Source organism: Kribbella speibonae (assembly GCF_004331375.1).
GTDB classification, from domain to species: Bacteria; Actinomycetota; Actinomycetes; order Propionibacteriales; family Kribbellaceae; genus Kribbella; species Kribbella sindirgiensis.
In genome coordinates this window covers 1-230,686 of record NZ_SJKC01000010.1, presented here as the reverse complement: position 1 = coordinate 230,686, position 230,686 = coordinate 1, and the positions used below count along the sequence as shown (strand labels likewise).

The 230,686-nt window shown below is 68.3% G+C and carries 211 protein-coding genes (1 of these 211 cut by a window edge); 120 read left to right on the top strand and 91 right to left on the bottom strand.

Annotation, left to right across the window (positions count from 1 at the left end):
- Positions 1-413, top strand: partial view of a caspase, EACC1-associated type gene (locus E0H92_RS43590; RefSeq protein ID WP_131500444.1) — the 3' portion only. It extends 2,320 nt beyond the left edge of the window; 413 of the gene's 2,733 nt are visible here — the last part of the coding sequence; its start codon lies off the left edge, out of view; it ends in the stop codon at positions 411-413.
- A gap of 35 nt (positions 414-448) precedes the next feature.
- Here E0H92_RS43590 and E0H92_RS43585 read toward each other — a convergent pair whose 3' ends face one another.
- A complete protein-coding gene (locus E0H92_RS43585; RefSeq protein ID WP_131462901.1) occupies positions 449-1,579 on the bottom strand; it encodes an epoxide hydrolase family protein in 1,131 nt (376 codons plus the stop codon).
- A gap of 54 nt (positions 1,580-1,633) precedes the next feature.
- Here E0H92_RS43585 and E0H92_RS43580 point away from each other — a divergent pair, with 54 nt between their 5' ends.
- Positions 1,634-2,638, top strand: a complete 1,005-nt coding sequence (locus tag E0H92_RS43580) for a helix-turn-helix transcriptional regulator (RefSeq protein ID WP_131500443.1) — start codon at positions 1,634-1,636, stop codon at positions 2,636-2,638.
- A gap of 71 nt (positions 2,639-2,709) precedes the next feature.
- Here the strand turns inward: E0H92_RS43580 and E0H92_RS43575 are convergent, their stop codons facing one another.
- Together E0H92_RS43575 and E0H92_RS43570 are read right to left on the bottom strand one after the other, a co-directional pair.
- On the bottom strand, positions 2,710-3,357 hold the full coding sequence (locus E0H92_RS43575) for a response regulator transcription factor (protein WP_238173849.1): 648 nt from the start codon (positions 3,355-3,357) through the stop codon (positions 2,710-2,712).
- On the bottom strand, positions 3,354-5,342 hold the full coding sequence (locus E0H92_RS43570) for a sensor histidine kinase (RefSeq protein ID WP_131500442.1): 1,989 nt from the start codon (positions 5,340-5,342) through the stop codon (positions 3,354-3,356). The genes E0H92_RS43575 and E0H92_RS43570 overlap by 4 nt, the downstream gene beginning before the upstream one ends.
- A 155-nt stretch (positions 5,343-5,497) precedes the next feature.
- Between E0H92_RS43570 and E0H92_RS43565 the strand changes: the two genes are divergently transcribed.
- The 4 genes from E0H92_RS43565 to E0H92_RS43550 all read left to right on the top strand — a co-directional run bounded on the left by E0H92_RS43565 (position 5,498) and on the right by E0H92_RS43550 (position 8,207).
- On the top strand, positions 5,498-5,842 hold the full coding sequence (locus E0H92_RS43565) for a hypothetical protein (RefSeq protein WP_131462904.1): 345 nt from the start codon (positions 5,498-5,500) through the stop codon (positions 5,840-5,842).
- Positions 5,839-6,522, top strand: a complete 684-nt coding sequence (locus tag E0H92_RS43560; RefSeq protein WP_131462905.1) for a hypothetical protein — start codon at positions 5,839-5,841, stop codon at positions 6,520-6,522. Before E0H92_RS43565 ends, E0H92_RS43560 begins: the two co-directional genes overlap by 4 nt.
- A gap of 47 nt (positions 6,523-6,569) precedes the next feature.
- Positions 6,570-7,391, top strand: coding sequence for a methyltransferase domain-containing protein (locus E0H92_RS43555; RefSeq protein WP_165550294.1), 822 nt, complete (start codon positions 6,570-6,572; stop codon positions 7,389-7,391).
- A 141-nt stretch (positions 7,392-7,532) separates the two neighbouring features.
- Positions 7,533-8,207 (top strand): hypothetical protein, encoded by a 675-nt coding sequence (locus E0H92_RS43550; protein WP_131500440.1) that lies wholly within the window; start codon positions 7,533-7,535, stop codon positions 8,205-8,207.
- 3 nt (positions 8,208-8,210) lie between these two features.
- Here the strand turns inward: E0H92_RS43550 and E0H92_RS43545 are convergent, their stop codons facing one another.
- Positions 8,211-9,257, bottom strand: coding sequence for an alpha/beta hydrolase family protein (locus E0H92_RS43545; protein ID WP_238173848.1), 1,047 nt, complete (start codon positions 9,255-9,257; stop codon positions 8,211-8,213).
- Positions 9,254-10,156 carry a DMT family transporter gene (locus E0H92_RS43540; protein ID WP_131500439.1) on the bottom strand — a complete coding sequence of 301 codons (903 nt, stop codon included), beginning with the start codon at positions 10,154-10,156 and terminating at the stop codon, positions 9,254-9,256. The genes E0H92_RS43545 and E0H92_RS43540 overlap by 4 nt, the downstream gene beginning before the upstream one ends.
- Positions 10,157-10,234: 78 nt before the next feature.
- Between E0H92_RS43540 and E0H92_RS43535 the strand changes: the two genes are divergently transcribed.
- Positions 10,235-11,146, top strand: coding sequence for a LysR family transcriptional regulator (locus tag E0H92_RS43535; RefSeq protein WP_131500438.1), 912 nt, complete (start codon positions 10,235-10,237; stop codon positions 11,144-11,146).
- On the opposite strand, the gene E0H92_RS43530 is transcribed toward E0H92_RS43535, so the two are convergent.
- Positions 11,131-11,682 (bottom strand): dihydrofolate reductase family protein, encoded by a 552-nt coding sequence (locus E0H92_RS43530; RefSeq protein WP_131500437.1) that lies wholly within the window; start codon positions 11,680-11,682, stop codon positions 11,131-11,133. The two genes, E0H92_RS43535 and E0H92_RS43530, sit on opposite strands and share 16 nt — an antisense overlap.
- Before the next feature lie 67 nt (positions 11,683-11,749).
- Positions 11,750-12,547 (bottom strand): TIM barrel protein, encoded by a 798-nt coding sequence (locus E0H92_RS43525; protein WP_131500436.1) that lies wholly within the window; start codon positions 12,545-12,547, stop codon positions 11,750-11,752.
- An 80-nt stretch (positions 12,548-12,627) separates the two neighbouring features.
- Here E0H92_RS43525 and E0H92_RS43520 point away from each other — a divergent pair, with 80 nt between their 5' ends.
- The 9 genes from E0H92_RS43520 (at position 12,628) to E0H92_RS43480 (ending at position 23,565) form a co-directional block, all read left to right on the top strand.
- Positions 12,628-14,706 carry an alpha-amylase family protein gene (locus E0H92_RS43520; RefSeq protein WP_131500435.1) on the top strand — a complete coding sequence of 693 codons (2,079 nt, stop codon included), beginning with the start codon at positions 12,628-12,630 and terminating at the stop codon, positions 14,704-14,706.
- The gene (locus E0H92_RS43515; protein WP_131462913.1) at positions 14,703-15,545 is read left to right on the top strand and encodes a 2-hydroxy-3-oxopropionate reductase; all 843 of its coding nucleotides are present in this window, start codon (positions 14,703-14,705) and stop codon (positions 15,543-15,545) included. Before E0H92_RS43520 ends, E0H92_RS43515 begins: the two co-directional genes overlap by 4 nt.
- The gene (locus E0H92_RS43510; RefSeq protein WP_165550293.1) at positions 15,545-17,353 is read left to right on the top strand and encodes an alpha-amylase family protein; all 1,809 of its coding nucleotides are present in this window, start codon (positions 15,545-15,547) and stop codon (positions 17,351-17,353) included. The genes E0H92_RS43515 and E0H92_RS43510 overlap by 1 nt, the downstream gene beginning before the upstream one ends.
- A 10-nt stretch (positions 17,354-17,363) precedes the next feature.
- Positions 17,364-18,662, top strand: coding sequence for an ABC transporter substrate-binding protein (locus E0H92_RS43505; RefSeq protein ID WP_131500433.1), 1,299 nt, complete (start codon positions 17,364-17,366; stop codon positions 18,660-18,662).
- Positions 18,659-19,558, top strand: coding sequence for a carbohydrate ABC transporter permease (locus tag E0H92_RS43500; RefSeq protein WP_131462916.1), 900 nt, complete (start codon positions 18,659-18,661; stop codon positions 19,556-19,558). Before E0H92_RS43505 ends, E0H92_RS43500 begins: the two co-directional genes overlap by 4 nt.
- Before the next feature lie 10 nt (positions 19,559-19,568).
- Positions 19,569-20,384: a carbohydrate ABC transporter permease gene (locus E0H92_RS43495; RefSeq protein WP_131462917.1), complete on the top strand. Its 816-nt coding sequence runs from the start codon at positions 19,569-19,571 to the stop codon at positions 20,382-20,384.
- The gene (locus E0H92_RS43490; protein WP_131500432.1) at positions 20,384-21,298 is read left to right on the top strand and encodes a D-2-hydroxyacid dehydrogenase; all 915 of its coding nucleotides are present in this window, start codon (positions 20,384-20,386) and stop codon (positions 21,296-21,298) included. The genes E0H92_RS43495 and E0H92_RS43490 overlap by 1 nt, the downstream gene beginning before the upstream one ends.
- A gap of 42 nt (positions 21,299-21,340) precedes the next feature.
- Entirely contained in the window at positions 21,341-22,006 is a 666-nt protein-coding gene (locus E0H92_RS43485) for a GntR family transcriptional regulator (RefSeq protein WP_131462919.1), read from the top strand.
- A gap of 200 nt (positions 22,007-22,206) precedes the next feature.
- Positions 22,207-23,565: an FAD-binding oxidoreductase gene (locus E0H92_RS43480; protein WP_238173847.1), complete on the top strand. Its 1,359-nt coding sequence runs from the start codon at positions 22,207-22,209 to the stop codon at positions 23,563-23,565.
- 49 nt (positions 23,566-23,614) lie between these two features.
- On the opposite strand, the gene E0H92_RS43475 is transcribed toward E0H92_RS43480, so the two are convergent.
- From E0H92_RS43475 to E0H92_RS43455, 5 genes are all read right to left on the bottom strand, one after another.
- Positions 23,615-24,106: a hypothetical protein gene (locus E0H92_RS43475; RefSeq protein ID WP_202874130.1), complete on the bottom strand. Its 492-nt coding sequence runs from the start codon at positions 24,104-24,106 to the stop codon at positions 23,615-23,617.
- Positions 24,103-24,672: a hypothetical protein gene (locus tag E0H92_RS43470; RefSeq protein ID WP_131500431.1), complete on the bottom strand. Its 570-nt coding sequence runs from the start codon at positions 24,670-24,672 to the stop codon at positions 24,103-24,105. The genes E0H92_RS43475 and E0H92_RS43470 overlap by 4 nt, the downstream gene beginning before the upstream one ends.
- Positions 24,673-24,881: 209 nt before the next feature.
- Positions 24,882-25,676 (bottom strand): maleylpyruvate isomerase family mycothiol-dependent enzyme, encoded by a 795-nt coding sequence (locus E0H92_RS43465; RefSeq protein WP_131500430.1) that lies wholly within the window; start codon positions 25,674-25,676, stop codon positions 24,882-24,884.
- Positions 25,677-25,678: 2 nt separating this feature from the next.
- A complete protein-coding gene (locus E0H92_RS43460; RefSeq protein WP_131500429.1) occupies positions 25,679-26,218 on the bottom strand; it encodes a dihydrofolate reductase family protein in 540 nt (179 codons plus the stop codon).
- 13 nt (positions 26,219-26,231) lie between these two features.
- Positions 26,232-26,795 carry an NADPH-dependent FMN reductase gene (locus E0H92_RS43455; protein ID WP_131500428.1) on the bottom strand — a complete coding sequence of 188 codons (564 nt, stop codon included), beginning with the start codon at positions 26,793-26,795 and terminating at the stop codon, positions 26,232-26,234.
- A gap of 92 nt (positions 26,796-26,887) precedes the next feature.
- Here E0H92_RS43455 and E0H92_RS43450 point away from each other — a divergent pair, with 92 nt between their 5' ends.
- The gene (locus E0H92_RS43450; protein WP_131500427.1) at positions 26,888-29,914 is read left to right on the top strand and encodes an AfsR/SARP family transcriptional regulator; all 3,027 of its coding nucleotides are present in this window, start codon (positions 26,888-26,890) and stop codon (positions 29,912-29,914) included.
- A gap of 70 nt (positions 29,915-29,984) precedes the next feature.
- Positions 29,985-31,502, top strand: coding sequence for an LLM class flavin-dependent oxidoreductase (locus E0H92_RS43445; RefSeq protein ID WP_131500426.1), 1,518 nt, complete (start codon positions 29,985-29,987; stop codon positions 31,500-31,502).
- A gap of 3 nt (positions 31,503-31,505) precedes the next feature.
- On the opposite strand, the gene E0H92_RS43440 is transcribed toward E0H92_RS43445, so the two are convergent.
- A complete protein-coding gene (locus E0H92_RS43440) occupies positions 31,506-32,132 on the bottom strand; it encodes a DUF6308 family protein (protein ID WP_131462926.1) in 627 nt (208 codons plus the stop codon).
- Positions 32,133-32,346: 214 nt separating this feature from the next.
- Here E0H92_RS43440 and E0H92_RS43435 point away from each other — a divergent pair, with 214 nt between their 5' ends.
- The 4 genes from E0H92_RS43435 (at position 32,347) to E0H92_RS43420 (ending at position 38,831) form a co-directional block, all read left to right on the top strand.
- Positions 32,347-36,447: a DUF6531 domain-containing protein gene (locus E0H92_RS43435; protein ID WP_131500425.1), complete on the top strand. Its 4,101-nt coding sequence runs from the start codon at positions 32,347-32,349 to the stop codon at positions 36,445-36,447.
- A gap of 5 nt (positions 36,448-36,452) precedes the next feature.
- Positions 36,453-36,710 carry a MafI family immunity protein gene (locus E0H92_RS43430; protein ID WP_131500424.1) on the top strand — a complete coding sequence of 86 codons (258 nt, stop codon included), beginning with the start codon at positions 36,453-36,455 and terminating at the stop codon, positions 36,708-36,710.
- Between the two features lie 708 nt (positions 36,711-37,418).
- On the top strand, positions 37,419-38,036 hold the full coding sequence (locus E0H92_RS43425) for a LysE family transporter (protein ID WP_131500423.1): 618 nt from the start codon (positions 37,419-37,421) through the stop codon (positions 38,034-38,036).
- A gap of 33 nt (positions 38,037-38,069) precedes the next feature.
- Positions 38,070-38,831 carry an alpha/beta fold hydrolase gene (locus E0H92_RS43420; protein WP_202874129.1) on the top strand — a complete coding sequence of 254 codons (762 nt, stop codon included), beginning with the start codon at positions 38,070-38,072 and terminating at the stop codon, positions 38,829-38,831.
- Between the two features lie 3 nt (positions 38,832-38,834).
- Here E0H92_RS43420 and E0H92_RS43415 read toward each other — a convergent pair whose 3' ends face one another.
- Positions 38,835-42,320, bottom strand: coding sequence for a UvrD-helicase domain-containing protein (locus E0H92_RS43415; protein WP_131500421.1), 3,486 nt, complete (start codon positions 42,318-42,320; stop codon positions 38,835-38,837).
- Positions 42,313-45,384 carry a PD-(D/E)XK nuclease family protein gene (locus E0H92_RS43410; RefSeq protein ID WP_131500420.1) on the bottom strand — a complete coding sequence of 1,024 codons (3,072 nt, stop codon included), beginning with the start codon at positions 45,382-45,384 and terminating at the stop codon, positions 42,313-42,315. The genes E0H92_RS43415 and E0H92_RS43410 overlap by 8 nt, the downstream gene beginning before the upstream one ends.
- 221 nt (positions 45,385-45,605) lie before the next feature.
- Between E0H92_RS43410 and E0H92_RS43405 the strand changes: the two genes are divergently transcribed.
- From E0H92_RS43405 to E0H92_RS43365, 9 genes are all read left to right on the top strand, one after another.
- Positions 45,606-45,815: a hypothetical protein gene (locus tag E0H92_RS43405; protein WP_131296019.1), complete on the top strand. Its 210-nt coding sequence runs from the start codon at positions 45,606-45,608 to the stop codon at positions 45,813-45,815.
- A 7-nt stretch (positions 45,816-45,822) separates the two neighbouring features.
- Positions 45,823-46,215 carry a VOC family protein gene (locus E0H92_RS43400; protein WP_131462932.1) on the top strand — a complete coding sequence of 131 codons (393 nt, stop codon included), beginning with the start codon at positions 45,823-45,825 and terminating at the stop codon, positions 46,213-46,215.
- A 98-nt stretch (positions 46,216-46,313) separates the two neighbouring features.
- Entirely contained in the window at positions 46,314-49,046 is a 2,733-nt protein-coding gene (locus E0H92_RS43395) for an FtsK/SpoIIIE domain-containing protein (protein WP_238152807.1), read from the top strand.
- The gene (locus tag E0H92_RS43390; RefSeq protein ID WP_131462934.1) at positions 49,043-49,720 is read left to right on the top strand and encodes a hypothetical protein; all 678 of its coding nucleotides are present in this window, start codon (positions 49,043-49,045) and stop codon (positions 49,718-49,720) included. The genes E0H92_RS43395 and E0H92_RS43390 overlap by 4 nt, the downstream gene beginning before the upstream one ends.
- 18 nt (positions 49,721-49,738) lie before the next feature.
- The gene (locus E0H92_RS43385; protein WP_130388988.1) at positions 49,739-49,999 is read left to right on the top strand and encodes a hypothetical protein; all 261 of its coding nucleotides are present in this window, start codon (positions 49,739-49,741) and stop codon (positions 49,997-49,999) included.
- A 16-nt stretch (positions 50,000-50,015) separates the two neighbouring features.
- Entirely contained in the window at positions 50,016-51,257 is a 1,242-nt protein-coding gene (locus tag E0H92_RS43380) for a hypothetical protein (RefSeq protein WP_131500419.1), read from the top strand.
- Entirely contained in the window at positions 51,257-51,745 is a 489-nt protein-coding gene (locus tag E0H92_RS43375; RefSeq protein WP_131462936.1) for a hypothetical protein, read from the top strand. The genes E0H92_RS43380 and E0H92_RS43375 overlap by 1 nt, the downstream gene beginning before the upstream one ends.
- Positions 51,746-51,951: 206 nt before the next feature.
- Positions 51,952-52,143 (top strand): hypothetical protein, encoded by a 192-nt coding sequence (locus E0H92_RS43370; protein WP_420323273.1) that lies wholly within the window; start codon positions 51,952-51,954, stop codon positions 52,141-52,143.
- Positions 52,140-52,532: a hypothetical protein gene (locus E0H92_RS43365; protein ID WP_238151631.1), complete on the top strand. Its 393-nt coding sequence runs from the start codon at positions 52,140-52,142 to the stop codon at positions 52,530-52,532. Before E0H92_RS43370 ends, E0H92_RS43365 begins: the two co-directional genes overlap by 4 nt.
- Positions 52,533-52,629: 97 nt before the next feature.
- Here the strand turns inward: E0H92_RS43365 and E0H92_RS43360 are convergent, their stop codons facing one another.
- On the bottom strand, positions 52,630-52,935 hold the full coding sequence (locus E0H92_RS43360; protein ID WP_131500418.1) for a hypothetical protein: 306 nt from the start codon (positions 52,933-52,935) through the stop codon (positions 52,630-52,632).
- Positions 52,936-53,125: 190 nt separating this feature from the next.
- Here E0H92_RS43360 and E0H92_RS43355 point away from each other — a divergent pair, with 190 nt between their 5' ends.
- Together E0H92_RS43355 and E0H92_RS43350 are read left to right on the top strand one after the other, a co-directional pair.
- Entirely contained in the window at positions 53,126-54,115 is a 990-nt protein-coding gene (locus tag E0H92_RS43355; RefSeq protein ID WP_131500417.1) for a Rossmann-fold NAD(P)-binding domain-containing protein, read from the top strand.
- A gap of 11 nt (positions 54,116-54,126) precedes the next feature.
- Positions 54,127-54,618, top strand: coding sequence for a metallophosphoesterase family protein (locus E0H92_RS43350; protein ID WP_131500416.1), 492 nt, complete (start codon positions 54,127-54,129; stop codon positions 54,616-54,618).
- A gap of 98 nt (positions 54,619-54,716) precedes the next feature.
- On the opposite strand, the gene E0H92_RS44585 is transcribed toward E0H92_RS43350, so the two are convergent.
- On the bottom strand, positions 54,717-54,872 hold the full coding sequence (locus tag E0H92_RS44585; RefSeq protein ID WP_165546543.1) for a hypothetical protein: 156 nt from the start codon (positions 54,870-54,872) through the stop codon (positions 54,717-54,719).
- An 18-nt stretch (positions 54,873-54,890) separates the two neighbouring features.
- Between E0H92_RS44585 and E0H92_RS43345 the strand changes: the two genes are divergently transcribed.
- The 3 genes from E0H92_RS43345 (at position 54,891) to E0H92_RS43335 (ending at position 57,360) form a co-directional block, all read left to right on the top strand.
- Positions 54,891-55,526 carry a C40 family peptidase gene (locus E0H92_RS43345; protein WP_131500415.1) on the top strand — a complete coding sequence of 212 codons (636 nt, stop codon included), beginning with the start codon at positions 54,891-54,893 and terminating at the stop codon, positions 55,524-55,526.
- Between the two features lie 69 nt (positions 55,527-55,595).
- Entirely contained in the window at positions 55,596-56,828 is a 1,233-nt protein-coding gene (locus tag E0H92_RS43340) for an exonuclease domain-containing protein (RefSeq protein ID WP_131500414.1), read from the top strand.
- A gap of 10 nt (positions 56,829-56,838) precedes the next feature.
- On the top strand, positions 56,839-57,360 hold the full coding sequence (locus E0H92_RS43335; protein WP_131500413.1) for an orotate phosphoribosyltransferase: 522 nt from the start codon (positions 56,839-56,841) through the stop codon (positions 57,358-57,360).
- On the opposite strand, the gene E0H92_RS43330 is transcribed toward E0H92_RS43335, so the two are convergent.
- Complete coding sequence (locus tag E0H92_RS43330) at positions 57,332-58,294, bottom strand: AraC-like ligand-binding domain-containing protein (protein WP_131500412.1); 963 nt, start codon at positions 58,292-58,294, stop codon at positions 57,332-57,334. The genes E0H92_RS43335 and E0H92_RS43330 overlap by 29 nt on opposite strands.
- A gap of 139 nt (positions 58,295-58,433) precedes the next feature.
- On the opposite strand from E0H92_RS43330, the gene E0H92_RS43325 reads away from it, so the two are divergent.
- Entirely contained in the window at positions 58,434-59,228 is a 795-nt protein-coding gene (locus tag E0H92_RS43325) for an alpha/beta hydrolase (RefSeq protein WP_131462944.1), read from the top strand.
- Entirely contained in the window at positions 59,225-60,004 is a 780-nt protein-coding gene (locus tag E0H92_RS43320) for an MBL fold metallo-hydrolase (RefSeq protein WP_202874128.1), read from the top strand. Before E0H92_RS43325 ends, E0H92_RS43320 begins: the two co-directional genes overlap by 4 nt.
- Here the strand turns inward: E0H92_RS43320 and E0H92_RS43315 are convergent.
- Entirely contained in the window at positions 60,001-60,255 is a 255-nt protein-coding gene (locus tag E0H92_RS43315; protein WP_131462946.1) for a hypothetical protein, read from the bottom strand. The two genes, E0H92_RS43320 and E0H92_RS43315, sit on opposite strands and share 4 nt — an antisense overlap.
- A 61-nt stretch (positions 60,256-60,316) precedes the next feature.
- Complete coding sequence (locus E0H92_RS43310; RefSeq protein ID WP_131500410.1) at positions 60,317-60,805, bottom strand: FBP domain-containing protein; 489 nt, start codon at positions 60,803-60,805, stop codon at positions 60,317-60,319.
- Positions 60,806-60,958: 153 nt separating this feature from the next.
- Here E0H92_RS43310 and E0H92_RS43305 point away from each other — a divergent pair, with 153 nt between their 5' ends.
- Positions 60,959-61,510 (top strand): YceI family protein, encoded by a 552-nt coding sequence (locus tag E0H92_RS43305; protein WP_131296036.1) that lies wholly within the window; start codon positions 60,959-60,961, stop codon positions 61,508-61,510.
- A 102-nt stretch (positions 61,511-61,612) separates the two neighbouring features.
- Here E0H92_RS43305 and E0H92_RS43300 read toward each other — a convergent pair whose 3' ends face one another.
- The gene (locus E0H92_RS43300; RefSeq protein ID WP_131462948.1) at positions 61,613-62,101 is read right to left on the bottom strand and encodes a hypothetical protein; all 489 of its coding nucleotides are present in this window, start codon (positions 62,099-62,101) and stop codon (positions 61,613-61,615) included.
- Positions 62,102-62,210: 109 nt separating this feature from the next.
- Positions 62,211-62,744: a hypothetical protein gene (locus tag E0H92_RS43295; protein ID WP_238173845.1), complete on the bottom strand. Its 534-nt coding sequence runs from the start codon at positions 62,742-62,744 to the stop codon at positions 62,211-62,213.
- A gap of 228 nt (positions 62,745-62,972) precedes the next feature.
- Here E0H92_RS43295 and E0H92_RS43290 point away from each other — a divergent pair, with 228 nt between their 5' ends.
- Genes E0H92_RS43290 through pgm form a run of 6 tightly spaced genes read left to right on the top strand, consistent with a single transcriptional unit; the run spans position 62,973 to position 68,800 of the window.
- A complete protein-coding gene (locus tag E0H92_RS43290) occupies positions 62,973-63,461 on the top strand; it encodes a hypothetical protein (protein ID WP_131500408.1) in 489 nt (162 codons plus the stop codon).
- Between the two features lie 25 nt (positions 63,462-63,486).
- A complete protein-coding gene (locus tag E0H92_RS43285) occupies positions 63,487-64,656 on the top strand; it encodes a sensor histidine kinase (protein WP_131500407.1) in 1,170 nt (389 codons plus the stop codon).
- 10 nt (positions 64,657-64,666) lie between these two features.
- Positions 64,667-65,296 (top strand): response regulator transcription factor, encoded by a 630-nt coding sequence (locus E0H92_RS43280; protein WP_238173857.1) that lies wholly within the window; start codon positions 64,667-64,669, stop codon positions 65,294-65,296.
- 4 nt (positions 65,297-65,300) lie between these two features.
- Positions 65,301-65,657: an MmcQ/YjbR family DNA-binding protein gene (locus tag E0H92_RS43275; protein ID WP_131462953.1), complete on the top strand. Its 357-nt coding sequence runs from the start codon at positions 65,301-65,303 to the stop codon at positions 65,655-65,657.
- Positions 65,658-65,684: 27 nt separating this feature from the next.
- On the top strand, positions 65,685-67,154 hold the full coding sequence (locus tag E0H92_RS43270; RefSeq protein WP_131500498.1) for a fused MFS/spermidine synthase: 1,470 nt from the start codon (positions 65,685-65,687) through the stop codon (positions 67,152-67,154).
- Between the two features lie 23 nt (positions 67,155-67,177).
- Positions 67,178-68,800 carry a phosphoglucomutase (alpha-D-glucose-1,6-bisphosphate-dependent) gene (gene pgm / locus E0H92_RS43265; protein ID WP_131500405.1) on the top strand — a complete coding sequence of 541 codons (1,623 nt, stop codon included), beginning with the start codon at positions 67,178-67,180 and terminating at the stop codon, positions 68,798-68,800.
- On the opposite strand, the gene E0H92_RS43260 is transcribed toward pgm, so the two are convergent.
- Both E0H92_RS43260 and E0H92_RS43255 read right to left on the bottom strand, forming a co-directional pair.
- On the bottom strand, positions 68,797-69,171 hold the full coding sequence (locus tag E0H92_RS43260) for a DUF3037 domain-containing protein (protein WP_131500404.1): 375 nt from the start codon (positions 69,169-69,171) through the stop codon (positions 68,797-68,799). The two genes, pgm and E0H92_RS43260, sit on opposite strands and share 4 nt — an antisense overlap.
- Complete coding sequence (locus E0H92_RS43255; protein WP_131462957.1) at positions 69,168-69,905, bottom strand: HipA family kinase; 738 nt, start codon at positions 69,903-69,905, stop codon at positions 69,168-69,170. The genes E0H92_RS43260 and E0H92_RS43255 overlap by 4 nt, the downstream gene beginning before the upstream one ends.
- 41 nt (positions 69,906-69,946) lie before the next feature.
- Here E0H92_RS43255 and E0H92_RS43250 point away from each other — a divergent pair, with 41 nt between their 5' ends.
- Positions 69,947-71,002 (top strand): carboxylate-amine ligase, encoded by a 1,056-nt coding sequence (locus E0H92_RS43250; protein WP_131462958.1) that lies wholly within the window; start codon positions 69,947-69,949, stop codon positions 71,000-71,002.
- On the opposite strand, the gene E0H92_RS43245 is transcribed toward E0H92_RS43250, so the two are convergent.
- The 5 genes from E0H92_RS43245 to E0H92_RS43225 all read right to left on the bottom strand — a co-directional run bounded on the left by E0H92_RS43245 (position 70,999) and on the right by E0H92_RS43225 (position 77,998).
- Positions 70,999-72,777 (bottom strand): glycerophosphodiester phosphodiesterase family protein, encoded by a 1,779-nt coding sequence (locus tag E0H92_RS43245; protein WP_131500403.1) that lies wholly within the window; start codon positions 72,775-72,777, stop codon positions 70,999-71,001. The genes E0H92_RS43250 and E0H92_RS43245 overlap by 4 nt on opposite strands.
- A 117-nt stretch (positions 72,778-72,894) precedes the next feature.
- On the bottom strand, positions 72,895-73,617 hold the full coding sequence (locus E0H92_RS43240) for a hypothetical protein (RefSeq protein WP_131500402.1): 723 nt from the start codon (positions 73,615-73,617) through the stop codon (positions 72,895-72,897).
- Positions 73,618-73,663: 46 nt separating this feature from the next.
- A complete protein-coding gene (locus E0H92_RS43235; protein WP_131500401.1) occupies positions 73,664-76,321 on the bottom strand; it encodes an ABC transporter permease in 2,658 nt (885 codons plus the stop codon).
- Entirely contained in the window at positions 76,318-77,055 is a 738-nt protein-coding gene (locus E0H92_RS43230; RefSeq protein ID WP_131500400.1) for an ABC transporter ATP-binding protein, read from the bottom strand. The genes E0H92_RS43235 and E0H92_RS43230 overlap by 4 nt, the downstream gene beginning before the upstream one ends.
- A gap of 328 nt (positions 77,056-77,383) precedes the next feature.
- Positions 77,384-77,998: a hypothetical protein gene (locus tag E0H92_RS43225; protein ID WP_238173844.1), complete on the bottom strand. Its 615-nt coding sequence runs from the start codon at positions 77,996-77,998 to the stop codon at positions 77,384-77,386.
- Positions 77,999-78,074: 76 nt separating this feature from the next.
- On the opposite strand from E0H92_RS43225, the gene E0H92_RS43220 reads away from it, so the two are divergent.
- The 9 genes from E0H92_RS43220 (at position 78,075) to E0H92_RS43180 (ending at position 86,902) form a co-directional block, all read left to right on the top strand.
- Positions 78,075-78,467 carry a hypothetical protein gene (locus E0H92_RS43220; RefSeq protein ID WP_238152809.1) on the top strand — a complete coding sequence of 131 codons (393 nt, stop codon included), beginning with the start codon at positions 78,075-78,077 and terminating at the stop codon, positions 78,465-78,467.
- Positions 78,468-78,549: 82 nt separating this feature from the next.
- Positions 78,550-79,662, top strand: a complete 1,113-nt coding sequence (locus tag E0H92_RS43215; protein WP_131500399.1) for a GNAT family N-acetyltransferase — start codon at positions 78,550-78,552, stop codon at positions 79,660-79,662.
- Positions 79,634-80,584 carry a potassium channel family protein gene (locus E0H92_RS43210; protein WP_131462964.1) on the top strand — a complete coding sequence of 317 codons (951 nt, stop codon included), beginning with the start codon at positions 79,634-79,636 and terminating at the stop codon, positions 80,582-80,584. The genes E0H92_RS43215 and E0H92_RS43210 overlap by 29 nt, the downstream gene beginning before the upstream one ends.
- Positions 80,585-80,660: 76 nt before the next feature.
- Positions 80,661-81,554: a zinc metalloprotease gene (locus E0H92_RS43205; RefSeq protein WP_165550292.1), complete on the top strand. Its 894-nt coding sequence runs from the start codon at positions 80,661-80,663 to the stop codon at positions 81,552-81,554.
- A 192-nt stretch (positions 81,555-81,746) separates the two neighbouring features.
- Complete coding sequence (locus E0H92_RS43200) at positions 81,747-82,736, top strand: LacI family DNA-binding transcriptional regulator (RefSeq protein ID WP_131500398.1); 990 nt, start codon at positions 81,747-81,749, stop codon at positions 82,734-82,736.
- The gene (locus E0H92_RS43195) at positions 82,733-83,653 is read left to right on the top strand and encodes a carbohydrate ABC transporter permease (RefSeq protein ID WP_131462967.1); all 921 of its coding nucleotides are present in this window, start codon (positions 82,733-82,735) and stop codon (positions 83,651-83,653) included. The genes E0H92_RS43200 and E0H92_RS43195 overlap by 4 nt, the downstream gene beginning before the upstream one ends.
- Positions 83,650-84,483 carry a carbohydrate ABC transporter permease gene (locus E0H92_RS43190; RefSeq protein WP_131462968.1) on the top strand — a complete coding sequence of 278 codons (834 nt, stop codon included), beginning with the start codon at positions 83,650-83,652 and terminating at the stop codon, positions 84,481-84,483. Before E0H92_RS43195 ends, E0H92_RS43190 begins: the two co-directional genes overlap by 4 nt.
- Before the next feature lie 8 nt (positions 84,484-84,491).
- Positions 84,492-85,769 (top strand): ABC transporter substrate-binding protein, encoded by a 1,278-nt coding sequence (locus tag E0H92_RS43185; protein ID WP_131500397.1) that lies wholly within the window; start codon positions 84,492-84,494, stop codon positions 85,767-85,769.
- Complete coding sequence (locus E0H92_RS43180; RefSeq protein ID WP_131462970.1) at positions 85,769-86,902, top strand: ADP-ribosylglycohydrolase family protein; 1,134 nt, start codon at positions 85,769-85,771, stop codon at positions 86,900-86,902. The genes E0H92_RS43185 and E0H92_RS43180 overlap by 1 nt, the downstream gene beginning before the upstream one ends.
- 3 nt (positions 86,903-86,905) lie before the next feature.
- Here E0H92_RS43180 and E0H92_RS43175 read toward each other — a convergent pair whose 3' ends face one another.
- Positions 86,906-87,724 (bottom strand): discoidin domain-containing protein, encoded by an 819-nt coding sequence (locus E0H92_RS43175; protein WP_131462971.1) that lies wholly within the window; start codon positions 87,722-87,724, stop codon positions 86,906-86,908.
- 12 nt (positions 87,725-87,736) lie between these two features.
- Positions 87,737-89,296, bottom strand: a complete 1,560-nt coding sequence (locus tag E0H92_RS43170; RefSeq protein ID WP_131500396.1) for an alkaline phosphatase D family protein — start codon at positions 89,294-89,296, stop codon at positions 87,737-87,739.
- Positions 89,297-89,376: 80 nt separating this feature from the next.
- On the opposite strand from E0H92_RS43170, the gene E0H92_RS43165 reads away from it, so the two are divergent.
- The 8 genes from E0H92_RS43165 (at position 89,377) to E0H92_RS43130 (ending at position 99,276) form a co-directional block, all read left to right on the top strand.
- Positions 89,377-90,675 (top strand): ADP-ribosylglycohydrolase family protein, encoded by a 1,299-nt coding sequence (locus E0H92_RS43165; RefSeq protein ID WP_131500395.1) that lies wholly within the window; start codon positions 89,377-89,379, stop codon positions 90,673-90,675.
- Positions 90,676-90,685: 10 nt separating this feature from the next.
- Positions 90,686-91,558: a ribokinase gene (locus E0H92_RS43160; RefSeq protein WP_238152811.1), complete on the top strand. Its 873-nt coding sequence runs from the start codon at positions 90,686-90,688 to the stop codon at positions 91,556-91,558.
- Complete coding sequence (locus E0H92_RS43155) at positions 91,555-93,543, top strand: SUMF1/EgtB/PvdO family nonheme iron enzyme (RefSeq protein ID WP_131462976.1); 1,989 nt, start codon at positions 91,555-91,557, stop codon at positions 93,541-93,543. Before E0H92_RS43160 ends, E0H92_RS43155 begins: the two co-directional genes overlap by 4 nt.
- Positions 93,540-94,727: a CaiB/BaiF CoA transferase family protein gene (locus tag E0H92_RS43150; RefSeq protein WP_131462977.1), complete on the top strand. Its 1,188-nt coding sequence runs from the start codon at positions 93,540-93,542 to the stop codon at positions 94,725-94,727. The genes E0H92_RS43155 and E0H92_RS43150 overlap by 4 nt, the downstream gene beginning before the upstream one ends.
- 1 nt (position 94,728) lies before the next feature.
- Positions 94,729-95,556 carry an HpcH/HpaI aldolase/citrate lyase family protein gene (locus tag E0H92_RS43145; protein ID WP_131462978.1) on the top strand — a complete coding sequence of 276 codons (828 nt, stop codon included), beginning with the start codon at positions 94,729-94,731 and terminating at the stop codon, positions 95,554-95,556.
- Between the two features lie 176 nt (positions 95,557-95,732).
- Complete coding sequence (locus E0H92_RS43140) at positions 95,733-97,325, top strand: phytoene desaturase family protein (protein ID WP_131500394.1); 1,593 nt, start codon at positions 95,733-95,735, stop codon at positions 97,323-97,325.
- Positions 97,326-97,512: 187 nt separating this feature from the next.
- Positions 97,513-97,920 carry a TIGR03668 family PPOX class F420-dependent oxidoreductase gene (locus E0H92_RS43135; protein ID WP_131500393.1) on the top strand — a complete coding sequence of 136 codons (408 nt, stop codon included), beginning with the start codon at positions 97,513-97,515 and terminating at the stop codon, positions 97,918-97,920.
- A gap of 123 nt (positions 97,921-98,043) precedes the next feature.
- Positions 98,044-99,276, top strand: coding sequence for an RNA polymerase sigma factor (locus tag E0H92_RS43130; protein ID WP_131462981.1), 1,233 nt, complete (start codon positions 98,044-98,046; stop codon positions 99,274-99,276).
- Here E0H92_RS43130 and E0H92_RS43125 read toward each other — a convergent pair.
- The 4 genes from E0H92_RS43125 to E0H92_RS43110 form a co-directional block, all read right to left on the bottom strand.
- Entirely contained in the window at positions 99,266-100,324 is a 1,059-nt protein-coding gene (locus tag E0H92_RS43125; protein WP_131462982.1) for a class I SAM-dependent methyltransferase, read from the bottom strand. The genes E0H92_RS43130 and E0H92_RS43125 overlap by 11 nt on opposite strands.
- A gap of 13 nt (positions 100,325-100,337) precedes the next feature.
- Positions 100,338-101,315, bottom strand: a complete 978-nt coding sequence (locus E0H92_RS43120) for a Gfo/Idh/MocA family protein (protein WP_131500392.1) — start codon at positions 101,313-101,315, stop codon at positions 100,338-100,340.
- Positions 101,312-102,319 carry an alcohol dehydrogenase catalytic domain-containing protein gene (locus E0H92_RS43115; RefSeq protein WP_131500391.1) on the bottom strand — a complete coding sequence of 336 codons (1,008 nt, stop codon included), beginning with the start codon at positions 102,317-102,319 and terminating at the stop codon, positions 101,312-101,314. The genes E0H92_RS43120 and E0H92_RS43115 overlap by 4 nt, the downstream gene beginning before the upstream one ends.
- 62 nt (positions 102,320-102,381) lie before the next feature.
- Positions 102,382-103,359 (bottom strand): LacI family DNA-binding transcriptional regulator, encoded by a 978-nt coding sequence (locus E0H92_RS43110; RefSeq protein WP_131500390.1) that lies wholly within the window; start codon positions 103,357-103,359, stop codon positions 102,382-102,384.
- A gap of 85 nt (positions 103,360-103,444) precedes the next feature.
- Between E0H92_RS43110 and E0H92_RS43105 the strand changes: the two genes are divergently transcribed.
- Both E0H92_RS43105 and E0H92_RS43100 read left to right on the top strand, forming a co-directional pair.
- Complete coding sequence (locus tag E0H92_RS43105) at positions 103,445-104,749, top strand: acyl-CoA dehydrogenase family protein (protein WP_131500389.1); 1,305 nt, start codon at positions 103,445-103,447, stop codon at positions 104,747-104,749.
- Positions 104,749-105,951, top strand: a complete 1,203-nt coding sequence (locus E0H92_RS43100) for an acyl-CoA dehydrogenase family protein (RefSeq protein ID WP_131500388.1) — start codon at positions 104,749-104,751, stop codon at positions 105,949-105,951. Before E0H92_RS43105 ends, E0H92_RS43100 begins: the two co-directional genes overlap by 1 nt.
- A gap of 189 nt (positions 105,952-106,140) precedes the next feature.
- Here E0H92_RS43100 and E0H92_RS43095 read toward each other — a convergent pair whose 3' ends face one another.
- From E0H92_RS43095 to E0H92_RS43085, 3 genes are all read right to left on the bottom strand, one after another.
- The gene (locus E0H92_RS43095) at positions 106,141-107,229 is read right to left on the bottom strand and encodes a Gfo/Idh/MocA family protein (protein WP_131500387.1); all 1,089 of its coding nucleotides are present in this window, start codon (positions 107,227-107,229) and stop codon (positions 106,141-106,143) included.
- The gene (locus E0H92_RS43090) at positions 107,226-108,128 is read right to left on the bottom strand and encodes a sugar phosphate isomerase/epimerase family protein (protein ID WP_165550291.1); all 903 of its coding nucleotides are present in this window, start codon (positions 108,126-108,128) and stop codon (positions 107,226-107,228) included. The genes E0H92_RS43095 and E0H92_RS43090 overlap by 4 nt, the downstream gene beginning before the upstream one ends.
- A 61-nt stretch (positions 108,129-108,189) precedes the next feature.
- Positions 108,190-109,068: an NADP-dependent oxidoreductase gene (locus E0H92_RS43085; RefSeq protein ID WP_131500385.1), complete on the bottom strand. Its 879-nt coding sequence runs from the start codon at positions 109,066-109,068 to the stop codon at positions 108,190-108,192.
- A 207-nt stretch (positions 109,069-109,275) separates the two neighbouring features.
- Here E0H92_RS43085 and E0H92_RS43080 point away from each other — a divergent pair, with 207 nt between their 5' ends.
- From E0H92_RS43080 to dmpG, 7 genes are read left to right on the top strand one after another with little or no spacing between them, the layout of a single operon-like run.
- Positions 109,276-110,841: an ABC transporter substrate-binding protein gene (locus E0H92_RS43080; RefSeq protein WP_131500384.1), complete on the top strand. Its 1,566-nt coding sequence runs from the start codon at positions 109,276-109,278 to the stop codon at positions 110,839-110,841.
- Between the two features lie 13 nt (positions 110,842-110,854).
- Positions 110,855-111,802, top strand: a complete 948-nt coding sequence (locus tag E0H92_RS43075; protein ID WP_131500383.1) for an ABC transporter permease — start codon at positions 110,855-110,857, stop codon at positions 111,800-111,802.
- A gap of 2 nt (positions 111,803-111,804) precedes the next feature.
- Positions 111,805-112,674: an ABC transporter permease gene (locus E0H92_RS44865; RefSeq protein ID WP_202874127.1), complete on the top strand. Its 870-nt coding sequence runs from the start codon at positions 111,805-111,807 to the stop codon at positions 112,672-112,674.
- Positions 112,671-114,755 carry an ABC transporter ATP-binding protein gene (locus E0H92_RS43070; protein ID WP_202874126.1) on the top strand — a complete coding sequence of 695 codons (2,085 nt, stop codon included), beginning with the start codon at positions 112,671-112,673 and terminating at the stop codon, positions 114,753-114,755. The genes E0H92_RS44865 and E0H92_RS43070 overlap by 4 nt, the downstream gene beginning before the upstream one ends.
- Positions 114,752-115,522 carry a 2-keto-4-pentenoate hydratase gene (locus E0H92_RS43065; protein ID WP_131500381.1) on the top strand — a complete coding sequence of 257 codons (771 nt, stop codon included), beginning with the start codon at positions 114,752-114,754 and terminating at the stop codon, positions 115,520-115,522. Before E0H92_RS43070 ends, E0H92_RS43065 begins: the two co-directional genes overlap by 4 nt.
- A 9-nt stretch (positions 115,523-115,531) precedes the next feature.
- Complete coding sequence (locus E0H92_RS43060; RefSeq protein ID WP_131500380.1) at positions 115,532-116,458, top strand: acetaldehyde dehydrogenase (acetylating); 927 nt, start codon at positions 115,532-115,534, stop codon at positions 116,456-116,458.
- Complete coding sequence (gene dmpG, locus E0H92_RS43055) at positions 116,455-117,459, top strand: 4-hydroxy-2-oxovalerate aldolase (protein WP_131500379.1); 1,005 nt, start codon at positions 116,455-116,457, stop codon at positions 117,457-117,459. The genes E0H92_RS43060 and dmpG overlap by 4 nt, the downstream gene beginning before the upstream one ends.
- A 4-nt stretch (positions 117,460-117,463) precedes the next feature.
- Here dmpG and E0H92_RS43050 read toward each other — a convergent pair whose 3' ends face one another.
- From E0H92_RS43050 to E0H92_RS43040, 3 genes are read right to left on the bottom strand one after another with little or no spacing between them, the layout of a single operon-like run.
- Positions 117,464-118,213: an alpha/beta fold hydrolase gene (locus tag E0H92_RS43050; protein WP_131500378.1), complete on the bottom strand. Its 750-nt coding sequence runs from the start codon at positions 118,211-118,213 to the stop codon at positions 117,464-117,466.
- On the bottom strand, positions 118,210-118,542 hold the full coding sequence (locus E0H92_RS43045; protein ID WP_131500377.1) for an indolepyruvate ferredoxin oxidoreductase subunit alpha: 333 nt from the start codon (positions 118,540-118,542) through the stop codon (positions 118,210-118,212). Before E0H92_RS43045 ends, E0H92_RS43050 begins: the two co-directional genes overlap by 4 nt.
- Positions 118,543-118,553: 11 nt before the next feature.
- The gene (locus E0H92_RS43040) at positions 118,554-119,540 is read right to left on the bottom strand and encodes an NAD(P)/FAD-dependent oxidoreductase (RefSeq protein WP_131500376.1); all 987 of its coding nucleotides are present in this window, start codon (positions 119,538-119,540) and stop codon (positions 118,554-118,556) included.
- Between the two features lie 204 nt (positions 119,541-119,744).
- Here E0H92_RS43040 and E0H92_RS43035 point away from each other — a divergent pair, with 204 nt between their 5' ends.
- From E0H92_RS43035 to E0H92_RS43000, 8 genes are all read left to right on the top strand, one after another.
- Positions 119,745-120,947 carry a Rieske 2Fe-2S domain-containing protein gene (locus E0H92_RS43035; protein ID WP_202874125.1) on the top strand — a complete coding sequence of 401 codons (1,203 nt, stop codon included), beginning with the start codon at positions 119,745-119,747 and terminating at the stop codon, positions 120,945-120,947.
- Positions 120,940-121,875, top strand: coding sequence for a DODA-type extradiol aromatic ring-opening family dioxygenase (locus E0H92_RS43030; protein WP_131500375.1), 936 nt, complete (start codon positions 120,940-120,942; stop codon positions 121,873-121,875). Before E0H92_RS43035 ends, E0H92_RS43030 begins: the two co-directional genes overlap by 8 nt.
- Entirely contained in the window at positions 121,872-122,762 is an 891-nt protein-coding gene (locus tag E0H92_RS43025; protein ID WP_131500374.1) for an alpha/beta fold hydrolase, read from the top strand. The genes E0H92_RS43030 and E0H92_RS43025 overlap by 4 nt, the downstream gene beginning before the upstream one ends.
- Before the next feature lie 121 nt (positions 122,763-122,883).
- Complete coding sequence (locus E0H92_RS43020) at positions 122,884-123,759, top strand: alpha/beta fold hydrolase (RefSeq protein WP_131500373.1); 876 nt, start codon at positions 122,884-122,886, stop codon at positions 123,757-123,759.
- Positions 123,759-124,727 (top strand): quinone oxidoreductase family protein, encoded by a 969-nt coding sequence (locus E0H92_RS43015; RefSeq protein ID WP_131500372.1) that lies wholly within the window; start codon positions 123,759-123,761, stop codon positions 124,725-124,727. Before E0H92_RS43020 ends, E0H92_RS43015 begins: the two co-directional genes overlap by 1 nt.
- 2 nt (positions 124,728-124,729) lie before the next feature.
- Positions 124,730-126,016, top strand: a complete 1,287-nt coding sequence (locus tag E0H92_RS43010; protein WP_131500371.1) for a zinc-binding metallopeptidase family protein — start codon at positions 124,730-124,732, stop codon at positions 126,014-126,016.
- A 1-nt stretch (position 126,017) separates the two neighbouring features.
- On the top strand, positions 126,018-126,797 hold the full coding sequence (locus E0H92_RS43005) for an IclR family transcriptional regulator (protein WP_131500370.1): 780 nt from the start codon (positions 126,018-126,020) through the stop codon (positions 126,795-126,797).
- 20 nt (positions 126,798-126,817) lie between these two features.
- Positions 126,818-127,597, top strand: coding sequence for an IclR family transcriptional regulator (locus E0H92_RS43000; protein WP_131500369.1), 780 nt, complete (start codon positions 126,818-126,820; stop codon positions 127,595-127,597).
- Here E0H92_RS43000 and E0H92_RS42995 read toward each other — a convergent pair.
- From E0H92_RS42995 to E0H92_RS42950, 10 genes are all read right to left on the bottom strand, one after another.
- Positions 127,594-128,361 (bottom strand): enoyl-CoA hydratase/isomerase family protein, encoded by a 768-nt coding sequence (locus E0H92_RS42995; protein WP_131500368.1) that lies wholly within the window; start codon positions 128,359-128,361, stop codon positions 127,594-127,596. The two genes, E0H92_RS43000 and E0H92_RS42995, sit on opposite strands and share 4 nt — an antisense overlap.
- Entirely contained in the window at positions 128,358-130,535 is a 2,178-nt protein-coding gene (locus E0H92_RS42990; protein WP_131500367.1) for a CaiB/BaiF CoA-transferase family protein, read from the bottom strand. The genes E0H92_RS42995 and E0H92_RS42990 overlap by 4 nt, the downstream gene beginning before the upstream one ends.
- The gene (locus E0H92_RS42985; protein WP_131500366.1) at positions 130,532-131,935 is read right to left on the bottom strand and encodes an AMP-binding protein; all 1,404 of its coding nucleotides are present in this window, start codon (positions 131,933-131,935) and stop codon (positions 130,532-130,534) included. The genes E0H92_RS42990 and E0H92_RS42985 overlap by 4 nt, the downstream gene beginning before the upstream one ends.
- Positions 131,936-131,942: 7 nt before the next feature.
- Positions 131,943-133,097: a Gfo/Idh/MocA family protein gene (locus tag E0H92_RS42980; RefSeq protein ID WP_202874124.1), complete on the bottom strand. Its 1,155-nt coding sequence runs from the start codon at positions 133,095-133,097 to the stop codon at positions 131,943-131,945.
- Positions 133,098-133,131: 34 nt separating this feature from the next.
- On the bottom strand, positions 133,132-134,058 hold the full coding sequence (locus E0H92_RS42975; protein WP_131500365.1) for a sugar phosphate isomerase/epimerase family protein: 927 nt from the start codon (positions 134,056-134,058) through the stop codon (positions 133,132-133,134).
- 99 nt (positions 134,059-134,157) lie between these two features.
- Positions 134,158-135,384, bottom strand: a complete 1,227-nt coding sequence (locus E0H92_RS42970; protein WP_131500364.1) for a metal-dependent hydrolase family protein — start codon at positions 135,382-135,384, stop codon at positions 134,158-134,160.
- Positions 135,381-136,187, bottom strand: coding sequence for an ABC transporter ATP-binding protein (locus tag E0H92_RS42965; protein WP_131500363.1), 807 nt, complete (start codon positions 136,185-136,187; stop codon positions 135,381-135,383). The genes E0H92_RS42970 and E0H92_RS42965 overlap by 4 nt, the downstream gene beginning before the upstream one ends.
- A complete protein-coding gene (locus E0H92_RS42960) occupies positions 136,180-137,823 on the bottom strand; it encodes a dipeptide/oligopeptide/nickel ABC transporter permease/ATP-binding protein (RefSeq protein ID WP_131500362.1) in 1,644 nt (547 codons plus the stop codon). Before E0H92_RS42960 ends, E0H92_RS42965 begins: the two co-directional genes overlap by 8 nt.
- A complete protein-coding gene (locus tag E0H92_RS42955; protein ID WP_131500361.1) occupies positions 137,810-138,817 on the bottom strand; it encodes an ABC transporter permease in 1,008 nt (335 codons plus the stop codon). Before E0H92_RS42955 ends, E0H92_RS42960 begins: the two co-directional genes overlap by 14 nt.
- Positions 138,818-138,828: 11 nt before the next feature.
- Positions 138,829-140,376 (bottom strand): ABC transporter substrate-binding protein, encoded by a 1,548-nt coding sequence (locus E0H92_RS42950; RefSeq protein ID WP_131500360.1) that lies wholly within the window; start codon positions 140,374-140,376, stop codon positions 138,829-138,831.
- A gap of 280 nt (positions 140,377-140,656) precedes the next feature.
- Here E0H92_RS42950 and E0H92_RS42945 point away from each other — a divergent pair, with 280 nt between their 5' ends.
- Positions 140,657-141,667 carry an Lrp/AsnC family transcriptional regulator gene (locus E0H92_RS42945; protein ID WP_165550290.1) on the top strand — a complete coding sequence of 337 codons (1,011 nt, stop codon included), beginning with the start codon at positions 140,657-140,659 and terminating at the stop codon, positions 141,665-141,667.
- A gap of 122 nt (positions 141,668-141,789) precedes the next feature.
- Positions 141,790-143,043, top strand: a complete 1,254-nt coding sequence (locus tag E0H92_RS42940) for an amidohydrolase (protein ID WP_131500358.1) — start codon at positions 141,790-141,792, stop codon at positions 143,041-143,043.
- Positions 143,044-143,068: 25 nt separating this feature from the next.
- Here E0H92_RS42940 and E0H92_RS42935 read toward each other — a convergent pair whose 3' ends face one another.
- A complete protein-coding gene (locus E0H92_RS42935; protein WP_131500357.1) occupies positions 143,069-143,494 on the bottom strand; it encodes a tautomerase family protein in 426 nt (141 codons plus the stop codon).
- 27 nt (positions 143,495-143,521) lie between these two features.
- On the bottom strand, positions 143,522-144,211 hold the full coding sequence (locus E0H92_RS42930) for an SDR family oxidoreductase (protein WP_238173843.1): 690 nt from the start codon (positions 144,209-144,211) through the stop codon (positions 143,522-143,524).
- A gap of 104 nt (positions 144,212-144,315) precedes the next feature.
- Here E0H92_RS42930 and E0H92_RS42925 point away from each other — a divergent pair, with 104 nt between their 5' ends.
- Complete coding sequence (locus E0H92_RS42925) at positions 144,316-144,792, top strand: winged helix-turn-helix transcriptional regulator (protein ID WP_131500494.1); 477 nt, start codon at positions 144,316-144,318, stop codon at positions 144,790-144,792.
- A gap of 27 nt (positions 144,793-144,819) precedes the next feature.
- Here E0H92_RS42925 and E0H92_RS42920 read toward each other — a convergent pair whose 3' ends face one another.
- Together E0H92_RS42920 and E0H92_RS42915 are read right to left on the bottom strand one after the other, a co-directional pair.
- Positions 144,820-145,596 carry an N-acyl homoserine lactonase family protein gene (locus E0H92_RS42920; RefSeq protein WP_131500355.1) on the bottom strand — a complete coding sequence of 259 codons (777 nt, stop codon included), beginning with the start codon at positions 145,594-145,596 and terminating at the stop codon, positions 144,820-144,822.
- Positions 145,593-146,894, bottom strand: coding sequence for an MFS transporter (locus E0H92_RS42915; RefSeq protein WP_131500354.1), 1,302 nt, complete (start codon positions 146,892-146,894; stop codon positions 145,593-145,595). The genes E0H92_RS42920 and E0H92_RS42915 overlap by 4 nt, the downstream gene beginning before the upstream one ends.
- Positions 146,895-147,080: 186 nt before the next feature.
- Between E0H92_RS42915 and E0H92_RS42910 the strand changes: the two genes are divergently transcribed.
- Positions 147,081-147,914: a shikimate dehydrogenase gene (locus E0H92_RS42910; protein WP_131500353.1), complete on the top strand. Its 834-nt coding sequence runs from the start codon at positions 147,081-147,083 to the stop codon at positions 147,912-147,914.
- 51 nt (positions 147,915-147,965) lie between these two features.
- A complete protein-coding gene (locus tag E0H92_RS42905; protein ID WP_238173842.1) occupies positions 147,966-148,610 on the top strand; it encodes a TetR/AcrR family transcriptional regulator in 645 nt (214 codons plus the stop codon).
- Between the two features lie 51 nt (positions 148,611-148,661).
- On the opposite strand, the gene E0H92_RS42900 is transcribed toward E0H92_RS42905, so the two are convergent.
- From E0H92_RS42900 to E0H92_RS42870, 7 genes are read right to left on the bottom strand one after another with little or no spacing between them, the layout of a single operon-like run.
- The gene (locus E0H92_RS42900) at positions 148,662-150,071 is read right to left on the bottom strand and encodes an alpha/beta hydrolase domain-containing protein (protein WP_131500351.1); all 1,410 of its coding nucleotides are present in this window, start codon (positions 150,069-150,071) and stop codon (positions 148,662-148,664) included.
- Between the two features lie 22 nt (positions 150,072-150,093).
- Positions 150,094-150,795, bottom strand: a complete 702-nt coding sequence (locus tag E0H92_RS42895) for an ABC transporter ATP-binding protein (RefSeq protein ID WP_131500350.1) — start codon at positions 150,793-150,795, stop codon at positions 150,094-150,096.
- On the bottom strand, positions 150,776-152,566 hold the full coding sequence (locus tag E0H92_RS42890; protein ID WP_131500349.1) for a branched-chain amino acid ABC transporter ATP-binding protein/permease: 1,791 nt from the start codon (positions 152,564-152,566) through the stop codon (positions 150,776-150,778). The genes E0H92_RS42895 and E0H92_RS42890 overlap by 20 nt, the downstream gene beginning before the upstream one ends.
- Positions 152,563-153,432: a branched-chain amino acid ABC transporter permease gene (locus tag E0H92_RS42885; RefSeq protein ID WP_131500348.1), complete on the bottom strand. Its 870-nt coding sequence runs from the start codon at positions 153,430-153,432 to the stop codon at positions 152,563-152,565. The genes E0H92_RS42890 and E0H92_RS42885 overlap by 4 nt, the downstream gene beginning before the upstream one ends.
- A 1-nt stretch (position 153,433) precedes the next feature.
- A complete protein-coding gene (locus E0H92_RS42880) occupies positions 153,434-154,567 on the bottom strand; it encodes an ABC transporter substrate-binding protein (protein ID WP_131500347.1) in 1,134 nt (377 codons plus the stop codon).
- An 18-nt stretch (positions 154,568-154,585) separates the two neighbouring features.
- Complete coding sequence (locus E0H92_RS42875) at positions 154,586-156,268, bottom strand: thiamine pyrophosphate-binding protein (RefSeq protein WP_131500346.1); 1,683 nt, start codon at positions 156,266-156,268, stop codon at positions 154,586-154,588.
- Complete coding sequence (locus tag E0H92_RS42870) at positions 156,265-157,737, bottom strand: aldehyde dehydrogenase family protein (protein ID WP_131500345.1); 1,473 nt, start codon at positions 157,735-157,737, stop codon at positions 156,265-156,267. The genes E0H92_RS42875 and E0H92_RS42870 overlap by 4 nt, the downstream gene beginning before the upstream one ends.
- Before the next feature lie 132 nt (positions 157,738-157,869).
- Here E0H92_RS42870 and E0H92_RS42865 point away from each other — a divergent pair, with 132 nt between their 5' ends.
- On the top strand, positions 157,870-158,592 hold the full coding sequence (locus E0H92_RS42865; RefSeq protein ID WP_202874123.1) for an IclR family transcriptional regulator: 723 nt from the start codon (positions 157,870-157,872) through the stop codon (positions 158,590-158,592).
- Here the strand turns inward: E0H92_RS42865 and E0H92_RS42860 are convergent.
- Positions 158,585-160,624, bottom strand: coding sequence for an outer membrane protein assembly factor BamB family protein (locus E0H92_RS42860; protein ID WP_131500343.1), 2,040 nt, complete (start codon positions 160,622-160,624; stop codon positions 158,585-158,587). The two genes, E0H92_RS42865 and E0H92_RS42860, sit on opposite strands and share 8 nt — an antisense overlap.
- Before the next feature lie 144 nt (positions 160,625-160,768).
- Between E0H92_RS42860 and E0H92_RS42855 the strand changes: the two genes are divergently transcribed.
- The 3 genes from E0H92_RS42855 to E0H92_RS42845 all read left to right on the top strand — a co-directional run bounded on the left by E0H92_RS42855 (position 160,769) and on the right by E0H92_RS42845 (position 165,785).
- On the top strand, positions 160,769-161,674 hold the full coding sequence (locus tag E0H92_RS42855; RefSeq protein WP_131500342.1) for a ThuA domain-containing protein: 906 nt from the start codon (positions 160,769-160,771) through the stop codon (positions 161,672-161,674).
- A 70-nt stretch (positions 161,675-161,744) separates the two neighbouring features.
- A complete protein-coding gene (locus tag E0H92_RS44860) occupies positions 161,745-164,447 on the top strand; it encodes a TIM barrel protein (RefSeq protein ID WP_131500341.1) in 2,703 nt (900 codons plus the stop codon).
- 183 nt (positions 164,448-164,630) lie between these two features.
- Positions 164,631-165,785: a GTP-binding protein gene (locus tag E0H92_RS42845; protein ID WP_131500340.1), complete on the top strand. Its 1,155-nt coding sequence runs from the start codon at positions 164,631-164,633 to the stop codon at positions 165,783-165,785.
- Here E0H92_RS42845 and E0H92_RS42840 read toward each other — a convergent pair whose 3' ends face one another.
- Positions 165,786-167,375, bottom strand: a complete 1,590-nt coding sequence (locus tag E0H92_RS42840; RefSeq protein WP_131500339.1) for an AraC family transcriptional regulator — start codon at positions 167,373-167,375, stop codon at positions 165,786-165,788.
- Between the two features lie 190 nt (positions 167,376-167,565).
- On the opposite strand from E0H92_RS42840, the gene E0H92_RS42835 reads away from it, so the two are divergent.
- Genes E0H92_RS42835 through E0H92_RS42815 form a run of 5 tightly spaced genes read left to right on the top strand, consistent with a single transcriptional unit; the run spans position 167,566 to position 173,442 of the window.
- Positions 167,566-168,555 carry an ABC transporter substrate-binding protein gene (locus tag E0H92_RS42835; RefSeq protein ID WP_131462990.1) on the top strand — a complete coding sequence of 330 codons (990 nt, stop codon included), beginning with the start codon at positions 167,566-167,568 and terminating at the stop codon, positions 168,553-168,555.
- Positions 168,552-169,598, top strand: coding sequence for a FecCD family ABC transporter permease (locus E0H92_RS42830; RefSeq protein WP_165550288.1), 1,047 nt, complete (start codon positions 168,552-168,554; stop codon positions 169,596-169,598). Before E0H92_RS42835 ends, E0H92_RS42830 begins: the two co-directional genes overlap by 4 nt.
- Complete coding sequence (locus E0H92_RS42825) at positions 169,595-170,704, top strand: FecCD family ABC transporter permease (RefSeq protein WP_202874122.1); 1,110 nt, start codon at positions 169,595-169,597, stop codon at positions 170,702-170,704. The genes E0H92_RS42830 and E0H92_RS42825 overlap by 4 nt, the downstream gene beginning before the upstream one ends.
- Positions 170,701-171,585: an ABC transporter ATP-binding protein gene (locus E0H92_RS42820; RefSeq protein ID WP_476737465.1), complete on the top strand. Its 885-nt coding sequence runs from the start codon at positions 170,701-170,703 to the stop codon at positions 171,583-171,585. Before E0H92_RS42825 ends, E0H92_RS42820 begins: the two co-directional genes overlap by 4 nt.
- Before the next feature lie 9 nt (positions 171,586-171,594).
- The gene (locus E0H92_RS42815; protein ID WP_131462992.1) at positions 171,595-173,442 is read left to right on the top strand and encodes a siderophore-interacting protein; all 1,848 of its coding nucleotides are present in this window, start codon (positions 171,595-171,597) and stop codon (positions 173,440-173,442) included.
- Between the two features lie 309 nt (positions 173,443-173,751).
- Here the strand turns inward: E0H92_RS42815 and E0H92_RS42810 are convergent, their stop codons facing one another.
- Complete coding sequence (locus E0H92_RS42810) at positions 173,752-175,200, bottom strand: hypothetical protein (protein ID WP_165550287.1); 1,449 nt, start codon at positions 175,198-175,200, stop codon at positions 173,752-173,754.
- Positions 175,201-175,297: 97 nt separating this feature from the next.
- Positions 175,298-176,128 (bottom strand): AraC family transcriptional regulator, encoded by an 831-nt coding sequence (locus E0H92_RS42805; RefSeq protein ID WP_131463005.1) that lies wholly within the window; start codon positions 176,126-176,128, stop codon positions 175,298-175,300.
- Between the two features lie 65 nt (positions 176,129-176,193).
- Between E0H92_RS42805 and E0H92_RS42800 the strand changes: the two genes are divergently transcribed.
- A complete protein-coding gene (locus tag E0H92_RS42800; protein ID WP_131463006.1) occupies positions 176,194-176,976 on the top strand; it encodes a phytanoyl-CoA dioxygenase family protein in 783 nt (260 codons plus the stop codon).
- 193 nt (positions 176,977-177,169) lie between these two features.
- Here the strand turns inward: E0H92_RS42800 and E0H92_RS42795 are convergent, their stop codons facing one another.
- The 5 genes from E0H92_RS42795 to E0H92_RS42775 are packed head-to-tail and all read right to left on the bottom strand — an operon-like array spanning position 177,170 to position 182,433.
- On the bottom strand, positions 177,170-178,348 hold the full coding sequence (locus E0H92_RS42795; protein WP_165550286.1) for an ADP-dependent glucokinase/phosphofructokinase: 1,179 nt from the start codon (positions 178,346-178,348) through the stop codon (positions 177,170-177,172).
- 13 nt (positions 178,349-178,361) lie between these two features.
- On the bottom strand, positions 178,362-179,222 hold the full coding sequence (locus tag E0H92_RS42790; RefSeq protein WP_131463008.1) for a ketose-bisphosphate aldolase: 861 nt from the start codon (positions 179,220-179,222) through the stop codon (positions 178,362-178,364).
- A gap of 34 nt (positions 179,223-179,256) precedes the next feature.
- Positions 179,257-180,099: a carbohydrate ABC transporter permease gene (locus tag E0H92_RS42785; RefSeq protein WP_131463009.1), complete on the bottom strand. Its 843-nt coding sequence runs from the start codon at positions 180,097-180,099 to the stop codon at positions 179,257-179,259.
- A gap of 6 nt (positions 180,100-180,105) precedes the next feature.
- Entirely contained in the window at positions 180,106-181,068 is a 963-nt protein-coding gene (locus E0H92_RS42780; RefSeq protein WP_131463010.1) for a carbohydrate ABC transporter permease, read from the bottom strand.
- Between the two features lie 54 nt (positions 181,069-181,122).
- Positions 181,123-182,433 carry an ABC transporter substrate-binding protein gene (locus E0H92_RS42775; protein ID WP_202874121.1) on the bottom strand — a complete coding sequence of 437 codons (1,311 nt, stop codon included), beginning with the start codon at positions 182,431-182,433 and terminating at the stop codon, positions 181,123-181,125.
- Between the two features lie 178 nt (positions 182,434-182,611).
- Between E0H92_RS42775 and E0H92_RS42770 the strand changes: the two genes are divergently transcribed.
- Positions 182,612-183,442, top strand: a complete 831-nt coding sequence (locus E0H92_RS42770; protein ID WP_131296452.1) for a DeoR/GlpR family DNA-binding transcription regulator — start codon at positions 182,612-182,614, stop codon at positions 183,440-183,442.
- Here the strand turns inward: E0H92_RS42770 and E0H92_RS42765 are convergent.
- Entirely contained in the window at positions 183,435-185,867 is a 2,433-nt protein-coding gene (locus E0H92_RS42765) for a S8 family peptidase (protein ID WP_131500337.1), read from the bottom strand. The two genes, E0H92_RS42770 and E0H92_RS42765, sit on opposite strands and share 8 nt — an antisense overlap.
- Positions 185,868-186,120: 253 nt before the next feature.
- Here E0H92_RS42765 and E0H92_RS42760 point away from each other — a divergent pair, with 253 nt between their 5' ends.
- Positions 186,121-187,161, top strand: coding sequence for a retropepsin-like aspartic protease (locus tag E0H92_RS42760; RefSeq protein ID WP_131500336.1), 1,041 nt, complete (start codon positions 186,121-186,123; stop codon positions 187,159-187,161).
- 38 nt (positions 187,162-187,199) lie between these two features.
- Here the strand turns inward: E0H92_RS42760 and E0H92_RS42755 are convergent, their stop codons facing one another.
- From E0H92_RS42755 to E0H92_RS42745, 3 genes are read right to left on the bottom strand one after another with little or no spacing between them, the layout of a single operon-like run.
- Positions 187,200-188,453, bottom strand: a complete 1,254-nt coding sequence (locus tag E0H92_RS42755; protein ID WP_131500335.1) for a hypothetical protein — start codon at positions 188,451-188,453, stop codon at positions 187,200-187,202.
- 4 nt (positions 188,454-188,457) lie between these two features.
- Positions 188,458-189,858, bottom strand: coding sequence for a glycoside hydrolase family 6 protein (locus E0H92_RS42750; protein ID WP_131500334.1), 1,401 nt, complete (start codon positions 189,856-189,858; stop codon positions 188,458-188,460).
- Between the two features lie 52 nt (positions 189,859-189,910).
- Entirely contained in the window at positions 189,911-192,139 is a 2,229-nt protein-coding gene (locus tag E0H92_RS42745; RefSeq protein ID WP_131500333.1) for a glycoside hydrolase family 9 protein, read from the bottom strand.
- Positions 192,140-192,326: 187 nt separating this feature from the next.
- Here E0H92_RS42745 and E0H92_RS42740 point away from each other — a divergent pair, with 187 nt between their 5' ends.
- Genes E0H92_RS42740 through E0H92_RS42725 form a run of 4 tightly spaced genes read left to right on the top strand, consistent with a single transcriptional unit; the run spans position 192,327 to position 196,457 of the window.
- Positions 192,327-193,637 carry an ABC transporter substrate-binding protein gene (locus E0H92_RS42740; RefSeq protein WP_238173841.1) on the top strand — a complete coding sequence of 437 codons (1,311 nt, stop codon included), beginning with the start codon at positions 192,327-192,329 and terminating at the stop codon, positions 193,635-193,637.
- Positions 193,634-194,596, top strand: a complete 963-nt coding sequence (locus E0H92_RS42735) for a carbohydrate ABC transporter permease (RefSeq protein ID WP_238152815.1) — start codon at positions 193,634-193,636, stop codon at positions 194,594-194,596. The genes E0H92_RS42740 and E0H92_RS42735 overlap by 4 nt, the downstream gene beginning before the upstream one ends.
- Positions 194,593-195,429, top strand: a complete 837-nt coding sequence (locus E0H92_RS42730; protein ID WP_165550285.1) for a carbohydrate ABC transporter permease — start codon at positions 194,593-194,595, stop codon at positions 195,427-195,429. The genes E0H92_RS42735 and E0H92_RS42730 overlap by 4 nt, the downstream gene beginning before the upstream one ends.
- Positions 195,426-196,457: a LacI family DNA-binding transcriptional regulator gene (locus tag E0H92_RS42725; RefSeq protein WP_131500332.1), complete on the top strand. Its 1,032-nt coding sequence runs from the start codon at positions 195,426-195,428 to the stop codon at positions 196,455-196,457. The genes E0H92_RS42730 and E0H92_RS42725 overlap by 4 nt, the downstream gene beginning before the upstream one ends.
- Positions 196,458-196,500: 43 nt before the next feature.
- Here E0H92_RS42725 and E0H92_RS42720 read toward each other — a convergent pair whose 3' ends face one another.
- Both E0H92_RS42720 and E0H92_RS42715 read right to left on the bottom strand, forming a co-directional pair.
- Positions 196,501-197,964, bottom strand: coding sequence for a DHA2 family efflux MFS transporter permease subunit (locus E0H92_RS42720; protein ID WP_131500331.1), 1,464 nt, complete (start codon positions 197,962-197,964; stop codon positions 196,501-196,503).
- Positions 197,965-197,970: 6 nt separating this feature from the next.
- Positions 197,971-198,792 carry an oxidoreductase gene (locus E0H92_RS42715; protein ID WP_131500330.1) on the bottom strand — a complete coding sequence of 274 codons (822 nt, stop codon included), beginning with the start codon at positions 198,790-198,792 and terminating at the stop codon, positions 197,971-197,973.
- Between the two features lie 142 nt (positions 198,793-198,934).
- Between E0H92_RS42715 and E0H92_RS42710 the strand changes: the two genes are divergently transcribed.
- The gene (locus E0H92_RS42710; RefSeq protein ID WP_131500329.1) at positions 198,935-199,639 is read left to right on the top strand and encodes a GbsR/MarR family transcriptional regulator; all 705 of its coding nucleotides are present in this window, start codon (positions 198,935-198,937) and stop codon (positions 199,637-199,639) included.
- Between the two features lie 46 nt (positions 199,640-199,685).
- Positions 199,686-200,624: an aldo/keto reductase gene (locus E0H92_RS42705; RefSeq protein ID WP_131500328.1), complete on the top strand. Its 939-nt coding sequence runs from the start codon at positions 199,686-199,688 to the stop codon at positions 200,622-200,624.
- 22 nt (positions 200,625-200,646) lie between these two features.
- On the opposite strand, the gene E0H92_RS42700 is transcribed toward E0H92_RS42705, so the two are convergent.
- Entirely contained in the window at positions 200,647-201,027 is a 381-nt protein-coding gene (locus E0H92_RS42700) for a MerR family transcriptional regulator (protein ID WP_131500327.1), read from the bottom strand.
- A 368-nt stretch (positions 201,028-201,395) separates the two neighbouring features.
- On the opposite strand from E0H92_RS42700, the gene E0H92_RS42695 reads away from it, so the two are divergent.
- From E0H92_RS42695 to E0H92_RS42685, 3 genes are all read left to right on the top strand, one after another.
- Positions 201,396-202,322: a metal ABC transporter solute-binding protein, Zn/Mn family gene (locus E0H92_RS42695; protein WP_131500326.1), complete on the top strand. Its 927-nt coding sequence runs from the start codon at positions 201,396-201,398 to the stop codon at positions 202,320-202,322.
- A 62-nt stretch (positions 202,323-202,384) separates the two neighbouring features.
- Positions 202,385-203,134, top strand: coding sequence for a metal ABC transporter ATP-binding protein (locus E0H92_RS42690; protein ID WP_131500489.1), 750 nt, complete (start codon positions 202,385-202,387; stop codon positions 203,132-203,134).
- Positions 203,135-203,139: 5 nt separating this feature from the next.
- Positions 203,140-203,985, top strand: a complete 846-nt coding sequence (locus E0H92_RS42685; protein WP_202874135.1) for a metal ABC transporter permease — start codon at positions 203,140-203,142, stop codon at positions 203,983-203,985.
- Here the strand turns inward: E0H92_RS42685 and E0H92_RS42680 are convergent.
- A complete protein-coding gene (locus tag E0H92_RS42680; protein WP_131500324.1) occupies positions 203,934-204,740 on the bottom strand; it encodes a hypothetical protein in 807 nt (268 codons plus the stop codon). The two genes, E0H92_RS42685 and E0H92_RS42680, sit on opposite strands and share 52 nt — an antisense overlap.
- A gap of 26 nt (positions 204,741-204,766) precedes the next feature.
- Positions 204,767-205,273 (bottom strand): MarR family winged helix-turn-helix transcriptional regulator, encoded by a 507-nt coding sequence (locus E0H92_RS42675; protein ID WP_131296434.1) that lies wholly within the window; start codon positions 205,271-205,273, stop codon positions 204,767-204,769.
- 114 nt (positions 205,274-205,387) lie between these two features.
- On the opposite strand from E0H92_RS42675, the gene E0H92_RS42670 reads away from it, so the two are divergent.
- Positions 205,388-206,326, top strand: coding sequence for an NADP-dependent oxidoreductase (locus E0H92_RS42670; protein ID WP_131500323.1), 939 nt, complete (start codon positions 205,388-205,390; stop codon positions 206,324-206,326).
- A 116-nt stretch (positions 206,327-206,442) separates the two neighbouring features.
- Positions 206,443-207,351, top strand: a complete 909-nt coding sequence (locus tag E0H92_RS42665; protein WP_131500322.1) for an NADP-dependent oxidoreductase — start codon at positions 206,443-206,445, stop codon at positions 207,349-207,351.
- A gap of 365 nt (positions 207,352-207,716) precedes the next feature.
- Here E0H92_RS42665 and E0H92_RS45420 read toward each other — a convergent pair whose 3' ends face one another.
- Positions 207,717-210,029 (bottom strand): hypothetical protein, encoded by a 2,313-nt coding sequence (locus tag E0H92_RS45420; RefSeq protein ID WP_238173839.1) that lies wholly within the window; start codon positions 210,027-210,029, stop codon positions 207,717-207,719.
- 143 nt (positions 210,030-210,172) lie between these two features.
- A complete protein-coding gene (locus E0H92_RS42655) occupies positions 210,173-210,982 on the bottom strand; it encodes a PaaX family transcriptional regulator (protein WP_131463031.1) in 810 nt (269 codons plus the stop codon).
- Between the two features lie 149 nt (positions 210,983-211,131).
- Here E0H92_RS42655 and E0H92_RS42650 point away from each other — a divergent pair, with 149 nt between their 5' ends.
- From E0H92_RS42650 to E0H92_RS42635, 4 genes are read left to right on the top strand one after another with little or no spacing between them, the layout of a single operon-like run.
- The gene (locus tag E0H92_RS42650; protein WP_131500320.1) at positions 211,132-212,439 is read left to right on the top strand and encodes an MFS transporter; all 1,308 of its coding nucleotides are present in this window, start codon (positions 211,132-211,134) and stop codon (positions 212,437-212,439) included.
- A gap of 11 nt (positions 212,440-212,450) precedes the next feature.
- Complete coding sequence (locus E0H92_RS42645) at positions 212,451-214,073, top strand: FAD-dependent monooxygenase (RefSeq protein WP_131500319.1); 1,623 nt, start codon at positions 212,451-212,453, stop codon at positions 214,071-214,073.
- Positions 214,070-216,076, top strand: coding sequence for an acetate--CoA ligase family protein (locus tag E0H92_RS42640; protein ID WP_131500318.1), 2,007 nt, complete (start codon positions 214,070-214,072; stop codon positions 216,074-216,076). Before E0H92_RS42645 ends, E0H92_RS42640 begins: the two co-directional genes overlap by 4 nt.
- Entirely contained in the window at positions 216,076-217,704 is a 1,629-nt protein-coding gene (locus E0H92_RS42635) for a (2,3-dihydroxybenzoyl)adenylate synthase (RefSeq protein WP_131500317.1), read from the top strand. The genes E0H92_RS42640 and E0H92_RS42635 overlap by 1 nt, the downstream gene beginning before the upstream one ends.
- On the opposite strand, the gene E0H92_RS42630 is transcribed toward E0H92_RS42635, so the two are convergent.
- On the bottom strand, positions 217,697-218,437 hold the full coding sequence (locus E0H92_RS42630; RefSeq protein ID WP_131500316.1) for an IclR family transcriptional regulator: 741 nt from the start codon (positions 218,435-218,437) through the stop codon (positions 217,697-217,699). The genes E0H92_RS42635 and E0H92_RS42630 overlap by 8 nt on opposite strands.
- A 67-nt stretch (positions 218,438-218,504) precedes the next feature.
- Between E0H92_RS42630 and E0H92_RS42625 the strand changes: the two genes are divergently transcribed.
- From E0H92_RS42625 to E0H92_RS42615, 3 genes are read left to right on the top strand one after another with little or no spacing between them, the layout of a single operon-like run.
- The gene (locus E0H92_RS42625) at positions 218,505-219,626 is read left to right on the top strand and encodes a cupin domain-containing protein (RefSeq protein ID WP_131500315.1); all 1,122 of its coding nucleotides are present in this window, start codon (positions 218,505-218,507) and stop codon (positions 219,624-219,626) included.
- Positions 219,623-220,426 carry a fumarylacetoacetate hydrolase family protein gene (locus tag E0H92_RS42620; RefSeq protein WP_131500314.1) on the top strand — a complete coding sequence of 268 codons (804 nt, stop codon included), beginning with the start codon at positions 219,623-219,625 and terminating at the stop codon, positions 220,424-220,426. The genes E0H92_RS42625 and E0H92_RS42620 overlap by 4 nt, the downstream gene beginning before the upstream one ends.
- A complete protein-coding gene (locus tag E0H92_RS42615; protein WP_131500313.1) occupies positions 220,423-221,034 on the top strand; it encodes a maleylpyruvate isomerase family mycothiol-dependent enzyme in 612 nt (203 codons plus the stop codon). The genes E0H92_RS42620 and E0H92_RS42615 overlap by 4 nt, the downstream gene beginning before the upstream one ends.
- Positions 221,035-221,040: 6 nt before the next feature.
- Here E0H92_RS42615 and E0H92_RS42610 read toward each other — a convergent pair whose 3' ends face one another.
- Positions 221,041-221,679, bottom strand: a complete 639-nt coding sequence (locus E0H92_RS42610) for a TetR/AcrR family transcriptional regulator (protein ID WP_131500312.1) — start codon at positions 221,677-221,679, stop codon at positions 221,041-221,043.
- Positions 221,680-221,735: 56 nt separating this feature from the next.
- On the opposite strand from E0H92_RS42610, the gene E0H92_RS42605 reads away from it, so the two are divergent.
- From E0H92_RS42605 to E0H92_RS42595, 3 genes are read left to right on the top strand one after another with little or no spacing between them, the layout of a single operon-like run.
- Positions 221,736-222,011, top strand: a complete 276-nt coding sequence (locus tag E0H92_RS42605) for a hypothetical protein (RefSeq protein WP_131500311.1) — start codon at positions 221,736-221,738, stop codon at positions 222,009-222,011.
- Between the two features lie 50 nt (positions 222,012-222,061).
- Positions 222,062-222,862: an endonuclease/exonuclease/phosphatase family protein gene (locus E0H92_RS42600; protein ID WP_131500310.1), complete on the top strand. Its 801-nt coding sequence runs from the start codon at positions 222,062-222,064 to the stop codon at positions 222,860-222,862.
- A 16-nt stretch (positions 222,863-222,878) separates the two neighbouring features.
- Entirely contained in the window at positions 222,879-223,310 is a 432-nt protein-coding gene (locus E0H92_RS42595; RefSeq protein ID WP_131500309.1) for an SRPBCC family protein, read from the top strand.
- Here the strand turns inward: E0H92_RS42595 and E0H92_RS42590 are convergent.
- The gene (locus E0H92_RS42590) at positions 223,291-224,262 is read right to left on the bottom strand and encodes a TIGR03557 family F420-dependent LLM class oxidoreductase (protein WP_131500308.1); all 972 of its coding nucleotides are present in this window, start codon (positions 224,260-224,262) and stop codon (positions 223,291-223,293) included. The two genes, E0H92_RS42595 and E0H92_RS42590, sit on opposite strands and share 20 nt — an antisense overlap.
- Positions 224,263-224,380: 118 nt before the next feature.
- On the opposite strand from E0H92_RS42590, the gene E0H92_RS44575 reads away from it, so the two are divergent.
- Entirely contained in the window at positions 224,381-224,518 is a 138-nt protein-coding gene (locus E0H92_RS44575) for a hypothetical protein (RefSeq protein WP_165550283.1), read from the top strand.
- Complete coding sequence (locus E0H92_RS42585; protein ID WP_131500307.1) at positions 224,508-224,999, top strand: site-specific integrase; 492 nt, start codon at positions 224,508-224,510, stop codon at positions 224,997-224,999. The genes E0H92_RS44575 and E0H92_RS42585 overlap by 11 nt, the downstream gene beginning before the upstream one ends.
- Here E0H92_RS42585 and E0H92_RS42580 read toward each other — a convergent pair whose 3' ends face one another.
- The 6 genes from E0H92_RS42580 to E0H92_RS44570 all read right to left on the bottom strand — a co-directional run.
- Positions 225,000-225,539 (bottom strand): GNAT family N-acetyltransferase, encoded by a 540-nt coding sequence (locus tag E0H92_RS42580; RefSeq protein ID WP_202874120.1) that lies wholly within the window; start codon positions 225,537-225,539, stop codon positions 225,000-225,002.
- A complete protein-coding gene (locus E0H92_RS42575; RefSeq protein WP_131463046.1) occupies positions 225,523-227,007 on the bottom strand; it encodes an ABC transporter ATP-binding protein in 1,485 nt (494 codons plus the stop codon). The genes E0H92_RS42580 and E0H92_RS42575 overlap by 17 nt, the downstream gene beginning before the upstream one ends.
- Entirely contained in the window at positions 227,004-227,786 is a 783-nt protein-coding gene (locus tag E0H92_RS42570; RefSeq protein WP_131463047.1) for an ABC transporter permease, read from the bottom strand. Before E0H92_RS42570 ends, E0H92_RS42575 begins: the two co-directional genes overlap by 4 nt.
- Complete coding sequence (locus tag E0H92_RS42565; protein WP_238152816.1) at positions 227,783-228,721, bottom strand: ABC transporter permease; 939 nt, start codon at positions 228,719-228,721, stop codon at positions 227,783-227,785. The genes E0H92_RS42570 and E0H92_RS42565 overlap by 4 nt, the downstream gene beginning before the upstream one ends.
- Complete coding sequence (locus E0H92_RS42560; protein WP_202874119.1) at positions 228,718-230,091, bottom strand: ABC transporter substrate-binding protein; 1,374 nt, start codon at positions 230,089-230,091, stop codon at positions 228,718-228,720. The genes E0H92_RS42565 and E0H92_RS42560 overlap by 4 nt, the downstream gene beginning before the upstream one ends.
- Positions 230,092-230,436: 345 nt before the next feature.
- On the bottom strand, positions 230,437-230,686 hold a 250-nt coding region (locus tag E0H92_RS44570), incomplete at its 5' end, for a hypothetical protein (protein WP_165550284.1).

Here is a 230,686-nt window from a genome sequence, read left to right as displayed (position 1 = left end):
CGGCACAGGACCCGATCACCGTCGGGGATCAGCCAAGCGACCTGGTCCCCGGTCCTGACGGAGCGCTCTACGCCATCGGACGCACGTCGTACGCCGTCATCAACACGAAGGCCGAACGGTCCACGGCGACACGGCGGGATCAGCCGGGCGAGATCCGAGCCGGCGCGGTGAGCAACGACGGCAAGCACCTGTACTTGCTCAGTCGGTCGGGGAACGACGACACAGTCCGGGTCGTCAACGTCGGTAGCCAGGACGTCGTCGGGTCGCTCAGCACCGACCTCGGCCTGCCGGCCCGGATGGCGGTGAGTGGGGACGGGCAGCGGATCTATCTCAGTCGGTTCTTCGGGCCCGGGATCGACGTACTGGACAGCTCGGGGCCCAAGGAGATCGGCATCATCGACACCAATGGCTGAAAGGCCGGGCCCGTGGGCCCGGCCTTTCGGGTGGATCAGAGGTTGCGGAAGAACGTGCGGAGGTCCGCGGTGACTTCTTCGGGGCGTTCGAGGGAGGCGAAGTGGCCGCCCTTGTCGAAGTTGGACCAGTGCACGATGTTCGTGTTGTCGCGGTCGGCGAGCGGGCGGATGGTCTTGAAGTCGTCGGCGAAGACCGCGACGCCGGTCGGGGCGTGGTTGAGCTGCGGTTCGGCGCCGGAGTTCGCTTCCTCGTAGTGGTAGCGGCCGGCCGCGGCGGAGGTGTTCGTGAACCAGTACAGCGAGACCTCGGTGAGGATCTGGTCCTGGGTGACCAGGCTGGTGCCGTTGCCGAAGTTGTTGAAGAGCTCGTTCCAGGCCAGCTGCCCGACCGGCGAGTCGGAGATGCCGACGGCAACGGTCTGCGGGCGGGTCGAGTTGATCGCGTTGTACCCGCCGACCGACTGGAACCACTGCAGGTGCTCGAGCGCCGCGTAGTCCTCCGGCGTGAACTTCTCGAACTCGGACGGGTCGCCCGACGGGAACGAGAACAGCTGCAGGACGTGCAGACCGAGGAAGCCTTCAGGGTTGAGTACGCCGAGTTCACGCGAGATCATCGCGCCGCCGTCGGACCCGTGCGCGCCGTACGACGTGTAGCCGAGCCGCCGCATCAACGTGTCGTAGGTGCGCGCCACCCGGGCCATCGTCCAGCCCCGGTCGACCAGCGGCGTACTGAAGGCGAAGCCCGGCATCGACGGTACGACGACCGAGAACGCGTCCTCGGCGGATCCGCCGTACGCGACCGGGTCGGTCAGCGGGCCGATCATGTCGAGGAAGTCGACGAACGAGCCCGGGTAGGTGTGCAGCAGGAGCAGCGGCGTGGCGCCCTCGACCGCCGACGGTACGTGGAGGAAGTGCACGGTCTGGCCGTCGATCTCGGTCAGGTAGTGCGGGAACTCGTTCATCCGGGCCTCCTGCGCCCGCCAGTCGAACTCGTTCTGCCAGCGGTCGACCATCTCGGCGAGGTAGTGGTTCGGGGTACCGAGGTCCCAGTTGTCGCCCGGGGCGGCCTCGGGGAGCCGGGTCCGCGCGAGGCGGTTCTGCAGGTCGTCCAGGTCGGCCTGGTCGATCTTGACGGTGAAGGACCGGATGCTCTCGTTCTTGTTCATGGCTCTACCGTAGAATCCGTATAGGAACATTAGATTCCTAATTAGGAGACTGATTTGCTGGAGACTTCGCAGCGTTTGCTAGCACTGCTAGCGCTTCTGCAGACGCGCCCGGCTTGGACCGGGTCCGAGCTGGCGGAGCGGCTCGACGTGACGACGCGGACGGTGCGGAACGACATCGATCGGTTGCGCGAGCTCGGGTACCCGGTCGACGCGACGCGCGGTCCGGCCGGCCACTACCAGCTCGGCGTCGGCGCGAAGCTCCCGCCGCTGCTGCTCGACGACGAGGAAGCGGTCGCCGTCGCCGTCGGACTGCGGACCGGCGCGGGCGTCGTCGGTATGGGGGAGAGCAGCGCCCGCGCGCTGACCAAGCTCCAGCAGGTCCTCCCGCACCGTCTGCAGCGGCAGGTCAACGCGATCAACAGGGCGATGGAGAAGGGCCCCGACAACACGCGGTCGAACGTCGACGCTCCCGAGATCGATCCCGCCGTACTGTCGACGATCGCGGCCTGCATCCGGGACGAGCACTATCTGCGGTTCGAGTACGTCGTTCCCGAGGGCGACTCGATGTACAAGGCCGGGTCGGGGGTGGGGCGGGACCTGCCGATCCTTGTCGAGCCGTACCGGTTGGTGAGCTGGCACGGGTACTGGCATCTCGTGGCGCGGGACGAGCAGGCGGTGTGGCACTCGTATCGGGTCGACTGGATGTCGTTGCGGATGGCAACAGGTCGGCGGTATCGACCGCGGCCGATGACCGATGAGGCGTACACCGATTTCGTACTGCGTGACGTCGCGTCGACCGGGTGGAAGGTGCATGCGCGGATCACGGTGTACGCGCCCGCGCAGGAGGTGCTGTCTCGGATCCACGCCGCCGTCGGGATCGTGGAGTCGGTCGACGACAACACCAGCGTCCTGGTCACGGGCGCCGACTCCCTCGAGACGATCGCCGTCTACATCGGGATGCTTGGGCTCGACTTCCATGTCGCCGGCCCGCCCACCCTCGTCACCCACCTCCGAACTGTGGGCGAGCGGTATTTGAAGGCGATCGGACGCGAGCTGTAAGGACAGGAGGTAGTCGGTGGGCAGCCCGGGCTTGGGCTGGTTGCAGGCGGGCGTCAGGGACGGCTGGGTGACTACGTCCTGTCCTTAGGTGCGCCGAGGCCGGCGTTGCGGGCTTGGATTATGGCGGTGGAGCGGTCTGCTGTGCCTAGTTTGGTGAAGATGGTGGAGACGTTGTTGGCGACGGTTTTCGGGGCCAGGTCGAGGCGGGTGGCGATCGCGGGGTTGGAGAGGCCGGCAGCCAGGAGGTCGAGGATCTCGCGTTCGCGGGTGGTGAGTTCGGGGAACGGGTCGGTGGGTGGTGGGGCGGCGAAGAAGGTGAGGACGCGGCGGGCTACGCCGGGGCCGAAGATCGCTTCGCCGGCGGCTACGGCGCGGATGGCGCGGGCGATCTCCTCCTGTTCGGCGCCTTTGACGAGGTAGCCGCGGGCGCCGGCGCGCATGGCGGCGAAGACCGAGTCGTCGTCTTCGAACATGGTGAGGACGAGAACGGCGACTTCCGGTGCGGAGCGGGCCAGTTCGCGGGTGGCGGCGAAACCGTCGAGATCGGGCATTTGGAGGTCGAGTACGGCGACGTCGGGGCGGGTCGTGACGACCTCGCGGATCGCTTCGCGCCCGGTCGCGGCGACGCCTACGACCTCGATCCCGGGAAGTGAACTGAGCAGGGCTGCCAGCCCGGCCCGAACCACGGGGTGGTCGTCTGCCAGCACTACCCGGATCACCTGACCTCCAAGGACAGATCGGCGGAGAGAGTGGTGTGGGTGGGGAGGGGGAAGTGGGCTTGGACCTGGCCGCCGGTGGGGGTGGGGCCGGCTTGGAAGGTGCCGCCTAGTTCGGCGGCGCGTTCGTGCATGGCTTGGAGGCCGACGCCGGGGTGCCAGGGGGCGGTTGGTGGGCCGTTGTCGGTGATGTTGATCTCCAGTTGGTTTTCGCATCGCAGGGTCAGTACGGCGGATGTCGCCCGAGCGTGCCGTACGACGTTTGTGAGGGCCTCGGTCGCGATGCGGTACGCCGCGACCTCCAGCGCGGCAGGCAGTGTCGGCAGACCGGAGGCGGAGACCACGACGCGGATCGCGGTGCCGTCGGCGCGGATCGACATCTGGCCGGCTCGTTGTTGCAGGGCGCCGAGCAGGCCGAGTTCGTCCAGGGCCGGAGGGCGGAGGTCGTCCACAAGGCGTCGTACATCGGCGATCGCCGAGCGGGTGTCGGCGCGCAGACGCGCGAGTAGTTCAACCGCCCGCGAAGTATCGGTGGTGATGAGGTTGGCCGCCGCGTCCGCGGAGAACGCGACGCCTGTCAGCGTCGGTCCCAGACCGTCGTGCAGGTCCCGCCGCAGCCGCCGCCGTTCTTCCTCCCGCGCAGACACGAGCTTCTCCCGCGAAGACTGCAACTCCGCCGACAACCGCGTCGCATGCACGGCCACCGCCAGCGGTACGGCGACCAGCCCGAGCACACTCCGATCAGCCGAAGACAACCCCGACTCACCCGACCGCACCCCAACCACCAGCGTCCCCACCACCTCACCGCCGTACGACAACTCCAGCGGTACGACGGAACTCGCGGCGGAGCCGTCCGCGATTACTCGGTCGTCGACGACGAGTGCGGCGTACGGCAGGCGCAGGGCGGAGCGGATTGCTGCGACCACGCCAGGGAGCCCGGCCGACAGCTGTTCACCGACGCGGGAGGCGACGCGGGCCGGGTCGTGGCGGTCGCCGTAGAGGGCCCGGTCGACCAGCTGCTGAAGACGGGGCAGAACCGGCGCGATGATCAGTGCCACGAACACGGTGACCGCCGCCGATCGTCCGACCTGGGACGCGATCAGCGAGTCGAGCAGCGCGACCAGCGCCGCATAGCTGCCGATGGCAACCAGTGACAGCAGCGCCCACGTCAACGCGCGCGAGACGACCAGCCGAATATCGAGCAGCTGGTAGCGGACGATCGCCACCGCGACCGCGATCGGGATCAGCGGAATCGCCAGCAGGACAAGGATCGGCGTACCGGCGACGAACGCCCAGGGCGTGATGAAGAGCACCGCGATCACCGAGGCCAGCAGCAACCAGAGCAGTTGCCGGCGGCCCATTTCGTCGGCGCGGCGGTAGCGGATGGCGAGGCTGATCAGTGCGAGCAGGATCGCGACGAGGTTGCGTACCTCGGTGGCCGTCCACAGCGGTTGCAGAGCGTCGAAGTCGCGCAGGGTCAGCAGGCCGCGCGGAAGTGCGGGGGAGACCGACTCGCCGCTGCCGGACATCTCGAGTACGAAGAGCGGCGAGGTCGCGATGATCCCGATCGCGGCCCAGCGCCAGCGCGGGGACAGCAGTCGGCCGTCCGGGAACAGCAGCAGCGCGAGCGGCAGGAACAGTCCGATCGACCACGGCCAAGCCGCCAGCGAGACGGTGACGAGGATCTGCTGGGCGAGTTCGCTGTGCACCAGGTTCGCGAGGGCGTCGGCGAACGGTGTCGTGGCGTGCCCGATCCCGTCCGCGAGGAACAGCCAGCCGATCGGGTTGGCCGGCCGGTGCCAGGCGATCACCGCGCCGCACAGGCCGAAGGTGAGGCCCATCAGGCCGTTCGTCACGACGAACCCGTCGACCAGCTCGGTCCAGCCCCAGCCCGCGGACAGGACGTAGACCACGGCGAAAGTCACCTCGGCGATCACCAGGCCGGCCAGCGCACCGGCCAGGCCGCGGTGGTTCACAGAGGTTCTCATACCGGCAGTGTGCGCCCGGAAGGTTCCCGGCGTCTCGGGAACACGATCCCGGATCGGCCGGGGAATCGCCTGTCCGGGTGGGATCGGGTGCCCAGGCGGACGGTACGGCGCACGGGCGACGGTGGTGCCCAACACCGAAACAAGGGGGTAGGGAGATGTACAGATTCGGGCTGGCACTGCTCGGACTGCTAGCACTGCTAGACATCGCGACACCGCTCCTCACCGACGGGGATCACCCGCCGATGAGTGTGGCGATCGGCGCCGCAGTAGCTGGGCTGATCAGCCTGGTGCTGGTCGGGTTCGCCTGGCGCGGGAGGCGGTGGGCGCTGGCGCCGTTGATCACGCTGCGGCTGGCGTCGGCGCTGCTCGCCGTACCGGCGTTCTTCGCGTCCGACGTACCGGCTGCCGCGGTCGCCGCGGCCGGATTCGGAGTCGCTGCGACGGTCGTCGGCGTGATCGCCGTACTGCTGCCGAAGCGCGAGTTGGTAGGTGCACGATGACGCAGACGATCAGCCGTACGACGCGCACCGACGTCCGTCCGGTCTGGAGGTGGGCCGCCGCGCTCATCCTGCCGATCGGGCCCGCTGCGGTGGCGCTGCTCCGGTTCCTGTTGCCGTACGACACCGCGGACGACGTCTCGACGATCACGAGCAAGATCGTCGGCAACCTTGATCGCAGTTCGACGATCCTCTGGCTGTCGTACATCGCGATGGTCACGCTGGTGCCGGGCGTGTACTTCGTCGGCCGGCTCGCTCGCCGGGGCGCGCCGTGGTTGACCGGAATCGCGGTGTTCCTGATGGTCCCGGGCTACTTGTCCCTGCCCTGGCTGGCGTCCAGCGACGTGTTCACCTGGTCGGCGGGTACGGCGGGTGTCGATCAGGCGACGATCACGAGGATCGCCGACGTCACGCACGGCTCGGTGGATGTGGCCGCGACGGTGTTCGTGGTCGGTCACGTCCTCGGCACGATCCTGCTCGGGATCGCGATGTGGCGTTCCGGGGTCGGCGGCCGGTGGGCCGCGGTGGCGGTCGCGATCTCGCAACCGCTGCACCTGATCTCGGTCATCATCAGCAGTCACCCGCTGGACCTGGTCGGCTGGGGACTGCAGGCAGCCGGGTTCGCCGCGGTGGGGTGGGCGATCCTCCGGATGCCGAACGACGAATGGCAGCCACTGCCATGAACGCGGGCCCGTCCGGCGCTAGTCTCGGATCGGAGGGGGAGATCCAGATGACCGATGTGTCGGACGGAGCCGGGTTCGTCACCCGGCGCGGCAGTTTTCGGGCCGCGCATGTGGCCGAGCAGAACATTGAGCAGCAGGCCTTCATCCTGGACCAGATGGCCGGGCGGCCCGCGATCCGCACCTTGAAGGCGTGGGCGCTCGACCAGTTGGCGCCGGCCGCGGGGGAGACGGCGGTCGACGTCGGCTCAGGGACCGGTGAAGACGTGGTCGCGTTCGCCGCGTCCGGCGCACGGGCGATCGGCGTCGAGCCCAGCCCTGGCCTGCGAGCCGAGGCAGTACGTCGTGCCGCCGGCGCAGACGTCGAGTACGTCGATGGGCACGCCGAGGCTCTGCCCTTCGCCGACGGGTCGGTGGACGTAATGCGCTGCGAGCGGGTGCTCCAGCACATCGACGACCCAGTGCCCGTGGTGAAGGAGATGGCGCGGGTACTGCGTCCCGGCGGCCGGATCGCGCTGATCGACACCGATTGGGCGACCGCCATCGTGCACCCGGCCGATCCCGGCGTACTGCAACGCATGGTCGACTACTTCCTGCACGAGACCGCCAACCCGTACTCCGGCCGTAGGCTTCGTGGTCTGCTCGCCGACGCCGGTCTCGAGATCACCGGCGAGACCGCGGCCACGATGATCGAAACGCAAGACGGCGCGCGGCAGGGCTTCGTCGCGATGATGCACCTGACCGCCCTGCAGGCCGGCGTCATCACCGAGGCGGAGGCTGAGGCGTTCGCCCGGACCCTCGCGGAGGCGGCCGATCGCGGCGCGTTCCACCTGTCGTTGACGATGTACGCCGTGAGCGCCGTCAAACCCTGAACAATAGCCACACGGAATGCAGGACTACCGCTGCGTACCGTGAATTGGTCGCGTTTCTTCCAGCCCCGTGGCAGCATTCTCGAATTGGGGATGGGGATGATGTCGCGAGCGAAACGGGCAATACCTCAGGAACATCGCGCGGTGTGGCTGGCCGTCGGGACCGTCGCCGCGCTGACCGCCGTCGCGTGGGTGGCGATCGCGCAGGCAGGATCGGGGTCCGGGTCGGGAGAGCCGGCCGCCCAGCTGGCTACGCATTCGGCACATCAGGTCACCCCGACGCTCAGTACGCCGCCTGCGACCGAGCGCAACGTGGTGAATCCTGGCGCGGCGGCCTGTGCGAAGGAAATCCAGGCGGCCGAAGCCGTCGTGGCCGCGGCAGGTAATGCCGCTGAGCATTGGCGTGAACACGTACAGGCACGGACGGATTTGCTGGCCGGTAAGAATTCCGAGGAACAGACAAAGGCAATCTGGAAGCGCACCCGGCTGCTCGGTCCCGCGGATAGTGTCGCCATAAATTCGGCGGTTGCCGAGCGCGCGAAGGTCAACGGCGGCTGTGCCGGTCTACCGGGCAAGGCGGCCGCGGTGTGCAAGCAGCGGCTCGCCGACCTCGACGCCGTGGGTGCGACCTACCGCGCCGCCGCCCGGGACTGGGCGGCCCATTTGCAGGCGATGGCCGCTCACGCAGCGGGGGAGTTCGGGGCCGAGCACGCGCAGGACCTCTGGGTCGCCGCCTGGACCGGCGCGACGCGGAACCTCAACGCCGCCGCGCGGGCCAGGGCGACCCTCGGGGACCTGCCGACCTGCAGACCCGCGTGATCCTCAAACCCCGTGCTGCTTGAGGAAACCGACTGTTCGCGCCATCGACGTCGGCCACGCCGGGCCGAACGCGTGCTCCTCGCCGGGGTACGTGAACAGGGTCGCGTTCTTCCCGGCTGCCTTGAGTGCGGCGAGGGTCTCGCGGGACCACGCGATCGGGCAGGTCGAGTCCGACTCGCCGTGGTGGATCAGCACCGGCTCGGTGACGCGGCCGAAGAAGTTGACCGCGGACACGTTCCGCCAGAACGACGGGTTCGCCGCCGGTTCGCCGTACGTGCGCAGGATCCGGGCGGCGATCGGCCGGTCCGGTCGCGTCCAGCGGTTGAAGTTGTCGGCCGCGTCCGAGCTGACCGGCGCGAACACGACGGCGGCCTTCACGAGACCAGGCTTCGTCACGAGCACGTTGTAGGTGATTCCGCCGCCCATCGAGCGGCCGAGCAGCGCGATCCGCGACGGGTCGACGTACTGCGAGGTGCGGAGTGCGAGGACCGCGTTGACGACGTCCTCGGTGTACCCGAGCCGCAGGTTGACCTCGGAGTTCGGGTCCTTCGAGGACTGCGCGTGGTTGCGGTAGTCGGTGTGCAGGACGACGTACCCGCGGCGGGCGAGGTAGTCCTGCTCGCGCATCAGTCCGCGACCGTTCGTGTAGACGGCCGGGTCGATGTAGCCATGGTTCAGGACGAGCGCCGGATGCGGTCCTGGCGTCGACGGGACGTTCAGGATCCCCGAGATCGTGAGTGTCCCGCTGCGGTAGGTGACGTGATAGCGGGTGTACGCCGGGTTGCGGGCGAGTACCCGGCCGAGTCGAAGGTCGCCGCCGTTGTACTTCTTGGTCGTCAGCGCCTGCAACGACACCGGATGCGGAGCGGGCGAAGGCACCGGGCTCACAGAAGGCGCAGTGGTGGAAGGAGTAGTGGGCGGGGCAGCGGACGACGTGGGGGACGTCGCGCTCGATGCCGGCGCGGAGGGGGCCGCGCCGTCGTCGGTGCAGGCGATCGCGGCCGTCGTCATCAACGCGACGACTCCCGCCCACGCCATCCGCCGGCTCATACCGCCAAGTCTGCCGTCGCCTTCGGGGAAGTCGGCGAAAGTTCCGGCAACGATTGCCGCCACTGCACGATGACGACCGACGACAGCACGAGCGCTCCACCGAACCACTGCACGGCGGTCAGCTGTTCGCCGAACACCAGGGCCGCCGCGGCGACCGTCACCACCGGCTCGAAGATCGACAGGATCGAGGCGACCGACGGACCGACCCGCGCCATCCCGGCGAAGAAGAACAGGATGGCCGCCACGGTACTGATCAGCGCGACCGCGGCCAGCCACAGCCAGCCGATCGGCGCGAAAGTCAGGTCGGTTCCGCGGAAGAATCCGAGCACCAGGAAGGTGCCGAACGCTCCCGTGCACACCAGCGCCGTCAGCGCGAGCGGCTGGACCTCACCGGTCAGCGAGTCGCCGACCAGGATGTAGCAGGTGTAGACGATTGGTGCACCCAACGCCAGCAGGACACCGAGTACGTCGAACCGCCCGGTCATCGCGCCGCTGAGCACCAACCCGATCCCGATCAGTGCGACCGCGAGGGCCCCGATCCGCCGGCGTGACGCACGCTCGCGGCGCAGGGCGATCGCCCCGACCATCACGAGGACCGGATACAGGTAGAGCAGCAGCGCGACCAGTGATGCGTCGATGCGGGCCAGCGCGGAGAAGTACAGGCCGGATTGGGCGGCGTACCCGAAGACCCCCATGCCGAGGCCGGTGAGGACGGCGCGGCGGGGCAGGTTGCGTAGTGCTCCGCGGGCGAGCGCGAGGGTGAGCAGTAGCGCGCCGGCCAGGCCGAAGCGGACCAGGAGCAGGGCGTCCACCGACACGCCCGCGTCGTACGCGAGCTTGCCGAAGACGGCCATGACCCCGAAGGTGGCGGCGGAAAGAAGGCAGAAGATGCGTCCCACGTCATCGATGGTCAGGGGAACGGACTGTTCACGTCCATCACGGCTTCACGGACAGCATTGTGAAGCTAAGCTGAACGAATGATGGATCTGCACCGACTGCGGTTGCTGCGTGAGGTCCACGGTCGCGGCACCGTGCACGGCGCGGCCCGCGCGCTCGGCTACTCGCCCAGCGCGATCTCGCAGCAGCTGGCCGTTCTGGAGCGCGAGACCGGGACCCGATTGCTCGAGCGGGTCGGCCGCAACGTACGACTGACTGCCGCGGGCGAGGTGCTGGTGCGGCACGCGACGACGTTGCTCGACGGCGTCGAAGCAGCCGAGGCGGAGCTGGCCGCGGTCGCCGCGGGCCGGGTTGCGGGAGTGGTCCGGATCGCGTCGTTCCAGTCCGCGTTCATCCGCGTCGTCGCCCCGGCGATCCGCAGTCTCGCGGCGACACATCCCGATATCCGCGTCGAGGCGGCTGAGCTCGAGGTCGAGCAGGCCGCGCCCGCTCTCCGCTTGCAGCAGCTGGACGTCATGGTCGGCGACGAGTACGACGGACAGCCGCGCGCCGTACACGCCGATCTGCATCGTGAGCACCTGCTCCGCGAGCAGATCCGCGTCATTCTCCCCGAGGACCATCCGCTGGCTTCTGCCGAGCGCGTCCCGATCGAACAGCTCGCCGAGTTGCCGTGGGCGGCGTGCCAACCTGGGACCGGGCATCGGGAGATGCATGTCCGCGTCTGCCGCGAGCTCGGCGGGTTCGAGCCCGATATCCGCTACAGCTCCGACGACTTCCTCATCCTGCTCGAGCTCGTTCGTACGACGGGCGCGGGCGCACTGCTGCCGGATCTGGTCATCGGCGCCGGCGCTCCGGGTGTCGCCGTACGGCTGCCGGCCGAAGGGGACGTCGGGCGGGCGGTGTTCCTGTTGACCCGCCGGACGAGGACTCCCGCGGTTGCCGCCGTCGCGGACGCACTCGCCGCCGCGGCCACCGATCAGACGAGGTCGTGACGAAGGAGCACGGTCCGGTTGTCGAAGGTCCGGGTCTCCGCCAGCCGGAGCGTACGTCGCCCGGTCGGCTGATGTACCGGCTTGCCGCCGCCGAGCACCACCGGGTGCACGATCACGTGGTACTCGTCGAGCAGCCCGAGCTCGGTCAGCGCCGCTGCGACCGTCGAGCTGCCGGTGAGCAGAATGTCCTTGCCCGGCTCCTCTTTGATCGCCTTGAGGTCCTCGGCGGCGCGGACGATCCGGGTGTTCCACTCCGCGCTCTGCAGTGTCGTCGAGAGCACGACCTTCGGCGTACGGCGCCACACCGGCGCGAACTCGATCGCGTGCTGGTCGGGGTTCATCGCCTCGGCGTTCGGCCAGTACGACGACATCATGTCCCAGACCGTCCGCCCGTACAGGAACAGGTCGGCGCGCTCGGTCAGCGACATGGAGTACGCGCCCAGCTCGGGCCCGAGCACCGGCCAGTCGAACTCGCCGTTCGGTCCCTCGATGAAGCCGTCCAGCGACTGGTGCACGTAGTACATGATCTTCCGCATGATGTCCTCCAGGTGACGGCTGCTTGTGCCTCCTGGTCGGCGCCGGTCGCCCGGCTTTGACATCGGTTCAGGAAATCCAGGCCAAACTCTCGAGGGTGTCCGTCGTCGGCTTGTACTCGCAGGCCACGACGCCCTGATATCCGGCCGCAGCCAACGCGTCGAGGGTCGCGTCGATCGGCAGCTCACCGGAGCCCGGCTCGCCGCGTCCCGGGCTGTCGGCGAGCTGGACATGTGCGACCGGAACCGTCGATGCCGTGGCGAGCAGATCGACTCCATTGCTGCCGAGGTGGAACGTGTCGAACAGCAGCGAGAGGTTGCCGACGTCTCGCAGTGGGCCGTTGAGGAGCCGCAGGACGTCGTCCGCGGTCAGCAGGGGGTAGCGGCCGTTCAGTCCTTTGGTCAGTGGTTCGATCAGCACCGTGCCGCCGACGGCGGCGACGGCCGAAGCGGCTGAGCGGATCGCGGTCGACGCGACAGCGCCCTGCTCCTCCGGCGTCCAACGGTCGTCGAGTTGTCCGTAGAGCAGGTTGAACAGCCGGCAGCCGGTCCGCTCGGCGATCCCGACCAGCGCTCGCACGTTGGCGGTCAGTTGCTGCTGCCGATCGGGGTGCGATGCGACGCCGCGCTCGCCGGCCGGGATGTCGCCGCCGTAGAAGTTCAACGCGCCGAGCGAAACGCCGGCCGCCGACACGGTCCGTACGAAGTCGTCGACCTCGGCCGTCGACGGATCGGGGACGGCGAACGGCCACCAGGACTCCACGACCCGGAAACCGGCCCGCGCGGCCGCGGCGAACCGCTCCGGATACGGCAGCTCGGTGAACAGCATCGAGACGTTCGCACTCAGCTCGTGGCCGCGGTACTCCATCGCCGAAGACTAACATCAGCTCTTGCTAGTCGTGCATTCTTGTCTAACAATTTGAGGATCCCGACGACGCCGGAGGTGCGATGCACACCGAGCACGAGAACCGATTAGCCGACTCCGATCCGGACTGGCCGTTGGCGGCGACCCGCTGGGCCCAGATCACCTTGGCCGAGGACGATCCCGCGCACTTCGACGCCGGCTTCTGGCTGCGGCTGATGCGTGACAGCAAGGCCAACGCGACCTGCATCAGCGCCGGCGGGTACGTCGCCTACTACCCGACGCAACTCGAGTACCACTACCGGAGCAAGTTCCTCGGCGACACCGACCCGTTCGGGACGCTCGTCGACGGCGCCCGCGGTCTCGGTATGAGTGTGATGGCGCGGGTCGACCCGCACGCGATCCACGCCGACGCCGCCGCGGCGCACCCTGAATGGCTGGCCCGCGACCGGGACGGCAACCCGATCGAGCACTGGGCGTACCCGGGTATCTGGCTGACGTGCGCGTTCACGCCGTACCACCGGGAGTTCGTCACCGAGGTGATTCGCGAGATCGTCCGCGAGTACGGCGTGGACGCGGTCTTCGCCAACCGGTGGGAGGGGTACTACGGGATCTCGTACAGCGAGGACGCCCAGCGGTCGTTCCGGGACGAGACCGGTCTGGAGTTGCCGGCCGAGGAGCACGGCGAGGGCTGGCCGGAGTACGTCGCTTGGCGGCGCCGGCGACTGGGACATCTGGTCGGCATCTGGGACCAGGCGGTCCGGGACCTCCGCCCGCACGCCCGCTTCGTGCCGAACATGGGGGCGCTCGCGGCGCGTGACCTGGCTCGTGATCTGGCCGAGCCGGTCGCGCCGCTGTTCATCATCGACAAACAGGGCCGGCACGGGATCGAGGCGCCCTGGGCGGCCGGCCGGAACGGGAAGCGCAACCGAGGCGTGTTCCCGGATCGTCCGGTACGACTCATCACGTCCGTCGGCCCCGAGCACAAGTACCGCTGGAAGGACTCGGTCGCGCCGCCGGAGGAGACCAAGACCTGGATCGTCGACGGGTTCGCGCACGGCGCGCTGCCGTGGTTCACGAAGTTCAACGCGAGCGTGCCGGACCAGCGCTGGGTGCGGCCGGTCGTCGAGGCGTTCAACCTGCACGCGTCCGTCGAACCGGTGCTCAAGGATCTGCGGATCACCGCCGAGGTCGCGCTGCTCGACCCGACCCGGACCGGGCAGTTGCGGGCCGGCGACAACGACCACGAGGACGGTTTCTACCACGCGCTCGTCGAGGCGCGCGTACCGTTCGAGTTCGTCTCCGACCAGGCGATGACAGTCGAGCGGCTGAGCGGTTTCAAGGTCGTTGTGCTCGCGAACGCCGAGCAGCTCAGCGACGACCAGTGCGCGATCCTGCGCTCGTACGTCGACGGCGGCGGGTCGCTCGTGGCGGCGTACCAGAGCTCGCTGTACGACGAGAACGGGACTCGCCGGAGCGACTTCGGACTGGGGGACGTACTCGGTGTCCGGCTGACCGAGGCGAGCCGGGCGGTGCAGAACAACTACATCGCGCTGATGGACGCGCATCCGTTGAACGCCGGCTTCGACGGTACGACGCGGATCATTGGCGGCACCCACATCATTGGGGTCGCGTCGGACGCGGTCACGCCGTTCCGGTTCGTTCCGGACTTCCCGGACTTGCCGATGGAGGAGGTGTACCAGCGAGACGCCCCGGACAAGCCCGCGGTGGTCTGCACCGAGAACGCGCAGGGCGGGCGGACGGTCTACTTCCCGTTCGACCTCGGCGCGATCTTCTGGGAGGCATTGCAGTCCGACCATGGCCGGCTGATCGCGAACGCGGTCTCCTGGGCGCTCGGCAAGACGCCCGAAGTGACGGTCGACGGCCCGGGGCTGGTGGATGTCGCGGTCCATCGGGGCGAGAACGAGGTCGCCGTCGCGTTGGTCAACCTCACGAATCCGATGGCGATGCGCGGGGCGATCCGCGAGACGCTCCCGTTACCGCCGCAGACGATATCGGTTGCTGTACAAGGCGCCGTACCGAGAGTCCGGCTGCTGGTGGCCGGGGTGGACCTGGAACCGACGGTGGTGGACGGGCGTGTCGAGGTCGTGATTCCGACCGCGGGGCTGCTCGAGGTCGTGCACGTCGATTGGAGCCAGGCATGAGGATCGGGTTCATCGGGCTCGGGGTGATGGGCCGTCCGATGGCGGACAACTTGGTTGCCGCCGGCCATGAACTGTCCGTCTACCGCGGCCGGACGGACCTCGCGGCGCACGTGTGTACGTCGGCCAAGGAGGTGGCCGAGCGGTCCGAGGTCGTGATCCTGATGGTGCCGGACACGCCTGATGTCGAGGCGGCGTTGTTCGCGCCGGGCGGAGCCGCCGAAGGGTTGCGCGCGGGGTCGTTGGTGATCGACATGAGCTCGATCTCGCCGACCGCCACCATCGGCTTCGCCCAGCTGATCGAGAAACTGGGCTGCGACTACCTGGACGCCCCGGTGTCCGGCGGCGAGCTCGGCGCCCGGGACGGGACGTTGACGATCATGGTCGGCGGCCGGCCGGACGTCTTCGAGCGGGCGCGGCCGGTCTTCGAGGTCCTCGGGAAGAACATCACGCTGATCGGTGGCGCCGGCGCGGGGCAGACCGCGAAGGTCGCGAACCAGATCATCGTTGGGCTGACCATCGAAGCGGTGGCCGAGGGGTTGCTGTTCGCGGAACGGGCCGGCGCGGACCCCGCCGTCGTACGGCAGGCGCTGATGGGCGGGTTCGCCAGCTCACGCATTCTCGAGGTGCACGGCGAGCGGATGGTCAGCGAGGCGTTCGAGCCGGGGTTCCGGCTACGGCTGCACCGCAAGGACCTCGGGCTCGCCGTTCAGGCCGCGGCCGAACTGGACCTGGCGCTGCCCAACACCGCTGCAACGCAGCAGTTGATGAACGCCGCGATCGCCGACGGAGACGGCGAGTTGGACCACTCCGCGCTCTACAAGACCCTGCGGAGGGGCTGATGAGGCTCTGGTGGCAAGACCCGTTCCGGATGTTCCAGACCAACCTGCGCGAGATCGACGCCGCGCTCGGCGTCGAGTCGGTGCTGGACTATCTGGAGGACTTCGGCGCCGACACCTGGCTGCTGAGCGTCGGCGGGATCCTGTCGAACTACCCGACCGATCTGGAGTTCCAGACCCGCAACCCGTACCTGGCGGAGAGGCCGTCCGGTGACCTGGTCGGCGACGCGGTGAAGGCGGCGGCGCGGCGCGGGATCCGAGTGATGGGCCGGATGGACTTCTCCAAGATCGACCACCGGCGTGCGGAGGCGCATCCGGACTGGTGCTTCGTCGGACCGAGCGGGGCGCGGCAGGTCTACAACGGGCTGACGAGTGTGTGCCCGAGTGGCGACTACTACCAGGTGAAGCTGTTCGAGGTCCTGGACGAGGTGCTCGACCGGTATCCGCTGGACGGCTTCTTCTGCAACTGGATGTCGTTCAACGAGGTCGACTACAGCCGCGTTTACCACGGGGTCTGCCATTGCGTGGCGTGTCAGGAGCGGTACGACGGTGCGCTGCCGGACGACCGTGACGCGCCCGGGTACGCGGACTGGCAACGGTTCTCGAAGGACGTCCTGGCCGATCTCACCGGGCGGATCCGGGATCACCTGGCGGCTCGACGTCCGGAGGCGCCGCTGGTCCTCGGCGATCAGGCGGACATCGTGTTCCACGAGGCGAACAACGCGGTCGGCCGGCGGTTGTGGCATCACCGGACGAGCGAGAGCGTGAGCGCCGCGAAGACCTTCCGTCCCACGGTCCCGGTGCTGACCAATTCGGTGGGTTTCGTGGACATGCCGTACCGCATGGCCAGCGAGGATCCGCACCACTTCGCGCAGTACCTGGTGCAGGCGATCGCGCGCGGCGCCAACCCGTCGACGTACATCATGGGGACGCCGGCCACCACGCCGTACGCCTGCCTGGAGGTTGCTGGGCAGCTGACGCGGTTCCATCGCGATCATGTCGATGTCTATCGGGAGCTGGTACCCGCCGCGCAGACGCTCCTGGTCAGACCAGTGCACTCGCGGGCCGAGTTCGAAGGTCTCTACCTGTCGCTCCTGCAGCGCCATGTGCCGTTCGACGTGCTGCCGGAAGAGCGGCTCGGCGAGGCAGACCTCAGCCGTTATCGAACGGTCGCGCTGCCGGATGTCGGACCAGTGGACCTAGGTGCCTACGCCGGCCGAGTTGTCGCCACGGGCACCTCAACCGTGCTTCCGATCAGACGGCTGGCCCGGTACGAGACCGAGGCGGAGGTTCGCTCGCTGCACCTCGAGGGTGGTGTCCCGGTGTTCGGGACCTTCGACGTCATCGAGGCGCCGTTCGAGGTTGGGCTGCGGGCGCTGTCGAGAGCGCCGTACGGGCCGCCGGAGAGGTGCCACGGGCACGTGCCGCTCGACCATCCCGGGATGGTGAAGCACGGCAACGTGGTGCTGTTCCCGTGGACCATCGGGCGGGCCTACCGGGAGGTGGGGTTGAGCGTTCACCGCGATCTGTTCGCGGATCAGGTGGGCGGAGCGGTGGAGACGGACCTGCCGGAGCAGGTGGAAATCGTGGTGGGGCGGTCGGCGGCGGGGTACGTCGTCCATCTGCTGAACAGATCGGGGGACACCGACCAGCGATTCGCTCCACCCGTCCGGATCGGGTCCGCACGGTTGCGGGTGCCGGCCGAGGTACGCGAGGTGCGGGCGTTGGTGGCGCAGGAGCGCCTGCAGGTGGACGACGGGTGGGTGCAGGTGCCGGAGATCGGATTGTTCGACGTACTCGTCTGTGTGTGAGGAGAACGAGATGGATCGGCGAGGATTTCTCAAGGTGTCACTCGGCACGGGGCTAGCGGCGGCAGCGGTCGCCGGCTGCGGCGGGAGCGGCGGCGGACCGTCCGGCAGTGGCGACGACGTCACACTGCGGTACGCGTGGTGGGGCAACAGCATCCGTCAGCAGAACTACACCAAGGCCCTGAAGCAGTTCAGTACGGCGAACCCGTCGATCACGATCGAGCCGGAGTTCGCCGACTACACCGCCTTCCAGGAGCGGATGACGACCCAGATCGCGGCCCGCGACGTACCGGACATCTTCTGGATCGCGTCGCCGCAGGTGCTGACGTACCACAAGAGCAAGCTGTATCGGAAGCTCGACGACATCCCCACGCTGAAGTGGGACGACTACAGCAAGGAAGACCTGGAGACCTTCAAGCTCGACGGGCAGCTGAACACGCTGCCGTTCGGCATCTTCACCCCGGTGATCCGCTACAACGAGACGGTCGCGAAGGCCGACGGGATCACGATCCCGGTCGAAGGCCCCGGCTGGACCTGGGACAGTTTGGCCGAGCTCCTCGTTGCCTACAGCAAGAACAATCCCGGGAAACGCAAGGGTACGCCGTACGCGCCCGACCACGACCTCACCTTCGAGGCGTGGTTGCGGCAGCGCGGTGAGCAGCTGTGGACGCAGGACGGTCAGGTCGGGTTCACGGTGGACGGTCTGGGGAGCTGGCTCGACTGGTGGGAGAAGCTGCGCAAGGCCGGCGGTGCGTTGTCGCTGAGCGAGCAGGAGGGGATGGGCCCGGACTGGGCTCAGGTGGGGAAGAAGGTCCTGGTGAACTTCGGCAACTCCAACCACATCATCGACGACGCGAAGATGTTCCCGCAGGAGAAGTTCCGGCTGCGGGCGGCGCCGATCGCAGCGGGTGCGCCGGCCGGGCACAAGTACCTGTACTTCCCGCGGATGGCCATCTACCAGCGGATCGACGACGGCAACCTCGAGGCGGCCGGCAAGGTTCTCGACTACAACGTGAACAACCCCGAGATGCTGAAGACCGTCCGGCTGACCATGGGCGCGCCGACGAACCCGAAGGTCGCCGAGCAGGCCGCCGCCTTCGCGAGCCCGGACGAGAAGGAGATGCTCGCGATCGTCGCGAAGGAACGCGCGGCCGAGCGGAAACCGCGGTACGAGGCGCCGCCCGGGTCGAGCACCTGGCGGACGACGATGGCCCGGATCTGCGAGGAGATCGCGCTCGGCAAGACCGCGGTGCCGGCGGGCGCGAAGAAACTGGTCGACGAGATCGGCGCCGGGATCAAGCGGGCCGCATGACGTCCCGCTCGCGGTTCCACCTCAACCGCCAGGGGCGGGCGGCGCACGTCTTCCTGATCCCCTGGCAGTTGGGGTTCCTGCTCGTCACCGCGGTGCCGTTGCTCGCGTCGCTGTACCTGGCGTTCACGAACTACGACATCCTGAATCCGCCGGAGTGGACCGGGCTGGAGAACTTCCAGCGGATGATCCACGACGACCAGTTCTGGGCGTCGGTCCGGGTGACCCTGATCTACGTCCTGGTGTCGGTGCCGCTGCAGCTGGCCTTCGCCTTGCTGCTCGCGCTGATCCTCGACCGCGGCCTGAAGGGACTCGCGTTCTACCGCAGCGCGTTCTACCTGCCGTCGCTGCTGGGCTCGAGTGTGGCGATCGCGATCCTGTGGCGGGAGATCTTCGGTGACGACGGCCTGATCAACAAAGGGCTGGCGCTCATCGGGATCCACGGCGAGAGCTGGTTGCAGAACCCGCGGACCGCGCTGGCGACGCTGATCGTGCTGAACGTCTGGACCTTCGGGTCGCCGATGGTGATCTTCCTCGCCGGTCTGCGGCAGATCCCGGACGAGCTGTACGAGGCGGCCCGCGTCGACGGCGCCGGGGTGATCAAGCAGTTTCGGCATGTGACGGTGCCGCTGCTCACGCCGATCATCTTCTTCAACCTGATCCTGCAGACGATCGGCGCGTTCCAGACCTTCACCCAGGCGCACATCGTCAGCGGCGGCACCGGCGGTCCGGCGAACTCGACGCTGTTCTACACGCTGTACGTGTACCAGCAGGGGTTCGTCGCCTTCGACATGGGCTACGCGTCCGCGCTCGCCTGGGTACTGATGGTCGCGATCGCCGTGGTGACGGCGCTGCACTTCCTGGTCTCGAAGTACTGGGTCTTCTACGGCGACAACTAAGGGACAGCTGATGACACGTCTGAAGCATGTGGGTCTGCTCGTGTTCGTCGCGATCATGATCTATCCGCTGGTGTGGATGGTGGTGAGCGCGTTCAAACCGCCCGAGCAGATCCTGACCGAGCCGGGCCTCATCCCGAAGGACCTGACGTTCGAGAACTTCAAGGACGGCTGGCACGCGCTGAACCGGCCGTTCTCGGCGTTCTTCGTGAACTCGCTGGTGGTGACGCTCGCCTCGATCGCCGGCAACCTGTTCTCCTGCTCGCTGACGGCGTACGCGCTGGCCCGGCTGCAGTTCCGGATGCGGAGGACGTACTTCGCGATCACGCTCGCCTCGGTGATGCTGCCGTTCCACGTGCTCGTGATCCCGCAGTACATCTTCTTCTCGCAGCTCGGCCTGGTGAACACGTACTGGCCGTTGCTGATCCCGAAGTTCCTGGCCACCGACGCGTTCTTCGTCTTCCTGATGGTCCAGTTCATCCGGACGCTGCCGCGCGAGCTCGACCGGGCGGCCTGGATCGACGGCGCCGGCCCGTTCCTGACCTTCTGGTACGTCGTGCTGCCGCTGATGCGGCCGGCGCTGGTGACGACCACGATCTTCACCTTCATCTGGACCTGGAACGACTTCTTCGTACCGTTGATCTACCTGACCAGGACCCGGGTCTTCACGGTACCAGTGGCGCTGAACTCGATGGTCGACTCCGAGACCCAGAGCGGGGTGGGGATGCTGTTCGCGATGTCGTTGCTCTCACTGATTCCTATCCTGATCTTCTTCGCCGTGGCCCAGAAGTACCTGATCCGCGGTATCGCGACGACGGGACTGAAGTGATGATCGTTGTAGTGGGCAAGGAATCGCCGGCGTACGTCGAGGCGGCCGGGGAGGTGTCGGTGCGCTTCGTCGACACGCTGGCCGACGCCTCGGACGTCTACGGGGATATGGAGGCAGTGATCGGTCGCGTGCCGCCTGACGTGCTGGCCAAGGCGCCGCGGCTGCGCTGGGTGCACAGTCCGTCGGCCGGGGTCGACGCCGACCTCACGCCGGAGATGCTCGCCTCGCCTGTCGTCCTGACCTCGAGCGCCGGCAACGGCGGGATCTCCCTCGCCGAGCACTCGATCCTGTTGATGCTGATGCTGAGCCGCGACGTACCGCGGTGGATGCGCGCGCAGGCCGAGCGCCGCTGGGACCACTACCGCCACGGCGAGCTGGCCGGCCGGACCGTGGGCATCTACGGTCTCGGCAACTCCGGCCTCGACCTCGCCGCGAAGGCGAAAGCGTTCCACATGCGCGTTCTCGGCGTACGGCGACGTTCTGGGCAGCCATCGCCGAACGTCGACGAGCTGTGCGATCTCGACCGGTTGCTCGCGGAGTCGGACTTCGTCGTGGTGACGGCGCCGCGGACGCCCTCGACCCTCGGGGTCTTCGGGCGGGACGCGTTCGCGCGGATGCGGTCGACGGCGTACTTCATCTGCATCTCGCGCGGCGGGATCGCCGACGACGAGGCGCTGCTCGAGGCATTGCGGACCGGGCAGATCGCGGGCGCCGGCCTGGACGCGCACGGCGTGGAGCCGCTGCCGCCGGACAGCCCGTTCTGGTCGCTGCCGAACGTCGTCGTCACGCCGCACAACGGCGCCACCAGCGACGGCACCCTCCGGCGGCATCAGGAGATCGTCGCGGACAACATCCGCCGCTTCACCGGCGGCGAGCCGTTGCGGAACGTGGTGGACAAGGCCGCGGGTTACTAGGCCAGTACACTTGCCAGACCAGTTTGTTGTGGAGGGGGTGCTGTGAGTACCGAAGCGCGTCTCGAGCTCGGGCCGTCCTCGCTGACCGACGCGCTCTACGAGTCGATCCGCAAACGGATCGTGAACGGCGAGATCCCGCAGGGCGAGAAACTCACCGAGGTCCGGCTCGCCACGGAGTACAACGTCGCCCGGCCGACCGCGAAGGCGGCCCTCGAGCGGCTGACGGCGCTCGGCCTGTTGCGGCGTACCGCGCACAAGACGGCGGTCGTCCCGGTGCTCGACGAGGCCGAGATCCGGGACCTGTTCTTCAGCCGGATCACGATCGAGAAGGCGGCGGTGTCCACGCTGGCCGCGACCGGTCAGGTGCCGGCCGACGCGGCCCGGGCCCAGGTCGCGATCGAGTACGCCGCACGCGACCGGCTGTTCGAGAACCAGGTCGAGGCGGACATCGCGTTCCACACGGCGCTGGTCGCCGCGGTCGGCAGCCGCCGGCTGACCCGGATGCACGAGCTGATCATCGGCGAGGTGCAGCTGACCATGGGCCAGTACCAGGCGCACCGCAAGGCTGCGCCGACCACGGTCGCCGAAGAGCACGCCGCGATCCTCAAGTCGATCGAGGAAGGCGCCCCGGACGCCGCGGCCGAGCACCTGGCCTACCACCTCGAGCAGGCCCAGGGCCGCCTGCTCAGCACGCTGTCTGGGGATTGACGAAACCGGGTCCTGCTTGGGAGGGTCGGGGAGAACGGGCGAGTCTGGGGGAGGGCCGGCCGCCCGTCGGGGGTCAGACGCTTTCTGGGGTGAGGTTCTCGCGCTGCGCTCGACGGCGACGACCGGTCTGCGCGGTGTGCGTCGTGTTCTGCGGACGCGCGCTGCTCTGCGACAGGCGGCAGTGGTTCGGGGAGTGAACAGTGATCGACGATTTGAGAGAACGCACGCGCGGACAGGTCTTCACGGCCGGCGACGAGGGGTACGACGAGGCGCGCCGGGTCAACAACGCGATGCACGACAAGCGGCCGCAGGTGATCGTCCGGTGCGAGAACGCCGGTGACGTGATGGCCGCGATCGACTACGCGCGGACGAACGAGCTCGAGCTCGCGGTCCGCGGCGGCGGGCACAGTGTGCCGGGATTCGGCACGGTCGACGACGGTCTCGTCATCGACCTGAGCGGGATGCGGAACGTCCGGGTCGACCCGGTGAACCGCACCGCGCGGGCCGGCGGCGGCGCCACGTGGGGCGACTTCAACGCCGCCACGCACGCCTTCGGCCTGGCCACCACCGGCGGCATCATCTCGACCACCGGCGTCGGCGGGCTGACCCTCGGCGGCGGGATCGGGTATCTCGACCGGGGCCTCGGGCTGTCGTGCGACAACCTCGTCTCGGCCGATGTGGTGACCGCGGACGGGCAGTTCCTGATCGCGAGCGAGAAGGAGAACGAGGACCTGTTCTGGGCGTTGCGCGGCGGTGGCGGCAACTTCGGCGTGGTGACCGCGCTCGAGTTCCGGCTGGCGCCGGTGTCGACGATCTACGGCGGCCCGATGTTCTTCGAGATGTCCGACGCGGTAGCCGTCCTGTCGGGCTTCCGGGAACTGATCAAGGACGCACCGGAGCAGCTCGGCGGGTTCCCGGCGTTCCAGATCGCGCCGCCGCTGCCGTTCATCCCGGAGAACCGGCACGGCGAGCCGTTCGCGGCGATCGTCGGCTGCTGGGCCGGCGACCTGGACGAGGGCGAGGCGCAGATCTCGAAGTTCCGCGAGTTCGCGCCGGTGATGGCCGAGCACGTCGGCCCGATGCCGTACCCGGCGCTGAACAGCGCCTTCGACGCGCTCGTACCGCCCGGCCTGCAGCACTACTGGAAAGCGAACTTCGTCACCGAGCTGACCGACGAGGCGATCCAGGCGCACGTACGGCACGCGCCCGGCCTCCCGTCGGTGAACTCGACCGTGCACATCTACCCGATCAACGGCGCCTGCCACCGGGTGACGGCCGACGCGACCGCGTTCGCCTACCGGGACGCGAACTTCGCGACCGTGATCGCCGGCATGTGGCCGGACCCGGCCGCCAACGAGGCCAACATCGAGTGGGTGCGGTCGTACTACGACGACGTCGCGCCGCACTCCGAGGCCGGCGGGTACATCAACTTCATGGCCGACGACGACCAGGGCCGGATCCGGGAGAACTACCGGCAGAACTACGACCGGCTCGCCGAGGTCAAGCGCAAGTACGACCCGAGCAACGTGTTCCATCTGAACCAGAACATCGCGCCGTAGATCGAACGGGTGCTGCCGGTACGGCGTCGTACCGGCAGCACTCTTGTGGCTACAACGTCAGCAGGCGCTGGAAGAACGCGCGGTACCGCTGGAGCGCGGAGCGGAGATCCTCGGTCGACGGCTCGCCGTTCGACCACTGCTGCTCGAGTCCCTGGTGCTGGCGGTCGAACCCGTCCGCCAGGTTCTTCAGCACGTCGTCGACGAGCTTGTCGGCCTCGCTGACGGCGTTGCGCGGGTCATCCACGAACCCTTGCTGCACAACCTCCCAGCGCGCCCGATAGTCCACAGCCGCATCCGCCGCCACCAACGGCTCATCCGCCGCAGCACGTCCGTTCGACTCATCCGCCGTACGGTCGTTCAGGTCGCCGGTCGTCGTACGATCCTTCAGGTCGTCGGTCGTCGTACGGCCGTTCGGCTCGGTTGTCGTGCGGTCGTCGTCGAGGCCGCGGTTGCCGCGCAGGTCGGGGTCGGTCTCGAGGTCGTCGTTGTCGAGCATTCGGTCGTCGTCGAGGGGGACGTCGCGACGGTCAGGGGTAGTCATGCTTGCTCCTTGGTATTCGTGCTGCGGGAGGTGTTCTCGCTGTCGTCCAGCAGGGCTTCGACCAGCTGGCGGTACGCCGTGACCGCGTGCCGCAGGTCCTCGGTATCGGCGTCGCCACGGGCCTGCGCGACAGCGATCCGGTGCGCCTCGCGGTAATGCATGGCGACGGCGGGGTGCTCGACGGACACGTCATCGGCCCGCTGGCCGAACTCGTCGACCGGATACCCGGACTCGCGCATCATCCGCAGCACCAGCCGATCCGCGTCCGCGACGGCCCCGGCAGGACGGTCGACGAAGCTCTGCTGCACCTCCGCCCACTCGGCGCGATACGTCTGCGCGGACTCACGGCTCAACGGCGTGATGTTCAGCCGCGACACCCGGCGTTCGCGCCCGCGCAGCTCACGCTCCGCGCTGCGACGATCACCCGATTCCTCGACGGTGCGCTCGTACTCCGGGCCGAACCGCTGCTGCAGTTCTCCCGAGCGTCTGCGCTGATACAGGTAGAACAACGCCGCGGCCGCGAGCAGCACCACGACGATGATCACGATGGTCAGGACGGTACCCATCAGAACTCCAGTCGGATCGCACGTGTGGATCCGCGATCCGCATCGGCCGATCGCGAAGATCCCTGGCAGACGGTCCCCAGCGCCGCCTCGATCCCCCGTGCCCCGACCGGTACCCACGGTCTCTCGCGAACAAGCCTCCGGCCGGCCACCCTGCTACGGGTGACCGGCCGGAGGTCGGTTCTTCGGTGCGAGCTGCGCGGTGCGTGCGTTCAGTCGGCTACATGGGCGGTGCTGTCGAGCCAGTGCTGCGCCAGGTCGGCCTCGCCGTCGACCGTGATGCCGGTCGCCTCTCGGTCGACGAGAGAGCGTCGTCGGGTCAAGGTCAGCAACAGCGATTGCGCCGGACCCGTCACCGTCACGTCGGCCTCCCCGGTCCCCGTCCTCCACGTTGCCCCCTCAGGGCGCCGTTCCACGAACCAAGCACCCCCGTCGGTCGCCTGCCACAGCAGGGTCTGTCCCGTGCCCCGGATCGCGTGGGCGGACTGAGGCCGCTGCATCTCCCAGGTGGGGGAGGTCAGCATCCTGAGGTGGTTGGTGATGAGCGCGTCGGCGACATCGGCGTCGATGTCGGCCGGCCGGCCCGCGGCGTTGGCCGCGTCGACGCCGTGGACGACCGACTCGTTGAGAACGCTGGTCATCCAGAACTGCGTCCCGGAGCGCTCGTCCCCCGCGGCGTTGAACACCGGGGCGTCGAACGCGTCGTCGGAGCAAGCCTTCGCGACACGCTCCGCGGACTCCGACAGCCACGTCACCCACTCGCCAGGGTCGGTGGGGAGCACCGCCATGTCCGTCGCCGGCAACTGAGTGGGGTCGGAAATGCGCCGCTCGATGATCTCCGCGACCCAGTGGTGGGTCTGGCCCACGTGCTCGACCAACTCGGCGACGGTCCACTCCGGGGTCGTCGGCACGGCGGCGTCAGGTCCCGCGGCGACGGCTGACTCCGCCAGCCGCCGACTGTGTTCGACGATCGCCCGCCGGGCATATTCCGCGTTCAGCTCGCTCATTGTCAGGCCTTCGGTGCGAGCTTGTGGACGACGATGCCGGACTTGAACGTCGTCGTACCGAGCAGATCGAGGTGGGTGATGTCGATCCCCGCGCCCTGGAACATGGTCGGGCCGTCGGCGACCACCGGGAAGATCCAGAAGTGGTACTCGTCGACGAGCTTGTTCTCCAGCAGCGTCTTCGAGAACTCCCCGGTGCCGTACTTGATCAGGTCGCCGCCCTCGGACTCCTTGAGCTTCCGGACCGCGTCGGCCACGTCGCCCTCGAGCGGCTGCGCGTTCCACTTCCACTCGGTGACCGTGCGGGAGGCCACCCACTTCGGCATCGCGTTGAAGATGTCGGCCACCGGGTCGCCGGCCCGGGACAGCCAGGCGTCCGCGAAGCCCTCGTAGGTGAGGCGGCCGAGGACCTGTCCCTCGACGCCCTCCATCAGCGACTGGTTGTAGGCCATGTGCTCCTCGTCCCAGTACGGCGGGCTCCAGTTCTGCGGCTCCTCGATGACGCCGTTCAGGGTGACGAACGTGGACTCGATCAGCTTCCTCATGGGTCTTTTCCTCTCAGGGTTGGTACGGACGCCGCTTTCGGGCGTCCTGTAGTGCTTCGGCCCACCAGACGAGCTGGTCGAGCATGAGCTTGGCGGTTGCCTCGTAGCCGGCGGAGGCCCGGGGCCAACCGCCGTCGGCGGTGAACTGCTCCCAGTAGCAGGGCAGTGCGACAGTATTGCGAATGGTGACGGCCTGGAGCTCCGAGAAGACCTGCCGCAGCTGTGCGGTGGCGTGGCAGCCGCCGCTCTCCCGGCCGTAGCTGACGATCGCTACCGGCTTGGCGTGCCACTCCTCGTAGTACCAGTCGAGTGCGGTCTTCAGCGTCGCCGGAAAGCTGCAGTTGATCTCCGGTGTGACCACGGCGAACGCATCCGCCGCTGCCAGCCTGCTGCTCAGTACGGCGACCTCCCGCGGTGTCTCGTCGTCCGCGTCGGGCAGCGTGGCCGGCAGGTTCGCGGTGGCCAGATCGACCAGGTCGATCTCGAACTGCTTGGCTGCCTGCTCGGCGAGCCAGTGCGCCACGGTCGGTCCGAACCGGCCGCGCCGGGTGCTGCCGATGATCACTGCCAGTCGCATCTGCGTCCTCCTTCCGTCTGACACAGACTCTGCCGGAAGGGGTTTACGGTTTCTTTCCGGTCCTTTCGGGCGGACCGGAATAAGGTGCCGTCATGCGCTTCGGGGTACTGGGACCGGTGACGGCGTGGACGGACGCGGGGACCCCCGTGGTCATCCAGGGGCTGAAGGTGCGTGCACTGCTGGCGAACCTGCTGGTGCACGAGGGCCGACCTGTGCCCGCGGACCGTCTCATCGACGACCTCTGGGGGTCGGAACTGCCCGGTAATCCGTCCGGGACGCTGTCGGCGAAGGTGTCCCAGCTGCGGCGGGCCTTCGAGGACGCGGAGCCCGGCAGCCGTTCACTGGTGCAGTCTGGTCCGGCCGGCTACTCGCTGGTCGTTTCTGCTGGCACGTACGACGCTCTGCAGTTCGGTGAGTTGCTGGCTGCCGGCTCGGTCGACGAGGCCCTGGCGTTGTGGCGTGGTCCCGCGTACGCCGACTTTGCGGACGAAGCGTTCGTCGAGACCGCTGTGGCTCGGCTGACCGATCTACGACTGACTGCTCTCGAGCAAGCCGATCTACCGGTCGTGGACCTCGCAGCGCTCGTGAAAGAGCACCCGCTGCGTGAGGGGCTCCGAGCCGCGCACATGAAGGCGCTCTACCGGTCCGGAAGGCAGTCCGAGGCACTCGAGAGTTTTGAGGAGCTACGGCAACTGCTGCTGGAGGACCTTGGGCTGGACCCGAGCCCGGAGCTGGTGGCGCTGCAGCAGTCGATCCTCGCTCAGGAGCTGCCGCACGCACGCAGCAACCTTCCTGCGCAGCTGACGGAGTTGATCGGTCGCACCGATGCGTTGGCCGAGGTAGGTGCCTGTTTGGGCACATCACGGTTGGTCACGCTGACTGGTCCGGGAGGTGTCGGCAAGACCCGCCTGGCACTCGCGGCCGCGTCTGAGGTTGCGGACCGGTTCGCGGACGGCGTCGTGCTGGTGGAGCTGGCAGCCGTGACTCCTGACGCGTTGTCGGTCGCCAACTCGCTCACGGACGCGGTGCAGGCTGCTCTGGATCTCCGCGACACCGAGGGCACCCCTGTGGTCGATCGACTGGCTTCGGTGATGGGGACCCGGCTGCTCGTGCTGGACAACTGCGAGCAGATCGTCGAAGAGGTCGCCGTGCTGACAGACCGATTGCTGGCTGCTGCTCCAGGGCTACGTGTCCTGGCGACAAGCCGTGAGCCGCTCGGTCTCGCAGGCGAAGTGGTGTGGAGTGTGCCGCCATTGTCTGTGCCGCCACTGTCGGGTGGAGTGCAGGTCGTCGGCGAGTGCAGTGCGGCGCAGCTGTTCGTGACACGTGCGGCGGCTGCGTCACGTGGCTTCGCTCTAACGGACGAGACCGTTGCCGATGTCGCCGTACTGTGCAGGCGGCTGGACGGGATCCCGCTCGCCTTGGAGCTCGCTGCGACGCGAGTACGAGCGCTCGGGGTCCGTGGGCTTGTAGCGCGGCTGGACGACCGCTTCCGGCTGCTGGCGACAGGACACCGCGGTGCTGCGCCACGCCAGCAGACGCTGCACGCGATGATCGACTGGAGCTGGGAGCTGCTCGCGCCGGAGGAGCAGTCCGTGCTGCGGCAGCTCGCCGTACATGCAGATGGCTGTACGGCGGACGCTGCGGCGGCTGTCTGCGGCGAGGACGACGTACTGGATGTCCTGGTGCGGTTGGTGGACCGGTCGCTCGTCGTACCGGTCGATGGTGGTCGCTTCCGGTTGCTCGAGTCGGTGGCGGCGTACTGCGTAGAGAAGCTGCGGGTCAGCGGTGAGCTGGAGTCGTCGCGTCAGCGGCACCTGTCGTACTACGTGTCGCTGGCTGAGGCGGCGCGGCCGGGACTGTTCGGTGACGAGCAGAGCAAGTGGCTGCAGGTGCTGGACGAGGACTCAGCCAACTTCCGGACCGCTCTGGATCGTGCAGTGACCACAGGGCAGCTGGACCTCGCTGAACGGCTTGTGGACGCGCTGTCTTGGTACTGGTTCCTGCGTGGTCGGCATGTGGAGGCCATGCGGTCTTTGGACACCGTCCCGGGTTCTGCCCGCGCTGGGGTGTGGCGGGCCGGGTTCATGTACCTGCTCGGGCACCCAGACGCTGCCGCGGAGCGGGACCGTTGGTTGGACAGCGCCGATGCCATGGGGCAGTGGTGGATCGCCCATGCCGCCAGCGACGTCGGCGACCTCTCCGCCTGTCTGTCGCTGCTCGAGCAGGCTCTGAAGACGTTCGAGGCCGACGGGAACCAGTGGGGCGTGGCGGCAGTGCTGGCTGCGCGTGCGAAGCATGCTCACGTGCGAGCGGACCTGCCGGCGCTGTACGACGATGCGTGTCAGAGCATCGGGATCTTCAGGGCGCTGGGGGACCGGTGGGGTGTGCTGCAGGCGACGGGCTGGTTCGGGGCCCACGCCGAGCTCGTCGGCGATTTCGACGAGGCGGAGCGGCTGCATCTCGAAGGCGCCGAGGCCGCGGAGGAGATCGGGCTGTGGCCGGAGGTCGCCGGTGCGCTGGCAATGCTCGGCTGGACGGCGATCCGGCGAGAACATTACGAGCCTGCCCGGGCGTACGGCGAGCGTGCGCTGCGGCTGGCGGCCGAGCAGGGCCAGCGCGCGACGCAGGCCCTGGCGGAGCTGGTGCTCGGCTTCGCGGCTCGTCGTTCCGGCGCGCTCGACGAGGCCTCGGAGCGGTTGCAGGCCTTGATCGACGTCGCCCGCCTGCAGACGGAGTCGGTGCTGTATCTGTCGATCGTCCTGGTGGAACTCGGGTTCGTCAGGGAGCTCCAAGGCCGGCCGGACGACGCGCTGGAGCTGCATCTGGAGGCCTTCCGGGTCTCGGAGGAGTTCGACTCGCTGCGGGGGATGTGCTGGTCGCTGGAGGGGATCGCGGCCTCGCACCCGGACAAGGCGCTCGCCGCGACGCTGCTGGGGAGTGCGTCCGCGACGCGGGCGACCGAGAACTACCTGATGGCCTCGACGGAGGCGGAGGATCTCGCCCGGGCGATCGCCGCGGCCTCGCTTGCGTTGGGTCCGGATGCGTATCAGGCGGCGTACACCCGCGGCGAGGGGATGAGCCCGGCGGACGCGTTCGGACTGCTCATCCGGCAGTAGATGTTCTGTAGTTGAGATTATTCGCCTATCGAAGTAGTTTGCTCCCGAACCCACTTCGAGAAGGTGAATCATGGATTACGGCCACGAGCTGGTCTTCGGCACGTTCCTGACCCCCACGGTCGACGCCCCGGACCGCGTGATCGCGCTGGCCCAGCTGACCGAGCAGGTCGGCCTCGACCTGGTGACCTTCCAGGACCACCCGTACCAGCCGCGGCTGATGGACGCCTGGACGCTGCTGTCCGTCGTCGCAGCCCACACCGAGCGGGTGAAGGTCTCCACCAACGTCGCCAACCTCCCGCTCCGGCACCCGGTCGTCCTGGCGCGCAGCGTCGCAACGCTGGACCTGATCACCGGTGGGCGCGTTGAGCTCGGCCTGGGCGCCGGCGGATTCCTCGACGCGGTCGCAGCGAACGGTGGGCCGCGGCTGACCACCGGACAGAGCATCGCCGCGCTGGAAGAGGCCATCGCGATCATGCGCGAGGTCTGGACGCCAGGTGGCGGCGGCATCCGGCTGGCCGGCAAGCACTACACGGTGTCCGGTGCGAAGCGCGGTCCGGTGCCCGCTCACGACGTGTCGATCTGGCTGGGCGCATACAAGCCGCGGATGCTCGCACTCACCGGACGGCTGGCGGACGGCTGGCTCCCGAGCAGCGGGTACGCCGGACCGGACGAGCTGTCCGCGATGAACAAGATCATCGACGAGGCTGCTGTGGAGGCTGGAAGGGATCCTGCTGCGGTGCGGCGGCTCTACAACGTCTCTGGTGTCTTCAGTGGTGGTGGCGGGTTCCTGCAGGGGCCTGAGGAGCTGTGGATCGACCAGCTGACCGAGCTGACGCTGGGGGAGGGGATGAGCACCTACATCCTTGCCTCGGACAACCCGGACGACATCCGGCGGTTCGCTGAGGTGGCAACTGGTGTGCGCGAGGCCGTTGCGGTGGCTCGGTCTGGGGCTCGGTCGGGGGCTGTGGTGGCGCGGTCGGTTGCTCCGGCTGGCTTCGGCGTTGTACCGACACCACCTCCCGCTGTACGACGTAGCGCCGTACAGGTGCTGGATGAGTCCGCGCGGCCGACCGGTCCGGCGCATGACCCGTCGCGGACCTACACGCCGTACCAGCTGCAGTCCGGTCAGCATCTGATCGACGTACACGACCACCTGCGTGCAGAGCTCGACCAGGTACGCGACCTGGTCGAGCAGGTCGCCGCAGGGACGCTGGGCGTCGGTGCTGCGCGGTCGCACATCAACACGATGACCATGCGGCAGAACAACTGGACGCTCGGGACTTACTGCGAGTCGTACTGCCGGCTCGTGACGACGCACCACTCGCTCGAGGACGCGTCGCTGTTCCCGCACCTACGCCGTGCCGACCCCGACCTGGCGCCGGTGGTGGACCGGCTGCAGGAGGAGCACAAGATCATTCACGACGTACTGGAAGGTGTCGACAAAGCACTCGTCGCGCTGGTTGACGGATCAGGCGACATCAACGGTCTGCGTGCGGCCGTCGACCTGCTCGACGACACGTTGCTGTCGCACCTGTCCTACGAGGAACGCGAACTGGTCGAGCCGCTGGCGCGGCTCGGCGTCCTGTAGGTCCTACTTCGCTTCGCCCAGCAGGGAGGCGAGGATGTCGAGCAGGCGGAGCGTCGGCACCTCGCCGAGCAGACGGGCGGCGCTGGTCGCCGGCTCCGCGATCAGGCGGACCTGCAGCAGCTTGAAGTCGCGGACGTTGGCCGGGTTCACCAGGTCCTCGCGGACCGCCTTGAGGAACTCGGCCCCGGCCGACGCCGAGCCGTAGGTCATCCGGATGAAGCTGTCGGTCACCGGGTACAGGTACGGCCGCTTCAGGTGCAGCAGCTTCGACTTCTTCGCGTGCCCGAACCCGCGGTGGCCGGTGAACTTGTCGTCCAGCGCCATCGCCGCCTCGAACAGCTCGGTGCCCGGCGCCGCGTCCTCGAGACGCGCGTCCACCGGGATCGCGGCGAGCTCCTTCTCGGCCTCCACCTCGAGCAGCCAGGGAATGTCGAGCACCCGAAGGTCGGCGCCGATCACCATGATCCGGCCCAGGTCCTCGAACGTGACCCGATTCGGGTCGGAGCCACCGACGGTAGTCATACCCGGCAGCCCGTCGTAGTACTGCAGCACGGCGCCGTTGGTCTCGGCGTACAGCCGCAGTTGCGCGATCGCCTCGTCGACGACGATCTTCCGGGTACCGATGTTCATGAGCCACACCCTCACACTTGTGGTGGCAGACCCGCCAGCGGGCGGACCATCATTCGAACGTTCCTCACCTGTTTCCGGAGATCGTAGCGACTCCGCGGCCCCCCGCACGCCAAAGTCACTGCCCGTTATCCACAACCTGTAATCATCCGGTCTTCCGGCCCGCCGAACTCCGTAAACTCTCTGTCACAACCCCACGACTGAGCGGAGGCGAACTGTGCGGAACCGGCTTCTCACGCTCGTCCTGGCGGTCCTCCTGCTCGTGCCCGTCCCACCGGTCGCGCAGGCGGCCCGCCCGGACGAGTACCCCTGTCTGCACCCGGACATGACCGTCTCCGCGAACGGCGAGGTCCTGAGCACCGGCACCGAGGTCGCCCTCGACGGCGGCATGGCCCACGCCGGCACGGGGCTCACCTTCACGTTCCAGGCCCGCACGTTCAACCTGACGATCGACCTCTGCTACCTCCGGATCACCGACACCCGCACGTGGCAGGTCGACCACTGGCCCTGCGAGAACGTGCCCAAACCGAAGCCGGCGCGGACCCAGTCGCTGAGCTGGTCGGTCTTCGTGCCACTCGACTGCAAGTTCGTCGGCTCGCCGAACCTGCTGTCCGTGTCCTTGACGAACGGCAAGGGGTCGGCGTCCGCGTCGATGATGATCTACGCCGGTGCGCCCGGGTTCGTGTTCCCGGACAAGCAGGCGCGCGCGTTCTTCGGGCCGTTCGCGATGCAGTCCGATCCCGTCAACTCGCTGACGGGCGCACTGGCCGCCGTCGAGACGGACGCTTCGGTGACGGCGCTCGGCGTACCGCTCGCGGTGACCCGGACGTACAACTCGAACGACGGATCCGCCGGCACACTCGGTGCCGGGTGGCGTGCGTCGTACTCGGACCAGCTCGTCGTGTCGTCGGGTGGTGTTCGCTATCTGGCGTCCGACGGGCGGGAGATCGGGTTCGCGCGTCACGGGACCGGGTTCGCCGTGGAGCCGGGCGCTGCTCGATTCACGCTGGCGCGGTCGGGGTCGACGTACCTGCTGACGAGCATCGACCAGGTGCGGATGCAGTTCTCGGCGGCCGGTGAGTTGCAGGCGATCCGGGATCGCAACGGTCAAGGCGTGACGATCGCGCGGGCCGCGGGACGCGTGCGGACGGTCGCGAACGGGCGGCGCGCGTTGTCCTACGAGTACAACTCATCGGGGCAGATCGCGTCGGTGCGGTTGTCGGGGCCCGGCGTAGCGCCGCGGACGGTGCGGTACGAGTACGCCGACGGGCGGCTGGTCGGGGTGACGTCGCCGGGTGGGGTGCGCACGCGGTACGAGTACTCCGAGGGGAGGCTGACGTCCGAGACGGTGGGGGATGCGGCGAAGCCGGCGTACGTGACCGAGTACGACGCCGACGGGCGGGTCGTCGCGCAGACCGACGCCAAGGGCGGTCGCTCGACATGGTCCTGGGAGACCAAGGGGATCCGCGGCACCTCGACGATGACCGATCCAACGGGTGGGAAGTGGATCAACGAGTACGAGCGGAACTGGCTGATCCGCCAAACCGATCCGACCGGGATCACGGCCACGTTCCACTACGACGCCGACGGCAATCTGATCCGGGTCTTCGACAGCCTGGGGCACGGCGCTCGGCACAAGTACGACTCCCTAGGTCGGGTGATCGCCTCGACCGATGCGGTCGGTGCCGTGACGCAGCGGACCTACAACGCTGCGAACGACGTTGTCGCGACGGTGGATCCGCTCGGGCGGCGTACGACGTACACCTATGACGTCCGCGGGAACCTGACCGGCACGTCGTACGCCGGTCGCACCTCGTCGGTCAGCTACGACTCACGCGGGCTGGTCACGGCCTCCCACGACTCCTTGGGCCGCGTGGTGCGCTATTCGTACTCCGCCGATGGTGATCTTGTTGCGGTCACTGATCCCTTGCGGCAGGTGACGCGATTCGAGAACGACGGGTGGGGACGTCCGATCAAGGCGACTTCACCGCGTGGTGCGGTCAGCACGATCGCCTACAACGACGACGACCAGCCGCTCTCGCAGCACGGACCACTTGATGTCTCCACGAGCCAGACGTACGACGGCCAGGGCCGCACGGCGACACTGGTCGACGCCCGCGGCGGCACCACCAAACTGCGCTACGACGATGCCGGCGCGGTAGTCGGCGTCACCAGACCATCGTTGCCCGAGGCCACCACGACCTTCGACGCCTCCGGCCGGGTCACGGAGACCGTTGACGCCAGCGGCCGTTCGCAGACGTTCGAGTACGACGGCGCCGGCCGGACGACCTCGACGACGTACGGCGGTCGCACCTGGAAGTTCGCGTACGACAAGTCCGGCCGACTGATTCGCACCACGCTCCCCTCGGGCAAGACGGCTTCCTTCGCCCTGGACGCGCGCGGTGCACCGCTCCGGATCACGTACTCCGACAAGACACCTGTGGTCAGCTACACCTGGGACGCAGCAGGCCGCCGTACGTCGATGACCGACGGCCTGGGTACGACCCGTTTCGGATACGACGCGTTCGATCAACTCACGTCGGCCGGCGCCGTGTCCTACCGCTGGGACGCCGTCGGCAACCTCGTCGGACGGACGGCAGCCGGCCACACCGAGTCGTACACCTGGGACGCGGCCAATCGCCTGACCTCAGCCGCCGCTGACGGCAAGCCACTCGCGTCGTACCGCTACGACGCCGCCCGCGGCACGATCACGACAACCCAACCAGGCGGGCTGACGAAGACCGAGCGGCTGGACCTCCGCGGTCGCACCACCACCCTCGCGCTCGCTCAACGCGGCAGCCCGCTACGCACGATCAGTTCGGTGTACGACTCCGCCGACAACCTCCTCCGCACCGACGACACGGTGGCCGGCCAGACGTCGTACAGCTACGACGCCCTGAACCGCCTGACCGCCGCCTGCTACGGCGTCGACCACTGCAGCGACGCCGCCACCGACTACATCCGCTACGACTACGACGCCAACGGCAACCGCACCTGGGAGAAACGCCCGTCAGGCAGCACCTGGTCCCTCTACGGCCCCGCCAACGAACTCCAGGCCTCCATCACCGCACCCGCCGACTACCCGCTAACCCCGCCAACAACCCGCACCTACACCTACGACCCCGACGGCAACCTCACCACCGACGGCACCACGACCTACACGTGGTCAGCCGCCGGCAAACCCCGTACCTCAACCACCGCAGGGGTTGAGACCAGCTACACCCACACCGGCGACGGCCGCCGAGCCACCTCCACCACCGGCTCCCAAACCACCCGCTACCTCTGGGACCCACTCTCCCCGCAAATCCTGAGCGTTGCAGGAGCTTCGCAACCCACCCGCTACCTGTACGGCTCCGGCCTCCTCGCCCAACAGACCCCGACCGCACGAACCGCACTCACCACCACCCCGAACGGTTCGGTGCTCACAGCAACAACCGCCAACTACGAGCCCTACGGCCTGACCCGGGCCGGCCCAACCACCCAGACGCCCTCAGGCCCCACCCCCGCCTACATCGGCGGCCTCAAACTCCCCACCGGCAACTACCTCCTGGGCCAACGCGAGTACAACCCCACCACCGGCACCTTCCTCACCACCGACCAGGCAGGCTCCGCCAACCCCTACGCCTACACCGCCGCCAACCCCCTGAAATCCACAGACCTACAAGGCCTGGACGGCATCGACGGCACCCTCACCGACGTCTCCCACATCTCCGGCTACATCTCCACAGCCGCCCTCGGCGGCGCCGTAATCTGCACCGTAGCCCGAGCCTGCGCCCCCGCCATCCCCATCCTCCTCCAAGTCTCCTCAGCCACCGGCGTAATCTCCGCCGGCACAGCAGGCATCCTGGACTCCGAGGCCTGCGTCCTCAAAGGAAACTGCTCTCAACTGTTAGCCGACGTAGGTGTCGCTCTCGTCGCCAGCCGCTTCCCAGCCCTCGGCAGAGTTGGGCGACCGGCAGGCGCGGGATCTGTGATCACGGTTGACGCTGAGCGATTTGCAGATCTGGCGAGCGCCGCCCGGCGGAACCACATTCTGCACGGCGATGCGACGGGCGGAGGGCACATGTGGCCCGGGAAGCCTGGAAAGTCTCTGTTTCCGAAGAGTTGGTCAGAGGACAAGATAATGTACGAGATCTCGGATATTGCCACTGATCCGTCCCTCCAATGGAAGCAGCAGACCGGACCGGCGGGGGCAGACTTCACTCATGGTGGGGCTCCGGTGCGTTACATAGTCGAAGGCGTCCGAGACGGGGTCAAAATTCGCGTCGTGGTCGAGCCTCTGGGGCGAGGCATCGTCTCCGGTTTTCCGATTGGATAGATCGAATGGATTGGGACGAACTCAATGGCAAGCTACGTGGAGTAGTGCTGGAGGTTGCACATCTTCTGTTGCCGGCTGAGGTGCAGGACATCTGGGAGTACATCGACTACGACGAACCTGGCCTTGCATTCGAAACGCTGTGTACTCAACTGCACGAGCACGACTCCGTGGTCAGCGCCGATACTGTCGGTCGGCTCAGGGAGGTTGGTTCGGCGATGGATTTGGAGCCTCGCCAATGGCAGATTCTCCGCGTCTCGAATTGACGGTCGCGCGCAGCGCGACAGTCAGTGAGGGTGGACGCCGGCTGATGACGGGACCGGCCGGCGGCCTGACGCGGCTGGGTCGCAGGTGATCCCGGTCAGCTCTGCAACGTTCTCAACGATGGAGGTCTCGGCGGTGGCTGATGAATCTCGCTCGGATTGACCCGGGATCAGGCACTCGGGTTGGTCGACTGGTTGCTGCGGACCGGCGATGCGGGCGAGCCGGTCGGCTTTGCGGATCAGGCTGAGCAGCGCGTGTTCTGGGACATCAGCGCGTCTCTGGAGACACTTCTCACCGCACCCCTTGCACCCGACTACCGAGCACAACTCGAACGAGCCCGTGCCACCTGCCTATCCGCTCATCGAGGCACGGTTCATCTACGAGTCGGCGGGCGAAGACGAGCGGCCGCTGGCAGCCGAGGCCTATGTTGGTGCTGGTGTTTGGCTCGCTGTCGCTGTCGCTGTCGCTGTCGCTGTCGCTGCCGGGATGGCGGGTTGTTTCGCCGATAGCCTGAAATAGCACGCCAGCTGTCAAATAACCCGCCAGCTCGCCGGCCCGGGCGGTAATTGGGTTGAGGGGGCGGGGGTGGGTGCTGATGATGGGGGGATGATGACGACGAGCTTTGGATTGTTGCTGGTGGGATCTGTGGCCTTGGTGGCTGGGGTTCAGCAGCAGGCTCGTTGTGGGTGGGGGTCTAGCTTCGGTCCGTTGTGATCGGGGCTTTGGTCTCGGGGCTTTTGGCTGGGTTTGGGGTTGCTCTGCCGGTTGGGCCTGTTGGGACCTATCTTGTGGCGTTGACGGCTCGTACTTCGTGGCGGGTTGGGGCGTTTGCTGCGCTCGGGGTTGCTTCGGCTGATGGGGTTTATGCGGCGGTGGCTGCGGGGGCCGGGTCCCTGTTGGCTCCGCTGTTGGTGCCCGTTGTCGGGCCGTTGCGGTGGGCATCCGTTGTGGTGCTGGTCGGGCTTGCGGTGATGGGGGCCGGTAAGGCGGTACGGCGGTATCGCGCGCGGCGGATCGATTCGTTGCAGCAGGAGACGCCGGTTGGGGCGTGGGCGGCGTACTTCGGGATGCTCGGGATGACGATGCTGAACCCGTGGACGGTGATCTACTTCGCTGCGCTCGTGCTGGGTGGGTCCGGGGTCGCGGGAGTTGGCGAGCGGATCGTGTTTGTGGTGGCGGCGTTTGTGGCGTCGGCGAGTTGGCAGCTGGTGCTTGCGGGCGGTGGTGCGTTGCTTGGGCGGTTGCTCACCGGGGCGCTGGGGCGGTTGGTGACTGCGTTGGCGTCGAGTGTGCTGATCGTCGCGCTTGCGATTCGGCTGCTCGCTTAGGTGAAATGGGCCGTGATCATTAGGCGTGGGGACGTGGAGGTCGCTGTCACCGATCGTGGCGGTGACGGGCCGGTGGTCGTGTTGCTGCACGGGCTTGCCGGTAGTTCACGGGAGTTGCTGCCTACTGCGGATGCGCTGGCGGACAGCTTTCGTACCGTGCTGATCGATCAGCGCGGGCACGGGAACAGCACCCGTCGACCGGTGGATGTCTCGCGCGAGGCGTTCGTCGGCGACGTGGTTGGTGTCCTCGAGGAAGTCGTCCCGGGGGAGCGGGTCCGGCTGGTCGGTCAGTCGATGGGGGCGCACACGGCGATGCTGACGGCCGCGGCGCGACCCGATCTGGTCGACCAGTTGGTGATGCTCGAGGGCAACGCCGGTGGCGACGAACGGCCTGACGGGGCGCGCAAGATCGGGAAGTACTTTGCCTCGTGGCCGGTGCCGTTCGCCGATGAAGCTTCGGCGCGGTCGTACCTTGGCGACGGCGTGCTGGCGGTTGCCTGGGTCAACGACCTTGAGCGCACGCCGGGCGGGCTGCGGCCGCGGTTCGATGCTGATGTGATGGAGGCGACGATCGCGGCAGTGCAGGCGGATCGCTGGGCGGAATGGGAGGGGCTGGCGGTTCCCACGCTGGCTGTGTTCGCCCAGAACGGGATGTTCACCGGGGCACAGAAGGACGAACTGATCCGTCGTCGTCCCGGTACGCGGCGCGCGGACATCGCCGGAGGCAGTCACGACGCACATCTCGACGCCTTCGACCGGTGGATCGAAGTCCTGCGCGGCTACCTGAACGAGTGAGGGTCAGATGCTGCGTTCGACGGCGCCGCTGGGGTTGAGGAAGAGGAGGATGGGCGGGGCCGTGTTGGGGAGGATCTTCGCGTAGGCCTGGAGTTGGGGGGCGTAGTACTCGACTCGGGCGTCCAGGGCCGCGCTGGGGATGGCGTCGGTTTTGTAGTCGACGATGGTGAGGCGGCCGTCGTCCTCGCGGTAGATGAGGTCGACGAAACCTTCGAGGACGGTGCCGTCGGGTTGCACCGTACCGACGTACGACTCTCGCCAGTGGTCGCGGGCGGCGGCGCGTTTCACCACGTCGGATGCGAGTGCCGAGCGGACGAGCGCGGTGACGACGTCGGCGTACTCGAGGACGCCCTCGGCGAGGCACTGCGTGGAGACGGCGGCTTCGAGGCCGGCTCCGGTGGAGAGGTCGACGACCTGGAGTACTGCGTGCACTGCGCGGCCGATCGCTGTGCCGTAGCGGCCCTTGGACCAGGGCGGGAGCTCGAGGTCGCGGGGGCCCTTCGCGGTGCCCGGGTCGGAGGGGTCGGCGGCGAAACCCTCATCGCGGGGGTGCTCCGAGGCGGGGGTGGCCAGGGCTAGTTGTGGGGCGGTGCCTTCCAGGCCTGAGGCGGACTGGGCTGAGTGGGCTCGGCTGGCCGACCGCGCGGCGGTGGCTCGGGTTTCCCACTCGGTGCGGGAGAGCGGTGGCGTGACTTCGGGGTTGGCGGTCGGTTCGCGGTCGGGGACCGGTGGGCCGGTGAACAGGGTGGCGTGGGGTGCGTCGACGCCGCCGGCGGTGGCGAGGAGTTCGGCGTTGCTCGTGTGGCGGCGGTTGCCGGAGCGGTGGAGTGAGACGACCAGGTGGTCGCGGGCGCGCGTCGCGGCGACGTACAGGAGGCGGCGGCGTTCGTAGTCGTCCATCTGCTCGTCGACGGGCTGGACGAGGTCGAAGTCCTCGGTCTGGACGGATGACTTGAGCTTCACCGCGTACCCGCCGGGCAGCGGCCACAGGACCTGGACGCCGCGCTGACGGTTCGGGGAGGCAGTCATGCCGGACAGGATCACGATCGGGAACTCGAGGCCCTTCGCGGCGTGGATCGTCATCACCCGGACCGCGTCGGCGTCGGTCTCGGGAAGGACGGCCTCGGCGACGCGGGACGTCTCCTCGCCCTGGTGGGCGGCCCAGGCGAGGTACGAGCGGAGGCCGCCGTGTTCGACCTCGGACCAGGCGCGGGCCTGGTCGACGACGAACCGGATCCGGCGCCAGGCGTCGCGGGCGCGGGGGCCGATCGCGGCGACTTCCAGCATGCGGCGGTCGGCGACGATCTTCGCGAGGATCTCGCTGGGGGTGAGCCAGCGCGCCGCGTAGTACGTCCGGCGGAGCCACTCCATCGCCTCGCCGACCGGGTGGGTCAGCAGCGAGTCCGGGATCGGCGCGTTGAGGAGGAACCTGCCGCCGTTGACCTTCCAGGTGTACAGGTCGTCGTCGCCGCAGCCGAACAGTGGCGAGCGGAGCGTGGTGACGAGGGCGAGCTGGTCGCTGGGATCGCCGAGCGCGCGGGCGCAGGCGAGCAGGTCGCGGACCTCGGCGGTCTGGTAGACCAGCGAGCTGGCTTCCGCGCGGTACGGGATGTCGGCGCGGTCGAGAGCGTCTTCGAGGAACGGGAGCGAGGTGCGGGCCGGTACGAGGACGGCGATGTCTCCGGCTTCCGCGGGACGCCAGGTTTCCGCGCGGTCGTCGTACACCAGCCAGCCTTCGCGGAGCGCCTCCTCGATGACCGCGGCGACGTCGGTGGCTTCGCGTTCGCGGAGGACGGAGGCCTGCGCGCGGGGCAGGTCGTCGTGCGGGGTGGCGCCGAGAATCGTGACGGCCGGACCGGCCGCTGGGTCTTCTTCGGCCGGTGGTTCGGGCGGTACGTCGGTGCCGCGCCGGCGGAACGGGAGGACGGCCGCGAGATCGCTCACCTGATCTTCGGCGTCTGAGGAGAGGTCGAACATCGAGAGCTGATCGCCCTTGACGGGAGCATCGGGTGGCGGGACGGAGGCGGCACCCGAGCGTGCAGGGCGCGAGGCGTCAGCAGGGCTGGTGGAGGTCGGGCCGGCCGAGGTCGGGTTGGTGCGGTGGGCGGAGAGGGACTGGTACGACGGCTGGGCGGACTCGTGGGCCTGGATGAGGGTGCCGAACACCGTGTTGATCCAGCTCAGGATCGGCGGCACTGTGCGGAAGTTCGTGGTGAGCGCGACGGTTTCGCCGAGGAGCTGCTGGGCGGTGAGGTACGTCGCGATGTTGGCTCGCCGGAACCGGTAGATCGACTGCTTCGGGTCGCCGACCACGAACAGCCTCCCCTCCGGGACCTCGACGTCGTGCCAGTCGGTGGCGTCCGCGTCGGCGCCGCCGGCGATCCGCACCGCGAGCTCGATCTGGATCGGGTCGGTGTCCTGGAACTCGTCGAGCAGTAGCCGTTCGAAACGCTCCTGGAGGTCCGCGCGTACGTCGGGGTCGCGCCGGAGCAGATCGCGCGCGAGCACCAGCAGGTCGTGGAACTCGAGCCGCCCCTCGGTGCGCCGGAGCTCGGCCGACTCCAGCACCCGCTCCGCGATCCAGTGCGAAAGATGCCGCAGGCAAGCGTCGAGGAGCAGCTCGACGAGCGAGCCGGCGACCTCGACGACCTCGGTGCAGTCCGCGCGAACCTTGGCGATGTCCGGCCAGTTCTCCTTGCGCCCGATCCGGCCCACCTTCAGGCCGCGGAACGTCTGCAGCAGCGCGAGCTGGGTCTCCTGATCGGACGCCGCGTCCAGCGTCAGGCCGAGTTCGCGGATCTGCTGGACCTTCGGCAGCAGCCGGTCCTCGGGGTCCAGGCAGGACTCGGCGGCCGCGCCGATCTGCGCGGCCGCGGCGATCAGGCCGCTGAGGTCCGGCATCGCGACGAGCTCCGGCGGCTCGACCAGAACCCGGTCTGCGATCAGGTCCCAGTCGTTGCCGAACAGGCGGGCCAGCGATCGCAGATGCTTCAGCTCGACCCCGACTGCCATCGCGAGCAGCAGCGGCTCGGCGATCGAGTCGTCGTCGAGCAGTTGCTGCTGCAGCTCGGCCCAGCGTTCTTCGAAGGCGACCGACGAGCCGACCTCGTCGAGGACGTCGATGAGCGGCGGCAGCCCGGCCTCGATCGGATGCGCGAGCAGGATCTGCTGCGCGAACGCGTGCAGTGTGCCGATCGACGCCGAATCCAGATCGTCCAGCGCCGCGTCCGCAAGCTTTCCGGCATCACTGCGACGCGCCTTCTCGAACTCGACCCGCAGCCGGTCCCGCAGCTCCGCCCCGGCCTTCTCGGTGAAGGTCACGGCGGCGATCGTTCGCAGCGGTACGCCGTCCCGCAGCACGAGCGTGCTGACCCGCTCGACCAGTGCGTGCGTTTTCCCGGATCCGGCGCCCGCTTCGACGAACAGCGTGGTGTCGGTGTCCGACCGGATCCGGTCCCGAGCGGGCCCGTCGAGTAGCTGTTCACTCATCGACGGCCTCCAAGGCAGTCGGGTCGATGAGCCGCACCAACCGCTCGAGCACGGGGTCGTGGCGTTTGCGGTCCCACCGCGCCCGGACCTCGCTATGGCCGAGGCTGTCGGGGTTGCAGTACGGGCACTGGACCCACAGGAAGTCCGGCACCTCGGGCGCCTTCGGCGGGAAGTGCCCGGCCGCGATCGACGACACGATCACGTCGAGCGTGTCGACGTACCGGGCCTCGACCTCGGGGGTGAGCGGGACCGGGATCCGTTTGCCGCCGCGGCGGACGAACCAGTACGACGCCTCGACCGGGGTGGACTGTTCACCCAGCCGCGCGCGGGCCGCGTACGCGTACACGGGCAGCTGCAGTTTGGTGCCACCCGCGACCGGGTCCGCCTCGATGCCCTCGTACCGCGAGAAACCGCCGGTCTTCACGTCCGTCACGTAGATCGTGCCGTCCGCGCCGAGGTCCACCTTGTCGGCCGATCCGCGCAGCAGCACCCGCCCGGACGGCACCGGGATCTCGACCGGGGGCTCGCCGTCGAACCCGAACGTCAGCTCGCTGGCCACCACCGACGCGGACCGCGACGCACGCCAGCGGTCGTCGTCGGTGAGCAGCACCATCAGGTCGCCGAGGATCCGCAACCGCTCACGCTGCCACAGCCGGGGATGCCCGGTCAGGCCCTCCGCCTCGAACTGGTCCGCGAGGTCCGCCCCGATCGCCAGCAGCAGCGACCGCTGCTCCTCCGTCCACGGCTCGCCGTACCCCGGCAGCGAACCGGCCAGCCGTGTCACGAACGCGTCCAGACTGTTGTGGATCAGGTTCCCGACCTGGATCGGTGAGATGACGAGCAGATCCTCGGGCGCCTCCAACGGCTCCACCTGCAGCAGCCGCTCGACGAAGTACGCGTGCGGGCACGTCGCGTACGACTCCAGCGACGTCGGTGACGCGATCCGATCCTCGACCGCGAACTCGGGCAGCCCCGAAACCCCGGACAGGTCACCGTCGAAGCGCGTGAAGGCAGCCGAAGCACGCCCTCGCAGCAACTCCCGCGCCCGCACCAGAACACCGTCCTGAACCCACAGCCGGGCCGCCGCCGCCCGCGTCTGCCACTCCTGCTCGGTGGCCGGCATCGTTGCCGTCGTCAACGAACCGGCGTACGACGCCGACGTCTGCAGCACCTCGCCGTACCGGTCCCACTGCGTCGCAGGCAACGCGTGATCACCGGTCAGTTCGCGCAGCGACCCGAGCAGCCAGCGCGTCGGCAACCGCCGCGACGACCGTCGCAGATCGCCGCGCGGGAACGACGCGACCACCCGCGCACCGGCCGAGAACGCGACCAGCAGATGCCGCTGCTTCTCGTCCAGACGATCCCGGAACGACGCCAACTCCGGCGCGGCCGCCTCTCGCACCCGATGGGGGAGCAGCGCGTCCTCGTGGACGCGCCCCGGATACAGGTCCTCGGACAGACCCACGACGTACACGATGTCCGCGGACAACCCGACACTCGCCGACAGCGGTGCCACCAGGACGCCGGTCCCGAAGGTGCCGACTCGGGGCAGCGACTGCTGCAACTCCAGGTCGAGGACATCCCGCAGTACGGCGAGACTGGCCGGCGTGCCGAGCTCGTCGAGCGTCGACAGACCCTTCAACGACCCCTCGACCGCGGCCGCGGCGTACTGCTCCTCGATCGGCAAGGACGAATAGTCCCCGAGCAAGTCGTGGAACAGCTGCAGCACACCCTCGGACAGTGAGGCCCACGTGTCCAGCGCAGCCAAGCTCCCAAGCCGTTGACGCAAGGTCGAAGCAAACGTATGCAAGCGCTCCGCCGTCGACGCGTTGTACTGCGCGCGCCGTACTGCGGCCGGCCGTGGGTCCTCGGCCGCCTCCTCCTGGTCAGCGGTCCGCCGCTCCGACTGCGCATACCGAGCCAGCCGCGTGTCCCAGTCGTCCCCGCGCACCACTCCGGCCGCCCGTGACATCCGCTCCCACTGCGGCACCGGGATGCGTTCGCCGGTGAAGTCCCGGGTCGGCGCGTTCGCCAACGCGCGGAACACGTCGGCTCGCGGCAGGTCCTGATCGACCAGCGCGAGGACTTCGAGGAGCGTCCGCGCGATCGCCCGCTCGTGCACCGGACGCGTGCCGGGACCGTTCACCTCGATGCGCGCGGCCGCCAGGTGCTCGTGCAGCAGACGCGCGTACGGCGAGGCCGCGGCGTACAGCACCGCGATCCGGTGTGCCGGCGTGTGCTGCAACGCCGAGACGACGTCCCGCACGACGCACCGCACCTCGTCGTCGGCGTCGGACGCGTTGAGGATTTCGGTCGCGACCGGATAGTTCTTCGAGATCGACGTCGGCAGGTCGATCCCGATCCGGTCGAGCGATCGCCGGACGGCGCGGTCGGCGCGGCGTACGTCGGTCAGTCCGACGATCACCGTGAGATCGGCGGCCGCTTCGCCGAGCGCGGCGACGAACGCGGCCTCGGACTGGGTCAGCTCCTGCGGGAGATAGAGGACCAGTGCGCCCAGCTCGTCGACTGTGGAAGGCGAGGCCGCGATCCGGGACGCGGCGGCGCGGAGCAGATCGGTCGCGTCGTACCAGTCCGCTGCCAGCTCGGCGGTCACGTGCCGATGCAGGCGGACCAGATCGGGGCCGAGCGCCGAGGCGTTCGCGACCTTGTCGAGCGCCGGCTCGGTGAGATCGCGGAGCTCGCGATGCGCTGAGGCAAGCGCTTGGATGGTCGACGGGTGCTCGGCGACCTCGTCGAAGATGCCGGGCGCCTTCGCGAGCGCCGTCCGCCAGGTGGCCGCCACGATCGGACGGGTCGCGGGACGTCGCGGCGACAGCAGCCCCGCGGCGATCTGCTCGGCGAGTCGCTCGAGGGTCGCCAGGTACAGACCGGCGACCGTCGTCCGGGCGAGGTGGCGGCGGGCGATCACGCCGGCCAGGTTGTTCGGCAGGAGGAGGGTGACAGGGGTCATCGGATCGTCGGCCTTGAGCCGCGCGACGACGGCTTCCAGGCGCTCCAGAGCCGCGGCGCCGTACGCCGTGCTCTCGATCCGGGCGGTACCCACCAGGACCTCCAATCCCTCGACTCTCACCGCAGACGCTAAACCCTCCCACGGACACAAACCGAAACACCCCGCGGCCGGGCGGTGGACAACCCGACTTTGAGAAGCCACCAACCAGAAATCCGCCACGAAAATGGTTGGTGGCTTCTCAAAGTTGATGCCGGCGACGGCGGCGAAACGCCGTTGGCGGCGCGGGGGTGGCGGCTGCCTCGCACAATGAAGAAATGACCCGGGAGACGAGGTTCGCACGGTTGGTGCTCGTGCTCGTCTTCGCGCCGGCCGGCGGGCTGTTCGGCAAGGCCGTCGCCGAGGCCGCGCAGGTCCGGCCGTGGTGGCCGTGGCTGCTCGCCGCGCTGGTCTGGCTGCTGGTTTCCGGCGCGATCGCGGCAGGGATCTCGACAGCCGTGTCGCACCATCACGCCGAGCACAGATAATGCTCCGATGGCTGCCGCGGTGCATCACGTCGAGATCTGGGTCCCGGACCTGTCCCGGGCCGTCACGAGCTGGGGCTGGGTGCTCAACCGGCTCGGCTGGAAGGACGGTGACGGCTGGCCGGGCGGCATGACCTGGACCGCCCCGGACGGCTGTTACGTCGTCGTCGAGCAGAGCCCGGCGCTGTCGGCCGCCGAGCACGACCGGATGCGGCCGGGGATGAACCATCTGGCGCTGAACGCGGCCGACCGGGCCGAGGTCGACGGCATCGTCGCGGAGGCCGCCGAACACGGCTGGACGCTGATGTTCGCCGACCGCCATCCGTACGCCGGCGGCCCGCAGCATTACGCCGCCTTCCTCCACAACACCGACGGCTACGAACTGGAGATTGTCGCCCCGTGAGACTACTGATGCCTGAGTGACCACTGGGACTGCCGGTATGACATGGTTACACCAGGCAGTTTGTACGGTCGCGGGGCAAGTGTGGAAGGACGATGCTCGTGACGGAGAAGCCTGACGGGGGACCGGTTGCGCCGGAGCTCCTGGAAGCGCGGATCCGCGGTTTGCAGCACGCGCTGGGGCAGTTGCTGGACAACGCACGGCGGCTGACGTACGGCGAGCATCAGCGCGCCGTGAAGCTGCATCGTCAACTGCAGGAGCAGACCGCCGCCGCCCGGCGTGAGTCGCGGTCCCTGGTCGACGCGAAGACCGCGGAAGCGTTGTCCGACGCCGAGCCGAAGGCGCGACTGCTCGCGGACCGGCTCGCACCGGGTCTGGCCTCGATCCCGCCGAACGACGCCCGCTGGCGTTCGCGTCAACTGGTCGGCGCGGGCGTTCCGGCGTACGTGCGGGTCGGCGAACTGGAGGCCGGTACGCCGGTGGTCGCGCCGCTGCTCCGCACCAACGGCTGGAAGGTGACCGGCGACCGCAACGAGTCGGCGCGCCGCCTGCTGCAGAGCGTCGCGCTGCGACTCGTGGCGGCGGCCGAACCGTTCCGGCTGCGCATCGACGCGTTCGATCCGCGCTTGACCGGGATGATGGGGCTGCTCGGTCACCTGACCACGAAGTACCCGCAATTGGTGCCCAGAGCAACACATACCGCGGAGCAGCTGCACACCGTGCTGTCCGGGCTCGTCGACGTGTCGTCGCTGCGCGCGAGCCGGCAGGCGCAGCTCGGGCACGAGCGCTTCGAGGACCTGCTGAAGGAGACCGGGCAGGTCACCGATCCCTACCGGATCGTCGTCCTGTTCGACTACCCGTCCGGGATCGACACGCTCGCCCAGCGGGACCTGCTCCGGCTGGCCGCGACCGCGGGCAAGCGCGGGATCTGCTTCCTCGTGCACTACGACGCGTCGACGGCGGCCGAGCTCGACGTGGACTCGAAACAGTTGCTCGATCTCCTCAATCCGGTGGCCATCGTCAACGATCGCGTCGAGATCGCGCAGCTGCCGCCGGCCCGGCTCGATCCGGCGTTCGACGCGACCGTTGCCGCGGGCATCTGTGACGTGATCGCCGAGCAGGCCGAGATCGCCGTCCTCCCGACCATTGACTTCGACCGGACCCTGCCGGACCGTTCGACCTGGTGGCAGCCGGTCAAGGACGAGGTCGGGACGGTGATCGGGTACGACGACCGCACACCGGCGCTGGTGCGGTTGCGCAGCGGCAACCCGGCGCTGCCGCACGTGCTCGTCGGCGGCGCGGTCGGCCAGGGCAAGTCGAACCTGCTGCTCGTCCTGATCCACGGTCTCGCCGCGCGGTACTCCCCGGCCGACCTCGAGATGTACCTGCTCGACTTCAAGCACGGTGTCGAGTTCTCGGCGCTCGGCCCCGGCCCGGACCGGCCGCACTGGCTGCCGCAGATCCGCGTGCTCGGAGTGCACAGCGACCGCGCGTTCGGTCTCGCCGTACTGCGTCATCTGTCCGACGAGCTCGCGCGGCGCAGCGAGATCTTCAAGTCGCATGGGAACGTCGCCGATATCGCGGAGCTGCCCCCGGGCCCGGATCGGCCGCCGCGCATCCTCGTCGTACTGGACGAGTTCCAGGTGCTGCTCGAGGACGACGACGAGTTGGCGGACGAGGCGGCCAAGCTGCTGGAGCGATTGGTGCGGTTGGGGCGTGCGTACGGCGTTCACGTCGTCCTGGCGACGCAGACGATCGAGGGTGTGAAGCGGCTGTCGACGCGGCGGGACTCGATCTTCGGGCAGGTGCCGTACCGGATCGCCTTGAAGACGACGCCTGCCGATTCGCAGGCGATTCTGCGCAGCGGGAACACGGCGGCGGCCGAGCTGCAGTTCCGCGGCGAGGCGGTGCTGAACGCGAACTTCGGGTCGCCGGACGACAACCAGCACGTGCTCGTGAGCTACGCGGACAAGCCTGTACTGGACTCGCTGCGAGAGGAGCTGTGGACGCGCGCGGGTTCGGCCGTGCATCCGCCGCGGGTGTTCCATCTGGCTGAGCCGGCGCGGTTGACGGACACGGCGACGGCGGTGAAGCCCGAATTGGGGCGGCCGTGGACCGGGTTGCCGATCGCGGTCACCGAGGAGCCGGTGTCGGTCGAGGTACGACCGGAACCCGGCGCCGGCGTACTGGTACTGGGGGACGGGCCTCCGGACGCGCTCGGCGTACTGACGGGGCTGGCGGTGTCGACGGCCGCGTCGGCCGTGGAGCCGCCGCAGTTCCTCTTCATGGACGGTACGAACTCGGCGCCGTCAGTTGCTGAGGGCAAAGATGCGTTGGTGCAGGTGCTGCGGGAGCTCGGGTGCGAGGTCGAGACCGTGGACAAGCACGACGACATCGCGCCGCGGCTGTTCGCGCTGCGAGACGCGATGCGCAGCGGGGAGGCCGGCGGGACGTACCTGATCGGCTTCGGGTTCCACGGCGTACCGCGGATGCAGTTGCATGCCGAGGGGTACTTCGAGAGTCCGGCGAACGCGTTGCAGGACATCGTGCGGGACGGGCCGGCGCAGGGCCTCATCACGTTCGGGTGGTGGAACCGGCTGCACGTGTGCACCGAGCAGCTCGGGTACGGGCGCGCGAACGTCGCGACCCACCTGTTCCTCCGGCACCCGCAGGACGGCGTACGCGCGGTGGCCGGTCCGCTGGTGCGGTGGGCTTCCGAGCCGCATCGGGCGTTGTTGTGGGACGGGCTGCATCCTGAGGCACAGGTCGTCGTACCGTTCGCCGCACTGCGGTCGGACGAGGTGGATCGCGCCGTGGAGCTGGTACGCCGATGAAGACTGTGGAGCAGGAGTGGTCCGAGTACGTGCGCGCGCTGCGGACCGTCGCGATGGCGCGGGCCGACGCGCAGCAGGCACAGGACCGGGTGACGGCGCACAAGTCGAAAGCCGAGGCGACCGCGGCCGCCGAGGCCGACGCCATGGCCGAACGCGGACGGAAGCTGCAGACCCGGCTCAACTCGCTCGCCGACAAGGCGGCCGAGAGTTTGCAGCGCGCCGGGCTGCCCGCTGACGGCAAACGGGCGAACCACACGCTGCCCGAGATCCGCGCGCTCAACGACATCGAGACCGTCGCGGAGCGGATCACCAAGCAGCTCGCCGAGTCGGTCGACCAGCTGGAGGAGCTGCGGACGGCGGCCCGGGCGCTCCAGGAGCAGCGCAAGCGGCGTACCATCAGCGCGGTCCTGGCACTGGTCGGGTTCGTGCTGGTGTGGGTGCTCACCGGATCGTTCCTGGCCGGGGTCGAGGCCGCGGCGATCGCCGCCGTCACGATGCTGGCCGCGTCGCGGGTGCTCGGGCTGCCACGGCTGCCCGGCGCGCGCTGGTGGGGCTGGGGCGGCGCGGTCCTCGTCGTCGTCGCGATGGCGGCCGGTCTGCCGTGGTGGCTCGGGATCCTGGTCCCGGTCGTCGTGGCCGGTACGGCGATCGTGCTGCCGAAGAAGCGCAACTAGGTTTGGGAGTGGGTTGAGGTGTCCGACGTACTGCGGCTCAAGGAACAGCTGCACCAGGTCTCGATGGAGGCCAAGCAGGCAGCCGGTGGCCTGGCCGGATTCAAGCTCCGGTTCACGCAGCACAGTCAGTTGGTGGAGAGCCTGATCGCGGGCACCGCCACCGGCATCGACCGCGACATCACCGAGATCCTGGAGGCCGCGAGCAAGGCCGTCGAGCAGGCCGCCGAGGCGCTGGAGATCGCCTCGGCCGGCTGCAAGAACTACGCCGACCAGATCTGACGCCCGAGCCACCAAGGTGCCGTCCGAGCTGCAGCGGGTCGCCCGCGGCCTGATCGACTGCTTCGACGAGATCCCCCGCGTCGTCGACCAGCTCCTGCGGACGGCGGCGCGCTGCCGGGAGAACGCACAGGTCGCGCTGATCGCGTCCCGCGGGCAGGCGACCGTCGCCGCCCAGCAGCTCGACGCCGCCGCACGGGCCTGCGAAGCCGCGGCGCACTTCCTGTCGATGGCGCCGCCCAAGGCGCGCGGCTGGGCCGAAGGCCTGGTCGGTACGGCGGGACCGTCGACCAACCGCCCCTCGTCCGATTCCGCCGACCGCAACAAGTCCACCAGCGGCACCGGCGCCGAGATCCGCACGCGACGCCTGACCGCGACGTACGAGGACCTGGAAGTTGCCGAGGACAACGAGCCGCCGCTCGTCACGGTCGCCCGCAAGGCCTTCGAGAACTACCACAAGACCCACGAGAAGGACGACGACGAGGAACGCGACGACGAGAACCTCCTCGAGCTCGAGATCACCGTCACCGAATCCGGCGAGGTGATCTTCGAGGAACCGGACGAGAAGGACGACGAGAAACGCACCGACCGCCTGGTTCGCGACTTCGAGATCGACCCCGACCTCACCGAAGCCGTCAAGACCCTCCTCGAGGAGATGGCCGACGAGGACGCCGAGAAGTGGGAACACGCCACCCTCACCATCACCACACACCAGATCGAACTCACCGTCGCCGACCGCGAGACCCCCCGTTTCCAGCCACTCGTCGTCGACATCGAGCTGCCGGAGCTCCCCACCGTCGACTTCGACCCGGCCTTCGACTTCCGCCCGATGGGGGCCGACTTCACGCCAGGTGTCCACGACCCCGAGAACTCGTTCAAGCCGAAGGAACGGGCGATTGCGGACCGCCTGGCAGCTGAGGGGTGGCGGATCGACGCGAGACTCGCAGATCACACCCAGGACCGATCGAAGAATCCGGACGTCATGGTGCGCAAGGCCCAGGACGTGGACGGGGTGATCATCGAGTTCAAGACCCTGGAGAGCGGCAAGTCCAATGCGGTCAAGCGGAACATCCACGAGGCCACCGAGCAGGCAGGAGAGCGCGGCGAGATCCTGATTGACGGCAGGACGGTCGGTCTTTCGGAGGACGTCGCGTTGAGATCGTTCCGCAGAGCCCTCGGTCAGCCAGGCGGGCGGGTCGCGGGAGTCGTTCATGTCATCCTCGGTGACGGGCGTCTGATCACATACACGAAGGAGCAGTGATGTCCACCAGCGACACCATCTTCTTGGCCGGCGGCGAACCGCCCGACTCGGTGGCCGCACGGCTCGCGGACGCCCTGCGGCTCGAGCGGGTGGATGACCCGGGGTTGACCGAAGGCGAGCACTTCTTCCGCGGCCCCGCCCGGACGGTCGAGGGAAGAGTTCTGCTGGTGGTCGGTCCCAACATCTACGGTGAGCAGGATCCCGAGCCCGAGGACGTCTCGGCGATCGATCGGTACACCGGTGTTGTCCACGTCCGGATCGCGGGTTCGCGGAATGAGGAACGGCAGGCGGACGAGGCCCGAGCGATCTTCGACGAGCTGGCGGCGGCTCAACCCTCGACCGCCCTCGTCCTGGCCCACGCCATGTCCTGGATCGTCGCGGCGTACCTCCCGGGCCGCGGCGTCCACACCTTCCCGCCGGAGACCTCGCTCGACGTCGAGGACATCGACACCTGGGCGCCCTGGGTCGTCGGTTCTCACGATGGGTGAGATTTCCCGGAGAATCCGCGTCATGAACGGCTGCGGGAGCCGTCACTACCTGTGAACCCATCCCCACAGGGAAGTGGAAGTGATTGACGTGAAGGGTTTTCGTGTTAGGTCGCTGATGGGATCCGGCTCGACTCGGTGCCGGGTGTATTGAGATGCCTGACGGTGGTGATCCGCGCCCGGCTGCCGTCCGGGTGGAGCGTCGTCGGGTGAGGGTCTGGTTCGGGGACCATGTGGTCGCCGACTACCGGGCCGAAGCGGAGCTGGCCGAGCGGTACGCCGCGGCCATGTCGCGCAGGTTCGCCGGGTTGCGGGTGACCAGTGACCCGGTGCCGGACCACGATCCAGGACCGGAACGGAAGCTGCCGGGGGAGCGGCTCTGGGAGGTAGCGCCGAAATGAGCTCCCGTCGCTTCCGGCTGATCCGTCATCAAGATGTCTCCGGTGTCAGCGGCACCGGACCCGTCGCCGAGGGTGTGCAGTTCACCGACGGCGCGGTCGCGCTCCGCTGGTACGGCGACTATCCGACCACGACCGTCTGGGACGGTATCGACTCCGTCGTCGCGATCCACGGGCACGGCGGGGCCACGACGGTCGAGTGGCTCGACCCCGAACGGGGTCCCGATCCCGACCTCCAGCTGCCGCCCCGCGAGTCCCTCCCGCCGCGGCCGTGGCCGGACCTGCACTCGGCGCCCGAGCCGCAGGACCCCGACCCGCTGCACTCCGACCGCGACCTCGGCCCGTACGGCGCCGCGCCGCCGTCCACGTCGTCGTACCGCGCCTTCCGCTGAGGTCCCGATCCACCGGTGCCAGCTCAACCCCTCCCGGCACCGGTCACCTCGGTACGGCGTACGCCCGGGCGAGCCGGCGTACGCCGTACCTGAGGATTCAATCCATCGACGCGACCTGGTCGAGGTTGTAGAACGTGGCGGGACCGTCGCAGAGTTCCATCATCTTCTCCGACATCTCCGTGGTGTCGGCGCGCTGTGAGTTCTCCATCGCCGCCTCGTACGACTCGAACTCGACGATCGCGAAGTAGCGCCCCGGCTCGTCGCGGTCGGCGCAGGTGGTGCCGCGGGTCGGCGCGGGTCCGTCGCCCTCGGCCTCGCGTTTCGCGCGGAAGTCCTCCATCAGCGCCGCGACCTCGTCCGGCTTGGACGTCCGGTACTCGATGATCTGAACAAAAGCAGCCATCACTTCCCCCTGTTGCCGCAGACACTCACCCCTGAGTGTCCTTGTGGTTCGACAGTGCGCCCGGATCGCCTGCCTGGCAAGGGGGCGACGATTACGGTGACGTGACGAGGGCAACGAATCACGCACGGCAGTTTCTGCCCTCGGCAGAGGCGCCTGGGAAATGCGGGCCGGGCCTGATTGGCTGGCCCGCATGGAGATTCTGATCCTCGGTGGTACGGCGTGGCTCGGTCGGGAGATCGCGACGCAGGCGGTCGCGCGCGGGCATGCGGTGACGTGTGTGGCCCGTGGCGAGAGCGGCACGGTGGCGGACGGCGCGACGTTGGTCGCGGCCGATCGCAGCAGCCCGGACGCGTACGACGCGGTGCCTGTCCAGGACTGGGACGCGGTGTTCGAGGTCTCGTGGCAGCCCGGTTTCGTGAAGGGCGCACTCGCGGCGTTCGGTGCCCGCGCCAAGCATTGGACGTACGTGTCGTCGGTGAACGCGTACGAGAAGTACGACACGCCCGGCGCGGACGAGACCGCGGCGCTGCGGGAACCGACCGCGGAGGACGTGGCCGATCGGGAGCTGTACGGCGAGGCGAAGGTCGCGTGTGAGCTCGCCTCGCGCGAGATCGTCGGGGATCGGCTGGTGATCGCTCGCGCCGGTCTGATCGGTGGCCCGGGGGACGGCACCGATCGTGCGGGCGCCTGGGTCGCGCGGGCTGCGCGGGCGCCGGAGGAGCCGTTGCTGGTGCCCGACACGCCCGAGCTGACGACGGCGGTGATCGACGTACGGGACCTCGCTGGATGGCTGCTGGACAACGCGACCGAGGGGCGCACGGGGACGTTCGACACGTTCGGACCGGTGGTGCCGTTCGGTGAGTGGATCGAGTTGGCGCGGGAGGTCGGCGGCCACACCGGGCCGGTCGTCCTGGCGCCGCGGGAGTGGCTGGAGGAGCAGAAGGTCGAGCAGTACATGGGGCCGGACTCGTTGGCGATGTGGCTGACCGAGCCGGGCTACGAGGGCTGGTCGTCCCGCAGCGGTGCGGCGGCGGCCGCGGCCGGCCTCGTCCACCGATCCCGCCGGGAGTTCGTCGAGGACGCCCTCGCCTGGGAGCGCGAGCTCGGCCTGGACCGCGAGCGGAAGGCGGGCCTCAGCCCAGCCAAAGAGAATGAGTTGATCAAGGCACTGAACGCGTAGAGAGTAGCCGCATGCGCCTCGTGCTGATCTCGGACACTCATCTGCCGATGCGGGCGAAGAAGCTGCCCGCGCCGGTGTGGGATGCGATCGATGACGCCGACGTGGTCATCCATGCCGGCGACTGGGTCAGCGTCGAGCTGCTGGACGAACTGGAGTCACGCGCGGCCCGGCTGGTGGGGTGCTGGGGCAACAACGACGGACCCGAGCTGCGGGCGCGCCTGCCAGAGATCGCGCGGGTGACGCTCGACGGGCTGTCGGTCGCCGTGGTGCACGAGACCGGCCCGGCCAAGGGGCGTGAGGATCGCTGCGCGGCGGCGTACCCAGGGATTGATCTGCTCGTGTTCGGCCACAGTCACATCCCGTGGGACACGACCGCGCCCGGTGGGCTCCGGCTGCTGAACCCGGGGTCGCCGACCGATCGCAGGCGGCAGCCGTACTGCACGTACCAGACCGCGACGATCACCGCCGGCCGGCTGCAACAGGTTGCCTTGCACAACCTTTAAGTTGCGTACTGCAACGACCACAGGCCGGGCAGACGTGGACGGCGCCGTACCACCGAGTTACGGCGCACCACGACTGCCCGGCCGGTTTGTCGCCGGGGTCAGGCGTTGGCTGCTTCCTTGACCCGGGTCTTGAGGCGATCGCGGACCTCTTCCGGCGTGTACGCACGGCGCTTCCGCTCGCCCCGGGCGATCACGACACCCGTCGCGGCGACGCCGACGAGTCCCGCAAGCCCTACCACCTTCCATACCTTCATGCCGACTAACCTAGCGACGTGACCAGCCGGATTTCACTGGATGACGCTACGGAACTGACACGAACAGGTGACATTTGGCTGTTCCGCGGTGGGAGCGCCGCGGATCGCGCCATTCAGCTGACCACCAACAGCCCGGTCAACCACGTCGGGATGGCGGTCGTCGTCGAGGACCTCCCGCCGCTGATGTGGCACGCGGAACTGGGTCGCTCGCTCCCGGACATGTGGACCGGCCAGCATCAGCGTGGTGCGCAGTTGCACAATCTGCGCGACGCCGTGCTGGTGTGGGCTCGCAAGTACGGTCAGCAAGCCTGGCTGCGGCAGCTCGACCATCCCGTCACACGGGAGATGGAGGACGCGGTACTGCGGACGGTCGCCCGCCTGGACGGTACGCCGTTCCCGTCGACGGCCCGGCTCGCGTCGCGCTGGGTTCGCGGACGGGTGCCGGCGGTTCGGCGCGGATCGCGTGAGCTCGAGCTGGAGTCGGCGTACTGCGCCGAGGTGGTCGCGGTGACGTACGAGGAAATGGGACTGCTGCGCGGGCGGAAGCTCAACTGGTACGACCCCGGGCGGTTCTGGAGCGGCGACGAGCTCCAGCTGGCGCACGGAGCGCGGCTCGGCGAGGAGATCGAGGTCGACATCCCGGCCGATACCTGACGTGACGGAAACTGTCGGCGGCGTGTGATTGGGTTGTCTCAGTCGGTCAGCGAGCCGGAGGAGGCCTGGATGTACGCCGTCATCGACACCGAGACGACCGGTCTGCTGCCGACCCATCGGCACCGGATCATCGAGATCGCCGTCGTGCTGCTGGACGCGCGCGGGCGGGTCGAGCGCGAGTGGGTGACGTTGCTGAATCCGCAACGCGATCTGGGACCGCAGCACATTCACGGGATCCTCACCGCCGACGTGCTGGCGGCGCCGGAGTTCCGGGACATCGCACGGCAGCTGGGCGAGCTGCTCGCCGGGCGGATGGTGGTCGGGCACAACGTCGAGTTCGATCTCGGATTCCTGCGGGCCGAGTTCGCGCGGCTCGGTGTCACCGTTCCGCTGATCACCGAGCGGTCGATGTGCACGATGGCTTTGGCCGGGTATCTGCATCCGGGCGCCAAGCGGACCCTCGGCGCCTGTTGCGCCGCGGCCGGGATCTCGATCGAGGGCTGGCATTCGGCGTTGGCGGACACCCGCGCGACGGCGGAGCTGTTCGCTCAATACCTCGGGGCTTTCGCGGCGCCGCCACCCTGGCAGTGGGCTTATGAAGAGGTGCGCCGGTTGCCCTGGCCGGATCTTCCGGGCACGGACGTCGCGCCGACGGTGCGGCCGGTGCATGCCGGTGGTCGGCACGGCTGGATGAGTCGGCTTGTCGACCAGTTGCCACGCGTCCCGGAGCCGCCGCAGGCCGACTCGTACCTCGTCCTCCTCGACACGCTCCTCGCCAACCGGGAGCTCACGGCGGCCGACGCCGACCAATTGGTGCAGGTGGCAACCGAGCTGGGCATGACGCGCCCACAGGTCGATCACCTCCATCGGTGGTACGTGTCCGCGCTCGCGACCGCGTCGTGGGGGACCGGCGAGATCTCACCCGACCAGCGCAGCGATCTCGACCAGGTCGCGGTGATGCTCGGGCAGCGCGCGTCCGACGTCGACGAGGCGCTGCTCCGCGTGAGCGCCGGGAGGTACGTCGTACCGGATCGTCCTGGGGCGCGCGGGTATCCGCCGGGGAGCACGCTCGTGTTCACCGGGGACATGGTCCAGCCGCGCGAGGTGTGGTGGGACCGGGCCGTGGCGGCCGGGTTCGTGCCTCAGGAGGCGGTCCGCCCGGACACCACGTTCGTGGTCGCCGCCGACGTGGACAGCCTGTCGGTCAAGGCCCGCGCGGCCCGCGAGTTCGGCATCCCGATCATCTCGGCCGACGACTTCCGCCGGATGCTCCCCACCACCGAGGAACGCAAGGCGGGTTAAGGTGCTCGGCGTGGAGCTTGTGGAGCTGGGCCGGCGCATCTACTCGACTGCTCATCTGACCGGAGAGTTTCTCCTGCGGTCGGGGCAGACGACGAACGAGTACTTCGACAAGTACCGGTTCGAGGCGGACCCGGTGCTGCTGGACAAGGTCGCCGAGGCGATGGTTCCGCTGGTGCCCGCGGACACCGAGGTGCTGGCCGGTCTGGAGATGGGCGGGATCCCGGTGGTGACCGCGCTCGCGCGTCATACCGGTTTGCCGTGCGCGTTCGTCCGCAAGCAGGCGAAGCCGTACGGGACCGCTCGGCTCGCCGAGGGTGCCGAGATCGCCGGCCGCGTGGTGACGATCGTCGAGGACGTGGTCACCACGGGCGGCCAGATCGTGCTGTCCACCGGCGAGCTCCGCGCGCTCGGTGCCCACATCACCGATGCCCTGTGCGTCATCAACCGCAACCCGGATACCCCCGCTCCGCTGACCGAAGCCGGCCTGACCCTGCACGCCCTTCTCAAGAGCGAAGACCTGTCTGACCGCTAGTGCGCCACTCGCGCGGAGTGACACCGTAAGCCTGGCGGAAGCGTCGAGTGAAGTGAGCCGCGTCGTCGAATCCCCAGCGCGCCGCGATGACCGCGACCGGGAGGTGCCTGCTCGCGGGATCGGTGAGTTGCCGTGCGGCGCCCTTCAGCCGCTCCGTGATCAGCCACTGTTCGAGGCTGCGGTGATGCTCGGCGAACAGCTTGTACAGGTACCTAACCGACACGTTGTGGGCCGCCGCGATCTGCGCGGGACTGAGCGCCGGATCCCGGAGATGCCTCCGCAGGTACCAGGTGATGCGAGAGAACAGTACGTCGGCCAGCGCGGGCGGCTCGCTGTCGCTGTCCGCGGCGGACGTGAGCAGAGCGCGGACGAGTTGCGTGGTGGCGTCGCCGATCATCGCGGCCGACGGAGTGTCGTGCAACGACTCGAGGATCCCCGGCAGCGCGGTGAGATGGTTCAGGACGAGGTCGTACACCGGGCTGCTCGGCAGCCGCGAAGCCGCCGCGCGGATCGTCTCGACGCTGAGTCCGAGGTCGGCGTAGTCGATCTGGAACGCCTGCGACGCGCCGATCCCGCTCCAGGTGAAGTCGTACGGCGCGGTCAGGTCGACGAGCATCAGCTCACCGGTCCGGACCCGCTGATCACGGCCGCCCTGGCTGAACACGCCTGACCCGGTCACCTGCACCGCAAGAGCCAGCCGCTCCGGGCCGCCGATGCGGACATGCTTCGGCGTCCGGACGAGACGGATCCCGGAGCCCTCGTTGCGGAACAGGTCCGGTGTGCCGAGCTGCCAGAAGTCCATCCGTGCGTGGACGTCGCCGTCCGGGTCCTCGTGCTCGACGCGCGACGGCACGCTCGCGGACATCATCGCCGAGTAGAACGCCTCGGCCCGGTCCCGCCGCGGTAGCACAGCGGTATTGAGCAGCACGGCCATCTTGCCCCCTCCACCCCTGGCGATCTGGTGGGCGAACTGTGCACACACAGCCCAGATCCGTGCAGACAGATCCTATCGAGCACGACGTACCGGCCACTACGGTTTCGGCAAACCCGGCGGGAGGGAAGGGGACGCGATCATGCCTGCTGACACCATCGTGCTGGTGCACGGTTTCTGGGTGACACCGCGGAGCTGGGAGCACTGGATCAGCCACTACGAGGCGCGTGGGTTCCGCGTGCTGGCGCCGGCGTACCCGGGGTTCGAGGTCGAGGTGGAGGCGTTGAACGCCGACCCCGAGCCGATCCTGAAGGTGACCGTACCGGCCATCATCGAGCACCTCGAGTCGGTGATCCGCGAACTCGATCAGCCGCCGATCATCATCGGGCACTCGGCCGGCGGGGCGTTCACGCAGATCCTGCTCGACCACGGCTGCGGCGCCGCCGGGGTCGCGATGAACTCGGCGCCGACCGAAGGCGTCAAGGTGGTGCCGTTCTCGCAGGTGAAGTCGACGTTCCCGGTGCTGAAGAGCCCGGCGAACCGGCACAAGGCGATCCCGCTGTCCTTCGACGAGTGGAAGTACGCGTTCACGAACACGTTCGACGACGACGAGGCCCGGGCGCTGTACGAGCGATACGCCATCCCGGCGAACGGCGGGATCCTGTGGGGCAGTGTGCTGGCGAACTTCCAGCCCGGCCACCAGGACACGTGGGTCGACTACCGCAACGACGCCCGCGCCCCGCTGCTGTTCGTCTCCGGCTCCGAGGACCACATCATGCCGCCGGAGGTCCAGCGCTCGAACGCGAAGCACTACAAGTCGAACACGATCACCGAGATCCGTGAGTACGACGGGTACGCGCATCTCCTGCCCGCGCAGGAGGGATGGCAGCGGATCGCGGACGAGGTCCTCGACTGGGCCGTGCAGCACGCGTCGTGAGCGAGGCGCGGATCACCCACATCGGCGGTCCGACGACGTTGATCGAGGTCGACGGCTGGCGGCTGCTCACCGATCCGACGTTCGACCCACCGGGCCGGCGCTACGCATTCGGCTGGGGCTCGGCGTCCCGGAAGCTGGTGGGACCGGCGGTCGCGGTCGACGAGTTGCCGCCGATCGACGCCGTTCTGCTCACGCACGACCAGCACGCGGACAACCTGGACGACGCCGGCCGGGCCCTGCTGCCCTCGGTCGGGGCGGTGGTCACGACCTCGAGCGGCGCCAAGCGGCTCGGAGGCGGTGTGGTCGGGTTGCGGCCGTGGGCCGTTCACACCCTGCGGCGGAGTGGCCTGCCGCCGCTGGAGATCACTGCGACGCCGTGTCGGCACGGGCCGCCGCTCAGCCGTCGGATCACCGGTGATGTCGTCGGCTTCGCTCTGCGGTGGCCGGGACAGGAGCACGGCGTCCTGTGGATCACCGGAGACTCCGTGCTGTACGACGGTCTGCGGCAGGTCGGCACGCGCTTCGACGTGGGTACGGTGCTGCTGCATCTCGGCGGTGTGCAGTTCGGGGTCAGCGGCCCGCTGCGGTACACGATGACCGGCGCCGACGGCGTGGAGTTGTGTTCGCTGCTCAAGCCGCGCACGGTCGTCCCAGTGCACTACGAGGGCTGGAGCCACTTCCGTCAGGGACGTGACGGCATCGAAGCCGCCTTCTCGGGTGTGGGTCCGGAGCTCAGTTGGCTCGACCTCGGGAAGACGGGCAGGGTTCCGATCTAGTCCTCGTCGGGGAGGGACTCGATCTCGAAGCGGAGTTGTTTGCCGGAGCGGATGCGTTCGATCGCGGACAGGCAGGCATCGTCGCTCATCTCGACGCCGATCTCGCCGAGCTTGTGGCGCAGCACCCGGGCGGCATCCTCGGCGGAACGGGCGCTGGACTCGTTGATCGCCTCGATCGTTGTCGCGGTGAGCCGCTCGCGAATGTCCGGGTGCGTCTGGTGGATCTCATGAGTGATCCGGAACTCGGTCATCGCGCTCTCTCCCTGGTGCTCCCCGCGCCGACTGTGCACCCCCAGCCTAGTGCGGTTGACGTCACCCGAGGACGCGCTGAACGAAAGTCTCCAGGCGAGTCGCGAGACGTTCGGCCCGGACGTCCGGCCCGGCTGTTTCGCCCTGTGGCAGGTCGAGTTCCTTCAGGCCGCGGATGTACAGCGAGCAGGCCAGGTCGGCGCAGATGTACATGCCGACGGTGTTGCCCTCCCGCCCGGCCGAACCCGCCCGCCGGGCCACGAACAGCGCGACGTCGCTGACGTGGTGCGCGGTGTTGCACAGGTCGCACAGTCCGGCGAACCGGCGCGCGGCGCCCGACGTCTGCGTGCTGACCGCGATCCCGGTGACACCCGCGTCCCGCCGTACGACGACGTACCCGCGGTTCGGCGCCTTGCCGTCGCGCCAGCCGAGGAAGTCCAGCGACTCCCAGTCCAGCTCGGCGAACCTCGGCGGCAGCGCCATCGCCTTGACCTGGCTCTTGGACGAATTGACGAACGAGCGCCTGATGTCCTCGGCGCTGAGCGGTTCCACGACGGTCCTCCGATCTTCGACCACCCATGAGATAAGGCGGGCCGCGCACAGCGCAAGCGGATTTGGGACACGCCGGGGCGGAGTGGACTTCCGAGCGCAAAGGGTGAACTCTGTACTATCTAAACTTCAACTACATTTCTGGAGGAATCCGCGATGTCCAGCGAGTACGCCGCGCTCAGCGGTGACTACACCCTCGACGCCTCCCACACCCGGATCGGCTTCAGCGCCCGGCATGCGATGGTGACCAAGGTTCGGGGCGCGTTCGACGAGTTCGAGGGCTCGTTCCACATCGACGGCGAGAACCCGGCGAACTCGTCCGGGAAGGTGACGATTCAGGCGAAGAGCATCAACACGCGCAACAGCCAGCGCGACGAGCACCTGCGCAGCAACGACTTCCTCGCGATGGACGAGAACCCGGAGATCACGTTCGTGTCGACCGCGGTGAAGGCGGCCGGCGACGCCGAGTTCGTGGTGACCGGTGACCTGTCGATCCGCGGCGTCACCAAGTCGGTCGACGTCACCTTCGAGTACACCGGCGCGGCGACCGACCCGTTCGGTAACCAGCGGGTCGGCCTCGAGGGCTCGGTCGTGATCAACCGCAAGGACTTCGGCGTCAGCTGGAACGCGGCGCTCGAGGGCGGCGGCGTCCTGGTCAGCGAGAAGGTCACGCTGGAGCTCGAGGTCTCGGCGATCAAGAACGCCTGACAGAAAACAAGCGCCGGGACTTGGGACAGCTCATGCGCTGTTCCAAGTCCCCGCGGCCTGTTCTGGGTTCCGGGCGTGGATGCCGGGCGGCGGGTGCGTGGGTCAGGCGTGGCGGGTGGTTTGCTGGAGGAGCGACTCGACGGCCTGGCGGAGTTCGGTGTCGTGGTGCGGGCCGGACCAGACCAGGATGCGGCCCTTGTCGCCGAGCTTGGTGCTGATCAGGTCGCGCGCGGGCGTGGGGTCGCCCTGGTTCACCAGGACGACGAGACGCCGGCCGTCGCGCTGCAGCCGGTCGAGCAGCGGCGGAAGGGTCGAGCCGCGGAACAGGCCGGGGTCGCTCTTGACCTTCGTCTCGATCATCACGCCGCGGCCGCGGACGACCAGCAGGAAGTCGGCGCGATCCCGGGTGAACTCGCGGTCGTGGTAGATCCGCGCCTTCGGCCACAGGCGTTGCAGCGCCGCGTCGACCTCGGCGTCGTACCGCGCCGAGAGCCGGCTGATCTTGGAACTGGTACCTCGCGGCCGGAAGGATTCCGGCGTACGGCGGCGGCTGCGGAAGGGCAGCCAACGCCCGATACTCGTGTCGATCATCGGTGGACCCCTCGACCTAGTCCGGCACTTGTCAGTGAGTCTGCCCGGGCCGGCGCGGGGGAATCCGGGGGCCGCGCAATCGTGATCCCACTGCCATAAAGCTGGGGGTTCAGCAGGCGTTCGGGGTGGTGGTGCCGCCGTCGACGATCCAGCGGGACTGCTGGTTGAGGACGCGCATCTGGTCGAGCCAGCGGGTCGGGGTGGTGTTCGGGAGGACGCCGCGACCGCGGGCGTTCACAGTGCGAGCCGCTGACGTGTCGTAGCAGGCGCTGACGATGACGCCGTTCGCCGCCAGCGTGCGCTTCGCCCAGAGCACCTTGGTGTTGCCGGTGTTGCGCAGCTTGCGGGTCCGGAAGTACTTCGCCTGCGCGCTGATCGCCTGGAACATCGCGGGCGTCATCACCGGTTCCAGCTGCTTGGTCTTGCCGCCGCCGCTGCGCATCATCACGTCGAGCGCGACGCGGTACGAGTAGTACGCGTTCAGTACGGGGTCGTCGGAGCCGACCGCCTCGTCGGTGGTCGTGGTCCGAGCCGCCTTGTGCGCCGGTGGGGCTGCCGCGGCGACATTGCTGTCGGCCTCGTTGCCGCAGCCGGGAAGCAGCAAAACCGGGGTCAGCGTGGCGGTCACAGCCAGGTTCCGCATGCGCATGGTGTCCGAGTACCTCCTGTTGGACTCACCGCTCGCGCCGGCGGCGGAGCACGCCTTCGGCACTGACCGTGTAACGCGGCGACACGCATCGTGGTCACTGTGACCTGGATCACAGTCGACCCCCTACCGGGGTACCGGTTCCGGATCGGCTCCCTGGCGGGAGGTGTGGACGGCCGGGAATTCCTAGCCTCGATCTCAGGAATTGAGACCGAGGAGATGACGATGACGGATCGTTCACTGGCGTACGGCGCTTTGCTGGTGCCGGTCGGCGTGCAGACGATGGCGGACGCGATGCTGGGCGAGCAGGGGACCGCAGCGAGGCGTTGGCGTCGCCACGGTGCACGTGAGGCGCAGTCCATGAGCACTGCGCGGACTTTCGGGTACGGGCTGCTCAGTGCGGTGCTCGGACTGACGTGCTGGTTCGTGATGCTGCTGATCGTGCTGGCGGTGGTCCGTGGGCCGTTCTGGGGGTTCGTCGAGCACGGCCCGGTGCAGCCAGGAACGTGGGGTGGTCCGACGCGAGCCGGGGCGTGGGTGGCTCACGGCCTGATCGCCGTACCGTGCATCGTCGTGTTCCTGTTCGCGCTGCGCGGCGTTGCGGCACTACAGCGGCTCCTGGTGCAGGGAACGCGCAGCTGGGTGCTTCCGGCAACTATCGTGCTGGCGGCCGGCAGCCTGGCGTTCTTCTGGTCCTGGCTGCAGCAGCTGTGAGTAAGGTCCAACCGTGCAGATACCGATGAGGCGGCCCTGGGGAGCCGGGCTGGCCGTCGCAGCGCTGCTCGTGCTGACCGTCATGGATCTCGCACAGCACTACGACGTACCGGTCGCGGCTGTGCTGGCCCTGGCGATCGCACGGGCGCTCTCCCTGAGCCTGTCGTGGCTGCGGCCGCGGGCGGCAGTGGCGGTCTCGCTCGTCACCACTGCTGTCATGGCTGCGCTGACCACTCCAGTCAGCCCGAGTGAACCGTGGCCGTGGGGTACGACGTCAGCGTTCGGGCATTCGCTCGTCATTGCGATCGCTGGTGCGCGTGGACTCGGCCGACGGGAGCTGGTCGGCTGGTGGGTGGCGACTCAGGCGCTGGGGGTCGTTGCGCTCGGGTTGGCACCGGACCGTGGCAGCTGGCCCGGTCTGATCACCATGACTGTCCTGTCGGGCGTAGCGGTCGTGGTTGGTGACCTGCTCCGTTCGCGGGCCGAGACCAACCGTCGACTTGTCGAGCAGGAGACGATCAGCAAGGCCGAGCGTGCAGAGCGCGAGCGGCTGCAGGAGCGGGCCAGGATCGCCCGCGAGCTGCACGACGTCGTGGCCCATCACCTGTCGGTGGTGGTGGTCCGAGCGGACAGTGCGCCGCACCGGCTGCCCGACGTACCGGACGCTGTCCGTGAGGAGTTCACGGGCATCGCCAACGAGGCACGGGCTTCGCTGACCGAGATGCGTCGCGTACTACGGCTGCTGCGCGAGCCGGTCGAGCAACCCGAGACAGGACCGCAGCCTGGTCTGGACCAGGTGGCCGAGCTCGTCGAGAGCACGCGACGGGCGGGAGCGGATGTACGGCTGGTGAGTGACGTGCCGACCGGGTTGGACCCTGCTGTCGAGCTGACGGCGTACCGCGTTGTGCAGGAAGGGCTCAGCAACGCAGTTCGGCACGCACTGCATGCGCCCGTGGAGGTAGCGGTACGGCGTACTGCGGGCGAGCTAGAGGTGATTGTGCAGAACGAGAAGCCGCCGCGGCCCGTCGTACCGGCGCCCGGGAGTGGTCATGGGCTGACTGGGATGCGGGAGCGTGTGGCCCTCGTCGACGGGACTGTGAGCACCGGCCCGACCCCTGAAGGCGGTTATCTGGTGCGGGCGTTCATTCCAGTGGCAGAGGAGGTGGAGAGTGCCGATCACGGTCTTGGTGGTTGACGACCAGGAGATGGTGCGGGCCGGGTTCAGTGCGTTGCTCGACGCGCAGCCCGACCTCGAGGTCGTGGGACAGGCCGGCGACGGCGCCCGGGCAGTCGAGCTGGCCGCCGAGCTGACGCCGGACGTGATCCTCATGGACGTCCGGATGCCGGTGCTCGACGGGCTCGCCGCGACGCAGCGCATCCTCGCCGACTCGACGCCTGGTGAGCCGCCGCGGGTCGTGATGCTGACGACGTTCGACCTGGACGATTACGTGTACGCAGCTCTCCGCGCCGGTGCGAGCGGCTTCTTGCTGAAGCACTCGACCCCGGACGAGCTGGCCGCAGCAGTACGGGTCGTCGCGGCCGGTGACGCGCTGCTGGCGCCGTCCGTCACCCGGCGACTGGTAGAGGATTTCGCTCGCGCACAGCCCGTCGTACCGACCACGCCGGTCCGGCTGACGCCGCGCGAGACCGACGTACTGCGGCTGGTCGCACGTGGGCTGTCCAACCGGCAGATCGCGGACGAACTGGTGCTGGCCGAGCAGACCGTGAAGACACACGTCAGCAACGTTCTGACCAAGCTGGACCTGCGCGACCGTGCACAGGCAGTCGTTTACGCGTATGAGGCGGGTGTTGTGATCCCTGGTCCGCGACACTGAGTAGATGGATGTTCTGGATCGCGTACGCAGCCTGTGCCTCGCCCTACCCGAGGTGACCGAGCGGCCGAGTCACGGTGAGCCCACCTGGTTCGTCCGGGACAAGAAGACCTTCGTGATGTACGCCGACCACCACCACGACGACCGCCTCGGTGTGTGGATGGCGGCGCCACCTGGTGTGCAGGAGTCGCTCGTTGCGGACGACCCCGAGCACTTCTACCGGCCGCCGTACGTCGGACACCGCGGCTGGCTCGGCGTCTACCTGGACGTCGACGTGGACTGGGGGCACTTCGAGGACCTGGTCGAGACGGCGTACCGGCAGATCGCCCCGAAGACTCTGATCGCCCGGCTCGACGAGGTCTAGCCGTTCTATAGGGTTACCGGGGTGCACATGGGTGAGGGTGGGCCAGTTGGCCAGAAGCTGGCGATTGCGCTGGCGTTCGGGAGTTCGGCCGCCGTCATGGTGCTGGAGCTCGTTTCGCTTCGGCTGGTGGCGCCGTACATCGGGCTGACGCTGGAGACGAACACAGCGGTCATCGGAGTCGCGCTGGCGGCGATCGCGACCGGTGCGGCGCTGGGTGGGCGGTTCGCCGACGTGGTGCCGCCGCACCGGACGCTCGGCCCGCTGTTCCTGCTCGGCGGGGCGCTGGTGATGCTGGTTCTCCCCGTGGTCCGCTGGACGGGTGAAGCGCTCCGGGGCGGCGCGAGCGAGCTGGTGTTCCTGGTGCTCGCCGTGACGCTGTTCGCGCCCGCGTCGCTCCTGGCGGCGGTCACACCGATGGTGACGAAGCTACGGCTGGACACGCTCGCTCAGACCGGTACCGTGGTCGGCCGGCTGTCCGCATACGCCACGGTCGGCGGCATCGTCGGCACTGTGCTGACCGGTTTCGTGTTCGTGGCGACCGTGCCGATCAGCACGATCGTTCTGACCTTGGGCGCCGCACTGGTGGTCGTCGGAGCCGCGCTGACGTTCCTGTTGCGGGGAGTGCAGGCAGCGGTGAAGCCGGTCGCTCTCGCGGTCGTCGGCGCCACACTGACCCTCGTTGCGCCACGGCCGTGTGAGGTCGAGACGGCGTACCACTGTGCTCGTGTCGTCGCGGACCCGAACCGGGAGAGCGGGCGGACGCTGTACCTCGACCAGGCGCGGCACTCGTACGTCGACCTCAAGGACCCGACCTACCTGGAGTTCGAGTACATCAAGAGCTTCGCCGCCGCTATCAACGGCACCTGGGCCGAGAGGCAGCCGCTGAACGCACTGCACGTCGGCGGTGGCGGCCTGACCATGACGCGGTACATCACGGCGACGCGGCCCGGCAGCAAGCACCAGGTGTACGAGATCGACAAGGCCGTCGTGGAGCTCGACAAGAAGGAGCTCGGCGTCCAGACCGGACCGGATCTGGTCGTGACTGTGGAGGACGGCCGGCTCGGCGTCCGTGACGAGGAGACGGACAGCCGGGACCTGGTCATCATGGACGCGTTCAGTGGGCTCTCCGTGCCCTGGCACCTCACCACCCGCGAGCTCGTGTCCGACGTACGACGAGTGCTGCGACCGGACGGGCTCTACCTGATCAACGTCATCGACTACGGCGCCGCCAAGTTCGCGAAGGCCGAGATCAAGACGGCGCAGGCGGTGTTCCCGTACGTCGCGGTGATCGCGCGCAAGGACGAACTGTCCGGCCACAGCGGCGGCAACTTCGTGGTGGCGGCGTCCGACAGGCCGATCGACGTACCGGGGATCGTGAGCCGGCTGGAACCGTCGATGGGCGTGCTCGACCGGCCGGACGGATTCGCCGGCGACGCACCGGTACTGACCGACGACTACGCGCCCGTCGACCAGCTGCTCACGCCGTACAGCGGCTGACCGTCTTGTGGTTGCATGTGGTCATGCACCCACGCGCAGGCCAGCCAGCACAGCCCGAGGACCTCGTCGACGTCGACGCCATGCTGGCGGCGTACGGAGACCTCACCCCGGACGTGGAGAACCCGGCCCAGAAGGTGGTCTTCGGTACGTCGGGCCATCGCGGCTCGAGTCTCGACAGCGCCTTCAACGAGGCGCACATCCTGGCGATCACACAGGCCATCTGCGAGTACCGGGCCGGCCAGGGTACGACGGGCCCGCTGCTCGTCGGCCGGGACAGCCACGGGCTCTCGGAGCCGGCCTGGCGGACCGTGCTCGAGGTGCTGGCGGGTAACGGCGTCCAGACGCTCGTGGACAGCGCCGACCGGCTCACGCCGACGCCCGCGGTGTCGCACGCGATCCTGCGGCTGAACCGCGGTGCGGGCGCCGACGCGGACGGCATCGTCATCACGCCGTCGCACAACCCGCCGCGCGACGGCGGCATCAAGTACAACCCGCCGCACGGCGGCCCGGCCGGCTCCGACGCGACCAGCTGGATCGCGGACCGGGCCAACCAGCTGATCGCGGCCGGCAACCGGGAGGTCCGCCGCAAGACGTTCGAGCAGGCCCGTGAGGAGGCAGGGAACTACGACTTCGTCGGGCACTACGTCGACGACCTGCCGTCGGTGCTGAACCTGGCCGCGATCCGCGACGCCGGTGTGAAGATCGGCGCCGACCCGCTCGGCGGTGCGAGCGTGGACTACTGGGGCGCGATCGCCGAACGGCACGACCTCGACCTGACCGTCGTGAACCCGCGCGTCGACCCGGCCTGGTCGTTCATGACGCTCGACCACGACGGCAAGATCCGGATGGACTGCTCCTCGCCGTACGCGATGGCCTCACTGGTCGCGCAGCGGGACCGGTACGACGTGGCGACCGGGAACGACGCGGACGCCGACCGGCACGGCATCGTCACGCCGGACGCCGGACTGATGAACCCGAACCACTACCTGGCCGTAGCGATCTCCTACCTGTTCAGCAACCGCCAGTGGGGTCCGGACGTCGCTGTCGGCAAGACACTGGTCTCGTCGTCGCTGATCGACCGTGTGGTGGGTGACCTGGGTCGTCGGCTGTGGGAGGTGCCGGTCGGCTTCAAGTGGTTCGTCCCCGGTCTGGTGGACGGCTCGGTCGGCTTCGGGGGAGAGGAGTCGGCAGGAGCGAGCTTCCTGCGTTTCGACGGGACTGTGTGGACGACGGACAAGGACGGGATCCTGCTGGCGTTGCTGGCGAGTGAGATCACCGCAGTGACCGGTGAGACGCCGTCGGTCGCCCATGCCAAGTTGGTGGAGCGGTTCGGCGCGTCTGCGTACTCGCGGGTCGACGCACCGGCGACCCGTGACCAGAAGGCCAAGCTGGCCGCGCTGTCGGCGGATGCGGTCACTGCGACAGAGCTGGCCGGTGAGCCGATCGTGGACCGGCTCACTCACGCTCCTGGCAACGACGCGGCGATCGGCGGGCTGAAGGTCACCACCGAGTCGGCGTGGTTCGCTGCGCGACCGTCGGGCACCGAGGACCTCTACAAGATCTACGGCGAGTCCTTCAAGGGCGCCGAGCACCTGGAGCAGGTCTTCGAGCAGGCCCGCGACGTCGTGTCCGCAGCACTCGCCTAGCGCACGAACGCATCCAGCAACCGCTCGAGGTCCGCAGCGGGATCCTCAGTGATCCCGCTGTGGATCGGCGACGGGTGTACGACGGTACTCCGGGGCGCGGCCAGCCACCGGAACCGCTCGCTGATCGTGGTGCCCGCCGCCGGACCGCCGGCCGTCTCACCCGCACAAATGGCCCGAACCTGCTCCAAAGACGCGCAGACGACGTCAACGTCCACTGCTGGATCCAGGGCTCGCAGCCGTTCGGGCTGAACGTCCCACCCGGCACCCAGGTAGTCCAGCGCCCGGCAGTAGAGCACGGCACCGACGTTGATGAACTCACCCCGCTGAATCCGCGGCGCGGCCCGCAGGATCACGTAGTCGAAGGGCTTCACGAAGCACCTCCCGGCACCCAGGCGGACCGGTTCGCCAACCGCGCGACCAGGTGGCCGAGGTAGCGGTCCCGATCACCTTCCTCGATCCACTGCGACGGCACGAGCCCGATGACCTCTTCGAGAAGTGCCGGTGTGATCGAGGCGGCCAGCTCGGCGTCCACCTTCGCCACGCCGGGTACCGCGACCGAGAACACGTGGTCCGAGGCGTCGTACGGCAGCGAAGCGAACTTCTCCGCCGGCATCCACGAGTGGTGGAAGTACAGCGCGGCGCCGTGGTCGATCAGCCACAGGTTCTTGTGCCAGACCAGCAGGTTCGTGTTCCGCCACGACCGGTCGACGTTCGCGACGAACGCGTCCAGCCAGAGGATCCGGGTCATCGCGTCGTCACCCGGGTTGCCGGCCGATCCGTCGTACCCGAAGGAACCCGGCAGGAAGTCGACGGCGAGGTTCAGCCCGGCGCTGCGGATCAGCAGTTCCTGGATTTCGAAGTCCGGCTCGGACTTCCCGATCGCCGGGTCGAGTTCGATCAGCTTCAGCTCCGGCACCCGCAGGCCGAGCCGGCGGAACAGCTCACCGACGATCACCTCGGCGACCAGCGCCTTCGGACCCTGACCGGCGCCGTGGAACTTGATCACGTACGTACCGAGGTCGTTGCCCTCGACAACACCCGGCAACGACCCTCCCTCACGCAGCGGCAACACGTACCGCGTGGCAGTGACTACAGGCAGACTCACCCGGGAGACTCTAGCTGTTAGCGCGCGGGTACCGGTTCAGGATGAGGCTTCCGTCCGTCGGGGTAGAGGAAGAGCTACTCCTGGTGTCAGCGACCGGTGACCCGCTGCCACGGAGCACAGCTGTGGTCGCGGACCTGGGAGAACTCGACGTCGCGCTGGAGCTGACCAGGGCGATGGTGGAGATCAACTCGCCGGTCTGTACGACGGCCGACGAGCTCCGCGGCCACCTGCTCCGGATGCGCTCCCAACTGGCCGCCGCGGCAGCAGACGAAGGCGCCCGGCTCCTGGCGATCGCAGTGCCTCCGCACGGACGTGCCGCGCAGTCGATCACGAGGAAGCCGCGCTACCAGCAGCTGGTCCGTGAGTGGGGTCTACTGGCGCGAGAGCAAGGTGTCTGCGGCTGTCACGTCCACGTGGGTGTGCCGGACAGGGAGGCCGCCATCAAGGCCAGCAACTACCTGCGCCCGTGGCTGCCGGTCCTGCTCGCTCTCAGTGCCAACTCACCGATCTACCTCGGCCAGGACACCGGGTTCGCCAGCTGGCGCTGGTTGATGACCACGCGCTGGCCGAGCGCCGGTCCGCCGCCGTACCTGGAGTCGGCCGAGCACTACGACGCGCTCGTCGCCATGCATCTGGCAGCCGGCACGCTGATCGACGAGCAGATGGTCTACTGGGACATCCGGCCGTCGTCGCACCTGCCGACGGTGGAGGTGCGCGTCAGTGACATCCCGCTCACAGTGGACGAGTCCGTGCTGATCGCGACCCTGGTCCGCGCTGTCGTACTCACCGCGCTGGAGGACGGCGCGAAGGGCCCGACGCTGGAGCCTGAGGTACTGCGGGCCGCGTACTGGCTGGCCGCCCGGGACGGGCTCACCGCGCGCGGCCTTGACGTCCTGAGCGCGGAGGCGATGCCGATTGCCGAGGTGATCGGACAGCTGGTGCGGTACGTCGAGCCTGCGCTGCAGATGCTGGACGCGGTCGAGCTGGTGCGCGACGGCGTCGAACGGGCGCTGCGCGACGGCAACGGCGCGATCAAGCAGCGGAAGGCGTTCCGTGAGGGCGACGACGTAGTCACCCTCACGGAGGTCAAGCCTTAACCGCGCAGGAAGTCCTCCAGACCGTGGAGGTCGTCGGTGTTGAGGTAGTCGACATTCGCGGCGACGAGTTCACGCCACAGGGCCTCGCGGGCGGCGCCCGGTACGTCGGGAGTCGCCCAGAAGCGGACCTTGTAGCCGGCGTGGTGCGCGGTGACCACGAGGTCGTGCAGCTTGATCTTCTCGGCCTCGGGCATCGGGCCGACGCCCTGCCAGGTGAAGACGTTCGTCCAGTTGTCGCTGACGAGCGGCATCAGGGACGCAGGCATCCCCGACTGCAGGTCGGCGAGGCGTCCGTCGTACCCGGCGTAGCGGAGCTTCTGCGCCTTCATGTCGTCCAGCGGGCGGTTGCCGCTGATCACCGAGGTGACAGCACCCTTCAGAACCCGTCCGTTGACGAAGATCGTGCTGATCCCGCGGTACTTCGCGAGCGCCTTGTCGACCGCGGCGTACGTCGACGGTCCGTCGCTCTTGATGTCGATCAGCAATTGGAACCCGCCACCGCGCTTGTACACCTGACCGTGGTTCTCGCGGACCCGGTCCGCCAGCGGCTTCAGGTACAGGCTCTCCAGCGTGCGGCCGGGCTTCGCGTCCTCCAGGTCGTGGGCGACCCGGAGCTCGCCGTCGATCAGCCAGACGTCAGCCTCGACGCTGTTGAACCCACGGTCCAGTGCGTCCTGCAGTGGCCGGCGGTGGTCGTAGTCGTTGTGCGCGTGCGCGGACGGCAGCGCCCGGACGGCCGGTGCGTCGTACGACTTCGGCAGCTTGAAGTGGTTGGCGCGCGCGACGTCCCGCACGCGGTCGGGGTAGTCGCTGATGATCCCGTCGACGCCCTTGTCGATCAGCGACTGCATCGTCGCCGGGTCGTCCACGGTCCACGGGATCACCTTCATCCCGGCCGCGTGCGCCGACTTCACCATCGCCTCGGTGACGTACGGCTTGTACGTCGGGTCGGTGACCTTCCCGTCCTGCGGGAAACCGTGCACCGGCGAGATCGCGGCCGCACCGAACGACTTGGTCGCCTTGACCAGGTCACCGCCGAAGTCGTCGATGTCGAGACCGCCCAGCCACGGCGACTTGCCCGGCTGACCGACCTGCAGGAAGTCGTAGTTGGTCAGCGCGACCAGCGGGAGCTGCGGCATCACCTGGCGCATCCGCATCAGCGAACCCCAGTCGAAGCTCTGGATCGTCACCTGCCGGGCGATGTTCGCCCTGCGGATCTCCTGGGCGACCACCTGGACGAACTGCTCGCGCGGCGCGGTCTCCGACGGCGCACCGGCCTCGACCTTGGTCTCGATGTTCAGCTTCACGCCGTACGCGTGGAAACGGTGCACGAGCGCGAACACGTCCCGCAGCTCAGGCATCCGGGCGCCCGGGTCGGGCTGCTGGCCGGGGAAGTTCGGCAGCGTCTGCGAGCCGCAGTCGAGCTGCTTCACCTGCTTCAGCGACAGCGTGTTGATGAACTTGCCGACGTACGGGTATTCCGGGTCGCCCGGCGTGTACGGCGCGGTGTCGCGGCACTTGCTGCCCGTGACCTTGCGGTCGTGGGTCACCACGGCGTACCCGTCCTGGGTGATCTGGACGTCGAGCTCCAGCGTGCTGACGCCGAGCTCGAGACCGTGCGAGAACGACGCGATCGTGCTCTCCACGGTCAGACCGAGCCCACCGCGATGGGCCTGAATGTCGAAGTCACCACGTGCGGCAGCGGCCGGTACGGCCGGAAGCAGCAGTCCGGCGATCAGCGCGCACGGGAGAAGCGCGCGGGGAAGGCGGCGCATGAGGGGTGTGTCCTTCCGGAGGGGTCAATGGGCGGAACGCTCCTGAGGCTGTCTCCCACAGGAATACCCACGTCCTCGCGAAGGTAGCCGACAAGCAGCCCACCGGTTACCAGACAGCTACGGCGCGGAGGTGATCCGTCGTACTGACTGGCTCTCTGCGGTGATGTGGCCGTCTTTGAAGGCTTTGTCGAGGGTGCCTTCGGTGCGGTGGGTGAGGGTGATGTCTATGGGGCAGGTTGTGGGTGGTTTGATGCCGGGGGTTGGGGTTGTTGTGGTGGGGCGGATCGAGCCGGCGGGGATGGTGGCCGACGTGCGGGCCGGCTCCAGTTCGAGGGTGCCGGTTTGGATGCATTCGCCGGCCCAGGTGAGGATGGACGGCTGCTCCGAGGGCTTGGAGCCAAGGCGGATCGGGATCGCGGCGCGGCGGGAGTACGTCGTACCGGCCAGGGGAGCGGTGAGTCGTACGCGGTCGGGGAGCTTGACCGTCGATCGCGGCGCGGAGTCGTCGTCCTTCCCGCGGGTGAGATTGAACGTGATCTCGGTCCCCGCATCGACCACGCCGTCCAGCTGCCCGTCATAGCCGGTGACTCCCGCGGAGCGGCGATGCTTGAGCGTGACGTCCTGACCGCCACCGGACGACGTCACCGACTCACCGTCGCCCAACTCGACGAAGGTCAGCGTGCCAACCCGGTACGACGCACTCACCCGCGCGGCGTCCGCGGTTTCGGGCAGGGTAACGACGTAGTTGGCGGTGATCCCACTGGTCCGGATGTCCTTCGAGTCAACCGTCGAACATCCGGCCAGGACCGCGACGAGCGTTAGGGCGGCGATTCGCTTCACAGTCAGTGAAGCTAGCAGCGCCAGGGGTTAGGGATCGTCGGTACAACTACTCATACTGCAGTGCCTCGAGTGGGTCGAGTTTGGCGGCGCGGCGGGCGGGCCAGATGGCGGCGATGATGCCGACTACGACTGAGACGACGGCGAAGGCAACCAGTTGGCCGGCTGGGACGGTGAAGCTGATCTCGTCCAGCCTGGCGGCCAGCAGTGAGGCCAGCACCAGGCCTAGGACGATCCCGATGACCGCGCCGATCAACGCCGTCATCACCGATTCCTGCCGGATCATCCGTTTCACCTGCCCGCGGGTCAGGCCGATCGCGCGCAGCATGCCGAGTTCGCGGGTCCGCTCGAAGACCGTCAGGACCAGGGTGTTCACGATGCCGAACAGGCTCACCAGGACCGACAGCGCCAGCAGCACGTAGAGCACGTTCAGCAAGCTCTTGATGCCGTCGGTCTGGTTGTCCTTGAACTGCTCGATGGTCACGGCCTTGGCGTTGGGGAACGACGCCAGGGCGGCGTTCAGCGCGTCGGTGTTCGCCGGCGTCACTCCGCCTTCGATGTTCAGGAAGCTGTAGATGTTCTGCGGCTGGGTGGTCGTCGAGTCGAACGTGCCGGTCGAGATCGTCACATTGCCGAACGGCGACCCGCCCGCCGGCGGCTTGAAGACGCCGCGCACCGTGAGCTGCAGCAGCTTCCCGGTCACCGTCTGCAGCTGGAAGGTCGAGCCCAGCGCGAGCGAGTGCTCGTCGGCGTACCCGGAGTCGACGATCGCGCCGTCCGCGCCGAGCTCGGACAGCGACGCCTGCGATCCGGACCGCCAGTCGAACCGCAGCAGTTTGGGCGCCGTGTCGTCGATCGCCGTGACCGAGATCGTCTTGTCGAAGGCCCGCGCCTGCCCGGCGCGAACACTCGTCAGCTCGGTCACCGACGGCACCTTCGCGGCCGCGGCAGCGACCGTCGGCGGCAACGGGCTGAAGTTGTTCTGCGCGGTGATCGCGTAGTCGGAGCTGGAGATCTTGTCGACCGCGTCCTCGAACGGCTTGATGATCCCGGCGCCGAGCGTGGCGACGAGCGTGACCAGCGCCAGCCCGATCATCAGAGCCGCGGCGGTCGACGCCGTACGGCGAGGGTCGCGGCGGCTGTTCTGCCCGCCGAGCGCGACCGCGGGCCGGTCGGGGAGTACGCCGGGGAACTCGGCCCGGCGCCCGAACAGCCGACGGATCAGCCACAGCGGGAACAGAACGAACGGCCACGCGATCGCCGTCAGTACGACGACGGACCAGCGCGCGACCGGATCCGACACGGCGGCCATCGGCCGGACGAGCCGCGCGGAGAACGCCGCGATGCCGATGAACAGCAGCAGGACGCCGAGGCCGAGCAGGATCAGCAACGTCCTGGTCGCCAGACCGTCGACGAACAGCCCGGCCAGGATCGTCCCGACGCCCACCACGGCCACCACCACGGCACCCGCCGACCGATACCTGTGGAACCGTCCGGGCGGCAACGCCGCGCCTTCGCGGACGGCGGCGATCGGCGGTACGCGCGTGGCGCGCATGGCGGGCCGCAGACTCGCGAGCACGGTCACGACCACGCCGACGATGAGCGCGACGACGACGGTCCGCGTACGGAACACCAGGCCGTTGTTCGGCAAGGTGAAACCGATCGCGTCGAACAGTTTGAACAGCCCGGTCGCGATCGCGAGCCCGAGGAACAGCCCGGCGACGGCCGAGACGATGCCGGTCACCAGCGCCTCGAGCACAACCGTGCCGAGGATCTGCTTGCGCGCGGCGCCGAGGGTCCGCAGCGTCGCGAACTCGCGGGTCCGCTGGGCGATCGTGATCGACAGCGAGTTCGCGATCACGAACGAGCCGACGAACAAAGCGATCCCGCCGAACACCAGCAGGAACGTCTGCAGGAAGCTCAGGAACGCGCTCGTACCGGCAGCGTCCTCGGCGGCCTGGTCCTCCGCACTGCGGACCTGGGTCGCGGGCGGCAGGATCTTCTGGACCGCCGCCAGCAACTGCGGCCGGTCGACGCCCTGCTTGGCGGCGATCAGGATCTGGTCCAGCTTCCCGGTCTTGTCGAACAGCCGCTGCGCCGTACCGAGGTCGAAGCCGGCCAGGGTCGCACCGCCGATGGACGAGACCGCCCCGAAGCTGACCAGGCCGGAGATCCGCGTCGGCTCCACCGCGCCGCGGGCCTGGACGCCGATCGTGTCGCCGGCCTGGAAGCCCTTCTCCGCGGCGGTCTTCGTGTCGATGACCACCTCGCCGGCGGCGGGCCAGGCGCCCTTGACCAGCGTGAGCGAATTGAACTGCGGCAGCGACGGATCGACGCTGAAACCGAGGTTCGGCGCGCCGCCGAAAACGATCGCCTTGCCGTCCTTGCCGATCAGTTGCGCCTCACCGCTCACGGCTCCGCCGGCGGCGCCCACCTCCGGAAGATCGCGGACCTTCTGCAGCAGGTCGGCCGCGAACGGCGGTGCAGTCTGGGTCCCGTCCTCGGACAGGTCGAACGCGGACTTCCCGGTGATCGCGGCGTCGGTGTTCTTGTAGTTCTGGCTGAAGATCGAGTCGAACGCACTGGAGATCGAGTCGGTCAGGACGTAGGTGCCGGAGATCAGCGAGACGCCGAGGACGATACCGATCGCGGTCAGCGCCGTCCGGAGCTTGCGAGCGAGCAGCCCTTGCAGCGCGAACCTGATCACTGCAGGTCCAGCGTGTCGATGATCTGCAGGATCTCGTGCTGGCTGGACCGTCCGGTCTCCTTCACGATCTCGCCGTCGGCCAGGTACAGCACCCGGTCGGCCATCGCGGCCGCCTTCGCGTCGTGCGTCACCATCACCGTTGTCTGCCCGTACGTCTCGACCGACGACCGCATCAGGTCCAGGATCTCGCCGCTGGTTCGGGAGTCGAGGTTGCCGGTCGGCTCGTCGGCGAACACGACGGTTGGGCGCGACACCAGGGCCCGCGCGATCGCGACCCGCTGCTGCTGCCCGCCGGACAGCTCGGCCGGGCGGTGCTCGAGACGGTCGGCGAGACCGACTCGCTCGACCAGGTTGCCGAAGAACTCCGGATCCGCCTTCTCACCGGCGATCGTCAGCGGCAGCAGGATGTTGTCCCGCGCGGTCAGCATCGGCAGCAGGTTGAAGAACTGGAAGATGAAACCGATGTGCTGCCGACGGAGCTTCGTCAACGCGTCGTCGCCCAGCGTCGTGATCTCGATACCGTCGATCATCACCGAACCCGACGTCGGCCGGTCCAGCCCCGCCAGGATGTGCATCAGCGTCGACTTCCCCGACCCCGACGGCCCCATCACCGCCGTCAGCTGGCCGGCCTCGATCTCCACGTCCACCCCGTGCAACGCACGAACCGCCGTGTCACCTTCGCCGTACACGCGCACCACGCCCTGCGCGTGCACCACCGAAACAGTCCCCTCCATGGCCGATCGCCCTCCCCGGCTGATCAGCGGCCCCCCAGCAGACCGGTCAACAACTCCCACCGAGTCTGCTCGCCTTCACGCAGGACCGATAGAGGGTTTACCCCGGTCCCTACCCTGAGCCGCAGCGCCTGCGTGGCGCGCGTGGGGGAGAAGATGGTGCCGGACCGGGAAGCGCCTCACGGCGCGTGGCCGCTCGTAGCGGCTTAATTTGGGACCCGGGGCTTGCACCGGCCCGACACCTCGAACAGTGTAGCGGGTGCTCAAACCCCTTGTCCTGTGGGGTTTCCAGGCCGCGAGACGCTATAACACCGGTTGACGCCGGACGCAACTACCAGAGGTTTCCGGCGCGTTCGGCGCGGGCCGCGGTCTGCAGTTGGTCGGCGGTCTCGACCAGTTTCGACGCGGACAGCACCTGGTCGTGGCCGTCGTCGGCGAGGTGGGCCCGGCCGGTCGCGACGATCCGTGCGAACGCGGCCGCGCGCTCCAGGGTGGTCGCGAAATCACCGGTCGCGACACCCCGCAGTACGGCGTCGACCATGTCCCGTACCTCGGCCGGTCCGGGTGGTTCGGCGACTCCGGCGACCACCGCGTGCACCTCGGCGTACTTGCGGCCGCCGGCGAACTCGCGGGACACGGCCTCGGCGTTCGAGTGCACCCAGGACCGGAGGACGTACAGCCGCCAGAGCGCCCCCGGCAGCGAGTCGGCGGGGGAGTCGGACCACAGTTCGGCGAGTTCGTCGAGGCCGTACTCGTCGGCGAGCTTCACCACCCGCGCGTGCACGTCGGTGTCCTCGGACTTGCGCACCCCGCGGACCAGCAGTTCGGCGGTCCGGTGCGCGGCCTCGGTCACGGTGGCCGGATCGGCGGCACCGGGCAGCGACTCGAACAGCTTGTTACCGGGCAGGATCGGCCGGCGCGGGTTCGGGGTACTCACGGCCTCCATGGTGCCTGACCGACCGCGCCACCGCATGCCGACCCGGTGCAGTCAGTCGACCCGGTGCAGTCAGTACGCTCGACGTATGGCGACCGCGGGGAAACCGAACGGCAAGTTGGCCAAGAATCTGGTCAAGTACGGCGTGCGGTACGGGCCGCTCGTCGTGGAGGCGGTCCGGCACGGCCGGGAGCCCGCGCAGCAGGCGGTGCAGGCAGCCTGGGCGAAGCGGGTCGCGCGCCGGAAGGCCGTCGAGCACGCGCTGACCGTGCGCGAGGGGTCCTTGCTGAAGGTGATCAAGGACGGTCAGGCGATCTTCTTCGTGTTCTCCGGCGACGCGATCGTGACGACGTACCCCGCCGTACCGCAGAGCAGCTATCCCGAGCTGCTGCGGCACGCCGACCTCGACAAGCGCGAGCCGGCCGTCGTCCTGGCGGCGCGCCGGCAGCGGATCCTGCCCAAGGTCCGCCGGAAACGTTGACGCGGGCGTAACATCCCGGACCCGGCCGGGCAACAGGCGGGACGCAGAGTGGAGGGACGTTTCCACGAGGGAGGGCGTCCGCATGCTCTGGAAGATCAGGACCGAACTCGCCGACCGGCCCGGTGCGCTGGCCGAACTCGCTGCACGGTGTGGTGCGGACGACATCAACATCCTTCACCTGGAGGTCTTCACCTCCGAGACCGGCGCGGTCGACGAGCTCGTCGTGTCGACCGGTGTCGGCTGGACCGCCGAGGACCTGACCGCGCTGGTCGCGGAGGCCGGGTGTGTCCGTACGACGGTCCGCCCGTGCCAGGCCGACGTACTCCATGACGCGCCGACACGGTACCTGCGCGCCGTACTGCGGCTGATCGACGACCCGGTGTCGGTCGACGACGAGCTGGGCACGTTGCAGGGGTTCGACGAGTACACGCCGGCCGAATGGGCCCGTGCGGACGTGCTGGTCGAGATCGCCGGCCGGCTGGCCGAGCGGCTCGACACGCCGGAGGGCCCGCGGCCCGGGAGTGGCGGCGTACCCGAGCTGCGGACCGCGACCGTCGAGGACGCCGGCGCCGTCGTCGCGATGCACGAGCGTTGCTCGTACGAGAGCCGCACCCGGCGGTACCACGTACCGATGCCGAAACTCACCTCCCGCACCGCACGGCACCTGTCCGCGCCGGCCGGTGGCGTGTCGATCGTTGCCTGTGTCGACGATGCCGTGATCGGGATGGCCACCGCGGCGCCGTGGGAGGAGTTGGGCAGTACGACGATGGAGGTCGCCGTACTGGTCGAGGACGGCTGGCAGGGACAGGGACTCGGGCTGCGGCTGCTGCGTCAGGTCGTGCAGGAGGCCCGCGCGCTCGGGGCCGACCGGGTGGTCTGCATGGTGCAGCCGGAGAACCACGCGATGCTCCGGACCCTGGAGCGTTTGCGGATGCGATCCCGGGTGGTTCGGGACGGCGACAGTCTGATGGTGAGCGTCGCACTGTCCGACCGGAGCCTGTCACATGCGGTGGATCGGCTGCCTGTGCAATATCGTCATACGCGTGCCACCCCTTCCCACCGGTCGGAACCCCCACGGTCTGCTGGTCAACCTGCCCGCGAGCACGCGCTCGCCGCTCTTTCAGCTCTTCAGCCGATTTCTGGTCGCGCTGGGGCTGCTGACGTTGATGGTGCTGATCGTGGTGGTCGACCGTGACGGGTACAAGGACAGTTACGACGGCAGCGTCGACCTGATCGACAGCATCTACTACGCGACTGTCACGCTCACCACGACCGGGTACGGCGACATCACGCCGGTGACACCCGCCGCCCGGCTGGTGAACGCCTTCATCGTCACCCCGCTGCGGATCTCGTTCCTGGTGGTTCTGGTCGGTACGACACTGGAAGTGCTGGCCAACGAGGGTCGCCGGATCATGCGCGACACGCGCTGGAGGAAACGGATGAAGGACCACACCATCGTCGTCGGCTACGGCACCAAGGGCCGCGCCGCCGTGCAGACCCTGATCAGCAACGGGGTGAAGCGGGACAGCATCGTGGTGATCGACCCGCGGGCCCAGGCGATCGGTGACGCGGGCAACGACCAGATGGCCGCGTTCCACGGCGACGCGACGAACCGGACGGTACTGCGGCGCGCCGAGGTGATGACCGCGCGCGAGGTGATCGTGACGACCGACCGGGACGACTCGGCGGTCCTGGTGACGCTGGCGGTGCGGCAGCTGAACGCGAACGCGCACGTCGTGGTGGCGGTCCGCGAGGAGGACAACGTGCCGCTGCTGCGGCAGAGCGGCGCGGACGCCGTCGTCACCTCGTCGGAGGCCGTCGGCCGGCTGCTCGGGCTATCCGCGGTCAGCCCGAACCTCGGCGAGGTGATGGAGGACCTGCTCACGTACGGCGAGGGTCTCGAGGTCGCCGAGCGCCCGGTCCTCGGCCGCGAGGTCGGCAAGCCGCCGTCCGCCGTACCGGACCGGGTCGTGTCGGTGGTCCGGGACGGCAAGGTCCACCGCTACTACGACTCGAACGTCTCGGTCCTGGCCGCGGGCGACAAGCTCATCGTCGTCCGCCCGGCGAAGGAGACGCCTTGGGCAGAACGCCCCGGCGCCGACGAGGACGACGAGTAGGTCTTCCGCCGTACGGCCGTCGTGCTTAGAGTCGGAATGCCTGGGGGACTGGGACTGGTTCTGGCAGGGGGCGGCCATGAAGTGGAAGAGAGTGGCAGGCGTCACCGGTGTCGTGGTGATGGTGTGGGCAGGACTGACGAGCGCGCAGGTGCAAGCCGCGCCTTCCGAGGATCCGTGTGTGTCGGAGGACAGCGTCGTCCAGACGCGCGGCGGCCGGGAGCCTGACCTCGGTCAGGTCGCGCAGGATCTGCCAGCGGCGGCGAAGGGCAAGGCGAAACCGGGGTTCCGGGCAACGGTTCCGGTCTACTTCCATGTCATCAGCGACGGCGCGATCGGCGCGCTCACGGCGGCGCAGATCCAAACCCAGATGAATGTCCTGAACAACACCTTCGCGGGCGGTGAAGGCGGCGCGCGGACCGGATTCAGGTTCACGCTCGCGGGCGTGACCCGGACCGACAACGCGACCTGGTTCTACGCCGGCGCGGGCGGTACGCCGGAACACGAGATGAAGCTCGCGCTGCACACCGGTGGACCCGGCGCCCTGAACCTGTACTCGACGACGGCTGGCGAAGGTCTTCTCGGCTGGGCGTACCTGCCCGACATCGTGACGAAGCCGGGACAGGCCTATCTGGACGGCGTGGTGTTCGACTGGGAGTCGATCCCGGGCACGACCACCAAGTACGCCGGCACCTACGACCAGGGTGAGACGGCGACGCACGAGGTCGGTCACTGGCTGAACCTCGAGCACACCTTCTTCGGCGGCTGCAACGCGAAGGGCGACTTCGTCGACGACACTCCCGCCGAGAAGACGCCCACCAGCGGCTGCCCAGCGGGCAAGGACACCTGCAAGGCGCCGGGGCTCGACCCGATCCACAACTACATGGATTACTCGTACGACTCCTGCTACACCCAGTTCACCCCCGGCCAATCCCAGCGAATGGCCGACGCCTGGCTCTTCTACCGCGCGTAAACCGCGTCTTTGTGCCCCGGCCGACCGTTCCGGCGCTCCGGAAATGGTCGGCCGGGGCACAAAGCTGCGCTGCGGTGGGTCACGGTGTGGTTGCGGCGTGGGGTTGGGGGTTACGTGGTGTTGACGGGGGTTTGGGCGGCGGCTTAATGTCGGGCTTGTAAACGATTACAAGAACGATTACAGGAGGTCGGCGTGAGTCGTCCGACGATCGCTGGGGTGGCCCGGGCGGCCGGGGTCTCGGTGGCGTCGGTGTCGCGCGTGCTGAACGGGCTGCCGGCCACCGAGGAGATGGTCGAGCGGGTCCAGCGGGCGGTCGACGAGCTCGGCTATGTACCGGACGCGCGGGCGCGGTCGCTGAAGGTCGGGCGGACGTTCCAGCTGACCCTGGCGGTCGCGGACGTCGGTAACCCGGTGTACGTGACGATGATGCGGGCGGTCGAGGAGGTCGTGTCCGCGGCCGGGTACCGGCTGGTCGTGACGACGACGGGGCCGGACGTGGTGGACGAGGTCGCGCTGGTTCGGGGGATGGCGCGCGGGTACGCCGACGGCTTGCTGATCAGCCCGCTCCGCGTCGACGAGGACCTGGTGAAGTCGATCCGCGAATGCGAGGTGCCGGTGGTGGTCGCCGGTAACGTCCCCGCGAAGGCGGGCGTCGACACCGTACGGGCGAATTCGCCGAAGGGGATGCTCCTTGCCATTGACCACCTGGCGTACTGCGGCCGGAAGCGCATCGCTTTCCTGAACGGACCCGCCGACACAGTCCCCGGTGCGGCCCGCGCGAAGGGCTTCGCCGAGGCGCTCAAAGCACATGACCTACAGCCCGTTGCGGTCGTCGAGGCGGATGACTTCACCTTCGCGGCCGGCCGCGCGGCAGCCCTCACCCTGCTCGCCGCCGACGGATTTGATGCGGTGATCTGTGCAAACGATCTGCTGGCAGTCGGGGTGATGCATGAGTTGGCGGCTGCCGGGCTCGAGGTGCCGGCGGATGTGGCGGTGGTGGGGATGGATGACAGTGAGCTGGCCGAGCAGAGTTTTCCGCCGTTGACGAGTGTGAACCTGGGGTCGGCCGAACGTGGCCGCCGGGCGGCTGAGTTGCTGCTGGCAAGGATCGAGGACAACGAACGGGCCCCGCGGCGGATCGTCGTACAGCCGTCGCTGAGTATCAGGAGGTCCACCCCGTGACGGCTACCCTCACGGCACCCGCGCCGGTGAAGAAGAAGGGCGGGCGGCCGAAGGCGAATCGCGAGGCGATCCTGCTCTTCCTGCCCGCGCTGCTGCCGGTGCTGATCCTGAGCGTCTACCCGCTGATCCGCGGGATCGCGCTGGGCTTCACCGACGCCCGCGCCGGGCTGCGCGTCGAGACCAACTTCGTCGGCTTCGAGAACTTCGGCAAACTCCTGCAGAACAACCTGTTCTGGGACTCGTTCCGGATCGGCGTGATCTGGACCCTGTCGGTCACGATCCTGCAGTTCGTCGCCGCGCTCGGCCTTGCGCTGCTGCTGAACACGAACCTCAAGTTCCGCGGCGTCGCGCGCACGCTCGCGCTGATCCCGTGGGCGATGCCGCCGGTCGTGGTCGCGATCATGTGGCGCCTGCTGCTGCACCCGACCAACGGCCCGGTCAACGAGGTCCTGCAGAAACTGCACCTCACCGACCACCCGATCAACTTCCTCGGCGACTTCGGTACGGCGCTGCCGGCCGTGATCGTGGTGGGGATCTGGGTCGGTATGCCGATGACGACGATCACCCTGCTGGCCGGCCTGCAAGGGATCGACCGCACGCTCTACGAGGCGGCCGCGGTCGACGGCGCGAGCACCTGGAGCCAGTTCTGGAACATCACGCTGCCGCAGCTGCGGACCGTGATCGTCGCGATCACCAGCCTGGACATGATCTGGAACTTCAACTCGTTCGGCCTGGTCTACGTCCTGACCGCCGGCGGCCCGGGCGGCAAGACGATGCTGCCGATGCTGTTCGCCTACAACGAGGCGTTCCGCTACGGCAACTTCGGAATGGCCGCGGCGATGGGTGACGTGATGGTGGTCATCATCATCGCGTTCCTGTTCTTCTACCTGCGCAACCGCCTGCGGAGTGAAGCATGAGGACGAGACCCGGCGTCCGCGCCCTCCAGTACGTCGCTGTCGTGGTGTACCTGGTCTTTCTCGGCTTCCCGCTGCTGTGGTTGATCTCCAGCTCGCTGAAGTCGCCGCAGGAGTTCGCGAGTATCACGCCGAGCCTGCTGCCGAAGCACTTCGACGTGTCCAACTACAGCGACGCGCTGAACGAGCAGGGCCTGGTCCGCGGTCTCGGCAACAGTCTGCAGATCTCGATCTACAGCACGATCCTGGTGCTGATCGTGGCGCTCCCGGTGTCGTACGCGCTGGCCCGTTTCCGGAGCCGCCTGCGTCCGCTGACGAACGGCTGGATCCTGGTCAGCCAGGTGTTCCCGGTGATCCTGATCGTGATCCCGCTGTTCATGATCCTGCGGCCGTTGCACCTGACGAACACGATCCCCGGCGTCGTGATCGTCTACATGGTCTGGTCGCTCCCGTTCGCCCTGTGGATGCTGCAGGGGTACGTCGCCGCGGTGCCGCGCGAACTGGAGGAAGCGGCCTCCGTCGACGGCGCCGGGCGGATCCGCACGATCGTCTCGATCGTGATGCCGCTGCTCCGGCCGGGGCTGATCGCGACCGCGATGTTCACGTTCATCTCGGCGTGGAACGAGTTCTTCTTCGCCCTGGTCCTGCTCCAGGACCCGGAGCTCAAGACCCTTCCGCTGGTACTCGCCCGCTTCGTCGGGGCCGAGGGCCAGGTGCAGTTCGGCCCGCTCGCCGCCGCCTCCGTGCTGGCCACAGTCCCCAGTCTCGTGTTCTTCGCCTTCCTGCAGCGCCGGTTGACCTCCGGCCTGCTCAGCGGCGCAGTCAAAGGTTAGGAGAGGTAATGAAGAAGGTATTGACCGCGTTGCTCGCGGCGGGAGCGCTGGTGACGCTCGCCGGGTGCGGAGGCAACAGCGACGACGGCGGTTCGGGGTCGTCGAACGAGAAGGTGACGCTCAAGTTCCAGAGCCTCGCGTTCCAGAAGACGACCGTCGCCGCGACCAAGAAGATCGTCGCGGACTGGAACGCCGCCAACCCGAACATCCAGGTCGAGTACGTCCAGGGCAGCTGGGACTCGGTGCACGACCAGCTCGTGACCCAGTTCCAGGGCGGGACCGCGCCGGACATCATCCACGACGAGTCCGCCGACATCACCGGTTTCATCAACCAGGGCTACCTCGCGGACATCTCGCCGTACCTGAGCCAGGAGACCAAGGACGCGGTGAGCCAGGGTGTCTGGGACACGGTCTCCAAGGACGGCAAGGTGTACGCCGCGCCGACCCTGCTGCAGTCGTACGTCGTGTTCGCGAACTCGGCGGCGCTCAAGACGGCCGGGATCACGGCGACCGGTGACTCGCTGAGCTGGGACGACCTGGCCGCGGACGCGAAGAAGCTGACCACCGGCGGCAAGTACGGTCTCGGCTGGGGCCTGAAGAGCCCGACCGCGACGATGCTGAACCTCGGCGTGAACTTCGACGCGAAGTTCTTCGACGGCTCCGGCAAGGACGCGAAGGCGACCATCGGCGATGCCGAGCTCGAGGTGCCGAAGCGGATCCACGCGATGGCGTACGACGACAAGTCGATCGACCCGACGTCGCTGACGCAGAGCGGTTCCGACGTACTGCCCGGGTTCTACGCCGGCAAGTACGGCATGGTTGTGGCCGGCAACTACGTCGCGCAGCAGATCCTCGAGGAGGCGCCGAAGACCTTCCAGTGGGAGGTGCTGCCGCCGCTGAAGGGCACGACCACCAAGCAGGCCGCGAACCCGCAGACGCTGTCGGTACCGGCCGAGGGCAAGCACATCGAGCAGTCGGCGAAGTTCATCGACTACTTCATGAAGGCCGAGAACCTGGCCGCGGTCGGCCAGGGCGACTGGCTGATCCCGACCACTCAGGCGGCCCGGGACGCGGTCCAGAAGGCGACCGGCGGCAAGAACGGCTGGCAGCAGATCCTGGCCAGCGGCGCCGAGCTCACCAAGGCGCCGTTCCAGAGCGTGGAGAACTACCCGCAGTGGAAGGACCAGATCGCGACGCCGGCGTTCCAGCAGTACCTGGCGAACAAGCTGGACACCGCGGCGCTGGGCAAGAAACTGAGTGATGGATGGGGTCAGGTCAACAACTGATGTCCTTATTGGAAGAGAAGGCGACCGGCGCTCTCGTCGGCTCCGCGGTCGGTGACGCGATCGGTGGGGCCGTCGAGGGCTGGACCCCGGAGGCGATCCGGGAGCGGCACGGCGGCTGGGTGACCGGCATCGTCGGCCCGTGGTACGACGACTGGCGGACGGCTCGCCCGATCGCGCCGTACCACAAGGGCGACGGGCACATCACCGACGACACGTTGATGACGCACGCGTTGGTCGAGGTGTACGACGAGCGCCGCTCGCACCTGGACGCCTACGCGGTCGCCGAGTCGCTGGTGCCGAAGATGATCGAGGGGACCCGCTGGGTTCCTGAACTCGAGGCGGACGCGTTGCTGCTGCAGCGGGTGTTCCTGGCCGAGAAGTGGCTGGTCGCCCGCCTGCACTACGGGCACGTCGATCCGCGCGAGGCCGGCGTCGGCAACATCGTGAACTGCGGCGCGGCGATGTACATGGCGCCGGTCGGGATCGCCAACGCGGGCGATCCCGAGGGTGCGTACGCCGAGGCGCTGGACGTCGCCGGTGCGCACCAGTCGAGCTACGGACGGGAGGCGGCCGCGGTGTTCGCGGCCGCCGTCGCGGCGGCGATGGTGCCGGGGGCAACGGCCTCGTCGGCGGTCGAAGCGGGATTGCGGCTGGCCAAGGACGGCACTCGGAGGGCCGTCGAGGCAGTCGTAGAAGCAGCCGACGGCGTGACCGATTGGGAACAGGCGATTCCCGTGCTGCGCAAGGCGATCGAGCCCTACGACACGGTCGGTCCGAACTACCGCGAGCTGTCGATGGACGCCCGCCGCCCGAGCCGTACCAAGGCGATCGAGGAGCTTCCGGTCGCGCTCGGCTTCGTGCTCGTCTCCGAGGGAGATGTACGCCGGGCAGTCCTGGGCGGCACGAACTACGGTCGCGACGCCGACTCGATCGCGTCGATGGCGGGTGCGATCACGGGAGCTCTCCAAGGTCAGGACGGCGTACCGGCGGACTGGGCGGACAAGATCGCCGAGGCGAGCAAGACCGACCTGGTGCAGCCCGGTCGGGTGATGGCCTCGGTCGTGCAGGACATCCGGGCGGCCGACGCCGAGCGGTGGGCCCGGCGGGCGGCCGCGTTGGACGCGCTGGTCTGAATGTCAGTTGCTGTAGGCCTCGAGTTCGACGATCCGGGAGTACCCGTGGTCGTTGGAGTCGTGGATGAGCAAGCGGACGGCATCGACGGCGCGCGGCTCGAAGGTGATGGTCACGCGACCTTGGACGTTGCCGCGGACCGCGCCGACCGTCGTCCACGTGCTGCCCGTGCGGACCTGAGCGTCGAAGTCGCGGATACCCATCACCGCCGCGGGGTAGGTGGTCGAGTCGAGGGTCTGCAGTACGACCCGGCCGATCGTGGTGGGTTGGACGAAGTCGACGCCGTACGTGTCGGGGAAGACGCCCTTGGTGTTGTCGTGCCAGCCGCTGGCGCCCCACTGGGCCGAGTCGGCGTTGCCGTCGACGCCGCCGCACAGCCGCATGTTGCCGTTGGTGGACGACGCCACGGCCTGCTCGCCGAGCAGCAGGTTGTCGCGGGCCGGGACGGGCTTGATGATGACCGGCACCTCGAGACGCTCCTTGCCGACGGTCAGGTCGACGGTGTGGGTCGCGGGCGCGGTGCCGCGCGGGACGGTGATCTCGAGCGGGGCCTTCACCAGTTGGTCGACGGGCAGGTAGCTGGAGAACTGGTGCCGGGACAGTGTGAGATCTGCGTCCCCGGACACGCGCATGTCGGCGATCGTCGGTTTGCGGCCGGTGTTGGTCATGCCGAGCATCACCTTGCCGGCCGGGAAGCACGGCAGTGGGACGACTTCGACCGGTTGCGGTGCGGCGCTGATCTCGACATGGTTGCCGGTAGCAACTGCAACGGCGGGGACGAGAAGGGTCAGCGGGACGGCGGCGAGGGCAACGCGTCGGAGCATGGTCGGGTCCGTTCAGGCGAGGTGGGTTCCGGGGTGGCCGTCCTCGACGACCAGGGTGGCGCGGGTGGACGCCGTACCGCCGGGCGTGACGACGCGGTCGACGATGCGGAACTCGGACGTCCACGCGCTGCGGTCGAGACGGCAGCTGAGGTAGCCGCGCTGGACGTTCTGGTACTTGACGTGCGGGTTCTCGGCGAGCAGCGCCCGTCCGGTCGCGTCGGCATCGACACCGTCCTTGCCGGACGAGATCGACGTGGTGACGAACTCGGTCCCGATCGCCGGCGTCGAAGGATCCGCGAAGTTCACCCGGAGGTCGGACGCGACGCTGCGGTGCAGGTCTCCGGTCAGTACGACGAAGTTGCGCACGTCCTGGTCGCGGACGCCGGACAGCACGCGATCGCGCGATGCGACGTACCCGTTCCAGGTGTCCATCGGGAGCTCGAGCTCCGGGCCGGTCTTGCGGTCGAGCTGGGCCATCGCGACCTGTTGGGCGACGACGTTCCAGCGGCTGGTCGATCGGCCGAGCGTGTCCAGGAGCCAGCGTTCCTGCGCGTCGCCGGTGATCGTACGGGCCGGGTCGGTCGACACTTCGTCCGGCGGCAGCCACCCGCCGGAGGAGGTCTGGTCGTCGCGGAACTGCCGCGTGTCCAGGACGCTCAGGTCGGCGGTTCGGCCGTAGCGGAGATGGCGATGCAAGCGGATCGACGGGCCGTCGGGGGACTGGTCGAGACGCAGCGGCATGTGTTCCCAGTACGCGCGGAACCCGTTGGCCCGGCGTACCAGGAAGTCGTCGTGCGGCAGGCCGTCCTCGGACACGTACCCGGCCCAGTTGCCTTCGACCTCGTGGTCGTCGAGCGTGACGATCCACGGCGCCGCCGCGTGCGCGGCCTGCAGGTCCGGGTCTGTCTTGTGCAACGCGTACCGGGCCCGGTACTCGTCGAGCGTGAAGATCTCGCCGGCGAAGTCGACCGGGACGGCCTGGTTCCGGACGCCTGCGGTCGGTCCGACGCCGACCTCGTAGATGTAGTCGCCGAGGAACAGCACGACATCGTGTTCCCGGCGTACGACGTCTTGGTACGCGGTGTAGAACCCGTCGTAGAAGGCCTGGCAGGACGCGACCGCCAGCGTCACGGCCGGCTCGTCGGACGGCGCGGGCGCGGTCCGCGTACGGCCGATCGGACTGATCTGACCCGCGGCACGGAAGCGGTAGAAGTAGTGCCGCCACGGACGCAACCCTCGTACGTCGACGTGCACCGTGTGGGCGTACTCCGGACGGGCGTGCGCCGTGCCGCGACGTACCACTCTGCGGAACGTGTCGTCCTCGGCGACCTCCCACTCGACGTTCACCGTGCGGTCGTCCATGCCGCCGAACGGTTCGAGCGGACCGGGGGCGAGCCGGGTCCAGATCACCACGGCGTCCGGCAGCGGATCGCCCGAGGCGACGCCGAGCGTGAAGAGCGGCCTTTTGTCGGTGCGATGCGATATCCCTACTGCATCAACGAGATCAGGGAGGTTGCCGGTCAGAGCGAGGGCGGCGGCGGTTCCGGTCAGAAAGCTGCGGCGGGTGACCATGCCACGGAGTATCAACCGCTGTTGAGAGAACGAACCAGGTGTGCGTTTCGCCTGGCGCAACAAGGGAAGGAAGCAGCCCGATGAGAATGACCTGGGTGCAGCCGGAGGACCTCCTCCCGCACCAACTGGTCCAGGCACGGTCGGAAGGGGTGGACGTCACCGACGTCCAGGCCCGCTGGCTGGCCGCCGGCGGTACGACGGACGCGCCGGTGTCCGGTGCCTCCGACGAGCCGGCGACGCCCGCGCTGCGTGCCCTTGCTCGCGAGCTGCTCGACGTGCTCGACGCCAGGACAGGGGAGTGGCGTGAGCCGGCGATTCCGGAGTTGCCGTCGCTGGGCGCGCCGGTCGATCTCGAGGCCCGGACGCTGAACGCATGGCTAGGGCGGATGGCCGGGAACCTGCTGGGCAAGCCAGTGGAGAAGATCCCGCGCGAGGGGATCCGGGAGATCCTGGCCAGCTCCGGGCAGTGGCCGTTGACGCGGTACATCACGGCCGTCGGCGTGCCGGACGAGGTGCGGCAGCGCTGGCCGTGGAACCGGCGTTCGAAGGTGAACAGCCTGCGCGAGGTCATCGACGGGATGCCCGAGGACGACGACATCAACTTCGCCATCCTGGCGATGCTGATGCTGGAGCGGTTCGGGCCGGCGCTGACCACGGACGACGTGGCGCAGAGCTGGCTCGGCGAGCTGCCGGCCGGCCGCGTGTTCACCGCCGAACGTGTTGCCTACCGCAACCTTCTGGAAGGCGTCGAGCCGGCTCGCGCGGCCGTCGTCGGGAACCCGTTCCGGGAATGGATCGGCGCCCAGATCCGGACCGACGCCTACGGCTGGGCACACCCCGGTAACCGGACCGCCGCGGCGCGGCTCGCGCTCGTCGACGCCCGGCTCAGTCACACCGGCGCGGGTGTTGACGGCGCACTCTGGGTCGCCGCGATGTCGGCCGCCGCTCTGGTCCTCGACGACCCGGTCAAGGCCGCGGTCGCCGGGCTGGACGTGATCAGCGATCAGCGCGCGATCGCCCGCGCGGTCCGTTTCGGACTGACCCTCGCCGATGCCGAGCTGGACGACGCGCTCGATGCCCTGCATGCGGAGTACGGCGACCTGCATTGGGTGCACGCGGTGAACAACACCGCACTCACCGCTTACGCGCTGACCGCCCCGGACTTCACCACGGCGATCGGCCGGGCGGTGATGGGCGGCTGGGACACCGACTCGGCCGGTGCCACGGTGGGCGCGGTTTTTGGCGCGACGCGGGGGGTTCCGGCAGAGTGGTCTGCACCACTGGACAATCGGGTGGCCACAAGCCTCCCGGGGATGAACCAGATCGCGATCGACGAGCTGGCGCGGCGGACTGTGGAGGTGGCCCGGGGTGGCGTGTGAGGTTGTTGTCGTGGGAAGCGCGAACGTGGACCTGGTGTTGCCGGTCCAGCGCATCCCGCGCCCGGGCGAAACGGTCCTGGCCGGCGCCATGGCCCGCGGCCCGGGCGGCAAGGGAGCGAACCAGGCGGTGGCGTCGGCGCGTGCCGGTGCGGCGACGGCGATGGTGGTCGCGCTCGGCGACGACGAAGGCGGCGCGCTGCTGCGGAGCGCCCTCGAAGGTGTCGACCTGTCGCTGGCGACGACCAGCGACGCCCCGACCGGTACGGCGATCATCACGGTCGAGGAGAGCGGTGAGAACTCGATCGTCGTCGCTCCCGGAGCGAACGGTGAGCTGACGCTGTCGCCGGCGGCCCTGGCCGCAATCGGACAAGCGAAAATCGTGCTTTCACAATTGGAGATCCCGTTCGCGACCGTCCAGGCGGCGGCCGCGGCGTCGAAGTACTTCATCCTGAACGCGGCGCCGGCGGCCGAACTGTCCGACGACCTGCTCGCGGAGGTCGATCTGCTGGTGGTGAACGAGAACGAGGCCGAGGCGATCGCCGGTCCGGACCGGTCCGCGCTGCTGAAGAAGGTGCCGGCCGCGGTCGTCACGCTCGGCGGGGCGGGCGCGGTGATCCTGACCCGGAACGCCGACGAGATCGCGGTTCCCGGCGTACCCGTGGAGGTCGTCGACACCACGGCCGCGGGAGACACGTTCTGCGGGGTGCTGGCTGCAACGTTAACTGCCGCATCAGCTAACGACTCGATCACCGGAAGCGACCTGACGAACGCGGTCCGACGCGCTAACGTTGCTGCTTCATTGAGTGTTCAGGCCGCGGGGGCGATTCCCTCGGTGCCGCACGGGGATGCGATCGACGCGCGTTATGCGGAGGTGTACCTGTGAATCCGCTCGAACCGCGGCCCATCGATCTACCCGCCCGGGTCGATCTGGGGCTCGGGACCGACTTGTCCTTCCTGGACGACGCCAAGATTCTCGGCGCGCCGGAGGACCCGGCCGACCTGCCGCGGTGGCGCGCGAAACTGGCCGAATGGCGGTTCGGCGCCTTCGAACGGACCCGGTACGACGGTAAGCATTACGACGAGCCCGGTCGCGAGTGGACCCAGACGGCGTACTCGGTGGCGCTCGTCTGGCTCTGGGACGACCTGCTCTACGACGTGCGGACCGGGAAGTTCACGCCGGAGAAGTTCGTCGAGCACGGGATCGCCGAGTTCGGCGGGTACGACGCGATCGTGCTCTGGCACGCGTACCCGGTGATCGGGATCGACGACCGCAACCAGTTCGACTTCTACCGCGACGTCCCTGGCCTGCGCGCGTTGATCGACGACCTGCACCGGCTCGGTCTGAAGGTGTTCTTCGACTACAACCCGTGGGACGTCGGCACCCGCCGCGCGGACCGCTCGGACGCCGACGAGTTCGCGGAGCTGGTCACGGACTACGCGGTCGACGGCGTGTTCCTCGACACCCTCAAGGAGGGCGACCCGAAGTTCACCCGCGCGATCCGGCAGGCGAACCCGGCGATCGCGCTGGAGGGTGAGTCGCGGTTGCCGATGGCAAGGATCGGCGACCATGCGCTGTCCTGGGCGCAGTGGTTCGCCGACACGCACGCGCCCGGCGTCCTGCGGGCGCACCTGTTCGAGCGCCGGCACATGATGCACCACACCCGCCGCTGGAACCGTGATCACAGCGACGAGCTGCAGTCCGCGTGGGTGAACGGCGTCGGCATGCTGGTCTGGGAGTCGGTGTTCTCCGCCTGGGTCGGCTGGAACGCCCGCGACCGCGCGACGCTGCGCCGGATGGTCGCCGCGCAGCGGGCGTTCGCGCCGGTGCTGATCGCCGGCGACTGGATCCAGCTGACGCCGGAGATCCCGGAGAAGGCCCGCGACCACGGCGTCTTCGGGTCCCGGTTCGATCTGGCCGACATCACGTTCTGGACGCTGATCAACCGCCACGACGAGGACTTCGACGGCATCGTGCTGCGCTCCGAGGACCAGGTCGGCGACTGGTACGACGTGACCTCGGGCGTGCCGATCACCGCGGACGACGACGGCGTCCACCTGACCGTGCCGGGGCGCGGTGTCGCCGGTATCGTCCGGGTCGGCGCGACCGCCGGCGCCTCGTGCCGGGCGACTGCCCGCCGGCTGGGCACGATGCCGCGGGCGCATGTCAGCGAGTCGGCGTTCCCGATGCGTCCGGCCGAACTGGTGCCCGTGCCGGTCGTCTCCGGCGGCGCCGAGCTCGGTCCGACGGTCGACGTACCGGCGGGGGAGCGGACGCTGACGGTCCGGCACCGGCGGCGCGAGACCGGGCTGTACGACACCGCGCCGTACGTCGAGGAGTGGAAGCCGCTGCCGCCTCGGCTGCACGACATCCAGACGGTCGAGCGTGAGGTCTCGCTGCCCGGTGTCTCGGTGGCTGTCGCCGAGGTGACCAACGCCGAGTACCTGGCCTTCGTGCAGGCGACCGGTTACCGGCCGCTCGTCGCGAACCGGTTCCTGCAGCACTGGGTCGACGGCGCTCCGGTGCCCGGGACCGAGGACCAGCCGGTGACGTACGTCGAACTGCCGGACGCGCGGGCCTACGCCGCGTGGCGTGGCGGCCGGCTGCCCACCGAGGACGAGTGGCAGATCGCTGCGTCCGCCGACGGGTTTGTCAGGCGCGAGCCCCTGGTGTGGAACCTGACCGAGAGCGAGTACCGCGACGGCCGCAGCCGGTTCTGCATCCTCAAGGGCGGTTCGCACTACACGGCCGAGGGCTCCGATTGGTACGCCGACGGCGGGCCGCAGGACCCGGAGGTCAGCTTCAAGCTGGTGCTGACCGGCGGCGGTCTCGACCGGTCGGAGAACATCGGCTTCAGGTGCGCCGGATGAGGCCTGCTCCGCTCGACGGGGTGAAGGTGCTGGAGGCGGCGACGCTGTTCGCGGGACCGCTGGCGGCGACCTTCCTCGGCGACTTCGGCGCCGACGTCACGAAGATCGAGCACCCGTCCCGCCCGGATGCTGCGCGCACGCACGGCGCCTCGAAGGACGGCGTCGGGCTCTGGTTCAAGACCCTCGGCCGGAACAAGCGGCTCGCGACGCTCGACCTGTCGCGCGGGCGGGACGTGTTCCTCTCACTCGTTCAGCAGAATGACGTCCTGGTCGAGAACTTCCGGCCCGGCACGTTGGAGCGCTGGGGTCTCGGGCCGGACGTGCTGCTCGAAGCGAACCCGCGGCTGGTGATCGCACGGGTGACCGCGTTCGGGCAGGTCGGGCCGTGGTCGCGGCGTCCCGGGTTCGGGTCGCTGGCCGAGGCGATGAGCGGGTTCGCGGCCGTCACGGGTGAGCCGGACGGTCCGCCGACGTTGCCGCCGTTCGGACTCGCGGACGGGATCACTGCGCTCGCCACGGCGTACGCCGTCCTGGTGGCGTTGCGCGAGCGGGACCGGTCCGGGGCCGGGCAGGTGATCGACATGGCGATCATCGAACCGATTCTGATGATGCTCGGCGGCGGTATCACGGCGTACCAGCAGACCGGGTACGTGCAGCCGCGGCTCGGGAACCGCTCGTCGAACAACGCCCCGCGGAACGTGTACCGGACCCTTGACGGCCGATGGGTGGCGGTGTCGACATCGTCGCAGAGCATTGCCGAGCGGGTGGTGACGTTGGTGGGCCGGGCCGATCTGGTCGCGCAGCCGTGGTTCGCGACCGGGCGGGAGCGGGCCGAGCACGCCGACGAGCTGGACGAGGCGGTCGGGACATGGATCGCGGCGCGGCCGCTGGAGGTCGTGATGGCGGAGTTCGAGAAGGCCGAGGCCGCGGTCGGGCCGGTGCACGACATCCGCGGGATCATGACCGATCCGCAGTACGCCGCGCTCGGGACGATCGTCAGCGTGGACGACGACGAGCTCGACGGGCCGGTGCAGATGCAGAACGTGCTGTTCCGGCTGTCCGAGTCGCCGGGAGCGATCAAGTGGGCGGGCCGGCCGCACGGCGCGGACACCGACGAGGTGCTCGCCGCGATCGGCGTCACGCCGGATCAGCTGGCGGCGCTGCGCGCGGCAGGAGTGGTGTGAGGTGCTGACGGCGCTGTACGTTCCGGCCAACCGGCCGGACCGGTTCGCGAAGGCTGTTGCCGCGGGCCCCGATCTGGTGGTGTTCGATCTCGAGGACGCGGTACCGGTCGCCGACAAGGCGGACGCGCGCGGCTGGGCGGTGGCCTGGATCGCGGTGAACGCGCAGGGGCCGGTGGAGGTCCGGGTGAACGCGCTCGGCACACCGTGGATCGCGGACGATCTGGCGGCGATCTCCGCCGTACCCTCGGTGCGGATCCGGTTGCCGAAGGTCGAGAGCGCGGCCGATGTGCGGGCGGTGCTCGACAAGGTGCCGTCGGCAAGGCTCACCGCGCTGATCGAGTCACCGCTGGGCCTCGAGCGGGCGTTCGAGATCGCCACCGCCGACCCGCGTATGGTCGCGATCGCGCTCGGCGAGGCGGACCTGTCGAGTGCGCTCGGGGTCGACGGCCCGGAGGGTCTCGCCTGGGCGCGCGGTCGGCTGGTGTCGGCGTCCCGGGCCGCGGGCCTGGGCGCGCCGATGATGTCGGTCCACCCGAACGTGCAGGACCTGGACGGTCTGCGGCGTACGTCGCAGGAAGGCCGGGCGCTCGGCTTCGTCGGGCGTACGGCGATCCATCCCCGGCAACTGGCGACCATCGTCGAGGCGTTCACGCCGACCCCCGCCCAGGTCACCGCGGCAGAGGAACTACTGGTGGCCGTCGAGAAGGCAGACGTCGCGACCGGCGGCGTGATCGTGCTCCCCGACGGCCGCATGGTCGACCCCGCCATGATCGGCCGCGCCCGCGAGGTCACGACCCTCATGCAAGAGATCGAAGCCCGGTCACGTTGAGGGCATGGGTGGTGGCTCCACGCCTACTGCGCGGCACTCGGCACGGCACCTCGCCGCACTGGAGCAAAGGCGACGATGAAACCACATCGACGCCTTCGCTCCAGCACGCCGAGCCACCGCACCGAGCACCTGCTCGCTACGGCGTGAAGCCACCACCCATGCCCTAAGCTCGAAGCATGCTGCCGCGCAGTGTTGATGCCGTGGTGATCGGTTCGGGGCCGAACGGGCTGGTGAGCGCGATCACGCTTGCCGACGCGGGCTGGGACGTGCTGGTGCTGGAAGCCGCCGACACGTTCGGCGGCGCCGTCCGGTCGACTGAGGACGGCGGCTGGATCAGCGATCGTTTCAGTTCGAACTACCCGCTCGGGGTCGCGTCACCGGTGCTCCGGGCGCTGGAACTCGAGAAGTTCGGCCTGAAATGGGCGCATGCGCCGCTCCCGCTCGTCCACCTGCTTGACCCCGACGGCACGTCCGCCGCGATCCACCCCGATCCTGAGGACACCGCGAAGTCGCTCGGCGCCGAGCACCCGGGCGACGGTGACGCGTGGTTGCGCCTGTATCAGCAGTACGTGTCGATCCGGGAGCCGCTGCTGAACGCGCTGCTCACCACCTGGCCGCCGATCGGGCCGGGCCTGAAACTGGCCCGGAAGCTCGGTTCGGCGGGGGAGCTGCTGCGGTTCGCGCGGTTCATGGCGATGCCGATGCACCGCATGGGCCAGGAACTGTTCGACGGGCGGCACGGGCCGGCGATCATCGCCGGGAACTCGCTGCACGCGGACGCGCCGTTGTCCGGCAGCGTCAGCGGGACGATGGGCTGGCTGCTCGCGATGATGGCCCAGGACGTCGGCTTCCCGGTCGCGGAAGGCGGCTCCTCGGCGTTCTCCGGCGCGATGGTCCGACGCGCCGAGCGCGCGGGCGCATTGCTCGTCCCTGGTACGCCGGTGACCGGTCTCGACGTGTCTGCGGGCCGAGTGACCGCCGTACACACCGCCTCCGGCGAGACCGTGACCGTCGAGCGCGCTGTCGTCGCGGACACCTCCGCCCCGGCGCTGTACGGCGAGTTGTTGCCGCAGGCCCTCATTCCGGGCGGGTTGCGGCGGGACCTGGACGACCGGTTCGAATGGGACTACCCGACGGTCAAGCTGAACTTCCGGCTGAACGGCCCGATCCCGTGGACGTCGTCGGAGGCACGGTCCGCGGGCGTCGTGCACCTCGGCGGCACCGCGGACGATCTCGTGCACCTGTCCGCGGATCTCGACACCGCGCGGGTGCCGTCGCAGCCGTTCCTCCTGATCGGGCAGACCACGAAGGCGGATCCGACCCGCTCCCCGGACGGCACCGAGGCGGTCTGGGCGTACGCGCACCTGCCGCGCGGGATGGCCGACGACGCCGCGGCGGAGAAGCTGGCCGGCCGGATGGAACGCGCGATCGAACGGTTCGCGCCCGGCTTCGGCGATCTCGTCATCGACCGCGACCTGCAGCGTCCGTCGGCGCTGGAGTCCGGGAACGCGGCGCTCGGCCTCGGCGCGCTCGGCGGCGGGACGATGCAGCTCCACCAGCAACTCGTCTTCCGCCCGACGATCGGCCTGGGCAGTGCCCGCACCTTCGTCGACGGCCTGTACCTGGGCAGCTCCGCCATCCACCCCGGCGGCGGCGTCCACGGAGCCTGCGGCCACCTGGCCGCCCGCACCGCCCTCCGCGACACCTCCCTCCTGGGCCCCCTGACCCGCAAACTCCCAACCAAAACCCTCCGCCACCTGCAACGCTGACCCACCCACCCCACCAACGCCACGCGACGCACCCCACCCATCTCGCGCCCAGCCCGAGCGCCCACGCCGCATTTCCCTGGCTAACCCACCAATTACGGGGTTCCTGAGCATGGTTCAGGGTCAGGAACCCCGCATCTCGTGGGTCAGCCAGTCAAATGCGCCGGGAGGCGGGGGTTAGGGTCGGGGGGTGCGGTTGGATGAGGCGGCTTGTCGCGGGCGGGTGGCGGCGGCTCGGGTTGGGCGGTTGGCGACTGTGGGGGAGGACCTGCGGCCGCACATTGTTCCGGTGACGTACGCCGTTCACGCGGACGACCTGTTCATCGCCGTCGACCAGAAGCCGAAGTCGACGACCGCGCTGCAGCGGCTGCGGAACATCGCCGCGCACGAGCGGGTCGCCGTACTGGTGGACGAGTACGACGAGGACTGGACGCATCTGTGGTGGGTCCGGGTCGACGGGGTCGCGCGCGTGGTGCCGGAGGACGCGGCGGCGGTCGGGCTGTTGTCCAGGAAGTACCCGCAGTACGAAGCCGATCCGCCGCAGGGCCCGGTGATCGTGATCCGGGCTGACGGATGGTCGGGCTGGTCGTTCACGTGACAGCTCGACAGGAGGTGTCCGGTCCGAGCTGGCGTGCGCACGCTCAGCACGCCGGCCGATCGGCCCCAGCGGACGTATACGTACTGTCGAACTGCACACTGGCCAGCGCGTAGGCTCGGCGGGGTGAATGTGGAGGGGTTGTTACGGGAGCTCGCGCCGCAGGTGCTGGGGTTTCTGGCTCGGCGGCACGGGCAGTTCGACCTGTGTGAGGACGCCGTACAGGAGGCGTTGCTGGCGGCGGCGACGCAATGGCCGGTGGACGGCGTCCCGGCGAACCCGCGGGGCTGGCTGATCACGGTCGCGACGCGGCGGCTCACCGACGCGTTCCGGAGCGAGAACGCGCGGAGGCGGCGTGAGGACAACGTCGCGGCGATGGCCGGGCGGGAGGAGCTGGTTTCGCCTGCCGCGGACGTGGACGAGGCACCGGACACCGACGACACGTTGACGTTGCTGTTCCTGTGCTGCCACCCGGCGGTGACGCCGGCCTCGCAGGTCGCGTTGACGTTGCGGGCGGTCGGCGGTCTGACCACCGCGGAGATCGCGCGTGCGTTCATGGTGCCGGAGGCAACGATGGCGCCGCGGATCAGCCGGGCGAAGAAGAGCATCAAGGCGGCGGGCAGCCGGTTCGAGATGCCGCCCGCCTCGGAGCAGGCGGAGCGGTTGCGCGTCGTACTGCAGGTGCTGTACCTGATCTTCAACGAGGGCTACACGGCCAGCTCGGGCGAGGAGCTGCAGCGGGTCGAGCTGACCGCCGAGGCGATCCGGCTGGCGCGGATGCTGCGAGCCGCGCTGCCCGACGACGGTGAGGTCGCGGGTCTGCTGGCGTTGATGTTGCTGACCGACTCACGCCGCGCCGCGCGGACGACCGCGGACGGCGGCCTGGTGCCGATCGACGAGCAGGACCGATCGTTGTGGGACCGCGCGCAGATCACCGAAGGCGCGGACCTGATCCTGCACACGTTGCAGCAGGGCGCGGTCGGGTCGTACCAGTTGCAGGCCGCGATCGCCGCCGTGCACGCCGAGGCGCCGAGCGCGGACGAGACCGACTGGCGGCAGATCCTCGCGCTGTACGTGCTGCTCGAGAAGCTCGCGCCGAACCCGATGGTGACGCTCAACCGCGCGATCGCGCTCGCCCAGGTCGAGGGCCCGCAAGCGGGTCTCGACCTGCTCGCGACGCTCGAGGACGACAAGAACATCACCGAGACGCACCGGCTGGACGCGGTACGCGCGCATCTGTACGAGCGCGCGGGGGATCCGGTCAAGGCCCACGAGCATTACCTGGCCGCGGCCCGCCGTACGACGAGCCTCCCGGAACAGCGTTACCTGCAGGCGAAGGCCGACGCGGTCACGGGATGAGCCGGTAGAAACGCCAGTACGTCGTCCGGAACGGGAGTACCTGCACCTCGGTGAAGCCCGCGTCGGTGGCGTAGCGCCGTAGCGTCGCGGGCCGCATCACGGCTCCGGTCGCGGCCGACTCCGGATCGCCCATCGCGCTCGGCAGGCACGACATCAGGCTCCAGCCGTAGTGATAGCGCTCGACGTCGGACGCCGGCGCGGTGAACTCCTCCTCGACGAGCTCGTCCGCGATCAGGACCGTTCCGCCGGGTGCCAGCATCTGCCGCGCGGTGCGGAGCGCGTCGACCGGCCGCGGCATGTCGTGCAGTGCCTCCAGGATCGTGACCAGGTCGAACTGCCCGCTCTGCGTGGCCGCGTCCGCGACCGAGAACGTGACCCGATCGCCCAGTCCGGCCCCGATCGCCTGGTCAGTTGCCGCGGCGATGGCGGCTTCGTCGAGGTCGACGCCCTGCACGGTGATGCGTGGATAGGCCTTGGCCATCGCGATCGAGGACCAGCCGGTGCCGCAGGCGAAGTCGGCGACCCGGGCCGGTGGATCGGCACGCAGCCGCTCGTCGATCTCGGGGATGGCCGGCAACCATTCCTCGCCCAGGAGGTTCAGATAGCTTGCCCGGTTGGGATCCGCGCGTCCCTCCGGTGCCCAGGGCAGCGGAGGTGGTGCACCGCCGGTGCGGTACGCCTCGACCAGGCCGGGCAGCATCCGGGCCGCCCGGGCGAGCTCGACTCCCTTGTAACCGTGGTAGTCGACGTGGTCCGGATCGGCCAGCACCGGTACGTGCTCGGGCGGCAGGGTGTAGCGCCGTTCGGTGGGAGCCGCGGTCACGTCGTCGATGTCGACTAATCCGCTGGCGGCGTGGTGTTCCAGCCACTCACGGATGTAGCGCTCGTTGGTGCCGGTGCGTTCGGCCAGCTCGACCGACGTCGCCGGGCCCTGCTGGGCGAGCGACTGGTACAGCCCCAGACGCTCGCCGAGGTAGATGGAGTAGAGCTCGAGCGCCGCTCCGGCGTTCCGGAAGATCCGCTCGACGAGTGCGTTGGTCCGGTCCATGAACGGATCGTACTCAGGTGACGCTGACCCGCCGTTCTGTCTCGTGGGACTCGATGGCGGCGTGGGCAAGTGCGAGGGCTCGGCGGCCGGCGCGGGCGTGGACCGGCGGCTGGTCGCCGGCGCGGAGTGCGGTGAGCAGCGCGTCGACGTGGCGGTCGAAGGTGCCGGCGAAGTTACGGGCCTCGTCGTCGAAGTACGTCGAGTGCCAGCGCTGCTCGACCGGGTCGCCGGCCTTGGAGAACGTCAGCGCCCGGACGGTGTCGTGGATGACGAGGCGGCCCTTCGTGCCGTTGACCTCGATCCGTTGCGTGTCGGGGTACGCGTACGACGAGTCGTACGTGCCGAGCATCGTGCCGACGGCGCGGTTCTCGAAATCGACCGCGAGCGCGAGCGTGCTGAACGCGCCGTACGTCTTGTCGGTCAGGTGCGCGGAGACCGCGGCGATCGGGCCGACGAGGTGTTCGAGCATGTCGAAGCCGTGGCACTGGGTTTCGATCAGGTTGGCGTGCGGGGACCTGCCGTGGTTCGCCTCGCCGCCGAAGCGCCAGGTCGCGAAGATCAGGTCGCCCAGTTCGCCGGCGTCGATGAGTGCCTTCGCGCGCTGCACGGGTTCGGCGTACCGGTGGTTGAAGTTGATCGCGAAGAAGCGGTCGCTTGCTTCGTCCAGCAGCGTGTCGGCCTCGGCGAGGTCGAAGACCAGCGGCTTCTCGACCAGGAGCGGTACGCCGGTCCGCACCAGCTTCAGCGTCACGTCGTAGTGGTCCTCGTTCGGCAGGCACACCGTGACGAGCTCCGGGCTCTCGACGCGCAGCATCTCGTCGAGATCGGTGTACGGCGTCGCGCCGTACCGCTCGGCCCGCGCCTGGGTTCGGGCCGGGGTGCGGCCGCAGACCGCTACCAGTTCGGTGTCCTCGCGGCGGGAGAAGATGCGCGCGTGGTGCTCGCCCCAGCCGCCGGCGCCAACTACCGCGACCCGGAGCCGCGCCGTCATGCGGCGCCGTCCTGGGTGACGACGACCTTGCCCGTTTCGCCGGCCATGAACAGGCGGAACGCCTCCGCGATGTCCGCGACCGGGAAGCGGTGGCTGATCACTCGTCCGATCAGCTCCTGATGTTCTGCTAGCACTGCTAGATTTCCGGGCATCTCGTCGTACCGGAAGTACTCGCTGCCGAGGACGGCGTGTTCGGGGCTGATCAGGTCGCGGGACACGTCGAGCGTGACCGATTCGCCGTGGCCGACGCAGATCAGGGCACCGCGCTGACTGAGGATGTCGAGCGCCGCGCGGCGGGCGGACTCCTTGCCGGACGCGTCGAACGCTACATCGGGGTTCCCGGCTTTGGTGAGGTCGTCGGCCAAGAGCGGGATCGCGCCGAACGATTCGGCGAAATCGAGACGCCAGCGGGAGAAGTCGGAGATGTAGACCGGTACGTCGGCGCCGTACTTGAGCTTGCTCATCACCGTCAAGCCGAGCCCGATCGGGCCGGCGCCGGCGATGTAGACGCTCTCGACGTCCTGCCGGACCAGCGCCGCGCGGCCGAGCGCGTGACTGCTCGTACCCATCACGTCGAGCAGCATCGTGGCGTTGCCGATCTCGATGTCGTCGGTGATCGGGAAGAAGTTGGACTCGTGCACCAGCTCGTACGGGCCGTAGCCGCCGTCGTGGGTGAAGCCCATTTCGGCGCGCTTGGCGGAGCACTGGTTGGTCGCGGCGTACTTGCAGCTTCGGCAGTCGCCGCAGAAGTCCATCAGGAACACGGCGCCGCGCGTGCCGACGGGCGTGCTGGTGCCGTCACCGGTCTGCAGGACGGTGCCGGCGGCTTCGTGTCCGGGGACGACGGACGAGCCGTCGTAGTACTGGTGGCGGTCGGTGCCGCAGAGGGCGTTGGCCTGGACGGCGAGGAGCAGCTGGCCGGGTCCGGGGTCCGGGTACTCATGGTCCGCGAACTCGATGCTGCCGGCTCCGGTGAACCTGGGGGCGAGGGCGGTACGCGTCATGCTGCCGGAATTTACTACGTAGCAAATCCTGCCCACAAGGGGTTGCGGGTGAGCAGTGGGGTTCAGCGGCTGGTGCTCTCCCGGACGCGGAGCTCGTAGCCGGCCATCCGGTGCTGCGGGACGTGGTCCTCGTCCAGCTGTTCCGCGAGCAGGTCGAGCGCCATACTCGCGATGTCGTCGAGCAGCGGAGCGACCGTACTGAGCGACGGCGTCGACAACCCGGCCTCGACAATGTCGTCGAACCCAACCACCGAAACCTGCCCCGGAACATCGATCCCGGCCCGGCCCAATGCCCGCAACGCCCCCAGCGCAGCGGAATCATTCATCGCAAAGATCCCGTCGGGGACTGCTTTCTCGGTGAGCAGTGCGGTGACGGCTTCGGCGGCCGCCGCAGTGGTCCAGTCACACTCGACGATCAGCGGCGCGATCCCGTACTTCTTCAATGCCGCCTGATACCCCTGCCTACGCAACTGATACGACCGCCTGGGCCCGTGCCCCGCACCGAGCAGAACGATCCGCCGCCGACCCGTTTCAAGGAGATGGCTGACAGCAGCCTGCGCGGCCTCACGATTCTTGATCCCGACATGGTCGATCGCGCTCCCCGGCTCCCGATCACCGATCAGCACCACTGGATGCGTACTGCGCTGATCCGTCCGCCCGAGCGACACCGCACTCATGATCAACCCGTCAGTGAGAATCTCACCCCCACCCCGAAGCAGCTCGAGCTCGGTCTCGTGCCGCCCTCCGGTGGTCTCAACCAGAACCGTCGTAGAACGCTCCCTCGCAGCGGAAACCACCGCCTCAGCAAGATCCGCGAAGTACCGCTCCCGAAACGTCGGAACAGCCAGCGTCACGGTCCCCGTACGCCCGGTCCGCAGCCGCCGCGCCGCCGTGTTCGGCCGGTACCCCAACGCGTCGAGGCTCGCCTGCACGCGAGCCCGAGTAGCGGGGGAGACGTGAACGTAGTTGTTCACCACGTTCGAGACGGTCCGCTGCGAGACACCCGCGTGCCGGGCCACGTCGGACATGCTGACCGCCACCGCTGCACTCCTTCTGCGCCTGAGTTGGTCAGGCTATACCGGAGGAAGCGTGACCTGAGTTGTAACTTCGGTTTACAGTAGCGGCATGAGCATTCAGGAGCGGACGCGCGGGCGGCGGGACGCGATCGGCGTCGGGGTCGCCCTGCTGAACCGGCTGGCCCAGTGGCGGGCGATCGACCGGCTCGGGCTGCGGAAGCCGGCTGAGCGAGCGGTCTTCGAGGCGACCAAGACCGGATTCCGGACGGCAGGAGCGCTCTCCCGGCGCTTCTCGGCGGCGTCGAAGCTGGCCGCGCCGTCCCGGCTGCCCGCGGCGAAGGGGACCGGGCGGTTCGACCTGACGCCGACCGAGGACCAGCAGATGATGGTCGACGTCGTCCGCTCGTTCGCCGCCGACGTACTGCGTCCCGCTGCCGCCGCCGCGGACACTGCCTGCGTCACGGACCCGAAGGTGCTGGAGTCGTCGGCCGAGCTCGGGCTGAGTCTGATCGAGGTCCCGGAGGAGCTCGGCGGCATCGTCACCGAGCGGTCCGCGATGACCGGCGTACTGGTCGCCGAGGCGCTCGCACACGGTGACCTGGGGCAGGCTGTCGCGTGCTTGGCGCCGTCCGCGGTCAGTACGGCGATCTCGCTGTGGGGCGACGAGACGCAGCAGGCGACGTACCTCCCGGCCTTCACCGGCTCGTCGGTGCCGGCGGCCGCGCTAGCAGTGCTAGAACCGCGGCCGTTGTTCGATCCTTTCGAGCTCCAGACGCGGTTCACCGGCGGCCTGCTGAACGGCGTGAAGTCGCTGGTGCCGCGGGCCGCCGAGGCGGAGCTGTTCGTCATCGGTGCCCAGACAGACGCCGGGCCGCGGCTGTTCGTGGTCGAGCCGGACCATCCGGGCGTGACGATCGAGGCCGAGCCGTCGATGGGGCTGCGGGCCGCTTCGCTCTCGCGCGTCATCCTGGTGGACGTTCCGGCTGTCCCGCTGGGTTCGGTCGAGGACTACGCCGAGTGCGTGCGGTTGTCGCGGCTCGGGTGGTGCGCGCTGTCGCTGGGTACGGCGCGGGCGGTGCTCGACTACGTCACGCCGTACGTCAACGAACGCACGGCCTTCGGCGAACCGATCAGCCATCGGCAGTCGGTGGCGTTCATGGTCGCGAACATCGGGATCGAGCTCGAGGGCATGAAGCTGGTGACTTACCGGGCCGGATCGCGGGCGTCGCAGGGCCTCCCGTTCGCGCGGGAGGCGGCGCTGGCACGGCGGTTGTGTGCGGAGAAGGGCATGCAGATCGGGACCGACGGCGTACAGCTGCTCGGCGGGCACGGGTTCGTGAAGGAGCATCCGGTGGAGCGGTGGTACCGCGACCTGCGGGCGATCGGCGTGATGGAAGGTGCGGTGCTGGTCTGATGATCAACCTCGAGACTCCTCGCAAGTTCAGGGCCTTCGTCAACCAGGCGCACCAGGTCGCGGCCGAGATGCTGCGCCCGAACTCCCGCCGGTACGACCTGGCCGAACACGAGTACCCGGTCGAGCTGGACATGCTCGCGGCGATGGTCGACGGATTGGGTGCCTCGGGCACCGGTTCGGGGGCGGGCGCTTCCGGCGTACGGCGTACCGCTGCCGCCGAGGACGGCGTCGTCAACGGGTCGAACCTGTCGTCGGTGCTGTCGATCATGGAGATGTGCTGGGGTGACGTCGGGCTGCTGCTGTCGATGCCGCGCCAGGGCCTCGGCAACTCGGCGATCGCGTCCGTCGCGTCGGACGAGCAACTGCGGCGCTTCGACGGCGTGTGGGCCGCGATGGCGATCACCGAACCGGGCTGCGGCTCGGACTCGGCCGGCATCCAGACCACCGCACGGCTCGACGGCGACGCCTACGTCCTGGACGGCGAGAAGATCTTCGTCACCGCCGGCGGCCGCTGCGACGCGGTCGTCGTCTGGGCGACCCTCGACAAGTCGCTCGGCCGGGCCGCGATCAAGTCGTTCGTGGTCATGAAGGACACGCCAGGCATGACCGTCGAACGCCTGGAGCACAAGCTCGGCATCCGCGCCTCCGACACCGCGACGATCCGCTTCGAGAACTGCCGCGTCCCGGTCTCGAACCTGCTGGGTTCCGCGGACATCGACAAGGGTTTCGCCGGCGTCATGCAGACCTTCGACAACACCCGCCCCCTCGTCGCCGCGATGGCGGTCGGCTGCGCCCGCGCCGCCCTGGAACTCACCCGCGAGCTGCTGTCCGAAGCCGGCGTACAGATCGACTACGACCGCCCCGCCCATCTGCAGAACGCCGCGGCCGCGACGTACCTGTCCATGGAGTCTGACTGGGAAGCCGCCTACCTCCTCACCCTCCAGGCCGCCTGGATGGCCGACAATGGCCAACCCAACTCCCTCCAAGCCTCCATGGCCAAAGCCAAAGCCGGCCGCACCGCCAACGAAATAACCCTCCGCTGCGTAGAACTAACCGGCCCCCTCGGCTACACCGAACACCACCTCCTAGAGAAGTGGTCCCGAGACAGCAAAATCCTGGACATCTTCGAAGGCACCCAACAAATCCAGCAGTTGATCGTGGCGCGCCGCCTACTTGGGAAGACGTCAGCTGAGCTCAAATAGCCTTGCTTACAAGGAGTTCCGCCTTTCCCAGACCTCCGGCTAGAGCAGTCCGGGGCCTGGGTCGGGAGGCTCGAGCTCCGAGCCGATTTCGGTCCTGGTCCGTGACTGGTCCGTCAGCCGCTGCGCAAACCGCGGCCAGTAGAGAGGCGCGGTCAGGGAGTCGGGGGAGCATGTCGTGAAGTTGTGGGTTCAGGTGATGCTTTGTGGGCGGTTGCAGGTGGTGGTGAGGCTGATGGGGGTGTTGGCGTCGGATGATGCTTGTACGGCGGTCAGGGAGTCGAGGACGTGGAGGGCGAAGGGGGCGTTGGCGCGGTGCGGAGCGCCTTCGATTGCGGTGGTGAGGTCGTGGACGCCTAGGCCGCGGCGGGCTTGTTCCTTGGTGCCTACGGCGCCGAAGAGTTCGGTGACGGGTGGGAGGACGAGCCAGTTGTCGTCGGTGTGGCGCTTGAGGCGGACGTCGCCGTCGAAGTGGTTCGGGTTGGCCAGCGAGAGGGTGCCCTTGGTGCCGTAGACCTCGATGTGCGGCAGGTCGCTGTCCCAGACGTCGAAGCTGAGTTGGGCGGTCGCGATCGCTCCGGACGCGAAAGTGAAGATGGCTGCCGCATGGGTCGGTACGTCGACATCGATCGTGTCGACCGCACGGTTCGGGGACGTGACGGTACGCACCGGCGCACCGACGCGGCTGGACGCGCTCACCGAGGCGACCGGGCCGAGCAGGTTGACGAGGATCGCGAGCGAGTACGGACCCATGTCCAGCACCGGCCCGCCGCCGGTCTGGAACAGGAACCGTGGATCGGGGTGCCATTTCTCGGCCTTGCTGTGACCGATGAAGAAGGACGCGCCGATCGGCTCACCGATGAGGCCGTCGTCGAGGGCTGTGCGGGCGGTCTGGCTCGCGCTGCCGAGGAAGGTGTCCGGCGCGGAGCCGAGGATCTTCCCGCTCTCCGCGGCGACTGCAAGTACGTCGCGAGCGTCGTCGACCGTGGTCGCGAGCGGCTTCTCGACGTACACGTGCTTGCCGGCTCGCAGCGCGGCCTTGATCGTCGCGGCGTGGTGCACCGGCGGGGTGAGGTTGACGACGATGTCGATCGAGTCGTCGGCGTACAGGTCGGCGTCGTCGCCCCACGAAGGGATGTCGTACTCAGCGGCGGCTTCCTTGGCCCGGGTGGTGTCGATGTCCGCGACCCGGGCGATCGTCAGCGAAGGATAGCGGCTGAGCCCAGTGACGTAACGGCCGAAGATGTTGCCGCTGCCAAGGATTCCGAGGCGGTGGGTCACCGGTGGCCTCCGAACGTGGCGCGCATCCAGGTCGCGGACGCGACCGCGCTCTCGTAGGGGTCGGAGATGTCGGGCTTGTCCACCTCGACCATCAGCCAGCCGCTGAAGTCGTTGCCAAGGGCACCGAGAATCTCGACCAGCGGCAGCTCGCCGCGGCCGGGCTCGGCCCACAGACCGGAGCGGACGATCTTCTTGTAGTCCCAGTCCTCCTCGCGGCCCTGCTGACCGATGGTGAGCCGGCAATCCTTCACGTGCACGAACGGGATCCGGTCGGCGTAGTCACTGATCAGCGCGCGGACGTCGACGCCCGCCCACGCGAGGTGTCCGGTGTCGGGCAGGAAGCCGAGCTGGTCGGCCGACACCGCCTCGAGGACTGCGCGACCTTCGCTGTCGGTCTCGACCCACGTGCCGACGTGCGGATGCAAGGCAGGCCGTACGCCTTCGGTAGTCATCGCGGCGGCGATGCGGCTGACCAATTCAGTGATCGCGTCGAGCCGTTCCGACACCGGGTCGGTGCCCTGGGCCGGGTGCGCGAGCCGTGCCGCCGCCGTACCCATGCTCAGGCCGAGGCCGACCACGTCGAGCCCGAGCTCCGCGTGTTGCCGGGCGATGCGGGCTGCGTCCTCGACGACCTCGTCCTGCTTGCCGTCCTGACCGTCGGAGCGGCAGACGAAGTACCCGGGAGCCAGGTCCAGACCGGTGTCCGCGACGAGTCCGGCGTACTGCGAGACCGACCAACCGCTCGGCACCGCGGCCATGACGCCGTCGAAGCCGGCCTTCTTCACCAGCGCCAGCTGTTCCGCGGGCTCGGGCGCCTTGGACGGGTCGAGCCAGCCGTCGTCGGTGGCCATCCACTGGATCGGGTTGAGCGCGAGACGCGAGCTGGGCAGTGCGGTCATGGTCGTCCTTCCGTCGGGGTGCGGCCGTCGTCGCATGCTAAGGACGAAATGGCCGCCGGGATCAGTGTCGTGGTCCGGTAGGCAAACCGACCACGACCTTTCCTGCCACATGACCGGCTTCGACCAGGGCGAGGGCGTCACCGGCTTCGGCGAACGGGTACACATGCCGCACGCCCGGATCGAGTTTCCCGTTCGCCACCAGTTCGGTCAGTACGGCGAGCACGCCGGGATCTCCGTTGCGCTTCAGTGGTCGAGCGCCGTGGTGAGCCAGGACCTCCGGATCCGCCACGCTGAGGATCCGGCCGCCGTCGACGTTGTCCAGGGCACCGACGAGATCGAGTACGGCGTCTGCTCGTGGCGGCTCCTGATCATGGTCGTAGGCAACGACTCCGAGTGCTTGCAGGTAGTGGTGTTTCGTCGCGCTCGCTGTGCCGGCGACCTCGATTCCGCGCATCACGGCCAGCTGGGCGGCGACCGTGCCCACACCGCCGCCGGCCCCGAGGATCAGCAGGCTCTCGCCGGGTTCGAGGTGCAGCGTTTCGAGTGCGTCGTACGCCGTACCGGCCGCGATCGGGAGGACGGAGGCGTCTGTGAACGACAGACCGGTGGGCATCCGGGCGACGCGCTCCGCGGGCAGCAGCGCGAACTCGGCGTACCCGCCGCAGCCACCGACCGTTGGGCCGCACACGCGATCGCCTGCCGCGAAGCCGGCGCCGGCGCGGATCACGGTCCCGGAGACCTCACGACCGAGGACGGCGGGAAGCGTGAGCGGGAGGAACGCTCGGTGCTTGCCTTCGCGGACCTTCCAGTCCACCGGATTCACGCCTGCCGAGTGCACCTCGACGAGGAGCTCACCGGGCCCGGGCTCTGGCATCGGGAGGTCGAGGAAGCGCTGGAATTCCGGACCGCCGTACGAGGTGAAGCCGTATCCGAGAGGCATGGCACGGGACGCTAACCGCCGTGCGTGAGCGCCGGCCGGACGGCGTTCCGGTCAGCGAACCGACTCCGGCACGGGGGTGACCCGGCGGCCCTATGGTGTGGCGATCACTGCGAGGACCGGAGCCCGATCCGGTCGCCGCCCCGGCGTTCCTCACTGCGCTTCGCACTCCGCCAACGGCAGGTGTCAGGACTAGCTCGAGGAGTTTCGATGTCACTCAAGAAGACAGCGGTAGCGGTGGCCGCCGCCGCGGTGATGCTGGCCGGCGCCGCGTGCAGCGCTGCGACCCAGAACACGGGCCAGAACACCGGTCAAGCCGCCGCGACCGCGGCCGGGCCGGCGCAGAACGGCGGCACGCTGGTGGTCGCCCAGGCCTACGACCCCGATCCGGCGTCGTTCCTGAAAACCGCGGTCGGCAACATCGTGACGGAGTACGCCGTCTTCGAGACGCTGACCCTGATCGACGCCCAGACCGGTGAGCCCAAAGGCGTGCTGGCGAAGTCCTGGAAGCTCGCTCCGGACGGCAAGAGCATGACAGTCCAGTTGCGTGACGACGTGACGTTCCACAGCGGCCGGAAGCTCACCGCTGCGGATGTCGCCTTCACGGTGGACAAGGCCAAGGAGCCCGCGGTCGGTGCTGCCAACCAGAAGATTGCGGCGCAGATCTCGGCCGTGCAGGTGAAGAGTGACACCGAGCTGTCCTTGACCTTCGCGAACCCGCTTCCGGCGATCTTCGACCTGTTCGAGACGATGCCGATCCTGAACAAGGACACGTACGCCGACTACGCCGCCGGTCAGAAGGTCGACGGCACCGGCCGGTTCGAGTGGAAGTCGTTCACCCCTGGTGGCAAGGTCGAGCTCACCAAGTACGCGAAGTACCGGGACGCGGTGAACACCCACCTCGACGCCATCGAGGTCAACATCGTCAAGGACCCGACCGCGCTGGTCTCGGCGATCAAGAGCGGACGCGCGCAGTACGCCGTCGGCGTCGCTCCCGTGGACGCGCGGAGTCTCGGCACGCAGCAAGGCTTCGCGCTGCTCAGCTCGGGCGGCGCTGCGTTCCACCTGGGGCTGAACGTGACGAAGCCTCCCTTCGACAACAAGTCCGTGCGTCAGGCGGTCCAGTACGCGATCGACCGCAATCGCATCGTGCAGCAGGCGGAGGGTGGCAAGGCCACGGCCGCGAGTCTGCCGTGGCGGCCGTCGACGGTCGGCTACGACAGTGCGCAGTCCGGCCACTACACCTACGACCCGGCCAAGGCGAAGCAAATGCTGACCGACGCAGGCGTCAAGCCCGGTACGACGTTCGACGTGGCGACCGCTGACGGTCCCGAGTCTCTGGCCATCTTCCAGATCGTCAAGAACAACCTCGCGGCGGTCGGTCTCGAGGCGAAGCCGGTGACCATGAACGTGCCGGACTACCAGCAGAAGCTGGCCGCGCGTACCTTCCCGACCGCGGCCGTCCTGATGCAGGCCAGCAACGGCGCGTCGCCGGCGACCGCGATGGTCAGCAGGCCCGAGCTTTCGGCCGAGCAGAACATCACCTTCTTCAAGACCCCGGAGTACTCCGCACTCTCGCGGACGGTGACGAACGCGAGCACGAAGGCCGCCCAGGAGAAGGCACTGAAGGAGTTCGACGACTACTTCCTCGACCAGGCCTTCGCGGTCGCGCTGATCACTCGTCCCACACTCACGGTGCGGTCGAGCTCGCTGAACAACATCGTCGCGACCCAGATGGGCTTCCTGAACCTCGGCCAGTCCTGGCTGAGCGACTGAAGGGCGCAACCCGATGATCAGGTTCCTGCTCCGCAAGACACCGTCGGTCCTGTTCGTTCTGTTCGCCAGCTCGGTGGTCGCGTTCTCGCTGCCGCGGCTGGCCCCGGGGGACGTCGCGGTCGTGCTGGCCGGCGAGGATCCCGACGCGCAGACGATCGCGGCGATCCGGGAGCAACTGGGGTTGAACAAGCCCCCGGTGGTGCAGTATCTCGACTGGATCGGGGGACTGTTCCACGGGAACCTGGGGGAGTCGTTCCTGCTGCACCGCAGCGTGGCGAGCCTGATCGGGGACCGGATCGGCAGCACCCTCGAGCTGGCCGTACTGGCCACTGTCTTCGTGATCGTGATCGGCGCCGGGCTCGGAATCCTGGCCGGCTCGGCCCGGATCGGCTGGGTCCGGGCGCTGCTGGACTTCACCGACAGCCTGTTCGTCGCGGTGCCGTCGTTCGTGGTGGGGCTGGGCCTCATCCTCGTGTTCGGCGTGTTCAACCGATGGCTGCCGGTCAGTGGCGAGGTCGGGGTGCTGTCCAACCCGGCGATCGGGATCCAGTACCTGGTGCTGCCGTCGCTCGCGCTCGCTTTGGGACCGGCGGCGGTGGTCGCACGGTTCATCCAGACCGAGATGGCGACGATGCGGAAGGCGGAGTTCGTCGACCTGGCCGTCAGCAAGGGCGCGTCCAGCCGGCGGATCACCTTCCGGCACGTGTTCCGCAACAGCCTCGGCAGCGCGGTCGTGGCCGTTGGCCTCCAGGTCGGGCATCTGCTGGCCGGGGCGGTCGTGATCGAGGCGATCTTCGCTCGCAACGGGCTCGGCCAACTGGCCGTGACCAGTGTGCAATCGCGGGACTTCACCGTCCTGCAGGTCCTGATCCTGGGGGCCGTCTTCGTGGCGGTCCTCTGCCAGCTCGGCACGGAGATCGTCCTGGCCGCCCTGGATCCCCGAGTCCGGTTGGGAGATTGACGATGACGAATCTCGACGTGACCACGGCCGGTCTGCAGCGGACCCGGCGCCTCAACCCGACCGTCCTGCGGTATCTGTCGGCGTTTCGTACGCCGCGCGGCATTGTCGGACTGACCGTGCTCGGCATCCTGGTGCTTGCCGCACTGCTCGCCCCGGTGCTGTTCCCAGGTGGCTACGACCAGCAGGGCAGCGCGTCGCTGACCGGTGTGTCGGCTGCGCATCCGTTCGGACGCGACGAGTTCGGCCGCGACATCCTGACCCGGAGCATCTACGGATTGCGGATCGACCTGAGTCTGATCTTCGCCGCCGTACCGCTGAGCATGGCGCTCGGGATGATGCTCGGCCTGGCCGGAGTGATCTCCGAGCGTCTCGGCGCCGCGATCCAGCGGCTCTTCGACGTGATCATCGGATTCCCGGGCCTGCTGCTGGGCATCTGCCTGGTGGCGATCATCGGTCCGGGCTGGCTCGCGTTGTTCCTCACCATCCTGATCTCGGGGATGCCGACCGCGGGCCGGCTGGCCCGGGCGGCGTGGCTGTCGCAGCAATCGCGGGAGTACGTGCTGGCGGCGCGGGTTCTCGGCGTACCGAAGCGGCAGGTGCTGACCCGGCACATCGTGCCGAACGCGATGGACTCGGCCGTCGTGAACGGCTCGATCTGGATGGTGATCGGCGTGTACATCGAGGCCGGGCTGAGCATCGTCGGACTCGGCGTGCAGCCGCCGACGCCGTCGCTGGGCGTCCTGCTGAACAACGGGCTGCGGTTCGTCACCGAGGCGCCGACGTACCTGATCGGCCCCGGACTGATCCTTCTTCTGCTCGCGGTGGCGTTCAGCCTGATCGCGGACGCTCTCAACGAGGCGGTGAACCGGTGAGCAATCCCACGGTGGTACGGACGGCCCAGCAGATCGAGACCGGCCGGGCGCTGCTGCGGGTCCGGAACCTGCGGACCGAGTTCAGGATCGGCCAGGATCACGTCCGCGCCGTGAACGACGTCAGCTTCGACATCCAGCCGGGTGATGTCCTCGGTATCGTCGGCGAGTCCGGCTCCGGCAAGTCCGTGACGGCTCGCTCGATCATGCGGATGGTCCGCGCTCCCGGCGAGATCGTCGGCGGCTCGGTCGAGTTCGACGGCGAGGACCTGCTGTCTCTGCCGGAGCGCGAGATGCGGCGCCGCCGGGGGAGCGGTGTCGCGATGGTCTTCCAGGATCCACAGGCCGCGCTGAACCCGGTGATGACGATCGGCGCCCAGATCATCGAGGCGCTCACCCTGCACGGTACGAGCAAGCGCGACGCCCGTCCGCGCGCGATCGAGTTGCTCGACCAGGTCGGTATCCCGGACGCGGCGGTCAAGGTCGATCAGTACCCGCACCAGTTCTCGGGCGGGATGCGGCAGCGCGTCGTGATCGCGATCGCGCTCGCGAACAACCCGGTGCTGCTGATCGCGGACGAGCCGACCACCGCGCTCGACGTGACGATCCAGGCGCAGATCCTGCGACTGCTGCTGAAGTTGCGCACCGACCTCGGACTGGCGATCGCGATCATCACTCACGACATGGGCGTGGTGGCGGAGATGTGCTCGAAGGTCGCGGTCATGTACGGCGGCCGCATCGTCGAGCAGGGCACGGTCGAACAGGTCCTTCGGACGCCGCGTCATCCCTACACCGCCGCACTGCTGGCGGCGATGCCACGGCTCGACGACGATCGCCTGGGGCAACCGTTGCCGGCCATCCCGGGCTCGCCACCCGACCCGGCGGCGCTTCCGCCGGGCTGTTCGTTCGCCCCGCGGTGCGGCTTCGCGGGGGACGAATGCCGCGAGGCAGTCCCGGCCCTCCTCCAGGTCGGTGGCGAGGGACAGCTGTCGGCGTGCTTCGTGGCGCATCGTGAGGTCGCCGTCGACGTCGCTCCGGCCGTCGACCGGCTGGTGGTCGACCCACCGTCGATCGTCGACAAGACGACGGCCACCGTTGCGGCACTCGAGGTCCGGGACCTGCGGGTGGACGTCGGCTCGCGACGTCGCGGGCTGTTCCATCGGGACCCTCCGGTGTACGCCGTGGATTCGGTCAGCCTGGCCGTGCACCCGGGGCAGACCGTGGGCCTGGTGGGGGAGAGCGGTTGCGGCAAGTCGACGCTGTCGCGCAGCATCGTCGGCATCACGCCGGTGGCCGGTGGATCCGTCGCGGTCGACGGCCAGGACGTGACGTCGATGCGTGACGAGCAGCTCGGCCGGATCCGTTCGTCGGTGCAGTACGTGTTCCAGGACCCGTACGCGTCGCTGAATCCACGCCGTACGGTCCGTCAGTCACTCGCCGAGGCGCTGTCGTTGCGCGGTGTCCGCGGGGCTGAGCTGGAAGCGGAGTCGCTGGCGCTGATGAACCGGGTCGGTCTGCGGCGTGAGTACCTGGATCGGTACCCGCACGCGTTCTCCGGTGGTCAGCGACAGCGAATCGGGATCGCGCGGGCGCTCGCCCGGCGGCCGAAGGTGCTGATCCTGGACGAGCCGGTTTCCGCGCTGGACATGTCGATCCAGGCACAGATCATCAACCTGCTCGAGGAGTTGCAACGCGAGCTGGGCCTGGGCTACCTGTTCATCGCCCACGACCTGTCCGTCGTGCGTCACCTCAGCGATCGCGTCGCGGTGATGTATCTGGGCCGGATCGTCGAGACCGGCACGGCCGCCGAGGTGTACGGCGATCCGCAGCATCCGTACACCGTCGCGCTGCTGTCGTCGTCCCCGACTCCGAACGTCGAGGAGCGAACTCGCGAACAGATCGTCTTGCGTGGCGACCTGCCGAGCCCGGCCAGTCCACCGTCCGGGTGCCGGTTCCGCACCCGCTGCCCGATCGGTCCGCTCACCCATCCGGACCGGAACATCTGCGTGGAACTGGACCCCGAACTGGTCCCACGCCGTGACCGCCATGCCGCCGCGTGCCACTTCCCAGGAGAACTCGTATGACGATCCATGCCGCAGCCGACCGCCTCCGGCAGGCGACACGCACGAAGACGCCGTGCGCACCGGTCCGCGATCTGATCGGCCGAGACGACGTCAGTACGGCGTACGCGGTCCAGAAGATGCTCGTCGGCGAACGCGTGGCCGCTGGTGGCCGGGTGGTCGGCCGGAAGATCGGTCTCACCTCGCCTGCGGTCCAGCAGCAGCTCGGCGTGGATCGGCCGGACTTCGGGGTGTTGTTCGCGGACATGGAGGTCGCCAACGGCGGGGTGGTCGGAGCCGGCGCCCTGCTGCAGCCGAAGGTCGAGGCGGAGGTGGCCTTCGTCCTCGGACGCGACCTGGACGGAGCGATCGACGACTCGACCGTGCGGGAAGCGGTGGAGTTCGTCGTACCGGCCCTGGAGATTGTCGACAGCCGGATTGCCGACTGGGACATCAGCTTCGCCGACACCGTCGCGGACAACGCGTCGAGCGGACTGTTCGTGCTGGGCCACGAGAGGTTGCCGTTGGCAAAGATCGAGCCGGCCGACGTCCAGATGACGCTGCGCCTCGACGGCGAACAGGCCTCCCAGGGGTCCGGCCGGGCATGTCTCGGGGATCCCTTGAACGCACTCGCGTGGCTGGCGCGAACCGCGCGCGAGCTGGGCGATCCGCTGCGCGCCGGACACGTCGTCCTGTCGGGCGCGCTCGGGCCGATGGTCCCCGTGTCGTCCGGTGCGCGGGTGGAGGCGGAGATCTCCGGACTGGGCCGCGTCGCGGTCACCTTCAGCTGAAAGGAACTCATGGAACGCACCAAGGTCGCCGTGATCGGGTCGGGCAACATCGGCACCGATCTGATGATCAAGATCATCCGGCTGTCGGAGACGCTCGAACTGGCCGCGCTCGTCGGTATCGATCCAGCCTCCGACGGACTCGCGCGGGCCGCCCGGATGGGCGTGACCACGACGCACGAGGGTGTCGAGGGCCTGATCGCCCTCGACGGCTTCGACGACATCGGCATCGTCTTCGACGCCACCTCGGCGAAGGCCCACGAGGTGAACGCCCGCGCGCTGGCGCCGTACGGCAAGAAGCTCGTCGACCTGACCCCGGCCGCACTCGGGCCGTACGTCGTACCGGCGGTGAACCTCGGCGAGAACGTTGCTGAGGACAACGTCAACATGGTCACCTGCGGCGGCCAGGCGACGATCCCGGTGGTCGCCGCGGTCAGCCGGGTGACCGACGTGGTGTACGCCGAGATCGTCGCGTCGATCGCGTCCAGGTCGGCCGGACCCGGGACCCGGGCCAACATCGACGAGTTCACCGAGACCACGGCGGCCGCGATCGAGAAGGTGGGCGGCGCCAGGCGCGGGAAGGCGGTGATCGTGCTGAACCCGGCTGAGCCGCCGTTGATCATGCGCGACACCGTGCTCTGCCTGATCAACACCGACGATCCCGCCACCCACGAGCAGATCCGCGAGTCGATCGGCGCGATGGTTGCGGTCGTCGCCGGCTATGTGCCTGGGTATCGACTCAAGCAAGAGGTTCAGATCACCCCGGTGCCGAAGGACCAGCCGGTTCACACGCTGACCGGCGGGTCGCCCGTGACGCATCAGGTTTCGGTGTTCCTCGAGGTCGAGGGCGCGGCCCACTATCTCCCGTCGTACGCCGGGAATCTCGACATCATGACGTCCGCGGCCCTCGCCGCGGCGGAGAGGATGGCCCGCGGATGACCAAGCTGTTCATCCAGGACGTGACCTTGCGGGACGGCATGCACGCCGTCCGGCACCGGATGGAGCCGTCCGACGTCGCCCGGATCGTGACCGCGCTGGATGCGGCCGGGGTCGACGGTATCGAGGTGGCCCACGGCGACGGCCTCGCCGGCGGCAGCCTCACCTACGGACCTGGCTCGCATTCGGACTGGGAGTGGATCGAGGTCGCGGCCGAGAACATCTCGCGGGCGCGGCTCACGACTCTGCTGCTGCCCGGTATCGGGACCATCCAGGACCTGAAGACGGCGCACAGTCTCGGTGTCCGGTCGGTGCGAGTGGCGACTCATTGCACCGAAGCCGACGTCTCCGCCCAGCACATCGCGACCGCGCGGGAGCTCGGCATGGACGTGTCCGGCTTCTTGATGATGAGCCATCTGGCGCCCGCCGCCGAACTGGCGAAGCAGGCGGCTCTGATGGAGTCGTACGGCGCTCACTGCGTCTATGTGACGGACTCCGGCGGCCGCTTGCTGATGGACGGCGTACGGGAGCGGGTGCGGGCCTATCGCGACGTCCTCGACCCGGCGACCGAACTCGGTATCCACGCGCACGAGAACCTGTCGCTGTCCGTCGCGAACTCCGTCGCCGCTGTCGAGGAAGGGGTGACGCGGGTCGACGCCTCACTCGCCGGCCAGGGAGCCGGTGCCGGAAACTGCCCGATCGAGCCGTTCGTGGCGGTGGCGACGCTCCAGGAATGGGAGCACGGGTGCGATCTGTTCGCGCTGCAGGACGCGGCAGACGACATCGTGCGGCCGTTGCAGGACCGGCCGGTGCGAGTGGATCGGGAGACGCTGACGCTCGGCTACACGGGGGTTTACTCGAGCTTCCTGCGGCACGCGGAGGTCGCTGCCGACCGCTACGACCTGGACGTGCGGACGATCCTCGTCGAGGTCGGCCGCCGCAAGCTGGTCGGCGGTCAGGAGGACATGATCGTCGACATCGCGCTGGATCTGGCCAAGGCCTGAGCGGTCAGCGGAGGAAGTCGGTGACCAGCTCGGCGACTTCCTCCGGCGCCTGCTCCATCAACGGGATCATGCCGCCTTCGACGGTCACGGAGCGAGCCGAGACCAGATGCTGCCGGAGGATGGCCACGTTCGGATAGGCGAAGGGGTCGGCGCTCGCGCCGATGAGCAGGACCGGAGCTGTCACCAGCCCGATCCGGTCCTCCATCCGGTACCGCGCGCAGGCACGATGTCCCTCGGCGGGGTCGACTGCGAGCGCGTCCCGAACGAAGCGCTCCAGCAGGTCGGGTCGACCGGCGGGATAGTACGGCTGGCGCAGCTGCCACAGACCGGTCAAGTGATTGCCATCAGCATCAGTCGCGACATCGTCGACGCCGGACCCGTGAGACGTCCACGGCGGCGAGGACAGCACGAGTGCACGGACTCGTTCCGGGTGCGACGCCGCCATCTCCACCGCGACCGCCGCGCCGGTGTGATGCCCCAGCACAACAGCTGTTGTGACCTCCAGAGCGTCCAGCAGCGCGAAGGCGCCGGCGGCGTACTGCTCGATCGTCTGCGGCTTCGGCAGCGCGGCGCTCAGGCCGAAGCCGAGCATGTCCATCGCGATGACCCGGCCGGGGAGGAGCGGTTGCACCTCGCGGAACTCGTCGTACGAGCGGGGCGTCTGGTGCAGCAGCAACAGCGCGGGACCGCGGCCGGACTCGGCGTAGTGCAGTTGCCCGTACGGCGTATCGGCGTACCCGCGCCGCACGGTCATCCGGCGACCAGAGGAGTGTCGACGCCTACCTCGCCGAGCTTCTGCGCGCCGCCGGGATCGCCGAGCGGTGCGTCCCGGCCGGGGAGCGGTGCCTGGAAGAACGCTACCGAGTCCTCGAGGTGCTGCTTCAGCTCCGGGTCCTTGCGGGCGGCGCGGTCGACGACGATCGCCTCGACCGGGCACTCGACCTCGCAGGCGCCGCAGTCGATGCATTCGTTGCCGTTGATGTAGCTCTTGCGTCCGCCGACGTAGATGCAGTCGACCGGACAGACCTCGACACAGGAGCGGTCGAGTACGTCGATGCAGTCGGCGCCGATCACGTAGGTCATGGTGATTCCTCTCAGACGGCGTCGGTGGAATGGCCGGGGAACAGGGCCAGTTCGGGGTCCAGATCCACGGCCACGTGGTTCATCGCCGTGGCGACCTCGCCGAATCCGACCGACATCAGCCTGACCTTGCCGTCGTAGTCGGCGAGATCGCCGGCGGCGTAGACGCGGGGCAGATTGGTCCGCATCGCCCGGTCGACAGCGACCGACCGCCCACGAAGCTCGAGCCCCCAGTCCCGCAACGGACCCAGATCGCTGATGAACCCGAGTGCCGCGATCACCTGATCCGCCGCTACGACGCTCTCCTGGCCGGTTGTGGTCCGCAGTGTCACCTTGCTCAGGCGACCGTCGTCGCCGGTCAGTTCGACGACCTGGGTGTCGGTGTGCAGCCGGGTGCTGCTCGACCGGACCCGTTCGAGCGTCGCGGCGTGACCGCGGAATGCCTTGCGGCGGTGGACGAGCGTGACGGACCGGGCGATCGGTTCGAGCGCATCCGCCCAGTCGAGCGCGCTGTCGCCGCCGCCGACGATCACGACGTCCTGGCCGGCGTGCTGCAGCGGGTCGGTGACGAAGTACGACAGCCCGCTGCCGAGCCACTCCTGACCGCACTCGAGCGGCCGGGGGGTCGGCGTACCGATGCCGGACGTGAGTACGACGGCCCGGGCCCGGACGACTGTGCCGTCGTCGAGGATGACCACGGCCTCGTCGGCGGTGTGTTCGAGCGTGAGCGCCTGGCGGCCCAGCAGGTACGTCGGTTCGTACGAGGCGGCCTGCTCGACGAGGGCGGCGACGAAATCGCGGCCCTTGATCGCGGGGATGGCGGCGACGTCGCGGATCTGCTTCTCCGGGTACAGCGCCATCACCTGGCCACCGGATTGCGGCAGGACGTCGACCACGGTGGCGGTGAGACCACGGAAGCCGGCGTAATAGGCGCCGTACAGGCCGGTCGGTCCCGCGCCGACGATCAGCACGTCGGTCGAAACGGTCTGGGAGGTGGTCACGAGCGTCCTCCTGGGAGATGGGGTGCGGCCGAATGTAGGTACGGCGTACCGGTGACGTCGCGTGGTCGGGACCGCTCACCGGACCGGCGGCCCGAATTCGCCGCCGCCGGCCGGGGTGTTCCGTCAGGCGAACCGAACTTGTTGGTCGGGCTCCGAGCCGATGATGTGCTCACTTCACCGATCGCGACGACCAGTGGAGCTGACGTGACCGACACCGTTCAGAAGAGGCAGGTGCGCAAGCATCGGGCCGGTCGGCTGCCCGGCCGTCAGGACTGGTCCAGCTGGCCGCACTATCAGGCCGCCAAGGCCGGATTCCGCGGCTACTGGTACCCCGTGTGCTTCTCCTCCCAGGTGGGCGAGAAGCCGCGCCAGGTGACTCTGCTCGGTGAGCGGCTGTTCGTCATCCGCGACAACGGCAAGGTGTTCGGCATGAAGGACCGCTGCCCGCACCGTGGTGTCCCGTTGAGTTACGGCAACAAACAGTTCCCGGGCACGGTGTCCTGCGTCTACCACGGCTGGACGTTCGACCTGGAGACCGGCGACCTCAAGGCCGCGATCACCGACGGCCCGCAGTCGCCGATCTGCGGGAAGGTGACGCAGCCGACGTACGACGTGGAAGAACGCCTCGGCATGGTCTGGGTGTACGTCGGCGACGGTGAGAAGCCGCATCCGATCGACGAGCAACTGCCGGAGGAGCTGGTCTCCAACGCGGCCGTGCTGGGCGCCCGGATCCAGCCGCGGGAAGGCAACTGGCGGTTCGCCTGCGAGAACGGGTACGACGAGGGCCACGCGAAGTACCTGCACCGGACGGCGTTGTGGCGGTTGTTCAAACCGATGCCGGTCTGGAACACGACGCGGATCGTGAAACGCGGCCGCTGGATCTACCGGGTGCAGCAGGAGCAGTTCTGGGATGCCGACTTCCCGGGTCTGGGGCACTGGAGCGGCAAGGCCTGGTACAAGCTGAGGCCGCCCAAGGAGACCAAGAACATCGGCAACACCTCGACGCATCGCGAGACCAATCCGGTGATCGCGGCGCAGGAGTTCCCCGGCTTCGCGTCGGTGAGCATGCCCGGGGTTCTGCGGATCGCGTACCCGACGTTCATCCACTACGAGTTCTACACACCCGTTGACGAGGACAACCATCTGTACGTCGGTGTGATGGCGGACTTCAAGAAGGGCCTGAAGACGCTGCCCTTCTACGCCAAGTACCTCGGCGCGGTGCGCTGGCTGTTCCACGGCCAGTTCTCCGGCCAGGACAAGTGGATGGTCGAGGTGACCGACGCACCGCCGGAGAAGCTGTACCGCCCGGACGACTCGCTGCTGCAATGGCGCAAGCTCGCCGAGGACGTCACCGAGGACCGCGTCGACCGGTTGCGCGCCGAGGGGATCGAGCTCGCCGATGACTGAGATCGTGCTCGGCGTCGGGGCATCCCACTCGACCCTGATGAACACCCATTGGGACCAGGTCGTGCACGCGGATCGGGCGAAGGCCTTCCGGGACGCGTTGTCCGAGGCCAGGCAGGCGATCTCCGACGCCCGTCCCGACGTGGTGGTGATCGTCGGATCGAACCACTTCCGGGGCTTCTGGCTGGACCTGATCCCGTCCTTCACCCTCGGCGTCGGTGAGGTGATCGCGTCGGGCGAGTCCGGTACGCCGAAAGGCCCGCAGAAGACCGACCCGGTCTTCGCGCAGACGCTGGCCACGCACCTGGTCGAGGGCGGTACCGAGGTCGCGATCTCCGCGCGGATGCAGATCGATCACGGGCAGTCGCACGCGATCCAGTACCTGCTGGACGGTATCGACGTACCGGTCGTCCCGCTGGTCGTGAATGTGTTCGCGCAGCCGCTGCCGACGCTGGCTCGTTGTGTCGAGCTCGGCGAGCGGTTGGCGACCGTGCCGGGGGACCAGCGGGTCGTGGTGATCGCGTCGGGCGGGCTGTCGCATCAGCTGCCGTGGCCGAGTGACTGGACCGATCCCGACGGCGAGGACGAAGCGTTCCTGGTCGAGGCCTGGCTCAACGGGCGGGGTGAGTGGGAGCGGTACGACCAGCGCCGCCGGGAGATCATCGTGGCCGCCCGGCCGACGATCTTTCCCGAGTTCGACGAGGCCTTCCTCTCCGATCTCGAGCGGGGCGAGCTGCGGCGCTACGCCGCGATGACCTCGGCTGAGCTGGAAGCGGTCGCCGGGAACGGCGGCCAGGAACTCCGCACCTGGTTGGTGATGGCCGCCGCCCTCGGCTTCGCGGCCGGTCGGCGCCTCGCCTACGCACCGATGCCCGAGTGGCTCACCGGCATGGGTGCGGCCGTCATCGATCCTTCGGAGGTCCGCCGATGACCGCCGCGCCGACCCGACGATCCGCACCGCCGGCAGGCCCCGCACCGGAGAGCCGGTTCGTTCAGGCGGACGGTGTCACCTACCACTTCCATGATCTCGGCCAGGGGCCGGACACGATCTTCCTGCACGGTGGCGGCCCAGGCTGCACCGGCTGGAGCGACTTCGGCCCGGTTGCGCCGTACTTCGCGGCCGATCGGCACTGTGTGATCGTCGACATCCTGCAGTACGGCAAGTCCGACAAGTGCCGGATCACCGGGCCGATGTGGGACTTCCACGCCGCCAAGACCGTCGCCCTCATGGACGAGCTGGGCATCGAGCAGGCCGACTTCATCTGCAACTCGTGGGGCGGAACCATCGCTCTCTGCCTGGCGGCACGCTACCCGGAGCGTGTCCGTTCCCTCGTCATCACGGGCAGTATGCCGGTCTTCTACGGACCGCTTGCTCCGCTGCCGGAGCGAGGCCACCGCGGCCGTGCTGCCCGTGACATCTACTACGGCGGCGAAGGCCCGACACGGGACAAGATGCGCGCCCTGATCACCAGGCTCGAGTGGTACGACGCGGACCGCCTGCCCGAGGAGACTGTCGACCTGCGCTACCAGCAGAGTCTGGATCCGGGCGAGCAGGAACTGGCCGCGATGTCGGACTCACCACGTGGCGACTGGCAGGACCTCACCGACGAGTTGCCGCTGATCGCGGCGCCCGCGCTGTTCGTGTGGGGACGCGAGGACGCATTCCTGACGCCCGACTACCCGTTGATGCTGTCGCGGATGGTGCCGCGCGGAAACCTGCACGTGATGGATCACGTGTCCCACCACCTGCAGGAGGAACGACCGGCCGCCTACCACGCCGTCGTCGACGGCTTCCTGCGTTCTGTAGGAGAACCATGAGGAAGATTCTCGCCGTTCTCGCGGTGCCGGCGCTCGTCGTCGTCCTGCGCAAACTGCTTGCCCGCAGCAACACCCAGATCCACCGGATCAACCAGCACAGCTGACCACTGGAGGAACCGATATGACGCTTGCCAAGACCATCTGGACCGAGCTGGCCGGACCGGCCGGCACCGGGTTCCGGCTCACGACCGTCGACGCCGGCGGTGTGCCGACCCGGTCGCTGCAGGCCGGAGCCGGTGAGCCGGTGATCTTCCTGCACGGCACCAGCGGGCACCTCGAGGCGTTCACCCGCAATCTCGGCCCGCACGCCGAGCGGTACGCGTGCCACGCCATCGACATGCTCGGCCACGGCTACACCGGCAAGCCGGACCATCCGTACGAGATCCCGCGCTACCGCGACCACCTGCTGGCCTACATGGATGCCGTCGGCATCGAATCGGCGCACATCGTCGGCGAGTCCCTCGGCGGCTGGGTCGGCGCCCGTACGGCGATCGACGTACCGAACCGGATCACCTCACTGCAGCTGCTGTGCGCGGGCGGAACGGTGGCGAACCCGCAGGTGATGGAGCGGATCCGGACGAGCACACGAGAGGCCGTATCCCGCGACGACGTCGAGCTGACCCGGGCGCGGCTGCGGCTGCTGATGGCCGACCCGGCCGACGCGACCGAGGAGCTCGTCGCGGTTCGGCACGCGATCTACCACCAGCCCGACTTCGTCGAGAACATCGACAACCTGCTCTGCCTGCAGAACATGGAGGTCCGGCTGCGCAACGTCCTGCGTCCTGAGCAGCTGGCCCAGATCACCGTTCCGACGCTGGTGGTGTGGGGGCGGAACAACCCGTTCGGCGAGGTCCCCGAGGCGAACCACATGCACGAGGCGATCCCCGGGTCGGAGCTGGTGATCTTCGACGAGTGCGGTCACTGGCCACAGCACGAGCAGGCCGCGCGGTACAACGAACTGAGCCTCGAATTCCTCGCGAAACACCCGGTGCGCTGATGCGCGCGGTCCGGGTCCACGAGTGGGGCGCCGATCCGGTGGTCGAGGATGTCGCGCCCCCGACGCCGAAGGACGGCGAGACGCTGGTCCGGGTCGAGGCAGCCGCAGTGGCTCATCTCGACCTCACCGTTGCGAGTGGAGACTTCGATCTCAAGCCCGCGCTGCCCTACATCGGCGGCGTCGAGGGGTGCGGGACGGTCGTCTCCTCCGACGTGTACGAACCAGGCACCCGGGTCGTCCTCCGAGGTGGCGGGCTGGGTCTGCTGCGCGACGGCACGTGGGCCGAATTCGTGGCCACACGCAAGGCGGCGACACCGCTGCCGGCCGACCTGCCACCCGAGGTCGGCGCAACGTACTTTGTCCCGACCACGACCGCCTACACCGCCCTGTACGACGTCGCCCGGATCGGAGCCTGGCCCGGCCTCGGGAACGTCGAACACGAGGTTGTGGTGGTGGCTGGTGCCGCGGGGGCCGTCGGTTCGATGGTCGCGCAGCTCGCGGTGCGGGCAGGCTGCACGGTGCTAGGTGTCGTCGACCCAGCGCAGGCCGACCCGCTGCCCGCCGGCGTCGAGCCCGTCCACCTTGGTGACGAGGAGCGGGCGGCGGAGCTGCTGAAGGAACGGCCGGCCACGTTGCTCGTCGACACGCTCGGCGGGCAGGCGATCGCCCAGCGTTCGCGCTGGGTACGGCCGGGCGGGCGCGCTGTGGTTGTCGGGTACGTCGCCGGCAAGGAGCTGGCTCTCGATGTGCCGAGCTGGTTGCTCGACGACGTGGCGCTGCTGCCGGTGAACATGATCCGGCGCGAGACCGCGGCCCGCGATTGCGCGCCCCTGCTCGCCGAGCTCCTCGCGAAGGGCGAGCTGACGTTACAGGTCGAGTCGTTCGCGATGGACGACGCGCCGAAAGCGCTGAAACTGCTGGCGACCGGCGGCCTGAGCGGCCGCGCCGTCATCCTGCCGAGGACGTGACGATGACCTCCGAACAGGCGGTGGCGCGGGTGATGGAGCACGTCACCCGTGACCGCCTGGCGGAGGCGATCTGCGGGATGGTCGACATCCCGAGCCCGACCGGCGCGGAAGGCAGGATCGCCGCCTGGATCGTCGATCGGCTGACGAATCATGGGGTTGCCGCTCAGTTGCAGCCGCTCGACGACCTGCAGGCGAACGCGGTCGGCACGGTGCCCGGCGGTGCCGGCCCGTCCACGCTGCTGTATGCCCCGCTCGACACCTTCACCACCGGCGATCCGGCGTACGACGTACCGTCGGCAGCACTCGCGATGCGGCCGGACATGCTGCCGCGGGCGGTCGTGTCCGGTGACCTCGTACAGGGGTTGGGAGCCGGCAATCCCAAGGGCCACGCGGCCTGCGTTCTGGCCACGCTGGAGGCGCTCGCGCGCTCGGGGGTCGAGCTGCCCGGCGACGTCGTCGGCGGGTTCGGTGCTGGTGGTATGCCGAGCTTCGCCCTCGACGGTGCCGGGGTGCCTGGACGGCAGAACACCGGCCATGGAGTCGGTGCCGCGTTCCTGCTCGAACGTGGGTTCAGCACCGACCACGCGGTGATCGCGAAGCCGGGCTGGAACGTCTCGCACGAGGAGGTAGGGCTGGTCTGGCTCGACGTCCTGGTGCCCGGCATCCACACGTACGCCGGGAGCCGGCACCGGCTGCCGTACCGCAACGCGGTCGCGCTCGCGGGTGAGGTGGCCGGACATCTCGAGTCATGGCTGGACGAGTACGCCGATCGTCACGAGCACGCGACGATGCGGCCGCAAGGGATCGTGTCCTCGATCAGCGGTGGATCGGACCGCCTTGCCGCAGCGACTGCCGCGTTGGTCCGGCTTCGGCTCGATCTGCGCATCACCACGGCACAGACGCCGGCCGGCGTCACGCGGGAGGTTCGAGCAGAGGTCGAACGCGTCGGTGAGAAGCTAGGGGCCGACCTACGGGTCACGCAGGTTGCCGCCGTACCCGCATCGCACACGTCGCCCGGTGCAGCGATCGTGCGGGCGGCGGTGGGCGCCTGGGAGGCCGTCGCGGGGGAGCGGCATGTCCCGATCATGGCGAACAGCGGCGCGACCGACGCCAACATCCTGCGCATGCGCGGAGTGCCGACCGCGCGGGTCGGGATGCCGAAGGTGCCACTCACCCCGGCAGGGGAGCCGCCCGACTTCACCGCGGGGATGAACCTCGCCGACCTGCGCGAGATGCGTCGCCTGGTCGAGGTCCTCGTCCGGACCGTGCTGTTCGTCGAAGGGAACTGACATGGACGTTCCGCGCGCACGCCCGTACGGCGATGGTCTCGGGGCCGGGGCGAACAGCGTGCTGGGCAAGGCCCGGTTGATACTCGAGGCGTTCGAGATCGACGAGCTGGACCTGTCGCTGTCCGAGTTGTCCCGCCGTACCGGGATCTCCAAGGCGTCGGTGCACCGGTTGTCCCAGGAGTTGCTGGAGTGGGGGATGCTCGAGCGGTCCGGGGCGGAGTATCGGCTCGGGATGCGTGCGTTCGAGTTGGGCTCCAGGGTGCCGCGTTTCCGGGTGCTGCGCGACGAGGTACGCCGATTCATGGAGAACCTGCACCACGTCGTCAAGGAGACCGTCCACCTGGCGGTGCTCGACGGGCTGGAGGTGCTGTACCTCGAGAAGATCGCCGGGGGTCCCCAGGCGGCGCGGCCGTCGCGGATCGCCGGCCGGATGCCGCTGCACTGCACGGCGACCGGCAAGGTCCTGCTCGCGTACTCACCACCGGCCTTGCTGGAGGACGTTCTCACACGGCCGCTCGAACGGCTGACTCCGTCGACTCTGATCATGCCTGGCGCGGTGCGGGAGCAGGTGCGCAAGATCCGCTCGGCCGGTCACGCAGTGGAGTTGGAGGAGACGGTGATCGGCTACTGCTCGGTCGCCGTACCGCTGTTCGGGAGCAGCGGTCTGCTGCTCGGCGCGCTGTCGATCACCGCGCCGACGTTCCGGGCGGACTGCGCGCGGTACGCGGAGGCCCTGACTGCCGTGAGCCGGAAGGTCGCGCTGACCCACCAGATCAACTGAGATACGCCTACTCTTCAGCTGTGGAAGAGGTGAGCCCGCGCCGGTACGGCGAAGGCCTCGGAGAGGGGGCCAACAGTGTGCTGGGCAAGACCCGGCTGATCCTGGAGGCCTTCGAGCTCGACGACATCGACCTTTCGTTGTCGGAGCTGTCGCGCCGTACCGGGATCTCCAAGGCGTCGGTGCACCGGCTGGCGCAGGAGCTGCTCGAATGGGGGATGCTGGAGCGGTCTGGTGCGGAATACCGGCTGGGTATGCGGGCCTTCGAACTCGGCTCGCGGGTGCCGCGGTTCCGGGTCCTGCGCGACGTCATCCGGCCGTACATGGAGGGTCTGCACCACACCGTCAAGGAGACCGTGCACCTGGTGGTTCGAGACGGGCTCGAGATCCTTTACCTGGAGAAGATCGCGGGCAACGCGCAGGCGACGAAGCCGTCGCGGATCGCCGGCCGGATGCCGCTGCACTGCACGGCGACCGGCAAGGCGCTGCTGGCCTTCTCCGCACCGAGCCTGCTGGAGGAGGTTCTGGCGCGGCCGCTGGAACGGCTGACGCCGTCGACCGTGATCGCGCCCGGGATGCTCCGGGAACAGATGCGGAAGATCCAGACCGCCGGGTACGCCGTTGAGCTGGAGGAGACCGCGATCGGCTACTGCTCGGTGGCGGTGCCGATCTTCGGCAGCAGCGGATTGCCGCTCGGGGCACTGTCCATCACGGCGCCGACGTTCCGGGCCGACACCGCGAAGTACGCCGCCGCGCTGGCCGAGGTGATGGCGAAGGTCGCCGCCACAGGTCAGATCAACTAGCGGCCGGTGAATTTCGGGGACCGCTTGTCCAGGAAGGCCTGCAGCCCTTCGGCTGCGTCGTCGAGCTCGAGGTTGCGCAGCACGAACTTCTCCTCAACAACCATGGCTTCGTCCATCGGTAGCCCCCAGCCGCGGTCGATGACCTGCTTGACCAACCCGATGGTTGCAGTCGGCAACTCGGACATGCGGGCGGCCTCGCGGTCGACCACTTCGTCGAAGTCGTCACCTGCCACCAGGTCGACCACGCCCTCGGCCAGTGCCTGCTCGGCCGTCAGCCGGGTGCCATCGATGATCAGCCGCTTGGCCCGGTGCGGGCCGATCAGCCGTGGCAGTCGTTGTGAGCCGCCGGCGCCGGGGAAAATACCCAGCCGCGTCTCGGGGAACCCGAAGGTGGCGCGGGCATGCAGGATACGGAGGTCACAGGCCAGTGCGAGTTCTGCGCCGCCGCCGAGCGCGTGACCGTTGAGCGCGGCGATCACCGGCTTCGGCGCCAGTTCCAGCGCACGCTGCACCTCGACCCACCGCCGCATCGCCCGGTAGGTCTCCGGTTCCAGCCTCCGCATCACGGTGATGTCGGCGCCTCCGACGAAGACCTTGCCCTTGCCCCGGACAACGATGCATCGCACACCGGGATCCTCGGTCAGGTCCGGCAGGCTGGCGATCAGGCGTTCGACCAGGCCCGGATCCACCGTGTTCACCGGCCCGTTGTCGATGGTCAGCGTCGCGATCGGCCCGTCGTACCGGATCCGGAAGCCGTCGGTCATTCGAGGACTCCTTCGTCGTGCAGATCTGCGAGCTGCTCAGGGGTGAAATGAAGCAGCTCGGTGAGCAGTTCGTCGGTGTGCTGACCCAGTAAGGGCGCAGGGTGCCGGAGACCGCCCGGGGTGCTGTGGAGGTGGGCAGTCATGCCCTCGTGCAGCACCGGGCCGGCGATCGGGTGGTCGAGGAGTTGGTAGAAGTTGCCGGCGGCCAGTTGGGGATCGTGCTCGACCAGGTCACGACCGTCGCGGACGGGGTAGGCCGGGATGTTCAGGGCCTGGAGCCGGGCCGCGAGTGTGTCGGCGTCTTGCTGCGCGACGTAGTCGGCGAGATCCGACACGGTGGTGCCGATCGTTGCGGCGAGTGCGTCGTCGGGCACAGCGCCGATCGCAATCCAGCGGTCGTCGCCTGCGGTCCGGAGGATGCGCGAACCGTCCCGTAGCTGGTGGGGTTCGAGGACAGCCGGGCCGAGGTGGGCAGCCATGGCTTCGAGTTGAGACAGGTCGACGTGGCCTCCGACACCTTGGTGCAGGAGATCCAAGGTGGCGAGGGCGGCGGCGTTCGCGGCGACCATGTCGCCGAGGCCGAACGTCAGGCCTTGTGGCGGCCGGCCGGTCTCGTAGGTCAGTCCGGACATCGCGGCCAGAGTGTCCGCGAAGGTGACTGCCTTTCGCCACGGGCCGGTCTGCCCGACGCCTGCCATCGACACGAGTACCACGTTCGGGTTGATCTCGCGCAGGTGCTGGTAGCCGAGACCCCAGCGATCCAGAACGCCTGGGCTGAAGTTCTCGATCACGACGTCGACCGTGGAAGCCAGTCGCCGCAGCAACTCCTGACCTCTCGGCGTGCGCAGGTTCAGGGCGAGACTCCGCTTGTTCCGGTTGAAGTTCAGGAAGTAGCCGCTGTCGTCGTACGTCGCATCCGGCCGCAACCGCATCGACGGAGCGAACCGCGTGGGGTCCTGCCGGTGCATCGACTCGACCTTGATGATGTCCGCGCCGTGCTCGGCGAGCAGCTTGGTCGCATACGGTCCGGCCAGCACCCAGGTCAGATCGAGAACCCGGACACCGTCGAGGGCTGCGCCTCGCGTCGTGCGGCGGCTCGGCGGCGCGGTGGGCTCGCGGTCCAGCCAGCGCACAGTCGCATCGACGTCCTGTGGTTCGCGTAACCGTGCCGGCCGACGTCCGAAGGGGAAGCCGACGTCCTGGACCGGCCCGGACGCGGTGTCGATGTCGAGGAAGAACTGGCGATCGAGGAGCTGCGGATTCGCCAGTACATCGGGCGGTGCGGCGACCGTTGCCCAAGGCAATCCGCGGTCGCGGGCGCCGGCGGCGATCTCCTCGGCGGTATGCCGGGCCACGAACGCGCCGACCACTTCGTCGACGTACGGCCGGTGCTCCCAGCGGTAGGCCGCGTCCTGCCAGCGTTCCTCGGTCAGGTCCGCGGCCGCGCCGTCGTCTGCCATCCAGGCGAGCAGGTCGTCCCACATCCGGTTCGGGCCGGAGTAGCCACCGGCCAGGTAGCCGTCCTTGGCTGCGAAGACGCGATGCGCGACGTGGCCGTACACCCCGGACGTCCGGCCCGGGATCGTGCCTGCGTGGATCCAGGCGATCGCGCCGGTCTCCAACGTCGCGGCCACCACTTCCTGGACGGAGATCTCGGCGAGCTGGCCGACGCCGGTGTGCTGCTTCGCGATCAGTGCGAGCATGGCCGCGATCGCCGCATGGGTTCCGGCCAGCTGTCCGGCCTGCTCTCGTGGTGGCGGCTCAGGCGCCTCGCCCGGCGTACCTCCAAGCCATGCCATCCCGCCTGCTGCGGTGGCCACCAGATCGTCGGCCCGCCACGACTTGCACGGTCCCCAGGTGCCGAACGGCGTGACGACGACGTGGGCGACGTGCTGCCAGGCCGGTCCGCGCCGCTTGAGCGTGCGGAGCTGGTCGAGTGGCCCGGATTCGAGTACGACGTCCGCGCCGGGCAGCAGCCGATTCAGTACTACGTCGAGCACAGCGTCGTCGGGTGATCGCAGTACGCGCTGGCCCGCGTGCCAGTGCAGCCGATCCGCTCGGTCGGTCGTCCGCTCCCGTTCGATCCTGATGACGTCGGCGCCCATTCCGACGAACAGCCGGCCGGTGGACCGGGCGAGGTCGTCGGTCAGGTCGAGAACACGAAGGCGACTCATGGATTCTCCGATTCGGCATCCCAGGTGTCAGGCGTCACGCCGCGGGACCGCAGCGCTGCCCTGGACACCTTGAGATTGGGGTTACGTGGGAGCGAGGACTGGAAACTGACATAGCGCGGGAGAGCGTGCCGGGGCAGCCGCCCGGCACAATGGCGTCGTACCGCGGCGGGATCGAGAACACGGCCGGGCAGTGGTACGACGACCGCGAGCACCTCGTCCTCGACCGCGTCGGGTGAGATGTTGATGCCACGGCGCCGTACGACGTCCGCGCTCCGGCCCTCGAAGTACAGCCAGCCGTCGTCGAGACGGACCCGATCGCCGGTGTGGAACCAGCCGTCGCGCCAAGCGTGTCCGGTGGCCGCCGGGTCGCCGACATACCTGGAGAACGTCAGATCCGGCTGCCGAGGACGGACGAGCAGTTCGTTGTCGACGATCTTCAGTTCGTACTCGGGGACCGGTCGGCCGGCTGCGCCCGGACGGATCTCAGCCGTGGAGGTCGTTGCCACGTCGCCCAATTCTGTGCAGGCATACGCCTGGAGCAAGGTGATGCCGAAGCGGTCGCGCATCGCGTGGAACAGGTGTTCCGGCGCAGGACCGCCGTACGCACGGCGGATCAGGTGATCGCGGTCGCGATCCGACGACGGCTGGCGGAGGAGCAGCGCGCAGACGGCCCCCATGAAGTTGAAGGCGGTCACGCGTTCGGCCCGGACGGTGTCGAGGAACCTGGAGGCCGAGAATCGTGGGCCGATCACCAGACGGGCTCCGGACAGGACGGCCGGCAGGAAAGCTGCGTGCCGGGCGTTGATGTGGTGCCAGGAGAAGAAGCTGTAGAGCACGTCGGATGCGTCGTACCGCATGGCGCGCTGGACACGGCTTGCTTGACCAGGCCCGGCGGCCACCGGGAGCAGCGCGCCTTTCACCCGTCCGGTCGTTCCGGACGTGGTCATGACGGCGGCCGGGTCACCGGGCGCGCTCTTGTGCGGGGAGATCCGATGCCCATCGGCAATCAAGTCGTCCAACAGCACTGGGTCTCCGTGCTCGACCACCAGGTGACCGAGGTTGCTGGTCACCGTTGTTGTGCAGTTCATCGTCTGCTTCAGGGTGCGGACCCAGTCGTCGTCCATGTCCGCGCTGAGAGGTAGCTCGACCGCTCCGAGCGCCGAGAGCGCGGTCGTCACGGCGATCGCCTCCGGACCCGGTGGAAGGCAGGTCGCGATCGCGTCACCCGGACCGGCGTACCGCGACAGACCACCGGCAAAGTCCAGACCGCGCTCCCACAGGTCGGCCGCGGTCCAACCGGGCGCACCGACCAGCCGGACGAGTTCGTCGTCCGGTCTGGTCTCGGCGCGCTGGGCGACGATCTCGTGGAACGAGACCGGCGGCTGTTCTCGTCCGCTCATCCGTGCGTCAGATCGCTCCGCCGATGGAGCCCACGGCCGAGGCGCCGTGTGTCTCGACCATTCCTTCCAGGACGTCGTCGAACCTCACCGGCGCGCCAAGGGCGGCCGAGAGGTAAATGGCCCGCACGAGCGCCAGAGAGAGCAGGGCCTCGGTGACGGTGACCACCGGCGGTCGCTTGTTGGTGATGGCGTCGGCAATGTCGTCGTACTGGCGAAGATGCCCGGTCACGAAGAAGTCTGCGGCTCGAGGGCTCGACCGCAGTTCGCCGGCCTCGACGCGTTGCGGAGCCTGGTTCTCGGGATCCTCGGCGTGGTCGGGTCCGCCGTCGAGCGCATGGAAGAACTCCAGCCGCGAGTCGTCGACGATCGCGGCGCCCCGGGAACCGTGGACCTGGAGCCGGGTCGGCACGCTCGGATAGACCGCCGTCGTGCACAGCAGCGTCGCCAATGCCCCGGACTCGAACCGGATCGTCGCGGTGGCGGTGTCCTCGATCTCGATGCGCTCGTGGCCGAGCTGGGCTGTGTGGGCGGCGATCTCGACGGGTCGGCCGAGCAACCAGCGCAGCAGGTCGACATGGTGTATCCCTTGGTTCATCACGGCGCCGCCGCCGTCCATGCGCCAGGTTCCACGCCAGGCTCCCTGGTCGTAGTACCGCTGACTGCGGTGCGCGGCCATGGTCGTCGTCGCCGAGGTGATCTGCCCGAACGCTCCGGACTCGATGGCGTCCCGGACAACCACATTGGCCGGATTGAACCGGTGCTGGCTGATGACCGAGACGCACCGGCCCCGGTCGGCTGCTTGCTCCGCGGCGTCGACCAGTTGACGTGCCCGCTCGACGCTGACGTCCAGCGGCTTCTCGATCACCAGATGGACGTCGTACTCGAGTGCCGCCAGCGCCTGGTCGAGGTGCAGCCCGCTCGGCGTACAGATGATCACTACCTCGGCCGCGCGGGCCTCCAGGGCCTCAGCGAGACTTTCGTACGCCGTCGGCGCGGTGCCACCCGCACTCACGATCGCCGCGGACGCCGAGTCGAGCATGGCCGGATCGGGATCCGCCAACCCGGTGACGGTGAACGACGGATGCTTGGTCAGGACGACCCCGTGATGCCGGCCGATGATGCCGCAACCGACGACCAGGGCGGTGATTCTGCTGTCTGTCACGATGCTCTCAACCTCTCGTCGGGGATCGCGGGAATCACTGCTTGAGAATGCGGTTCATCCGCGATGACCGTTCGTCGATCCGCAACTCCTCCCAGGGCGTGGCGGCGACGCGCTGCTCAACCGCCTTGAGATACGTGAGGTTGTCGAGGGTTCGCTCCTCGAGCGGCAGTTCCTGGCTGAAGTCCTCGACCGTCACCCAGCCGTCGTACCCGACCAGCCGAAGCGCGGCGAAGTACGCGAAGACGCTGGCCTGGCCGCGGCGAAGCGGCGCCCACCGGTGACCGAAGACGGTCGCGCCTTCGGGATCCAGACCCTCCAGCGGTTCCCACACCGCGTTCTTGACGTGGATGTGGGCGAGATAGTCGCCCAGCATCTGGAAGACGCCGAGGTAGTCCTCCTGGCCTTCGATCACGGTGTTGCCGAGATCGTGAATGACTCCGACATGGTCCGGGTCCAGTCCGTCGAGCAGGCGCAGCGCGGCTGAACCGGAGGCGGTCAGCAGCCGGTGGTGTGTCTCGACCAGTGCTTTCACGCCATGCTCGGCGGCGCGTTCCGCGATCCAGGCGTAGTGCTTCCGCGTCTCGGTCATCAGTGCCGGGTAGGACTCGCCGGTGGTCAGCATCGGCGAGTTGACGCGAACCTGGCGGCCGCCGATCGCTGCCGTGACCGCCAGCAGGCGCTCGATCTTGTCGAGGTTCTCGGGACTGGCATCGGAGTAGCCTGCGATCGCCGAGATCTGCAGACCGGCACCAGCGGTCAGATCCCGGTACCGGTCGATGTTCTCCTCGATGCCGCTCAGCGGCAGGTGCGACAGGTTGCCTTCCCAGAAGCCCGGCACGTCGGCGGGCGGGCTGTCGATCAGGCCCCACTCGATCCCGTCCCAGCCTTGCGCGGCCAGTTTCTGGACCGCCTCCTCGGGCGTCCAGGTCGGAGTAGAGGCAGTGAAGACAGAGAATCTCACGATGAGGAACCCTTCGATGGTCGGGATCACACGAGGTCGAACAGCGTTGTGGCCGGATCGTAAGCGCCTGCCGGGATGCCCGACCGTGAATTCGGTCCGCTAGGCGAACCGCTCGGTCAGGTCCTTGACCACCGTGCCGCCGGTGACGACGAGCTGGATGCGGGCCGGATCGCCGAGCGCCTTGATCTCCTGGAGCGGATCGGCGTCCGTCGCGATCAGATCGGCCAGCAGGCCGGGTTTCAGCGTGCCGACCTGACCGGCGATCCCGAGGAGCTCCGCGCCGGTCCGCGTTCCGGCCACGATCGCCGCCATCGGTGACATGCCGAGCTGCACCAAGTGGTCGAGTTCCCGCAGGTTCTCGCCGTGCGGGCAGACGCCGGCGTCGGTCCCGAGCGCGATCCGTGCCCCGCGCGCGATCGCGTTCCCGATGTTCTCCTTCGTGATCTCCGACCACTTCACCTTCTTGGCGTAGTGGTACGGCTGCATGGCGTCCTTGTCGATCGCGAACACCGTCGACAGCGTCGGCACCAGGAACGTCCCACGCTCGCCGAGCAGATCGAGCCCTTCGTCGTCGATGCCGTAGCCGTGCTCGACGCTTCTGACTCCGCCCCGGAGCGCGGTCAGAATCCCCTTGCGCCCCTGCGCGTGCGCGGCGACCGGCCTGCCGCCGTGCCGGTCGAGCTCGTCGACGATCGCGCGGACCTCGTCGAGCCGCAGCCCTTCGTCATCGGGCTGGTCGTGCCGGCTGCCCATCCCGCCGGTGGTGCAGATCTTCACCAGGTCGGCGCCGTCGCGCAGCACCCGCCGGGTCGCCTTCCGGACCTCGTCGACCGTGTCGGCCAGCTCCATCATCCCGGGCAGCGTGTGCACCACATGTCCGCCGTGCAGATGCATGTCGCCGTGCCCGGCCGTATGACTGATCGGGCGTACGGCGAGTTGCAGCCGAGGTCCCGGGATCAGCCCCCGGTCGATCGCCTCCCTGAATCCGAGAGTCAGACCGCCCAGATCACGTGCCGTCGTCACGCCGGCCTCGAGCGTGGCCCGGATCCGTGCCGCCGACTCCAGCACCACCAGCGCCGGATCGTTCTGGACGACATGGAACGGACCGTCCGTCAGGCTGAATCCGAGGTGCACGTGACAGTCGATGAAGCCGGGCAGCAACGTCTTTCCGCGCAGATCCCGAACGTCGGTCCCGGCCACGACGGGTGGCGCCTCGGCGGCCGTGCCGACGAAGCCGATGCGGCCGTCCGGGGTGATGTCGAGAACCCCGCCGCGGATCGGCGCCGCTCCGGTGCCGTCGATGATGTCGGCGTTGACGAGCCTCATGCCACCTCCCGCCGACTGGGTTCGATATCGAACCCCGGAGCGCCGGGCACGGCGTTCAGAAGCGCTCGCGTGTACTCGTGGCGCGGTGCGGCGTAGACCTGAGCGGCGGTACCTTGCTCCACGACGTCGCCGCGGTACAGCACCACGACCTCGTCGCTGATCTGCCGTACGACGGCGAGGTTGTGCGAGATGAACACCATCGTCAGGCCGAGTTCGACGCGCAGCCGGACGATCAGCCGGAGGATCTCCGCCTGCACCGAGACATCGAGCGCCGAGGTGATCTCGTCGGCGATGACGACCTCCGGCCGGACGATGAGTCCGCGGGCGATCGCGACGCGCTGCCGCTGTCCGCCGGAGAGCTCGTGCGGATACCGCTTCACCGTGTCGGCCGGCATCCGGACCGTTTCGAGCCACTGCACGATCTCGTCCTGATGGCGGCCGATGTTCGCCCGCCGTGGGTCCACCGCTTCGGCCAGCGCCGCACCGATCGTGCGCCGAGGATCCAGGGACGAATACGGATCCTGCGGGATCATCTGCACCTTGCGTCGCAGCTCCGTCCGCCGTGCGCCGCGAGCGCCGGTGACATCGGTGCCACCGATCCGCACGCTGCCCGCCGAGGGACGCACCACGCCCACCAGCGCCTTGGCCAGGGTGGACTTGCCCGACCCGGACTCGCCGACCACGGCCACTGTGTTGCCTTTGGCAACGTCGAGGTCGACTCCGTGCAGGACCCGGGTCGTACTGCGGCCCCAGCCGTAGGTCACCTCGAGGTCGCGGACCGCGATCGCCGGTGCGTCAGCCATGCGCGTTCTCCAGAGTGAGTTCGGGGGTGGCTTCGAGCAGGGTCTTGGTGTACGGGTGCTGCGCGGACGCGACGGTGAGACGGCCGGCCTCGATCTCCTCGACCAGCTCGCCCTGGTACATCACGAGCACCCGGTGGCACAGTGCGCGGACCACGCCGATGTCGTGGGAGATGATCATGATCGAGGTGCCGAACTCCGTGTTCACCCGTTTGAGCTCGCGCAGGATCTCGGCCTGCACGGTCACGTCCAGAGCGGTGGTCGGTTCGTCGGCGACGATCAGGCGCGGCTCGGTCGCCAGCGCGGCGGCGATCATCGCTCGCTGCCGCATCCCGCCGGACAGTTCGTGCGGATGCTGCTTCAGTCGTTGCTCCGGCTTCGACAGCCGGACCACGCGGAGTGCTTCGAGGATGCGGCGCTTGGCCTCGGCCCCGCCGAGGCGCCGATGAGTGCGCAGTACTTCGGTGAGCTGTGTCCCCATCCGGAGCGCGGGATTGAACGTCGAGCCGGGGTCCTGGTAGACGAGCCCGACGGTCTGGGCCATCAGGTCCGGCGGGACCGCGCCGAGCAGATCCAGGTCGCCCAGCGTCATCCGGGTGGCGGTGGAGTCGAGGCCGTCAGGCAGCAGCTGTGCCAGCGACAGGGCGGTCAGCGTCTTGCCCGAACCGCTCTCGCCGACGATCCCGAGGATCTCGCCCGGCTTGATCCCGAACGAGATCCCCTTGACCAGCGACTTGCCGTCGCACTCGACGGACAGATCCTGCACATCGACCAGATAGCCGTCGCGCGGGGTGCCCCGACTCGTTCGCTTCGCAGGGCTCGGGACGGCCGTTGCCGTCCGTGGACTGGCAGTCGCAGCGAGGCCGTCGCCGATCAGGATCGCGGCGAGTCCGGTGACGATGATCAGCACCGCGGGTCCGACCAACTGGAAGGGTCGGTCCGCGAGCAAGGACGGCAGTGCCTCGTTGAGCAGCTTTCCCCAGTCGTACGACGGTGACTGCACACCGAGACCCACGAACGAGAGAGCCGAGATGGCCGTCAGCGTGCTCGCGAACGTCGAGGCGGACAGGACGAGCAGTGGTTCGGACATGTTCGGCAACAGATGCCGGAACGCGATCCGGACCGGCGTCACGCCGAGCAGCCTGGCGGTCGAGACGAATTCCTGCTGGGAGACCTTCGCAGCGAGGTTCCCCGTGAGGCGAGCGAAGTACGGGATGCCGGCCAGCCCGATCGCGATCACGGCGGACGCACTGCCCGCGCCGAGGACAGCGGCGACCACGAGAGCAAGCAGGAGACCTGGGAACGCCACCATCGCGTCGATCACCCGCAGGCAGAGCTCGCGTGCGCGTGGCCGCATCAGCCACACGCTGGTGCCGAGGAGAACGCCGAGTACGACCGCGATCGCCGTCGCTGCGGCGGTCATCAGCAGGGTGAGTCGGGTGGCGACCAGGCTGCGAAGCAGGACGTCGTGGCCCGCCGCGTCCGTCCCGAGCCAGTGGCCGCCCGAAGGGGGAGCGAACCGGGCGCCGAGTTCGCCGGCCCGGCCGGCGAACAGGATCGGTGCGAGGATCGCGATCACGGCGATCACGGCGAGCAGGCCCAGGCCGAGAACGAGCCCGAGGTTCCTACGTCGAGACATGCGATCCTCCGAGGGTCCGTTCGTCGATCAGGCCGAGCAGGATGTCGACCAGCAGGTTGATCAGCGCCGCGATCATGCCGATCACGATCACCATCGCCTGGATGACCGGGTAGTCGCGATCCAGGATGGCCTTGATGATGCCGCTGCCCAGACCGGGCAGCGCGAAGACCGACTCGATCACGACCGCACCGCCGATGAGTCCGGTCAGCACCAGTCCGCTGACGGTCAGGGTGCTGGTGAGGAGGTTCGGCAGCGCCCATTTGACGTACCGCTTCCAGGCCGGCAGGCGCCAGCCGCGCGCGGTCCGCAGGTAGTCGTTGCCGAGCACAACGGCCGTCTCCCGCCGGACCACCCGGGAGACAGTGCAGATCGGCCCGATCACGATCGCCGCGACCGGCAGTACGAACGACGCGGATCCGAACCGCGGCGTGTACGCCGGAGGGAACAACGGCAGCAGGCCGATGCCGAGGGCGAACATCACCACCAGGAACGTCGCCATCACGTAACCGGGCACCGAGTCGAGCAAGCCGGTGACGAACCCGAAGCCGGTGTCCAGCCATCGGCGCCGGCCGCCCTGGGTCAGAACACCGATCAGCATCCCCAGCGGGATCGCAACGAGCAGCACGATCGTGATCGCGCTCAGCGCGATCGTCGCGGTGAACGGCAGCCGGTTGTCGATGATCGTCAGCACCGGCTGCCGGTACATGAAGGACGTCCCCAGGTCGCCGGACAAGACGCCGCCGACGTAGTCGCTGAACCGTTGCCCCAGCGGCTGGTCGAGCCCGAGTTGGTGCCGGACGCGCGCGATATCGGCCAGGTCGGCGTCGGCTCCGGCGAGCCCCGCCGCCGGATCGCCCGGAATGAGCTGGACGATCAGGAACGACACCACCAGCAGCGCCACGAAGATCGCCACGAGCCCGAGTAACCGGCGTACGGCGAAAGGCAGCCAGGGCGAGCCGGTGCGGCGTCCGGCAACTGTCTCGGCATGAACCATGACGGCGTCGCCTATCCGTCGATCCGGACCGTGGCCGGGTCGACGTAGTCGTCGAACTGCCGGATGCCGACGCCGCTCGCCGTGATGATCGTCGTCGGCAGCACGGCCAGCGGGATCGCGTCGACGCGTTGGAGGAACGACTTCTGCGCGCCTTGCAGGGCGGCACACTGCGCGGACCTGTCGACCTCACTCATCGCCTTCTGGACGTACCCGTAGCCCACGTCGTTGACGACGCCCATCTTGTTCCGGCCGCCGTCCTCGGTCGCCGGCCCCATCACTCGCAACAGCGAGGACGTCAACGTGCCCAGTTGGTTGTTGTCGCCCTGGACGTTGACGTCCCAGTCCTTGCCGCCGGCGGCTGTCACGGTGGCCCAGTTCGCGTTGTCGAGTGAGCTGACGGTGACGTTCGCGCCGGCCTTGCGGAGCGCCTCGCCGATGTAGTCGTTGCCGCCGCGCAACAACGTCGTACCGACGACGCGGAACTTCAAACCGGCGAGTTTCGCCTTGGCAGCCGCGGCGTTCCCGGCGACGAGGGCCTTCCTGTCGGTGTTGACGCAGGCAACTTTGTCCGATCCGACAGTGGCGATCGTCGTGCCCCGTTTGCCGCTGATGATGTCACTGAAGGCCTGGGCGTCGATCGCCTGGGCGACCGCGGTCCGCAGGTCGGGCCGATCCGCGAACACCGTGCCGGGCCGTTCGTTGAAGAGTAGGTATGTCGTGGTGTTGGCCGACGTCCTACTGGTGAACTTGCTGTTGTCCGCGAACCGTACGACGTTCTGGTCGTTCACCCCGCCGACGTCCAGGCTGCCGGAGAGCAGCTGCGTGGCAATGGTTGCCGGGTCCGTGATCGGCATCAGGTTCAGCTGCTTGGCCGGCTTGCCGGCGAGCGGCTTCGCGAAGGTCGGCCAGGCGTCGTAGTCGTCGCGCAACGTCAATTGGTACGAGACAGCGGCCTGCGATGATGTCAGGGCGTACGGGCCGGAGAACGCGCCCTTCACCGTACCGGCCGCCAGACCCTTCAGATCGGAAAGCCCGGCGGGGCAGACGATCCCGGCCTGCGGGAGCGTGAGCCCGGTCAGGAAGTCCGACCATGGCTTGGACAGCTTGGCTGTCACTGTGCCGGTCTTGTCGTCCGGGGTGAACGTCGCCGTTGCCGAGCCCATGGCCAGCGTGCGGCCGGACGACCCGGTGTCCTTCGCAGCGAATCTCGCCAAAGACGCCGCGACCACCGACGGGGTGATCGCGCTACCGTCCGAGCACTTCAGCCCGTCACGGATCGTGAACCGGTAGTTCGAGGCGTCGATCGCCTTCCATTCCTTGGCGATCCCGCCCGCCAGGGTGTTGCCCTCGTCCTTGCGTACGACGGTGTCGAACAGCAAGCGGCCCACCGTGTAGTCGTCACCGCCCTTGGCCAGTGCGGGATCGAACGTCGCAGGGTCGGTGTTCAGCGACATACTCAGCGTGTCGCGGGATGCAGAGCTCGCCGGTCCGCCACATCCGGCGACCAACAGGCCGGCCGTGGCGAGCAGCGCCAGGGGAACAGCAGATTGACGAAACACGGCTCCTCCAACAGGGCCAGGAGAACAGTGGCGTGGAGCCTAGGACCGACGTCATCGGTTCGAGGTGGTCCGGAACCGAGTGCGCAAGGAATTGCGCCAAACCGGGTCGCGGCTGCACGATCTGGTGCCGCACACCGCGATCGGACCGGTTTCCGGGGCGTTACCGATGCTGCACGGATCGGCAACAGAGCGGGCCGACCGGATCCCGCTTTTCCGCTCAGCGGACCGTGCCGTGCACGATCACTGGAGTCCTGGTGTATCCGGGCGCATGATGCTGCGCATGGTCGACACGCTAGATCTGCAGATCATCCACGCGCTGCAGATCCACCCCCGGGTCTCGTGGGCACAGCTCGGCCGGGTCCTGCGGGTCGACCCGTCCACGATCTCGCGCCGGTGGTCGACCCTGACCAAGGAACGGCAGGTCTGGACGAGCTGCTTCGAAGGCGCCGGCGCCCGGTCGCAGGAGCCGACGGTGTCCGCGCTGGTCGAGATCCGCTGTGCGCCCGGCCGCCGCGGTGACGTGATCGCCGAACTGGCCCGGCAGGGACCGATCTTCAGCGTGCACTGTACGTCCGGGCCTCGCGATCTCTACATCATGATCACGACCCACAGCCTGCTGTCGATGGATCGCTACATCGACGAGCACATCTCGGTGACACCGGGCATCGTCGGAACCCGGACGCACTATCTGCGCACCGTCTTCCTGGAAGGCTCGGGCTGGCGGCTGCAAGCTCTGGGCGACGACCAGGTCAAGGCTCTGCACCGCTTGCGGCCGTCCGACCCGCCGACCGAACGCAAGGCCGCCTATCGCGACATCATCGATGCTCTCGGCACCGACGTACGCCGTACCACGGCCGAGCTGCAACGCGAGCTGGGCCGCTCGTTGTCGGTGGTCTCGCGCGACATCGACGCGCTGCTGGCCGCGAGCTGGGTGCGGTGGCGGGTCGACTTCGCGCATACACTGCTCGGCTTTTCGGCCGGCGCCGTGTTGTGGCTCAACGTCCAGCACCCGGACCTCGAGCGCATCGTGGCGTCGTTCCGGCAGTTGAACCAGGTGCGCTTCTGCGCGTCGGTCACGGGGCAGGCGAACCTGGCGGTGTTTCTCTGGCTGCACAACCTGCAGGAGCTGGACGACATCGAGAGCAAGCTGGGGGCGGTGTTCCCCCGGGTGCTGATCAAGGATCGCTGGATCGTGCCCCGGATCGCGAAGCGCACCGGGTACATCCTCGATCTGGACAGCCGGCGGCTGCGCTACGTCCCGGTCAGCAGCCAGCCGGTGTTCGAGGACTGAGTCCGTGCAGCGATCGGCCCGGATCGTGGTGTTTCGTGCCGACTTCGCTGCATCAGGCCGGGAATCGCCGTACCGGTCCCTAACCTGAGCGGACGTTTTCGCCTTCAGGAAAGAGGTCTGGTGTGGAGTTCGAGCAGCTCCGAGAGTTTCGCCGGGAACTGCACCGCAATCCGGAGCCCGCGTTCGCGGAGATCGGCACCGCGGCCCGGATCGAGCGGGCCATCGCCGGCCTGCCGGTCGCAGTTCTGACCGGTAAGGCGGCACAGGACCTCTCGGGCGTCGTCGACTACCCGCTTCCGGAAACACTGGACCGGTGGGAGGCCGACGCGATCGCGGCGGGCGCGGTACCTGAGCGGGCTCGGTACTTCCGGGAGAACGGGACCGCGCAGGTGGTCGACCTCGAAGGAAGCCGGCCGGGACCGCGCTGGGGACTGAGGGTGGACATCGACGCATTGCCGATGAGCGAGTCGACCGAGCCGGACCACTTCCCGGCCGCTCAGGGGTTTGCCGCGACCAACGGGGCGATGCATGCCTGCGGCCACGATGCTCACGCGACCATCGGCGTGGGTCTTCTGCATCGCCTTGCCGATCACGACTTCGCCGGTTCGCTGCGCGTGTTGTTCCAGCCCGCGGAGGAAGGCGTGCGGGGCGCCCAGACGATGATCGACGCGGGAGTTGCCGACGGCATCGATCGGATGCTGGCCGTCCATATGTCCGGCGGGCTCCCGGTCGGCGCCGTGGTAGGCAGCTTCACCGGCGGGATGGCGACCCGCAAGCTGAAGGTCAACTTCGACGGCCTGGCCTCGCACGCGGCCGGTGCGCCGGAGGCTGGGCGCAATGCGTTGCTCGCGGCCTCGATGTCCGCCTTGGCGATCATGGCCGTGCCCCGCTTCAGCTCCGCGGACACCCGACTGAACGTCGGTACCCTGGTCGCCGGGGACGGCGTGAACATCGTCCCGTCGTCGGCGGTGATCACCTGTGAGGCCCGGGCGACCGACGATGTCGTTGTCGACGAACTGGTCGACCGGATCCGCTCCATCGTGGCCGGCACGGCAGCGGCGCAAGGAGTCGACGCGGAGGTCGCTGTGATGGGGCAGTCCGCAACACTCACACCGGACGACGAACTGATCGACCGCATCGTCGGCGCCGCGACCGCGCAGCCGGGTGTGCTCGACGTGATCCGGACCCAGACCCTGGCCGGCAGCGACGACGCCAACCTCCTGATCCGGCACGTTCAGGCCCGCGGCGGCCAGGGCGCCTACATCATGATCGGCGCCTCGAGTCCAGGCCCCCACCACAGTGCGACCTTCGACATCGCCGAGGACGCCATCGGAGTCGGCATCGACCTTCTCGAATCCGTGATCCGCTCGCGTTGACGCCCTGTGTCATACCGGCCAGCGGTCAATAGCTGGACGTCGCGTTGGTCTTCGCCCAGTGTTGTTCGGCGTCGGAGCCTCCTGGGGGTGGCACGACGCCGTTGATCATCCACAGTTCGTCGCTGGTCTCGTCGACATGGAACTCCCAGTGCAGGCCTGCCTTTCCTTCGAGGTGTGGCTGCAGGATGCGGTCGATCCAGCGGGCGGTTCGGCGGCGGGCCTCCTGATCGGGGTTGTGCCGGGCGATGTGGTCAATCGTGATGCGGACACCGGCTGGGCATGGTTCACCGCCGACGTAGAAGTCCTCGGGCCGCATTTCGTGGAACAGCGTGACCACGTAGAAGCGGGGGAGGCCGACCTGTTGGTAGTGGTCGGCGATGCCGGCGGCAAGTTGGTGCTTGTCGTCGTCAGTGAAGATTCCGGGGGTGTGATGAACCGTCCACAGCGGCATACTCGGTACTCCTTGGATGGCGGGGTGTCAGCGGACGGCTGCGAGGGTCAGCTGCTCAACGGGACCGGACAGGGCTTCCTTGACGCTGGCGCTGACGTCGTCGGCGAGCACCTCCGCCTCACCGGCTTCCAGGCCATCGATGATCCGCGCTGCCACGTCGGCGGGCGTCGACTTGGGCAGGTTGATGGCCGAGACCATGTCGGTGTCGATGAATCCCGCGTGCACGCCGACCACCTGGGTGTGCTGGCCTTCCAGTTCGACCCGGAGGGCGTTCGTGATCGACCAGGCCGCTGCTTTGGATGCGCCGTAGGCGCCGCTGCCTGCCAGCCAGGACAGTACGGAGTGCATGTTCACGAGCGCGCCTCCGCCGTTCGCGGCCAGGATCGGCGCGAACGCTCGCGCCAGCCTGAGCGGCCCGAAGACGTTGACCTCGAATGTCTCGGTGGCTTTCTCGAGGTCGCCGGTCAGCAGTGCGGCCGGGAGCAGCACGCCGGCGTTGTTGAACACGATCTCGGCGTCCGGGGCGAGCTCGGCGAGGGCGGCGACGGATTCCGTAGAGCGGACCTCGAGTTCGGCCGTGACCACCTCCGGGCGATGGTCGGCGTACGTCGTGCGCGCTGTGGAATACACCTTTCGCGCTCCGTGTGCCAACAGTTCGTCCACCAGCGCCGCACCGAGGCCACGCCTGCCGCCGGTCACCACGGCGACTCTGCCCATCACTGCAACCACTGCGTCCTCCATCTGGATAACGGCATCGTTAGTCAGATCGAATCATCAGGCTGCTGACTAACGCAAGCGTTAGTTACACTGCTGAGGTGGCGATGGGTTTCGAGGAGCGGTTGCGCGACCGGGAGACGTGGTCGATCGGTGACGGGTGCTCGGCCGAGCGGGTGCTGGACCTGCTGAACACCAAGACGGTGTTCCTGGTCGTCCGTGAATGCTTCTACGGCACGACGAGGTTCGAAGACTTCGTGACGCGGATCGGGACATCGGCGCCGGCGGTGTCGCGGGCACTCAAGCAATTGAAGTCAGCGCAGATCGTCGCGCACGTTCCCTACCGGGAGCCGGGACAGCGGGCTCGCGACGAGTACCGGCTCACCCAGGCGGGCGAGGATCTGCTGCCGGTGTTCTTGTCGCTGATGCAATGGGGCGACAAGTATCTGCAGGACGGCCGCCCGCCGTTGTCGTTCGTCGAGGCCGACACCGGTCGTGCGACGCAGGTCCGCGTAACTGCCGACCCGGCGCCAGGAATCTCGGCCGACGACATCGCGATCAGACGGAACCACGATCGGCGGTGAGCGTCCCGCGGCCGCGTTGTGCGCCCTCTAGCCGGCGATGACGGCGATGTCTGGTGTCAGGCGGGGGAAGCGGTCGAGGACGAGGGGGTCGTGGCCGGCGACGATGTGGTCGGGGGAGTCGGCCAGTTGCTTGATGCGGTCGAAGGCGCCGTACGTGCCGGTCATGGTGGACAGGATCGGGAACGGGCGATCGTCCTCGATGTTCTCGTAGAAATGGCTGGCGTCGGAGGCCAGGACGAAGGTGCCGACGGCGGTCCGGACGCGTACGACCTGCATTCCCGCGGTGTGACCGCCGACCAGATGGACGCTGAGACCGGGCAGTATCGTCATGTCCCCAGTTGCCAGGAGCAACCGCCCGTCGGTCTCGGCTTCCTGCAGGTGTGCGAGATCCTCGTCTTCGAGTAGCCAGCTCTCCCGGATGACGCGGGCCGGCCAGTGGGAGGTCCAGTACCCGAGCTCGGCGTCCTGTACGACGTACTTCGCGTTCCCGAACTGGTGCGCGGTGCCGGTGTGGTCGTAGTGCAGGTGGGTGAGGATCACGTGATCGACGGCGTCTGGTGTGACGTCAAGGGCCGCCAGGGCGTTCACTGGGGACGTGCGGTAGCGGAGTCCGGCGATGCCGGCGGCGCGGGCCGGCGCGATGCCGGTGTCGATCAGCACGGTGTGCTGGTCCGAGACTGCGAGCCAGACGTAGTACGACGTCGGGTGCGGTTCGGCCGCGCGGGCATCGTACCCGTGGAAGTGTTCGCCGCGAACGGCGTCGCGTTCGGCGTAGCGGATGGCGTACACGCGAAAGTCGCTCACACCGTGACCTCGATCGGCTTGCCGAGGGACTCGGTGCGAACCCGGTAGGTTTCCTTGCCGGTGGCGACTGCTGCGACGTTGACGATGCAGATCAGTGCGATGATCGCCGATACACCGAGCCAGCTCTCCGGTGCGGTGCCGGCGATCGCAGTGGCGACGGTCGGTGCGAAGCCGGCGATGGCGAAGCCGATCTGGGTGCCGATCGCCATCCCGGACAGTCGCACCCGGGTCGGGAACATCTCGCCGTAGAAGGACGGCCAGACCGCGGACGTCGCACTGTGGACGATCCCGAACATGGCGATGCCGAAGCAGAAGATCAGCGCGTACGTGCCAGTCGAGATCGACCAGAGGTAGCCGAACATCAGCACCGCGCATCCGATCGAGCCGCCGATGAAGACCGGCTTGCGCCCGACCCGGTCGGACAGGTTCGCCCACAAGGGGATCGAGATCACTGCGGCGACATTCGCGAGCACGCCGACCCACAGCATCGTCGTTCGCTCCAGTTTCATCGTGTTCACGGCGTACGACAGTGCGTGCACCGTGAAGATCGTGCTGACCGACGCGATCACGGCGGCGGTGGTGACGCGCAGCACCTGTTGCCAGTGCTCCCGGAACAGGACGGCGAGCGGCAGTTTGGCGACCGTGCTCGTGGCGACCTCCTGCTCGAACAGCGGCGTCTCTTCGAGCGACCGTCGAATGATCAGGCCGGCGACGGCGACGATCACGCTGAACCAGAACGGCAACCGCCAGCCCCAACTGAGCAACTGATCTTCTGGTAGCGCCGCGATCGGCAGGAACATCGCGGTCGCGATGATCTGCCCCGCTTGGGTGCCGTTGAGCGTGAAACTCGTGTAGAACGCACGGCGGTGCTCCGGTGCGTGCTCCAGGGTCATCGAGTTGGCGCCTGCCTGCTCGCCGGACACGGAGAAGCCCTGCAGGAGCCGGAGTATGACGAGCAGGACCGGAGCGAGCACACCGACCTGGTCGTAGGTCGGCAGGCAGCCGACGAGGAATGTCGACGTACCCATCATCACCAGTGTCGTGACAAGCACCCGCTTGCGGCCGTAGCGGTCGCCGACGTGGCCGAGGACGAAAGCACCGACCGGGCGGGCGAGATAGCCGACGCCGAAGGTGGCCAGTGCGAGGAGCGTGCCGGTCGCCGGTTCGGAGGACGGAAAGAAGACCTTGCCGAAGACCAGAGCTGCTGCGGTTCCGTAGATGAAGAAGTCGTAGTACTCGAGCGCACTGCCGATCCAGGCGGCGACGGCCGCCTTCCGCGGCTTGCCTTGTGTCGTCACGCTGACTCCCGGGTGGAAAGGGCGGACCCCGTGCCGGGACGTTAACTCACTAGTTCGTACATTACAAGGGTGTTGCCGGATGATGAACGATCCCGGATCTCGGTCGAGCCATGGATAGTTAACGGACTGGTACGTACATTAGGGATGGGTCGCCGCCCGAAGGCCCGGTTGGAGGAGAAGACGCCGATGAAGTCCTATCTGATCGGGTTGATCGGTTCCGGCATCGAGCCTTCACTGAGCCCGGACCTGCACGAGGCCGAGGCAGCGCACCTCGGTCTGCGGTACGTCTACCGGCTGCTGGACACCGACCTGCTCGGCGAGGATCTCGGCGAGCTGCTCCGGACGGTGCGCCGGTACGGGTACGACGGCTTGAACATCACCCACCCGTGTAAACAGGCGGTGATCGAGCACCTGGACGAGCTCTCCGACGATGCCGCGAAGCTCGGCGCGGTCAACACCGTGGTGTTCGCCGACGGCCGGACCATTGGCCACAACACCGACGGGACAGGGTTCGCCACCTCCTTCCGGCAAGGACTGCCCGATGCGCCGATGCATGAGATCGTCCAACTGGGAGCCGGCGGCGCCGGTGCGGCGGTGGCATACGCGTTGCTGACCCTCGGCGCCGGGCGCCTCGCAATCGTGGATCCGGACCCGGCGCGCGCCGCAGAATTGGTGGACCGTCTGGACGACCGCAGGGTGCACCATGCGCTGCCGGTTGAGCTGCCTGAGTTGCTGGCAACCGCCGACGGGCTGGTTAACGCGAGTCCGGTCGGCATGGCGCAGCACCCAGGCCTGCCGCTGCCGCGGGACCTGCTGCGCCCGCAGCTGTGGGTGGCCGACATCGTCTACCGGCCACTCGAGACCGAGCTGCTGAGACATGCGCGAGGGCTGGGCTGCCGGACCTTGGACGGCGGCGGAATGGTCGTCTTGCAAGCCGCTCGCGGCCTGCAGTTGTTCAGCGGCTGTTCGCCGGATACCGACCGGATGCTCGCGCACTTCAAGGAGCTCACCCATGGGTGAGGCGGTGCGGGGTGCACAGTTCACAGGATCGGCCTACCTATGATGAGTGCCATGACTACCACGGAGCGCCGGCGCGACGCCGACCGCACCAAGGCGGAAATCCTTGAAGTAGCGCAGCGGGAGTTCGCGCGAAAGGGTTACGCGGGTGCCCGGGTGGACGAGATCGCCGAGCTGATGCGTAGCACCAAGCGGATGATCTACTACTACTTCAGCAGCAAGGAGCAGCTGTTCATCGCCGTCCTGGAGAAGGCGTACTCGGAGGTCCGGGCAGTCGAGCAGAAGGTGGATGTGACCCACCTGGCCCCGGTCGAGGCGATCCGCACGCTCGCTGAGCTGACCTTCGACCATCACGACGCGCACCGCGACTTCATCAAGCTGGTCTCGATCGAGAACATCCACCAGGCCGAGCACATCAGCAAGTCCCCGCTGCTGGCCAACCTCGGGACGCCGGTCCTCGACCTGATCGAACGCATTCTCGAGGCAGGCAAGGCCGACGGCGACTTCGTGACCGAGGCGGACGCCGTCGACGTCCACATGATGATCAGCTCGTTCTGCTTCTTCCGGGTCGCCAACGCGCACACTTTCGGCGCCCTCTTCGGCCGCGACATGACCGCGCCCAAGGACCGCGCCCGGCTCCGTGCGATGGTCGGCGAGATGGTCGTGGCCTACCTCCGCGGCGCGGGCGCCAAGGCCTGAACCGCGTCAGCCGTCCTTCGTCCACGAGGCGGTCGGCACGTCGACCCATGGTTACCTGCCGATCTGGGTGCGCTGGGCTGCCCGAATCGTGGACAGGGCGTCCCGCACGGTGATGAACCCGTCGCGCAGGTTCTGCTCGGTGACTGCGCGTACGGCGGTCAGATAAGTCCGATGTGAGGGATAGAGCCTGTCGAGGGTAGTGCGGTCGAAGGGGACCCAGCTTCCGCTCTGCCGGCAGCTGCTGTCGTTGGCGGGCGCGAGGCCGACGTTCCAGCCGGTGTTGCGTTCGATCGGCACGTCGACCGCGGCCAGCCGGATGCCGCCCCGGGCAAGCTGGTACGGATCACGGCTAACGGTCAGTGGGGTGGTGGTGAAGTCGGTGATCGTCAGCTGTGGTCCCGACGGTGGCGGGATGCCTTGGCGTGTCCACCGTACGATGTGATCGAACATCGCGTTGAGAACATAGTGGTACGGCGCGTTGCTGCGCGCCGGCGCGACGCAAGGTGCCGTTGGGCCTGCCAACGGACCGGTGACTCCGGCGTCGCGGAGGCGTACCGCGCTGTTGGCGAGGAACGCCTGCCGGTCCGAGTGCGACGCCCCCGCGATCTCCCAGAACCGGAAGGTAGTGGTATCGGGCTGGCGGCGGTTGCCCTGGCCGTTGATCACGTCGTACTCGGAGGCGGTCTTGAAGATCTTGGTCGTCAGGTCGGGACGGATGGTCACCCCGCCGTCGACGATCGCGATCGCGTCGTACACCGGTGCGATCGGGTGGACCGAGTTCGCGTAGATCGCCAGCCGGCTCGCGGACTGGGATTGCCCGGTCGCGATCAGGGTTTGCGGCCGCCAGCGAGCGACGGCGCCGGACTTGAGCGCGATCGCGGCCTGGCTGAAGACGTCGTAGCTGAGTGAGTCGTCGGTGACCGTGCCACCGTCGGTGAGGTCGAGGGTGCCGTAGCGATTCGGGCTCCAGGCGCGCAGCCCGGTGGGGGAGTTGACGCCGTTGCGCTGGGCACTGACTCCGACCCAGGTGTACCCGGAGCTCACCAGGTGCTCCCAGGATCGGTTCCACATCACCTCGACGTCGAAGTTGTTGGTGACGTTGTACCACTCGACCACGGCTGTGCCGTTGGACTTCTTCGGGTTGGCAGGACGTCGTACCACCAGGCGGGTCCGGTAGGCGTGGCCGGAGCTGATGGCCTCTCCGGTCGCCTGGTCCGGAGTGGTGTAGCGAGTGGCTTCGCCGGCGAGAAAGTACTCCTCCTCGATGTATCCGTACCGGCGCAGGTCGCGGTCGGTGGACATGAACGGGTAGCCACGGCTGGGGTCGCCGGGTGGCGATGTGACCGTGATCGGGCCGGTGACAGTCGGGGCCGGGTTCGCGGCGGGCGAGAGGTCGGTGGGACTGGCCGTGGTGAGGCCTGAGGCCAGCAAGGCCATGGCGGTGAGGGCTCGCAGGATCATGATTCTCCTTGAGCTGAAGGATTCAGAGGCCCAGGTAGATACGCCTCACTTGCGGGTCGTGCCGGAGGTCGGCGGACGTGCCGGTGGCGGCGATCTCGCCGTTCTCCATCACCAGGCAGGTGGTGGTGACGTCGAAGGTGAGCTTGGCGTTCTGCTCGACGAGGACGATGCCGAGTCCGTCGGCATTGAGTCGGGTGAGGACGGCCGCGATCTCGGCGACCAGGATCGGGGACAGGCCCATCGACGGTTCGTCCAGCAACATGACCTTGGGTCGGCACATGAGTGCCCGGCCGACGGCGAGCATCTGCTGCTGACCGCCGGACAGCGTTCCGGCGAGCCGGTGGCGCATGTCCGCCAGGACGGGAAAGAGGTCGTACACCTCGGCAATGGGGGTGTCTTTCCAGCTTCTGCAGTAGGCGCCGAGCAGGAGGTTCTTCTCGACCGGCAGTCCGGAGAAGACGTGGCGGCCTTCGGGTACGTAGCCGATACCGTGCCGGACAAGGGCGTGTGCCGGGACGCGGAGCAGGTCGACGTCACCGAAGCGGACGGTGCGCGCCCGGCGGGGCGCGAGACCCATGATCGCCTTCAGGGTCGAAGTCTTGCCGGCGCCGTTCGCTCCGATGATGCCGAGCGACTGGCCAGGCTGGACGGTGAAGGTCACCTCGTGTGCGGCGCGGATCCCGCCGTAGTGGACCGACAGGCCTTCAACGGTCAGCGTGCTCATGCTCAGCCTCCGTCTCTGTCGGTGCGGCCATGGAATCGCCGAGGTAGGCCTCGACGACGCTCGGGTCGACGGCCACGTCCTCCGGCGCGCCGTCGGCGATCACTCGGCCTCCGGAGAGCACCGTGACGTGATCGCACATCGACATGACCAGGCCCATGTTGTGCTCGATCACCACGACGGTGACGCCGGAGTCCCGGATCGAGCGGACGATCTCCGCGAGCCGGCGTACCTCTTCGCCGTTGAGTCCGGCGGCCGGTTCGTCGAGCAGGAGGAGCGCGGGACCTGTCGCCATCGCCCGAGCGATCTCGATCCGTCGCTGGATGCCGTACGGCAGCGCTCGCGGGATGGCGTCGGCGAAGTCGCCGAGGCCGAATCTCTCGAGAACGCCGTCGGCGGTGGTCCGCAGCCCGCGGTCGTAGCGGAACACGGTCCACGGCATCAGCAGATAGCGCCAGGTCCATGAGGTGCGGGTCCGGTCGAGCGCCACCAGAATGTTGTCGCGGACCGTCAGATCCTCGAACAGGCGAAGGTTCTGAAAGGTCCGAGCAACACCCTTGAGCGACAGCCGGTACAGCGCCGTCCCGGTGACCGAGGTCCCTGCCAGCCGAACTCGCCCGCTGGTCGGTGTGTAGAAGCCGCTGATGACATTGAACAGCGTGGTCTTTCCCGAGCCGTTGGGCCCGACGATGCCACGGATCTGCCCGGCAGGCACCGTGAGCGACACGTCCTGCAACGCGACGAGTCCCTTGAACCGTTTGGTGACCTGCTCGATCTCCAGCGCAACCAGTTCGTCCGGCGTGGCCGACTCCTGGTACGGGACGAAGGGTGCCAGTTGCGGGCGGCGGCCGGCCGTGCGCCGGAACACCTGACCGGGCAAACCGGCGAGACCCTTGGGGAAGAAGACGACGACCAGTACGACGATCACGCCGTAACCGAGTTGCGCGAACACCGAGACGTCGAGCAGCGCCTCGCGGACAAAGGCCAGGCCGAGGGCGCCGATGACGCAGCCGATGACGCTGCTCCGGCCGCCGATGATGACCATGGCGAGCAGCAGGAACATGTTGCCGATGTTGAACGTTTCCGGTGCGACGAACTGGATCAGCCCGGCGTACAGCACGCCGGCAACACCGCCGTACAGCCCCGAGAGCAGGAACGCGGTCATCCGCAGCAGTGGGATCTCGGCGCCGAGCGCACCGGCGGCCAGGTCGTCGTCGCGCATCGCGCGAAGTCGGCGGCCCAGCGGTGAGTGGGTCACGAACAGCGCGAAGGCGAGCGCCAGGACGAAGACGGCCAGTTCGAGGTAGTAGAAGAGGTAGCCGCTGGACAGGTCGATGCCGAACAAGGGCGGGACCGGGATGTCGCTGATGCCTTCGGCCCGGCCGGCGATCTCGGCATTGGTGACCCAGTTGATGAAGCCCAGCGCCAATCCGAGCGTGACGATGCCCAGGTAGTGCGATTGCATGCGCAGGGCCGGGATACCGACGAGCAGGCCGGCGATGATCGCGGCGACGACGGCCAGTGCCGCGGCGGACCAGAATCCGAAACCGGCCTGGGTGGTGAGAATGGCCACGGTGTAGGCGCCGACGCCGAAGAACGCGATCTGGGCCAGGTTGATCTGGCCGGCCACGCCCATCGTGAGGCCCAGGCCGATGGCCAGGATCGCGAAGATGATCGCCACGTCGACGACGTGCATCGTGTAGCCGCCGAGGCCGTAGGGGAGGAGCCAGGCAGCGACGGCGGCTGGGAGGAGGAACAGTAGGCGTCTTCTCACGCGCGGTTCACCGTGGCCTCGCCGAAGATGCCGGTCGGCCGGATCATCACGGCGAGCGCGAAGACCACGAAGGTGACCAGCTCGGAGTACGCCTGGAAGTTGCCCGCGGCGAAAGCATCCAGGAGGCCGAAGGCCATGCCACCGACGATCGCGCCGGGCATGCTGCCGAAACCGCCGAGCATCGCCGCGGCGAATCCCTTGATGCCGAGGGTGCCGCCCATGGTCGGGTTGACGTAGAGCATCGGGCCGATCAGGCTGCCGGCCACCGCGGCCAGGCCGGCGCCGATTCCGAACGACAGGGCGTTGCTCCGGCCGACGTGGATTCCACACGCGGTGGCGGCCTCGTGGTCCATCGCCACCGCTTGCATGGCCGCGCCGAGCTTGGTCCGCCGTAGGAACAACGCCAGCATGGTCGTGGCCACCGCGGCGACCCCGATGACCAGCAGGCTGTACGTCGGAATGCGCACGCCGCCGAGGTTGATGGGCTCGGTGGCGACCGGGTTCGGTACGGCGTGCCCGGTCGCACCCCAGATCAGGATCGCCAGCGCCTCCAGGACCGCGCCGAAGCCGATCGTGCCGATCAGCATCAGCGTGAAGTCCTTGTTCTCCAACGGTCGCAGGAACCGCTCGATGATCAATCCGATCAGGCCGGTGACCACGATCGCGACCACGATCGCCACGGCGAACGGCACCTTGCTCGCCATGTAGAACGTCGAGGCGGCGTAGGCGCCGATCATCACCACGCTGCCGTGGGCGAAGTTGACCAGGCCCATGGTGCGGTACACGATCGAGAAGCCCATCGCGACCAGCGCGTACACGGCCCCGAAGGTGATGCCGCCGATCAGCGTCTGCAGAAAGACCTGCACGTCAGCTCGCGGCCGCTGGGACGGCCTTGCCTTCCTTGACCATGCCGATCTTCGTCTCGTGGATGCCGACGCCGTACTCGTCGTAGTTGTACTGACCGAGCAACCCGTCGCGCTTGACGCCGCGAATCGCGTCGGCCAACTTCTGTCCGCCCTCACCGTTGGTCTGCTTGAGGGCTTCGATCAGGATCGAGGCGCCGTCGTACGCCTTGGCCACGTGCAGCCGGGCGTCTTCGCCGTACGCGGCCTTGTACTTCGCGGCGAAGTCCTTGATCGCCGGACTGGCCTCGTTGCTCAGGTACGGCGAGCTGACGACCGAGCCCTCAGCGTTGGCGATCCCGGCCGTGGTCGCGTAGACGTCGGTGCCCATCGGCGCGCCGCCGGCGAAGACCGCCTTCAGACCGAGTTCCCGGGCCTGCTTGGCGATCAGTCCGGACTGCACTTCCTCGGCGCCGATGAACAGCACCTCGGGATTCTGCTGGCGGATCTTGGCCAGGTTGGAGTTGAAGTCCTTCTGCTCCGGAGTGACCACCTCGTCGGCGACCGGACTGACGTTGCGCTGCTTCAGCGACTTGAGGAACGCGTCGTGCTCGCCGCTTCCGTAGGCGCCGTTGTTGCTGATCAGCGCGATCTTCTTCGACCCCTTCTCGTCGACGAGATACTTGGCGAGAGTCTCGTCGAAGGTGACACTGGTCGGGGCGTTGAGGAACAGGAACGGGCTCTTCAGGTCGGCGAGTTTGGGCGACTGTCCCGAGGTGATGTTGGGGATCTTGGCGGTTTTGAGAATCGGAGCCATCGCCAGCGTGACCGCGCTCTCGGCGGTGCCGAGCATGGCGACGTACCCGTCGGAGGAGATCTTGCGGGCCAGGTTGGTGCCCACTGTCGGGTCGCCCTGGTCGTCGAACAGGTCGAGCTGGATCTGGCGGCCGTTGACGCCGCCGGCCTTGTTGGCTTCGTCGACGGCGAGTTTGACGCCCTTGTTCTCCCACTTTCCGAGTGAGCTGAGCTGGCCGCTCTGGGCGTTGATGTTGGCGACCTTGATGGGACCGGAGGCCTTCTCGGCCGAACCCGAGTCCTCTCCGGGCGGAGAGCAGGCGACCAAGGCGGTCAGGGCGATGGCAACGATCGTGAGTCTCACGGTTCACCTCTGCGGGTTTCAGGCGAGGAAGACGCCTTGGTAGATGTCCTTGATGTTCCAGTGGCCCGGAGTGGGGACGGGTTCGTTCACCATCGGTACGTCGACCACGGCCGGCCGCCGGTTGGCGACGGCTTGGCGCACTGCGGTGGCGAGGTCGTCCGGCGTCGTGACGGCGTACCCATCGGCTCCGCAGGCGGTGCCCAGGGCAGCGAAGTCCGGGCCGGCGGCGAAGTCACAGCCGTAGCTGCGACCGAAGAACGACGACTGCAGGTCGGAGATGGTGCCGTGTGACTGGTTGTTCATCACGACGAAGATCACCGGCGCGTCCTGCTCGACCGCCATTGGTACGGCCGGCAGTTGCGCGCTCATGCCGCCGTCGCCGATCAGCGCGACGACGGTTCGATGCGGGTGAGCGAGCTGGACCCCGACGGCGGCGGCCGGCCCGAAGCCCATCGTGGAGGCTCCGCCAGGGGTGATGAAGCGGCCGTCGTCGGGCAGTTCGTAGCACTGGGCGACGCCGTTCTTGTTCCATCCGACGTCTGTGACGAGTACCGCCTCCGGTGGGAGCGCGGCGCGCAAGTCGGTCAGGATGCGTTGCGGGCGTAGTGGATAGTCGTCGCTGGTGTCGTGCACGAACGAGGCCATCCGGGTCTCGCGGATCGTCTCGCGCAGCCCGGGTCGCTCCGCCGACGGGTAGGACTTGACGGCCTTGCCGATCGCGCGAATCGCCAGTCCCGCGTCGGCGACCGCTCCGATCGTGACGGGGTAGCTGCGGCCGAGTTCCGCAGGATCGATGTCGATCTGGATCAACGTGCTGTCGCCGAAATCCCAGGTGTAGCGAGGATCCCAAGAGCTCGCGTCCGTCTCGGCGAACCGGGTCGCCACGGCCAGCACGACATCGGCCGTCCGCGCGTAGTCGTTGGTCAGCTCGAGGCCCCAGAACCCGGTCATCCCGAGCACCAAGGGGTGACTGTCCGGCACGGTGCCCTTGGCCATCAGCGAATGTGCGATCGGTATGTCGAGATGCTCGGCCAGCCCGATCAACTCGTCGCGCGACTCGCGCAGTCCACCACCCACGTAGATCAACGGCCGCTCGGCCCCCGCCAGCTGAGCGGCGATCCGCTCGGCGGTCGTCGCCGGCAGGTCGGGGCGGTCGGCGTGGCTCGGTTTCGGGTAGGCCGCAGCCGGACGGCTGAACACGTCCATCGGGACATTGACGAGCACCGCTCCCGGACGCCCGGTCGTCGCCGTCCAGAAGGCTCGTTCGACCGCCCTGCCGAGTTCCTCGGAGTGCTGGACGTCCCAGACCCGTTTGGTGAACGGCCGGAAGATCGCCGACTGGTCGCGGTCGTTGTGCAGGTTGATCTCCTGATGGGGATGGCGGCCCCGGTAGTACGACGGGATGTCGCCGGAGATCACCACCAGCGGGACCGAGTCGAGTGCCGCTGTCATGACTCCGGTGACCGCGTTGGTCAGCCCGGGCCCGACATGCACCAGGACAACGCCCGGCTTGCCCGAGACGCGGGCATATCCGTCAGCCGCATGGGCGGCAGCCTGCTCGTGCCGGGCGATGACGAATCGGATCCGGCTGCGTCCGAGCGCATCGAGGACAGCGATGTTGGTGTGGCCACAGGTCCCGAAGACGACGTCGACGCCGTGGTCCTCGAGTTGCGCGACGAGCGCCTCGGCGACTGTCGTCATTGATCCCCCCAGATCGATGTCCCTCGCAGTAGCAGGGTCTTGGTCACGGTGAAGTCCTCGATCATCCAGCGCGGTGACTCCCGGCCGATGCCGGAATCCTTGACCCCGCCGAACGGCACATGGTCGAGGCGGAAGTTCGACGAGCCGTTGACGATCAGCCCGCCGACCTCGAGTTCGCGCCAGGCGGTGAGGATGCGGCGTACGTCGTACGTGAAGAGGCCGGCCTGCAGGCCGAAGCGGCTCTCGTTGCAGGTTTCGATGACGGCGTCGAACGTGTCGTAGGGGAGTACGGCGACGCAGGCGCCGAACACCTCCTCCTGGACGAGTGTCGCGCCGGGCGACGGTGCGGCGACCACCGTCGGCGCGCAGACGGCTCCGTTCCTACTGCCGCCGATCGTGATGGCGCCTCCCGACTCGGCGCTCCAGCGCACGACCCGTTCGGCAGCGTCGTCGTCGACCATCGAGCCGACGTCGGTGCCCTCGTCCAGGGGATCGCCCACAGCCAACGCCTTGACCTGTGCTGTGAAGACGTCGACGAACTCGTCGAAGCGATCGCGCTGGACATAGACACGTTGGACGGAGATACAACTCTGGCCAGAGTTGCTGAAACCGGTGCGGGCGCAGATGGTCGCGGCCTCTTCGACATCAGCGTCTTCGCACACGATCGTCGCGGCGTTGCCGCCCAGTTCGAGCAACACCCGCTTCGGCCCGGCCGCATGTGCGACCGCCGCCCCGGCTGCGGCGCTGCCTGTGAAGCTCACAACGGCGATCTCCGGTGCGGCGCACAACGCCGCACCGGTCTCGCTGCCGCCGTGCAGGATCTGTACAGCCTCGGCGGGCAGGCCGGCTTCGAGCAGGAGCTTGATCAGCTCTGTCGACACTGCGGGCGCCTGAGGTGGCGGTTTGACGAGGGTGGTGTTGCCGGCCGCAAAGCTTGCGGCGACCTTGTGGGCGAGCAGGTTGGCCGGTGCATTGAACGGCGTGATGGCCAGAACCGGGCCGGCCGGCGCGCGGTGGGTGAAGGCGGTGTTGCCGACCCCGCGGGCCCAGCCCGCGACCGGCAGATTCTCTCCGCCGATGGCGCGGGCTTCCGCGGCGGCGACGGCGAACGTGTCGGCCACGCGGAGCATCTCGCTGCGGCCGTCCTTGACCGGCTTGCCCAGTTCGACAGCCAGGAGCTGGGCGAACTCGTCGCGACGTTCGTGGACCTGGGCTCCTGCACGCTCCAGGATGTCGGCCCTCGTTGCCGGTGCGAGCCGGGCAACCGTCTTGGCGGACGCCCGGGAGTAGGCGAGGGCCGCGGTGATGTCGGCGGGCTGCGCGATCCGGGCTCGACTGACGGTGCGGCGCAGGTAGGGCCCCGTCCGGTCCGCCGCGGGGCCGACGGCCAGCCATTCGCCGGCGACCAGGCACCCAGCTTCGTAGATTCGGTCCATCGCACTCCGTCCGGTGGCGGTCCGGGGATCCATGAACTAACCGTATGGTTCATTAACGGCTCTGGCAAGGGTCCGTTGAGTGGGTCATTCGAACCGAGGAGTGGACCTCCGGTGGTAGCGTGAGGTGTGCCTTCGAACAACAGTGCCGAGACCGGTGTGCGGAGCGTGCAGAGGGCTTTCGACATCCTGTCCCTGCTGGCGGACGACCGCCGTACGCTGACCGTTCGCGAAGTGGTCGCGGAGACGGGTCTGGCCAAGACGACTGCGCTGCGGTTGCTGCAAACGCTGGAGCAGATGGGCCTGCTGTGGGCCACGTCGAACGGATACAGCGCGGGTCCGGCACTGTGGCGCTGGGCCCACCTGGCCAAGTCGGCCTGGGAACTGCCCCCGGAGACAACTCAGCTGATGCGCGAACTCGCCAACCGCCAGCGGGAGACGGTCAACCTCTATGTTGCCAAGGGCATCCATCGGATCTGCATCGCCCAGCAGGAGAGCCCGCAGTCGTTGCGGCACGTGGTCCGGGTCGGCGACGACCTCCCGCTGTGGGGCGGTGCGTCGTCGAAGATCCTGTTGCGGGACGCGCCGGCGTCGCTGCTCACGCGGGTTGCCGCGAGTTCGCCGTACGGGAAAGGGCACGCCGACCAGCTCCGCGAGTGGATCGAGCAGGCTCAGCGGGACGGGTATGCGATCAGCCACGGAGAGCGGGAGCCGGGCACCTCGGCCGTCGCGATGGCTGTACCCAGTGCCTCTGGGACGGTCATCGCGGCGCTCACGCTGAGCGGGCCGAGTGTCCGGTTCACCGACGACAAGATCGATGGCTTCGTGGCAGATCTGCGCGAGGCGGTCAAGCGGATGCTGGACCGCGGGTTCGATCACCCACTCAGATGACCTCGACCTTCCCCGCTGGACGGCCGTCGTTGAAGAAGTACTCGCCCGGTGTGGTGAAGGTGTACTTGAAGGACTCGCCGGGCTCGAGCGCGATGTCGAAGAGTCCTTCGAAGAACTGAGTGGCCCGGTGGACCTTGGTGTTGTCCGCGGGGTTGACGAAGGTGACCGTCGTACCGGTGGGCACGCGGAGGTGTGTTGGTGTCACGGCGTTCACCGCGTCGGACTCGGTGGCCTGGCCTGCGATCCGGCCGAGCACGATCGTGTTGTTCACGGTGCTGCCGTCGACCGGACTGCCGCTGACCGGTCTGCGGATGACCGGCGCCGGTGGAGTGGCCGCCGGCGGTTGCGTGCCGCCCAGTTTGAACGCCCAGAGGTGGTCGCCCCGTGGCGCCGAATCGCCGTACGGGATGCCGGTCCCGCCGGCGTACACGGCGACGTACTGTTCGCCGTCGACCTCGAAGGTGATCGGGCTGCTGCTCACCGCCGCGCCGGTCTGCCAGCGCCAGACCTCACGGCCGTCTCGCGCGTCCAGGCACAACAGGTTGCCGTCCGGCTGACCGATGAACAGCAGGCCGGACGCGGTGGTGAGGATCCCGTTGCCGTGGGCAAGTGAATACGGCATGCGCTTCTTCCAGCGGACCCGGTTGGTGCGCGGGTCGACGGCGACGATGCCACCGGTCAGGTACTCGCCTGGTGGGCGCAGGCCGTTCGATGCCTCGGTCAACGAGTGCGCAGCGGCGACGTACCCGAAGCCGGTGTAGACGAGACCCGTGTGGTGACTGTACGACTGGTGATTCCAATCCGCGCCGCCTCCGTGTCCGGGGATGGTGAGGATCGGCTCGTCCCAGTGTGGTGTGTACAGTCGGCCGACCTGGAAGTTCGGTACGGCGCGGTTCGGGTCGCCGGGGACGGCGGTGCCCAGGGGCTGCTCGACAGGCCGCTGTTCGGTCCAGCCGCCCTGGCGAGGAAACGGCTGCGTCGGCCAGGTCTGCTGCCGCGGCTCCTGCGGTACCGGTCGCTCGTCGATGCCGAGTGGGGCGGAGCCGTCGCTGCGGTCGAGGATGTAGTACATCCCGGTCTTGCTGCCGTACACCACCAGCTTGTGTTTCGGCGTGTCCACGAGGACCGGAGCCATCACGTTGTCCATGTCCCAGATATCGTGGTGGATCGACTGGAAGTGCCAGCGGTACTCACCGGTCGTCAGATCCAGCGCGACGATCGAGTTGGCGAACAGGTTTTGCCCACCGCGCTGCGACCCGTCCTGCGAGGACTGGCTGCCCCGGGCGTTGCCGAAGGTCCAGTAGACGAGCCCCAGGTCGGGGTCGATCGCGCAATGCATCCAGGGGGTAGCTCCGCCGGTCAACGCGGATTCGCCCTCCCAGGTCTCGCCGCCGAGTTCGCCCGGTGCCGCCGTGCCCCAGAAGTGCCAGAGCAGGTCGCCGTTCTCGGCGTCGAAGCAGAGCGCGGCGCCGCGTGGGCCGTCGTTCGTACCGCAGTGAAGTCGACCGTCGTGGTAGACGACCGCGACCTTCTCGAGGTTGCCGAAGTCGTTGTGCTGTCGTTCCCACAGCACCTGACCCGTGTGCTGGTCCAGCGCGATCAGCCAGTTGTCGTTCGCGCAGGTGAAGACCTTCCCGGCGCCGACAGCCACGCCGCGTCGGGTGAGTGGCCCGCGGGTCTGCAGGTACTTCCACTTGGTCGCGCCGGTGCGGGCGTCGACCGCGATGACGTTTCCGAGGGCGGACTCGACGTACAGCACGCCGTCGACGGCGATCGCGGTGCTCTGGCTGTTGCCCGCCATCGCGCCGCCCTCGATGTTGTTGACCCAGGCACCTTTCAGGCGCCGGACGTTGCCGCGGTGGATCCGTTGCAGGGTGCTGTAGTTCTGGTTGCCGAGGTTCCCGCCGACCTTCGGGAAGTTCCGGCCTGGGAGGTCGGGTCGGGCCTGGTGCCCGGAGGCCTGCGCGCTCGCGGTCTGCGCGAGGATCGGGGCGGCCACGGCGGTGATGAGCAGGTCTCTGCGACGAAGCATGAGCGATCCCTCCGGTGGTCCGCTAGATGGACCTGTGGAACCGATGAATGGACGCACCCTAGGTCTTGTCCGGAATGAGGTCAACGGCTACGGTCAAACCGCTGGCCGGTCCGATCAATCCGCTCTGTGGACCAAGGAGTCGTCATGCGCGTTGCTCTCGCCACCCTTCTCGTCGGTCTGGTCCTCTCGCCTCCCACCGGTGCGGAGAACCTCGGCGATCCCGACTACGGGGTCTGTCGTGGGACCGATTCGCGCTGCTACCACGACTGGGGCAACTTCGATCCGGCCGACGGCTACCGCCTGCTGGTCTACTCGCGGACAGCAGGGCCGCGGCATGCCCATCTCGGTACGCCGCTCGGACCGGGGTTGAATCCGCCGCTGAACGAAAACAATGTCGCGGTCAAGGAGATCGTCAGGCTGGGCAAGGAGAACGGATTCGCCGTGGACTACACCGAGGACGTCACCCAACTGTCCTCGGCCGGACGACTCCTGTCGTACAACGCGGTGATGTTCCTCAGTACGACACGCGACGCGCTCGACGATCCCGCGCAGACCGCGCTCCGCCAGTACATCCGGGCCGGCGGCGCCTTCGTCGGCGTGCACAACGCCTTCGGCACCGAGTACAACTGGCCGTGGTACGAGGGCTTGCTGGGCAACGCGAACTTCTATGACCACAGCGCGCATCAACCTGGTGTGGTCGAGACCGAGAACACTCGTGACGTCTCCACTCAGAGGCTGCCGAAGCGGTGGAACTTCAGTGACGAGTGGTACAACCTCGTGCCGTATCCGACCCGGGTACGCGTGCTGCTCGAGGTCGACGAGACCACGCTCGCGCGCGGGGTACGTGGGAACCTCGGACATCCCGGCCACGGCCGAAAGCATCCGGTCAGCTGGTGCCAGTACTACGACGGCGGCAAGTCGTGGGTGACAACGCTCGGCCATGACGTCAGGGCCTGGACGAATGAGCCGCTGGAAGGCGAGGAGTTCTTCACGCGGCACCTGCTCGGCGGGATCCGGTCCGCGCTCGGGATGGCGCCGTTCTGTCGCTGACCCATTGGCAGGCGGCGGTCGCGGGCGTATAACTAATGAACTAGTTCGTTAATTAGCGAGGTGTGGCCACGTGCTCAGCGCCGACCGTCAGCCCCTGTCCGAACCATCACCCGCTGCCGCGCCGGGTGGCGATCACCGCCTGGTGATCGCCACCGGCTGCCTGTCGGGCACCCTCGAGGACAAGCTCGCGGCCGCCCAGGCGGCCGGTTTCTCCGGTGTCGAGATCTGCGAGGACGACCTGATCATGTCGCCGTGGTCGCCGTCGCGGGTTCGCGACGAGTGTGCGGCCCGCGGTTTGTCGATCGAGCTCTACCAACCGTTCCGCGACTTCGAAGCGGTTCCGGCGGACCTGTTCGCGGCGAACCTTCGCCGGGCGGACCGAAAGTTCGATCTGATGGAGCAGCTTGGCGTCACGACGCTCCTGGTGCCTTCGGCCGAGTCCTCGGTCGCCGTGGACGACGACTCGCTGGCGGCTGAGCAACTTGCCGAGCTGGCAGCCAGGGCAGAGCGGCGTGGCCTGCGGATCGCCTACGAGGCACAAGCCTGGGCACGTCGGGTGAAGACCACAGCCCATGCCTGGCGGATCGTCCAGGAGGCTGGGCATCCGGCGCTCGGTCTGTGCCTGGACAGCTTCCATCAGTTCGCGGCCGGTGGTGATCTCGGCGGCCTGTCCGACGTACCAGGGGACAAGATCTTCCATGTGCAGTTGGCCGACGCGCAGCGGCTGAGCCCGGACGCGGGACGGCATCATCGATTGTTCCCCGGCCAGGGTGTACTGGACCTGGATGGATTTCTCGGTCAGGTTCTGGCCTCGGGCTATGGCGGCCCGCTGTCGCTCGAGGTGTCGAACGACGTCTACCGGCAAGGCGATCCACGGTATGCGGCGATCGACGCGATGAGGTCGATGCTCGCGCTGGAAGAGCTTCGCGACGCGATCAGGCCTGCCGGGCTACCGCCGGCGCCGCGGCTGGGCGGGCATATGTTCACCGAGTTGGCCGTCGACGAGGCGTCCGCCCTGGAGGTGACGCGGACTCTCGCGTCAGCGGGGTTCGTCCACACCGGGCAGCACCGGTCGAAGCCCGTGCAGCTCTGGCAGCAGGGCAGTGCGCGGGTCCTGCTGAACCTGATGCCCGAACGCGCAGTGCATCCGGCGACGGCGTCCATCTGCGCGCTGGCCGTGGACAGCGCCGACCCGCAGGCGTCGGCCCGGCGAGCCGAGCGGCTGCTGGCACCCGTGCTGCCCCGGTCCCGCCGCCCAGACGAGGCTGACCTGTGCTCGGTCGCCGCTCCGGACGGAACGGCTGTCTTCTTCTGCCGAACCGACTGGCTTGACGACTTCGTGCCGACGGGAGCTGTGCACGCCGGCGGCGAACTGGTGACCGGGACCGATCATGTCTCGCTGACCGAATCGGTCGACGACTTCGATCATGCGGTGCTGTTCTACCGGTCGGTGCTGGGGATGCGGTCGGACGAGATCTCTGAGCTGCCTGCGCCGTACGGAGTGATCTATCGACGGACGGCGAGTGATCCGGACCGCCGGGTTCGGATCAACCTGAACACCGTCCCACTTCGCCGCGGTGACTGGGGACCGACCGTGCCGAATCCGCAACACATCGCCTTCGCCACCGACGATGCGGTGGCAGCGGCGAGGGCGATGCGGGATCGCGGCGCACCTGTGCTGACGATCCCGGAGAATTACTACGACGACCTCGATGCGCGTCTGCCGTTGTCACCGGAACTGCTGGCCGCGATGCGGGAGAACTCGATCATGTACGACCGTGACGAACACGGCGAGTACCTGCACTTCTCCACCGCGATCGTCGGCGGCCGGCTGTTCTTCGAGTTCGTCCAACGCATCGGGGCGTATGCGGGCTACGGGGCCGCGAACACGGCCGCGGTCTGTATGGCCGCTCACCGCCGCACCCGACGAATGGCGCCCGAGTCCCGGCGTGACTACTCGCTGGCGCACCTCACCGCCCTGAGTCTCTCGCCACCAGAGCTGGTCGAGGCAGCAGCCGAGGCGGGCTATCGGTACGTCGGCTTGCGCATGACACGTGTGACCACGCAGGAGCCGCACTACCCACTGGCGACAGATCCCGCGTTGATGCGCCGGACAAGAAGCCGGCTCGCCGCGACCGGCGTCGAGGTCCTCGATATCGAGCTGGCGAGGATCGATCCGGCTGGCAATCCTCGCGACTACCTGCGCTTCCTCGAGGCCGGTGCCGAGCTGGGGGCGCGCCATGTGATCGGGCAGCTGCCTGATCCCGACTTCGCACGCAAGACCGACCGCTTCGCCGAACTGTGCGACCTGGCCAGACCGCTGGGCCTCACCATCGACCTCGAGTTCCCGTCCTGGACCGAGACTCCCGACCTCGCGGAAGCCGCTCGCGTCCTCCGCGCGGCCGGGCGGCCGAATGCCGGCCTCCTCATCGACCTGCTCCACTTCGCCCGATCCGGCTCCAGCCTCGCCGAACTGCGCGACCTGCCACCCGAGTGGTTCCACTTCGCCCACGTCTGCGACGCCCCTGCCGAGATTCCCGCCACCCAAGCAGGGCTCATCCACACCGCCCGCTTCGAACGACTCTTCCCCGGCGAAGGCGGGATCGACCTCCGGTCCATCCTCTCTGCCCTCCCACCCGGAATCCCTTACGCCCTGGAGATCCCGCACGCCGAACGCGTCGCGCAGTTCGGCGCCAAGGAACACGCCCGCCTGGCCCTCGCCACAACCCGTCGCCTTCTCGATCCCACCCAGCCTCAAGTCCACGCCGCTTAGAGGCGCCCGGGGTCGCGCAGCCCACTCGAAGGAGTCGCTGGATGAAACGTCGAACCGTCATCACCTCGGGCGCTGTGGCCGGAGCCACCGCAGCAATTCATATTAGGTAAGGCTACCCTAATCTTCATTTGCCGGGTAGGTTGTGCCTGTCCCGCTGGCTCGACGAGGGGTTGATGGCTCGGCATGATCGTTCGCGTCAGTTCGCTGTCGGGCCTGGCGGCAGATCAGCTCCGCAAGGCTGGGGATCACTTCCGGGGGTTGAGCCCTGACCTGCTCACGATCGACTACCGGGTCGATGATCGGGGCTGTTTGGTCAGGACCGCCGCCGTCGGCCGGGTCGTGTGGGACAGCCAGACGATCGCCGGCGAATCGGCGTGCCGGTCCTGCGCCGTCCAGCGAGATTTGGTGTGGTACCTCGGTCGCGAGGTCGCGTCTGCTGCTGACCTGCTGGTCGTCTTGCCACCTGGGGTGTCCGGTACGGCGACGTTGGACACCACCGAAACTGTCAAGGGTGCCGGTGACGGCCTGGTCGGCTACCGGATCGGCTCGATCATGACGGTGATCGAACCGGCCACGCTCGCGGAGACACTCCGGTCGACCGAAACCCTGTCGGAGAAGGGATTCTGCGTCGGTTACGGGGACGAGACGTGCGGACGGCTCCTGATCGAGGACCTGCAGCTCAGCGACTCCTACATCCTGGCCCGCGGCGAGGCGGACGCGGACGAGTCCCAGATCGAGCTCGGCATCGAGCTCGCGCTCCACATCGCTCCACAGAGCCGGGCGACCATGCTGCCACCTGCCACGTGCTCGGGGTCGTCTCGGCCGCTCCCGGAACCTTCGCTCGTGTACGGATTCGACGTGGGCGAGGTCGCGTGGCGTACGTCGCCGGGAGCCATCGTCATGCCGACAGACCCGGGGCGGCGAGTCCGGTCGCATCTCGTGTCGATCAGGCGGCCGCTCCATCCGCTCCGGCTGCACAAGGCTCTGACGACCGCAGTAGCAGGCAGTTCCTGGGCCAGGGGGCGGATCTGGATGGCCTCGGCACCGGATCGCAAGATCGCCTTCACCGGCCTCGGGCGGTGCGTCGACTACACCGATGCCGGTCCGTGGCTCGCCGATCGGCCGGGCGCGCCCGGATCCACCGCGGACGCCGAAGGCATCGTGAACTGGCATCCGGAGTACGGCGATCGAGGTACGTGGCTGGCATTCACCGGGGACGCTCTCGAGCCGGATCTCATCGATGAGTGCTTGAGCGGCTGTGAACTCACCGACGAGGAAATCGGGCGCGATCCCCGCTACCGTCAACTGTTCGCAGGCCCACTGCGCCCCGCGCGCTGATCACGACGTGCCGCCGCGGTTCTGGTGGCTGCGCGGCGAGACGCCGAAGAAACGGGTGAAGGCGGCGCTGAAGGTCGGAAGGTGTGCGTAGCCCACACGAGGGGCGACGGCGCTCGGCTTGGCGCCGCCGTCCAGCAGGTCGCGGGCGACGCACATACGGGCGGCGTAGCGCCAGCGGGAGAACGTCATGCCGGTCTCGTCGAGGAAGGCTCGATGGAGGTCGGCGGGGAGGTCGAACGCAGCTGCCTGACTGGAGGCGCTGATGCGACGCAAGTAGTCCATTGCGACCGTATGCGCACGCGGATGGGTGGGCATCGGAACCGACGAGGCCCGCTGTGCGGTCACTTGTTCGGTGAACAGGCCGAGGATGTGGCCGGGATCGTAGTCGTCCGGGCGGAGGATGGAGCGGGCGCTGACCGCGCAGAACATCAGATAGTCGTCCCAGGCGGGGGAGAACCGCACCTGCAACGGCTCGGTCAGCTGGAGGTCACCGGTGCCGGCGTTTCCGAGCGGCAGCGAGACGGAGTTCTCGCGGAGACCGGTGATGTGCTGCGAGCCTGCGGGGATCCAGGTCGCGACGCCTCGTTCCCGTTCGTAGCGGTGGTCGCCGATGTCCAGATACCCGCTGCCTCGGTACATCCAACTGAGCACATGCACGTCGTTGGCGTGCTCGGGTGTAGTAGCCCCGGTCAGCAGGTCAGGTGCGGCGGTGCTGTTTCCCGACACCAGCTGCATCAGGCAGTCGGTCTGATGTGCCAAGGTGGCGCGTTGTGCCGGGTCAACGAGGACGGAAGCGGCGGAGAGCTTCCGGCTCAGCTCGTGGGGGGTGAGCCCGAACTGCTGCTTGAACGCGCGAGTGAACCCGTTGCGGCTGGCGAAGCCCACTCGTGCGCCTACCTGGTCCAGGTCATACCCCGACGCCAGAAACTCGATGGCCGCGCTCAGCCGGCAGCGTGATCGCCACTGCTCGAAGGTGAGTCCGGTGTCGGCGAGGAATTCGCGGCGCAGGGTCCGCGGGCTGGAGAGCACTCGGGTCGCCCACTGCTGGACAGTGAGATCGATCGCCGGGTCGCGGACGAGTTCCTCGGCGACCATCTTGGCTCCGCGCGCTCTGGGCATCTCCGGCAGCTCGAGCAGCGCCGAGAAATCAGTTCTCTCGCTTCGCGCAGCTGCTGATGGGCGCGAGCTGGAACGGCGCAGCAGGTCGGTGATCGTGGCCTGGGAATGTCCGCGACCGCCCAGCGGAGTGACCTGCAGGTTGAAGAGCTGGATCAACCAGTCCTGCCAGCTCTCGGGAACCTCGAACCGTGTCGGTTCCGTCAAGGCCCCGGCACCGGCGCTGGGCAACAGTGGGAAGGCGACGGTGCCCGGCTCGGTGACCACCGCACGGTGGTTCCAGCCGTCTGCGGGAATCCAGACGCCCGCGCCGGCAGTGAGGTGGATCGGCTCGGCGTCGTCGATGTGGACGTGTGCTGTGCCGGTGCGGACCCAGATCAGCAGCGGACGGCGGGTACGACCTGTCGACTCCGCACGTGCTCCCGGTATCGGCGGCGGGCTGTCGGTGTTCACAGCCGGCAATGACGCGTCCATACGTCCTAACTATTCTGGCAGTTGACGCACACCATTTGAGGTAAGGGTTACCTAATATTACCCGAGGGTCCCTGCGTCGATGGAGCGCGGCCTGATACCCCGGAGAAGATCGGAAAGGCCGCCTCGCGATCCGCACTGCCGCCGCGCGCTGACTTCCCCATCCCCTGAAACAGAAAGAAAGAGCACACCCTTGACCACGACACCCCTGAGGCGGCGCGGTGCAGCGCTGACCGCCGCGGTCTTGAGCCTCGCGCTCGTCCTGACGGCCTGCGGCAGCGGCGACGACAGCGCCGCCGGCAAGACCGGTGACAGCCCCGCCGCAACCCGCACCATCACCGCCGGCAACGGCGCCGTCACGATCCCCACCAGCCCGCAGCGGGTCGTCACGATCGGCAACACGGACCTGCCGTTCATCGACATGGGTGGCAAGCCGGTGGGCGTCACCTCGGTGCCTGAGTCCGACCTCAGCTTGTTGCCGGAGGACCAGCGAGCAACGTTCGAGAAGGCCACGAACCTCGGTGACGAGGTCGACCTCGAAAAGGTCGCCGCCCTCAAGCCGGACCTCATCATGGTCCAGATTCCCGATACCGAGTTCAAGAAGATCGAGAAGCAACTCAAGACGATCGCCCCGACGGTCTTCTGGGGGCTCGACACCGAGTGGAAGGCACTCGCCGAGGGGCTCGCGCAGGCCGGCAACGTGACCGATGCGCTCAACCGGCAGAAGGCCGATTTCGAAGGACACGTCGCCACGATGAAGACGACGTACGCCGACATCGTCAAGAACACCAAGTTCGTCAATCTCGACCGCTACGCGAACTCCGACCCCGGGACGTACGTCATCGCGGACATCGGGTGCGTCGAGATCGCCCAGGACGACGTCGGCTTCAACTTCCCCAAGGCGCCCGCCGGGGCTGACCCCCTGGCCTACACGAACTTGCCTTTCGAGCAGCTCTCGAAGCTCTCCAAGTACGACGTGATCACCTACCCCGCCGACACCAAGGGCCAGCCGACCGAGGTCTTCGCGCCGGTGGTCGCGACCAACACCTGGAAGGCGCTGCCTGCCGTGACCTCCGGTCGCGCGCTCGGCGTCTTCTGCCCCGGCAACAACTCGTACGGCGCCGTCCTGCGGTACCTGGACTCGCTCGACAAGGCACTGGCGACCCTCCCCGCGAAGAAGTGACGACTCTCGCCCTGCGACGACCCGACGATCCGGGCACCGTGACGGTGTCCGGATCGCGTCGTCGGCTGATCGGCCTGGTCGTCGCACTCGTGGTGCTGCTGGCGTTACTGGTGGCGAGCGTGCTGATCGGGTCGACGGCCATCACACCCGCTGTGGTGTGGAACGCCCTGTTCCATCCGACGAACGACATCGATCAGTTCGCGATCCGGGACTTCCGGCTGCCGCGCACCGTCGTCGGGCTGGTCGTGGGTACGGCGCTCGGTGTCGCCGGAGCGTTGATCCAGGCGCTGACCCGCAACCCGCTGGCCGATCCGGGCATCCTCGGAGTGAACGCGGGCGCCTCCTTCGCGGTGACAGTGGCCGTGGGACTGCTCGGAGTCCGCGACATCCAGAGCTACCTGTGGTTCGCCTGTGCCGGCGCGCTGATCGTCACGCTGATGGTGCTCGCCCTAGGGTCGGCGCGCCGCGGCCAGTCGCCGGTGATGATGGTTCTCGCCGGGGTCTGCGTCGGCGCGGTGCTCGGTGGCGCCGGCTCGGCCCTCGAGCTGACCAACCCGGACGCGTTCGACGCGATGCGATCCTGGAACGCCGGTTCGATCGTGAGCCGCCCGCTCGACCTGCTGTGGCCGATCCTGCCCTTCTTCGCGATCGGACTCCTGCTGGCCTTCGCGGTGTCCGGCCCGCTCAACGCCATGGCCCTCGGCGACGAGCTGGCGGTTGCCCAAGGAGTCCGGCTGGTACGCACCCGGATCCTCGCGATCATCGCGCTGACCCTGCTCGCCGGCGGCGCCACCGCGATCGCCGGGCCGATCGGCTTCGTCGGACTGATGGTCCCGCATGTCGCGCGCTGGATCGTCGGCCCGGACCAGCGCTGGATCTTCGCCTACAGCGTGCTGCTGGCTCCGAGTCTGCTGCTGGCCTCCGACATTCTCGGACGGGTCGTGATGCGGCCCGGCGAGATCCCCGTCGGCATCGTCACTGCCTTTGTCGGTGCCCCGGTGCTCATCGCGCTGGTGCGGCAGCGGAAAGCAAGCGGCCTGTGAGCGCGCGCAGTGGACTCGATCCGCACGCCGGCTCCGCCCGGACCGCCTGGTCGCCGGGGACGCGTCGCGTGGACTTCGGGCGGCGGCTACTGGTGCTGCGGCGACGGAGGGTCGCAGTACGGTTCGAGTGGCGCTCGGTCATCATCTGCTCGGTCCTCGCACTGGCGGTCGCCTGCATGGTGGTGCTCGCGCTGATGACCGGCTCGTACCAGCCCAGTCCAGGACAGGTAGTCTCCGCGCTGACCGGCAGGGAGTCCGGGCTCGTCCACGACATCGTGGTCGAGTGGCGGCTGCCCCGCGTGGCAGCCGCGCTGGTGTTCGGCGCCGCGCTGGGGGTGAGCGGGGCGATCTTTCAGTCGGTACTGCGCAACCCGCTCGCCGACCCTGGCATCATCGGATTCTCGCAGGGCTCCTACACCGGCGCGCTGATCGTGATCCTCGTCGTCAACGGCAGCTACTGGCAGCTGGTCGGAGGAGCCGTGGCCGGCGGAATCGCTACGGCCGTCGCCGTGTACCTGCTTGCCTTCCGCCGAGGAGTGCAGGGGTTCCGCCTGATCATCGTAGGCATCGGCATCTCGTCGATGCTCGGCTCGCTCAACACCTGGCTGATTCTCAAAGCCGATCTCGATCAGGCGATGGCCGCCGCGACCTGGGGTGCCGGGTCGCTCAACGGCGTCTCCTGGACGCAGGTCGTCATCGGCGGCGCCTGCATCGCCGTACTCCTGCTGCTGGCGGCCATGTCGAGCCGGCCGATGCGGCAACTGGAGCTGGGTGACGATGCGGCCGCCGCACAGGGAGTGCGAGTCTCAGCGACTCGTCTCGGGCTGATCGTGCTGGGGGTGGCGTTGACGGCGACGGTCACCGCCGCGTCGGGCCCGATCGCGTTCATCTCCCTGGTCGCGCCGCAGATCGGACGCCGGCTCGCCCGCAGCGCGGGGATCACCCTCGCTCCCGCCGCCTTGGTCGGCGCGCTGCTCTGTCTGGCGGCGGACTACCTCGCCCAGCACGTCGCCCCAACGCCGCTGCCGGTCGGCATCATCACCGTCATGCTCGGCGGTGGGTACCTCGGCTGGCTGCTGATCACCGAGGCCAGGAGACGCCTTTGAGCACCGTCAACGGTCTTGCGGCAGACGCATCCATGTCCACTCCGTCACCCGGCGGCTCACGACTCCACGTGGAGTCGGCGACGATCGGCTACGACAAACGCGTCATCTCCCGGGAACTGTCGGTGGCGATCCCCGACGAGTCGTTCACCGTCATCGTGGGTCCGAACGCATGCGGTAAGTCCACCCTGCTCCGAGGACTGTCCCGGCTGCTGAAACCGTCGGCCGGGCAGGTCGTCCTCGATGGCGCCGACATCAACTCCTTCAAGACCAAGGAGGTGGCGCGGCGGGTCGGACTGCTGCCGCAGAGCTCCATCGCTCCCGACGGCATCACCGTGGCCGACCTGGTGGCCCGGGGCCGGTATCCGCATCAGGGCTTCGTCCGGCAGTGGACCGAGGCCGACGAGCAGGCCGTACTGAGGGCGATGGACCAAACCGCGGTCACCGACCTGTCCGGACGCCTGGTGGACGAGTTGTCGGGTGGTCAGCGCCAGCGGGTGTGGGTGGCCATGGCGCTTGCGCAGCACACCGGCATCATGCTGCTCGACGAGCCGACCACCTTCCTCGACATCACCCATCAGATCGAGCTGATGGAACTGTTCACCGACTTGCATTACGTCGGCCACACCCTGGTCGCCGTGCTGCACGACCTGAATCATGCCGCCCGCTACGCCACCCACCTGATCGCCATGCAAGACGGCCAGGTCGTCGCTGAGGGCCCGCCGGCCGAGATCGTGACCGCCGACCTCGTGCACGAGGTCTTCGGACTGCGCTGCCTCGTCGTGCCGGATCCGGTCGCCGGTACGCCGTCGGTCGTGCCCTTGGGCCGTGAACGCCCCCTGACTGCCGGCCCGCCACATTTCCGTACGCCACCTGCTCGATAAGGAGTCGCCATGCCGCGTCGTGCGCGCCCGACCGTCGTACACACCATCGCCCTGCGGGAGTTGGAGGTGGCGCGGGTCGTCGATGTCACTCCCGGGCTGCGCCGGGTGACCTTGACCGGTGATCAGCTGGGATCGTTCACCGGCAGCGACGGCACGGTCTTCCCCGAGTTCGCCAGCGACGGTTTCGACGACAGCGTCCGGTTGATCTTCCCGTATCCCGGCGAGAGCGAGCCGGTGGTCCCGGTCTACCGGGACGGCAAGTACCGGTGGCCGACCGACCCCCCGGCGCTGTGGCGGGTCTACACGGTACGGCGCTACGACGCGCGGGCTCGCGAGCTCGACCTCGACTTCGTGAAACATGGAGTCGGCGTCGCGACAACGTGGGCGTACCGGGCGAATCCAGGCGATCGCCTCCACGTCGGTGGGCCGTCGGTCTCCCACGGACTGCCTGAGGGTTACGACTGGTTCCTCATCGTCGGAGACGACACGGCCATCCCGGCGATCGACCGGTTGCTCGCGGAACTGCCCGCCGACGTACGGGCCGAGGTCTACATCGAGGTGGCTCAGCAGTCTCACCGGATCGACCTCCCGACACGCCCGGGTGTCGAGGTGACCTGGGTTGTGCGGCACGGACTGGCCGCGGGGACCGAGCCGTTGCTGCAGGCGGTGCGCGCGGCCGGCCGGCGAGCGGGCTCGATGTTCGCCTGGCTCGCCGGGGAACAGTCCGTAGTCCGTGACCTGCGGCGGTATCTCATCGAGGAGCGCGGTGTCGACAAGTCCGACATCGAGTTCGCCGGCTACTGGCGGCGCGCAGAGGTTGTGGCGCTGGACGAAGACCCCGCCGTGCCGGACCCGGAGCGCAACGCCAAGGCCTTCGAGAAGTTCCATGAGATGTCCGAGTTGCTTCCGCCGCTGGCTCTTCGGGCGGCCGCCAATCTCGGGATCGCCGACTGCATCAGCCGCGGAGTACGCACCGTCCCCGCGCTCGCACAGCACACCGGCGCGAAGGAACGATCCTTGGCGAAGTTCTTGCGGTACCTCCAGACGATCGAACTCCTGGAACAAGTCGGCGACGAGTACGAGCTCACGGAGACCGGCGAGTTTCTGACCAACGAGTCCGTGCTCGATCACCTGCTGTCCGGCGGGGTCGAGTCCCGCAGGTCGCAGGCCTTCTACGGTCTGGAAGCGGCGGTCCGCGACGATCGTCCGGTGCTGGAGTCGGTGACCGGCAAGGACTGGGACGCCCTCAGCGGCGACCTGACCTTCGAGCACAAGCGGTTGGAGAACAAGTCCCGGTTCGCCCACGTACTCGCCGAGCCGCTCGCGAAGTCACCCGTGCTGGAGGGAGTCGGCACGGTCGTTGTCCACGGAGCCGGCGCTGGGGTCCACGCCGACTACCTCACCGCGGAGCACCCGGAAGCAGAGGTCGCCATCGTGGCGCTCCCCACCGCGGCGGATTGGTTCCGCAGGGACATTCCGATCAGCATCGCGGATACGACGAGACGTGAGCGGATCCGGATCGTCGAGCAGTCGGTGTTCGAGAAGACCGAACCTGCGGACGCCGTACTGATCGTCAACACACTGGGGGAGCATCGGGACGCGGAGGCGAGGCTCATTCTTCAGCGGGCCGCTGCGAGCCTGCGCCCCGGCGGCCGGGTGCTGTTGGTGGAGGACACGTTCGACCTGGACGAGCTGGACGAACACGACGCAGAGCTCGACCTTCTGCGGTTGACGCTGCACGGCTCCGGATACCGCACCGAGGACGAACTCGAGGCCGTCATCGCCGGCGCCGGATTGAGAACGATCGAGACATCGCTCGTGGGGTGGGGCAACACGTTGCGAGTGCTAGCACCCTGAGGGACGGGTTTGGTGAGGGCCTCGATGGTGTCGACTTCGCCTGGCCATCCGACCGATCGTGAGATCAAATCGCCGGTTGTCGAGCGCCTCAAGGAGCGACTCAGGTGGGTACGAGACCGTGGGGCCACCGACCGCCCACAACGGCGCTCTGGGCCTGAGCACCCGGCCCTGCCCAGCCGGCCCCTCCGACCGAGCCACACTCACCTTGACCCACGGCAAACCCGCAACCGCAGCCAACTATCCCAAAGAGGAAGTCCTGGTCGTTGCCCTCTACGTCCCCAGCTAGCCTCTTGAGGCAGGGGCAGCTGTTCATGGTCGTACGACCAGTGGTTGGAAGGCGGCGCGGATCGTGGCGGTGGTTGGTTCCACCGTGTCCGAGGTCGTACTGCCCGACACCTGCAGGAGTTGCGAGTACCACGTCTTCGGGCAGGCTGTCCCGCTGATCTGGATGGTCGTCGTCGACAGCAGCCGGCCTGTCCGCATCTCATACACGTTGACCGGAACGGTGATCTTGCGGAACGCCACGTAGAACGGCAGCCACTCGGGATGGTCGGCGTCCGTGTATGAGCAAGTCTTGACGACCGCGCCGGTACCCGGAGTGCTCGCGCAGACGATCAACGCCGCCCGGTACGGATCGCTCGTACGCCATTGGCTCGGAAGGTCGCTCGTGTACTCGCCCGCGGCACCGAGGAAGACGGCACGGTTCTGGCCGTGGCGAACCCGCGGGGCCATGCTCAGCTTCGCCGGCGTGGCACAGTACTTCCCGGACTTGACCAGCGCACGTACTCGGGCCACCTCGGCCTCGAGCGCGGCCTGCTGGATCGCATCCTCGGCCTTCTGGATCCCGGCGCGCGCTCGGATCGCCTGTTCGGACCGTGGGTATCGAGCCGCCAGCGTCCGGTAGAGGTTCTGTGCCTGTGGCCACGCGGCGTTCGCGGCGTTCGCGTCCGCGCATCCGAAGAGCGCGTTCGGCTCGAGCTTCGGGACCAACGCGTTCGGGTCGTCCAGGACGGTGCCGGTCGGCTTGCGGGTCCGCAGCCACGACATGATCGGCATCATCGTGCAGGGTTCCTTGACCGGCAGCATGCCGGGGAACTGGCTGACGGCCTTCCCGACCGTCCGGGTCTGACCCGGCTGTGCGAGTACGCCGGCCAGGTTCTCGAACCCGGCTTGCAGCAGGCCGAGGTCGGCGAACGGCGCCGCCGTACGCAGTTGATCCGCCGCGCGGTCGATCCGATCGCACGTCGCGACATCCCCTTCGACCCGAACAGTCCGGGGACCGTTGCCGATCCGGTGGCCAAGGGTGTACGTCGCCTGGGCCGCGCGGACTCCCGGACAGTCGCCGGCCTCGCGGGCAGCGATCGCCTGCTCGTCGATTCGCTGGACGTCGTACCGCTCGAAGGCAAGGCCGATCAGGACCAGGAGGGCTACGCCGAGCGCGCCCAGCCGCTGCCGGACTCTGACCGCACGCTGCGGCTGCCGGCGAGCCAGCAACCAGCCGTGGACGACCTGGAGGAGTCCCCAACCCAGCAGGCCGAACTCGTAGCCGGTCTGTCGTAGCGTGGTGAGACAAGCAACCAGCACGGCCGTGCCGAGGACTCCCGCACCGCCGAAGAACCAGCGCCGGGCCAGAAAGTATCCGATCCCCAGCAACGAAGCGTTGCCTAAGGCAACTGCGATTGGGTCGGGGGCGGGTCTGGACGGGAAGCGCGGCGCCGGCCCCGGATTCGGGGACGTGGACCACTGCTGGTAGCTCATCTGCATCGCTCTCGCTCAGGAACAGCTGACCCGCGAGTGTGACCACCCTCAGCTGCGTGGCGGTTGCCCTGACCTGTTCCTGCCACCTCCGGGGCGATCACCCACGCCGGTAGGCCGTGGGTGTGGTGCGGGTCAGGCGCTTGAACGCGGTCGCGAAGTACTGTGTGCTGGCGAAGCCGAGGGAGTGTGCGATCTGGGTGACGGGCAGGTCGGTCGAGGTGAGCAGGGTGCGGGCGTGCTCGATCTTGCTGCGGAGTACGAACTCGCCCGGCGGCATGCCGATTTCCTGGCGGAAGCGGGCGTGCAGGCGGGCCGGCGACAAGCCGGTGGCGTGGCTGAGCATCGGTACGGTGATCGGCTCGCCGAGGTGGTCGGCGACGTACTGTCTACTCCGCTCGACTACCGCCGACACAGGCCGTACCTGCTCGGCGGTGCTCGCCGCCACTGTCCGGGTCAGGAACTGCCCGAGTGACATCGCCGCCTGGAGCCGGGCCAGCTCGGTCTGCGGGCCGCTGAGCTGCGTGATCGCGTCGTCCAGCAGGAACCCGGCGTCGGGGTGGGCCCGGAACTGCCGGTTCGGGATGCCGAGTAGGGCCTGGGTCAGCTGTCGCCGCCGGGTGCTGTCCAGGTAGAGCAGTGGCGAGTCTCGGACCTGGACGATCAGCCAGTACAGCACCCCCTTGTCCTCGGGCTGGCCGGCGCTGTCGTGGCGCTCGTCCGGGAGGGTGACGAACTGGTCTCCGCCGCTGAGCTGGTAGACGCGGTCGCCCAGCCGGTACTGCTGCCGTCCCCGAGCCAGGAAGCAGATCTCGACGCAGCCCGGGTGCGTGTGCGGGGCCAGTACGTCGTGCGCGTACGAGTACCGGTAGCGGCCGAGGGTGACGACTCCGGGTACGCCGGGATCCCGCAGCTCGAGTCGGTCGGCCATGTTCGATTTTCTCTCGCGTTCGATTCCGGACGCAAGGATCAGGAGCCCTCACTAGCGTTGTGGCCATGCTGACAACAGACGATGTGGCTCGCTTCCACGACCAGGGTTTCCTCGCGCTGGAGTCCTTCATCTCCGCCGAGGAGGTCGAGCGGATGCGCACGATCTACGACCGGCTCTTCGCGGTCCGGGCCGGACGGTCTGCCGGCGACCAGTTCGACCTGGCCGGTGCGGACGACGAAGCGAGGGAGGCCAACCTCCCGCAGATCCTCAACCCGTCGCGGTATGCGCCGGAGCTCCTGCGCAGTACGACGCTCGCTCGCGCGCAGGAGGTGCTCGCCGAGCTGCTCGGTCCGGACGCGACGGTCGGCGGTGACCATGCGATCAACAAGCCGCCCCGGAACGGGGTCGAGACGCCCTGGCATCAGGACGAGGCGTATTGGAACCCGGCGGTCAGCTACCACTCGCTGAGCATCTGGATTCCGTTGCAGGAGGCAACGGTTGAGAACGGCTGTATGCATTTCGTCCCCGGATCGCACCGCGGCGAGGTGGTCCCGCACCGGCCGATCGGCGGCGATCCGCGGGTTCACGGCCTCGAGGTGGAGCCCGGTGTGGTCGACGTCTCCGCCGCCGTCGCGTGCCCGATCCCCGCCGGCGGCGCGACGATCCACGCCGGCCGAACCCTGCACTACACCTCCCCGAACAGGACCGCCGACCACCGGCGGGCCTACATCATCAGCGGAGGCGCCCCGGAGGAGAAGGCGACCGAGCCGCGAGAGTTCCCGTGGCAGGCCGCCCGGCACACCGCACGCGCAGAGCGAGCCAACGCAGCCCGCCCTGCGGGTGGCTGACCTTCGCGAGTTTGCGTCCTCGTCATGCCCACCAGGGTCGAGGAGACAACTCTCTGGCCGGTTCGCGACGAGTCGCGCTGTTCGTCCATCCGATCGCGACCGCCGACGATCCGCTGCTCAGTCAGAAGCTGGCTCTGGTGGGTGAAGTGATGGCCACCATCAGGACCCGAGCAGACGAAAGTAGTCCTGGCCTTCACCGCTGTTGGGCGGTGGCGGCCAGGAAGCCGCCGACGAAGGCGTCGCCTAGGCCGATGGTTGTTGGGGTGGGGGTGTCGAGGTGGAGGGCGGGGAGGCAGCGGACGGTGTCGCCGAGGCGGTGTTCCAAGGTGGCGGCGAACTCCCGGGCGTCGGGGCGGCGTGGGTGGGTTTGCATGCGGGTGTAGTCGTCGTGGGTGGAGTTGTCGCCGTGGGTGTAGCGGGTGCTGGCTACGACGATGCCTTCGTTCAGGGCCTCGGCGTGGGCTTCGGCGTCTTCGCCCAGGGCTGCGGACCAGTACTTCGTGTGGAGGACGAGGGTTGGGCCGGGGATGAAGGTTCGCAGGGACTCCAACGCCGCGGCTACGTGTTCGACGGAGAGCAGGTTGACGGTGCGGCCCAGGTAGGACTGCATCTCGTCTTCGTTGAGGCCGTAGATGTTGATGCGGTGCAGTAGGGCTTCGCGGACGCGTTGGCTGAAGGCTGGTTGGTGGAAGCCTGCGTCCTCGTAGTAGACGATGGCCGCTTCCGGCAGTTGTCGGAGGTGGTCTTGTAGGGAGGACAGGCGCGCGTCTAGTAGTTGCTGGTCGCGGAGTGAGTTGAAGCCTGAGATGAGGAAGAGCCTTGCGCCGCGCAGCAAAGGACCTAGGTCGGGGCTGAGGAGCATGGAGCTGTTCGCTGGGTCGTTGGCGTAGATCAGGCGGTTCGGGAACGGGGCGCGGAGGTCGATGTCGCCGGCGCGCACCCGCAGATCCTGGGCGTACTGCACGATCACGTTCGGGTTGAAGGTGTCCTTGTCGTCGCTGCAGACGTAGTCGGTGTCCGCCGGCAGCAGGCGGCGTACGACGTCGTTGATGCTGACCAGGTGCAGGGTGGAGGGCACGCCGAGCCGGCTCAGCTCCTTCGCCGCTCGGACGGACGTGCCGCCGAGAGTGGTGCGGATCGGGAAGCGTTGCGTGAACTCTCGCAGGGTGGCGGCGGAGGCGACGTAGTGCTCGCCTCCACCGCCTTTCTGGAGATAGGTGAGGACCGAGATGACCAGCTCGCGCTCGTCGGTGATCGCGACCGGTGCGGTTAGCTCGTCGGCGCGGATCCGGTACTCGCGGATGAACTGCTCCATGACGGGCGCGGACAGCGTGAGCTCATGGTCGACACAGCCACCCAGTCCCAGAACCACGGTGCCGTCCATATCAGTACAGGGATGCCTTTCCGGTCGTCTCGAAGAGGTCGATCTTGTGCGCGGCCACGGCCTTCATGGCCTCGAGGCAGGGCGGCTGGATGCTGAGCGGCTCTCGCAACCCCGTGTCCGCGAGCACCTCCCGCATCTTCGCGTGGTAGGCCACCTTGATGTCGCTGGAGATGTTGATCTTGTTGATCCCCAGTTTGACCGACAGCGCGATCTCGTCGTCGGGGTTACCGGAGCCGCCGTGCAGGACGAGGGGGATCTGGACGCGGTCCTTGATCTCCTTGAGCAGGTCGAGCTTGAGCTCCGGCTTCAGGGTCTTCGGGTAGAGGCCGTGGTAGGTGCCGATCGCCACGGCCAGGCTGTCAACTCCCGTGGCCGCGACGAAGGTGACCGCGTCCGCCGGGTCGGTGTAGATGATGGCGTCGCTCCCGTCCTCGGCCTCGTTGTCGGTCTTGCCGATCGTCCCGAGCTCCGCCTCGACCGACAGGCCGACCGCGTGCGCGGTCTCGACGACCTTCCGGGAGATCGCGACGTTGTCCTCGAAGGACTGCAGCGACGCGTCGATCATCACCGAGGTGAAACCGGCCTGGATCGCGACCAGCATCTCCTCGTACGTCGCGCCGTGGTCCCAGTGAATCGCGATCGGCACCGTCGAGCGGTGCGCTCGTTGCGTGATGGCGGCGATCGCGTCCACGCCGAGGTGCTTGACCTCGTCGGGATGGATCCCGATGAACAGCGGGGCGCGCTTCTCCTCGCTGATCTCGACGATGCCGTTGAACATCGAGTAGTCGCTGATGTTGAACGCGGGCACCGCGAAGTTGTTCTCGTGGGCGACGTCCAGGATCGCCTTGCCGGTCGTCAGCATATGGCTGCTCTCTCTTCTCGGGGTGAGGGGTTGGTCAGGCCTTGACGGCGCCGGAGGTGAGGCCTCCGATGAAGCGCCGCTGGAACAGCAGGAACAGCACGAGCACCGGGATGGAGCCGAGGATGCTCATCGCCATCATCTGGTTCCACTCGTAGGAGTGCTGGCCCATCAGCAGCTGGATGCCGATGGGCACGGTGCGCATGTTGTCGGTGCGGGTGAGGGTCAGCGCGAACAGGTACTCGTTCCACGAGATCATGAACGTGTAGACGCCGACCGCGATCATTCCCGGCACCGAGATCGGCACCAGGACCCGCCACAACGCCGTCCAGCTCGAGGCTCCGTCGACCTTGACGGATTCGTCGAGTTCCTTGGGCAGCGTGTTGAAGTAGGCGGTCATCATGATGATCGCGTACGGCAGGGTGAAGACGATGTGGGTGAGAATCAGCCCGGGATAGGTGTTGTACAGGCCGAGTGCCACGACCAGACCGAAGTACGGGATCACGAGGGTGATCGGCGGTACCGCCTGGACGCTGATGATCACGGCGTTGACGGATCGCTTCAGCGGGAACTCGTACCGGCTGAAACCATAGGCCGCGAGGATCGCCACGAACAGCGTAAGCGCGGTGACCGAGAGCGCGACGACGTAGCTGTTGACGAAGAACCTGAGCTTGTCCGGGTCGCCGAGGATGCTGCGATAGGCCTCGAGGGAGAAGTTCTCGGTCACGAGCCGGGGCGGAACCTGGAAGACCTCGCCGTTGGCCTTGAACGAGGTCGACAGCATCCAGAGAACCGGCAGGCCGGCGAACGCGGCACCGATACAGAGACCGGTGAAGACAGCGATCTTCGCGCCGAGGCGTCGTCTCTTGCGCGTGTGCACGGTCGATCACCTCTCCTTTTGCAGACGGACGTAGAAGAAGGCCAGGACCAGCGAGAGCAGCAGGACGATGACCGCGCTGGCCGATGCGGTGGCGAACTCGTAGCTGCTGAAGGCCTGCTTGTAGGTGTAGGTGCTGAGCATCTCGGTGGCGTTCAGCGGGCCGCCGCCGGTCGTCATCCAGATGAGCGCGAACTGCTGCGACGTCCAGATGAGGTCGAGCACGGCCATGCTGATGAGCACCGGCCGCAACTGCGGGATGGTCACGTTGAGGAACTGCCGTACGGCGCCGGCGCCGTCCACGGACGCGGCTTCGTAGAGGTCCGAGGAGATCCCCTGCAGACCGGCCAGGATGCTGATCATGAAGAACGGGAAACCGGCCCAGATGTTGACGAAGGTCAGCGCCCACAGCGCCGTCCCCGGGTCGGACAGCCAGTCCACCCCTTGCTGCATCCGACCGACCGTGGTCAGGAGGTAGTTGACCACCCCGGACGGGTCCAGCAGCAAGCGCCAGATCACTGCGATCACGGCGACCGTGAACAGCCACGGCAGGATGTAGATGATCCGGAAGACGGCTTTCGTGACGCCGCCCAGCAGTGACGTGTTGAGCATCAGCGCGAAGGTCAGCCCGAGGACGAGGTGGGCGACGGTGCTGACGGTGATGAAGACGAACGTGTTCTTCAGCGCCACCAGGAAGTCGGGGTCGGTGAGAACCTCGGTGTAGTTGGCGAGACCGACGAGGACCGGGTTGTCCTCGACGATCACGTTGTCCTTGAACGAGTAGCTGACGACCATCGCGATCGGGATGATCATCAGCACCGAGATCAGGACCACCGTCGGCGAGAGATAGGCGTACGGGACCAGGCCCCTCGCGAAGAACCGCAGCTTCCCGCCACCGGCGGCGGCCGGGGTCTGCGGTGCCACCTTCGTGTCCGGTGGAGCGGCGGTGGGATTCAGGTTCGCAAGTTTCATCGATATCTCCTTGTCCCGGGCCGCGGCGGCCATCCGCCGCGGCCCCGGACTGAGCTAGCTCAGATCGGACGACCAGGACTCCTGCGCCTTCTTCAGCGTGTCGTCGACGCTCTGCTTGCCGGTGAGGGTGAGCTGAAGCTGCTCGTCGAAGCTGCGCATCAGGTCCTCGGACTTCGGCAGGCCGACGAACTCGTTGGCCGGATAGCCCGCCTGGTAGATGCCGAACGCCGTCTTGAACAGCGGGTCGCTCTTGGTGAAGTCCGGTGTGGCGGTCTTGTTGCCGGGGAACCCGTTGGCCAGCGTGCTCAGCTGGGCGTTCGTCTGCTTGCTCATCAGGAACTCGACCAGCTTGAACGCCTCGGCCTTGTGCTTGGAGGAGTTCGAGACGCCGATACCCCAGGACGCGTAGGGGATACCGCGTTTGCCGGTGTAGCTGTCCTCGGCCGGGATCGGGGTCACGGTGAAGTTGAGCTTGGGGTTGTTCTTCTTGATCAGCGTGATGTGCGCCAGGGAGTCGATCACCATGCCGACCTGACCGGTGGTGAACTTCTCGACCTTGTCCTGCTCCTTCATCGTCAGCGAACCGGGCGCGATCACGTTCGCGTCGTTCAGGCTCTTGACGAACTCGACGGTGCCCTTCACCTGGTCGCTGGTCAGGTTGGCCTTGCCGTCCTCGGTGAGCATGCTGCCGCCCGAGGCCCACAGCCACGACATCACGTCGTTCTGGATGCCGTTCGGTACGGCGGTGTCGAGGGGGAGTGCCCAGCCCTTGACGTTCCCGCCGAGTGCGCTGACCTTCTTGGCGGCCTCGAGGAACTGCGTCCGCGTGGTCGGCGGCGTCGTGACCCCGGCCTTCTTCAGCAGGTCGTTGTTCACGAACAGGGGATACACGAAGTTGACCACGGGGACCATGTAGGTCTTGTCCTTGATCTTGATCTGACTCGCGAGCTGGCCGGAGTCGTACTTCGCGTCGGCCATCAGCTCGGTCAGGTCGGCGATGGCTCCCTGCTTCGCGAAGTCGCTGACCCACGCGCCGTCCAGGCCGACCACGTCGGGCAGCGTCTTCGAGGCGGCTCCGGCCACCAACTGCTGTTTGGTGGAGGCGTACGGCCCGCTCAGCAGCTTGACCTTGATGTTCGGGTTCTGGGCGGTGAACTCGGTCATGAGCTTGTCGAACGACCCCTCGGGGAGCTCCGGCGCCCACCACTGCGCGAACTCCAGCGTGACGGTCCCGCCGCCGCTGGATTCTTCGTTCGACCCCCCGTCCGAACCACACGCGACCGCGGTGGTGGCCATCGCGGTCACCGCCGTCACCCCGATCAGCTGCCTCAGCCGGTTGCGCACCCGGGTGCCGCTTCCGCTCATCGCGACCTCCTTCATGTCAAGGTCTTACTGCTCTTTGCAGGATTTCGCCACGTTAACAGCAGGTTACCCGGCCTACAAGAGTGAGAGCTGCAGAATATTGCTAAAGACCGCAGAGTCGTGCAGTTCTGCGGCATCTGTGTGAGAGTAGGGCGCAGAACCGCACGCAACTACCGCAAAGATGGGAAGATCTGTGGCCGTGGACAACGAGGACAGGCAGCGCCGCCTGCCGGCCGGACGCAAGGCCAAGCTGGCCGCCTACGTCGCCGAGACCGGCGAGGTCACGGTCACCGATCTGGCCGAGCGCTTCGGCGTCTCCATCGACACGATCCGCCGCGACCTCGACCAGTTGAGCGCGGACGGCGTCCTCGTGCGCACGTACGGCGGAGCGGTCAGCCAGTCGAGCATCTCCCGGGTCGACCGGACCGTCGACGTCCGGCTCACGCTCGAGAAGCACGAGAAGGAGCAGATCGCGAAGCTGGCCGCGGCCCTGGTCAAGGACGGCTCGGTCATCATGATGAACGGCGGTACGACGACACTCGCCGTCGCGAGGAATCTGCGCGACCACCGCGACCTCACCGTGGCGACCAACAGCCTGCTCGTGCCGCCGGCGCTGCCGGAGTCGACGATCCGAGAGGTGTACGTGTTCGGCGGTGCGGTCCGGACGCTCTCGCTGACCACCACCGGCCCGATCAGCCTGCCGTCGGCCGGCGGGGCCGACCTGGACGTCAGTTGCGATCTGGCGCTGATCGGGGTCGGGGCGGTCTCGGTCGAGGGTGGGTACACGACCAGCAACCTCGCCGACGCGGCCATGATGCGGGAGATGATCTCGCGGGCCGCGCGGGTGGCGATCCTGGCCGACTCCTCCAAGTTCGGTCGCCGGCTCTTCGCCCAGGTGGCCGACCTCGCGGCCGCCGACTATTTCGTCACCGACACGGCACCCCCGCCCGACCTCGTCCGCGCCCTCCGCGAGAACGAGGTCGAGCTCATCACCCCCGACGCCACTACTTGAGCGTCAGGGTTTCGTACGTCGTGGTTCCTGCCTCGTACTGGCGCGGTTCCGGCCTGGTGTCGCCGAGGGCCTGCTGCCAGTCGGTCTGAGGTTGCAAGTACTGGTGCACTGTCTGCGGGAGCTTGGCCGGTGCTCCGATCGGGAGCGTGTTGACGCCGGGCCGGCGGCCGACGAGTTGCCAGTCCTCCTGCGCGCCGGCCGGACCGTTGTACTTGACGACGACATGTGCGAGCTGGCGATCGGAGTACACCCTGCGCTGCAGGCCGTTGAAGAAGTGGCCGCGCTGCGTGTCGATCAGGCCGTAGAGGTACGGCGTGCCGGTCAGCGTGCCGTCCGCGGCGAGACGACCGACGTACGACGCGACGAAGCCCTGGAACTGCTCAGCCGGGACAGCGGGTCCCATCCGGCCGAGGTACAGCTTCTCGCCGCGCGGCTGCAGGTTGAACGTCAGCACCGAATCGCCGGCCTTGTTCTTGAGCTGATATCCGAAGAAGACCACGAAGGTCTGGGCGTCCTGACGAGGCACCGTGACTGTTACGGGCTTGGCCTTCCGTGCGTCCACGACCAGCTTCAGGTCGCGTCGTACGTCGATCTCGGGCTGGACGATCCGGTAGTGCTCACCGGCCGGTCCGAACATCGTGACGTCGAGCGCGTACCGGCCCTTGGGCACCCGGCCGGGCTCCTCGGACGCGAAGGTGTCCAGGTTCTGCAGCGAGGGCATCGCACGATCCGCCGGGAGCGGCTTGCCGTCCGGGCCGAGGGCGGTCAGCGCGACGTTGTAGCTCTCGACCTCCTTGTCGACGACCAGGGGTACGCCGATCTGCTGGCTGCCCGCGGTCGCGGTGAGCCGACCGGTGTACAGACCGTCAGGTCCGTCGTGCGCGGTCTCGGACGTGACCTTGACGGACGCACTTCCCTTGGCCGGCACGGTCAGCTGGCTGGTACTCAGTGTCAACACACCGGCCGTCGTGCCGTTCTCGAGCGAAGCCTGGAGGTTAAGCGTGACGGGCGTACTCGCGGTGTTCTCGAAGGTGACGTCCTTGGTGACAGGCTTATCGTCGGCGTGCGGCCACAGCGCCGTGCCGAAGGACACGTTGGTCGTGGTGGCGATGACCGTCTGCTGGACGGCGCGGGCGGCGTCGACGCGGCCGGAGCCCTGCTCGTACGGCTTGAGCGCGGGGTTCGTCTTCGCCGACGACGTGATCGCGGCCTTCAGTTCGGTCGCCTTCCAGGTGGGGTGCTGTTGGGCGAGCAGGGCCGCGGTGCCGGCCACGTGGGGAGTGGCCATCGAGGTGCCGGTCATCCGGGTGTACTTGTCGCCGACCGGGTCCTGAGGGTGCGAGGCAGCTGACCTGGCCGCGACGATGCCGACGCCCGGGGCGGTCACGTCGGGTTTGATCGCGCCCTGGTCCGTCGGACCGCGGCCGGAGAAGCCGGCCAGCTTCTCGTCCCGGTCGACCGCGCCGACGGTCAGCCCCGAGGCCGCCGTACCAGGCGATTCGACGACGCCGAAGTTGCCGGCGGCAATGACGAACAGGGTGCCGGTCTGCTTCGTGATGCGGTCGATGGCCTGGTCGAGCGGGCCGCCTTCCTGCGATCCGCCGAGGCTGAGGTTGACCACTTTCGCCTTCTGGGCGACGGCCCACTCGATACCTTCGAGTACGTCGGACTCGGCGCAACCGCCGGTGTCGTCGCAGACCTTGCCGTCGAGCAGCGTCGCGTCCGGAGCGACACCCTTGTACCCGTCGGCACCCCGGCCGGCGACTGTGGCGGCGACGTGCGTGCCGTGGCCGAAGACGTCCGCCGCCGGGTCAGTGGTGAAGTTGTGAGCAGCGACGACCTTGCCGGTCAGGTCCGGATGGGTCGCGTCGATACCGCTGTCGAGGACGGCGACGGTGACGCCCTTGCCGGTGTAGCCGGCCTTCCAGGCGGTCGGGGCGCCGATCTGCGGGACGCTCTTGTCGAGGGAGGTGTGCAGTTTGGCGTCGAGCCAGACTTTCGTCCCGGCTGACCGCGTCCGCTGCAGGAATCCGGGCGCGGTGGTCTTCGACAGCTTCAGTTCGGCGGGTTTCCGGGTCGGTGCGCCGGTGATGATCAGCGGGATGTCGCCGCGGGCCGAGTCGTCGTACCCGTCGCGGAGGAGAACGTCGAGATCGAACAGCCGCCGGTCGAGCTTGCCGGTCGCGACGTCGCCCCGGACGTCCGCGGGGATGACGGTCCATTCGTGCGGCGTCCGGCGTACCTCGAACCCGACCTTCTCGCGGCCGGCTGGGCGAGAAACCGTCACGGCGTCGCCCTTCACGACGACCTTGTCACCGGTGATGAGGGTGACGGTTCGAGCCTTGGGGGCAGCGTCCGCCTGCTGCTGCTGAATCGGTACGAGCGCCAGTAACAGCGCCGCCGCAGCCAATCGTCTCTTCCGCACGTGTCTCTCCTTCGTCATCGGACCTCACCCCACAGATGTCCGGTGCCGCAGGCAAACATTTCACCTGATGGGAAACACGCAGGAAACGGGCGGCCGGGTTGGCTCGTGGGATGAATGACTCAGATGCTCTGATCGGGCGGCGCGGTGTCCTTCGTGGAGCCGGAATCGCAGCCGCCGGTGTTCTGCTGCCTGGCAGTACCGCCACCGCGATCCACGGAACGCCCGCGCGCTCGCGCAGCGCGGCCGGATCGCCTTGCTGTCGAACACGTTCGCCACCGCCGAGCGGTTCCTGACCGCAGCGGTCCGCGTCAATCCGACCGACACCTTCTCGCAGCGCCAGTTGGCCGAGTGTTTCGTACGGCAGGACCTCGCGGCTCGAGCGGTCCCGTGGTTCCGGCGGACGGGAGACCAGTACGACGCTGCGCTCGCCACTCAGTACGGCACACTGCGGGGTACGCCGTACCGGATCAGCGGACCGCAACGGACGCGCGTACCGATGTTCTGCGTGGACCCGCTGCCCGGCGTACAAGCCGCGATGAACGGGCGCGCGGCGGACAACTTCATCATGGACACCGGTGGCGGCATACTCTCGCTGACCACCGAGACGGCGCAGCGCCTCGGCCTGCGTGCACTGGCGACGAGTGTCAGCTACCCGGCTGGTCAGACGCTGGAGACGTCTCACGGGATTCTGGACTCGTTTCGGCTCGGCGACATCGTCTTGCACGATGTCCCGGTCGTGTGGTTCGACCTGCGGGTGCCTCGCTTGCCGGACGGCACGTTCCCGGCAGGCGTGATCGGGACCGAGCTGATCCAACGTTTCCTGACCACGATGGACTACGCCGGCCGCGGGCTGGTGCTTCGCCGAAAGACGGTGGGCCAGCAGCAGGCGTTCCGGCGAGAGTCTGCTGGAGGTGACCGGCTTCCGCTGTGGCTGGCCGGCGATCACATCCCGTGCACTCTCGGCAGCCTGAACGGTCACGGGCCTGGAGTGGTCGCGCTGGACACGGGTGCGATCGGGATGGGCGTTCTGACCACCGAGCAGCACGCGCTCCGGGCCGGGATCGAGATCGACTACGCCCATCCGATCCCGGCAGGCAACATGACCTGCTACCGGATCCAGCCGGCCCGGAGCAAGCTGGGGTCGACAATCGGTCGTGATCTACCCGGTCTGGCCGGAGCCTGGCCGTGGCGGGATCTGTTCGGCTTCGACACTCTCGCGGGTTTCGCTCACGAGTTCTTCAAGCCGTACGCGATCACGTACGACTACACCGCGATGACCTTCACCATCAACTGATGAGCTGGGGGTGGCAGGACGCCACCCCCAGGTCGGTTTCAGTGTTGGTAGGCGCCGGAGTCCCAGCTGGTCAAGGTGGTGAGGGGCTTGTCGGCCAGGTCGTACGGGTAGCCGGAGTTCTCGGCGCGGCCGATCGCGGGGCTGCCCGCCTTCAGTCGGAGGTCGGTGGCGCTGGTGTAGAGCGGGTCGGCTTTGACCGAGTGTGCGCCGGGCGTGAACTGATAGACGCTGCCTTGGTACACGCCGCGGTCCTCGTCGGCGGCGTCGGCCGGGTTGCCGGTGTCGAAGGAGTCGTCGTACCCGACCTTCTTGCCGACCTTGACGATGTTGTTGCGCAGCTTGAGGATGTCCGGCCCGCAGCCCGCGTCGCAGCTCCACCCGTCGCCGTTCGGGAGGTTGACCGAGTTGTTGATCGCGAGCGTGCGCAGGACGGGACCGATGTTGCTCTGCGCGCCGCGGGTGATCAGGAAGGTCCCGGACGGCTGGTTCGACGTGACGCTGTTGTACGCGAACACGTTGTCGTCAGAGGTCTGGCCGGACTCGTGACCGAGCTCGGTGAACGTGTCGTTGTTCGCCGTCTTGTTGTACTCGATGTGGTTGCGGTCGCCGTTGAAGATCTCGACCGCGGCGCCGTCGTAGGTGTAGTCGATGCTGGTGGCGAAGCTGCCGCTGATGGTGTTGTGGTGGATCTTGTTGTCGTCGCCGTTCACCAGTACGCCGAACGCACCGGAGTCGTTGTCCGGATCGGTGTCGTTGACGCTCATCTTGTTGTTGTCGACGAGCGTGCTCCAGCGGATCTCGTTCCAGTCCGAGCCGTCGACGATCGAGACGCCGGCGACGTTGTTGTCGGCCTGCACCGTGTCCATCACGATGCCGTCGCCGACGAGCTCGAACCCGGCCCAGTTGCACCCGCTCGCGCGCAGGTCGCCGATGAAGATGTCCGAGCCGGTGACGTGCACGCAGTTCAGCACCGGACCGCCGATCTTCGGCAGCGCACCGGAGCCGTAGGCCCCGACCACGATCGGGTGATCCGTGGCTCCGGACGACGACAGCTCCAGCGTGCCGGTCCAGGAACCGCCGCGCTTGAACAGGATCTGGTCATCGGGCCCGAACTCCGACCCGTTGACCTTGGCGAGACTCTTCCAGGGCTTGTCGACGGTACCGGCGTTCGCGTCGTTCCCCGCGGCCGAGTCGATGTAGTAGGTGGATGGATCGTCCGGGGCGGCGTACGCGACTCCGGTAGCGGATGCGAGCAGCAAGGCAGCGGTCAGGGCTGCAGCGGGCTTGTTCACGAGGTCAGTTTCCGTTGATCAGGCGGGTTGCCAGGTCGGGGCTGAACGTTCCGGCCGGGATGCCCGCGCCGATGCCGCAGGATCCGTCCGAGTCGCCGGGGACCTTGATCCACAGCTGCATCTCGGGACCGCCGCCGAGCTGGGACGTGGCGCCGAGCTTGCGGCCGGGTGGGTTGCACCACTCGCCGTTCGCGCCGTTGCCGTTGCGGCTGGTGTCGACGACGAAGGGCTTGCTCGCCGGGAGGTTCCCCTGCACGGAGTTGCCATAGGCAACCGTCTCCGCGGTGGTGTAGTAGTTCGACACGTTCAGGGAGAAGCCGTGCGCGTCGGCCAGTCCGGCGCCGGTCAGGCGCTGGGCCATCACGTTCGCCGCGACCCAGCCGGCGTTCCCGCCGTCGAGGTAGGCCCACGTGTTCGGCGCCGAGTTCTTGAACTGCTGTACGGCGTAACTCAGCATCCCGTTGCGCTCGTCGATCTGCGCCTGGCTCATGCAGTTGAAGTCGCCCAGGGAGTCGGGCTCGATGATCACGAGCGCGGGCCGCGTGCCGATCGCACTCGCGAAGCTCTGGATCCAGGTCCGGTACGCCGCCGGCGAACCCGCGCCACCGCCGGACTGGCCGCCGCACGCGTCCCGGCCGGGGATGTTGTACGCGACGAGAACCGGGAGCTTGTCCGCGGCGTCCGCGGCGCCGACGAAGCCACCCACCGCGGCGCCGATGTCGCCGCTCCAGTTACCGAACCAGCGCGCCATCGGCTTGGTCGCGATCGACGACTGGATCGCCGCCGTGCGCCCGTCGTTCGGGTTGTTCTGGACCCAGGTGGCGGGGTTGGAGTTCGGATCGACGTAGAACCCGCTCGTCATCTGTGTCGGGTCACCGGCCGCGGTGCCGGTGGAGTCGGTCAGCGAGACGTTGTCGAACCAGACGGTGTAGGCGCCGCCGGCGAGACCGCCGAGCTGGAACGTGAGTTCGGCGTTCGCGGTCTCGAGCGATCCGGTGAAGGGAAAGCTGAAGTGCCGGGTGGTGGTGTCGACGGTGAACAGGGTGTCCAGCGTCGCGGGATAAGGATCGGTGTTCTGCTGCACGGTTGTCCGCACTTGCCGGCTCGCGCTCGCTGAGGCGTCGAACGACAAGGTGTACTGACGTCCTTGGTGAATGGCGAAGGCCGGCGTCTTCTGGCCGAGCATCGCGTCCCACTTGTTCGCGGTTCCCTCTGGTACGGCGGCCTTGAGGCGGCCGGCGTCGACGCTGAGAGGCGTGTTGCCGGTGCTCCACCAGGACGTCGTACCGGAACTGAAACCACCGTTCTGCAGAAGCTCGGTGGCGGCGACGGCGCCCTGGATCGCGGGGACGACGGCCGCAAGCGTCAGGGCGGAGGCGACCAGGCCTCGGAGGATCCATCTCATGCTGCTTCTCCTGTCTCGGGTACGGGGCGGTGATCCGGGAAAGCGTGCAGTTTCAGCTGGCGTCGGCGAAGGCCGCGGCCCAGGCGAGGGCCGAGTTCCAGTTCACCGCGACCTCGTTGGTGGAGTAGGAGCCGATCTCGTCGATGTAGCACTTGGCCGGGGCGCAGCCCTGGAGGTTGCGCTGGGCAACGGGATCCTGGAGGCCGGAGTTCGGGCCGCCGGCGATCGATCCCGGGTACGGCGACGGGAGCGCCGGGTTCAGGGAGTGCGCCCAGAAGCGGTGGTGCTGGTTGTGGCTGTACCGCGTGCCGTAGCCGGTGACGTACGACGTACCGACGGCGTTGCGGCCGAGCAGATAGTCCATCGACTCCAGTGCGGCGTCCCGATAGGTCCGGCGGCCGGTGAGGTCGTGAGCGATGGCGAGGATCATCGCGCTGTTGGTCACCGCGCTGTTGGAACCCCAGACGTACTGTCCGTCGGCGGGCTTGTACGGATTGGCGTACCCCTGCGACCTCACGTTGGCGACGTACGTGTCAGCCACCTTCGCGACCCGTTGAGCCAGCCTCAGCCGGTCGACCAGAGGGAGCCGCCAAGGTGTTCGCGCCAGGGCGAGGTCCGCGAGGCCGCCGGTGTCCCTCCAGGAGAAGCCGTCGACGGTCAGCGTCGTGGTGATGAACTTCTTGTACGACGAGGCGCCCGTGGTCGCGAACAACTCCGCGGCGGCCCAGGAGAACTCGTCGGACGCATTCGTGTCGTCGTACGCCCCGCCACCCTCGCCGCCAGGTGGCGCGTAGAGGTCCGGGTGCTGCCGAGCGGCGTTCCATGCGGTCCGAGCCGCGGACAGACAGCGGGCCGCGAACGCCTTGTCCCACTTCGCGTACACCCGCGCGCAGCGGGCGCCGACCGCGGCGACGTTGAGGGTCGCGGCGGTGGACGGCGGGTAGAGGTACCGCCGTTGCGGATCCGCCGACGGCAGCAGCGGAAGACCCGTCCACTTCTCGTCGTGGATCGAATGATGGACCATTCCCGCCAGCGGCTGACCGGCCGGAACCTGCATCCGGAGGAGGAAGTCCAGCTCCCACTTGGCCTCGTCGAGCACATCTGGTGTGCGGTTGCCCGCCTCGGGGATCTTCAGGCTGACGCCAGGACCGGTCTCGTCGTACAGATCGAGCAACTGCCACGCAGCGAGGGCGCCGTTGACGACGTACTTGCCGTGGTCGCCGGCGTCGTACCAACCGCCGCTGACGTCGAGGCTGTAGTCGCACGTCCCCGGGAAGCAGGGCACGGAGACGTCGCCCTGGTTGGGTGCGACGCCGACGTGACCGGCCGGTCGCGCGTAGGCATCGCCAACGTACTTCGCCTCGATCGGGAGGCCGCTGCGGTTGTTGTAGAAGTACTCGAGCGCGTCCTTGCGCAGGGTCGAGTAGATCTGGTCGCCGATCGCGAACGGGTCGCTGACCGCGTCACCGACGGCGAGCCGGAAGCCGGTTCCGCTGCGGTGGTACCGGCCGAAGTCGATCAGTTGGACGCTGTCGCCGGACGGTGCGTCGGCGCCGTACGGCGAGGTCTTGCCGGTGGCAACGACCTTGTTCGCGTTGTCGAGCAACCGCCAGTCGAGCGCCGTGGTCTCGGTCGTGACGAACGTCGCGCGTTTCGGGCCGGTCGTGAGATAGCCGACCTGGTTGACGCGCACCGGCGGGCCGAAGTCTCGTACCCCACCAGGTGGCACCACACCGCCGACGACCGAGACGTTGTCGATGCACAGCGTGTACGCGTCGGCCGCACCGCCGGCCTGGAACGACACCTGGCCGTGCGTGTCGGTGACCGGCGAGGTCGCGGTGAACTCGACGGTCTTCGGTGTGGTGTCAACGGACACCGGCTGGTTGAGGACCGTGCCGTACGGCGCGGCCGCCTGTTGCAGTGCGGTGCGGAACTGGACCGGCCGGCTGGCCGACGCCTCGAACCGAATCGTGTACAGCTGCCCGGACTCGAGCGGTACGTCGTCCTGGCCGATCATCGCGTCCCAGGGATTGACCGTGCCGGCCGGGATCTGCGCGCAGAGCCTCCCGTCGGCCACATCGGCGGGGATGTTGCTCCACCACGGATCCTTGCCGGTGTCGAAGGTTCCGTTGAGGACGCGCTCGTACGGCGGTCCGTCGGCCGCGGCGGGTCGTGCGGCGACGAGGCCGACCGGCAGGAGCAAGGCCAGGGCGATCAGGCCGGCGGGAGCGCGTCGCAGCCTGCGGGGGAGTGTCGGCGCCGTGGGGTGGTTGGTGGGCATGGACTGCCTCCGGCGGTGGGAGCGCTTGCAATATTCGACCGGTCAACGGTCGTCTGCGTCAGCATGCTGCCGACCGCGGCGAGGCCTGTCAATGCCCAAACTCAGGTGAATTGGGGTCTTCCCAGCGAAACCATCGGTCCTCTATCTTCGACCGGAAGCGCTCCCAGTTTCCGTCCAAGGAGGGTCCATGTCGACACAGTGGTTTCCAGGAAGACCCGGCCTGTTGAAGATGTCCGTCGCCGCGCTGGCGGTGGCAGGCCTGATCGCAGGCTGCGGTGGCGGGGACAAGGACGGCGCCAGTTCGGACGGCGGCGCGATCACGCTGACCGTGAAGACCTTCAGCCAGTTCGGGTACGAGGACCTGTACACGCAGTACGAGGCGAGTCATCCCGGGATCAAGATCAAGCAGGAGAACATCGCGCAGCTCGGCGACTACACGCCCAAGCTGCAGCAGTGGCTGACCGCGGGCAGCGGAGCCGGTGACGTCGTCGCCCTCGAAGAAGGCATTCTGGTCAAGCTGATGGCGAAGCCGGACCAGTTCGTCAACCTGCTCGACTACGACGCCGGCAGTCTGAAGAGCAACTTCCTGGACTGGAAGTGGAACCAGGCGCTGACCACCGACGGCAAGAAGCTGATCGGGCTCGGGACCGACGTCGGCGCCCAGGGGATGTGCTACCGGACCGACCTGTTCGCCAAGGCCGGCCTGCCGACCGAGCGGGACAAGGTCGGTGCGTTGTGGCCCAGCTGGGACGACTACCTCGCCACCGGCAAGAAGTTCACCGCCGCGAACACCGGCGCCAGCTTCTACGACAGCTCGGGCGCGCTCTACCAGAACATCCTGATGCAGCAGGGCGACACGACGTACTTCGATCGCGACAACAAGCTGATCGTCGACAGCAACCCCGGCGTCCGGAAGGCGTGGGACCAGACCGTCGCGATGATCGACGCGGGGCTGTCCGGCAAGCTCACGACCTGGAGCCCGCAGTGGAACGCTGGGTTCAAGAAGGGCACGTTCGCGACGATTCCCTGTCCGGCGTGGATGCTCGGCATCATCCAGGACCAGGCCGGCCCGGGGAACTCGGGCAAGTGGGACGTCGCCCGGGTGCCAGGGGAGGGGGCGGTCCGCGGCGGGTCGTTCCTCGCCGTACCGACGCAGAGCAAGCATCCGAAGGAGGCGGCCGAGCTGGCCAAGTTCCTGACCAGTCCCGACGGCCAGACCGCGGCGTTCAAGGCGAAGAACAACTTCCCGTCCTCGCCGGCGGCCATCGACAGCGCGGCGGTGTCCGGCGCGGTGAACAAGTACTTCAACAACGCGCCGGTCGGCAAGATCTTCGGCACCTCGGCGAAGAGCCTGAAGCCTGTCTATCTCGGGCCGGACAACCAGGTCGTCGGCGACGCGATCGGCGACGCGCTGACCGCGATCGAGCAGGGGAAGCTGAAGCCCGGCGAGGCCTGGGACAAGGCGCTGTCGGACGCGAAGCGGGCGGGCGGTAAGTGACGACCCTCAAGCAGCAGGCCCGCGGCGACGGCGTGGTGGTCGATCGGCGCCGGCGTGCGCGGGCCGGTGCTTGGAGCCGGTTGGATCTGCACGGTTCGCCGTACCTGTTCGTCGCGCCGTTCTTCGTGCTGTTCGCGGCGTTCGGCCTGTTCCCACTGGGCTACACGGTCGTGGTGTCGCTGCACAAGTGGGACCTCACCGGCGACGCCGGTCTGATCGGGTTCGGCAACTACTCGACGCTGCTGGCCGATCCCGACTTCTGGAACGCGTTGCTGAACACGCTGGGGCTGCTGGTCCTCGCCACGGTGCCGCAGTTGCTCGGGGCACTCATTCTCGCGGCGTTGCTGAACCGCCCGATCCGGGCGCTGCTGTTCTTCCGCCTCGGCGTACTCATTCCGGTCGTGACGTCGGTGGCCGCGGTGGCGATCGTCTTCGGGCAGTTGTACGGACGCGACACCGGCCTGGTGAACGGCCTGCTGCACCTGTTCAGCGTGGGCCCGGTCGACTGGCAGGCGAGTCGCGGGGGCTCCTGGGTCGCGGTCGCGAGCATGGTGAACTGGCGCTGGACCGGCTACAACGCATTGATCTACCTCGCGGCGATGCAATCGATCTCGCGCGACCTCTACGAGGCGGCGCAGATCGACGGCGCCGGCCCGGTGCGGCAGTTCCGGAGCATCACGGTGCCGCTGATCCGGCCGGCGCTGATCTTCACCGTGGTGATGTCCACGATCGGCGGTATGCAGCTGTTCACGGAGCCGCTGCTGTTCGGTCAGGGGGACGTGTCCGGTGGCAGCCTGCGGCAGTTCCAGACGATCGCGATGTACATGTTCGAGCAGAGCTTCCAGAACTTCGACTACGGCTACGGGTCGGCGGTCGCGGTGGTGATCTTTCTGCTCACGGTGATCGCCGGTGTCGTGAACGCGGTGGTCGGCCGGATGGTTCGAGGAGGAACGCAGTGAAGCGCCGTACGCAGGGCAACAGCCTGGTCTACCTGACGCTGGTCGTCAGCCTGGTGCTGTCGGTGTTCCCGCTGTACTGGCTTTTCGTGGTCGCGACCCGGTCCAACGATGTGGTGGGCGAGTTCCCGCCGCCGCTGCTTCCGGGCGGCAATCTGATGGAGAACCTACAGCGGCTGTTCGGGCCCGAGGCGGCGGAGGCCCATTTCGCGCGCGGTCTGCTGAACTCCGCGATCGCCTCGGTGTGCGTGACGGTGTCGGTGGTGTTCTTCTCCTCACTGGCCGGTTTCGCGTTCGCCAAGCTCCGGTTCCGCGGGCGCAACGTGCTGCTGCTGTCGGTACTGGCCACGATGATGGTGCCGGTCCAGATGGGCATCGTGCCGCTCTACATGGTGATGGTGAAACTCGGCTGGCAGAACCACCTCCAGGCCGTGATCGTCCCGTTCCTGGTGTCGGCGTTCGGTGTCTTCCTGATGCGCCAGTACGCCGAACGCGCCGTACCGGACGAGCTCATCGAGGCGGCGCGGCTGGACGGCTGTACGACGTTCGGCCTGTTCCTGCGCGTGGTGTCGCCGGCACTGCGCCCGGGCGCGGCCGTGCTGGGGCTGTTCACCTTCATGGGAACGTGGAACGAGTTCCTCTGGCCGCTCGCGGTCCTGGAGGCCGACAACCCGACAGTGCAGTTCTCGCTGAGCCAGCTCGCGACGCAGTACTACACCGACTACACGCTGATGTTCACCGGCACGCTGGTCGCGATCGTCCCGTTGCTGGTGGTCTTCGTGCTGTTCGGCCGGCAGCTGATCAGCGGGATCATGGACGGAGCCGTCCGATCATGAACCCCAGCCGGCCGGTGACGCTCGACGACGTCGCGCGCCGGGCGGGTGTGTCCCGGTCGGCCGCCTCGCGGGTGATCAACAACGCTCCCCATGTCAGCAAGGCCAAACGTGACGCTGTGCTGCGCGCGGTGCACGATCTCGGGTACGTGCCGAACGCGTCGGCGCGAGCGCTGGCGACGAACCAGGTCGGCGCGGTCGTGCTCGCGCTCTCGGCCGAGGACCCGCAGGTGTTCGCGGACCCGTTCTTCGCCGAGGTGATCGTCGGCGTCACCTCCGTCCTCGAGGAGACCGACCTCGAGTTGATGGTGATGCTGGCGACCTCGGCCCGCGGTCAGACCCGGCTGGAGCAGTTGCTCCGAACCCGCCAGGCGGACGGTGTGATGCTGATGTCCATGCACGGTGACGACCCGATCGCACGGTTGGCCGAGCAGTCCGACGTACCCGTGGTGTTCGGCGGCCGGCCCGTGAACTTCGAGCCGCGGTACTACGTCGACGCCGACAACCGGGGTGGCGCGCGATTGGCCACCGAGCACCTCGTCGCGATCGGGCGGAGGCGTATCGCGACCATCACCGGCCGGATGGACGAGGGGGCGGGCACCGCGCGGTACAAGGGTTACCAGGAGGCGCTGGCGGTGGCCGGCCTCGACGCGGGCCGCGTGGTGCACGGCGACTTCACCGAGGACGGCGGCGGCCGCGCGATGGCCGAGCTCCTGGCGCGACACCCGGACCTCGACGCGGTGTTCGTCGCATCCGACCAGATGGCGATCGGCGCACTCCGGGTGCTGAAAGACGCCGGCAAATCCGTCCCGGGCGACGTGGCAGTCGTCGGCTTCAACGACATCGCAACGGCCCGCCACACCGCCCCGCCCCTGACCACGATCAGCCAGCCCATCCAGTCCCTCGGCCGCGAAATGGCCCGCATGCTCCTGACCCTGACATCCGGCGACACCCCAAGCCCCCTCATCCTCCCAACCCGCCTCGTACAACGAGCCTCAACCACCTCCACCATCACCGCCCGCTCAGCCTGACCCAGCCCCGCGGTGCGATCTACAAGGCCGCGTCTGGAGTTCGCTACGAGTGATGCGGTTTGCCGGGGAGCCAGGCTGCGGCTAGGAGAAGGCCGAGGATGGCGAGTGCTCCGCTGGTGATCAGGACCAGGTCGAGGCCGTGGACGAAGGCGGAGCGGACGGTGTCTTCCAAGGCCGCGGACTGGGTGGAACGCGCGGCGGCCAGGCCCGCGAACACGCTCTCGCGAGCTTCTGGTGGGACCGCGTCGCGGTAGGCGGACGACAGGATCGAGCCCAGGATCGCGGCGCCGAAACTGCCGCCCAAGGTACGAACGGACTGCGTGACCCCGGCTCCGACGCCGGCACTGAGGGGTGACAGAGCACCCAGCGCCGCATTCATGGCCGTGGGCAGGGTGAAGCCGAGGCCGAGCCCGTACGCGACGGTCCATCCGGCCATCAGCGCCGTACCACTGCCGACACCGGTGGTGGCGCCAACGAAGAGAGACCCCGCCAGCAGGATGAATCCCAGCACAGCTGTGAGTTTCGGCCCGATCGCCGTACCCACTCGGCCCGCGGCGACCATGCCGATGAGCATCCCGCCGATCAGCGGCAACAGGCGCAGGCTGCTCCCCATCGCGTCCACGCCGACAATCGCCTGGAAGTACTGCGGCAACACGAACAGCACGCCGAACAGCGTGAAGTTGACGACTGTCGCCAGGCCCGTGCCGACGCTGAAGCGAGCGTTGGCGAACAGCGAGAGTTCCACCAGCGGGTCGCTGAACCGTCGTTCCCAGAGCACGAACAGCGCCAGCGCGGCCAACCCGCCCAGGATCGGCCCGAGGACGGCGGCGTCCGTCCAGCCTCGCTCGCCGATCTCGATCAGGCCGTAGGTCAACGCCGTCATCGCGGCACTCGACAGCACCAGGCCGGCGCCGTCGATCCGCTGGCCGCGTCGAGGTTCCGATTCCGGCATCCACGCCCCGACCGCGAGCACGGCCAGTACGACCATCGGGATGTTGATCAGGAACACCGAACCCCACCAGAAGTGGTTCAGCAGCCACCCGCCCAGGAGCGGACCGATCGGAAACGCCAGCAGCGAGGCGCCGGCCAGCGTCCCGATCGCCTTCGGCCGCTCGTCGGGGGTGAACATCGTCGGGATCAGCGCCAGCATCGTCGGCATCATGAGCGCGGCGCCGAGGCCGAGGACGGCACGCGCCGCGATGAAGAGCTCGGACGACGGAGCATAGGCGGCGGCCAGCGAGCTGATGCCGAAGATCGCCAGCGCGGCCAGCATGGTCTTCTTCCGGCCGAGGCGGTCGCCAATCATGCCGGCCGGGATCATGCCGGCCGCGAGTACCAGGGTGTAGACGGTGACGAACCACTGCAGTTGCGCGTTGCCGGCGTTGAGGTCCTTCGCCATCGTCGGCAGCGCCAGGTTCAGGATGGTCGCGTCGAAGCCGACGGCAAGCGAGGCGAGGACGAGCGCGGCGAGCGTCCACCACCTGCGCGGGTTGGGCTGATCGGTCATCGGGACCTACTTGCCCGCGCTCGTGACGAGCTTGTCGAACTCCCGGTCCGGCAGCGTCCTGCCAAGCTCCAGGAGCTTGTCGGCCATCCAGCCGACCGCGTAGCGCGTCTCGGGCTTGTCCGCTTCGACGGCCTCCCGGATCGTCGCGGCGACGACACTCGGGTCGCTGCCCTGGCTGTTCTCGCCCAGTTGCGCCTCGGCGCGCACGGCCATCGCTTCGGCCATCTCGCCGTACGCCGTCGTACCGGAGATCTCGCGCAGATCCTGTGCCGTGCGGTCTTCGAAGTCGGTCTTGATGATGCCCGGCTGGATGATCACGACGTCGATGCCGAACGGCTCGACCTCCATCCGCAGGCTGTCCGAGTACGCCTCCAGTGCGTGTTTCGTCGCGTAGTACCAGCAACCGAGCGGGAGCGCGATCTCGCCGCCGATCGAGGACACGTTGACGATCGTTCCGGAACCGTGTTCGCGCATCTGTGGCAGGACGAGCTGCGCCAGCCTGGCCGGTGCGAAGACGTTGACCTCGAACTGGTCGCGGGCGAGGTCGAGGGGGATGTCCTCGGCCGCGCCGTGCAGGACGCTGCCGGCGTTGTTGATCAGCACGTCGAGGCGTCCTTGTTCCTCGATGATCGTGCTGACGACGCGCTCCAGGTCCTCCGGCCGGCGTGCGTCGATTGCCAGTACGTGGCCGCCCGCTGCGCTGATGTCGTCCATCTTGGGGACGCGGCGCGCGGCGCCGTACACGATGTGGCCGGCGGCAAGGAACTCGAGTGCGGTGGCCTTGCCGATCCCTGCGGAGGCGCCGGTGACGAGAACGACTTTCTCCATGAATCTTCTCCTCTTGGTCGACTAGGACGTTAGGCTCGTATTCTGTTCGTGGACAACTCAGTGATCTCATCTCCGCAGGTCAGAGCGCATATATTGGTGCAATGATAATGTAGCTGATTGCAACCCGAGAGAGGATGAACAGGTGCCAGGAGACCGGCTGACGGCGGATCAGCGCCGCCGGATCGCCGACGGGCTGGCGGCCGGCTTGGCGATCGCGGAGATCGCTCGGCGGCTAGGGCGGCCGACGTCGACCGTCACCCGCGAGATCGCGAGGAACGGCGGCCCGCATGCGTACCGGGCTGCTCGCGCGCAGTTGGCGACGACCTGGCGCGCCCGTCGCCGCAAGCGCCCGCACGCCGCCACCGCCCCTGCCGCCCCGATCACCGACGCGGCGTCGGCCCGGGAGTTCGAGGAGCATTTCGTCGCGATCATGGTCGAGACCGGGATGGCGCCGATGACCGCGCGGGTGTTCGTCGCCCTGTTCGTCAGCGAGCGCGGCAGTCTGACGGCCGCGGAACTGGTGCACCATCTGCACGTCAGCCCGGCGACGATCTCCCACGCCGTCCGATGGCTCGAGCAGCGCGAACTGGTCACCCGCGAGCGCGAGGCCCGCCGGGTGCGGTACATCGTCGACATCGACGCCTGGTACCACGCCTGGATGTCCAGCGTCCGCTCGATGGCGAGGTGGGCCAGTACCACCCGCCAAGGCGCCGAGATCTTCGGCACCGACACCCCGACCGGCGACCGCCTCCACACCACCAGCCAGTTCCTCGAACACCTCGGCCACGACATGACCCTCGCGGCCGAACACTGGCGCCAAACCCTCACCACCCAACACAAGATCTGACCGGCGGGCTTGACCTGGAGCGCGCTCCAGCAATCAGGGTGGGGGCATGAATACACCCACGATGGCCCTTGGGGCGATGTACTTCGGCACGAGGGTGGATGAGCGGACTGCGTTCTCGATTCTCGACCGGTACGTCGAGCTGGGCGGAGCCTTCATCGACACGTCCGACAACTACAGCTTCTGGACTTCCGACACCGGCTTCGGCGGGCAGAGCGAGGCGCTGCTGGGGCGCTGGCTGGCGTCCAACCCAGGCGTTCGCGTCCGCCTCAGTACCAAGGTCGGCGCTCAGCCCACGCGGGTCGGCGGGTTCCCCGACCACCTCGAGGGGCTGCGCAAGGACGTCGTACGCGAAGCCATGACGCAGAGCCTGGAGCGGCTGGGCGTGGACGGTGTGGACCTGTACTGGGCGCACGTCGAAGACCCGGCCGTACCGCTGGAGGACCTGGTCGAGACGTTCGGCGGCCTGGTCGGTGACGGATTGACCGCCCGCTGGGGCGTGTCCAACCACCCGTCCTGGCTGCTCGAACGGATCCGGGCCACCGCCGAACACGCCGGCCTCCCGCAACCAGACGCGTACCAGGAGCGCTACTCCTACCTCCAGCCCGCCGGCGGCATGGACGTGGAGGGCCAGCCGATCCCGCTGGGGATGCTGTCACCCGACGGCCTCGACTTCCTGCGACGCAACCCGTCGTTCGACGGCTGGGTCTACACCGCCACTCTCCAGGGCCGCTACGACCGCACCGACCGTCCGCTGGAAACCGAGTACCGCCACCCCGGCACCGAACGGCGGCTGGAGGCACTGGCCGGGGTCGCCAAGGAGCGCGGGCTCCGGCCGGGGCAGGTGGTGCTCGCGTGGCTGGCCTCCGGCAACCCGGCACTGACACCGATCGTCGGAGCAAGCAGCATCGAACAGATCGAGCAGGCCGTGGAAGGCGCGTCGACCACCCTCACCGAGGACGAACTGGCCGCGCTGAACAACCCCTAGAAAACCCCTTTGCCGGAGCGGGTCAGGACGCCCCATCCGCCGTACGGCGAAGTTCGCCGCGGTACCAGTCCACCTTCTCCTGAACCCGTACGAGGGTCGCGTCGAGCTCGGTGATCCGGGCCCGGATCGACGCGGCGTGCTCCTCGAGCAGAGCGACCCGCTCCGGCATCGTGGCGTCGTCGAGGCTCAACTCGCCGTACCGCCGCAACTGCTCGATCGACATCCCCGTGTCCCGTAGGCACCGCAGGAACCCGAGCATCCACAGATCGCCGTCGCTGTACACGCGCCGGCCGCCCGGGCTGCGCTCGATGGGCGGCAAAATCCCTTCGCGCTCGTAATAACGCAGCGTGTCGATGCTGAACCCGGACTGTGCGGCCGCCTCGGCCGGCGAGTAGGTCGTCATACTCCGAACGTAACAGCCTTCCTGGAGCCGACTCCAGATCCTAAGGCTCCATCGAACCGATTCGACCGAGCAACTGATCGTCGTCGAGGACGGTCGGCGAGCGGGTGAGCGACTCCTGCACGGCATGCAGCAGCGCCAGCAGACGCACAGTAACCACGTCTGCCTCGCTAGGCGTTAGCTCGCCGTCTGAACGGCAACACCGACATCGCACGACATCCCTCCCACACACCTATCGCGTCGACGCCGCCCGACGTTTCATCACGAACTCGGCGCGAGGGCGCCGACGCTCGACTTGTGCTGACCGCGGATCTGTTGATAATGATAACGGTTGTCATTTCATCCGCTCGAATTGTCAGGTTGGTCAGCTCGTGAACCGCAGACTGCTTGCCCTGCCCGCTGCCGTCGTCGCCGTGGCCGTGGGGCTTTATGGATGTTCGTCCGGCGACTCGTCCGGGGAGTCAGGCGCCACTCCGGCCGCTGCTGCCTCGATCAAGGTCGTTGCCTCGACCAATGTCTGGGGCGATCTGGCCGGCGCCGTCGGCGGCGACAAGGTGCAGGTGACCTCGATCATCACCAGCCCGGACGCCGACCCGCACGAGTACGAGGCCAGTACGCGCAATCAGCTGTCGCTGTCCGAGGCGACGGTGGTGATCGAGAACGGCGGCGGGTACGACGACTTCATCGACCGGATGCTGAAGAGCGCCAAGAACGGTTCGGCGACCGTGCTGAACGCCGTCACCATCTCGGGCCGCAAGGCCGCCGCCGGTGCGGAACTCAACGAGCATGTCTGGTACGACTTCCCGACGGTCGTGAAGGTGATCGACCAACTCGAGCAGGCCTACGCGAAGGCTGACCCGAGCGCCGCAACGACGTTCCAGCAGAACGCCGACGCCCTGAAGGCGAAGATCGACGGACTCGTGCAGCAGGAAGCCGCGTTGAAGCAGAAGTACGACGGGCAGCCCGTGGCGATCACCGAGCCGGTGCCGGTGTACCTGCTCGACGCTGCCGGATTGCGGAACAAGACCCCGGACGAGTTCAGCGAGGCGATCGAGGAGGACAGCGACGTACCGGCCAAGGTGCTGAACGAGACGCTGGAGCTCTACAGCAAGCACGAGGTGAAGCTGCTCGCATACAACGCGCAGACGACCGGACCGGAGACGGAGAAGGTGCTGGCTGCGGCGAAGCAGAACAACATCCCGGTCGTGCCGGTGACCGAGACGCTGCCGGCAGGCAAGGACTACGTCGGCTGGATGTCGGCGAACCTCGCGGCGCTCGGCGCAGCGCTGGGCCAGTAACCGTGAGCGCTGCCGAACCGCTGCTGACGCTGGAGGGCGCCGCACTGGGCTTCGGATCCCGGATGCTCTGGGAAGACCTCGATCTCGAGGTACGGCGCGGCGAGCTCATCGCCGTACTGGGCGCCAATGGGTCCGGCAAGTCGAGCCTCCTGAAGGTCGTCCTCGGCCAGCTGCGGCTGCGGTCCGGCAGTGCCAGGGTTCTGGGTACGCCGGTACGTCGCGGCGATCGGCGGATCGGGTACATACCGCAGCAACGACTGGCCGACGACGGGCTACCGCTCCGCGGCCGGGACCTCGTGGCGCTCGGCGTCGACGGTCATCGGTGGGGCGTTCCGCTGCCGTCGCGTCGACGTCGTCAACGGGTCAGTCAGCTGCTGTCTTCGGTCGGGGCTGAAGCGTACGAATCCGTCCCGGTGGCCTCGCTGTCAGGTGGCGAACAGCAACGGTTGCGGATCGCTCAAGCGTTGGCCGCCGAGCCGCGGTTGCTGCTCTGCGATGAACCGCTGCTGTCGCTGGACCTGCCGCACCAGCGGCTCGTCTGCGATCTCGTCGACGACGCCCGCCGTCGCCTCGACCTCGCCGTTCTGTTCGTCACCCACGACATCAACCCAATTCTCGACAAGGTCGACCGCGTGCTCTACATAGCCAACAATCGTTTCCGGATCGGGACACCGGATGAGGTGATGACGAGCGAGGTCCTCAGCGACCTCTTCGATGCTCCCGTCGACGTGATCCGGCATCGCGGCCGGATCCTGGTGGCCGGCGTACCCGACGATCAGCCGTACCACCATCCTGAGCAGGTTGCGCTGTGATCGGTCTGGATGCCCTGTGGTCCGAGATCTTCAACTTCTCCGGGTACGCGCAACTGCTGCCCCTGTTGAAGAATTCGGTGATTGCCTGCGTCGTGCTCGGGGTTATGGGCGGCCTGATCGGTGTGTTCGTGATGACACGCGACATGGCGTTCGCGGTGCACGGCGTCAGCGAGCTGTCCTTCGCCGGCGCGGCGGCCGGTCTGCTCTTCGGGGTCAGCGTCGTCGCGGGGGCCCTGGTCGGCTCACTCGCGGCCGCTCTGCTGATCGGCGTTCTGGGGAGCCGGGCCCGGGATCGCAACTCGGTCACCGCGGTCCTGATGCCGTTCGGTCTCGGGCTGGGCATCCTGTGCCTCGGTCTCTACCACGGTCGGGCGGCCAACAAGTTCGGCCTGCTGACCGGCCAGATCGTGGCGATCGACGACCCGCAGATCAAGTCCTTGATCGCCATCGCGGCTCTGGTGATCGTCGGCCTGCTGGTGGTCTGGCGGCCGCTGCTCTTCGCCAGCACCGACGCGGACGTCGCAGCTGCCCGTGGTGTCCCGGTGGGCGTCATGTCGCTGGTCTTCATGACCCTGCTCGGTCTCGCGGTCGCGGTCTCGGTGCAGATCGTCGGAGCACTCCTGGTGCTGTCCCTCCTGGTGACCCCCGCAGCCGCCGCGCTCCGCGTCTCCGCCTCTCCGTTTCGAGTGCCGCTCCTCAGCACACTCTTCGCCCTCGTCGCATCAGTCGGCGGCGTCCTCCTGGCCGCGGGCAGCTCCCTCCCGATCAGCCCTTACATCACCACGATCTCCTTCGCCATCTACCTCATCTGCCGCAGTGCAGGCCGGGCGCGGGCCCAATCGTCGACGTGAAAGATCCCGTCGTACTGCTCGCCGTCCACACTGGCGATGAGGGTGCGGAGGTCATCGGGGAGTTGGCCGTCTTCGAGACCCAAGCGCGTCCGATAGTCCGCACGGAACGCGTCCACGACCGCGGAGGGAGCGACTGCCGGGGCGAAGTCCGCGAGTCCGGCGATCGAGGAGGCGCGGAGCGGATAGCCCAAGGCGTCGGACACGCCGATGAGAACCTGTCGCACCCGATCGGGTACGGCGACCTGGATGACCGTACTGAACATCGCGGCGCCCGCAGTGATGCGCTGAGCCGAGCCAAGGACCTTGGCGCTGCCCGCGACGTTGATGCTGAACTCTCCGGGGCAGTACTCGTTGTCGACCTCCCCGATACGGAGGTCCGCGCCGGACAGGGAACGCAGTACCTGCAGGTGATGGTCTGCGTTCGAGGCGAAGACGCTGGGGCCTCCGGGCGTACGAGTGATGTGGTCGATGACGACCGCTCCGCTGTCGTAGGCGACCATCCGGCCGCCGGGTGAGCGAACGACGCAGGTGAAGGCGGCGTCGCGGGCTATCTGCGCCGCTTCGGCGATGCCGGGGGAGCGGAGGTCCCGGGCGCTGAACGCGACGGTGGGGTTCTGGGCTTGGTAGACGTGGACGAGGTCCGTGGCGCCGGCGGCGAGTTCACTCCGGAGGACCACCGCCGGCGTGAGCAACTCGACGAGCGCACTTCGTCGCTGCGACGCAGCGTCACTGATGAGGAGCCGGTGGGACTGCACCCGCCCATTCTGACGCGGTCCGGCAGTTACTCGGCGGCTGAGGTCGGTTTTCTGCGGCGGCGTGGTTCTGCCGAGCGGGGTGGGGTTTGGCGCATGTGGTCTCGGGTGCGGGTGAGGATGTCGGCGAGGGTCTCGATGTCGGCGCGGGACAGCGGGGCGAACAAGAGGTCGCCGAGGACGGCGATGTGACCGGGGAAGACCTTCGCGAGTACGGCGCGTCCCTCGTCGGTGATCGTGACGGTGATGCTGCGCTCGTCGTCGGAGGACTGCGTCCGGGTCACGAGGCCCCGCTTCTCCAGTGTCTGGGCCTGGTAGGTCAGTCCGCTGCGGCTGTAGACGACGCCGTCGGCCAGGTCGGTCATCCGCCGGCTGCCCGTCGGGGCGTCGCCGAGCGTGGCCAGGAGCTGGAACTGCACGTAGCTGAGATCCCCGGCCTCCCGCAGCTGCTGCTCGACGGCGTGCTTGAGCAGACTGCTCGCCTCGATCAGTGCGAAGTACGCGCCCAGCTGCGTGGCATCCAGAGAAGGCGTCATGCCCGGAGCCTATCAGTGCTTCTAACTTGAAGCACTTGCTTCGATTTCGAAGCAGAGCTACAGTGATGATCAGTTGCTTCGAATCCGAAGCACATCACTGGAAGGAAAGAAACCATGAAGGCAGTGCGGTTCCACGAAACCGGCGGCGCGGAGGTTCTGCGGTACGAAGACGCTGACCTGCCGGTCCCCGGCGCCGGTGAGGTGCGGATCCAGGTCGCCGGGTCGGCGTACAACCCGGCCGACGGCGGTCTCCGCGGCGGCTTCCTGCCGATCCCGGTGACGCTGCCGCATGTTCCGGGGTACGACGTCTCCGGCACGATCGACGCACTCGGCGACGGGGTGGACGGCCTCTCTCTGGGCGAGAACGTCGTCGGGTTCATCCCGATGAACGCCGACGGATCGGCAGCGCAGTACGTCGTCGCTCCGGCGAACGTGCTGGTGAAGGCGCCGGTGCGCATCCCGCTTGCCGATGCCGCTGGCTTGCCGTCGGTCGGGCTCACGGCTTCTCAGGCACTCTTCGAAGCGGGCCGGCTCACAGCAGGTCAGTGGGTGCTGATCAACGGCGCCGGCGGTCCCGTGGGCGGGTATGCCGTACAGCTGGCCAAGCGTGCAGGTGCGCACGTCATCGCCACAGCGAGCCCGCGCAGCACCGAGATCGTCAAGGCGGCCGGGGCGGACGAGATCATCGACCACACGGCCACCACCGTGCTCGACGCGGTCACCGAGCCCGTCGACGTACTGCTCAACCTGGCCCCGATCACCCCCGACGGCTTCACCGCCTTGGTCGCACGGGTCCGTGACGGCGGCGTGGTCGTCTCCACGACGCCGACCGTGCCGACGCCCGGCGACGAGGAGCGGAACGTGCGCGCGGAGACGATCTTCGTCCACCCCGACACGGACGTGCTCTCGAACCTCGTGGCCCTCGTCGACAGCGGCGACCTGCACGTCGAGATCGCCCGGCGGGTGCCGCTGAGCGAACTGCCCGCGATCCACCAGCAGGCCGACGCGGGCGAGATCCACGGCAAGATCGTGGCCGTCCCACCCGCTGTCTGACGGTACTGGGCGCGGTGGCCCATCGAAACAGGGCCGGAATGGACCAGGGTTTGCGGGCCGCTTCTGCCTACGGTCGAAGGGAACCATCCCATCGACCCCCTGCAAAGGACTCTTCCATGCGTGCCATCACTGTCCGCGATCCCGAGGCCGACGGCTACGGGCTGGCCCTGACCGAGCTGCCTCATCCCCGCGCCGCCGAGAACGACGTCATCGTCCAGGTCCACGCGGCCGGCTTTCTCCGAGGCGAGCCGGAGTGGCCCGGGACCTGGGTTGACCGCGCCGGCCGCGACCGGACGCCCAGCGTGCTCGGCCACGAAGTGTCCGGTGTGGTCGTCGAGCTCGGCTACGGTACGACGGGTCTCACGGTCGGCCAGCAGGTCTTCGGGCTGACCGACTGGGCCCGCAACGGGTCGCTTGCCGAGTACGCCGCCGTGGAGGCCCGGAACCTGGCTCCGCTACCCGCCGATATCGATCATGTCACCGCGGCCGCTGTCGTGATGCCGGGTCTGACCGCGCGGCAGGCGCTGTACGACCACGCTCATTTGCAAGCAGGCCAGAGCGTTCTTATTCACGGCGCGGGCGGTTCCGTCGGCTCGGTCGCCGTACAACTGGCTCGTGAGACCGGAGCGCACATCATCGGCACCGGTCGGGCCGCCGATCGGGAGTTGGCCGGCAGGCTGGGTGCCCACGAGTTCCTTGACCTGGGCAACGACCGGCTCGAGGACGTCGGCGAGGTCGACGTGGTGTTCGACGTGATCGGCGGCGAGATCCGCGACCGCTCCACGGCGCTGCTGCGCCCCGGCGGCACCCTCGTCACGGTCGCCGACCCGCCGACCGTCCACCCGACCGACGGGCGGGCAATCTTCTTCGTCGTAGAGCCCCACCGCGACCAAACGACCCAGCTGGCTGCCCGCCTCCGCGACGGGAGACTCACCCCGCTCGTCACGGCAGTCCACGACCTGGCCGACGCGGCCACCGCCTTCACAGACCGCACCCGCAGCAGGATCATCATCAAGATGAAGTAGCAGGGGAGAGCGGGGTCCCGGTGCAGTACCGGGAGGTGCGGAACCTCAACCCGCAGCTCTTCGCGTCGACGGCGGCCAAGAGCGACGGCTGGCATCTGTTGGCCAGTACGCCGACGGCGGGTGCTCTCGACTACATCCGATCGCCGCTGCTGCGCGGCAGCGGCGGATGCGTCAGCGTCGTCTACAGTCCGTTCGTCGCGTGGATCAACGCGATCCTGAGGTCGCCCAGGTTCGGCTGGGTCGACAGTTCGGCGGACAAGGCGCTGGATCTGCTGGAGCAGCGGCTGCTTGGGTGTGAGCGTGTGTATGTGTTCGGCGCGCGCCCGTGTGAGCCCGCCGGCCGGGAGTGGCCGGCGGGCGATGGGTCAGTCGAAGGTGCGGTCGGGGCAGTTGAGCATGCGGACCGTGAGGGGTCCGTTGGTTGTCACGTTCAGGTCGGCGTCGCAGGTGACCTTGGCCTGCTGGGGGTCGATCGTCACCGTGCTGATGTTCGTCGCGGTGATGTCGAGCCGGTTCGCGATCGGTGCGCTGACCGGAGCCGGCTTCGCCCGCCGTTCGGAGGTGTAGGCGTTGACGGGCACGGTCGAACCGGTCGCCACTCCGGCGCCCGTGACGACCGGGCCCGCTGGTGCGTCGGCGAGACCGAAGCCGTGTGACCGTACGTCGATGGTCCCGAGATCACCGGACCGGCTCTGGATGGCGCTCAACCAGTAGGCGTGGTCGCCGACGAGTCCTGACTCCGGGTCGTCCATCGCGGGGTTGCGTACGTAGGTGACGTGGAACGGATCCTGCGTACCGCGCATGTCGCCGAGCCAGTCGGTCAGCACCTTCCAGGTCGCATTCGCGCACATCACCACGTGATCGGAGGACGCACCGAGCCAGCTGTCGAAGGTGAAGTCGTACTGCGCTCCGGCGATATAGGCGTTCGCCCGCTCGCGGGGGATGTTGTACGGGATGTAGTTGTCCGGAAGCCCGGCCCACTCCATCACCGGTTGGTTGCGGCGCGACGGCAGCAGCGGTGTCAGCACCGAGCCGGGTTCGTGCTGGGTCGCGGTGTCGACGGGAAGGGTGTCGGCGATCCCGTTGATCCCGGGGAACGACGGCGCCATGTTCAGGCCGTCGCAGATAAAGGCCTTGCTGAACACGTCTGGGAACTGCAGCGCGAGCTTGTTCGCGCCGTACGCCCCGCTCGAGAACCCGCTCATCACGGTCCGCGTGGGGTCGAGCCCGAATGCTCGGCGGGCATCAGCGAGCGCCTCGAACACGGAGGCTCCGGAGCGTCCGTAGTACCAGTTGTCGTTGCCGCGGCCGTCGACCGAGATCACGACGGTCGGTGCGGACGGACGGTTCGCGACCTGGTGGAACAGGTCCCGGTCGCCGGCCGGCAGGAGTGCTCCGGTGCCCGGGTCGCCGACCTGGTCGTTCGCGCTCTGGGCGTAGCCGGGCGTCCAGACCATGCTCGCGTAGCCGTCGGCCGGCCGCGGCAGGTCGGGGACGTAGGCGACGTACCGCTGCAACCGACCGGGGAGGTCGGAGACGCAGTCGTCCCGGCAGATCCAGCCGAACTGGACACTCGGCGTACCTTCGCCGTCGAGGGTCGCGCCGTTCTGCTGGGTGAAGGACCCGAGCGGCGGCTTGCCCGCGTCACCTGGCAACCGGCGCCCCTGGGCGACTTCGCTGTTCGTCGCGTAGAGCCGCTCGATGTAGCCCGAGGTCGGTACGGCGCTGTTGTCGGTGGTGTGCTGTGCCAACTTGGCGAAGTCGACCGCGGCGTAGAACTTGCTGATGTTGCCGCTGGCAAGCGTCGTCTTCTGGTTGTCGTTGCGCCACGGCGAGTCGAACGGCTCCTGCCGGAACGCGACATCGAAGTACGCCGACGGTCGCAGGCCGGCTGTCAACGCGCCACCCGGGTGGTTCGCGTCGGCGACCGCCTGCGGGAGCAAGAACTTGTTGCCGGCGCGGTCCCACAGACCGGCTGCCGCTGCGACCCGGACCGTGCGCGTACCGGGGTCGTAGGCGGTGTGCGGGACGCGAACCTCGACCTGCCGGCGCGCGACGTCGATCGAGACGGTCGGCGCGATGGGTGACGTCTTGCCGGTGGCCGCGTCGACGATGTCGCCTGTCCGGCCGTGCACGGTGACGAACTTCTCGGCGGGCATCGCGGTGTTCGCGCCGTGCGGCGCCTGTTTCGGGAGCAGCGAGCTGCCGAGCGCGATCGTCGTACCCACCAGGTCCGGGTCGGTCATCGTGTTGAACGTGATCCGGAACGCGGTCGCGTCGGCGAGCGGCTTCACGCGGACCTCGACGAGGTCGGCGGCGTTACCGCGGTACGCCGGGTTGGTCGGGTACGTGTACGCGAAGGTGAGCGAATGTTCCGGCCAGTTGGTGGTGACGAGCTGGGCGCCCTGGTCGTCGTACACGCAGCCCTGGTTGAGGAACTCGCCGTCGCGGTAGGCGCTGCTGTGACAAACCATCGTCGGCTGGGCCTGCCAGATGCCGGTGTTCTCCAGCTGTGCGGCGGTGGGCGGGGGAGCGTTCAGTACGGCGGGACCCGGGGCCGGCGGTGACGCGGCGGCGGTCTGCGAGCCGGCGGCAGGCTCTGCAATTGCCGGGTGGGCCCACCAGGCGAGTAGCCCGCCTGCCGCGAGTACGGCAAGGGTCGATTTGATCGGTCTCATCGGCGGTGCCTCCAGAGCACGCGAGGGGGACGGCGGACCGGGGCCGGCGATCCTGTGCGAAGGTCTGGATTGAAGTACATCTACACGCCGCTCGTCAAGAATTTGACACATGACAACGTTGCCGCGTCGCCGTTCCTGATGAGTCAGGCGACGCGGTCGGTACCTGCGGCCTCGACGAAGAAGCCGTCGGCCGGCGCCTTCAGGGCCTCGTGGGCCTGGAGGAAGAGGTCATGCGCCTCGCGGCCGTGCCAGCCCGTGGGGAGTAGCTCTTCGGGGAGATCGGGGTCCCGGAACGGGAACATCCGGTAGTCGTGGACGAGTTTCATCCGCTCGACGAGCGCCTCGCGTGGCGTCAGCGAGCCGGCGCGGTAGGCCCGCATCCGCGGCCGGTAGGTGCGCAGCAGGGTTGCGTAGTCGTCGTCGAGGGAGCCGAGCTCCCAGCACCGCGCCGCCATTTCGCGGTCGCGGGACAACCCGGACGATCGGCACTGCAGTAGATCGAGCTGGATCGACGGCTGGTCGGCGAAGTGCTCCTGGATCTCGGTCAGCCGATCGTGCGGACTCACCCAGGTCGACGACGTGAGCGGCCCGAATCCGAGCCAGGCGAGCTCCTTGCGCAGCTCCTCGCGGAGGGCGCGCTCGCTCTCCGGGACGGAGTAGATCACCATCGACCACTGCCGGTCCCACGGCTCCCGGGAGCGTTCGAAGATCCGCGTCCGCCCCTCGTCGAGCAGTCGCCAGCTCTTGTCGTTGAGCGCGTACACCGTCTCGCGGCCGTCCCGCCGGGTGTCGAACCAGCCTTCGCGCCGCAGTCGCGCCATCACCACCCGCACGGTGCTCTCGCCCACGTCGAAGCACTCCAGCAACGCGGTCAGTGTGCGCAGCCGGACCTCGCCGCCGTGATAGCGGATGTAGTCGCCGAACAGGTCGAAGACGATCGACCGAGGTTTCATCACGTCTCCTCGGAGCCGTTCCCAGTGGTTCGCAGCGCTCATCCTCTCATGATGCCATCAGAAGTGTGTCAAAGTCTTGACGGTCGTCGTCAAATAGTCCTACTTTCATCACATCCACCGTCAGCCCGGCACGAAACGAGGCCGCCGCCATGACCAGTTCCCCTGCCACCACCACCCGGTCCCGCACCGGGCTCTGGGTGGTCGCCATCTGCTTCGTCACGATCGTCTTCGACGGTTACGACCTGATCGTGTACGGCGCCGTCGTACCGTCCCTGCTGAAGAACCCGGACTGGCACCTGACGCCTGGTCAGGCCGGTGCGATCGGCAGCTACGCGCTGACCGGGATGGTGATCGGGACGCTCTGCGTGGGCGCCCTGACCGACATCCTCGGCCGGCGCAAGATCATGTTCGCCAGCATCGTCTGGTTCTCGCTCGCGATGGGCGCGACCGCGCTGGCGCCGAACGCCGAGGTGTTCGGCATCCTCCGCTTCGTCACCGGACTCGGACTCGGCGGCGTGGTGCCGACCGCGATCGCCCTCACCGTCGAGTACGCCCCACCGCACCGCCGGAACTTCAACAACGCGCTGATGTTCTCCGGGTTCTCACTCGGCGGCGTGCTGGCGGCGGTGCTGGCGATCAACCTCGTGCCGGTGCACGGTTTCCCCATCATGTTCGCGATCGGTATGGCTCCGCTGGTCCTGGTGCTGCCACTGGCGTGGCGGTTCCTGCCCGAGTCGGTGAGCTTCCTGCAGGCGCGCGGCCGGTACGACGAAGCGGCCGAGCTCGCAGCGAAGTACGGCGTACAGCCCGAGCCCGCTGAGCAGAGGCGGACTCCGCTCGCGGTGCTGTTCGGGCGAAAGCATCTGGTCGCGACGATCCTCTTCGGACTTGCCAGCTTCTTCGGCCTGCTCCTGGTGTACGGGCTGAACACCTGGCTTCCGCAGATCATGCGCCAGTCCGGCTACCCGCTCGGCTCTTCGCTGCGGTTCCTCCTGGTGATGAACGTCGGCGCGGTCGTCGGTGCCCTGGTCGCCTCGGCCCTGGCCGACCGGCTCGGCTCCAAGGTCGTCACGACGGTGGCCTTCACACTCGCTGCTGTGTCCATCTACGCACTCAGCACGGACCCGGCCGCGTTCGCGCTCCACCTGCTGATCGCGATCGCCGGAGTCGGCACGGTCGGCACCCAGATCCTGGTCAACGGGTACGTCGCGACGCACTACCCGGCCGGAAGTCGCGCGACGGCGCTGGGCTGGTCGCTCGGCGTCGGCCGGCTCGGCGCGATCGTCGGTCCGCTCTTCGGCGGATGGGTACTGGACTCCGGCCTGAGCCTGGACTGGAACTTCTACGGGTTCGCGGTCCCGGCGGTACTCGGCGCGCTGGTGATCGCCGCCGTACCCCGAGGCGACCGGGAGCGCCGGCCCGAGCCGGCGGTCAGCACGAGTCCCCAGACGGCTTGAGAGGAAAGACGATGCGGATCGCGATTGTCGGCGGCGGACCCGGCGGGCTGTTCCTCGCCACGCTGGTGAAGGCGGGTGACCCGGCCGCCGAGGTGACTGTGTTCGAACGCAACCGTGCGGACGACACGTTCGGCTTCGGCGTGGTGTTCTCCGACGCCACCCTGGCCGGAATCCACGCGGCCGATCCCGTGGTCCGGGACGCGTTGACGGAGTACGGCGTGCACTGGGACGCGATCGAGGTCCGCCTCAAGGGCGAGCGGTTCCGCTGCGGCGGCATGGGCATGGCGGCGATCGCCCGCAAGACGTTGCTCGCCGTACTGCACGAGCGCGCGTCGTCGGTCGGGGTGACCCTGCGCTTCCAGACCGAGGTCGAGCTCGAGGACCTCACCGGGTTCGACCTGGTCGTTGCGGCCGACGGCGCCAATTCGCGGATCCGGGAGCGGCTGGCCGCCGTCCTCGAGCCGATGGTCGAGACGGCCGCGGCGAAGTTCATCTGGTTCGGTACGACGTACCACTTCGACGGGCTGACCTTCGTCCACGAGCGCAGTGCCGACGGGGTGTTCGCCGTTCACGGCTATCCGATCAGCCCGGAGGTCAGCACGTTCATCGTGGAGACCGATCGGGAGTCGTGGCTGCGGGCCGGGCTGGACGAGTTCGACGTGGCGCAGCCGCCCGGGCCGAGTGATCTGAAGACCAAGCAGTACCTGGAGAAACTCTTTGCGGAGCAGATCGAGGGGCATCCGCTGTTGGTGAACAACTCGCGCTGGGCGAGCTTCCGGACGCGACGGACCGGTCGCTGGTCGGCTGGCAACGTCGTACTGCTCGGGGATGCCGTGCACACCGCGCACTTCTCGGTCGGTTCCGGGACCAAGATGGCGATGGAGGACGCGATCGCGCTGGCCGGTGCGCTGGCCGCGCACGAGGACATTCCCGCGGCGCTGGCGGCGTACGAGGAGTCGGCGCGGCCCTCGGTAGAGAAGATCCAGGGGTCGGCGCGGCCCTCGTTGTCGTGGTGGGAGCACTTCGGGCGGTACCACGACACGTTGGAGCCGTGGCAGTTCGCGTTCCACTTCCTGACCCGCAGCATCAGCGGCGGCAAGTTGGCCCGCCGCGACCCGGCCTTCGTCGCCGCGACGCGCGCGGCGTGGCAGGCCGAGCACGGGTCGGCGCCGCTGGAGACACCGTTCCGGTCGGGTGGGCTCCACCTGCCGGGACGTGTGGTGGACGTGCACCACTCACCAACCCGGTCAGATCCCGGCGGCGCAGGCTCGGGCGAGCGAGGCGTGCCGCGTCCGGCCGTGGTTGGTGAGTGGTCCACGTCCGCGGTCCTGTGGCTGGAGGCACCGGCGACGGAGCATGAGCTGCCGGGGGCGTTGGCTTCACTGCACTCGGGTGCGTTGGCTGGGCCCGCGATTGTGGCGGTGTACGGCGGGTCGCGGCTGACGCGGACGTTGCTGGCGGAGGAGGCTCGGCTGGTGGCCGGCGTTCCCGCGATGGTGGTTGATGACGAGCTGACCCCGGACGACGCGGAGACCCTCCTGCTGTCCGGGCGCGCCGATCTGGTGGGCCGGACCAACGGCGCGGACCGGAGCCGTGTCGCCGGGGTCAGCCGTAGCGTGGGAGGGAGTGTATGAAGGGCCTGGACGGGTTGTTCACCCCTCGCGGGGTCGCAGTGATCGGCGCCTCGCGCAACCCGGCCAAGCTCGGCGCCGTCATGGCGCGCTCCCTCTCCACCTACGGCGCACCACTCGCGCTGGTCAACCCGCGCGATCCCGAACTGCACGGCTCCGTGGCCGAAGCAGTGGACTCGCTCGGAGCACCGATCGACCTCGCGGTGGTCTGCGTTCCGGCCGCCGCGGCCGCTGACGCCGTGGCTGAGGCTGCGAAGGCGGGCGCTTCGGCGGCTCTCGTGTGCGCGGGAGGTTTCGCCGAGGCAGGCCATCCGGAGTACCAGCGTGCGTTGGTCGACGTGGTCGAGCGCCACGGCATCCGGCTGCTGGGGCCGAACACGTCTGGCTTCCTGGTTCCGGGTCGCGGCCTGACGGCCAGCTTCGTGCCTAGCGTCGCATCGGTGCCTGCCGGTGGTGTCGCAGTGGTTGCGGCCAGCGGTGGCGTGAACCATGCGCTGTCTTTCCTCCTCGCGGAGGCCGGGTACGGCGTGAGCCTCGCGGTCGGACTGGGCAACGCAGCGGACGTCGACGCGGCCGACGTACTCGACCATCTGGTGGTGGATCCGGCGACCAAGGCGGTTGCTCTGCACATCGAATCGGTGGCCGACGGGTCGCGGCTCGCCGGTGCCGTCGCACGGCTGTCGGCGGTGAAGCCGGTGGTGGCGTTGGTTGTCGGGCGCAACGATGTTGGCGCGTTCGCGAAATCACATACGGGCGCGCTGGCGACGTCGTGGCGGACCACCCGAGGCGTACTGCGGCAGTCGGGCGCCGTCCTGGTCGACGACGAACGCCAACTGGTCGATGCCGTCGGCGCGTTGTCCATGATCCGCCTGAATCCCGGTGCGGTTCGGCCGGGCGTGGGGTTGGTGACGGCGCAGGCCGGGCCGGGGTTGTTGGTGCTGGACGGCCTGCGGGGTGCTGGGATTCGGGTTCCGGTGCTGGCCGACGAGACGCAGCGACGGCTTGGCGAGCAGTTGCCTCCGATGACGTATCAGGCCAATCCGGTGGACACCGGTCGGCCGGGACCTGGATTCGGTGAAGTGGTTCGGACTGTCGGAGACGACCCAGCTGTCGACCTGGTCGCGGTCTACGCGTTGACCGAGCCGGACAGCGTCGACCTAGCTGTCGAACTCTCCCCGCAGATCGCTCCGACGCCTACTGTGGTCGCCGTGGGCGGTTCCACGGCGGACGTCACCGCAGTCCGGTCGGGCCTGCACGAGCGCGGCTACCCGGTCGCCACGAGCCCGGCCGCCCTCACCCATGCGGTCCGGGCGCTGGTGGAGGATGCCTGCCTCAACCAGCGACGCGGCACAAACGAGCCGCTCCCACCGGTCGCCGTACAGCACGGCCCTTGGGACGAACACCAAGCGAAAACCGTCCTGGACGCGTTGGGCATTCACACCCCACCTCGCGCTGCCTGCACCACCGCCGAAGAAGCCCACGCCGCCCTGGACTTCCTCGGCGCACCGATCGCCTTGAAGATCCTCGACGCCACGATCCTCCACAAGACCGAGATCGGCGGCGTGCACCTCGGCATCCGCACCCACGCCGACCTGCAGGAGGCGCTGGATGCCCTTGGTGCGGAACGGGTGTTGGTGGAGCGGATGGCGCCCGCGGGTGTTGACCTGATCGTTGGTGCGCGGCGGGATCCGGTGTTCGGGCCGGTGGTGCTGGTCGGGCTCGGTGGTACGACGGCGGAGGCGCTGGGCGATGTCGCCGTACGGGCGGCCCCGTTGTCCGTGGCCGAGGCGGCGTCGATGGTCGACGAGCTGATCGGACGCGCCCTGCTGGACGGCTGGCGTGGTGGCCCGGTGCTGGACCGTGAAGAGCTTGCGACTGTGGTTCGGGCGTTAGGGCAGGTCTTGCTGGACTCACCGCGGGTGGACGAGATCGAGATCAATCCATTGCGGCTGACGCGTGACGGTCTGGTCGCGCTGGATGCCGTGATCACGGGCAAGGAGCACTGATGGTCAGTCCGATCGCCGACGGCACAACGCCCTGGCCGGCCGAGGACGTGGAACGCTACGTTGCGGCCGGTTACTGGGAGGGGCGCAGTCTGCCGTCTCACATCTGGGAGCAGGCCGAGCGCACACCGGACAAGGTCGCGCTGGTCGACGGCGACCTCCGGCTCACGTACGCCGAACTCACCGCCCGCGCGGACTCCGCCGCGACCGCGTTGACCAACCTCGGGCTGCGGGCCGATGACCGGATCGTCGTACAGCTGCCCAACGGATGGGAGTTCGTCGTACTCACACTTGCCTGTCTCCGCGCCGGCGTCGTCCCCGTGATGGCGCTGCCGGGGCACCGGTACCACGAGCTGTCCTACCTGGCCGCTCATGCCGAGGCGGCAGCGATCGCCGTACCCGATGTACTGCGTGGCTTCGACCATCAGGAGCTCGCACATCGGCTGAAGGATGAGGTCGAGTCGCTCGATCACGTCCTGGTCGTGGGTGAGGAGGTGACCAAGGGCAGCGTGGACCTGCGTGCTCTGTGCTCAGGCGCCGACGCATGGCGAGGTCCCGAGCCGGACAGCCGGAGTGTGGCGGTCTTCCTGCTCTCCGGTGGTACGACGGGACTTCCGAAGCTGATCGCCCGCACCCACGACGACTACACGTACAACGCCAAGCGCAGCGGCACGGTGTCCGGGATGGACGCCTCCACGGTCTACCTCGTCGCGCTACCGGCCGGACACAACTTTCCGCTCGCCTGCCCGGGTCTGCTGGGCGCGTTGCTTGTCGGCGGGACGGTGGTGATGCTGCCGAGCCCGGAGCCGGTCCGCACGTTCGCGACGATCGCTGCGGAAGAGGTCACGCATACCGCGGTGGTGCCGGCGGTGGCTCAGCGCTGGCTGGACGAGTACACCGGGCAGGATCTGTCGTCATTGAAGGTGCTGCAGGTGGGCGGTGCGCGGTTGGCCGACGAGGTGGCGCGCAAGATCAGACCGGTGCTGGGATGCACGCTGCAACAGGTGTTCGGGATGGCCGAGGGCCTGCTCAACTACACCCGCCTGGACGACCCGGAAGACGTCATCTGTACGACGCAGGGCCGCCCGATGTGCCCTGACGACGAGATCCAGGTGGTCGATCCGTTCGACCGTCCGGTTCCGCCCGGCGAACCCGGTTCGCTGCTGACCCGCGGACCGTACACGCCCCGCGGCTACTACAAGGCCGAGCAGCAGAACGCCCGCGCGTTCACACCGGACGGCTGGTACCGCAGCGGCGACATCTGCCGCATCGTTGCCGGCGGCAACCTGGTGGTCGAGGGCCGGGACAAGGACATGATCAACCGCGGCGGCGAGAAGATCTCCGCCGAGGAGGTCGAGAACCTGACCTACACCCTCCCTGGCGTCCAGCAGGTCGCCGCGGTCGCGATGCCCGACCCGAGCCTCGGCGAACGCGTCTGCGTGTACGTCGTCCCGCGCGGCGCCACCGACATCACCCTCGACGACGTCCGGCAGGCGATGGCCGACCTCGGCGTCGCGCCGTACAAGTTCCCCGAGCGCCTGGTCCTGATCCCCGAGCTACCCACCACCAAGGTCGGCAAGATCGACAAGGTCGCGCTCCGAGCGGATATCGCCAACCGCATGGCTAACTGAGAGCTGTGGAGATCGCGCGGGCCGTGGCGGTGAGGGCGGGCGTGATGCGGCGGACGCGGGCGGGGGAGTAGCGGACGCTGGGCATCGAGACCGAGAGGGCGGCGACGGTGGCGCCGGCGGTGTCGGTGATCGCGTGGCCGATGGCGTTCAGGCCGCGTTCGGTGCGTTCGAGATTGATGGCGATGCCGCTGCGGCGGATCGCCTTCAGTTCGGCGCGGAGTTCGTTCAGGTCGATGCGTTCGCCGGGCGGCGCCGCGTCGTACAGCGTGGTGATCTGCTCGTCGGTGAGCGCGGCGAGCATGACGAGGCCGCCGGTGGATCGGTGGGCGGGGAGGACCATCCCTTCGCGGCTGCTGACGCGGAGGGTCTGGCGGGACTCGACCGAGGCGATGAAGCGGATCGTGCGTCCGGTGCGGACGCTGAGGTTGACCGTTTCGTCGACGGTGTCGACGAGCGCGCGCATCGGGGCGAGGGCGGCGGCGCGGATGGCGCCGGTGCCGGTCGTTGTGGTGGCGATTTCGAGGACGGGGCCGGCGTGATAGCTGCGGGCGTCGTCCTGTACGGCGAAGTCGCGGTAGACGAGGGTGGTGAGGAGCCGGTGCGCGGTCGACTTGGCGACGCCGAGTCGTTCCGCGGCGGTCGAGACGGTCAAGGGTCCCTCGACCTGGAGGATGACGGCCAGCCGCAGGGCGTGGTCGACACTCGTCACGCCGTACGCCGGCGGGTTCTTCACGGCTCGCTCCGTTCTGGTGTGCAGAATCTCCTGTTCCAGAATCGCAGGGACCGGCACCGTAGTCCATATGACCGAGTCACCTGTGAAACTGACCGCGGAGGACGGCCCCGACCAGCCGCCGGCCACCCCTGAGCTCGAGGATCTGTACCGCGGTTTCGAGAAGGAGTTGCTGGTCCCGCTGTGGACCCGGATCGGTGACCTGATGCCGCAGCAGCCGGTGTCGAAGGCGCAGCCGCATCGGTGGGAGTGGAAACATCTGGTCGAGTTGGCGGCTCGTTCCGGTGAGTTGGTCCCGGTTGGCCGGGGCGGTGAGCGGCGGGCGATCGCGCTGACGAACCCGAGTCTCGGCGGACGCCCGTACGCGACGCCGACGTTGTGGGCGGCGATCCAGTACCTGATGCCCGGTGAGGATGCGCCGGAGCATCGCCATACGCAGAACGCGTTCCGCTTCGTGGTCGAAGGGTCCGGGGTGTGGACCGTGGTCGAGGGCGACGCGGTGCCGATGCGGCGCGGTGACTTCCTGCCGCAGGCGGGGATGAACTGGCACGCGCACCACAACGCGGCCGAGCAGCCGATGGCGTGGATCGACGGACTGGACATTCCGTTCCAGTACGACGTCGAGTCGCAGTTCTTCGACTTCGGTCGCGCGGTTCTGCCGGACGCGGAGCGTACGACACCGGAGCGGTCCCGGTCGGAGCGGCTGTGGGGTCACCCGGGGCTGGTCCCGGTCTCGCAGTTCAAGGCGTCCGCGGGCAGTCCGTTGCTGTGCTACCGATGGGCGGACACCGATGCTGCGCTGACCGACCAGCTGGAGCTCGGTTATCCCTGGACGGTCGAGCCCGGTCATGCGGTGGTGCGGTACACGAACCCGACCACGGCGGGGGACGTGTTGCCGACGATCCGGGTGCAGTTCCACCGGATCGCCAAGGGCGTCGAGACCGCGCCGCGGCGCGAGACGGGTTCGTCGGTGTACCAGGTGTTCGACGGCGCGGGGCGAGTCACGGTCGGTGACTTCTCCTGGTCGGTGCAGCGCGGCGACCTGTTCGTCGTACCATCCTGGATGCCGTTGTCGGTCGTGTCGGAGGCGTCCGGGTCGGACTCGGACTCGGGTGCGCTCGATCTGTTCCAGTTCAGCGACGCACCGATCTTCAGCAAGCTGAACCTGTTCCGCGAGGAGGTGGCGCAGTGAAGCTGGCGACTCTGCGGGTGGACGGGCGTACGGCGGCGGTGCGGGTCGACGGCGACGTCCTGGTCGATCTCGGGGTGCCGGACGTCGGCGCCGTACTGGCCGGCGCTGAAGTTGCCGACGGCAAGGAGTACGCGCTGGCCGGGGCCGACTTCGCGCCGCTGGTGCCGCGGCCGAGCAAGGTCGTGTGCGTCGGGCTGAACTACCGCAACCACATCCAGGAGATGGGCCGGGACCTGCCCGAGTACCCGACGTTGTTCAGCAAGTTCTCCGACACGCTGATCGGTGCGTACGACGACATCGTGCGGCCGGCCGAGACGTCGGAGTTCGACTGGGAGGCCGAGCTGGCGGTGGTGATCGGCCGTGAGGTACGGCGTGCTGACGAGCAGCAGGCTGTGGATGCGATCGCCGGGTTCACAGTCCTCAACGACGTCACCTGCCGGGACTGGCAGTTCCGTACCCGGGAGTGGCTGCAGGGCAAGAACTGGGACTCCACCACACCCGTCGGCCCGTGGCTGGTCACGAAGGACGAGGTCGGGCCGAGGCCGGCGCTCGACATTCAGTGCTCGGTGAACGACCAGGTGATGCAGAAGGACAACACCGGCGATCTGCTCTTCGATCCGGTCGATCTGGTCCGCTACGTGTCCACGATGATCCGTCTCAACCCGGGCGACCTGATCGCCACCGGCACCCCCGGCGGCGTCGGCCACGCCCGCAAGCCCCCGGTCTTCCTGCGGGGCGGCGAAACCGTCGTCACCCAGATCGAAGGCATCGGCCGCCTCGAGAACCGGGTCAGTGGATGAACAGCGCCCAATGGGTCGTGGAGGGTACGGCGTTGTGCCGCCGTGCCCTCGTCGACTTGGACGGTCCTTCGCTGCTCCCCGGATGGACTCGTCGACAGGTCGCCGCACACCTGTCCCTGAACGCCGAGGCCCTGGCCAACCTGGTCCATTGGGCGCGAACGGGCGAGGAACGCCCGATGTATTCGTCAGCCGACCAGCGGGACAGAGACATCGAGGCGGGCGCCCTCCGTCCGCCTGACGACCTCCGCGCGTGGTTCGACGAGTCCGCGACCAACCTGTCCAAGGCGATGGACGAGCTGACTGCCGAGCAATGGCGGGCCCCGGTCCGCACCGCCCAGGGCCGTCAGGTGCCCGCGACCGAAATCGTGTGGCTGCGCAGCCGCGAAGTGATGATCCACGCGGTCGACCTGGGTACCGGCGTCACCTTCGCCGACCTGCCCACCGACTTCCTGCAGGCACTGTCCCGAGACATCCGGAACAAACGCGGCGACGCGCCAGAGGTACGCGGCCCACTCCCGGAAACAACCGCCTACCTCGCCGGCCGCCCCTACTGCAACGTGCTCACCCTGGACGGCTCTCCAGCACAACCGCTCCCACCCTGGCTCTAGTGCGATTCAGTGTGAATCACCGATGACGGTGGCGAGCATCATGCGGGCCAGCCACTTCTCGAAGCGCGCAGTGGACCAGCCGTAGTCACCCATCAGCATGTCTGCGACCGCAGGGCTGTAGAGCACATAGAGGGTCGCAGCCGCGTCCTCGACGTCTGTGCGCAGCCCGTCGGGACCGCCGAGGATCCTGGCAGCGGCGGTCATCTCCCGTCGCCGCGCGGCCCGCACCGCATCCATCATGGCGGCCAGCTCGGGATCGGACGCCGCGGCCTCCGTAGCGACCCGCACGATCGGCGCAACGCGCTCGATGATCGAGCGACTCATCGCGGCGTCGAGTGCAGCACGACGGCGGGCGTCGGGCTCGTCGGCGATGGCCTGAGTCTCGGCCCGCTCCGTCATCGGCAGTGGCTCTTCGTTGCCGACGATCGCGCTCTCGATGAGCTGCCGCAGCAGCTCGCGCTTGTTGCCGAACACGGCGTACACCGTCTGCACGGCGACGCCGGCCTGCTCCGCGATCGCCTGGATCGTGGTTGCCGTGTATCCGGTGCCGACGAACAGCTCGGCGGCGGCGTCGAGGATCGACCGTCTGGTTTCGCGGGCCTGCGCTGCACGCTTTGTCGAGGAGTACGACCTCTTGACAGTCATGTCGATAGAGTATCAATCTATTCAATAGAGTCAAAGTCCATTGAAAGGGAGAGATCATGGCGTACGTAACGCTGATGGAGTTCGGCGTCGACTTCGACACCCACCTCAAGATCGGCGAGACTGTCGGGGACGCCCCCGTCGCGGGGCTGATCGTCCACGCTGCCGGTCCCAGTGAGCACGGCGTACACAGCCTGGACGTCTGGGAGACCAAGGAAGACTCCACGCGCTTCTTCACCGAGCGCATGCTGCCCGCGCTCCGGCAGTTGGGCATCGAAGGAGGTCCACCGGTGAACTTCCAGGAGTTCGACCTGCCGCTGGTGCTGCGGGGCTAGGACCGAGGCCAGCATGGGTACCAGGCAGCTGCGACGGAGAGGAGCTGCGGATGGTGGACCATCAGGTTCGGGTGATGACGTGGAACATCTGGTGGCGGTTCGGTCCGCGGTGGCGTGAGCGTCAGCCTGGCATCCTCTCGACCATCGATCGGTTCACACCGGATGTCGTTGCCCTGCAAGAGGTTTGGAGTGCCGAGGGGACGACGCAGGCGGAGCAGTTCGCGACGGCGCTCGGCTATCACTCGACGTTCGCAGCCCCTTCGTATCCCCATGCTCCGGATCCGGCGGTCGAGCTCGGAGTGGCGCTGCTCAGCCGATGGCCCATCGTCAGCGTGGAAGCGGTCGCCCTGCCGTCACGTCATCGTGCCTGGGACCCGGTGGCCCTCAAGGCTTCGGTTGCGCATCCGGCCGGGCCCCTCCCGATCGTCGTGGCATGTCTGGAACACGCGACGACGTACAGCGACGATCGTTTGGCGCAAGCAGCAGTCCTGGCGGACCTTGGCACTGATCCCGCGACGGACGGCCCTTGTCCTTCGGTGGTCATGGGAGACCTGAACGCCGCGCCTGACAGCGCCGTACTGCGGCCGTTGCGAGATGTGCTGATCGATGCCTGGGTGGCGGGTCAGGGCGCGGCGGATGCGATCACGTTGCCGTCGACGCACCCGTCCGCGCCGCTCGAAGCCGGCCCGGAGCTGGTGGATCAACGGATCGACCATGTGTTCTACCGGCCGGGCCACGAGGATCAGCTGGTCACGGTGGAGTCGGCGATGCTCGGAGGAGAGGCCGTCGACGGCGTGTTCCCGTCCGATCACCGGCCGGTGATCTGCGACCTGCGGTGGCACGATCGGTGATGGGTACCGCATCAGTGTGAGCCAAAACGAGTGTCTGATCGAGGCCAGTGTCGAGGACGTGTTCGCGATCCTGACGGACGGGTGGTCGTACGCCGCGTGGGTGGTGGGCGCCTCGAGGATCCGGGACGTCAGCGCGCAGTGGCCGGAGCCTGGTGGCCGGATCCATCATTCGGTGGGCGCGTGGCCGTTCCTGCTGGACGACACCACGATGGTCCTGGAGTTCGAGCCACTGCAGCGGCTGCGCCTGCAACTGCGGGTCTGGCCCGTGGGAAAGGGCGAGGTGGAGTTCCAGGCGACGAAGACACCGACCGGGTGCCGCCTGGTGATGACCGAGCAGACCACCAGCGGCCCGGTCTCACTGCTGCCGGACCGACTGGCCGATCTGCTGCTCCACCCCCGCAACGCCGAGACTCTTCACCGCCTCAAACTCACCGCCGAGAGACAGTAGCGCGGAGCTCGGGGAGGATCTCGGTGCGGTAGAGGTTCATCATGTCGACGGTGTGCGGGCCGATGTTGGCGACGTATACCTCGTCGAACCCGGCCTCGGCGTACGGCGTGAACGCGTCGACGTGGACGTCCGCCTTCGGACCGCAGGCGACCGACTGCGCCGTGGCCTCCTTGGTCACCAGCTGGCTTGCCTGCTCGAAGTGCCGGGGTGAGGGGAGCACCTGGGCGAGTTCGCCCGGAAGGCCGGAGTTGCCCCAGATCCGGTGGGCCTGTTCGACACCTTCCGCCTCGGTCGGCGCATAGCTGACCTTGAACCCGGCCTGGGCCGGCTTGTCGAGGCCGCCGTGGTCACGGAACCGCCTCAACAGCTCCGCATCGGGCGCCGTCGTGATGTACCCGTCGGCGATCCGCGCCGCGACATCGGTTGCCTCCGGCCCGAATCCGGACATGTAGATCGGCAGCGGCTCCTGCGGCCGGGTGTAGATCCGCGCGGTGTCGACCGTGTAGTGCTTGCCGTGGTGACTGACGAACCCGTCCTCGGTCCACAGCCGGCGCATGATCTCGACCGCCTCCTCGAGCATCTCCAGCCGTACGTCGAGCGTCGGCCAGACCGATCCGAGGATGTGCTCGTTGAGCGCCTCACCGGTTCCGATGCCGAGGGTGAACCGTCCGTTCAGCAGTACGGCGCTGGTCGCGGCGGCCTGCGCGATCACGGCCGGATGAATCCGTACCGTCGGACACGTCACGGCGGTGGTCACCGGCAGCTCGCACACCTGCGAGATCGCGCCGATCGTCGACCAGACGAACGCGCTTTCGCCTTGCTCGTCGTTCCAGGGATGGAAGTGGTCGCTGATCCACAAGCTGTCGAACCCGGCCTCCTCGGCCATCCGGGCCTGCTCGATCAGTTCGGCCGGCGTGTATTCCTCACTGGACAGGAAGTATCCGATCTTCACACGCACCTCCGCGTCAGTCGCTTACCCATCGGGTGCCCTATGTCGCGTTGCCCAATCAGCAGGTCGGTTTGCTGCCGAACACCCCGGGTACCGGTCGGGTCTCGTCGGGAGGATGGACATGGGCACGACAGTTGGCGACTACGTACTCCAGCGGCTGCGGGAGTACGTAGTCGAGCACGTCTTCGGGTACGCCGGAGACGGCATCAACGGACTGCTCTCGGCCTGGCAGCCGCGGCGCGGCCACGTTGCTGCGTGACGACGTACGGGTCAGTCACGGGAAGCTGGTGTTCGACTTTCGCGCGAAGGGCGGGCGGCACAAGTTGCCGCAGCTGCTGGTGTACCGCGACGGCGACGACTATCACGAGATCGACGCCGCGATGATCAACGAGCGGTTCCGCGAGCTGGTCGGTGAGGACTTCACCGTGAAGGACCTGCGGACCTGGACCGCGACCGTCCACGCCGCGGTGGATCTGGCCGAGGCGGAGCCGCCGACCACGAAGCAGTCGCTGAACGCGGCCGTGAAGGAGATGCTCGACGAGGTGTCCGACCACCTCGGCAACACCCCGGCGGTCGCCAGGGCGTCGTACGTCGATCCACGCGTCGTCGAGCAGTACGAGCACGGGCACACCATCGCCGGCACCGTCGACCGCGTCGGCGACGACCTCGCCGACGAGAAAACCAGAGCAAGCCTCGAACGCTCCGTGAACAAGGTCCTCGACCAGGGCGCCCGGGAGTAGTCAGGTGCTGGGAATAGGGATTTCGAAGTGGACGGCCGGGCTGTGGTGGGGGTCCGTGCGGCCGTCGTGGATCTCGTGGGCGACGGTGCGCCAGAAGGGTTCGGCGCCTTCGACGGCGGCGTTGGTGTGTAGGTAGATCGTGTCGTAGCCGGGGGTGTCGGCGACGAAACGGCAAGCGAGGTCGACGAGGGCGCGGGCGAGGCCGTGGCGGCGGTGGGTGGGGCGGACGTAGACGCGGAAGAGCTGAGCGGTCGTCCCGGACGGGTACCGTTCGGCGATCCAGGGTGCGTGGGGTGGACTGTTGGGGCCGTCGGCGCGGATGGCAGCGGTTCCGACGACCTCCTCGTCGAGTACGGCGACGAACAGCCGCTGGCGGGGATTGTCGAAGTACGCCGTGGCGGGGTCGATGACGTCGGCGTGCCAGCGAGGGATGTAGCCGTGCCCGAACACGTGGTAGAAGGTGTCGAGCATGACCGATCGCGCGCCGTCGATGTCGGCCCGCGTTGCCGCGCGAACGACGTACTCAGGCGATGGGGTCAAGGGTTTCCTCCAGAGCTGAGGCGGTCACCAATGCGCGGGTGACCGGATGCTGTGGCGCGGCCAGCACGCCTGCCGTGGCGCCGTGTTCGACGATGCGGCCGGAGTCCAGTACGGCGACCCGGCCGGCGAGGGACGCGACGACCGCCAAGTCGTGCGTGATGATCAGGAGCGCGCAACGGGTCGACTCCTGGACGGTGCGCAGTACGTCGATGAGCTCGGCCTGGACGACGGTGTCGAGGCCGGAGGTGATCTCGTCGCAGATCAGCAGGTCCGGTTCGGCCAGCAGAGCACGAACGAGTGCGGCGCGCTGCAGCTCACCACCGGACATTGCTGCGGGCAAGCGGTTTGCGTCGGGAATGCCGAGGCGGCTGAGGCCGTCGACTGCACGTCGCCGCGCCTCGGCGCGATCAACGCCGCGCAGTCGCTCGGCGGTCCGGGCGACCTGCTCGAGGACGGGCGTGAACTCGTTGAACGAGGCCCGGGTGTCCTGGTGGACGTACTGGATGCGGGCCAGCTGTTCACGGGTCCGTCTGCGCAGCAGCGGCGACAGCTTCGTGTCGCCGAGGAGAACGTCGCCGCTGCGATGGGGATGAAGGCCGGCGATGCAGCGAGCCAGCGTGGTCTTGCCGCTGCCGGACCGGCCGACGATCGCGAGCGTGTCTCCGGCATCGACGGTCAGCGACACCTTGTGCAGTGTCTCGGTCCGGCGATGGCCCGCGACAAGGTCGGCCACCGTGAGAACCGCCTCGCCGGACGGCGGCGACGAGGGCAGTGTGCTCAATCGCTGGGCGTCGACCAGACGCCGGGTGTAGGGGTGCTCCGGTGCATTCAGTACTTCTGTGGGCGGACCGGCTTCGACGATACGGCCGCCGTTCATGATCAGCACGTGGTGCGCGAGGCGACGTACCAGGTGCAGATCGTGGGTGAGGAGCAGGATCGCGATGCCCTGCTCGGCGACCGCACGCAGCTCGTCGATCAGGCCCGCGCGGATCACGGCGTCCTGGCCGGTGCTGGGTTCGTCCGCGATCAGGAGCCCGGGGCGGCCGATCAGCTCGTGGGCGAGGACGACCCGCTGCTGTTGCCCGCCGGACAGCTGATGCGGGTACCTGCGCAGCAGCTGCCCGCCGTCGGGAAGCTGAGCTTGGTGCAACGCGTCCAGGACCCGCTGCCGAACCTGTGCCCGTGGTGCGTGGAGCCGGGCGATCTCCTTCAGTACGGCGCCGATCCGTCGTACCGGGTTCAACGCTCCGGAGGGCTGTTGCGGCAGGTAGCCGATCGACCCCGCGATCTGCAGATGCCCGGTGACCGGCCGCTCGCCGAGAAGCGCGAGTGCGGTGGTGGTCTTGCCGCTGCCGGACTCTCCGACCAGCGCGGTGATGCTGCCGGCCGCGAGCGTGAACGAGACACCGGACACGATGTCGCGCTCGGCGATCCGCACGCCGAGGTCGCGTACTTCGACGATGTTCATCGGGCCGTGTCCCGGAGCATCCGGTCGAAGACGAGGTTCGCGCCGACCGCCATCATCACGAGCAGCAACGCCGGTACGACGACCGCCCACGGCTGGACGAACAGGCCGCCGCGGTTCCGGTCGACCATCGCGGCCCAGTCGCTGGCCTGCGGCGAGATCCCGACGCCGAGGAAGCTGGCCGAGGCGATCAGGTACGTCGCGCCGGTGAAGCGCGTGCCGATGTCGGCGGCGAGAGTACGGCGCATCGAGCGGGCGACGTACCCGAGACCGATCCGGATCCGGCTCTCGCCTTGCAACCGCATCGCCTCGACGGCCGGTCGTGCGGACAGTGACAGCGCGGCGGCCCGGCTGATCCGGATCACGTCCGGAAGGTTGATGAGGGCAACGACCCCGACGAGGACCCAGACGGACTGCGGCGCGATCGACACGAGCAGCAGGAGCATCAGCATCGACGGGACCGCGAGCAACAGATCGAGCGGACGCATCAACAGCTCGTCCAGGCCGCGGCTTCGCGTCATTCCCGCGACCAGTCCGACCGGTACGGCGACGACGTATGTGCAGATCGTGGCGGCGACGGCGACGAGGATCAGGGACCGTCCGCCCAGCAGCACCTCGTTCCACACGTCACGCCCCACGAAGTCGGTTCCGAGGCGGCCGTTGGCGTCGAACGGCACGTCCTTGGTCGTGTCGCCGGAGGCGAAGAACGGGCCGATCAGGGCAAGCAGGAGCGGTACGGCGAACAAGGTCACTGGAAGGAGGTAACGGCGCGCTGTCTTCATCGGACGCCCTCCGCCGCGGGCGCGAGCACACGAGCCGCGATATCCGCCAGGAGGTTGACCACGACAGTGGTGGTTGCCAGCAGAACCGCCAAGCCCTGCACCACGGGAAGATCGCGCGCCGCGACCGCCGCGGCCAAGGTCGTGCCGAGGCCGGGGACGACGAAGATCGCCTCGACGACGATCACCCCACCGACCAGCCAGTCGACCGTCCGCGCGAGTTGCTGGACCGACGGTGCGAGCGCATTGGGCAACGCGTGCAGCAGACGGATGCGGACCGGTGACAGGCCGATCCTCATCACGTGCTGGACATAGTCCGACCGCTGCGCGTCGATCATTCCGGCGCGCACCAGGCGGCTCAACGAGCAGATCGGGCGCAGCAGGAGCACGAAGACCGGCAGTACGAGAACGGCGGGGTTGCCCGCGAGCGACGTACCGACGGCTGTTGGCGGGAACCAGCCGAGCTGGACCGCGAAGACCGTGACCACGAGGATCCCCATCGCGAACTCGGGCGCTGAGTACAGCCCGATCGTGCTGCCGGTGATCAGGCGATCCCAGCGACTGCCCTCGCGGTGTGCGGCGAGCAGACCGAGCCCCAGGGACAGCGGAATGAGCAGTACGACCGTCAAACCGGCCAGGAGGACCGTCGGCGCGGCTGCATCCGCCACGATGTCCGCCACCGAGCGGGGCCCGATCAACGAGTGACCGAGATCGCCGTGCAGCGCCGCGACCAGCCAGTCACCGAGTCGATGCCAGGCCGGGTCGTTCAGGCCGAGGCGGTCCCGGAGCGCTGCGATGATCGCCGGGTCCGGATTGTCTCCGGCGATCGTCACCGCGGCGTCCCCGGGCAGCGCTTCGGTCAGGAAGAACATCCCCGTCATCACCACGAGGACCTGGACGACACCGAGCAGCAGACGTTGAGCGACGTACCGCGTCACGCGATCCAGACCTTGTCGAAGCGCGCCCAGTTGAGCGTGTTCGCGGGCGCGTTCGCGTCGACGCCCTGCATGGTTGGCGCCGACGCGACGATCCAGTCCGACACGCCCCACCAGAGGAAGCCGCCCTCGTCGTACAGCTGCTGCTGCATCCGCAGATAGAGATCGGCGCGCCGCTTCTCGTCGGTGGTCGACTGGGAGTCGTAGTACAGCTTGTCGAACTCCGGCCGGCGCCATTGCGTGTTGTTCGTTGTCGAACTGGTCAGGAGACGCTGCGAGATGTGCGACTCGAGTGGCATCGCGCCCGATCGGTAGCTGGCCAGTACGCCGTTCTTCGCGATGTCGGCCCAGTACGTGTCCTTATTGCCGAGCTTGACGTTCAGGTTGAGCCCGACGGCGCGCGCCTGGTCGCTGATCGCCAGTGCGGCTTCCTTCAGGCCGGTCGAGGCGTCGGAGGTGTCGAAATCGATCGTCAGGCCGTCGGCTCCGGCCTGCTTCACCAGCGCCTTGGCACGTTCCGGGTCCCGGCTGCGCTGGGCCAGGCCGTCCGCGTAGTAGCGGTAGTTCTTGCCGTAGAGATCGTTGCCGACCTCACCCGATCCGTGCAGCACGGAGCGGATCAGCTCGTCGCGATCGACCAGGTGGAACAGCGCCTGGCGGAGCTCGGGCCGGTTGAACGGCGGACGGTCGATCTTCATCGCGAGCCCGTGGAAGTTGCTCAGCGGAAGCCGATGGATCTGGACAGTCTTCTCGTGCGTGCGGGCGCTGGTCGGCGTGAGGTCGTGTGCGTATTCGACCTGTTTGCCGAGCAGCGCGTTCACGCGAGCGGCCTCGTCGTTGCTGATGACGAGATGCAGCTCGTCGACGTACGGCGCTCCGTCCCAGTAGTCCGGGTTGCGCTCGGCAACGAAACTGCGCCCGGGTTCGAACGACCGGAACCGGAACGGCCCCGACCCGACCGGCTTGGCCGGATCCGGTGTGCCTGCGGGGACGATGTACGTCCCGAGCGTGGCGAGCGCGTTCGGGAATTCGCCGTACGGGCGCTTGAGCCGGAACTCGATCGTCCGCTCGCCGATCGCACGGCTGTTCGCCAGATCGATCACCGACAGCGCCGACTTCGCGCGCCGGGTCGATCCCGGCTCGACGATCCGCGCGAAGCTCGCCAGTACGTCCGCGGGCCGCACCGGACGACCGTCGTGGAAGTTTGCCGCACGCAACGTGATCCGCCAGGTCCGCAGATCGGCACTCGGCTCCCACCGCTCCGCGAGCCGCGGCTGCGGCGCCATGTCGGACCCGTAGTCCGCAAGCTTGTCGAACAACGCCTTCGCCCGCGCGATCTCGACGTACAGATTGGTCTGATGCGGATCGAGCACCTCCGTCGCCCCACCCCCGGAAAACACCGCCCGCAACCGCCCACCACCCCGCGGCGCCCCGGCAACAGGCGCCGCGTCACCACCCGGCGTACACCCCGGCAACACCACAGCCGCCGCCCCAGCCGAGGCAAGCCCCAGCAACCCACGCCGACTCAACGACAAACCAGACGACCAACTCGACGGCGACATCCGGGGACCTCACTCCTCACGACACCAACAGACAGTCGAAAATGATAATGGTTTTCATCTCATCTGACCAACTGCCGGAAACCCGTGCTCAAAGCAACCGGCCGGGACCCTGTGGGATCCCGGCCGGTTCGGTGAGCGCAAACTTGCTGTGGTCGCTCAGGGTTGTGTGCTGGTTTGCAGTGGGTGTTTCGGTACGGCGACGCGGATCTTCGCGGCTGTGGTTTCGGCCGGTACGGCGATGGTGCCGCGGGAGACCCATTCGGTGATGTTGGCGACGATCGTGGCGACTGCCTTCTGTGAGGCGGCGTCGGGGGAGGGGACCGTCCAGTTCGACGGGCAGCGGCCGACGAGGAAGCAGCCGTACGCGAAGGTCGAGCCGTTCAGGACGCGGGCGCCCGACGGGGCG

Coding starts and splice junctions, on each gene's coding strand:
- E0H92_RS44865 (WP_202874127.1), top strand. CDS start 111,805: ATGACGAATCTCGACGTGACCACGGCCGGTCTGCAGCGGACCCGGCGC.
- E0H92_RS42965 (WP_131500363.1), bottom strand. CDS start 136,187: ATGGCTGACGCACCGGCGATCGCGGTCCGCGACCTCGAGGTGACCTAC.
- E0H92_RS43180 (WP_131462970.1), top strand. CDS start 85,769: ATGTCCTTATTGGAAGAGAAGGCGACCGGCGCTCTCGTCGGCTCCGCG.
- E0H92_RS42960 (WP_131500362.1), bottom strand. CDS start 137,823: ATGTCTCGACGTAGGAACCTCGGGCTCGTTCTCGGCCTGGGCCTGCTC.
- E0H92_RS42705 (WP_131500328.1), top strand. CDS start 199,686: ATGAATACACCCACGATGGCCCTTGGGGCGATGTACTTCGGCACGAGG.
- E0H92_RS43530 (WP_131500437.1), bottom strand. CDS start 11,682: ATGCGGAAGATCATGTACTACGTGCACCAGTCGCTGGACGGCTTCATC.
- E0H92_RS43560 (WP_131462905.1), top strand. CDS start 5,839: ATGACGCAGACGATCAGCCGTACGACGCGCACCGACGTCCGTCCGGTC.
- E0H92_RS43150 (WP_131462977.1), top strand. CDS start 93,540: ATGAGGCCTGCTCCGCTCGACGGGGTGAAGGTGCTGGAGGCGGCGACG.
- E0H92_RS42800 (WP_131463006.1), top strand. CDS start 176,194: ATGCTGACAACAGACGATGTGGCTCGCTTCCACGACCAGGGTTTCCTC.
- E0H92_RS42600 (WP_131500310.1), top strand. CDS start 222,062: ATGGTGGACCATCAGGTTCGGGTGATGACGTGGAACATCTGGTGGCGG.
- E0H92_RS43005 (WP_131500370.1), top strand. CDS start 126,018: ATGGACGTTCCGCGCGCACGCCCGTACGGCGATGGTCTCGGGGCCGGG.
- E0H92_RS42905 (WP_238173842.1), top strand. CDS start 147,966: ATGACTACCACGGAGCGCCGGCGCGACGCCGACCGCACCAAGGCGGAA.
- E0H92_RS42790 (WP_131463008.1), bottom strand. CDS start 179,222: ATGCTGACGACCGGCAAGGCGATCCTGGACGTCGCCCACGAGAACAAC.
- E0H92_RS44585 (WP_165546543.1), bottom strand. CDS start 54,872: ATGAAGGTATGGAAGGTGGTAGGGCTTGCGGGACTCGTCGGCGTCGCC.
- E0H92_RS43355 (WP_131500417.1), top strand. CDS start 53,126: ATGGAGATTCTGATCCTCGGTGGTACGGCGTGGCTCGGTCGGGAGATC.
- E0H92_RS43250 (WP_131462958.1), top strand. CDS start 69,947: ATGAGGCTTCCGTCCGTCGGGGTAGAGGAAGAGCTACTCCTGGTGTCA.
- E0H92_RS43210 (WP_131462964.1), top strand. CDS start 79,634: ATGGTGCTGATCGTGGTGGTCGACCGTGACGGGTACAAGGACAGTTAC.
- E0H92_RS42675 (WP_131296434.1), bottom strand. CDS start 205,273: ATGACGCCTTCTCTGGATGCCACGCAGCTGGGCGCGTACTTCGCACTG.
- E0H92_RS43280 (WP_238173857.1), top strand. CDS start 64,667: ATGGTGCGGGCCGGGTTCAGTGCGTTGCTCGACGCGCAGCCCGACCTC.
- E0H92_RS43490 (WP_131500432.1), top strand. CDS start 20,384: ATGATCGTTGTAGTGGGCAAGGAATCGCCGGCGTACGTCGAGGCGGCC.
- E0H92_RS43535 (WP_131500438.1), top strand. CDS start 10,235: ATGATGGATCTGCACCGACTGCGGTTGCTGCGTGAGGTCCACGGTCGC.
- E0H92_RS43510 (WP_165550293.1), top strand. CDS start 15,545: ATGAGGCTCTGGTGGCAAGACCCGTTCCGGATGTTCCAGACCAACCTG.
- E0H92_RS42610 (WP_131500312.1), bottom strand. CDS start 221,679: ATGACTGTCAAGAGGTCGTACTCCTCGACAAAGCGTGCAGCGCAGGCC.
- E0H92_RS42860 (WP_131500343.1), bottom strand. CDS start 160,624: ATGCTTCGTCGCAGAGACCTGCTCATCACCGCCGTGGCCGCCCCGATC.
- E0H92_RS43505 (WP_131500433.1), top strand. CDS start 17,364: ATGGATCGGCGAGGATTTCTCAAGGTGTCACTCGGCACGGGGCTAGCG.
- E0H92_RS43090 (WP_165550291.1), bottom strand. CDS start 108,128: ATGACCGCACTGCCCAGCTCGCGTCTCGCGCTCAACCCGATCCAGTGG.
- E0H92_RS43400 (WP_131462932.1), top strand. CDS start 45,823: ATGGCTGCCGCGGTGCATCACGTCGAGATCTGGGTCCCGGACCTGTCC.
- E0H92_RS44575 (WP_165550283.1), top strand. CDS start 224,381: ATGGGCACGACAGTTGGCGACTACGTACTCCAGCGGCTGCGGGAGTAC.
- E0H92_RS42715 (WP_131500330.1), bottom strand. CDS start 198,792: ATGGAGAAAGTCGTTCTCGTCACCGGCGCCTCCGCAGGGATCGGCAAG.
- E0H92_RS42640 (WP_131500318.1), top strand. CDS start 214,070: ATGAAGGGCCTGGACGGGTTGTTCACCCCTCGCGGGGTCGCAGTGATC.
- E0H92_RS43470 (WP_131500431.1), bottom strand. CDS start 24,672: ATGGGTACCGTCCTGACCATCGTGATCATCGTCGTGGTGCTGCTCGCG.
- E0H92_RS43175 (WP_131462971.1), bottom strand. CDS start 87,724: ATGCTCCGACGCGTTGCCCTCGCCGCCGTCCCGCTGACCCTTCTCGTC.
- E0H92_RS43245 (WP_131500403.1), bottom strand. CDS start 72,777: ATGCGCCGCCTTCCCCGCGCGCTTCTCCCGTGCGCGCTGATCGCCGGA.
- E0H92_RS42815 (WP_131462992.1), top strand. CDS start 171,595: ATGCCGCGTCGTGCGCGCCCGACCGTCGTACACACCATCGCCCTGCGG.
- E0H92_RS43430 (WP_131500424.1), top strand. CDS start 36,453: ATGGATTGGGACGAACTCAATGGCAAGCTACGTGGAGTAGTGCTGGAG.
- E0H92_RS43050 (WP_131500378.1), bottom strand. CDS start 118,213: ATGACCGTGCGGCGCGGGTACGCCGATACGCCGTACGGGCAACTGCAC.
- E0H92_RS42740 (WP_238173841.1), top strand. CDS start 192,327: ATGTCGACACAGTGGTTTCCAGGAAGACCCGGCCTGTTGAAGATGTCC.
- E0H92_RS43085 (WP_131500385.1), bottom strand. CDS start 109,068: ATGCCTCTCGGATACGGCTTCACCTCGTACGGCGGTCCGGAATTCCAG.
- E0H92_RS42845 (WP_131500340.1), top strand. CDS start 164,631: ATGATCGTTCGCGTCAGTTCGCTGTCGGGCCTGGCGGCAGATCAGCTC.
- E0H92_RS42870 (WP_131500345.1), bottom strand. CDS start 157,737: ATGGATCCCCGGACCGCCACCGGACGGAGTGCGATGGACCGAATCTAC.
- E0H92_RS42690 (WP_131500489.1), top strand. CDS start 202,385: ATGCTCTGGGAAGACCTCGATCTCGAGGTACGGCGCGGCGAGCTCATC.
- E0H92_RS43570 (WP_131500442.1), bottom strand. CDS start 5,342: ATGAGAACCTCTGTGAACCACCGCGGCCTGGCCGGTGCGCTGGCCGGC.
- E0H92_RS43230 (WP_131500400.1), bottom strand. CDS start 77,055: ATGGAGGGGACTGTTTCGGTGGTGCACGCGCAGGGCGTGGTGCGCGTG.
- E0H92_RS42910 (WP_131500353.1), top strand. CDS start 147,081: ATGAAGTCCTATCTGATCGGGTTGATCGGTTCCGGCATCGAGCCTTCA.
- E0H92_RS43565 (WP_131462904.1), top strand. CDS start 5,498: ATGTACAGATTCGGGCTGGCACTGCTCGGACTGCTAGCACTGCTAGAC.
- E0H92_RS43275 (WP_131462953.1), top strand. CDS start 65,301: ATGGATGTTCTGGATCGCGTACGCAGCCTGTGCCTCGCCCTACCCGAG.
- E0H92_RS43015 (WP_131500372.1), top strand. CDS start 123,759: ATGCGCGCGGTCCGGGTCCACGAGTGGGGCGCCGATCCGGTGGTCGAG.
- E0H92_RS43115 (WP_131500391.1), bottom strand. CDS start 102,319: ATGACGCGTACCGCCCTCGCCCCCAGGTTCACCGGAGCCGGCAGCATC.
- E0H92_RS43450 (WP_131500427.1), top strand. CDS start 26,888: ATGCGCTTCGGGGTACTGGGACCGGTGACGGCGTGGACGGACGCGGGG.
- pgm (WP_131500405.1), top strand. CDS start 67,178: ATGCACCCACGCGCAGGCCAGCCAGCACAGCCCGAGGACCTCGTCGAC.
- E0H92_RS43495 (WP_131462917.1), top strand. CDS start 19,569: ATGACACGTCTGAAGCATGTGGGTCTGCTCGTGTTCGTCGCGATCATG.
- E0H92_RS43060 (WP_131500380.1), top strand. CDS start 115,532: ATGGAACGCACCAAGGTCGCCGTGATCGGGTCGGGCAACATCGGCACC.
- E0H92_RS43545 (WP_238173848.1), bottom strand. CDS start 9,257: ATGAGCCGGCGGATGGCGTGGGCGGGAGTCGTCGCGTTGATGACGACG.
- E0H92_RS42995 (WP_131500368.1), bottom strand. CDS start 128,361: ATGACCGACGGCTTCCGGATCCGGTACGACGGGCCGATCGCGACGCTG.
- E0H92_RS43440 (WP_131462926.1), bottom strand. CDS start 32,132: ATGAACATCGGTACCCGGAAGATCGTCGTCGACGAGGCGATCGCGCAA.
- E0H92_RS43185 (WP_131500397.1), top strand. CDS start 84,492: ATGAAGAAGGTATTGACCGCGTTGCTCGCGGCGGGAGCGCTGGTGACG.
- E0H92_RS43285 (WP_131500407.1), top strand. CDS start 63,487: ATGAGGCGGCCCTGGGGAGCCGGGCTGGCCGTCGCAGCGCTGCTCGTG.
- E0H92_RS43100 (WP_131500388.1), top strand. CDS start 104,749: ATGATCAACCTCGAGACTCCTCGCAAGTTCAGGGCCTTCGTCAACCAG.
- E0H92_RS42985 (WP_131500366.1), bottom strand. CDS start 131,935: ATGAGCGGACGAGAACAGCCGCCGGTCTCGTTCCACGAGATCGTCGCC.
- E0H92_RS42775 (WP_202874121.1), bottom strand. CDS start 182,433: ATGAGCGGAAGCGGCACCCGGGTGCGCAACCGGCTGAGGCAGCTGATC.
- E0H92_RS43300 (WP_131462948.1), bottom strand. CDS start 62,101: ATGATCGACACGAGTATCGGGCGTTGGCTGCCCTTCCGCAGCCGCCGC.
- E0H92_RS42900 (WP_131500351.1), bottom strand. CDS start 150,071: ATGATCCTGCGAGCCCTCACCGCCATGGCCTTGCTGGCCTCAGGCCTC.
- E0H92_RS43475 (WP_202874130.1), bottom strand. CDS start 24,106: ATGACTACCCCTGACCGTCGCGACGTCCCCCTCGACGACGACCGAATG.
- E0H92_RS43165 (WP_131500395.1), top strand. CDS start 89,377: ATGAGAATGACCTGGGTGCAGCCGGAGGACCTCCTCCCGCACCAACTG.
- E0H92_RS43500 (WP_131462916.1), top strand. CDS start 18,659: ATGACGTCCCGCTCGCGGTTCCACCTCAACCGCCAGGGGCGGGCGGCG.
- E0H92_RS42955 (WP_131500361.1), bottom strand. CDS start 138,817: ATGGTTCATGCCGAGACAGTTGCCGGACGCCGCACCGGCTCGCCCTGG.
- E0H92_RS42645 (WP_131500319.1), top strand. CDS start 212,451: ATGCGGATCGCGATTGTCGGCGGCGGACCCGGCGGGCTGTTCCTCGCC.
- E0H92_RS43520 (WP_131500435.1), top strand. CDS start 12,628: ATGCACACCGAGCACGAGAACCGATTAGCCGACTCCGATCCGGACTGG.
- E0H92_RS43190 (WP_131462968.1), top strand. CDS start 83,650: ATGAGGACGAGACCCGGCGTCCGCGCCCTCCAGTACGTCGCTGTCGTG.
- E0H92_RS42570 (WP_131463047.1), bottom strand. CDS start 227,786: ATGAAGACAGCGCGCCGTTACCTCCTTCCAGTGACCTTGTTCGCCGTA.
- E0H92_RS43020 (WP_131500373.1), top strand. CDS start 122,884: ATGACGCTTGCCAAGACCATCTGGACCGAGCTGGCCGGACCGGCCGGC.
- E0H92_RS42700 (WP_131500327.1), bottom strand. CDS start 201,027: ATGACGACCTACTCGCCGGCCGAGGCGGCCGCACAGTCCGGGTTCAGC.
- E0H92_RS43215 (WP_131500399.1), top strand. CDS start 78,550: ATGCTCTGGAAGATCAGGACCGAACTCGCCGACCGGCCCGGTGCGCTG.
- E0H92_RS43365 (WP_238151631.1), top strand. CDS start 52,140: ATGAGCTCCCGTCGCTTCCGGCTGATCCGTCATCAAGATGTCTCCGGT.
- E0H92_RS42875 (WP_131500346.1), bottom strand. CDS start 156,268: ATGACGACAGTCGCCGAGGCGCTCGTCGCGCAACTCGAGGACCACGGC.
- E0H92_RS43465 (WP_131500430.1), bottom strand. CDS start 25,676: ATGAGCGAGCTGAACGCGGAATATGCCCGGCGGGCGATCGTCGAACAC.
- E0H92_RS43415 (WP_131500421.1), bottom strand. CDS start 42,320: ATGAGTGAACAGCTACTCGACGGGCCCGCTCGGGACCGGATCCGGTCG.
- E0H92_RS42720 (WP_131500331.1), bottom strand. CDS start 197,964: ATGACCGATCAGCCCAACCCGCGCAGGTGGTGGACGCTCGCCGCGCTC.
- dmpG (WP_131500379.1), top strand. CDS start 116,455: ATGACCAAGCTGTTCATCCAGGACGTGACCTTGCGGGACGGCATGCAC.
- E0H92_RS45420 (WP_238173839.1), bottom strand. CDS start 210,029: ATGAGACCGATCAAATCGACCCTTGCCGTACTCGCGGCAGGCGGGCTA.
- E0H92_RS42840 (WP_131500339.1), bottom strand. CDS start 167,375: ATGGACGCGTCATTGCCGGCTGTGAACACCGACAGCCCGCCGCCGATA.
- E0H92_RS42650 (WP_131500320.1), top strand. CDS start 211,132: ATGACCAGTTCCCCTGCCACCACCACCCGGTCCCGCACCGGGCTCTGG.
- E0H92_RS43555 (WP_165550294.1), top strand. CDS start 6,570: ATGACCGATGTGTCGGACGGAGCCGGGTTCGTCACCCGGCGCGGCAGT.
- E0H92_RS43325 (WP_131462944.1), top strand. CDS start 58,434: ATGCCTGCTGACACCATCGTGCTGGTGCACGGTTTCTGGGTGACACCG.
- E0H92_RS43125 (WP_131462982.1), bottom strand. CDS start 100,324: ATGGACCGGACCAACGCACTCGTCGAGCGGATCTTCCGGAACGCCGGA.
- E0H92_RS42605 (WP_131500311.1), top strand. CDS start 221,736: ATGGCGTACGTAACGCTGATGGAGTTCGGCGTCGACTTCGACACCCAC.
- E0H92_RS43515 (WP_131462913.1), top strand. CDS start 14,703: ATGAGGATCGGGTTCATCGGGCTCGGGGTGATGGGCCGTCCGATGGCG.
- E0H92_RS43350 (WP_131500416.1), top strand. CDS start 54,127: ATGCGCCTCGTGCTGATCTCGGACACTCATCTGCCGATGCGGGCGAAG.
- E0H92_RS43105 (WP_131500389.1), top strand. CDS start 103,445: ATGAGCATTCAGGAGCGGACGCGCGGGCGGCGGGACGCGATCGGCGTC.
- E0H92_RS43205 (WP_165550292.1), top strand. CDS start 80,661: ATGAAGTGGAAGAGAGTGGCAGGCGTCACCGGTGTCGTGGTGATGGTG.
- E0H92_RS42750 (WP_131500334.1), bottom strand. CDS start 189,858: ATGAGATGGATCCTCCGAGGCCTGGTCGCCTCCGCCCTGACGCTTGCG.
- E0H92_RS42855 (WP_131500342.1), top strand. CDS start 160,769: ATGCGCGTTGCTCTCGCCACCCTTCTCGTCGGTCTGGTCCTCTCGCCT.
- E0H92_RS43140 (WP_131500394.1), top strand. CDS start 95,733: ATGCTGCCGCGCAGTGTTGATGCCGTGGTGATCGGTTCGGGGCCGAAC.
- E0H92_RS43270 (WP_131500498.1), top strand. CDS start 65,685: ATGGGTGAGGGTGGGCCAGTTGGCCAGAAGCTGGCGATTGCGCTGGCG.
- E0H92_RS42930 (WP_238173843.1), bottom strand. CDS start 144,211: ATGGGCAGAGTCGCCGTGGTGACCGGCGGCAGGCGTGGCCTCGGTGCG.
- E0H92_RS43295 (WP_238173845.1), bottom strand. CDS start 62,744: ATGCGGAACCTGGCTGTGACCGCCACGCTGACCCCGGTTTTGCTGCTT.
- E0H92_RS42925 (WP_131500494.1), top strand. CDS start 144,316: ATGGGTTTCGAGGAGCGGTTGCGCGACCGGGAGACGTGGTCGATCGGT.
- E0H92_RS43360 (WP_131500418.1), bottom strand. CDS start 52,935: ATGGCTGCTTTTGTTCAGATCATCGAGTACCGGACGTCCAAGCCGGAC.
- E0H92_RS43220 (WP_238152809.1), top strand. CDS start 78,075: ATGGCGACCGCGGGGAAACCGAACGGCAAGTTGGCCAAGAATCTGGTC.
- E0H92_RS43080 (WP_131500384.1), top strand. CDS start 109,276: ATGTCACTCAAGAAGACAGCGGTAGCGGTGGCCGCCGCCGCGGTGATG.
- E0H92_RS43075 (WP_131500383.1), top strand. CDS start 110,855: ATGATCAGGTTCCTGCTCCGCAAGACACCGTCGGTCCTGTTCGTTCTG.
- E0H92_RS42725 (WP_131500332.1), top strand. CDS start 195,426: ATGAACCCCAGCCGGCCGGTGACGCTCGACGACGTCGCGCGCCGGGCG.
- E0H92_RS42635 (WP_131500317.1), top strand. CDS start 216,076: ATGGTCAGTCCGATCGCCGACGGCACAACGCCCTGGCCGGCCGAGGAC.
- E0H92_RS43585 (WP_131462901.1), bottom strand. CDS start 1,579: ATGAACAAGAACGAGAGCATCCGGTCCTTCACCGTCAAGATCGACCAG.
- E0H92_RS43025 (WP_131500374.1), top strand. CDS start 121,872: ATGACCGCCGCGCCGACCCGACGATCCGCACCGCCGGCAGGCCCCGCA.
- E0H92_RS43340 (WP_131500414.1), top strand. CDS start 55,596: ATGTACGCCGTCATCGACACCGAGACGACCGGTCTGCTGCCGACCCAT.
- E0H92_RS43290 (WP_131500408.1), top strand. CDS start 62,973: ATGACGGATCGTTCACTGGCGTACGGCGCTTTGCTGGTGCCGGTCGGC.
- E0H92_RS42935 (WP_131500357.1), bottom strand. CDS start 143,494: ATGCCGCTGTGGACGGTTCATCACACCCCCGGAATCTTCACTGACGAC.
- E0H92_RS42895 (WP_131500350.1), bottom strand. CDS start 150,795: ATGAGCACGCTGACCGTTGAAGGCCTGTCGGTCCACTACGGCGGGATC.
- E0H92_RS43225 (WP_238173844.1), bottom strand. CDS start 77,998: ATGGAGGCCGTGAGTACCCCGAACCCGCGCCGGCCGATCCTGCCCGGT.
- E0H92_RS43390 (WP_131462934.1), top strand. CDS start 49,043: ATGAAGACTGTGGAGCAGGAGTGGTCCGAGTACGTGCGCGCGCTGCGG.
- E0H92_RS42970 (WP_131500364.1), bottom strand. CDS start 135,384: ATGAGGCTCGTCAACGCCGACATCATCGACGGCACCGGAGCGGCGCCG.
- E0H92_RS43120 (WP_131500392.1), bottom strand. CDS start 101,315: ATGACGGCGCGGCTCCGGGTCGCGGTAGTTGGCGCCGGCGGCTGGGGC.
- E0H92_RS43375 (WP_131462936.1), top strand. CDS start 51,257: ATGTCCACCAGCGACACCATCTTCTTGGCCGGCGGCGAACCGCCCGAC.
- E0H92_RS43455 (WP_131500428.1), bottom strand. CDS start 26,795: ATGCGACTGGCAGTGATCATCGGCAGCACCCGGCGCGGCCGGTTCGGA.
- E0H92_RS42770 (WP_131296452.1), top strand. CDS start 182,612: ATGGGAAGATCTGTGGCCGTGGACAACGAGGACAGGCAGCGCCGCCTG.
- E0H92_RS43305 (WP_131296036.1), top strand. CDS start 60,959: ATGTCCAGCGAGTACGCCGCGCTCAGCGGTGACTACACCCTCGACGCC.
- E0H92_RS42945 (WP_165550290.1), top strand. CDS start 140,657: ATGGTCGACACGCTAGATCTGCAGATCATCCACGCGCTGCAGATCCAC.
- E0H92_RS43405 (WP_131296019.1), top strand. CDS start 45,606: ATGACCCGGGAGACGAGGTTCGCACGGTTGGTGCTCGTGCTCGTCTTC.
- E0H92_RS42745 (WP_131500333.1), bottom strand. CDS start 192,139: ATGCCCACCAACCACCCCACGGCGCCGACACTCCCCCGCAGGCTGCGA.
- E0H92_RS43170 (WP_131500396.1), bottom strand. CDS start 89,296: ATGGTCACCCGCCGCAGCTTTCTGACCGGAACCGCCGCCGCCCTCGCT.
- E0H92_RS43030 (WP_131500375.1), top strand. CDS start 120,940: ATGACTGAGATCGTGCTCGGCGTCGGGGCATCCCACTCGACCCTGATG.
- E0H92_RS42575 (WP_131463046.1), bottom strand. CDS start 227,007: ATGAACATCGTCGAAGTACGCGACCTCGGCGTGCGGATCGCCGAGCGC.
- E0H92_RS42670 (WP_131500323.1), top strand. CDS start 205,388: ATGAAGGCAGTGCGGTTCCACGAAACCGGCGGCGCGGAGGTTCTGCGG.
- E0H92_RS42990 (WP_131500367.1), bottom strand. CDS start 130,535: ATGAGTCGCCTTCGTGTTCTCGACCTGACCGACGACCTCGCCCGGTCC.
- E0H92_RS42805 (WP_131463005.1), bottom strand. CDS start 176,128: ATGGCCGACCGACTCGAGCTGCGGGATCCCGGCGTACCCGGAGTCGTC.
- E0H92_RS42665 (WP_131500322.1), top strand. CDS start 206,443: ATGCGTGCCATCACTGTCCGCGATCCCGAGGCCGACGGCTACGGGCTG.
- E0H92_RS43445 (WP_131500426.1), top strand. CDS start 29,985: ATGGATTACGGCCACGAGCTGGTCTTCGGCACGTTCCTGACCCCCACG.
- E0H92_RS43460 (WP_131500429.1), bottom strand. CDS start 26,218: ATGAGGAAGCTGATCGAGTCCACGTTCGTCACCCTGAACGGCGTCATC.
- E0H92_RS42655 (WP_131463031.1), bottom strand. CDS start 210,982: ATGAAACCTCGGTCGATCGTCTTCGACCTGTTCGGCGACTACATCCGC.
- E0H92_RS42810 (WP_165550287.1), bottom strand. CDS start 175,200: ATGAGCTACCAGCAGTGGTCCACGTCCCCGAATCCGGGGCCGGCGCCG.
- E0H92_RS43330 (WP_131500412.1), bottom strand. CDS start 58,294: ATGGCCGTGCTGCTCAATACCGCTGTGCTACCGCGGCGGGACCGGGCC.
- E0H92_RS43045 (WP_131500377.1), bottom strand. CDS start 118,542: ATGACCTACGTGATCGGCGCCGACTGCATCGACGTACTCGACCGCTCC.
- E0H92_RS43010 (WP_131500371.1), top strand. CDS start 124,730: ATGACCTCCGAACAGGCGGTGGCGCGGGTGATGGAGCACGTCACCCGT.
- E0H92_RS43065 (WP_131500381.1), top strand. CDS start 114,752: ATGACGATCCATGCCGCAGCCGACCGCCTCCGGCAGGCGACACGCACG.
- E0H92_RS43315 (WP_131462946.1), bottom strand. CDS start 60,255: ATGACCGAGTTCCGGATCACTCATGAGATCCACCAGACGCACCCGGAC.
- E0H92_RS43525 (WP_131500436.1), bottom strand. CDS start 12,547: ATGGAGTACCGCGGCCACGAGCTGAGTGCGAACGTCTCGATGCTGTTC.
- E0H92_RS42625 (WP_131500315.1), top strand. CDS start 218,505: ATGACCGAGTCACCTGTGAAACTGACCGCGGAGGACGGCCCCGACCAG.
- E0H92_RS42780 (WP_131463010.1), bottom strand. CDS start 181,068: ATGAAACTTGCGAACCTGAATCCCACCGCCGCTCCACCGGACACGAAG.
- E0H92_RS42615 (WP_131500313.1), top strand. CDS start 220,423: ATGAACAGCGCCCAATGGGTCGTGGAGGGTACGGCGTTGTGCCGCCGT.